This is a genomic window from Streptosporangium sp. NPDC002524, from assembly GCF_040295985.1.
Classification (GTDB): Bacteria; Actinomycetota; Actinomycetes; order Streptosporangiales; family Streptosporangiaceae; genus Streptosporangium.
This window is the reverse complement of sequence record NZ_JBEOWK010000003.1, coordinates 169,686-400,371: the sequence shown is the minus strand read 5'-3', so window position 1 is coordinate 400,371 and position 230,686 is coordinate 169,686. Positions and strand designations below refer to the sequence as shown.

Below are 230,686 nucleotides of genomic sequence, written 5' to 3'. Positions count from 1 at the left end.
CTCCCGCGTCCCGGCCACGGTGCCGGGGTGCGTGCACACCGACCTGCTGGCCGCCGGTCTCGTCGAGGACCCCTACCTCGACGACAACGAGAACCGGCTGACCTGGATCGGGCGCTCCGGCTGGGACTACGAGACGGTCTTCACCTGGCACGCCGACGGGCACGACCGCACCGACCTGGTCTGCGAGGGCCTGGACACCGTCGCCACCGTCGAGCTCAACGGCGTCGAGGTCGCGACCACGGCCAACCAGCACCGCTCCTACCGCTTTCCCGTACGGGAGCTGCTGCGCGAGGGCGAGAACACGCTGCGGGTGCGCTTCGCCTCCCCGGTGGAGTACGCCGAGGCGCGACGGGCCGCGCTGGGCGACCGGCCGGGCAGCTACGAGGCGCCGTACCAGTTCGTCCGCAAGGCGGCCTGCAACTTCGGCTGGGACTGGGGCCCGTCCGTGGTCACCTCCGGCATCTGGCGGCCCATCGGGCTGCACTCGTGGAGCGGGGCCAGGATCGAGTCCGTACGCCCCCTGGTGAGCACCGACGGCCCCGACGGGCGCGTCGAGGCGCACGTCACGGTCGAGCGCGCCGGTGACACGCCCCTCACCGTGACCGTTGAGGTGGCCGGGGTCGTGGCGGAGGCGACGCTGGCCCCCGGCGAGCGCGAGGCCGTCCTGGAGGTGCGGGTGCCCGAGCCCCGGCGCTGGTGGCCACGCGGGTACGGCGCCCAGGACCGCTACGAGCTGACCGTACGCCTGTCCGGACAGCCCGGCGTGCCCAGCGGGCCCGGCGAGCCCGGCGAGACCGGCGCGATCCGGAAAGCCGGGGAGCCCGGGGAGACCGGTAAGACCGGGGAGGCCGAGAAAGCCGGAAAGGCCGGGGGGCCCGAGGAGGCCGAGAAGACTGGGAAGGCAGGGGAACCCGAGGAGGCTCGCGAGGTGCCGGGGGACACCTGGACGGGTCGGATCGGCTTCCGCGACGTCCGCCTCGACCGGACCGGCGAGGGCTTCACCGTCGTCGTCAACGACACCCCGGTGTTCGTGCGCGGCGTCAACTGGATCCCCGACGACTGCTTCCCGGCCCGCGTCACCCGCGAGCGCCTGGCCGGGCGCTTCGGCCAGGCCGTCGGCGCGAACGTCAACCTGCTGCGCGTCTGGGGCGGCGGCCTGTACGAGAGCGAGGACTTCTACGACCTCGCCGACGAGCTCGGCCTGCTCGTCTGGCAGGACTTCCCGTTCGCCTGCGCGGCCTACCCCGAGGAGGAGCCGTTCGCCACCGAGGTGGAGGCCGAGGTCCGCGAGAACGTCACCCGGCTGTCCTGGCGGCCCTCCCTGGCGCTGTGGTGCGGCAACAACGAGAACCTCGAAGGCCACGCCGACTGGGGCTGGCGGGACAGGCTGGAGGGCCGCACCTGGGGGGCGGGCTTCTACCACGGGCTGCTGCCCGCCCTGGTGGCCGAGCTCGACCCGGCCCGCCCCTACTGGCCGGGCAGCCCGTACTCCGGCCACCCGGACCTGCCGCCCAACGACCCCGCACGGGGCACCACCCACATCTGGGACGTGTGGAACCGTGAGGACTACACCCACTACGCCACCTACACCCCCCGCTTCGTCGCCGAGTTCGGCTTCCAGGGCCCGCCCGCCCACACCACCCTGCGCGACGCCGTCAGCGGCGAGCTGGCCCCCGACGCGCCCCTCGTCCTGCACCACCAGAAGGCCCACGAGGGCAACGCCAAGCTGCTGCGCGGCCTCGGCGAGCACCTGCCCGCGCCGGAGACCTACGACGACTGGCACTACCTCACCCAGCTCAACCAGGCCCGGGCCGTCGCCTTCGGCATCGAGCGCTTCCGCTCCCTGGCGCCCCACTGCGCGGGCACGATCGTCTGGCAGCTCAACGACTGCTGGCCGGTCACCTCCTGGTCGGCCGTCGACGGCGCCGGCCGCCGCAAGCCGCTGTGGTACGCGCTGCGCCGCGTCTACGCCGACCGCCTGCTCACCGTCCAGGACGGCGCCGTCGCCGTGGTCAACGACGGCCCGGAACCCTGGACCGGGGAGCTGGAACTCCTCCGCCTCGCCCTGGACGGGGAACCGCTGGCCAAGGAGACGATCGCCGTCGAGGTGGCGCCCCGCTCGGTGGCGGCGATCCCGCTCCCGGACCCGGTCGCCGTCCCCGCAGACCCGTCGGCCGAGCTGCTGTCGGTACGGCTGGACGGGCACCGCGCGCTCCGCTTCTTCGCCGAGGACACCCGGGTCGCCTTCCCGGCCGCCGCCTACGACACCGAGGTCACCCCGGCCGAGGGCGGCGGCCTGGACGTCACCGTCACCGCCCGCACCCTCCTGCGCGACCTCGCCCTCTTCCCCGACCGCCTCGACCCGGCCTCCACCGTCGACGACATGCTCGTCACCCTGCTCCCCGGCGAGAGCGTCACCCTCCACGTCACCGGCTCACCCGACCCCGCCGCCCTCGTCACCCGCCCGGTGCTGCGCTGCGTCAACGACTGAGCGTCTAACCGGGCACACGGACGACGCCTTCCCGGTGAACTACCGGGGGGCCGTCCAGAGGAGATGAGCGGTGCCCCCGGCCCTCCGGACGGGGGCACCGCCGCGACCGGCGTGCGACGGCGCCTTGCCCGGGACACCGTCCGGCCGCGTACGGCCCCGCGAGCGGCCCCTGGTCACGCACCACCGCTCGCGGGAGCCGCGCGGCGGCGACACGGGAGCCGGCCTCTCCGCGCCGCCGCGCTGCTCACGGTGGGCCGTCCGGCTCGGTGTAGTGCTCTCCGAGCCGTTCGGCGATGCGGCGGGCGACCTGGAGCAGGTCGTCGGCCGGGGCGTGGTCGGCGGGCTCCTCCAGGTGGACGGTGCCCCAGCAGAAGAACATGCCCTCGCGGTCGGCCCAGACGGTCAGCGTGCCGTCGCCGATCACCAGACGAGGCTGTCCCTCGTCGTAGGCGATGGCGGGATAGATCCGGTGGGTGTGCAGCTCGGCCCGCAGGCGCTGGAGGGCGGTGACGGCACCGGACCGCCAGGTGGCCGCGTTCAGCCGGTCGCCCGCCGGTGTGCCGTACGGCGGAATCACGACCGCTCCCTCCCGCTGCCCGGCGTCAGCGCGGGACGACATGGTCGGCCAGGATCGCGTCGGCCAGCAGCGGCAGCCCGCTCTCCAGTACGCCGGTGGCGGGACGGGCGCGCAGGAACGCGCGGTGCTCGGCGAGCCGCCCGGCCGCCGGGCCCGGCTCCGTGGCGGAGCAGGGCAGGAGACCGCCGCAGTGGCCGCGTTCGGGGCCGGTCCACCAGAACGTCTCCCCGTCGGTGTAGGCCAGCAGTCCGTGGTGGACCGACACCACGGCCCTGCCGGAACGAAGCTCGTGGACGTCCGCCAAGATGCCGTGAACCCCGATCAGCTCGGCGGCCAGCTCTCCGGCCCGCCCGGCGGCCCGGTTCCCGACCGGCGAAAGGGGTTCGGCGGACCGGTTCCCGGCCGGTGGAGGGGGCTTGGCGGCCTGGTCCCCGACCGGCGTAGGCGTAAGGGCCGGGTTTCCGGCGTCGGCGGGTGGCGCGGCGGCGCACCTCGGGGAGACGTCGCCGCGAACCACCCACCGGCCGGGAATGGCCTGTCCGGGCACGATGGACTTACCATCTCTCATGGATCGGACCTCCATCCGATCAAGGAACCCCGCACGGCCTGCCCGCCTGCGGGGTTCCGCTTTACACGACACCAACCGATGCCATAGTTGAGGTGACTCGGGGTGGAGGACAAGCCACACAGCGTTGCGCCGCAGGTGGCGCAACGCGCACAACGGATCGCGAGGGCAGACGTGACCGGACAGTCGACATCGAAGACCTTGACGGGCTGGCAGGAGTTCGGCCGTGCCCTGCGGACCTGGCGGGAGCGGCGCGAGCTGAGCCTGCGCGGCCTCGCCGACCGGATCCGGTGGGACTACTCGCTCATCGCCAGGTGGGAACAGGCGAAGAACCGCCCGTCTTTCGCGGCGATCACCCTTCTCGACGCCGAACTCGGCGCGGGGGGCGAACTCGTGACACAGGCGCTTCGTGCGGCGATGGCCGACACCGACCGGCTGCGGAGGAGTACCGTCGAAACAGTCGAAGCAAAAGCCTCAACGCGTGACGAAGGCGAGGATATGGAGCGCAGACGACTGATGCGGGACGCCGCCGCCGTCGCTGTCGGCGGCACGGTGGCGCCCGTGCTGGCCACGCTGACGGACGCCTGGCAGGTATCCGAACCTCGGATCTCCGGTGCGAGCGTGTCACAGGAGATGATCGACGACTGGGAGGACGCCGCGGACATCCATGCCCAGCGGGCGTACGTCGATCCGCCCGCCGTCGTTCTCGCTGGACTGGCCGCCGACTTCGCCGACATGGCCCCTCACCTGAGCCGGGCTCAGCCCGAGCCGGTGCACCGCGACCTCGCCCACGCCGCCGCGCGGCACGCGTCCCTGATCGCCGGGAAGTGGTTCGACCTGGGCAATCGTCGCGAGGCGCGACGCTGGTGGGGGAAGACCCGCAGCTTGAGCGAGCGCTCCGGGGACACCTTGCTGGCAGCCTGGTTGACGGGCAGGGAAGTGCTCTACCGGAGGACGGACCCGGGTGAGAATCTCGACGACGTGCTTCTCCTGGCTCAGCAGGCCAGCCGTCTCGCCGGGGACCGTCCCAGCGTTCCCCTGGTGGCCGCTCTCTGCGCCGAGGCCCAGACTCTCGCCACGTTGGGCCGCCACGCTGAAGCGGTTGCCACCCTGCGTGAGGCCGAAGACGTATTCGACCGGTTCCCTTCTCAGATCATCAACCTGGATTCCAACTGGGCGCTCTGCGGAACGTATTTCGACCGGAGTCTGATTTACACGCTCGCCGGAGACGCCAAGAGAGCCGCCGACGCACAGAGTGCCGCCGAAGGTCTGTATCCGCCGGAGCACCGCACATCGGTTCTGATGGCACTGCACAGCGCGGCGCTGCATGCCCGCACCGACCCGGAACAAGGCGCGCAACAGGCGTTGAGCCTTGTGGAGGCGCTCCCGGCGACGCGGTGGGACGTACGGGTCAAGGCCACGGCCCGCATCGTGTCGGACGTCGCTCCCGAGAAAGCGCGTGCCCTGCCCGCCGTACGAGAACTGCGGGTTCTGACGACGGGGTACCGGTCGGCCTGAGCCGGACCGGCGACACCTCCGGTAGCGGCTGGCGGAACATTCCCGGACGTTCGGGGAAAGGGGGCGCGAACCGGGCGGCTCGCGTCCCAGGGCGTGGACCTGCACGCGACGAGGCCGGATGGCCCGTTAGTCTTGACGGGCACATCCGACGACGCCGAGAGAGATCATGAAGACCTTCGAAGAGCTGTACGCCGAGCTGTCCGACAAGGCGCGCACCCGGCCCGAGGGTTCGGGCACCGTGGCCGCGCTGGACGCCGGGGTCCATGCCATCGGCAAGAAGGTCGTGGAGGAGGCCGCCGAGAGCTGGATGGCGGCCGAGCACGAGTCGAACGAGCGGACGGCCGAGGAGATCTCCCAGCTCCTCTACCACGTGCAGGTTCTCATGATCGCCAAGGGGATCGGGCTGGACGAGGTCTACAAGCATCTGTGAGCCGGTGCGCCCGGCTCCCGGTCCTGCAGGCAGTCCCGTCCACACGTAAGGAATCCCGTCATGCTGCGTCTCGCCGTACCCAACAAGGGCGCCCTCACCGAGGGGGCCCAGACGATCCTCAAGGAAGCCGGATACCGCGTCCGCAAGGACAGCAAGGAGCTCGTGGTCGCCGACCCGGAGAACTCCTGCGAGCTGTTCTTCCTGCGGCCCAAGGACATCGCCGTCTACGTCGGCGAGGGCACCCTGGACGCCGGGATCACCGGCCGCGACATGCTCCACGACTCCGGGGCGCGGGTCGAGGAGATCATCCCGCTCGGCTTCGGCCGCTCCACCTTCCGCTTCGCCGCCAACCCCGGCGACTTCGACTCCGTCGCCGACCTCAAGGGCAGGCGCGTCGCCACCGCCTACGCGGGCCTGCTGGAGGGCTACCTCGCCGAGCAGGGCGTCGAGGCCCGGGTGATCAAGCTGGACGGCGCGGTCGAGACCGCGATCCGGCTGGGCGTGGCCGACGCCGTGGCCGACGTCGTGGAGACCGGCACCACGCTGCGCAACATCGGCCTGGAGGTGTTCGGCGAGCCGATCACCCGCTCCGAGGGCGTGCTGATCAAGGGGATCGGCGCCGAGGAGACCCCGGGCCTGCGGCAGCTCATCCGCCGCCTGCAGGGCGTGCTGGTGGCGCGCGACTACGTGATGATGGACTACGACATCCGGGCCGAGCGGATCGAGGAGGCCATCGCCCTCACCCCCGGCATGGAGGGGCCGACGGTCTCCCCGCTGCACCGGGAGGGCTGGGTCGCGGTCCGCGCGATGGTCCCGCGCAAGGGACACCAGCAGATCATGGACCAGCTCTGGGAGATGGGGGCGAAGGCCATCCTGGTGACGGCCATCTTCGCCTGCCGCCTCTGACCCGCCCGCCCGGGAGGTGGCTCAGGAGGAGAGCGTCGCGGCCTCCTCGGCCTCGATCTGCTCGTTCCACTCGCGCTTGGAGGAGCGCCACGCCTCGTCGTCGCGGCCCAGGCGCCAGTAGCCCGAGATGGAGAGTCTCGCCAGCGGGATACCGCGCTCGGCGCGCAGGTGACGCCTGAGATCGCGGACGAAACCCGCCTCGCCGTGGACGAAGGCGTGCACGTCGCCGTCGGGGAAGTCGAGCTCGCGGACCGCCCTGACCAGCGTCTCGCCGTACGGGGCGCCCGCGCGGTGCAGCCAGACGATCTTCGCGTCGCCGGGGGAGTCGATCCTCTGCTCCTCCTCGGGGCCCTCGACCTCGATGAAGGCCCAGGCCGGTGCCCCGGCGGGGAGGTTCTCCAGGGCGACGGCGATGGCGGGCAGCGCGCTCTCGTCCCCCGCGAACAGGTGCCAGGCGGCCTCGGGGTCGGGGGCGTACGCGCCGCCGGGGCCGAAGAAGTGGAGCTCGTCGCCCGGCCGGACCCGGGCGGCCCACGGCCCCGCGAGGCCGCTGTCGCCGTGGTGGACGAAGTCGATCGTGAGCTCGCGCGCGTCGGCGTCCCAGCGGCGGACGGTGTAGGTGCGGGTGGTGGGCCACTGCTCGCGGGGCAGGTCGCGGCGGATCGCCTCCATGTCGAACGGCCGCGGGTAGCTCACCCCGGCCGGGGCGAACAGCAGCTTGACGTAGTGGTCGGTGAACTCGTCCGCGCGGAAACCGGCGAGGCCGTCGCCGCCGAGCACCACCCGGATCATGTGGGGGGTGAGCCGCTCGACCCGCCTGACCAGGCCGCTCGTCACCTTCGGTGTGCGGCGCTCGGCTCTCTCGTCTGCCATATGTCACTCCGTGGGGGTCTAAGTTAGGTAAACCTAACTCGTACCATACGTCACCGGAGCGCCGCGACCGCCCTCACCGCCTGGTCCACCTGCTCGGGGGTGGTGACGATTCCGGTGCCGAAGCGCAGGTAGACGTCCTGGTACGGAGTCGCGCTGGTGACGATCCGGTGGTCCCGGCGGAGCCTGCCCACCGCGGTGGGGGCGTCCATGCCGTCGACCGCGCAGCAGACCAGCCCGGCCGACAGCTCTGCGGAGACCGGGGTGACCAGCCGCACGTTGGGCAGGGCCGCGAGCCCCGCCTTGAGCCGGGTGGCCTGCTCGGTGATCCTGGCCGCCACCCGTTCCTTGCCGATCGCGGTGTGGAAGGCGAACGCCTCGCTCAGCGCCCAGCGGTGCTCGAAGCTGTGGTAGCCGCCGGGGGTGTGCAGGAGCCCGCCGGGGCCGTACGGCTCGTCGCCGGTGCCCGGGTCGACGGTCACGCTGGAGAAGCTCGCGATCACCGGCAGCAGCGCGCCCCAGGCCTGCCCCCTGCCCCACAGGATGCCGGTGCCCCGGGGGCCGAACAGCCACTTGTGGGTGCCGCTGGCCAGGAAGTCGCAGCCCAGCTCCTCCACCCCGTCGGCCATCGCGCCGAAGCCGTGCACCCCGTCCACGCACAGCAGCGCCCGGTCCCCGGCGTCCCTGGAGCGGTTGGCCTCGGCGACCATGTCGGCGATCGCCCTGACCGGCATCCGCACCCCGGTGCCCGAGTGCACCCAGGTGATCGCGACCACCCGGGTCCTCGGCGTGAGCGCGGCCTTCAGCCGGGAGACGATCTCGTCGGCGGAGGCCTTGGCCGGGTCGTCGTACAGGCGGGCCCTGCGGACCTTGGCGCCGGTCCTGGCAGCGAGCAGCCGCAGGCTCTCGTGGGTGGCGAAGAAGTCGTGCTCGGTGGTGAGCACGTCCTGGCCGGGGAGCAGCCGCATGCCGCTGTAGAGCAGGCCCAGGCCCATCGTGGTGCTGTCGGTGAGGGCGACGTCGGGGGCGTCGGCGCCCAGGTAGGCGGCGGCGGCCTCGCGTACCGGCCCCTCCCTGTCCTCGCCGTGCAGGTAGGCGTCGGTGTCGGTGTCGAGGCCGCGCCGGTGCTCCTCGATCGCCCGCCGGACCTGGGCCGGGTGGGAGGCGAGGACGTAGGCGGCGAACTGCGCGTAGGAGGGGTCGAGCGGGAACTGGGCCCGCACCGACTCCCAGCTGGCAGGGTCGAACGGCGGGGGCTGGGCGGGGGCCGGGGCGGCGGGCGTGTCGCCGGAGGTGCACCCGGACAGCGCGGCCCCGGCTCCGGCCAGGAGTCCCGCCCCGAGCAGCCCCCGGCGCCCGACCCGAGGTCCGCGATCGTCCATTCCGTACCCCTTGCCGTCGTCTCGCCCCCTGTGCCCTTCCTACCGTGATCATGCGCGCCTGCCAAGGGGTAGCGGGCCGGCTCGGCGAATATTCGAATCTACAACGTAAAGGCGACGGCGCCGGAAGCGGCGGATGGACCGTTCCGTCATCCGTGGACGAGTCTCAGCGCTGCATGGCCGCCACCTGGCGGATCAGGTCGGCGACCCGGACGACGCCCATGCAGCGGCCGACCTCGTCGGTGACGACCAGGTCGTCGTAGACGCGTTCGGCGTCGCGGCCCGCGACCTGCATGGCCGCGATGGCGGGGGTGGTCTTGGGAACCGTGCGCGCGGGGTCGGCGAGCCGCCCGGCGGCCTTCTTGCCGTGCAGGGCGTGGCCGAACCGCCCGGCGATCGAGAGCAGGAAGCGGCTGCGGTCGAGGCTGCCCCTGGGACGCTGGTACTCGTCGACGAGGATCACGCTGGTGATGGACGGCTCGCTGCCGAAGGCGTCGATCACGGCCTCGGCGGTGGCCTCGTAGGGGAGGGTCACCGCGGGCAGCAGGAACTCGTGGACGCGGGGGCCGAGCACGAGCCGCGAGGGTTCCTGCTCGACGACCGGGAGCGGCACGTGCACGCGTCCCGACGGGCCGGGGACCAGCAGCGGGCCCTGGGCCAGCCGCACCCCCCAGCCGCGGATCGCGGCGAGCTGCGCCTCGTCGCGCACCCCCGGGGCCAGCACGTGCGCGCCCGTTCCCCGCGCGAGCCGCGCCAGGCCCTCGCCGATCGCGGCGCGGCGCGGGTCGCGGGGCACCTGGGCGATCAGGTCCGGTGAGATCACCACCAGGTACGGCGCCGCGTCGGCGATCAGGTCCAGCGGGACGTGCCCGGTGCCCAGGTCGCCGACCGCGATGAGGTAGCCGATGGCGCGCAGGCCCTCCAGCCCGGTGAGCAGGGAGCGGCGCTCGAACTGGCCGAAGTCGCCCCGTACGGTGAGGATCACCTCGCCGGGTCGCCGGCCCGAGGCGCGCAGGGCCTCGTGCAGCGGGGCGAGCGCGGCCGAGCCGCCGATCACCGCGGCCGTCGGGAGGGTGAGCACCAGGGGGAGCAGGATCTCGCTCGCGGCGACGTCGCGCACCGTCTGGACGGTGAAGGAGATGTTCCCGCGGGCCTCGCCGTTCGCCTGGAAGGCGATGACGCCCCCGGTGTCGAGATCGACGACAGGCGTGACCCCCGCGCCCGCCGGGGAGATCTGCGGGATGGGTCGCGCTCTGGTCGTCACAGTCCGAGCATGGGGCATTCTCTACTGTCACAGAAGTAACGCACTGTGATGTTCACCGATATTTCGCCATTCGTTGGACTTGACCAGTGAGATCGTGTGTCCGGCGAGGTCAGCCGGTAGTGTCGCGTTCCATGACGTCGCGACCGGCCAAGGGGGGAGGCCGCTGGGTCTCCGTGGCGCCCGAGCGCCTGAACCGCTGGATCGACGGCTTCGTCGACCGGCACGGCCCGCCCAGCGTGACGGCCTCGGACTCCGTCGTACGCCTCGACGGCGCGGACGGCGCGGTCGCCGAGTGCCAGGTGCCGTTCCCGCCGCTGACCTCCTCGGGGGGCGGCCCGATGGCGCGCCTCGTCACCCACGTGCGCACCGAGCGCAGGATCGGCGTGCTGCTGGTACGGCTGGGCGGCCACGCGGCGGGGATCTTCCAGGGTGCGGAGCTGCTCTCCTCCAAGGTGGGCTCGCGGCAGGTCCACGGGCGCAGCGCGGCGGGCGGCTGGTCGCAGCGGCGCTTCGCCCGGCGCAGGGAGAAGCAGGTGGACCAGGCGCACGAGGCGGCGGCCGAGGTGGCGCTGCGGATCCTCGGCCCGCACGTGGGCGAGCTGGAGGCGGTCGTGCTGGGCGGCGACCGGCGCGCGGTCGACGCGCTGCGGCCCGACCGCAGGCTCGCGCCGGTCTTCGCGCTGGAGACCGAGCCCTTCCTGACGGTCCCCGACCCCCGGCTGGTGGTCCTCAAGGACACCCCCGCCCAGTTCCGCGCGGTCCGCATCAGGGTGAGCGACCCCGGGTGAGCGGATTCGGTACGGGAGCGGCGGGGCGACGGGGGCCCGGGGGCTGAGCGAGTCGCGTGCGGAGGGGCCGGGGTGAAGGGGTCCGCGCGGCGGGGGTCTGAGTGAGCGGGTCGCGTGCGGAGGGGCCGGGGTGAAGGGGTCCGCGCGGCGGGGGTCTGAGTGAGCGGGTCGCGTGCGGAGGGGCCGGGGTGAAGGGGTTCGCGTGGCGGGGGTCTGGGTGAGCGGGTCGCGTGCGGAGGGGCCGGGGTGAAGGGGTTCGTACGGAGGGGGTCTGGGTGAGCGGGGCACATGCGGAGGGGCCGGGATGACGGTTCGCGCGGCGGAGGTCTGAGCGGGCGCGGCCCGGGTAGCGGGCTGGTCCGGGCGGGGCTCGCCAAAACGTGGAGAAGCCGCCCGGTGTCGCGCCGTACACTGATCGGTATGCGCACTCCCGATTGACCGTCGTCCCGATGAAGGCGAGACGGCCGAGCCGAGAGCCGGGAGACACAGGGCGCGGCGGGTTCGGCCTCAGTGAAGTGAGCCTGTGTATTTCCTGCTGGGAGTGTTCTCCAACCATGATCGTAGCTTCTGACATCGAACTGCGGGCCGGGGCCCGGTTGCTCATCGAGGGTGCGTCCTTCCGGGTGAACCCCGGCGACAAGATCGGGCTCGTCGGCCGCAACGGGGCCGGGAAGACCACGCTGACCCGCGTGCTCGCGGGAGAGGGGTCGGCCGCCTCGGGCACGGTCTCCATCACCGGCGAGGTCGGCTACCTGCCGCAGGACCCGCGCACCGGCGACCTGCACGTGCTCGCCCGCGACCGCATCCTGTCGGCCCGAGGGCTCGACCAGGTGCTGCGCGAGCTGCGCGAGGCCGAGGCGGGCATGTCCTCGGCCGACGACCGCACCAGGGACCGCGCGGTCCGCGCCTACGGGCGCCTGGAGGACCGGCTGCACGTCCTGGGCGGGTACGCCGCCGAGTCGGAGGCCGCCTCCATCGCCTCCAGCCTCGGGCTGCCCGACCGGGTGCTCGGCCAGCCGCTGGAGACCCTCTCCGGAGGGCAGCGCAGGCGGGTGGAGCTGGCCAGGATCCTCTTCAGCGGGGCGGAGACTCTCCTTCTTGACGAGCCGACAAACCACCTAGATGCGGACTCAATCGGGTGGCTTCGTGATTTTTTACGATCTCACCAGGGCGGCTTGATCATTATTAGCCACGACGTCTCGCTTCTTGAAGCGACGGTAAACCGCGTCCTGCACCTCGACGCCAACCGCGCGGTGATCGACACCTACAACGTCGGGTGGAAGTCCTACCTGGCCCAGCGGGAGACCGACGAGAAGCGCAGGAGGCGTGAGCGCGCCAACGCCGAGAAGCAGGCCTCGGCCCTGATGTCGCAGGCCGACAAGATGCGCGCCAAGGCCACCAAGGCCAAGGCGGCGCAGGACATGCAGCGCCGCGCCGAGCGCCTGCTGTCCGGCCTGGAGGTGGAGCGGCGCAGCGACAAGGTCGCCAAGCTGCGCTTCCCCCAGCCCGCCCCGTGCGGGCGCACGCCGATCATGGCGGAGGGGCTCTCGAAGTCGTACGGCTCCCTGGAGGTCTTCACCGACGTCGACGCCGCCGTCGACAGGGGGAGCAGGGTCGTCATCCTGGGCCTGAACGGCGCGGGGAAGACCACTCTCCTGCGGATCCTCGGCGGCATCGAGGAGCCCGACACCGGCGCGGTGAAGCCCGGCCACGGGCTCAAGCTCGGCTACTACGCGCAGGAGCACGAGACGATCGACCCCGGGCGCACCGTGCTGGAGAACATGCGCTCGGCCGGGGGAGAGCTGCCCGACGTGGAGCTGCGCAAGGTCCTGGGCTCGTTCCTGTTCACCGGCGACGACGTGGACAAGCCCGCGGGGGTGCTGTCGGGCGGGGAGAAGACGCGGCTGGCGCTGGCCACGCTGGTGCTGTCGGCGGCCAACGTCCTCCTCCTGGACGAGCCCACGAACAACCTCGATCCGGCCAGCAGGGAGCAGGTTCTTTCGGCGCTAACGTCCTATTCTGGGGCGATTGTGCTCGTCACGCATGATGAGGGGGCTGTAGAGGCGCTACGACCCGATAGGGTGATCTTGCTGCCTGACGGAGTTGAAGACGCGTGGAGCGACGAATTTTCCGATCTTGTGGCACTTGCCTGATCTTAATTTGAGCGGGTACGGATCTTTTCCCGTGGAGTAGGTAGCCGATCTCGCTGAAATGACTGATCATGGCGTGTGTAACGCTGCGGAAGTCTGGCACTACAGGAGGTACTCGTGGCCGAGACTCTGAAGAAGGGCACCCGGGTTACCGGGGCCGATCGTGAAAAACTGGCCTCCGATCTCAAGAAGCGCTACAGCGCGGGTGAAAGCATCCGTGCCCTGGCCGCTTCGACCGGCAGGTCGTACGGGTTCATCCACCGCATCCTGAGCGAGTCCGGTGTGACTCTGCGCGGGCGCGGTGGCGCCACCCGAGGCAAGTCCAAGCGCTGACCCCGCCTCGGAACGCGCGACCGCAGCCGCTCGTCCCCCACGCCGGAACCCGTCCCCGCCCGGACCTGTAGAACCTCATTCTGGAGAGTCGATAGGCTCGGGCGAGGCGGACACCGAGGGTGGGAGAGCAGCGATGGCGGAAGTGACGTTCGGGGGGAGTGCGGAGGAGATCTCTCTCAAGGAGGTCGGTCTGCGCTATGAGGTGGACGGCGAGATCGCGACGATCACGCTGGACCGTCCGGAGAAGCGGAACGCCCAGACGTTCGCCACCTGGTCGGCTCTGGCTCATATCGGTGACGGCCTGCCGCAGCAGGTGAGGGTCGTCGTGATCAGAGGTGAGGGGCCGTCCTTCTCGGCTGGGATCGATCTGAGGATGTTCACCCCGGAGGGGGTTCCAGGGCAGGGGTCGTTCGCGTCCTCCGCGACACTCGACGAGGCGGATTTCGCCGAGCGGGTGGCGCGGGCCCAGCGGGGTTTTCTCTGGCTGAGGCGTCCCGACATCGTCTCCGTGGCGGCCGTTCAGGGCCACGCGGTCGGTGCGGGGTTCCAACTGGCGCTCGCCTGTGACCTGCGGGTCCTGGCGGACGACGCCAAACTGTGCATGAAGGAGCCTGCCCTCGGGCTGGTTCCCGACCTGACCGGCACCAAGCCGCTGGTCGACCTGGTGGGCTTGTCCAGGGCCGTCGAGATCTGCCTGACCGCCCGCGTCGTGGGGGCGCAGGAGGCGGCGCGGATCGGCCTGGCCGAGCTGGTCGTCGCTCCGGAGGAGCTGACGCAGGCCGTACGCGACCTGACCGACGCGCTGCTGGCGACCAACCGCGACGCCGCGACGGCGACCAAGCGGCTGCTTCAGGGTGCTTCGGGGCGCACGCTGGAGGAGCAGTGCGCGGCTGAGGCACGCGAGCAGGCGGGGCGCGTCAAGGCGCTCTTCGGGTAGGCCGCCCGCTCGCGGCCCGTGATCCGCGTCCGTGGGCCGGTCCGTGGTTCGTGGAAGGCCGTCACGCGGCCCGTCCAGATGGCCCTCCGGCGCTGTTCGCCCGGAGCTGACAGGGGAATGATCGTGCCTCTCCCGGTGCTCGCATCGGGAGAGGAGGCCGTATGGCGATGATGGGTGGTGGGCTCGGCCCCCAGGCGATGGTGTCCTTCCGGCGCGACAGGTCGGTGACCAAGCAGCGGCTCGCGCCGGGCACGGTCAGGCGCATCGCCCGCTACGCGCGGCCCTTCTCGCGGCACATCGCCGCCTTCCTCGCGCTGGTCGTGGTCAGCTCGGTCGTGGTGATCGCCAACCCGCTGCTGATGAAGGCGATCATCGACGACGGCGTCATCGCCAAGCGGCAGGGGGTGGTGATCGCCCTCGCGCTGGTCATCGCGGGGCTGGCGGTCCTCGACGGGGCGCTCACCCTGACCCAGCGCTGGTTCTCCTCGCGGATCGGCGAGGGGCTCATCTACAACCTGCGCACCGAGGTCTTCGACCACGTCCAGCGCATGCCGGTCGCCTTCTTCACCCGCACCCAGACCGGCGCCCTGATCTCCCGGCTCAACACCGACGTCATCGGCGCCCAGCGCGCCCTGACCAGCACGCTGTCGTCGGTCGTGGCCAACGTGGTCATGCTGGTGCTGGTCCTCGGCGCCATGCTGGTGCTCTCGTGGCAGATCACCGTCGTCGCCCTCGTGCTGTTGCCGATCTTCATCCTCCCCGCGAAGTGGGTGGGCAGGAAGATGTCCGGGCTCACCCGCGAGCAGATGGAGCTCGACGCCGAGATGAGCACCATGATGACCGAGCGGTTCAACGTCGCCGGGGCCATGGTCGCCAAGCTGTACGGCCGCCCGGCCGACGAGACCGCCGCCTTCGGCGACAAGGCGGGGCGGGTGCGCGACGTCGGCGTCACCGTCGGCATGTACGGGACGGTCTTCCGCGTCGCGCTCGGCCTGGTCGCCGCGCTGGCCACCGCCCTGGTGTACGGCGTGGGCGGCGTGCTGGCCGTCTCCGACGTCTTCGAGCTCGGCACCCTGGTGGCCCTCGCCGCCCTCCTGATGCGCCTGTACGGCCCCCTGACGAGCCTGTCGAACGTGCACGTGGACGTGATGACCGCGCTGGTGAGCTTCGACCGGGTCTTCGAGGTCCTCGACCTGCGGCCCATGATCGCCGAGAGCCCCGACGCCAGGCCCCTCCCCGGCGGCCCGGTCACCGTGGAGTTCGACGACGTCCGGTTCCGGTACCCATCGGCCGCGGAGGTGTCGCTGGCCTCGCTGGAGGCGGTGGCCCGCCCCGACACCGGGCCCGGCCACGAGGTGCTGCGCGGGGTGACCTTCACCGCCCGCCCCGGTGAGATGGTCGCCCTGGTCGGCCCCTCGGGCGCCGGGAAGACCACCATCACCGGCCTGGTCTCCCGTCTCTACGACGTCACCGAGGGCGCGGTCCGGGTCAACGGCCTGGACGTGCGCGACGCCACCCTCGCCTCCCTGCGCGACACCGTGGGGGTCGTCACGCAGGACGCCCACATGTTCCACGACACCATCGGGGCCAACCTCCGCTACGCCAGGCCCGGGGCCACGGACGAGGAGATCTGGGACGCCCTGCGCGCCGCCCAGATCTCCGACCTGGTCCTGGACCTCCCCGAGGGCCTGGAGACCGTGGTGGGCGACCGGGGCCACCGGCTGTCCGGCGGCGAGAAGCAGCGGCTCGCCCTGGCGCGGCTGCTGCTCAAGGCGCCCCGCGTGGTCGTCCTCGACGAGGCCACCGCGCACCTCGACTCCGAGTCCGAGGCCGCCGTCCAGCGGGCGCTGAAGGTCGCGCTGGCCGGGCGCACCTCGCTGGTGATCGCCCACCGGCTCTCCACGATCCGCGAGGCCGACCAGATCCTGGTGGTCCAGGACGGCCGGGTGGTCGAGCGGGGCCGCCACGAGGAGCTGCTGGCCAGGGGAGAGGTCTACGCCGAGCTCTACCGCACCCAGTTCAGCCAGGCCTCCTGACCTCTCCCCGGCCCGGACCTCGCGCCCTTTCCCGGACGCCGGGCGCCGGACCTCCCGGCTTTCCCCAGCCCGGTTTCAGCCAGGCCTCCCGATCTTTCCCGGACCTCGTATCTTTCCCGGATGCCGGATGCCGGATGCCGGATGCCGGATGCCGGATGCCGGGCGCCGGACCTCCCGGCGCCCGGCGCCGCGCCCGTGAGTGGATCTTCCGGTACGAATGGTGTTAGATCATGGGGACGTGGACGACCGGCTGAAACGTGATGACCTGACCGACGACGAGTGGGGGCGCCTGGCGCCGTTGCTGCCCGCTCACGCCCGGCGGGGAAACCGGTGGGCCGATCACCGCACGATCATCGACGGGGTGTTCTTCCGCACGAGGACCGGCTGCCCCTGGCGCAAGCTGCCGGAGACGTACGGCAACTGGAAGACCGTCTACAACCGGCACCGCCGGTGGTCGGTGGACGGCACCTGGGAGACGATCCTGGGCACGCTGCGGGCCGGGGCGGCCCCTCCGGGGGACATCCGGCCCGGCGCGACGTTCGAGGTCCCGAACTGGTGATCGCGCCGTTTTCCTCCAGGGGTACGCGGACCGGTTCCGGGGAGAGATGACCGCCGCGCGCTCCCGAGGCGAAACGCCCGACGGAGAACGCGGGCCGACGTCAGAGCGACGCGAACCGGGTAAGGCGGCGCGGGCCGGAGTAAGGCGGCGCGGGCCGGAGCAAGGCGGCGGGGACCGGCGTCAGGACGACGCGTAGCCCAGGCGGGTGAGCTCCTCGCGGGCGACCTTGGCCACCAGCTCGGCGTCCTGCCCGCGCAGGCGGGTGCGCCAGACGCCGACCTTCGGCACGGTCCGGCCCAGCAGGGCGATCTTGGGGACCCGCGTCTCCAGGAAGCCGGAGAGCCCGTCCAGGGCCTCGGCGGGGGAGGAGACCAGGTCCTCGTAGCGCAGGGTCAGCAGCTGGTCCCTGGGCAGGTCCTGGTGCAGCGAGGCCGACAGCCGCACCGCGCTGCGCCAGCGCAGCGCGCACTTGCCCGCCGTGGGCATCGCCTTCCAGCGCTCGCGGTGCTCGGCGGAGTTGACGCCGAGGAACGGGTTGGGGAACTCCGTCTCGTCGCTCAGCATGGCCCGCTTGAACCACGTCACGGAGTCGGGGTCGGCCAGCATGTCGGCGGCCACGTCGCGGCCGTCCCTGATGAGCTGGACGAAGCGGGCGTCGGGGAAGGCCTGCAGCAGCACCGAGGCGCTGTAGAGCAGGTCGGGGCTGGCGTCGCCGAAGCGGATCACGGAGCCCGAGGCCACGCAGGGCCCCGCCCCGGTCACGCCGCCCGCTTCCCGGCACGGGGCCGGGCACTCCTCGCAGGCGCCGGGGACGATCTGCCAGGACTCGGCCATGGCGTCGCGGAGCACGCGGGTCGCGCCCATGCCCCGTCCCGCGATCGAGGGCCGCCGGGCGAAGGCGTAGACGACGTGCGCCACCGCCGCCCGCCCCATGGTGACGTGGAATCCGGGGGAGCGTTTCAGGGCGCGGGCCAGCAGATCCGCGCCGGAGTGCGGGGCGGCGAGCACGAACACCGGCCTGCGGACCTTGATGCCGTTGACCACCAGGATGTGGGGCGGAGGTCGCATATGAAAGCCCAGTGTGGCACCGTTTGCGGAGTGAACGAACCGGCCGCCGGGATACGGGTCCCGCCTCCGCCGCGTCCGGGCGACACGGTGGCCGTGGTCGCCCCCTCCGGACCTCCCGATTCCGAGCGGCTGGCGCGCGGCATCCGCGTCCTGGAGGGGCTCGGGCTGAAGGTCGTCGTCGGCGCCCACGTCCTCGGCGGGGACGGCTACCTGGCGGGCCCGGACGCCGGCCGCGCGGCCGACCTGCGCGACGCCTGGTGCGATCCCGCGGTGAGCGCGGTGTTCTGCGCCCGGGGCGGCTACGGCGCCACCCGCCTCCTCGGCCACCTCGGCCGCTCCGACTGGGACGCCATGCGGGCCGCCGGTCCCAAGGCGCTGGTCGGCTCCAGCGACGTCACCGCCCTGCACAGCGCGTTCGCCGTGGAGCTGGGCGTCGCCTCCTGGTTCGGGCCGATGCCGGCCTGCTCCACGATCAGCGATCCCGAGGGGCCCGAGCCGCGCACCTTCGAGAACTTCGCGGCCGCCCTCGCCGGTGCCCCGCCGACGATCACCGGCGACCGGGTGATCGTTCCCGGCGAGGTCACGGCGCCGGTCACCGGCGGTAACCTCACCATGCTGGCCGCGATGTGCGGCACGCCGTACGCGCTGTCGGCGCGGGGCCGGATCGTCCTGCTGGAGGACGTCACCGAGGCCCCGTACCGGATCGACAGGATGCTCACCCAGCTGCTGCAGGCCGGGGCGTTCGACGGGGCGGCCGGGTTCGTCCTGGGGTCCTGGGTCGACTGCGGCGACCCCTACCCGGTGCTGGAGGAGCTGCTCGCGCCGCTCGGGGTGCCCGTGATCGCCGGGCTGCCGATAGGGCATGGAAAGCCACAGTTTTCTGTATTGCTCGGGGCACTTGGTGCTATTGATGCAAAATCGTGCTCTCTGGCCTACTCAACAGGGGGCGCCGACAAGGCACGCTAGGTGCGAACCTAGGAGGAAACCGGCAGAGGGGGCGCACGCGTGAGATTGTTCCGGCGGCACCGTGACCGGCGGACCGAGACGCCGCCGCGTCCGGTCGAAGAGGTCGATCTCGACTCCCTGCTCGCCCTGGTCGCGGACAATCTCGGGTACACGTGCGCCTTCGATCCCGGCGGCGGGACCCTGACGCTCACCGGCCCGCGCCGGGTCGTGGTGCGGCTCGCCGGGCTGCGCGCCGAGGCGCTCCGGAGCTCCCGCGAGGACTGGCCCATGCTCGTCTCCGAGCACCTGACCCACACCCTGGCCACGGCGGACGAGCCGTTCGACGCCTGCGAGCTGGAGCAGGTGCGCCCGATGCTGCGGACCCGCATCCAGCTCGACGACGACCTCGACCCGGCCCGCGTGGTCGGGCGCCACCTCACCGCCGACCTGGTCGAGGTGCTCACCATCGGCGACGCCGCCTCCGGGCGGCCGGTCCGCCCCGAGGAGGTCGGCTGCTGGCCGATCACCGCGGGCCAGGCGCTCGACCTCGCCCTGGACAACACCCACCGGGAGGAGCGGCTCTCGGTCACGGAGGGTGACCTCGGCGGTGTGGCGGTGCGCAGGCTGACCGGCCCCACCGAGGGCGCCGCCGCGCACCTGCGCAGGCTGGGCGACTACCTGCCGGTCCCCTCCGACGGGGTCCTCGTCGCCCTGCCCGACCCGGCGACGCTGATCGTCCACCCGGTCGAGGGCATCGGCGTGGTCCGCGCGATCGAGCGGCTGCGGCTGTTCGCCCAGCGGGAGTTCGACAGGCGTTCCGGCGCCCTCAGCCCGCAGGTCTACTGGTGGCACGGCGGCCGCCTCTCCCTGATCAGGGCCGACCTGGTCAGGCAGGACGGGCAGACCCGGCTGGTGGTCGCGCCCCCGCCGGACTTCGCCCGGGTCCTCGCCGCCCTCGCCGTCCGCCCCGACGGCGCCACCGGCGGCTGACCCGCCGCTCCCCGGGGCCTCCGGCGGGCCTTTCCCGTACGGTCCCGTGCGGTCCCGTACGGCTCGCGTACGGCTTCCCGTACGGCGGAATCGTGAGCCGTGGAGACGGCACCGGCGCGGGCGCGAGATGATGAGGACGCTCCCGCGCCCGTCCCGGCCGTCGCCGACGCTCCGGGGCCCCGACGGGTCCCGGACCGGTACCGGCGCTGCGGCCCAGGCCCCGTCCGGGCCCCGGCCGTGGCCGCCGGACGCGGGATGATGAGGCCCGATGTACGAGGAGTGGACATGGCGCAGTGGTGCCTCGGTGTCGATCTGGGGACGAGCTTCTCCGCCGGGGTGATGGCGGCGGAAGGGCGCTTCGACGTCCTGGAGGTCGAGGGGGAGCGGCGCATCCCCTCCGCCGTCATGCTGGACGAGCGGGGGACGCTCGTCGCGGGCAGGATCGCCCAGCGGGGCATCGCGATCAGCCCCGAGCGCGTCGAGCGCAACCCCAAGCGCTACGTCGGCCGGGGCCGGATGCTGCTCGGCGGCGTCCCGGTGGACGTGGCCGACGCCCTGGCGGCGCTGCTGGAGCTGTTCGTCAGCGAGGGGCGGCGGCGGTTCGACGGCGCCGACCCCGACTGCATCGCGCTGACCCACCCGGTGGCCTGGGGCGCCGACCGCAAGGCTGTGCTGCTCGCGGCGGCGCGGAAGGTCGTCAGCGGCGTGCGGATCGCGCTCATCGACGAGCCGGTGGCCTCGGCCCGCTACTTCGCGTCCGCGGGGCGGGCGACCGGCGGCGGCTCGCGACTCGCGGTCTACGACCTCGGCGGCGGCACGTTCGACGCGGCCGTGCTCACCGTGGACGGCGGCGACTTCGCGGTCGTCGGCGAGCCCGGGGGCAGCGACGAGATCGGCGGCGAGGGGTTCGACGAGCAGGTCTTCGCGTTCCTCGGCGCCCAGATCGAGCGGCTCGACGCCGACTGGTGGCTGCAGGTGACCACCAACCCCGAGCGCCGCTACGTCAGCTACGCCGCCGACCTGCTCAAGATGGCCAGGGAGGCGAAGGAGACGCTGTCGAAGTTCGACACCTCCTCCCACTACGTGGTGGGCATCAACGAGGACGTGCACATCACCAGGGCCGACCTGGAGGGCCTCATCGGCGAGGAGATCGTCAGGACCGTCGACATCCTCGACGAGACGATCCGCGGCGCGGGGGTCGGGTCGGACGAGCTGGCCGCGGTGTTCATGACCGGCGGGCCCAGCAGGATGCCGCTGGTCCAGAAGGCCGTGCGCGAGCGCTTCGGCGAGCGGGTCAGGACCTACGACGACCCGAAGATCGTGGTCGCGTACGGCGCCGCGCAGCTGGCCTGGAAGCTCAAGGTCGAGCACCGCGAGCCCGGCGCGGGACCCGCCCCCGCCACCGGCGGCCACCCGGTGCCCACCGCCCCTTCCGGCGCCCCCGCTACCGGGCAGCGGGCCTTCACCGGCGTTCCCGGCACCGGGCAGGGCCCCGGCATCGGGCAGGGCCCCGGCACCGGGCAGCGGGCCTTCACCGGACCGGCGGGCGGTGCCACCGGGGACCACCGGGTGCTCACCGGTCCCGAGGACGGCGCCACCGGCGGCCACCGGGCTCCCACCGGCCCGCCAGGGGGTCCTGGGGGCCCGGGGAGCGCTGCGGGCGCTGCGGGCGGGCCGACGGTCCAGGGGATCGAGAAGGTCGCGGACGCCGTGCTGGAGGCGCGTGCCGAGGCGGGCCGGGTCTTCGTCCACCAGGCCTTCGACAACGGCCACTTCCTGCGCAGGCTCGACGGGATCGGGGGCCGCCACGACCGGGAGCTCCGCTTCGGCAGGCTCGTGGAGTGGGCCGCGTCCGGGGAGGGCGTCGTGGCCGTGGAGCAGGTGGGGCCCGCGCAGGTGCTGGTCCGCACCCTCACCCCCGACCTGGCGATCCGCGCCACCCACCCGCTGCAGATGTGGGGCGACCCGACCGTGATCGCCCACGGCCGCGCGGCGTGGGTCTTCTTCCAGTCCCGGCAGGCCGTCCCGGTCGACACCTCGATGGGCCTGCCCTGGGGGGAGACCGGCCAGCTGGCCATGGTCGAGCTCGACTTGGCCGGGGCCTTCGCCTTCCAGGCCCCCCAGCCGCGCGAGCTGGGCCCGTACGCCCAGTGGTTCCTCAACGAGGACAACAGGCTGCGCCGGCTGCTCGACCAGGAGGCCCCCAGCGGCACCGAGCCGTCGCCCTCGGTGGGCGCGCCGGGCTGCACCGTGGTGCTCGGGCAGTTCACCAGCAACAAGCCGATGTTCCAGAACCGGCACCAGGACTTCAGGCCGTGGCAGGTGTTGTGCCTGGTCGACCCCGGCGGCGTCGTGCGCCCGACGGTGCGCGAGCCGGGGCGGAGCTGGCTGCACCAGGTGGTCCTGCACCAGGGCAGGTGGTTCACCTCCGGCTCCGCGGGGCTGGAGGCCGACACCGCGGACGGCAGGACGAGGCTGGTCATGCCGCGTCCCCGGGGCGGCGCGCTGCGCTGGTTCCCGGCGGGCGGCCAGATCTACGCGGTCGGCGTCGACCAGGTGAGCCCGGCGCGGGGCTGGTCGGTCGGGATTTTCGACCGGCGCTCGCAGACGCTGGAGTTCCTGATGGGCAAGCAGTCGGCGACGCTGGCCGGGCACCTCACCTCACGGCACCGCTGGGAGCGTCCCCGGTTCGTCGCCGACGGCGACTCGATGTGGATGACCATGCGCGACGCGGGCCGCAGCAGGCTGCTGCACGTCACCCCCGGCGGGGCGCGGGAGGTGCACCGCACGCCGGGGACGTTCGAGCCGGTGGCCAGGGTTCCCACGGGCCTGCTCTGCCTGCACCGCCCCGACGACGCGACCGGTGGCGCCCGCGACCGGCCCGCCACCCTGGTGCACCTGCCGCTCTGACCGTTCAGGGCCCTCGCCGGGGGAGCGGGGGCCGTTCACGGCTTCACAGGCCTGTCGCGCCCCTGTGCCGGCCCCCGGTTCCCCGTCGGAACGAAACCGGCGACGAGCGACGACGGGCGCACGGCCGGTCACCGCGGGCTCGTCAGCATATCCGGCCGTCACACCCGGTCAGGTCGTCACGGCGGGCACCGGACGTTCCGCGCCCAGGGCGGCGACCGCGGTGGCGAGTTCCGCGCGGAGTTCCTGACCGCGCGTGGTGAGGGTGGCGATCGCGGCGATGCGGTCCTCGCCCGACTTGCGTGCCTTGAGACGGTCGGCGGCCGAACGGGCGGAGGCGGACTTCAGCTCGGCCCGCCTGGTCTCCAGCTCCCTGCGGCGGCGTGCCAGGCTCTCGTCCGCGGTCTGCTCGACACCCACCCGCCAGGTCGCCACCATCCGCTCCAGGTCGAGCGTCATCTCCCTGGCGACCACCGAGAACTGGTCGCGCAGCGCCCCCCTGATCGCCGCCTGGCTGCGCTGCACCTTCTCCATCGAGCGGCGTCCCATGAAGATGGCCGCCCCGATGGCCGGGGCGACCAGGATGAAGCCCACCGGTCCGAGCAGGGCCGTGGCGAAGCCGCCCAGGGACAGCCCGATCGAGGCCGAGGGCAGCACGTCCCGGATCAGGTCCACACTGCCCGGGTCGTCCGCGGCCATGTCGCCCTTGACCTGGACCTGCGTCAGGCTGGGCATCGCGCGGCCGTCGGTGGCGAGGTCGACCGGGTCGAGGCCGAGGTCGCGGGCGAAGGCGTCCAGCGTGGTCCTGGCCAGCTTCTCCACGTCGTACACGATCTGCGACCACGCCGCCTCCAGGGAGCGCTGCACGCTCTCCGGCAGCTCCGCCATGTACTGGTCGATCTGGGCCTGCTTCTTCAGCGTGGCGATCGTGTTCTCGTACGGCTGGCGGATCTCCGACACCCGCGCCGCGACGATGCCCGCCACCTCGCGCCCGAGGAAGGTGTTGGCCACCGCGCCCGCCCTGCGGCGCCCCGCCAGCTCGGTGAGCTCCGCCAGGCCGGCGTCCACCTCGGCGAGCCGGGCGGTGACGTCGCCCTCGTCGTCGGAGCCCACGGCGACGTCGTCCTTCGCGCCGGTCGCGAGCGAGCCCAGCACCGACAGCGCGGCGGCGACCACCGTGGCGCCCCGCGCGGAGTCCCTGCCCTCGGCGAAGCCGCGCAGGTGCCGCTCCAGCGCGTCCATGCCGCTGCGCGCCCGCAGGGTGTCGGCGCGTTCCGTACGCCCCTCGCGCCGCTTGGCCTCGGCGGCCTCGGCGAGCTTGGCGCTCACCGGGATCCACGGCGCCTCCAGGAGCGGGGCCAGCGTCGCCGCCCTGCCGGGACTCGCCGCGATCGCCTCGGTGACGAAGGTCCTCAGGCGGGCCTTGTTCTCCTCCTGCAGGGCGCGCCAGTTGGCCGAGTCCTCCACCTTCGTCAGGACGAACGCGATCGCCTGCACCCGTTCGGCGGCCTCGGCGAGGAACTCCAGCTCGTGCCTGAGCACCGGCTGGTCCTGCGCGCTGAGCGTGAACAGCAGCGCGTCGGCCCGCTGCAGCATGGCGACCGTCACCTGCCGGTGGCCCACCGTCAGGCTGTCCACGCCGGGGGTGTCGAGCAGCCGCAGGCCGTCGAGCAGCGGGTTGTCGAGGGTGATGTCCACGCTGACGACGTCGCGGCGCTTGCCCGCGTCGCCGCGCATCGAGGCGTAGTCGGGGATCGACTCGACGGTGATCGGCGTCTGGACCGGTCCCGCGTCGGTGCTACGGTGCACGACGGCGGCGAGCCGGGGGCCGCGCCGCAGCGACAGGAAGCAGTTGGTGGCGACGTCGGCGTCGACGGGGAGCAGGTCGGGGTGGGCCACCAGCGTGTTGAGCAGCCGGCTCTTGCCGCGCTTCTGCGCCCCGGCGACGACGATGTCGGTGCACTCGTCCTTCCAGCGGCCCGCGCACGCGGCCAGCACCTCCGCGAGGTCCTTCCTGCCGCACTGCCCGGCCAGCGCGTGGACCTCGTTGGCGTAGCGCAGCAGCCTGGCCACGGGGCCGGTCGGGTCGGGGGTCGTCATGTTCCTTTTCTCCTGTCGGGGATGGTTCGGAGGCGCGAAAAGGGTCAGGAGCCGTCGCCGTAGTGCGCCCAGATGGTCTCGTACGCCTCGCACAGGGTCTCGGCCGCCCGCCGCTGCCGCAGGGAGAGCGGCCGGTGGGTGAGGGTGCGGAACCGGGCGCCCAGGGCGGCGGCGTAGCCCGCGACCTCGGCGCGCGGGGCCCCGGGCGGCGCCCCGAGCTGGGTGGCCAGCTCGGCGCCCGCGAGCAGGAGCTCCAGCGCCCGCCGGTCGTCGGCGGGGACCATGGGGGAGGCCCGCAGCGCCTCGATCGCGGCGGGGTCCACCCGGACCGGGGGGAGCGCCTCGCCGCCCCCGGCACTCGCTGAGGGCCCCCGCTCGCCCTGGGCGGTCCCGTGCGCCGCCTCCTCCAGCGCCACCTCGTCCAGCGCGGCGGAGACGAGGTCCTCCAGGACGGTCAGCACGTCCCTGGCCCGGTGCCCGCCGGTCCTGCCCTCGCTCATCATGGCGAGGGTGCGCCAGCGCATCGACGCCGCCGTGGCCGCGGCGGCGACCTCCGCGGGCGTGGCCCCCGGGGGCAGGCCGAGCTGCTCGGCGGGCTCGTCGTGGCGGGCCAGGCGCAGCAGCTCCGCGGTCATCTCCTCGTTCAGCACGAGCGTGCCGCGGCCGAGCGCCTCGGCGGCCGTGAAGATCCGCAGGCCGCCCAGGGTGGTCGCGATCGGCCGGTTCTCGTCGAGCTGGGCCGCGAGCGCGTCCAGGGTGGCGCGGTCGGCGCCCAGCGCGGGCGTGCGGGCGATCGCGCGCAGCCGGGTCAGCGCGTCGAGCGCCTTCAGCTGGTCGGCGCGGCGGGCGAAGTGGGCGATGCCCGCGGCCACCGAGCCGGTCGCGGCCCGGCCCGCCGAGGCGTAGCCGGAACGCTCCAGCAGGTGGGCGGCGAGCGCCCCGGGGTCGGCGGTCCCGGTCGCGCGCACCGCCTCCACCGCGCTGGTGATGCCGTAGCGGTGCAGCCGCTCCACCAGCCGGTGCCGCACCTCGGCGGGTACGGGCAGCTCGGGCGCGGTGCGGAAGTCGTCCAGGTCCAGGAGGTAGTCCTCCAGGTCGTCCTCGTCGAGCCCGGCCAGCGCCGCCAGGGCCGCCGCGTCCCCGGCGTCCAGCGGGCGGGCCCGCGCGGTCTCGGCGAGCAGGCCGATCACCGGGACCACGTCGAAGACGGAGGTGCGCAGGTCCGCGTACCCCTTGGCGGCGAGCCGCCTGGCGGTCGGCCACGGGTCGCCCTCGTCGCCGCGCCGGTCGACCTGGCCGAGCACGGCGAGGGTGTTGACGCAGCTCATGCCGCAGGCGTCGGTCAGCCCGCGGAACTCGGCGAGGGTGGTGTCGTCGAACTTCTGGACGTAGCGCAGCACGTAGATCATCGCCTGCGCGCGGTCGTCCTCGTCGCCCGAGCCGAACAGCATGCTCCTGGCCGCGCGCTCGTTGGCGACCGTCACCGTGTTCATGCCGGGGGTGTCGACGATGGTGATCGTGCGCAGCGACGGCAGGTCCAGCGTGACCCGCAGGCGCCGGATCCTGGCCACGTCGACGCCGAACTCGGCGGGGAGCCGGTGTCCCGGCAGCAGCCGGGAGTGGACCGCCCCGCCGTCGGTGAGCTCGGCCGTGATGTGGCCGTCGTCCTCGCCGTACTCGTACTGGGTGACCACGAAGGTGCACTCGCCCGCGTCCACCGGGGCGACGGGGAGCCCGAGCAGCGCGTTGACCAGCGTCGACTTGCCGCTGCTCACCGCGCCCGCCACCGCGACCCGCAGCGGCGCGTCGAGCCCGGCGCGCACCTGCCGCACCCGCTCGCGCAGCTCCGCGCCGGAGAGCCTGGCCGCGATGGTGTCGCACAGGCCGCGCAGCAGGTCGGCGGGCCCGGCGTTCACGCGTCACCGTCCCGGCCGCCCGGGGTGTTCTCTGGGGCGGGCACGCGGGTCCGGCCGTCCGGCGGAGGCGTCTGAGCGGGCATGTCCGGGATCTCCTCCTCGGTGGGTACGGGAGTTCGGTGAAAGCGGGGAGGAAGGCGTCTCAGTGCCCGGTGCCCGGGGCCGGTGATCCGTGGCGGTAGACGACGACCAGGGGCACGCGGATCACGCGGTCGCCGTCGGCGTACCCCCGCCTGACGGTCTCGGCGACGATGTCGTGCAGCTCGGGGCGCCCGGCCGTCTCGGTGCCGGACGCCTCGTGCAGGCGCGGGTCGAAGCGCTCGCCGTCGGCGACGAGCTCCCGGACGCCCGCCCGGTTCAGCGCCTCCAGCAGCGTCCCGGCCAGCCGGGGGTGGCGCTCGGCGAGCTGGTCGCGGTAGCCGACGCAGGCCGCCACCAGGGCCTCGCGCCCCGGGTGGCCCCCGGCGAGGAGCCGTTCCACCTGCTGTGTGAGCGCGGCGCTGATCCCGCTCCCCGCGACCTCCGCCAGCGCCCCGGCCAGCGGGTCCGCCGACAGGTCGGCCGACGGATCGGCCGGTGGATCCGCAGGCGGGACGGACGGCGGGACGGGCGAGGGGGCGGGCGGGGGGACGGAGGGTGGAGCGGCGTGGCCCGCGCCGGGCCGCCCGGGGGCCGGTGCCGGTTCCGGTGCCGCCCCGCCCGAGGGGAACGGCGGCATCAGGGTCGGTGCGGGAGCCGCCTGCCAGGTGCCGGGCAGGGGCGCCCGGGGCGCCCGGGACGCGGCGCGGCGGCCGCGGTGCCACAGGTACAGACCCGCGGCCACCACGGCCACCGCGACCAGGACGCCCGCCACCGTGAGCACCAGGGGCAGGGAGAGGGACCCGAAAGGTGTTCCCACCGTGACGGACCCCGCCTCCCCCGGACGCAGGGAGCGCACGCCGCCGTCCCGCAGCGGTTCCGGCGGCGCGCCGGCCGTCTCCCCTCCGAATCCGGGCACCGCGCCGCAGCCGGCCAGCGCCGGCCAGGCCAGAAGCAGGGAAAGGAACGCGCGTCGGTCCCTCATCGCAGGCCTTCCTCGTCGGCCGCCCGTGTGACCCGGATCCGGGTCCCCCCTCGGTGAGATCACACGGGCTCGTGCCGGTCTCGCTGGTTCGAACGGTTCAGACGGTCGAGACGGTCGATACGGCTAGACGGTCGGGAACGGGCCCGAGGTCTCGGTGTAGTCGGCGACCCCGTCGCCGTTCAGGTCGACCCGCGTCTCGTCGATGTAGCCGTCGCCGTCGTGGTCGAGGTAGACGACGTCGGTGACGCCGTCGCCGTCGGTGTCGTAGCGCTCCTCGTCGGCGAGGCCGTCGCCGTCGATGTCGATCAGCTGGGCGTCGGTGCCTCCGTCGCCGTCGTAGTCGACCAGGTCAGTGGTGCTCACATCGAAATCGCTCATTGGTCCGATCCTTTCCGGTGGTGTTACATCGGATGAGAGTCACGATCGCACCGGATTGTTGCAGCCGAATCCCAGATTTCTTAGCGAATTTCGGAAAAGTCATCTGCCTCTCATGACTTGTCCGTATCAAAAGGGATAAATGACCACAGAAGTCCCCAGGGGGGCCGTCTCAGCTGAGCGCGCGGGCGGTGTGGATCAGCGGAACGTGGCTGAACGCCTGCGGGAAGTTGCCGACCATCCGGCCGTAGCGGGGGTCGTACTCCTCGGCGAGCAGGCCGACGTCGTTGCGGAGCGACAGCAGGCGCTCGAACAGCTCGACGGCCTCGTCCTTGCGGCCGATCATCGCCAGCGCCTCGGCGAGCCAGAAGCTGCACGCCAGGAACGCGCCCTCGCCGCCGGGCAGGCCGTCCACGTCGTTGTCGGGGGAGACCGGGTAGCGCAGCACGAAGCCCTCGACCATCAGCTCGCGCTGGATCGCCTCCACCGTCCCGACCACGCGGGGGTCCTCCGGCGGCAGGAAGCCGACGATCGGGATCAGCAGCAGGGCCGCGTCGAGCTCCTGCGAGCCGTACGACTGGGTGAAGGTGCCGCGCACCGGGTCGAAGCCCTTGTCGCAGATCTCGGCGTGGATGCGGTCGCGCAGGTCCCGCCAGCGCTCCAGCGGGGCGGCCTTGCCGAAGGCCTCCACCTGCTTGACGGCCCGGTCGACGGCGACCCAGCACATCACCTTGGAGTGGACGAAGTGCCGGCGCGGGCCGCGGACCTCCCACAGGCCCTCGTCGGGGTCGCCCCAGTGCGCCTCGACGTAGGAGATCAGCTCGAACTGCAGGGTCCAGGCGCGGTGGTCGGCCTCCAGGCCGGAGACGCGGGACAGGTGCAGGGAGTTCATGACCTCGCCGTAGACGTCCAGCTGGAGCTGGTCGACCGCGCCGTTGCCGATCCTGACGGGCCGGGAGTTCTCGTAGCCGGGCAGCCAGTCGAGCTCCAGCTCCGTCAGCCTGCGCTCCCCGGCGACGCCGTACATGATCTGCAGGTCCTGGGCGCGGCCCGCGATGGCCCGCAGCAGCCAGGACCGCCACGCGCCCGCCTCCTCCAGGTATCCGGCGCCGATCAGGGCGTCCAGGGTCATGGTGGCGTCGCGCAGCCAGCAGTAGCGGTAGTCCCAGTTGCGGACGCCGCCGAGGTCCTCGGGCAGCGAGGTGGTCGGGGCGGCGACGATGCCGCCAGTGGGGGCGTATGTGAGCGCCTTTAGGGTGATGAGCGAGCGGACCACGGCGTCGCGCCAGGGCCCCTGGTAGGTGCACTGCTCCACCCACTCGGCCCACAGCGCCTCGGTCTCGGCCAGCTGCTCGTACGGGTCGATCTCGACGGGCTTGGGCTCGTGCGAGGGGTGCCAGGTGAAGACGAACGCCAGGCTGTCGCCCTCGGACACCTCGAACTTCGCCCGGTGGGCGTAGTCGCTGCCCTCCAGCGTGACGGGGGAGTGCAGCCACACGGAGTCGGGCCCGCCGACGGCCTGCAGCAGGCCGTCGCTGCGGCGCACCCAGGGCACGATGCGGCCGTAGTCGAAGCGGATGCGGATCTCGGTGGCCATCTCCACCGTGCCGGACACGCCCTCCACGACCCTCACCAGGTCGGGGTTGGTGTGCCGGGTGGGCATGAAGTCGGTCACCCTGACCGTGCCGGTCGGGGTGTCCCACTCGCTCTCCAGGACGAGGGTCTCGCCCCGGTAGCGGCGCCGGGTGGCGTGCGGACGCTCGGCGTGCGCGGGGCCGATCCACCACTGGCCGTTCTTCTTGTCGCCGAGCAGCGCCCCGAAGCAGGAGGGCGAGTCGAAACGCGGCAGGCAGAGCCAGTCGATGGAGCCGTTACGGCCGACCAGGGCCGCCGACTGCATGTCGCCGATGAGAGCGTAGTCCTCGATCCACATGCCTTGAAGCTAACGCCTCCGCGAGATCCACGGTGGCCTCCGGAGGAACTGGGCGCCCGGCGTCGTCCTGGGCATGAAGAACTGGCTCAGCGGCCCGATCGCGAGGGCGAACACCAGCGTCCCCACCCCCACGGTCCCGCCGAGCAGCCAGCCCGCGGCCAGCACGGTGACCTCGATGACGGTGCGCGCCGCGCGGATGGACAGGCCGAGCCGGTTCAGGCCGGTCATCAGGCCGTCGCGCGGCCCGGGGCCGAGCCCCGCGCCGATGTACAGGCCGGTCGCCGCGGCGGTGACCACGACGCCGATCAGGAGGTACGCCCAGCGCGCGGCGAGGGCGTCCGGGGTCGGGAGGAGCCACATCGCCGCGTCGGCGAACAGCCCGAGGAAGACGACGTTGCTGAGGGTGCCCACCCCCGGCCGCTGCCGCAGCGGGATCCACAGCAGCATGACCAGGGCGCCCACGATGATGATCCAGGTGCCGATCGACAGGCCCATGTGGATGGAGAGCCCCTGGTGGAACACGTCCCAGGGGCTGCCGCCCAGCCGCGACTCGATCTGCAGGGCGACGCCGACGCCGTAGAGGGCGAGACCCGCGTACAGGCGGGTGAGCCGGTTGGGGAGGGAGACGAGGGCGGGCAGGGAGAGTTCGCTCATAATGGTGCCAATCGTGCAGGCCATAATGCCGGACCAAAAGGGCCAATCACGAGAAGTGGCCTTACGATGGCCGCCATGGACCGGTATCTGAGCGGCCCCCAGCTCGCCCGCCTCCTGTCGATCGACCCCGCCGCCAGGCCGTACTACCGGGTCCTGGCCAGGACCGTGCGGTCGCTCGTCCTGGACGGGCGGCTGCCCGTGCGGGTGCGGGTGCCCGCCGAGCGCAACCTCGCCGAGGCCCTGGGCGTGAGCCGCACCACCGTGACCTCGGCCTACGACCTGCTCCGCGAGCAGGGATACCTGGAGAGCAGGCAGGGCGCGGGAAGCTGGACCGCGCTGCCCGACGCGGGCTCGCTGGGCACCGACAACCCGTGGCTCGCGGCCGGGGACGACGGGCTGCTGCCGATGCACGCCGCGGCGCCGAGCGCGATCTCCACGCTGCCCGGGGCGATCACCGCCGCCACCGGCCGCTACCCCCGCTACACGCTCGGCACGGGCTACGACCCGGTCGGGATCGCCCCGCTGCGCCAGGCGATCGCGGCCCGCTACACCGCGCGCGGGCTGGCCACTCGCCCCGAGCAGATCATCGTCACCACCGGCGCCCAGCAGGCCATCCACCTGGTGGCGATGATGCTGCTCTCCCGGGGCGACCCGATGCTGCTGGAGTCGCCCACCTACCCGCACGCCCTGGACCTGGCCAGGCTGCGCGGCGCCAGGATCGTCCCGGTCGGCGTCCCCGACGGGGGCTGGCGCGAGCCGGACCTGCTGACCAGCGCGATGCGGCAGTCGGCCGCCCGTCTCGCGTACGTCATCCCCGACTTCCAGAACCCGACCGGGCACCTGATGGACGACGCGTCGCGGGCGGCCCTCGCCGCCGCGGCGAGGCGGTACGACACCACGCTGGTGGTCGACGAGAGCTGGTGCGAGCTGGCGATCGACGAGGGCGCCGCGGCCACGCCGCTGGCCGCGTTCGACACCGACGGCAGGGTGATCACCATCGGCTCGGCGTCCAAGCTGTGGTGGGGCGGGCTGCGCATCGGCTGGATCCGCACCGGCGCCGCCACCGTCCGCCGCCTCGCCGTGCTCCGCTCCTCCGTGGACGTGGCCAGCCCGCTCTTCGAGCAGCTGGTGGTGGCCGAGCTGTTCGAGGACATCGAGGGGGCCAGGAGCGAGCGGGCCCGCCTCCTCGGCGCCTCCCGGGACGTCCTGGCGGCCGAGCTGGCGGCGCGCATGCCCGACTGGAGCTTCCTGACGCCCCCGGGCGGCGGCTCGCTCTGGATCCGGCTGTCCGGCCCCTCGGCCGTCGCGCTCGCCGACGCGGCGGCCTGCCAGGGGGTCCGCCTGGCCCCCGGGCCGTGGTTCGGGATGGACGGCACCCTGGAGGGGCGGCTCCGCCTCCCCTTCACCCAGCCGCCCCGGGTCCTCGCCGAGGCCGTGCGGCGCATCGCCGAGGCCAGGCTGAGGGGCGCGTACGGCGTCCGCCCCGCCGCGTCCCTCACCCCGGCCCTGTGAAGATCGAGGTTCAGTCGGAGGGGACGCCCCTGGCCAGCGGGGCCCGCAGCCGCAGCCGCACGGCCGCCATCCGCAGCCCGAAGGCGAGGAGCGCGGCGGCCACCGTGGCCGGCCAGCCGTGCAGGCCGAGGGTGTAGAGCAGCGCCATCAGCGCCGAGCCGAGCATGGCGGGCACCGCGTACAGCTGGCGGTCGTACAGCAGGGTGGGGATCTGCCCGGCGAGGACGTCGCGCAGGATGCCGCCGCCGACCGCGGTGGTGACCCCGAGCAGGGCCGCGTGCAGCGGGGTGAGGCCGAAGTACATCGCCTTCTCGGTGCCGACCGCGCAGAACAGGCCGAGCCCCGCGGCGTCGAACACGTTCACCGCGGGCATCACCCGCTCGACCTGCGGATGCCAGAAGAACACGATCGCGGTGGCCAGCACCGGCACGACCACGTAGCCGACGCTGGAGAAGGCCGCGGGCCGCACGTTCAGGATCAGGTCGCGCGCGATCCCGCCGCCCAGCGCGGTCATCTCGGCCAGCACGGTCATGCCCACCACGTCGAGCCGCCTGCGCACCCCGACGAGGGCACCGGAGAGGGCGAAGACGAAGATCCCGACGAGATCGAGCACATTGTTCACTGATAAATCATCCCATGACCGGATATATGCGCTTTCCATGAGGTCGGCGGGGCGGTCAGGGCGCCGGAGCGGTGCCGGTGCCTGTGTCCGTGCCGGTGTCCGTGCCGGTGTCCGGCGTCCGGTGCTCGCGCATCATCGCATGCAGCCTCCCGGCGAACGCGAGCAGCACCAGCGACGCCACGATGGAGATCGCGGCCAGGGTGAGGAAGTACGCGGGCTCCGACATGTGGTTCCTCAGCCGCCCCGTCTGCCCGCCCACCGCGTCGCCCACCGAGAAGGAGAGGAACCACAGCCCGAGCATCTGGCTCTTGAACGCCTCGGGGGCGAGCTTGGTGGTGACCGAGAGCCCGACCGGGCTCAGCGCCAGCTCCCCGAAGACCTGGACGAGGTAGACCAGCACCAGCCACCACACCGAGATCCTCCCGGTCTGGGCGAGCAGGGCGGCGAGCGCCATGATCATGAAGCTCAGGCCGTTGACGAGAAGGCCCACCGAGAACTTGTGGGGGGCGGTCACCCGGTTGCCCAGCCGGATCCACAGCGCCGCGAAGACCGGCACGAAGATCATGATGAACAGCGGGTTGAACGCCTGCGTGGTCGCCGGGGTGATCCGCAGCCCGAACAGCGACAGGTCCGTGTCGTTCTGGGCGAAGAACAGCAGCACGGTCGGCGCCAGGTCGTAGACCATCCAGAAGATGGCGGCCGCTATGAACAGCCAGACGTAGGCCTTCATCCGGGAGCGCTCGTCGTCGGTCAGGTTGTGGCTGCCCAGCAGGATGTAGCCGAAGTAGAGCACCGGCACGGCCACGATGAGCAGCGTCATCACCAGGGCGAAGGTGTCCAGGCTGAAGGTGCCCGAGGCCGCCCACACGGCCAGCGCGCCGCCCGCCACGACGACGGCCGCGACGAGCGCGAGGGTGAAGTGCCGGCGCTCGCGCGGGGTCATCCGGTGGCCCGGCCGCTCGCCCACGCCCAGGAGGTGGCGCCTGCCCAGCACGTACTGGACCAGGCCCAGCGCCATGCCGACCGCCGCCGCGCCGAAGCCCAGGTGCCAGCGGTCGCCCTCGGCGAGCCTGCCCACCACGATGGGGGCGATGAAGGCGCCGATGTTGATGCCGAGGTAGAAGATCGAGAAGCCCGCGTCCCTGCGGGCGTCGTCGTCGCGCGGGTAGAGCTTGCCGACCATCGTGGAGATGTTGGGCTTCAGCAGCCCGGTCCCGGCGATGATGAGGAACAGGCCGAGCGCGACGAAGGTGCCGGTCTCGACGGGGATCGCCATGCTGATGTGGCCGCACATGATGACGACGCCGCCGCACAGCACCGCCCTGCGGGCGCCGAGCACCCGGTCGGCGATCCAGCCGCCGGGCAGCGCGACGAGATAGATGAGGGCGCCGTAGATGCCGATGATCGCCTGGGCGGTCTGCTCGGTCAGCCCGAGGCCGCCGGTGGCGGGGGAGGCGGCCATGAAGGTGGCGAGGATGGCCCGCAGCCCGTACCAGCTGAAGCGCTCCCACATCTCGGTGCCGAACAGCGTGGCGAGGCCGCGCGGGTGCCCGAAGAAGGTCCTCTCGCGGGCCCGTGTTCCCGATGGCATGCGTCCCCCCGAACGTCATCGCGTGATCAGAGGCTAACTCTATGTACGCGGCCTGTCGGGACCGGAAGGCCGGTTGTGCAATGTGGCGTTTCTTCTCCCTATCAGGGGCTTGTCCAAGGGGAACGGCGTGTGGTGCGATGCATGCCACTCGTGCAAGTGAGCACTTTCTGGAGGCGCGTCATGGCCGGTGTCCTTGAGGAGCGGGCGGCGATCGAGAGGGAGATCGCGGGCCGTACGGTCTGCGGTCAGCTGAAGGAGGCGGCGGAGAGCAGTCCCGACGCGCCCGCGTACTCCGACCCGGTCGAGGGGGGCTGGTCCACCCTCACGTACTCCCAGGCCAGGCAGCGGGTCCTGGAGATCGCCGCCGGTTTCGCCGCGCTCGGGCTGGAGCCCGGCGAGGCGGTCGCGCTCATGATGGTGAACCGCAGCGAGCACGTGCTGGCCGACCTGGGCGCGGTGCACGCCGGCGCCGTCTCCTGCTCCGTCTACTCGACCTTCGCGCCCGAGCAGGTGGCGTTCGTGGCCGGTGACGTCGCGGCGCGGATCGCGGTGCTCGGCGGACCGGCCGACCTGGCCAGGTGGGAGCCGGTGCTGGACGAGCTCCCCGAGCTGCGCAAGGTCATCGTGCTGGAGGGCGCCCCGGAGGGCGACCGGTTCGTCTCCTGGGACGACTTCCTCATCCTCGGCCGCGAGACGCTCGCCGCCGACCCCGCCGCGGTCGACGCCCGCTGGCAGGCGGTGACCGCCGACGACGTCCTCACCGTCCTGTACACCTCCGGGACCACCGGCAACCCCAAGGGCGTGCCGCTCACCCACGCCAACGTGTTCTTCGAGGTCGTGGCCACCAACCGGATGGCCGAGCTGCCGAGCAACGGTACCCAGATCTCCTACCTCACCTACGCGCACATCGCCGAGCGGGTGCTCAGCCTCTACCTGCCGCTCTTCAAGCTCTCCCACACCCACTTCTGCACCGACCTCGCCCAGCTCGGCGCCACCCTCGGCCAGGTCAAGCCGGTGCTGTTCTTCGGCGTGCCGCGCGTGTGGGAGAAGATGATGGCCCGCTTGCAGGCGCTGCTGGCCACCCAGCCCGAGGAGCAGCAGGAGGGCGTACGCCGGGCGATGGCCGCCGGGCTCGCCTACGTCGAGGCCAACCAGTACGGGCAGACCCCCTCGCCCGAGGTCCTCGCCGCCTACGAGCAGGCCGACGCCGCGCTGCTGTCGATCATCCGGTCGATGATCGGCTTCGAGAACGCGAGCTGGCTCGCCACCGCCGCCGCGCCGATGCCGATCGAGGTCCAGCGCTTCTTTGCGGGCCTCGGCCTGCGGGTCCTCGACGTGTACGGCATGACCGAGACGACCGGCGCGTTCACCGCCAACGCCCCCGAACGCTACAAGCTCGGCACGGTCGGCCAGGCGGGCCCCGGCGTCGAGGTGCGGATCGCCGAGGACGGCGAGATCATCACCCGCAGCCCGGCCAACACCCGCGGCTACCTCGGACGTCCCGAGGCCACCGCCGAGCTCCTCGACGAGGACGGCTGGCTGCACACCGGGGACGTGGGCTCCATCGACGAGGACGGCTTCGTCAGCATCGTCGACCGCAAGAAGGAGATCATCATCACCTCCGGGGGCGAGAACATCTCCCCGGCCAACATCGAGAACCACCTCAAGGAGCACCCGCTCATCGGCCAGGCCCTCGCCTACGGAGACGGCAGGCCGTACCCGGTGGCGGTCCTCACCCTCGACGGCGAGGTGGCCCCCGGCTGGGCGCAGGCCAACGGTGTCTCGTTCACCACCCTGGCCGACCTCGCCGAGCACCCCGACGTCCTCAAGGCCGTCGAGGGCGCGATCGCCGTCGCCAACGAGAAGCTGGCCCGCGTCCAGCAGATCAAGCGCTGGCGCCTGCTGCCGGTGGAGTGGACGGCCGAGAGCACCGAGCTCACACCGAGCCTGAAGCTCAAGCGCCGCGTCATCCACGCCAAGTACGCGGAGATCATCGACGGCATGTACGAGGGCTGATCGCACGGTGTGGACGAAGGCCGATCACGCGGTCCGCACGAGGGCCGACCGTTCGGCCTGTACGAGAGCCGACCGCTCGGCTCGCACGAGAGTTGATCACTAGGAGACCGGGAGCCGCTCACGAGCCGCCCGGCGCCCGCCGTCGCCGGGCGCCGGGTTCTCCTTTTACGTGTCCCCCTGCCCTCTGCCCCCTGCCCTCTGTTTCCCCGGCTTCCCTGTTTTCCGGCTTCCCGGTTTTCGCGCTCCCGGTACCGCGCCGTGTGAAACGTTCACGGACGGCGGGAGCGCCGGAGGCGTCGATCGTCCGGGCGGCGCGCGGGGGCTGAGGCGGGGCCCGGCACGCCCGCCCCGGTCCGGGGCCGGAGCCGCGCGGGCCCGCCGGACCCCCGGACCGGCCCGCCGGGGCGCGAGGGGCGGCTCGCCGGACCGGCCCGGCCCAGGGACGCCGTCCCGATACCGCGACGCCGAAGCCTCCCACCGCCCGGGTCGACCAACTTTCTCCGAAACATTTCGGGTGACCGAGGCGCGTCGAGTTCGCACAATTCCGCGCCGCGAACAACGGTAAGAAAGAGCTTTCTCGCCAAAGGTCCGTTGACAGCTCTCTTGACGGCCCTCGACTGGCGGCTTATATTTCCGCAATATTAATAAAGAGTGTTGAAAGTTTCAGCCTCACGACCCCGATGCTTTCTGGCCGGCAGCGTCAGGCGGCGCCGACGGCCGAAGGGATGGCATGAGCGAACAGGCGGTCCACCGGCGGCGCCCGCGGCCGACGGTGCGCGTTCACCGGCCGGCGGCGGAGACGCGGGGATGAGCGCGACCGGGACGGTCGACGTGCCACCCGGCACCCGGGACGTCCGCGAGGCGACCTCCGGCTCCCCTCGCGGGAGGCGCCCTCCCGGCCGTACCTGGCGCCAGGCGTTGCGCCGCGACTGGCGGCTGTACTCGCTGGCGATCCTCCCGCTGCTGTTCTTCGCGGTGTTCCGGTACCTGCCGATGCTCGGCAACGTGATCGCCTTCCGGAAGTTCGAGCCCGGCGGCAGCGTGCTGGGCGAGGAGTGGGCCGGGCTGCGCTACGTGCGGATGTTCCTGAGCGACCCGGCGTTCTGGCAGGTGTTCACCAACACGCTGGTCCTCGGCGCGCTGACCCTGCTGTTCTGCTTCCCCATGCCGATCGTGCTCGCCCTGCTGATCAACGAGGTCCGGCACCGGCGCCTCAAGCGGTTCGTCCAGTCGGTGTCCTACCTGCCGCACTTCCTGTCGATCGTGGTGGTGGCCGGTCTCGTCATGGAGCTGCTCTCGGTCGACGGGCCGGTGAACCAGGTCATGCGGGTGGCGGGCGGCGACCCCGTCTCGTTCCTGCAGCAGCCGGAGTGGTTCCGCACGATCTACGTCTCCTCGGAGATGTGGCAGACCGTCGGGTGGGGGACGATCCTCTATCTCGCCGCGCTCACCACCATCGACGACCAGCTGTACGAGGCGGCCAGGATCGACGGCGCGGGCCGGTGGCGGCAGACCTGGCACGTGACCCTCCCCGGCATCCGGCCGACCGCGGTCACCCTGCTGATCCTGAACATCGGGGCGTTCATGGCGGTCGGGTTCGAGAAGGTCCTGCTGCTCTACAACCCGCTGACGTACCCGACCGCGGACGTGATCTCCACGTACCTGTACCGGATGGGGGTCGTGTCCAACAACTTCAGCTACGCCACGGCGATCGGCCTGTTCGAGGCCCTGATCGGGCTCGCCCTGGTCCTGTCGGCGAACCTGATCTCCCGCCGCACCCTGGGGACGAGCCTGTGGTGACCGCGGACGGGACCAGGAACAGGACCGGGAACAGGACCGGGGACACGGCCACCGGCAGGACCGTGGACAGGAGCAGGGGCTACCGCGTGTTCCAGGCGGTCAACGCCGTCGTGCTCACCGGCGTCGTGATCGTGACCCTCTACCCCTTCGTCAACGTCGTCGCCCGCTCGCTGAGCGACGAGAACGCCATCCGGTCGGGCCAGGTCAGCCTCGTCCCGCGCGGATTCACCCTCACGACGTACGAGTACGTGATCTCCGACCCGACGTTCTGGACGAACTACCGCAACACGGTCGTCTACACGGTCGTCGCCACGGTGATCGCGATGTTCATGACCACCTGCTACGCCTACGTCCTGTCCAAGAAGCACCTCAAGGGCCGCACGTTCCTGATCGGGATCGCCGTCTTCACCATGTTCTTCTCCGGCGGCATCATCCCCAACTACGTCCTGGTCACCAGCCTCGGGCTGAAGGACAGCATCTGGGCCATCGTCCTGCCGAACGCCGTCAGCGTCTTCAACCTCCTGGTCATGAAGGCGTTCTTCGAGGGGCTGCCGGCCGAGCTGGAGGAGGCCGCCGCGATCGACGGCATGAGCACGTACGGCATCCTGCTCCGGATCGTGCTGCCGCTGTCGAAGGCGGTGATCGCCACGATGGTGCTCTTCTACGCGGTCGCGTTCTGGAACTCGTGGTTCGCCGCGTTCCTCTACATGAGCCAGTCCGACCTCTTCCCGGTGACCGTCTTCCTGCGCAACCTGATCGCCGGCGCCACCGGCGCGTCGTCCGTCGGCGCCGACGCGATGAACCTGACGGTGGCCGCCAACATCAAGGCGGTGACGATGGTGCTCACCGTCCTCCCCATCCTGGCGATCTACCCCTTCGTCCAGCGGTACTTCGTCACCGGCGTCACGCTCGGCGCGGTCAAGGGATAGCCCCGCCGGTTCCCTCCACCCACCCGTTCCCGAAGAGGAGTGCCATGTACGAGATGAACCGGCGCCAGGCGATGGTCGCGATGGGCGCCTTCGCCGTACTCGCCGGCTGCGGCGGTGACGACTCCAAGAAACCGGCCGACGACCTCTCGGCGAACCGGGAAGGCGCGATGCCCGGCTACGGGGCCGGTGTCCAGTTCAAGGCCGCCGTGCCGGTCTCGTTCAGCGTCCTGTACAACAACCACCCGTTCTACCCGATCAAGAACGACTGGCTGTTCTGGTCGGAGCTCACCAAGCGGACCAACGTGACGTTCCAGCCGAGCGTGGTGCCGCTCAGCGACTACGAGAACAAGCGCAGCCTGATGATCGGCGCCGGTGACGCCCCGCTCATCATCCCCAAGACGTATCCCGCCCAGGAGACCCCCTTCGTCGCCTCCGGCGCGATCCTCCCGGTCAGCGACCACCTCGACCTGATGCCGAACTTCAAGGAGAAGGTCGCCAAGTGGAACCTCCAGGCCGACCTGGACACGCTCAGGCAGTCGGACGGCCGCTTCTACGTGCTCCCCGGGCTCCACCAGGACCACTGGGTGGACTACTCCCTGGCGGTCCGCGTGGACGTCCTCGACAAGCTCGGGCTCCAGATCCCGCGGACCTGGGAGGACCTGCGGACCGTGCTGCGGGCGATGAAGGAGGAGTATCCCGACTCCTACCCCTTCTCCGACCGCTGGGGAACCCTCACGCCCGGCGCCAACCTGCTGAACATCATCGGCATCTCCTACGGCGCCCCCGGCGGCTGGGGCTACGGGGAAGGGGTGGTCTGGGACCCCGGCGCCCAGCGGTTCGCCTTCACCGGCGCCATGGAGCCGTACCGGCAGATGCTGGAGTACCTCCACACGCTGGTGCAGGAGAAGCTGCTCGACCCGGAGAGCTTCACGCAGACCGACGACCTGGCGATCCAGAAGCTGGTGTCCGGCAAGTCCTTCGTGATCGGCTCGAACGCGCAGACGCTCGTCAACGAGTACCGGCCGCCGCTGGAGAAGGCGAACCCGGACGCCAGGCTCGTCAAGATCCCGCTGCCCGTCGGCCCGCTCGGGCCCGTCAAGTACGGCGCGGGCAACACCCGCCTGGAGAACGGCGTCATGATCTCCAGGAAGGCCCGCGACAGCGAGAACTTCGTCGCCATGATGCAGTTCGTCGACTGGCTCTGGTACTCCGACGCGGGCCAGGCGTTCGCCAAGTGGGGGGTCGAGGGGACCACGCACACCAAGGACGCGTCCGGGAAGTACAAGCTGGCCTCCGACGTCGACTTCGTCGGGCTCAACCCCGAGGCGCCCAAGCACCTGCAGAAGGACTTCGGCTTCGCCAACGGCGTCTTCGCCTACGGCGGGACCACCGAACTCCTCCAGTCGACCTTCTCCGAGGAGGAGGTGGCGTTCCAGAAGGAGATGAACAGCAGGAAGCCCCTGCCGGTGCCGCCCCCGCACCCGCTCACCGACGAGGAACGCGAGCAGGTGACGCTGTGGCAGACACCGCTGAAGGACCACGTCACCCAGAACACGCTCAAGTTCATCCTCGGCAAGCGCGACTTCGGCGAGTGGGGCACCTACGTCAAGGAACTGGAGGCGAACAACATGCTCTCCTACGTCAACCTGGTGAACGGCGCCTACGAGCGTTTCAAGCAGAAGCACGGATGACGTCCCTGATGACCGGCACGAGCGACCTGACGACCGGCGTGAGCGACCCGATCGGCATGACGGTCGGCGCGACTGGCACGACTGGCACGACCGGCCTGACGACCGGCGCGACTGGCACGATGACCGGCACGGTCGACGCGACGACCGCCCCGATCGACCCGACGGCCAGCACGACCGATCCGACCGGCACGATCGACGCGGAGTTCCCCTGATGACCGACACGACGGCCGGGTCCCGGTTCGGGGTGGGTCCCCTCGCGCGCGCCTCCGCGCTCGTCTACACCCTGCTCGTGGTCGAGTCGCTGTTCCTGCTCACCACCGCGCCGGGCCTGGCCGGGCTCGTGCTGCTCGGCCGGGACGCGGCCAACGTCCCGCTGGCCGCGTGCTGCCTGATCCCGGTCGGCCCGGCGCTCTCGGCCGCGCTGTACGCGCTGCGCCGTCGCCGCCTGGACCTCACCGACCTCCATCCCGGGGCCGCGTTCTGGCGCGGCTACCGGGCCAACCTCGGCGGGGTCCTGAAGCTCTGGATCCCGTGGCTGCTGTGGCTGGCCGTCATCGGGTCGAACCTGGCGAACCTCACCGGCGCGGGCGTCCCGGGGTGGTGGGCCGCGCTGTCGGTCCTGATCGCGGTGGCGGCGGCCCTCTGGATCGCCAACGCACTGGTGATCACCTCCCTGTTCGCGTTCCGCGCGCGGGACGTCGCCCGCCTGGCCGCGTACTTCCTCACCCGTTCCCCCCGGGCCTCGCTGGGCAACGCCGGTCTCCTGGTCCTGGCGGCGGGTCTCACGCTGGTCGCCTCCGAGGCGCTGCCGGTGCTGCTGGCCTCCGTACTCGCGTCGGCGCTCCTGCTGAACAGCCGCCCGATGATCGCCGAGGTACGGGAGAGGTTCACGGCCTGAGACCCGCGGCCCGCGGCCCGCGGCGCGGCGGCATCGACACGGGAGCTCACATGAGGAACACGCGGATGGACGGCCTCAGGAAACGCCTCGGCGGCCTGGCGTTCGGCGGCGACTACAACCCGGAGCAGTGGGACCCCGGCGTCTGGCGGGAGGACGTACGGCTCATGCGGCAGGCCGGCGTCAACCTCGTCACGCTCGGCGTCTTCGCCTGGGCCTCGCTCGAACCGGAGCCGGGAAGGTACGAGTTCGGCTGGATGGACGAGGTCATGGACCTCCTGCACGACGCCGGGATCAGCGTCGACCTGGCCACCCCCACGGCGGCACCGCCCGTGTGGCTCGGGCGGAGGCATCCCGAGGTCCTCCCGGTCATGGCGGACGGCGAGACGTTCGGCTTCGGGAACCGCCTGCACTACGACCCCTCGTCCCCGATCTACCGCCGGTACGCGGCGGGCATCACCACCAGGCTCGCCGAGCGCTACTCCTCCCACCCCGCGCTGGCCATGTGGCACATCGGCAACGAGTACGGGCCCACGGCGTACAACGAGGCGAGCTCGGCCGGCTTCCGGCGGTGGCTGGAACGCAGGTACGGCGACCTCGGCACCCTCAACGAGGCGTGGACGACCCGGTTCTGGGGCCAGGTCTACACCGGCTGGGACCAGATCGAGGTGCCGGACGTGCCGCGCGCCTGGATGAACCCCGGCCGCATCCTGGACTTCAAGCGCTTCACCTCCGACGCGCTCCTGGAGTGCTACGTCGCCGAACGGGACATCGTCCGCTCCTTCCGCGACGACCTCCCGGTGCTGACCAACTTCATGCGCTTCTACCGCCACGCCGACTACTGGAGGTGGGCTCCCGAGGAGGACGCCGCGGCACTGGACATCTACCCCGACCCCGCCCAGCCGGACTCGCACGTGCCCGCGGCCTTCCAGTTCGACCTGTTCCGCTCGCTCAAGGGCGGGCAGCCGTGGCTGCTCATGGAACAGGCGGCGAGCGCGGTGAGCCAGTGGAGGCTCAACGTCGTCAAGGAGCCGGGACGGATGAGGCTCGGCTCGCTCCAGGCGGTGGCCCGCGGCGCCGACTCGGTCATGTTCTTCCAGTGGCGCGCCTCCCGGGGCGGGCAGGAACGCTTCCACTCCGCGATGCTGCCGCACTCCGGGCCCGGCTCGCGCACCTTCCGCGAGGTCGCCGACCTCGGCCGCGAGGCCGGGCTGCTGTCGCCCGTCGCGGGCACGACCTCGCGTGCCGAGATCGCCGTACTGTTCGACTGGAACTGCTGGTGGGGGCTGGAGGAGGTCGCCGGGCTGCCCCGCAACGACTTTGGTTACGCCGACACCGTCATGCGCCACTACAGGCCGCTGTGGGAGCACCACCACGCCGTCGACGTCGTGTCCCCGCACAGCGACCTCGCACCGTACAGGGTGCTGGTCGTCCCCAACGCCTACCTCGTCGACGACCGGGGGGTGGCGGCCGTCACCGCGTTCGCCCGCTCCGGCGGGACCGTCGTCGTCTCCTTCTTCTCCGGCGTGGTGGACGAGTGCAACCGCGTCCGTCCCGGCGGCTACCCCGGCGCCTTCCGCCACCTCATCGGCGCCAGGATCGACGAGTACTGGCCCGCGCGCCCGGGGGAGCGGTTCACCGTCAGGTTCGCCGACGGGCGCACCGCGACCGCGGACTGGTGGCGCGAGGACCTCCACCTGGAGAACGGCGTCGCCCTGGCGACCTACGCCGACGGCCTGCTCGAAGGACGCGCCGCGGTCGTCGCCAACGACTACGGCTCCGGCCGGGTCGTTTACCTCGCCACCCTCCTGGAGGAGTCCGCCTTCGACGCCGTACTGCTCGGCGAGGTCGAGGCGGCCGGGGTGGAGAGCCGCTTCGCCGACGTCCCCGCCCACGTCGAGTGCGCGGTACGCGAGGACGCGGAGCACGAGTACCTCTTCCTGCTCAACCACGACGCCGCCCGCGCCGCCGCCGTCCACCTCCCGGGCGGCGGCCGGGACCTGCTCACCGGTACGCCGGCCGGCGAGGAGGTCACCCTCCCCCCTCTCGGCGCGGCCGTCATCCAGCGAGGGTTGTGAACGCGTCCGGGCGCCCCGGCATCCGGCTGGCACACCGATCCCACCAGAGGGGAGCAAGGGGAGCGACCGGGCCGGGGGTCTGATCTGCCCCCGGCTTTGTCGTCGGTGGCCGGGAAACGGCCGGGCCGGGGTCTGGTCCGCGCTCGGCTTCGTCGTCGGTGGCCGGGAAACGGCCGGACCCGGGTCTCACTCACCCTCGGCTCCGCTGTCGGTGGCCGGGAAACGGCCGAACCCGGGTCTCACTCACCCCCGGCTCCGCTGTCGGTGGCAGGGGAGCGGCCGGACTCAAGTCTCACCCACCCCCGGCTTTGTCGTCGGTGGCCGGGAGCGGCCGGATCCCGGGGCTTTTCCCGGTGGACGGCCCTCGCTTTGCCCAACGGGGCGTGTGTCCTCTACCTGCTTGTTACCGGCGGCCTCCTAGCGTCCTGATCATGACGATGAGAGTCCTTCTCGCATCCCTGGCGGCCGGGGCAGTGACCCTGCCGGTACCGGCCGGAGCCCCGGCCGCGGCCGTCGAGGACCTGACGATCCGCTCGGTGACCCTGCACCCCGCCACCCCCGTGGTCGGCCCCGCCGACTCCGTACGCATGGTGATAGAGGTGGTGGCCAGGGGCGTCACCGGCCCCGAGGGGGTGAGGATCAAGGTCGAGCCCGGTGCGCCTCCCGCCTCGGCGGGCCCGTCCTTCCCCGTCACCGCGCCCCGCCCCGGGGCGCCCGGACGCCCGGCGCCCGAACGGGGACCGGCCCTCGCGCCCGGACCCGCACCCGGCCCGATAGTGACCGCCCGCCTCGCACCTGGCCCGATATCGACCGCTCGCCTCGCTCCCGGCGCGGCCGAGGCGACGGCGGGCAGGATCGTCTCCCGCCCGGGGGAGGGCTGGGTGACCTGGCGGTTCGCCCCGGAGAAGAGCCTGAGCCGCTGGTACCCGGCGGGGCCGTGGACGGTCTCCGTGACCGCCAGGGGCGCGGACGGCGCCGAGGTCACCGGGCACACGGGTTTCCTGCTGAAGCGCCTGACCAGGTTCGGCGGGGTGGAGGCCGTCAGGGGGAACTCGGGCGTGCGGGTGACGGGCGTGCTGAACCGGGTCGACCCGCAGGGGGCCCTCGACTACGCGCCCTTCCCCGGCCAGCCCGTCGAGATCCTGCACCGGCCGGGGGAGAAGGCCGGATGGACGAAGGTGGCCGGCGCCACGACCGACTCCCACGGACGCTTCGCCCGGACCGTGGGCGACCGCACGGGCGGTGAGTGGCGGATCCGCTTCCAGGGCACCAGCCACTACGCGCCCAGGCTGGGCATCGTCCACCAGGTGACGCGCTAGCCGGCGTCTCCCGCCGATCGCCGACCGGCCGGCCCAAGACGAAGCTCCGGCGGGTTGGCGAGGCAGGCCATACCGAGCACGACCAGGCCGAGCCAACCCGACCAGGCCAGGCCGAGCCCCCCCGACCAGAATCGGGTCAGGCCAGGATCAGGTCAGGCCAGGGCGTGTACAGCCGCGCCGAACAGGGAGGGCATCCGCCGGGCGGCCGGGACGATCAGCCGTCCCGCCGTCCAGTACCGGCGGGTGCCCACCAGCGCCCCGGTGAGCAGCCGGTGCCGCCGCGACAGCCGCAGCCAGGCCGCCTCGTACGACCCCGGCGTACCGGCCCGCAGGCAGTCGACCAGCAGCCGCGCGGACGTCAGCGCGAGCGACACCCCCTCCCCGGTGAGCGCGTCGACGTAGCCGGCCGCGTCACCGACGAGCAGCACCCGCCCGGCCACCCGGGCGCGTACCCGCTGGCGCAGCGGCCCCGCGCCGCGCACCGGGGTCGCGGCCGGTCCCTCCAGCCGTTCCAGGAGCGCGGGGAAGTCCGCTAAGTGCTCCGGGTAGCCGCGTCGCCGCGAGCTCAGCACGGCGACGCCCACCAGGTTCTCGCCCACCGGCGTCACGTACGCCTCGCCGTCCGCGGCCCAGTGAACCTCGACGAAGTCCGTCCACGGCGCGACCGGGTAGTGCCGCCGCAGCCCGTACCTGCGCGGCCCACGATCCGGCAGCTCCAGCCCGAGCAGGGCGCGCAGCGGGGAGTGCAGGCCGTCCGCGGCGACCAGCCAGCGGGCCCGCAGCCCGGCCGCCTCGACCCCGCGGCCGTCCTGCCGCACGCCGTCCACCTTGCCGGGCACGACCTCCACGCCCAGCTCCCGCGCCCGCCGGGCGAGCGCGGCGTGCAGCGCGGTCCGCCGCACCCCCAGGCCCGACCCGTCGCGGAACGCCGCCTCCACCGCGTACCGGCTGTCCAGGTAGCGGATGCCGCGCAGCGGCCTGCCCTCGACCCGCACCCCCAGCGACCCCAGGGCGGCGATCCCGCTGGGCATCAGCCCCTCGCCGCACGCCTTGTCCACGGGTACGGCCCTGGGCTCGACGACGACCGCCTCCATCCCGGCCAGCGCGGCGTGGATCGCGGTGGCCAGCCCCGCCGGCCCCCCGCCCGCGATCAGGACGTCGATCACGCCGACGCCCCGCCGGTGGACGGCGGCGCGCCGGCGGGAGGCGCGGGCGGCGTCGTGACGAGCGAGGCCAGGGCGTCGTTCTCGCAGCGGATCCGTACCACCATCAGCGCGGCGTTCAGCACGGTGAACACCAGCGCGGTGACCCACGCGGTGTGCACCAGGGGAAGCGCCGCCCCCTCGACGGCCACCGCGACGTAGTTGGGGTGGCGCAGCCACCGCAGCCGGTAGGGGCCGCGCTCCACCGTCGGCATACCGGGTACGACGATGACCTGGGTGTTCCACTGCGGGCCCAGCGCGGTGATGCACCACCAGCGCAGACCCTGCGCGGCGACCACCAGGACGAGCATCGGCCAGCCGAGCACGGGCACGAAGGGCCGGTCGGCCAGGCCCGCCTCGATCAGGCATCCGGCGAGCAGGCCGGTGTGCAGGACGACCATCCACGGGTAGTGCCCCTGCCCGGACAACACCCCGCCGCGCGCCATGCTCCAGCGCGCGTTGCGGCGCGCGACGACGAGCTCGGCGACCCGCTCCAGGCCGACGAGCAGCACGAGCAGCAGGTACCAGGACGACAGATGCCAGGACATCGGGCTCCTACCAGCGCAGCAGTACGAGTTCGGAGCAGAAGCCCGGCCCCATCGCGAGGAGGAGTCCCGGTGTGCCCGGCGGCGGTGGCCGCAGGGCGAGCGTATCCCGCAGGACGTGCAGGACGGAGGAGGAGGACAGGTTCCCGATCGCCGCGAGCGAGCGCCAGGTGAGGTCCAGCGCGCCCTCGGGAAGCCGCAGCGTCTCCGCCACCGCCTCCAGCACCTTCGGGCCGCCCGGGTGGCAGACCCAGGCGGTCACGTCCTCGACCCTCAGGCCGTGGTCGCCCAGGAAGCCGTGCACGTCGTCCGCCAGGTAGGTGCGCACCACCTCGGGAACGCTCGCGTCGAGCACCACCCGGAAGCCGGTGTCGCCGACGTGCCAGCCCATCACGTGCTCGGATCCCGGATACAGGTGGCTGCGCGAGGCCACCACCGTCGGCCCCGTCGTCGCGACCGGCGCCTCCGGGACATCGAGCGCCCCCACCGGTTCGGGGAGCCGCAGGTGCGTCACGGGCGCGCCGGTCGCGGGGGAGGACCACGCGGCTCCCGAAGGCGCCGGGGACGCGAAGGACCCGGAGGTTCCAGAGGTTCCGGAGAGGGGAAGCCGGTGATGCGCGGCGGACGACCCGTTCGTCGTGTTCACCGGATCCGCCGCATCCGCCGGATCCATCGCATCCGACGGACCTGCCGGATCTGCCGGAGGGGACCCCGCGGGTCCCGCGGGCCGGGTCGTCGCGGACGCGCCGTTCGCCCCGGCGGCGCGAAAGGCCGCTGTGGACGCGGAGGATCCGGTGGACGCGGTACGCCGTGGCCGCCACTCGTCGCCGCGGGCCACCACGGCCGTCGCCCCGTCGCCGAACAGGGCGCTCGCCACCATGTTGGCGATGGAGGCGTCACCGCGCTGCAGGGTGAGCGAGCACAGCTCGACCGAGAGCAGCACCGCGAGATGGTCCGGCCAGCCGCGCAGATAGTCGTGGAGACGGGCGATCCCGGCCGCCCCCGCGACACATCCCAGGCCGAAGACCGGTATCCGCTTGACGTCGGGGCGCAGCCCGAGCCGCCCGGCCAGCCTGGCGTCCACCGAGGGCGCGGCGACACCGGTCACCGAGGTGAAGAGGATCATGTCCACGTCCTCGGGGAGGACTCCCGCGTCCTGCAGCGCCCCGCCCACCGCCTCGACGCCCAGCTCCACGGCCGTCTCCACGAAGGCGTCGTTGGCCGCGCCGAAGCCGTCCAGCTTGGCGTACCGTTCCAGCGGCAGCGTCAGGTGCCGTGACTCCACCCGCGCGGAGGCGTGCAGCCTGTCGAGCAGCAGGCGGCTGGCCCCCTTGGGAAGGCACGCTCGCGCGAACGCGTCGGTGATCTCTGCCTGGGAGTGGTGGTTCGGCGGGAGTGCGCCGCGGACAGCGACGATTCGCGTCATCTGGTAACTCCCGGCTCGCGAACAGCGGACACCTCCCTTTTGCCCATCTGCCGCGTGCGGCATGCGTCAAGAAGCCCTCCATGCCCGCCCGCCAAGGCCTTCCGGCCCGCACGAGAACCGTGCCCAGCCTCCGCGAGGTCCACGCGAGACCCGCCTTCCGACCTCGTGGAATCCGTGAGAGCCTCGTGAAGTCTGGGAGAGAGCTGCGTTCTGACCTGGTGAAGGCCAGGAGAGAGCCGGCTCTCACCCCGTGAGGCGGGCGGCCGGAAGGCGGGGCCCGCGATCCGGCTCTCGATCCGGTTCACGAGGGAGCCCGCGAGGGGGCCCGCGCTCCGCGAGGTTCCCGCCTACGATCGACCCGTGACGACGAGCCGGCCATCGCGCCTGGGACCCGGGCCGTCGCTCCGGGCCGTACGGGGACTGCTGCTCGCCTGTCACCCGGGGCCGACCGTGGCGGTCACCGTCCTGGTGACCGCGCTGGCCGTCGCGAGCGGGCGCGACGCGGCCGGGTGCGCCCTGGTGGCCGCGGCCGTGCTGGCGGGACAGCTCTCGATCGGCTGGTGCAACGACGCGGTGGACGCCGCGCGCGACACCGCCGCGGGCCGCACCGGCAAGCCCGTCGCCTCCGGCGCGGTGGGCGTCCGTACGGTGTGGATCGCCGCCCTCGCGGTCCTGGCGCTGTGCGTGCCGCTCTCGCTGGCCTCCGGTCCCGCCGCGGGTGCCGTCCACCTGGCCGGCGTCGCCGCGGCGTGGGCCTACGACCTGGGGCTCAAGGCGACCGCGCTGTCCTGGCTGCCGTACGCGGTGGGGTTCGGCTCGCTGCCGGGGTTCGTGACCCTGGGCCTGCCGGGGCATCCGTGGCCCGCCTGGTGGGCGGTGACGGCCGCGGCGCTGCTCGGCTGCGGGGCGCACCTGGCCAACGTGCTTCCCGACATCCCCGCGGACCTCGCGGGCGGGGTCCGCGGCTGGCCGCAGCGGCTCGGCACCGCCCGCGTCCGCCTCCTGATCCCGCTGCCCCTGCTGGCCGCGACGACCCTGCTCGTCCTCGGCCCCCCGGGGCCGCCGGGCGCGGGAGGCTGGGCCGCCCTGGCGGCGGCGGGGGCCTTCACCGCCGGAGGGCTGGCACTGGGCCGGGGCTCGTCGCGCGTCCCCTTCGCCGCGGCGATCGCCGTCGCCGCGGTCGACGTCATCCTGCTCCTGGCCCGCGGCACCGCCATCACCGTCCCCTGAACGGCCGGGGGACGCCACCGGCACCACTCGACTACGTCCGCGACCTCACCGGCGACCTGCGCGCGGGCGTGCTCGACTGGGACTGTCGCCTGTAGCGCCAGTCCGTTGACCCCCTGATCATGTGACGTCGGCACCGCGACGAGACGCCGCTTCTTCCGCTCGAAACGATCGTTGTCAGTGGCGATCGTCAGCTGGGAGGGAACGCGTGCCGGTGTGATCGATCTTGATGAGATCGGAATGACGGAACCCGAGGGTGGTGAGCCGGGTTGCGATGTCGGCCGGGGAGCGGTTGGTGGTGGCGGCTGCGGTGACGATGTGTCCGAGGGGGATGGGCTGGGTGGGGTCGAGCCAGGGGCTTTGGCCGTCGAGGTCGGCGCTGAGCAGGGTGCGGTCGTCGCGGTCGGGCTGGTTGGGGAGGGTGGAGGGGTCGGGGGTGGTGAAGCCTAGGGCGGTGAGCCGAGTGGCGATGTCGGCCGGGGGACGGTTGGTGGTGGCGGCTGCGGCGACGATGTGCTGAAGGGGGATGGGCTGGGTGGGGTCGAGCCAAGGACGTCGGCCGTTGAGGTTTTGGCTGAGCAGGGTGCGGTCGTCGTGGTCGAGGCGGTTGGGGAGGGTGGAGGGGTCGGGGGTGGTGAAGCCGAGGGTGGTGAGCCGGGTGGCGATGTCGGCCGGGGGACGGTTGGTGGTGGCGGCTGCGGCGACGATGTGCTGGAGAGATATCGGTTTGGTGGGGTCGAGCCAGGGGCTTTGACCGTTGAGGTTTTGGCTGAGCAGGGTGCGGTCGTCGCGGTCGGGCTGGTTGGGGAGGGTGGAGGGGTCGGGGGTGGTGAAGCCGAGGGTGGTGAGCCGGGTGGCGATGTCGGCCGGGGGACGGTTGGTGGTGGCGGCTGCGGCGACGATGTGCTGAAGGGGGATGGGCTGGGTGGGGTCGAGCCAGGGGCTTTGACCGTTGAGGTGTTGGCTGAGCAGGGTGCGGTCGTCGCGGTTGATGCGTTTGGGGAGGGCGGAGGGGGTGGTGAAGCCGAGGGTGGTGAGCCGGGTCGCGACGTCGGCCGGGGGACGGTCGGTGGTGGCGGCTGCGGTGATGATGTGCTGGAGAGATGTCGGTTTGGTGGGGTCGAGCCAGGGGCCTTGGCCGTCGAGGTCGGTGCTGAGCAGGGTGCGGTCGTCGCGGTTGATGCGTTTGGGGAGGGCGGAGGGGGTGGTGAAGCCGAGGGTGGTGAGCCGGGTGGCGATGTCGGCCGGGGGACGGTTGGTGATCGCGGCTGCGGTGACGATGTGTCCGAGGGGGATGGGCTGGGTGGGGTCGAGCCAGGGGTTTCGGCTGTTGAGGTGTTGGCTGAGCAGGGTGCGGTCGTCGCGGTCGGGCTGGTTGGGGAGGGTGGAGGGGGTGGGGGTGGTGAAGCCGAGGGCGGTGAGCCGGGTCGCGACGTCGGCCGGGGAACGGTTGGTGATCGCGGCTGCGGCGACGATGTGTCCGAGGGGGATGGGCTGGGTGGGGTCGAGCCAGGGGCTTTGGCCGTCGAGGTCGGTGCTGAGCAGGGTGCGGTCGTCGCGGTCGGGCTGGTTGGGGAGGGTGGAGGGGTCGGGGGTGGTGAGGCCGAGGGTGGTGAGCCGGGTGGCGATGTCGGCCGGAGGACGGTTGGTGGTGGTGGCTGCGGCGACGATGTGTCCGAGGGGGATGGGCTGGGTGGGGTCGAGCCAGGGGCTTTGGCCGTTGAGGTGTTGGCTGAGCAGGGTGCGGTCGTCGCGGTCGGGCTGGTTGGGGAGGGTGGAGGGGGTGGGGGTGGTGAAGCCGAGGGCAGTGAGCCGGGTCGCGACGTCGGCCGGGGAACGGTTGGTGATCGCGGCTGCGACGACGATGTGTTGGAGAGATATCGGATGGGTGGGGTCGAGCCAGGGGCTTTGACCGTCGAGGTCGGCGCTGAGCAGGGTGCGGTCGTCGCGGTTGGCGTGGTTGGGGAGGGTGGAGGGGTCGGGGGTGGTGAGGCCGAGGGCGGTGAGGCGGATGGCGACGTCGGCCGGGGGACGGTCGGTGGCAGCGGCCGCGATGACGATGTGCGTCAGGGAGGCCCCTTGATCATCCGTTATTTCCCGTAGAATTACCTCATCGGACGGCAGTGCGACTGGAATTTCCAATGCCGGCGATACGGATATTCCTTGGAATTGGCCACTTCTCGCCCATGCGAGGAAGCGCCAATCGAAGATTTTTGCCGACGTCGACATCAAGTTGTTTCTGTTCGTGTTCAATGACTCTCTTCCAAAGAGTCCAAGGTCTCGGGGGAAGCAGCCCACGACCGCGATGTCGGTTTCTCTGTGACCGATGATCCAGGGGTGGTAGTTTTCCCGAATCGCCGCCTCGATGATTTCGTCGGCGAGGGCGAGATTCCTGACCGCGAGTCCCGAAAGCCAGGCATGGGTGAGGACCCGGGACCCGTTGGCCACCAGCGAGGGAACGGCGCGACGAAGCAGAAGAGCGGTTTCCGCTTCGTTGTAGGACAGTATCCTTTTCCGGTCCACGGTGAGTTGCGGCATGTTGGGGCCTGTGAGATTGACGATGGCGCCGAACAGCTGGGTGCCGGCCCAGAGGCCGTCGGCCAGGATCGCGCCCTCACCGTCACACCACCAGACCTGCGGGGTCGAGGTGCCGTCTATCGGGTCTGAGTGGCGCTCGACGTCCCCGGAGAGAGGGTCCTCGGATCCGATCGGCGCCACTTCGGACAGCCGGCATGCCTCCCATTCCTGCGTTCCCGTCGCGTCGGTGGCCTCCACCGCGTAGTCCGCGATCCACAGGATGCGGCGTAGCAGATCGACGCAGGACAGCGGCTTGTCCATGGCGCGCAGATGAAGACGCACCGTGGTGAAGGAGTGCCCTCCCGGGCCGAGGTCACGCACTCGGAACAGGGCCCCCGGCCCCGCGATGTGCACTTCGAGAATGTTGGTGGGACGCCCCGCGCGGTCCAGCCGGCAGGTGGTGACGGTTATGTCATCGGCGAGCATGAAATAGCTGAGAACTCCGATGCCGAACCGGCCGTTGGGGTAGAGCTCTATGTCTTCGGTTTTCCACTCGGCTTGTTCCTCGATGTATTCGGGCAGGTCGGCGAAACTGACTCCGGCGTGGGAGAAGACCTCGACCAGTTCCCGCATTCCCATACCGATGCCGTTGTCGGTGCAGTCAAGATACTCCCTGCCGTGCTCGTCCGTTCCCTGTGAAAAGGTGATCTGTCCCGTCCAGGCCGGCGGTCGTCTTCCTTTTGCCGTCAGATACGATGTCCGCGCATCGCGGTAGCGGCACGCGTCGAGCGCGTTCTGGTAAAGCTCGCGGACCGCGAGCGCCGGGTCTCCGTAGAGTTGCGAGCCCATCAGGAGTTCCTGGACCCGGTCGTCCGCCAGTCGGAATCGGAATCCCGGCGAGTCGTAAGCGCGTTTACCGTCCGTGGTACGCGCCGCGCGCACCCGGTCGGCCGTCGCGTGGGTGGGCATGTCCGCCAGGGGGGCCAGTGTGCTGTCGTCGCCCGCGACGGTGTCGATCTCGGCGAGCAGAGCGTCCATGGCGGAGGCCTGCTCGCGTAGAGCGAGGTCGACGGCGGGATGGGTGCAACGCGCCTCCAGCACGCGGGTGCGGCCCCTCGCTTCCCAGGTCGCCTTGGCGATCGTGGTGACGAGGTCTTGGAGGTCGACCGCGTAGCTGATTCCGAGGTGGTCCACGACGACCTCGGGCAGTGCCCTGGGGTTTATCGCGAACAGATAGGCGGCGGCCAGTAAGTAGCTGATCAGCCGTTCCCGTACCGCCTGCTCGTCATCGGTGGAGCCGGCGATCTGCCGGCTCGGGCGTAGCGCCGTCTCTCGATCGGTGCGGGCGACGAACGACGCGTCCGCCCGCAGGGCTCGCAGCATCTCGATGACGCGCTCCGAGGCGAACACGTCACCGATGAGCCCGTGGGCGTCCGCCACCTCCGGGGGGAGCAGGTCGGTGAGATGATCCGTTCGGTAAAGATCAGGCTGGCGGGTCAACCAGCGGTGGAAAAGCCACCAGCCGATGCCCGCTTGTGCGGCCAGGTCGCCGGAGTCGGCCACCCGTTTGGCGCGGCGCAACAAGCGACCGTATCCGGTCATGAAGTGCTCGAAGCGGCCTCGATCCCCCGAACTGTCGTGGAAGGTGGGGACCGCTGGGTTGACATGGGATTTCCCGGCCGTCTGGCGCGCCCAGAACGTTTCGTATAAGAACGGGCATGCGACCAGCAGGGCCGCCTCCGCCGGCGAAAGCGCGAGCTTGTCCGGGTTCAGCACGTTCAACAGCAACCAGCGGATCTTGGAGCTCATCCGCTCGGCGAAACCGCTGTCCCGCCACGGGTCCGCGTTCAGTGATCTGCTGTCCCGTGTCCATGCCTCGGCCAGATGGCCCACCAGATGAACGGTCGCCTCCCGAAGAGCGTCGACACCGGGGCCTTCGCGCACCTGCTCCCAGACGACGTGCTCTCCGGCGACGGTCACCCAGGGGTGTTCGCCCCGCCTCCCGGTGCCGGTGTGGTCTGGCCTCGAGAGAACGAGAAAATCGTCTTTGTCGGCCGCCGTGAGGATTCTGACCCGCTGCCAAGGTAACTGATGCTCCGAGGTGAGGCTGTCGAGGGTGGTCTGAACCGCCGTCTCGATCCCGGCCAGGGTTCCCGGCAGGCCTTCGTCGGCTATCGCCTCGCTCAGCGCCCGGGAGAAGAGGCTGAACGTCGTCGCCCCGGTCGTCGTGTAGCGTGCGCGCTCTCCCGCGGAGCAGGCGTAGACATAGGCGAAACGCCTTGAGGCGGTCTGCTCGACCTTTCGGGAGGACCAGCTCGCGGCGTTCACGGTGCCCATCTCGCGCAGGTCGATTCCTTCGCGGCACGCGTCCACGAAAACAACGACGTCTCCGGCGTGGCTGGGCTCGACGTAGGCTTCGAAGTCGATCGCCACGCACCGGGAGGGAAAGTTGCGCGACCGAGTCATCGCACCCGAAGGAACGAGATAGTCCATGCCCCTGTTATGCACGCCGTGCCCGCTGAGATAGATCAGCAGGGTCTGCCCGGGAGCGGCGTCGGCGATGAAAAGCTCTATCGCGGTGTCTATGCTGCCGCCGTCGGTACGGCCGATCTCGTGAATCTCGACGTCGTAGCCGGACCCCCGCAGCACCGTGGCGATCTCGGCGAGATCATTCTCGATGAAGGGCAGATCGGTGATCGCGTCGTCGGTATAGGCGGGAACTCCGATCAAGAGGGCACGAAACCGGTTTGTCATGTCCGGATGCCTACTCGCCGAAGGTGAGCGTGATCGCACCCTTACCGGCGAGCTGCGCTGATGTGCCGATGAGCGCTATTCCTCCGCTCGCGGTCACCTCGAAGGAAATCTGGGCCTGCTTCAGCGGCATCCGGCCGCCGCTCTCGGCGATTTCGTCGAACAGTTCCCGCAGACCTCCCACGGTTTTCCGGAGACTGTCCTGCAGGACCGCTATCGGAATCCGGCGCAGTGACGGCTCGGCGCTTTCCCGGCTGAAGATCCCCATATCCCCGCCGGAGGCGGGAGCGCTGTCCGTATCGTCGATGGACACGAGGAAGGGGAGGGTCGCCGGAGAAATCTCGGCGGCGGCATCGAACATGAAATTTCCTCATCAAGGTGGGCTTACATCGTAGCGTTACCGTTCCGTCGGAAACGCCTCGTGTTGTGGAAGTTTCTATCAGTAGTAGCGCCCGAAACCCAACCGCATGAATGAATATACCGAAACCGGAGTTTCGGACCGCCCTAAATGAGGGTCGTCGCACTTTCTCTGATCATGGGAGTTTCGTTCTTGCCGCGCCAACTTGTGATGCGTTTCGTATGCCGGTATCCGCGAGTGGCCCTATATATGGCAATAAAAAGGTATAAAACAACTTTTGGGGCATGAGGTAAGAATGTCGGATTTTTTCTAAATGTAAATCACCGCGAGTGAGATCGTGCAGGCCGTACAAGACCGCACCACGCCGGACTGAAGCGGATCCGCACGCCCCTCCCCTCGCGCAACCCGCCGGTACGGCCGGATCCCGGTCATCGCCGGCCGGTGCGCCGAGGTCTTCTCCTCGCCTTCGCCCGCCGTCCCAAGACTTCCCGTGCCCGAAGTCACGGATCGATCGTGGAGCGGCCGCCCGGCGTGAGCGCCACGGCGTCACGGCGTCACGGCGGCACCACGATTCGCCTCTCACGCCGTCGCCGGGCCGCCCCGGTGTCCCGTACGGGGCTGTGAATCAATGGTTATTGAGTTGCGGGGTGGCCGGCCTTTCTGGCCTCATTGATCGCGTTCGGGATGTGACCGGGAGGAGGCGATGTGGGGATGTCGTACAACGAGGTGATGGGCGGGCGTGCGCCGATCCGCATGTGGGCCGACCCCGGCGAGGTCGAGCCGAACGTGATGCAGCAGCTGCGCAACGTGGCGAATCTGCCGTGGGTGCAGGGAGTCGCGGTGATGCCGGACGTGCATCACGGGATGGGCGCGACCGTGGGGTCGGTCATCGCGATGCGCGACGCGGTCTCGCCGGCGGCGGTCGGGGTCGACATCGGGTGCGGGATGACCGCGGTGAAGACCTCCTTCAAGGTGGAGAGCCTTCCCGACAACCTGGCATACCTGCGCTCGAAGCTGGAGCAGGCGATCCCCGTCGGGTTCGGGCACCACAAGCGGCCCGTCGACCCCACCAGGCTGCACGGGTTCAAGACCGCCGACTGGGCGGGGTTCTGGAAGGACTTCGACACGCTGGCCCCGGCGGTGCGCGCGAGGCGGGAGCGCGCCGAGGTGCAGATGGGCACCCTGGGCGGGGGCAACCACTTCCTGGAGGTGTGCGCCGACGACGAGGGCACGGTCTGGGTGGTGCTGCACTCCGGATCGCGCAACATCGGCAAGGAGCTGGCCGAGCACCACATCGGCCAGGCCCAGCACCTGCCGCACAACCAGGACCTGCCCGACCGCAACCTCGCGGTGTTCGTCGGCGGCACCCCGCAGATGGACGCCTACCGGCGTGACCTGTTCTGGGCGCAGGACTACGCGCGGCGCAACCGTGCGGTCATGATGGCCCTGGTCTGCGACGTGCTCCGGCGCCACCTGGCGGGCATCACCTTCGAGCGGCCGATCTCCTGCCACCACAACTACGTGGCGGAGGAGAGCTACGACGGGGTGGACGTGCTCGTCACCCGCAAGGGCGCAATCCGCGCGGGATCGGGGGAGTTCGGCATCATCCCCGGTTCGATGGCGACCGGCACCTACATCGTGAAGGGCCTGGGGAACACCGCCGCGTTCAACTCGGCCTCGCACGGCGCGGGCCGCCGGATGAGCCGGAGCAAGGCGAAGAAGACCTTCACCCTGGCCGACCTCAAGGAGCAGACCGCCGGTGTCGAGTGCCGCAAGGACACCGGGGTGATCGACGAGATTCCCGGCGCGTACAAGGACATCCGGTCGGTCATGGCGGCGCAGGCCGACCTGGTCGAGGTCGTCGCCCACCTGCGGCAACTGGTCTGCGTCAAGGGCTGACGGCAGGGGGCGGGCCGGCCGGGCCGGGCGTACGGGATCGGTACGTCAGGAATCAACCGTCTCGTGGTGATGTTGGAACAATGAGGCCTGCTTAGGGCTGGGCGGGGGGCTGGCCGTAGGCTGGCCCCCTGTTCCAACAGGTGACCGACTGGGAGGTGGCGTCCCGTGCTGCAGGACTCGTTCGGCCGCGTGGCGACTGACCTGCGGGTGTCGCTCACCGATCGCTGCAACCTGCGCTGCTCCTACTGCATGCCGCCCGAAGGCCTCGAATGGCTGCCGAAACCCGAGCTGCTGACCGCCGACGAGATCGTCAGGCTGGTCACCATCGGGGTGGAGCGGCTCGGCATCACCGAGGTCCGCTACACCGGCGGCGAGCCCCTGCTCCGCCGCGAGCTGCTCGACATCGTGACCCGCACCACCGCGCTCGACCCCGTCCCGCAGGTCTCGCTGACCACCAACGGGATCGGGCTGAGCCGGATGGCCGCCTCCCTCGCCGCCGCCGGTCTGCACCGGGTCAACGTCTCCCTCGACACCCTCGACCGCGAGACCTTCAAAAAGCTCGCCCACCGCGACCGCCTCACTGACGTCCTCCAGGGGCTGGAGGCGGCCGACGCCGCCGGGCTGCGCCCGGTCAAGGTCAACACGGTGCTGATGCGCGGGATCAACGACCACGAGGCCGTGCCGCTGCTCCGCTACTGCCTGGAGCGGGGCTACGAGCTCCGGTTCATCGAGCAGATGCCGCTGGACGCCCAGCACGGCTGGCGCCGGGAGAACATGATCACGGCTGACGAGATCCTCGCGACGCTCAAGGCCGACTTCGACCTCGCCGACGCCGACGCGGCGGAGCGCGGCAGCGCCCCGGCCGAGCTGTTCCTCGTCGAGGGCGGCCCGGCCAGGGTGGGGGTGATCGGCTCGGTCACCCGGCCGTTCTGCGGCGCCTGCGACCGGGTACGGCTCACCGCCGACGGCCAGATCCGCAACTGCCTGTTCGCCACCGACGAGTCCGACCTGAGGGCCGCGATGCGCGCGGGCGCGGGCGACGACGAGATCGCCGAGCGCTGGCGGTCCGCGGTACGCATCAAGAAGGCCGGTCACGGCATCGACGACCCGACCTTCCTGCAGCCGTCCCGCCCGATGTCCGCCATCGGGGGCTGAGGTCCCAGCCCGGAGAGACCCGGAGGTGCCCGATGACCGCTCGCCACGACGCCTGCATCCTGGCGGGCGGTCTCGCGCGAAGGCTCGGCGGGCGCGACAAGCCCGGCCTGCGCGTCTCCGGCCGCCCGCTGGTCGAGTCGGTCGCCGCCGCCGTGCCCGGCGCGGCGCGGCTGATCGTCGTCGGGCCGCCCCGCCCCGGCCTGCCGGGCGCGATCTTCCGGCGTGAGGACCCGCCCGGAGGAGGCCCCGTACCGGCGCTGCGGGCGGGCCTGGCCGAGGTGACCGCGCCGTGGGTGGCGCTGCTCGCCGCCGACCTCCCGTTCCTGACCGCCGGGCACGTGGACGCGCTGCTGGACGCCGCGGGGGCCGGGACGCGTATCGGAGGGACGGGCGGGCCCCGGGCGGGGGCGGTGCTCCTCGACGACGGCGGGCGCGAGCAGTGGCTCGCCGGGGTGTGGCACGCGGAGAGCCTGGCGCGGGCGCTCGCCCGCTACGAGGGGCGATCGCTGCACGGGCTGCTCGCCCCGCTCTCCCCGATCGCGCTTCATCTCACCGGGCGGCCGTGGTTCGATTGCGACACCATGGACGATCTACAGCGGGCCCGGACGGTGGAGCCGGGCTCCGACGGCGGAGGCGTGGGTTCCGGCGAGGGCCGCGAGAGCGGCGACGGCGCGGGACGGGCGCGACCGCGGACAAGGAGCGAGAGTTGAACGTGCTGACGGAGTGGACCGCGCTGGTCTGCCGGGAGCTGGGTGTCGATCCCGCGCTGGTGGACCGCGACGAGGTGCTGGACCTGACCAAGGAGGTCGCGCACGGGGTGGCGAGACCGGCCGCGCCGCTCACGGCCTATCTGCTCGGCCTGGCCCAGGGGGCGGGCACGGCCCCGCCGGACGCTGTGGAGAGGCTGACTACGCTGGCGCGCAACTGGGAGCAGGCGACGACCGAGACACTGGGCGACAAATAGTGCCAAAAGTAAGACGCTTTAGTGTAAAAGTCTGAGAAAAGGGCGACGCCGGGTGGTTACGGGGGCAAACCACCCGGCGTCGCTTCATCGGCGTTCCGACGGGGGCCCGGAACGCCGGCAACAGTGCCCCGACGGGGGACCAGGGCACTTGGCTAAAGCGTACACCTACTACCCTTGGGGTGCGTCAAGACTTAGTCACGACCCGATCTCGCGTCGATGGCGTGGAATCTCGTTTTGTCCGGAATCTTCCACGTCAGGGGCATGCGGAACCCCGCGCGGCGGAGCGTTGGCCCCGATCACGGCAATGTATGGCAAAAAGATCGCCCCGGCGAAGAGTAACAGCCGCACGGGCATCGGAGCGGGCACCGTGAAGGCGAGGACCAGGCAGATCAGCCGGATCCCCATCTTGATGAAGTAGCTCTTCTCGCGCTTGCCGATGTCGGCGCTGAGCGAGGGCTGGGCGTCCGTCACCTGATGGACCACCGGGCGCCTGCGCCATCCCCTCACGATTCCCAATCTAGGCCTCATATCGGCTGGGTGCGAACGGTCATGTAATCGTGGCTTTCCGGGAAGAAGCAGGGGATGACAGATCGAACGTATCGGGTGACCGAGATAGTCGGCACTTCGGGGGAGAGCATCGAGGCCGCCGTCCGTAACGGGGTCCGCCGCGCCTCCCGGACCCTCCGCCATCTCGACTGGTTCGAGGTGACCGAGATCAGGGGGCACATCGAGGAGGGGGAGATCGCCCACTTCCAGGTCGGCATGAAGATCGGCTTCCGCCTGGAGGACGACTGAGCCCGTACTGAGCCTGTTCTGAGCCTGTACGGCGGATGCCCGGTGACGCAGACTACGGGGATGGAAGAGACCCGGGTCGCGAGGGCGGGAAGGCCGCGGGGCGCGGCGGGGGCGGTGGGGGCGGTGGCACGTGCCGCGCTGGCCGCGGCGGTGCTCCTCCCGGCCGGATGCGCCACCCCGGCGGGCGGCCCGCCCGCCGGGCCCGCCCCGGGAGCGGCGGGCGCCACCGAGGCCGTCTCGCGAACCACCCCCACCCCTGCCGTCACCGCCACCGGTGCCGGGCCGCGTGCCGGAACGGAGGAGGAACCCCTGCTGCGCCAGAGCGCCGCCGACGTCGCGCGGACGATAGGCAGTATCCGCAAGATCGACGACCTGCCGCTGTACGAGATGACCTACCACGGGTCGTACGACCGCGAGGCGCCCCTGGGGGAGGAGGAGCTGGCGGGACGCGCCGACGGCTGGGCCTGCTCCCTGTTCGCCCTCGGCGGCGACCGGCCGCTGTTCGGCCGCAACTTCGACTGGGACCCCAACCCGGCGCTGATCGTGCACGCCGACCCGCCCGACGGCTACGCCTCGGTCTCGGTCGTCGACCTGTTCCACCTGATCGGAGGCTCCGCCCCGCCGGACCTGTCCGCCGCGCCCGACCGCCGCAGGATGGCCCACGCGGTGCTCGCCCCCTACGACGGGGTCAACGAGAAGGGCCTGGCGATCGGGATGGCCACCTCCCCCGAGGGAGGGCTGCCCGACCGCTCTCCCGACCGCCCCGACGTCGGCAGCGTGCGCATCATCAGGATGATGCTCGACAAGGCGGCGACCGTGGACGAGGCGCTGGCGATCATGCGCCGCTACGACGTCGACTTCACGATCGGGCCGCAGGTCCACTACCTCATCGCCGACGCGGCGGGCGGGTCGGCCGTCGTGGAGTACGCCGGGGGCAGGCTCAACGTCATCGACGACCGCATGCTCACCAACTTCGGCATGACGGGCACCTCCGCCGCGCAGCGCCGGGCCGACCACCGCTACCGCACGCTCGCCGAGGGGCTGCCCGCCACCCGCGACTGGCAGGGCGCGATGGGCCTGCTCCGGCGGGTGGCCCAGCCGCACACCCGCTGGTCGGTCGTGTACGACCTCACCGACGCCACCGCCCGCGTGGTGGCGGGCCAGCGCTGGAACACGGTGCACACCATCCCCCTCGTCCAGCGCTGAACGGCTCTCACCGGGCAGAGGAGACGAGCGCGGTACGCACATCCCGCTCGTTCGGCGCTGAACGGCTCTCGCCGGGCGGAGGAGACGGGCGCGGACACCAAACCCGCTCGTCCGGCGTAGGCGTCCGGCCGGGCGGAGGAGACGGGCGCGGTGCGCACCATCCCGCTCGCCCGGCGCCGGACGGCTCCCACCGGACGGAGATCTGGGAGGACCTAGTTGGCCTGGCTCACCGTCGACATGTTGAAGTCGGGCACCCGGATCGGGGGCATGATCGCGCGGTTGAAGTAGTCGCTCCACTCGCGCGGCAGGGTCTGCTCGGAGGCGCCGATCTCGGTGAGGCGCCGGAGCAGGTCCACCGGGCTCTCGTTGAAGCGGAAGTTGTTCACCTCGCCGACGACCTCGCCGTTCTCCACCAGGTAGACGCCGTCGCGGGTCAGCCCGGTGAGCAGCAGCGTCTGCGGGTCGACCTCGCGGATGTACCACAGGCAGGTGAGCAGCAGTCCACGCTCGGTGGAGGCGATCATCTCCTCCAGCGACCGCCCGCCCTCGGGCCCCCGCATGATCAGGTTGTCGACGGCCGGGGTCACCGGCAGGCCGGTCAGCTCGGCCGAGTGCCGGGTCTGTATCAGGTTGGCCAGCCTGCCGCCGGAGATCCAGTCGGTGGGTGCGAGCGGCAGCCCGTTGTCGAACACCGAGTTCTCCCGGCCGGAGGCGTGCGCCACCACGAACGGCGGGCACTCGATCCCCGGCGCCGAGGGGTCGCCGTACAGGCGGACCGGCAGCTCGGACAGGACGTCGCCGACGCGGGTGCCGCCCCCGGGCCTGGAGAAGACCGTGCGCCCCTCCAGGGCGTCACGCGCCCCGGTCGTCCAGTAGAGGTACGTCATCAGGTCGGCCACGGCCGTCGGCGGCAGCAGCGTCTCGTACCGGCCCGCGGGCAGCTCGACGCGGTTCCTCGCCCACTCCAGGCGCTGGGCCAGCGAGGCGTCCAGGGCCGCCACGTCGACGTCGGAGAAGTCGCGGGTGGACACGCCGGTCCACGCCGAGCGTCGCATGTCGGGGGACTTGGCGTTGAGCTCCAGGCGGCCGGTGGGCTGGGTGTGCCGCAGCCGGGCGCCGGTCGAGGTGCCCACGAAGGTTGTCGTGACGGTGTGCTCGGCGAAACCGTACAGCCTGCGCCCGCCCGCCTCGGCCGTGGCGAAGGTCTCGCCCAGGGCGGGGGCGAAGGCGCCGAACACCCCGATCGAGGTCGTCTCCGCGGGGGCGTCCCAGCCGTCGGAGCGGACGCCCTCCAGCAGCGGCCGGGCGTCCTCGGACGGCCGCGCGTCCTCGGCGGCGTGGTCGGCGGCGGCCACGACGTCGTCGAGCTGGCCGGGACGGACCGCCGCCCGCGACACCACGCCCACGCCGCGGCCCACGATGGAGATCACGGTCAGCTGCGCGGAACGGGACACGCCGTTGGTGGTGAGGGTGTTGCCCGCGAAGCGCAGGTTGGCGCTCGACGTCTCGTCCACGATCACGACGTTGTCGTCGGCCGTGGAGAGCTCCAGGACCCTCTCGATCATCTCCTGGGGGGTCATCCTGTTCCCTTCCCGCCGGACCGCCCGGCCGTCGCCCTCTTCCGCCCGTGCTTCCGTCCGCTCGCCGCGCGTGCTCAACTGCCACTCTCCTGGACCGTGTTGAGGATGCGCACGCCGCGGAAGAGCGCCGACGGGCAGCCGTGGCTCACCGGCGCGACCTGTCCCGGCTGCCCCTTGCCGCAGTTGAACGCCCCGCCCAGCACGTACGTCTGCGGCCCGCCGACCGCCGCCATCGAACGCCAGAAGTCGGTCGTCGTGGCCTGGTAGGCGACGTCGCGCAACTGCCCGGCGAGCCTGCCGTTCTCGATCAGGTAGAACCGCTCTCCGGTGAACTGGAAGTTGTATCTCTGCATGTCGATGGACCAGCTCTTGTCGCCGACCACGTAGATGCCCCGGTCGACGCCGGAGATCAGCTCCTCGGTGGTGGGGCCGCCGGGCGCCGGGCGCAGCGACACGTTGGCCATCCGCTGGATCGGGGTGTGACCGGGGGAGTCGGCGAAGGCGCAGCCGTTGGAGGCGCCCAGGCCCTTCAGCAGCGCCATCCGCCGGTCGAGCTGGTAGCCGACCAGGACGCCGTCGGAGACGATGTCGAACTCCCTGGTCGCCACCCCCTCGTCGTCGTAGCCGATCGTGGACAGGCCGTGCTCGACGGTGCGGTCACCGGTCACGTTCATCGCCGGCGAGCCGTACACCAGCTTGCCGAGCTGGTCGAAGGTGGCGAAGCTCGTCCCGGCGTACGCCGCCTCGTAACCGAGGGCCCGGTCGAGCTCGGTGGCGTGCCCGATCGACTCGTGGATCGTCAGCCACAGGTTCGACGGGTCGACCACCAGGTCGTACACCCCCGCCTCGACGGAGGGGGCCCGGAGCTTCTCCTCCAGCAGCTCGGGGATGCGCGCCAGCTCCTTGGGGAAGTCCCAGCCGGTGCCGGTGAGGTATTCGTACCCCCGGCCGACGGGCGGGGCGAGCGTCCGCATCGAGTCGAAGCGGCCCTCCAGCACCCTCGTCGCGTTCAGCCGGGGATGGACGCGCACCCGCTGCTGCGTGGTGACGGTCCCGGCCGTGTCGGCGTAGAACTTCTGCTCCTTCACCTGCGTCAGCGACGCCTGCACGTGGTCCACCCCGGGGTCCCTCAGCAGGCCGCCCGACCAGTCGGCGAGCAGCGCCGCCTTGTCGCGCATCGGCACCTCGAACGGGTCGACCTCGTAGGAGGAGATCCAGGTGACGTCGGAGTGCACCGCCTCGGGGGCGAGCTCGACGGGCTCGCGGTTGACCGCCGCGGAGACGACCGCCACCTCCACCGCCTGCTCGGCGACCCCGGCGGCCGCCTCGGGGGTGAGCTCGATGCCCGCCGCGAAGCCCCAGGTGCCGTTCTTCACCACCCGTACGGCGTAACCGAGGGTGTCGGCGTCGATGGAACCTTCCAGCGCGGCGTCGGAGAGACGCAGGGTCTCCCCGCGGATGCGCTCCAGCCGGAAGTCGGCGTGCTCGGCGCCCAGGTCACGGGCGCGCTGCAGGGCCGCGTCCGCCAGCCGGCGCAGAGGCAGGGCGAGGAAGTCGGAGTCGATCTGGCGCATGTCAACGATCCTAGCCCTGTGATCTTGTCCCTCCCGGACAAGGCGGTTACCCGCTGGTAGCCGATACCGTCTGACCATGGCTCGATCTGTTCTCGTAACCGGCGGCAATCGCGGCATAGGCCTCGCGATCGCCCGCGAACTCGCTCAGGCAGGCGACGCCGTCGCCGTCACCTACCGTTCCGGCCAGCCTCCCGAGGGCCTGTTCGGCGTGCGCTGCGACGTGACCAGCACGGCCGACGTGGACGCCGCCTTCGCGAAGGTCGAGGCCGAGTACGGCCCGGTCGAGGTGCTCGTCGCCAACGCGGGCATCACCAAAGACACGCTGCTGCCGATGATGAAGGAGGAGACCTTCACCGACGTCATCGACGCCAACCTGACCGGCGCCTACCGGGTCGCCAAGCGCGCCACCCGCGGCATGCTGCGGCTCAAGCGCGGGCGCATCGTGCTGATCTCCTCGGTGGTCGCCATGCTCGGCTCGGCCGGGCAGAGCAACTACGCCGCCTCCAAGGCCGGGATGATCGGCTTCGCCCGGTCGGCCGCGAGGGAGCTGGGCTCGCGCAACATCACCGTCAACGTGGTCGCCCCCGGGTTCGTGGAGACCGACATGACGGCCGAGCTGGACGAGGTCTACCAGGAACAGATCAGGAAGAACATCCCGCTGGGCCGCTACGCCGCCCCGGAGGAGATCGCGCGCGTGGTCAGGTTCCTGGCCGGCGAGGACGCCGCCTACATCACGGGGGCCGTCATCCCCGTCGACGGCGGCCTGGGAATGGGGCACTGACGTGGGAATTCTCGAAGGCAAGCGGATCCTCGTCACCGGGGTGCTCACCGACGCCTCCATCGCCTTCTCGGTGGCCAAGCTGGCCCAGCAGGAGGGCGCGCAGATCGTGCTCACCGGATTCGGCCGGCTCAGCCTGGTCGAGCGCATCGCCAGGCGCCTGCCGGAGCCGCCCCCCGTGCTGGAGCTCGACGTCACGAATACCGAGCACCTCGACTCCCTCGCCGACCGGGTCGGCGAGCACCTCGGCGGCCTGGACGGGGTGGTGCACGCCATCGGCTTCGCGCCGCAGACCGCCCTGGGCGGCAACTTCCTGAACACCTCCTGGGAGGACGTGGCGACCGCCGTCCAGGTCTCCACGTACTCGTTCAAGTCGCTCGCGGTGGCCGCGCTCCCGCTCATGAAGGAGGGCGGCGCGATCGTCGGCCTCGACTTCGACGCCACGAAGGCCTGGCCGGTGTACGACTGGATGGGCGTGGCCAAGGCCGGTCTGGAGTCCTGCTCCCGTTATCTCGCCCGTGATCTCGGCAAGCAGGGCATCCGGGTCAACCTCGTCGCCGCGGGCCCGATCAGGACCATGGCCGCCAGGAGCATCCCCGGCTTCGTCGAGTTCGAGGAGAGCTGGCCCGCCAAGGCCCCGATCGGCTGGGACATCAACGACCCGATCCCGGCGGCCAAGGCGTGCGTCGCCCTGCTGTCCGACTGGTTCCCCGCCACGACCGGTGAGATCGTCCACGTCGACGGCGGAGTCCACGCCATCGGAGCCTGACCCGCTCCCTCCTCCACCCCGGCGGGCGATGATCGACCGGCCGGGGTGGTGCCGTGCCCCGGGGGGGTGCCGTGCCGGGGTGACGGTGTCGTAAGAGGTCGCGGCGGCCGGTCGCGGCCGGGCCGAGGAACGCGGGCCGGGCCCGCGGCCGGAGGTGGGGCCGGGGACGAGCCGGGAGGGTCAGGCCACCCGGTGGTGTCCCGGCGGGGCCGGCTCGAACGGTATCGACTCCCGCACCTTCCGCCTGCTGTACAGCAGGCGGACCGCGAGGATGGCCGAGACGAGCACCGCCGTGGTGAGCACGGTGCTCGCCGTGTCGGACGACCGGGTGGGGGTCACCGGCTGCGCGTCCGGCATCTGCCGCTGGAGCTCCTGCATCACCGGGGCGGGCCACAGCAACTCCACCCGGGGCGCCTCGGCGTCGACCACGGGCGACGGCCTGGGACGCGGCGGCTCGCCCACCTCGGCCGTGAGCGTCCTGGTGTCGGGGAGCGGCGTCTGGGGGAACGGCGGCCGGTCGGTCGGCACCGGAACCGGGCTCTTCCGGGCGGGGACGGCGTCCTGGTCCCGCGAGGGGGTCGGCGAGGGGGTCGCCGACGGGCTGGGACTCGGCGACGCCGTCTTGGGCCAGGGCGTCTCCGAGACGCCGGGCTCCTGCGACTCCTCGACGAGGGGGGCCGCCGCCGGGCCCGCCGGGTCGGCGCACTTGGCGGAGGCCACGGACCGGCAGGCGTCGGCGGGGCTCTGGGGCGCGTGCGTGTCGCCGGGGGACCGCTCCTCGCTCCTGGCGTTGGACGGTCTCTTCCCCGAGTTCCCCGAGTTTCCCGGGTGGGTCTTGGTGGCCGAGGGGGCCGGTGCCGGGCTCTCCGTCTCGGGAACCTCCTCGGAACCGGCGGGCGTCTCGGGGGTGTTGTCCGTGCCGTTGCCGGCGTTGCTCCCGGTGTCGTCCCCGGTCCTGCCGGGGACGTCGGTGCCGGACGGAACGGGGGCGGGGGAGGGCAGGGAGACGCCTCCCGTGAGGCCGTGCACGACGCCGTCCACGGCCTGGCAGACCGCGCCCGTCACGGTGCCCAGCAACCCTCCGCGGTCGCAGTCATCCAGTCGTGCGACGGCATCCGCTCGGGCGGCGCTCACGGGCACGATCGCGAACGCGACCGCCGGAATCCCACCCCCCAGCGCCAGCGCCAGAACGCCTGCCGCCATCGCAGTTCGCACTCGTCTCCTTCGCCCCGGACCGGACGCCGGCCGTGAAACCTCGCCGGCATCCAGGTGTCCCCCTGCCACCTGGATGACAGTTTTGTAGGGAGGCTCGCATTTTCCACGGAAAGTCGTCATTCGGTATCGACTAGTGATACGCGAGACGAATTCTCGTTCGGTTTCTCACCCGGTTCTCACGGGAGGTCACCCCGTCTCCCCGGGAGGCCCCCGCTCCCGGAAGGCCGCCCGCTTTCCCGGGAGGCCCATACAGGTTTCCCCGGGAGGCCGTACGCGCCGGAGCCCCCGGGTCCCCGGGTCCCGCGCCTCAGTCGGCGGACACGTCGTCGAGCGCCTCCCTGATCTCCACGGGCAGCGCCAGGTCCTCGGCCTGGAGCACCCCGGACAGCTGCGCCTGGGTGCGGGCGCCGACGATGGCGGAGGCCACCCCCGGCTGGTCGCGTACCCACGACAGGGCCACCGACAGCGGTGAGACGCCGAGCCCCTCGGCGGCGGTCGTCACCGACTCCACGACCCGGCGGCACCGCTCGTCGAGGTAGGGGGTGACGAAGTCGGCGAAGTGCGGGGTCGCGGCCCGGGAGTCGGCGGGGATGCCCGTCCGGTACTTCCCGGTGAGGACGCCGCGCCCGAGCGGCGACCAGGCGAGCACCCCCGCGCCGACGTGCTCGGCGGCGGGGATCAGCTCGCGCTCGGCCTCCCTGGCCAGGAGCGAGTACTCGACCTGGGCCGCGACGATCGGCACCCTGCCCGGGACCGCCCGCTGCCCCACGGCGGCGGTCGCCAGCTGCCAGCCCGCGTAGTCGCACACCCCGGCGTACGCGGCCCGCCCCGAGGACACGATGGCGTCCACGGCGGCCAGGGTCTCCTCCAGCGGGACGTCGGGGTCGAAGGCGTGCAACTGCCACAGGTCGACTTCGTTGACGCCCAGGCGGGTCAGGGAGGCGTCGATCGCGGCGACGAGGTGTTTCCTGGAGGCGTCGCGGGGCCTGCGCCCGGTGGGGGTGAGCACGGCCTTGGTGGACAGCACCAGCTCCGAACGCGGTACGGAGTCGCGCAGCAGCCGCCCGAGCAGCCGTTCGGCGTCGCCGCCGGTGTAGACGTCGGCGGTGTCGATGAGCGTGCCGCCGGCCTCGGCGAACGTGCGGAGCTGCGCCGCGGCCTCCTCGGCGCCGGTGTCACGTCCCCACGTCATCGTCCCCAGTCCCAGGCGGGACACCGACAAGCCGCTCCGGCCCACATAGCGCTGCTCCATGATCCGGCCAGGTTACCGCCCGGCCACTTAAAAGTAGTGGAGCGAAGGCTGCAAGACTTGCCCGCGTGACGACCTTGTTGCTGGCCAGACACGGCCTTACCCACCTCACCGGTCCGGTCCTCGCGGGCTGGACCCCGGAGGTGCACCTCAGTGACGCCGGACGGGCCCAGGCGGAGGCGCTCGCCGCGCGGCTGACCGCCCTGGAGCTCGACGCGATCGTCTCCAGCCCGCTGGAACGCTGCCAGGAGACCGCGCAGGCGGTCGCCGGGGGGCGGCCGGGGGCGGAGGTGCTGACCGACGAGCGCTTCGGCGAGTGCCGCTACGGCGACTGGACGGGCCGCCCGATCGCCGAGCTCGTCAAGGACCCCCTCTGGCCGGTCGTGCAGGCCCACCCGAGCGCGGTGACGTTCCCCGGGGGAGAGTCCCTGGCCGCCGTCCAGCACCGCGCCGTGACGGCTGTCAGGGAGTGGAACGAGCGCCTCGGCCCCAAGGCGGTCTATCTCGTCTGCAGCCACGGAGACGTGATCAAGGCCATCGTGGCCGACGCCATGGGGCTCCATCTGGACCAGTTCCAGCGGATAACGGCTGATCCGGCGTCGCTCACCGCCATTCGCTACACCCCCTTGCGTCCCTTCGTGCTCAGGCTCAACGATCTCGGCGGAGATGTGACCGGATTGCGCCTCAGGGAGGGTTCGGCGGGCGAGGAAGGGGGAGAAAATCCCACCGGGAGCGATGCCGCAGTCGGCGGCGGATCCGGAACCACGTAAGGTCGGGCTATGCCGGTCTTCGACTACGATCCACCCGAGAGGTTCGTGGCCGGTGCCGTGGGGCAACCGGGATCACGAACCTTCTTCCTGCAGGCGCGGGGCCAGGGCAGGCTGACCACCGTGGCCCTGGAGAAGTTCCAGGTCGCGGCGCTGGCCGACCGCCTCGACGAGCTGCTCGACGAGGTGTTGCGACGCGGTGAGGGCAGCGTCCCCGTGCCCGCCGTCGCCCCGGCCGCGCTGGCGGACAACGCCCCCCTCGACGTGCCGATCAGCGAGGACTTCCGCGTCGGCGTGATGGCCCTGGCCTGGGACCCCGAGGCCGCGCAGGTGGTCATCGAGGCCAAGGAGGCCGTCGCCGAGGACGAGGAGTTCGAGCCGTCCCCGCTCGTCGAGCCCACGGTGCTGCGCGTGCACATCAGCCCCGGCGCCGCGAGGGCCTTCACCAAGCGGGCCATGGCGCTCGTCGCCGCCGGCCGCCCGCCCTGCCCGCTCTGTGCCCAGCCTCTCGATGCCGAGGGGCATATTTGTGTGCGGCTCAACGGTTACCGGGGTAGTAGCGCTTCATCTGCTGGAGGAGGCGAATGAGTGCTGAGAGCGAGCCGGCGCTGAGCGCGGCGCCGGCCACGGGGCTGGACGACGAGACCGCGACACGTCTGCTCCGTGACGGCCAACTGGACGTGGCGGGCCGCCTGGTCGAGGCGACCAACATGACGCTCTACTGTTCGGTCCGGCTCGGCGGGCTCGCGGCGGCCTGCGTGTACAAGCCGGTACGGGGCGAACGCCCCCTCTGGGACTTCCCCGACGGCACCCTGGCGGCCCGCGAGGTCGCCGCCTACGAGGTCTCCGCGGCGATCGGCTGGCGGATCGTGCCGCCCACCGTCTACCGCGACGGCCCCTTCGGCCCGGGGATGTGCCAGCTCTGGATCGACACCGACCCCGAGACCGACCTGATGGTGCTGATCCGCAGCCGCCAGCCCTCGCTGCGGCGGATGGCCGTCTTCGACGCCATCGTCAACAACGCCGACCGCAAGGGCGGTCACCTGCTGCCGCTCGCCGACGGCCACGTCTACGGCGTCGACCACGGGGTCTCCTTCTCGGCCGAGGACAAGCTCCGCACCGTGCTGTGGCAGTGGCGCGGCAAGCCCCTGTCCCGCGAGGCCATGAACGTCCTCACCCGCCTGGAGTCCGACCTGGAGCAGGGCCGCCTCGGCCGCCGCCTCCGCGAGCTCCTCACCCTGCACGAGGTCGAGGCCACCTGGTCGCGCGTCCGCAGGCTGCTCGACACCGGCCTGCACCCCCTCCCCTCCAAGGACTGGCCCGCCATCCCCTGGCCGCCGATCTGAGGCCTCGCACGACGGTCTCCCGTCCCGGGCGACGGGCGTCCCGCGGGAATGCGGGACCGGCGAGCCGGGGTTCCCCGCGGCGGCCTCCACGACGCCGGGCCTCCCGGCGACGGAGGTCCCCGGACCTCGGTTCTCCTCCCGGCGGAGGTCTCCGGAGCTTGGTTCTCCTCCCGGCGGAGGTCCCCGGACCTCGGGCCTTCTCCCGGCGGAGGTCCCCGGAGCTTGGTTTTCCTCCTGATGAAGGGGCCCGGTCCTCCTGACGGAGGGGCCCGGTCCGCGCCCGCCTCCCGCGGGGGCGTACCCTCCGGGCATGTGCACGGTTGTCGTCAGCATCGATCCGAGCGCCGAGATCCCCCTGATCGTGGTCGGGGTGCGCGACGAGTTCGTCGGCCGTCCCTGGGTACCACCGGCCGCGCACTGGCCGGAGAGCGCGCCCGGCCTGATCGGCGGGCGTGACCTCCAGGCGGGCGGCACCTGGCTCGCCGTCGACCCCGGGGCCAGGCGGGTCGGAGCCCTCCTGAACGGGCTCGGCGTGCTCGCCCCCGAGGAGGGCCGCCGCTCGCGGGGCGACCTGCCGCTCCTGGCGGCGGCCGGAGGCGGGCCCGTGGAGAGCGAACTCGTGCACTACGACCCCTTCCACCTGCTGCGGGCCGATCCCGCCGGGGCCCGCCTGTGGCACTGGGACGGGATCACCCTGGAACGGGACGACCTCCCCCCGGGAACCCACATGATCGTCAACAGCGGCTGGGAGCGCGGTGCGGAGAACGAGCGGGTGGCGTTCTTCCGCCCCCTGTTCGCCAAGGCGGGCCGTCCCTCGGGGCTCGACGGCCCCTGGGAGGAGTGGCGGGAACTCGCCACCGGGGCGGGGATCCCCGCCGAGGACCCCCGTACGATGATCGTCCATCACGAGCTGCCCGACGGGCGGACCTTCGGCTCCGGATCCGTCACCCTGCTCGCCCTGGCGCCCGGCGGCGTCCGCTACGACTTCACCGCCGACCCTCGCGACCCGGGCGCCTTCCGCGAGGTCCGCACGGAATGATCCGGTCGGCTCCCGGAGTTGAGGTGAGTGCCCGTACATCCACCACCCCGAGCCAACCGGGGTGGTCTGACCGCTGGATAGGCTTCATTTTATGAGATCGTGGTCTGAGCCGAAGGTTCCTCGGCTTCCCGGTGCCGGTGTCCCGCTGCGGCTGTTCGACACCGCCGCGCGCGAGGTCGGCCCCACCCGGCCGGGCCGCACGGCACGGATGTACGTCTGCGGCATCACGCCCTACGACGCCACCCATCTGGGCCACGCCAACACCTACCTCGCCTTCGATCTGGTCAACCGGGCCTGGCGCGACGCCGGTCACGAGGTGCACTTCACCCAGAACGCCACGGACGTCGACGACCCCCTGCTGGAACGTGCCGCGCAGACCGGTGTCGACTGGCGTGACCTGGCCGAGCGTGAGATCGAGCTGTTCCGGACCGACATGGAGGCGCTGCGCATCCTGCCGCCGCGTGACTACGTCGCGGTGACCGAGGTGATCGACCAGGTCGCCGACCTGATCGTGTCGCTGCGCGACAAGGGCGCCACCTACGAGCTCGACGGCGACGTCTACTTCGACGTGGCCGCGGCCCCCAAGTTCGGGGCCGTCTCCGGTTATCCGGAGGAGCGCATGCTCGCCCTGTTCGGCGAGCGCGGGGGAGACCCGGACCGGCCGGGCAAGAAGCACCCGCTCGACTGGCTGCTCTGGCGCGCGGAGCGCCCGGGGGAGCCGTCCTGGCCCTCGCCGTTCGGCCTGGGCAGGCCCGGTTGGCACGTCGAGTGCACCGCGATCGCCCTGGCGAACCTGTCCAGCGGCTTCGACGTCGCCGGCGGGGGTTCCGACCTGATCTTCCCCCACCACGAGTGCGGCGCCCACGAGGGCCACGTGGCGTGCGGGGAGTGGCCCTTCGCGAGGGCGTACGTGCACGCGGGCATGGTCGCCCTGGACGGCGAGAAGATGTCCAAGTCGAAGGGCAACCTGATCTTCGTCTCCCGGCTGCGCAGGGAGGTCGACCCGATGGCCATCCGGCTGGCCCTGCTGGCGCACCACTACCGTTCCGACTGGGAGTGGACCTCCGAACAGCTGGGCTCGGCGGAGGTGCGGCTGGCGCGCTGGCGCTCGGCGGCGGGGCTGCAGACCGGCCCCGACGCCGGTGTCGTGCTCGAGAGGGTACGCGCCCGGATGGCCGACGACCTGGACGCCCCGGGAGCCCTCGCGGTCGTCGACGACTGGGCGGAGCGGGCCCTGTCCGAGGGGGGCAACGACCCGGACGCGCCGGTCCTCGTCAAGGAGACCGTGGACGCGCTGCTCGGGGTCGCGCTCTAGGGGTCCGGGGTTTTCCCGGTGATGCCGCTCCCATCGGCTCCTGCCGGCCTCCAGGGGCGCGGTGGCGCCGGTTCCGGGGCGCCACCGGTGGTGGGCCGGGTTCCTCTGAGGCGGCGCTTGTGAGGAAGACCTCGCAGGAGGGCCCTGACAAGCGACGAGGGCCCTTAGAGCCCTGGGAAGCAACTGAGGACCCTGGAAAAACGACGGAGCCCGCACCGCTTGCGCGGTGCGGGCTCTGCCTGAAGCCTTTGAGGTCAAACCAGGTCAGATGACCTGAACCTGGTCGGCCTGCGGGCCCTTCTGGCCCTGCGTGGTGACGAAGCTGACACGCTGGTTCTCCTCCAGGCTGCGGTAGCCGCCGGAGTTGATAGCCGAGTAGTGCACGAAGACATCGGCGGTGCCGTCATCCGGTGCGATGAATCCGAAGCCCTTTTCGGCGTTGAACCACTTAACGGTGCCCTCAGACAAAACTACTTCTCCTCATTGGGAGCCTCACCGAACCACCAGGTCGGCGGCACGGGGCTGCGTTGCGGACCCTACCATGCACCCGCGGAAACCATCCGGAGAAACTGTGTAACGTCCGCTGTCGGCGGACTTCTCATAAGCACTTGAGATGATAAGGCTAAGCTGAGAACTACGACTGCAACCAGACGATGGTATCCGACGCCTCCGTGATGCGCAAGTCACGGGTTGGGTGCGAAGAACCGCTCGCGCTCCTCCTCGGGGAGGTGGTCGACGAAGAGGGTGCCGTCGAGGTGGTCGGCCTCGTGCTGCAGGACGCGGGCGAGCATGCCCAGGGCCCGGACGGTGACGGGCTTGCCGAACATGTCGCGACCACGGGCGGTGACCATGTAGGAGCGTTCCAGGGGCCACCAGCGGCCGGGTGCGGACAGGCAGGCCTCGTCGGCCACGATCTTCCGCTCGGACAGCTCCAGGCGCGGGTTGACCAGGTGGCCGGACTTGCCGTCCAGCTCGTAGACGACGACCCTCAGCGGGACGCCGATCTGCGGGGCGGCCAGCCCCGCGCGGCCCGCGCCGGCCCGCATCGTGGCCTGGAGCGACTTGACCAGGACGCGCAGCGCGCGGTCGAAGGTGGTCACCGGCTCGGACACCGTGCGGAGCACGGGATCGGTGAACGGTCGGATCGGCTGGACGGCCACGCGCACTCCCCGAAGCGAACGAATTGGCACCGGAGACGATTCCCTTTGTCGCGCTGACTCAACCGTTACCCGGCCCCCTCCGAGTTTCCGGAATGTTGCCGCTGTGCGACGTGTGCATTGCGTATTTCCATGGTTAGTCACACGTAACCGGCGCACCATCACAGATAGTAAATGTGCGTAATCCCGCCCTCCTAGATTTCGGGATCGAAGCCCCCGAAACCGCAGGAGGAAAGAAAGATGGCCAAGCCCTGGATCAGCGACTGGCGGCCCGACGACCCCGACTTCTGGCAGGGCCGGGGCAGGAAGGTGGCCCGCAGGAACCTGGTCTTCTCCATCTTCGCCGAGCACCTCGGGTTCACGCTGTGGACCGTGTGGAGCATCGTGGCCGTGCAACTCGGCTCCTACGAGTTCTCCACCGACCAGCTCTTCTGGATCGTCGCCCTGCCCAACCTGGTCGGCTCGGCGCTGCGCGTCCCGTACACCTTCGCCCCGGCCAGGTTCGGCGGCCGGAACTTCACGGTGGTCAGCGCGCTGCTCCTGCTCGTGCCCGCGGCACTGCTCGCCGTCGCGGTCGGCAACCCGGCCACCCCCTACTGGGTGTTCCTGGTCATCGCGGCCACGGCGGGCCTGGGCGGCGGAAACTTCGCCTCCAGCATGGCCAACATCACCTACTTCTACCCGCAGGACAGGCAGGGGTCGGCGCTCGGGCTCAACGCGGCGGGCGGCAACATCGGGGTGAGCTCCGTGCAGCTTGTCATGCCCCTGGTGATCGGGGCGTTCGGGCTGGCCGCCGCCGGGCTGTTCTGGATCCCGTTCATCCTGGCCGCCGCGATCGGCGCCTACTTCTTCATGGACAACCTGACCTCGGCCAAGGCCAGTCCCGCCGACCAGCTGAAGGTCGCCGGCCGGGCCCAGACCTGGATCATGTCGGTCCTGTACATCGGCACGTTCGGCTCCTTCATCGGCTACTCCACCGCGTTCCCGCTGCTCATCAAGAGCCAGTTCCCCGAGCAGTCCTCTTTGGTGGCGCTCGCCTTCATCGGCCCGCTGCTCGGCTCCCTGATCCGCCCGGTCGGGGGCTGGCTGTCGGACCGGCTCGGCGGGGCGCGGGTGACGCTCGTCAACTTCGCCGCGATGGCGGGCGCGGCGGCGCTGGTCTGGCAGGGCCTGTCCCAGCACGCCTTCGCGCTGTTCTTCTGCGCCTACATGCTCCTGGTCGCCACCACCGGCATCGGCAACGGCTCCACCTACCGGATGATCCCGGCGATCTTCCGGGCGAAGGCCGTGGCGGGCATCGCCCCCGGTACGGACGCCCACGAGGCCGCCGTGGCCGTCGGGAAGCGGGACGCCTCCGCCGCGATCGGGATCATCTCCGCGATCGGCGCCTTCGGCGGGTTCTTCATCAACCGGGGGTTCGGCAGCTCCATCGCCGCCACCGGGGGAGCAGGCGCCGCGCTCGCCTCCTTCGCCGCCTTCTACATCGTGTGCGCGGCCATCACCTGGGCCTGCTACCTGCGTACCGCGGGATCCGTGCCGAGCCTGGCGGCGGCCCGCGTGTGACCCCGCGGCGCCGGGCGCCCGTTCCGCTCACATCCGGCACCGGCCCCGCGGACGGACAACTCACATCCGCCTCATCGCGAATGTGAACGCGGTGAGCGGCTTGTAGCACATCGGTAACAGGGGAGACCTCGCGGTGAAACCGCCTGAAAGCACCATCGGATCCATGCCGGTCTCACTTCCCCCCCAGACGCCTGTGAAGGCTGGGGCGGAACGGACGAGAAGGGAAACGCGCCCCATGTCACGGCTCGTCGTGGTAGGACACGGACCGACATCGCACCGGCTGGTCGAGTCTCTCGTCGCCAAGGGCTTCGCGGGAGTCATCACGGTGCTGGGGGAGGAGCCCCGGCCGGCGTACGACCGGGTGGCGCTCACCTCCTACCTGACGGGCAGGAGCGTCGAGGACCTCACCTACCCGACGCCGGACGGGGTCGTGCTGCGGCTGTCGTCCAGGGTCGTGGACATCGACAGGCGGGCGCGCGAGGTCGTCACCGCCGACGGCCACCGCGAGCCGTACGACGTGCTGGTGCTGGCCACCGGCTCCAGCCCGTTCGTGCCGCCGGTGCCGGGCAGGGAGCTGGACGGCTGCTTCGTCTACCGCACGATCGACGACCTCGACGCGATCAGGGAGGCCGCCTCGGGCGCCACGAGCGGCGTCGTGATCGGCGGCGGGCTGCTGGGGCTGGAGGCGGCCGACGCGCTGCGCGGCCTGGGCCTGGCGACGCATGTCGTGGAGATGGGCGGCTGGCTCATGCCCCGCCAGGTCGACGAGGGCGGCGGCGCCGTCCTGCGCGGCCACGTGGAGGCGCTCGGCCTGAGCGTGCACACCGAGGCGGGGGCCAGGGAGATCGTCGCGGGCCCGGACGGGCGGGTCGCGGGCCTGGTCAAGCCGGACGGCGAGACCGTCGAGGCGCAGATCGTGGTCTTCTCCGCGGGCGTGCGCCCCCGCGACGAGCTGGCCAGGCGGGCGGGCCTGGAGGTCGGCGGGCGCGGCGGGATCGCCGTGGACGACGGGATGCGCACCGGTGACCCGGCGATCTACGCGATCGGCGAGTGCGCCCTGCACGACGGCATGGTCTACGGGCTGGTGGGGCCGTGCTTCACGATGGCCGAGGTCGCCGCCGACCGCATCCTCGGCGGCGAGGCGGTCTTCACCCGCGCGGACCTGTCGACCAAGCTGAAGCTGCTCGGCGTGGAGGTCGCCCAGTTCGGCGCGATGGAGGGCGCGCTGGACGTGACCTTCATGGACCCGGTGGGCGGCGTCTACCAGCGGCTGTTCGTCAGCGACGACGCCCGCACCCTGCTCGGCGGGATCTGCGTCGGCGACGCCACCCCGTACAACACCCTCAAGCCCTTCGTCGGCCGCGACCTGCCGGGCTCGCCGGGCGAGCTGCTGTTCACCGGCGGGCCGGTGAACGCCGAGCTCCCCGACGACGCGCAGATCTGCTCCTGCAACAACGTCACCAAGGGCCAGGTGTGCGCGGCCATCGCCGAGCACGGTCTCACCGACGTCCCGGGCATCAAGGCGTGCACCCGCGCGGGCACCACCTGCGGCAGCTGCGTCCCGACGCTCAAGCAGGTCCTCGTCTCCTCGGGCGTCGAGGTCTCCAAGGCATTGTGCGAGCACTTCGCGTACAGCAGGGCGGAGCTGTTCGACATCGTCCGGGTGCGCGGCATCACGACGTTCTCGCACCTTATCGCCGAGCACGGCACCGGGCGCGGCTGCGACGTGTGCAAGCCCGTCGTCGCCTCGATCCTCGCCTCGCTCGGCAACGGCCACATCCTCGACGGCGAGCAGGCCGCCCTGCAGGACACCAACGACCACTTCCTGGCCAACATCCAGCGCAACGGCACCTACTCGGTGGTGCCGCGCATCCCCGGCGGGGAGATCACCCCGGACAGCCTCATCGTGATCGGCGAGGTGGCCCGCGACTTCGGCCTCTACACCAAGATCACGGGCGGGCAGCGGATCGACCTGTTCGGGGCCCGGGTCGAGCAGCTCCCGCTGATCTGGAGGCGCCTGGTGGACGCGGGCTTCGAGTCCGGGCACGCGTACGGCAAGGCGCTGCGCACGGTGAAGTCCTGCGTGGGCTCGACCTGGTGCCGGTACGGCGTGCAGGACGCCGTGGGCCTCGCCATCGCGCTGGAGCTGCGCTACCGGGGCCTGCGCTCGCCGCACAAGCTGAAGTCGGCCGTCTCCGGCTGCGCCCGCGAGTGCGCCGAGGCCCGCGGCAAGGACTTCGGCGTCATCGCCACCGAGAAGGGCTGGAACCTCTACGTGGGCGGCAACGGCGGCTTCACCCCGCGCCACGCCGATCTGTTCGCCTCCGACCTGGGCACCGAGGAGCTGGTCCGCGTCATCGACCGGTTCCTGATGTTCTACGTCCGCACCGCCGACCGCCTGCAGCGCACCTCCGCCTGGCTGGAGGCCCAGGGCCTGGCCTACGTCAGGGAGGTCGTCCTGGACGACTCCCTGGGGATCTGCGCCGACCTGGAGGCTCAGATGGAGCGGCACGTGGCCGGTTACGCCGACGAGTGGCGGGCCACGATCGAGGACCCGGAGAAGCTGCGGCGGTTCGTCTCCTTCGTCAACGCCCCCGGGACCCCGGACCCGTCGATCGCCTTCGAGCCCGAGCGCGACCAGGTGAAACCGGTCCTGATCCCGCTGGAGGTGGTCCGCTCCTGATCCGGACCGCCCGCACTGGACCACCCGCACCCCGAGGACCCGCAGCGAGGAGGCCTTCACCGATGACCGCACTGAGAGAGGACCTGGAGACGATCGCCTGGACGGCGGTCTGCTCCTACACCGACCTGCTGCCCGAGCGCGGAGCGTGCGCGCTCGTCGGCGGCAGGCAGATCGCGCTGTTCCGCGCCTTCGACGGCTCCCTGTTCGCGATCGGCAACCGCGACCCGTTCAGCGGCGCCCACGTCCTGTCCCGGGGGATCGTGGGCACCAGGGCGGGCGAGCCCGTGGTGGCCTCTCCGATGCACAAGCAGGTGTTCTCCCTCGCGACGGGGGTGTGCCTGGACGACCCCGCGGTGGCCGTGCCGACCTACCCGATCCGCGTCACCGGCGGGACGGTGGAGGTGGGCCCCGGATGAGCACGGGCGGGCACGGGGTGAGGCCGCGGGGGGCGGCCGGATACCGAGGAAACATCGAGCGAGAAGTGGTGAACGACAGATGAGCATCGCCGTTCTGGACAGTCCCATCGGCTCTCCCGAGACCGCGCCCGACGCGCTGGCCGGGTTCACGATCGGGGTCACCGCCACCCGGCGGCGCGAGGAGTTCTGCGCGCTGCTGGAACGCAGGGGAGCGAGAGTGGTACGCGCCCCGGCCATCCGGCTGGTGCCCCTGGCGGAGGACGCCGACCTGCTGGCCGCGACCCGCGCCAGCCTGTCCGCCCCGGTCGACGACGTGGTGGTCACCACCGGCGTCGGCTTCCGCGGCTGGATGGCGGCGGCCGAGGGCTGGGGGCTCTCCGGCGACCTCTCCGAGCACCTGACCTCGGCCCGGCTGCTGACCCGCGGGCCCAAGGCGCGCGGCGCGGTCAGGGCGGCGGGCCTGACCGACCACTGGACCCCGCCCACGGAGTCGTGCGAGGAGGTCAAGCAGCACCTGCTCGCCCAGGACCTGCGCGGGCGCCGCATCGCCGTGCAGCTGCACGGCGAGCCGCTGACCGGGTTCGTGGCCGCGCTGCGCGAGGCGGGCGCGGAGGTCATCGAGGTGCCGGTCTACCGGTGGCTGCCCTACCGCGACGTGTCGCCGCTGCGGCGCCTGGTCAGCCAGGCGATCTCCGGCGGGGTGGACGCGGTGGCCTTCACCAGCGCCCCGGCCGTGCTCGCCATGCTCAACTCCGCCCGCGCGGACGGCCTGGAGGACGCGCTGATCGCGGCCTTCGCCGGGCCGGTCGTCGCCGCCTGCGTGGGACCGGTCACCGCCGGACCGCTGGAGGCGCGCGGGGTGCCCACCGTGCAGCCCGAGCGCTCCCGCCTGGGCACGCTGGCCCGTACCCTCGCCAGGCACCTGCCCGAGCACAGCGTCACCCGCCTGGTCGCGGGCGGCCACCAGCTGGAGATCCGCGGCCACGCCGTCGCGGTGGACGGCGAGCTGAAGCCGCTGCCGCCCGCGCCGATGGCGGTCCTCAAGCGCCTGGCCGACAAGCCGGGACACGTGGTGGCCCGCTCCGACCTGCGGACCGTGCTCCCCGGCGGCCCGTCGCGCGACTCGGCCGAGCACGCGGTCGAGATGGCCATCACCCGACTGCGCCGCGCGCTCGGTCCCGCGGGGATCGTCGAGACGGTCGTCAAACGCGGCTACCGCCTGGCCTGCGACCGGGGCGAAGGCCTGTGACGACGCTGGTCCTGGCCGGGCACGGGACGCGGAGCGCGAGAGGCGAGGAGACGCTGGCCGGACTGCGTGACCTGGTGCGCAGGGGCCGCCGGGGAACGCGGGTCGAGCAGGCGTTCCTGGAGATCAGCTCGCCGTCGCTGGCCGACATGCTCCCCTGCCTGCCAGGCCCCGTCGTGGTGGTCCCGCTGCTGCTGGCGGGCGGCTACCACGTCCACATCGACCTGCCCTCGGTGGTCGCCTCGGCGCGGCCGGACGCCGTGGTGGCGGCCCCGCTGGGACCGCACCCGCTGCTCACCGCCGTCCTCGCCAGGCGGCTCTCCGCCGCGGGGCTGAGGGGGGCCGACTCGGTGATCCTGGGCGCGGCGGGGTCGTCCGACCCGGCCGCGCTGGCCGACGTGCGGGCGGCGGCCCGGCTGCTGTCGGTGCGGCTGTCGCGCCCGGTCACCGCGGCCTTCGCCGCGACGGGCACCCCGTCGGTCGGCGAGGCCCTGGAACGGCTGCGCTCGGGGCCCGCGCCGCGCGTCGCGCTGGCCTCCTACCTCCTCGCCCCCGGCTTCTTCCAGGACCGCCTGGAGTCGTCGGGGGCCGACCTGGTCGCCGCCCCCCTGGGGGTGGACGCCGACCTGGCCGCACTGGTGTGGGCCCGGTTCGACCAGGCCCGCCTGGCGTCGATGGCGGTGGGCCTCGACCGGGGCGCCCGGCCCGCGGACGTCGGCACACCGGCGTGACCCACCCGGCGGCGGTGATCGCGGGGGGCGATCAGGCCGCCGGGGTCCGACGGTGGGGGCGTTGCTTGGGATCGCCGGGGCCTGGCGGCGGGGGCGCTGCTCAGGGCCGCCGGGGCTTGGCGGCGGGGGTGCCGCCCGGGTTCGCCGGGCCTTGGGGCGGGGGCGTTGCCCAGGCCCGCTGGAGCTTGACGGCGGGGGTGCCGCTCAGGCTCCGCCGGGGCTCGGTCGCGGGGGCGATCAGGCCTGCTGGGGCTCCAGCCTGAGCTCCCGGACGATCTCCTCGGCCACCTCGTCCCGGGACGGCAGGAGGTCGCCGGAGCCGAGAAGCGTCTCGTAGTAGGCGTGGCTGAAACACCCGGCGAGCAGCAGCCGGGCGCTGGCGAGCGGGACGACCCCGGGGGAGACGCGCCCCGCCCGCTGCTCGGCCGCCAGGTACGCGGTGAGCGGGACTATCTCCGACATCGGCCCGATGTCGCTGTCGCGCATCGCCTCGCGGAAGTGGACGGTGACCGAGGGGGAGGTGAAGGCGGGCAGCGCCGCCGACTGGACCTCGCAGTAGTAGTCGATGCCCGCCCGCGCGATGGGCAGCAGGTTCTCGCTCACCTTGCCCTTGCCGACCAGGTACATCAGGTCGTCGAGGATGCGCAGCCAGACCGGGAGCCGGTCCTGCAGCAGGGCGAGGAACATGTCGACGGCGTGCCCCGACGCGGTGCCCCGCGAGCGCGGGTGCGCGGCGTCGTCGGCCTCCTCGCGCTTCATGAACGCGGCCACCTCCAGGACACGGCGCCGCGCGTCCTGGGCGTTCCGGTGCGGGTCGCCGGGCCGCTGGTGCCGGTCGAGCTGGTAGGGATCGATCTGGTACGGGTCGATATAGGGAGTCGCCATGGTCGCCCTAACATGCGCAGTCACATGGACAGATGGTCGTGACGGTGATGCGTCGTTCACCGGTGTCCACGGGGCCAGGAGCTCCTGGTCTTTCTGGCCGTGGAGTCGCCGACGTCCGGTTTTCCGCTCGGCTCGCCCCCGGAGAGGCGGGGCGTGCCCGATCTGTGCCTGTCGGCCCGGGCTCGAACCCAGGTTCAACCTGGATTCAACCTAGGCGAAAAAGAGCGTGCGGTGGTAACCGTACGCCGTGAGTTCAGCCGTCGGAGTCACGGTCGCGACGGCGCAGATAGCGCTCGAACTCGGCGGCGATGGCGTCGCCGCTCGCCTCGGGCAGCTCGGCGGCGTCCTTGCGCTCCTCGAGCTCCTTGACGTACTCGGCGACCTCGCTGTCCTGGGAGGCGAGCTCGTCGACGCCGTGCTCCCAGGCCCGGGACTCCTCGGCCAGCTCGCCCAGCGGCATCGGGATGTCGAGCAGGTCCTCCATCCGGCTGAGCAGCGCCATGGTGGCCTTCGGGTTGGGCGGCTGGGCGACGTAGTGCGGCACCGAGGCCCACAGCGACACGGCGTGCAGCCCGGCGGCGCCCAGGGAGTGCTGCAGGACGCCGACGATGCCGGTCGGCCCCTCGTAGCGGCTCAGCTCCAGGTTGATCGCCCTGGCCAGGCCCTCGTCGGTCGCCGACCCCACGATCGGCACCGGGCGGGTGTGCGGCGAGTCGTTGAGCAGCGCGCCGAGCAGGACCGCCAGCTCGACCCCCAGCTCGCGGCAGACCAGCACGATCTCCTCGCAGAACGCGCGCCAGCGCATGTTGGGCTCGATGCCGCGCAGCAGCACCACGTCGCGGTCGACGCCCGGGGGCCTGGCCACCGACAGCTTGGTGGTCGGCCAGGTGATGGACCGCGTCAGCCCCTCGCCCATCTCGACGATCGGGCGGGTCACCTGGAAGTCGTAGTATTCCTCCGGGTCCAGGGAGACCAGCGGGGTCGCCTTCCACTCCTCCTCGAGGTGCGCGATCACTCCGCTCGAGGCCTCACCCGCGTCGTTCCACCCCTCGAACGCGGCGATCATCACCGGGTCGACGAGCTCGGGCAGGCCTTCGATCTCGATCACGCGCCCCCTCCTTCTCACCTCACGTCCTATCCGGCTAAGCCTATGCGGTGAGGGGGCCTTCACGTCACCTTCCCGACATGGTGCGGGCGATCAGGACGTCACGGCCCGCGCGCCGTCACCCGCCCGGCGGCGCCGGGCCGTGGACGCCGGGACCGTCGGGGCCGTCGCGGGGAAAAGGGGCTTCCAGAGGGCGCCCCAGTACTCTTGTCCCATGACAAGCACTCCGTCTTTCCGCGAAGTCCTGGCCGAGCGAGTGATCGTCGCCGACGGGGCGATGGGGACGATGCTTCAGGCCCACGACGTCACCATGGATGACTTCCAGGACCATGAGGGCTGCAACGAAGTGCTCAACGTCACCCGTCCCGACATCGTCCGGGCCGTGCACGAGGCCTATTTCGAGGTGGGGGTCGACTGCGTCGAGACCAACACCTTCGGCGCGAACCTTTCAGCTCTCGGCGAATACGACATATCCGAACGTGTTTTCGAGTATTCCGAGGCCGGTGCCCGCGTCGCCCGCGAGGCCGCCGACGCCTGGTCCACCCCCGACCGCCCCCGCTTCGTGCTCGGCTCCATCGGCCCCGGCACCAAGCTCCCCACCCTCGGGCACAAGCCGTACGCCGAGCTGCGCGACGCCTACCACGACAACGCCGCCGGTCTTGTCAGCGGTGGCGCAGACGCGCTGATCATCGAGACCTCCCAGGACCTGCTCCAGGTCAAGGCGGCGGTGATCGGCGCCCGCCGGGCCATCGCCGACTCCGGCCGCGACGTGCCGGTCATCGCCCAGGTGACCATCGAGACCAACGGCGCGATGCTGCTGGGCTCGGAGATCGGCGCGGCCCTGACCGCGATCGAGCCGCTCGGCGTCGACGTGATCGGCCTCAACTGCGCGACCGGCCCCGCCGAGATGAGCGAGCACCTGCGCTACCTGGCCCGCCACGCCCGGGTCCGCCTGTCGTGCATGCCCAACGCCGGTCTGCCCGTCCTCACCTCCGACGGCGCCTACTACCCGCTGAGCCCCGGGGAGCTGGCCTCGGCGCACGACAACTTCACCCGCGACTACGGGCTCTCCCTGGTCGGCGGCTGCTGCGGCACCACCCCCGAGCACCTGCGCCAGGTCGTCGAGCGGGTCCGCGGGCGGGAGACGGCCCCGCGCCGCCCTCGCCCCGAGGCCGGAGCCTCCTCGCTCTACCAGAGCGTCCCCTTCCGCCAGGACATCTCGTACATGGCCATCGGCGAGCGCACCAACGCGGTCGGCTCCAAGGTCTTCCGCGAGGCGATGCTCGCCCAGGACTGGGAGGAGTGCGTGGAGATCGCGCGGGGGCAGGCCCGCGACGGAGCGCACATGCTCGACCTCTGCGTCGACTACGTGGGCCGCGACGGCGTGGCCGACATGAGGGAGCTGGCGTTCCGCTTCGCCACCGCCTCCACGCTGCCGGTCGTCCTCGACTCCACCGAGCCCGCCGTCCTGGAGGCCGGGCTGCAGATGCTCGGCGGGCGCGCGGTCGTCAACTCGGTCAACTACGAGGAGGGCGACGGCCCCGAGACGCGCTTCCACCGGAACATGACCCTGGTCCGCGAGTACGGCGCCGCCGTGGTGGCCCTCACCATCGACGAGAACGGCCAGGCCCGCACCGCCGACCTGAAGGTCCGGATCGCGGTGCGCCTCATCGAGGACCTGACGGCCAACTGGGGGATGAGGGTCGAGGACGTCCTCGTCGACATGCTCACCTTCCCCATCGCCACCGGCCAGGAGGAGACCCGGCGCGACGCGCTGGAGACGATCGAGGCGATCAAGGAGATCAAGCGGCTGCACCCCGGCGTGCAGACGGTCCTGGGCCTGTCGAACGTGTCGTTCGGCCTCAACCCGGCGGCCCGCGTCGTGCTCAACTCGGTCTTCCTCAACGAGTGCGTCAACGCCGGTCTCGACGCGGCGATCGCGCACGCCTCCAAGATCCTGCCGATGGCGCGCATCCCCGAGGAGCAGCGCGAGGTCGCCCTGGACATGGTCTACGACCGGCGCAGGGAGGGCTACGACCCGCTGCAGCGGTTCATGGAGCTGTTCGAGGGCGTCGACGCCGCCGCGCTCAAGGAGAGCAAGGCCGAGGAGCTCGCCGCGCTGCCGCTGTGGGAGCGGCTCAAGCGCCGCATCGTCGACGGCGAGCGCAAGGGCCTGGAGGCCGACCTCGACGAGGGCCTCGCCCGGCGCCCCGCCCTGGAGATCGTCAACGACGTGCTGCTCGACGGCATGAAGACCGTCGGCGAGCTGTTCGGCTCCGGCCAGATGCAGCTGCCGTTCGTGCTCCAGTCGGCCGAGGTGATGAAGACCTCGGTCGCCTACCTGGAGCCGCACATGGAGCGGGTCGAGGGCGAGGTCAAGGGCCGCATCGTGCTCGCCACCGTCAAGGGCGACGTGCACGACATCGGCAAGAACCTGGTCGACATCATCCTCTCCAACAACGGCTACGAGGTCGTCAACCTCGGGATCAAGCAGCCGGTGTCGGTCATCCTGGAGGCCGCGGAGGAGAAGAGGGCCGACGTCATCGGCATGTCCGGGCTGCTGGTGAAGTCCACGGTCATCATGAAGGAGAACCTGGAGGAGATGAACTCCCGGGGCATCTCCGAGAAGTTCCCGGTGCTGCTCGGCGGGGCGGCCCTGACCCGCGCCTACGTCGAGCAGGACCTCGCGGAGCTCTTCCGGGGCGAGGTCCGCTACGCCCGCGACGCCTTCGAGGGACTGCGCCTGATGGACGCCTTCATGGCGGTCAAGCGCGGGGAGAAGGGCGCGAGCCTGCCGCCGCTGCGCGAGCGCCGGGTCAAGGGCGGCGCCACGCTGGCCAGGACCCCGGTGGAGGAGCTGCCCGCCCGCTCCGACGTGGCCGCCGACAACCCGGTGCCGACGGCGCCCTTCCTCGGCGAGCGCGTCGTCAAGGGCGTGCCGCTCGCCGAGTACGCCGCGTTCCTGGACGAGCGGGCGACGTTCATGGGCCAGTGGGGCCTCAAGGCCGCGCGCGGCGGCGGCGGGCCCTCGTACGAGGAGCTGGTCGAGACCGAGGGGCGCCCGCGCCTGCGGATGTGGCTGGAGCGGATGCAGACCGACGGGCTGCTGGAGGCGGCGGTCGTCTACGGCTACTTCCCGTGCGTCGGCGACGGCGACTCGCTGATCATCCTGGACGAGGGAGGGAACGAGCGCACCCGCTTCACCTTCCCGCGCCAGCGGCGCGACCGGCACCTGTGCCTGTCCGACTTCTTCCGGTCCAAGGACTCCGGCGAGGTCGACGTCGTCGCCCTCCAGGTCGCGACGATGGGCAACAGGGTCTCCGAGGCGGCGAACGAGCTGTTCGCCAAGGACGCCTACCGCGACTACCTTGAGCTGCACGGCCTGTCGGTGCAGCTGACCGAGGCCCTGGCCGAGTACTGGCACGCGCGCGTGCGCTCCGAGCTCGGCATCGGCGGCGACGAGTCCCTGGAGGACATGCTCAAGGTCAACGTCGCGGGCTGCCGTTACTCCTTCGGCTATCCGGCCTGCCCCAATCTGGAGGACCAGGTCCAGCTGATGGGGCTGCTCGATCCGGCGAGGATCGGCGTCGAGCTGTCGGAGGAGTTCCAGCTCCACCCCGAGCAGTCGACGTCCGCGCTGATCGTGCATCATCCCGAGGCCAGCTATTTCAACGTATGACCGGCGTGTGACCGGCGTTCGATCGGCGTTTGACCGGCAGGGGGTTCATCGGGAATGGAAGCGGTTCTCTTCGACATGGACGGGCTTCTCGTCGACAGCGAGAAGATCTGGTTTCAGGTCGAGACCGAGGTGATGGAACGGCTCGGCGGCGAGTGGGGGGAGGCCCACCAGGAGAATCTGGTGGGCGGTTCCATGCCGGCGACCGTGGCCTACATGCTCAGGGTCTCCGGCGGGGGCGCCACCCCCGCCGAGGTGGAGGCCTGGATGCTGGAGGGCATGGCCGCCAGGCTCGCGGGCGGGGTGGAGATGATGCCCGGCGCCGCCGAGCTGCTGGCCGAGGTACGCGGGCACGGCCTGGCCACCGCGCTGGTCACCTCGTCGGTCCGGTCGATCGCCGAGGCGTGCCTGCGGAGCATCGGCGCGGACAACTTCGACCGCGTGGTCACCGGCGACGACGTCGCGAGGACCAAGCCCGATCCCGAGCCCTACCTGACGGCCGCCCGGCTGCTGGGGGTCGATCCGGCCCGCTGCGTCGCCCTGGAGGACTCCCCGAACGGCGTGACGTCGGCCACCGCCGCGGGCTGCCGGGTGGTGGCGGTGCCGAGCGTGCTGCCGATCACCGCCGCGCCCGGCCGCCTCGTCGTCGGCTCGCTGCTGGAGGTCGACGTGGCGATCCTGCGCTCGCTGTCCTCGGGCGAGGTGTCCTCGGGTGAGCCGTCCCCGGGCGAACCGTCCCCGGGCGAACCGTCCCCGGGCGAACCGTCCCCGGGCGGGCCGCCCCCGAGTGCACCGTCCTAGGGTGAGCCGTTTCCCGGTGAGCCGTCCGGGGTCGGGGATCATCCCTGATCTTTCTCGCGAACCAGCCCGTATCCCCTAAGGGGTGATCCCTCCTCAGGAAGGAGGGCCCGTCCCGGTTCCACGTGCCAGGATGGAGATCGGGTAAGCCGATACGAGGGGCGGTCCGCTATGTCGTTCGAACAGATCGCGTGGTTGCCGATCTGCGCAGGGGTCACCGGCGTGGGGCTGGTGCTGAGTGTCCTGCTGATGCGGCGCCGGGGCGCCGCGGCGGGGTTGCGCGCCGCGGCCTGGTCGCTGCTGCCCGTCGCCGCGTTCCTGACCGGCGCGCTGCCGACCCTGTGGAACATCGGCTCGGCGGTCGTCACCTTCGTCGCCAACCTGGTGCTCAACCCCACGGTGTGGGTGGGGGTGGGGGTGGCCGGGCTCTCCGCGCTGCTCTTCCTGATCTCCGGCTTCCTGCGCGGCCGACGCCTCAGGGCCGCCGCGTCCGGAACCTCACCGGCGGCGCCCACCGTGAGCGCCCCGGCCGCCGCGGGGCAGCACAGGGCCGTGACTCCGGGGACTCCGGGCACCCTGGGCACTCCCGGGGCGACCGCCGTCACGCAGCCGCTGCCCAAGCGCACGCCCGCGCCCTCACCCGTTTCCAGGGCCGCCGGATCCAGGCCCGCGGCCAAGCCGGCCGCCGACGACGACTTCTCCGATATCGAGGACATCCTGAAGCGCCGCGGGATCGGGTGACGCTACGTCATCGCGTCGTTTCCATGTCACGAATCCGAGACATAAGCGGAACGGCTTCCGGACATTACCTTCAAGATCAAAACGAATGAATTTCACGTGAATCACAGTTGAGCCACATAGCGCCTCAGAGGACTGGTCAGCGCAGTTCAGCCCATAGATTCTGCGCACGGGACCACTAATAACGGCCCGTAGACTTACGGCGCGCTACCCCGACCCGGGGAACGCGTTGACGGACAACGTCGTCTGGGATCCAGGGGGCCACTGTATGACCGCACCGCTCGATGTCCCCGGCACGGCCATGGAGGCCCAGCCGGAGGCCGTTCTCGAAGGGGTGGGCGGAAAAGCCATCGAGGGCCGGTCTCTCGGCCAGATCGCCTGGCTGCGCCTGAAGCGCGATAAGGCAGCGATTATCGGCGCTTTCGTCGTGGTCTTCCTGACGCTGATCGCGATCTTCGCGGAGCGTCCTTTCGGCGGGCTCATCGCGCTGTTCGGCGACCCCCCGAACATTCCCAACAACGACCTCATCGACCCGATGACGAGCGCCCCGATGGGCGCCTGGGGCGGGATCAGCCTGGAGCACCCGTTCGGCCTGGAGCCGGTCAACGGCCGCGACATCTTCGCCCGCATCCTGTCGGGCGCGCAGATCTCGCTGCTGGTCGCCTTCCTGGCCACGCTGGTCTCGGTGGTGCTCGGCTCGCTGCTGGGCGTGCTCGCCGGATTCTTCGGCGGCTGGGTCGACACCCTCATCAGCCGGGCGATGGACGTCTTCCTCGCCTTCCCCCTGCTGCTGTTCGCGATCGCCATCGTCGGCGCCGTCCCCGACCAGGCCCTCGGGCTGAAGGGCAACGGCCTGCGAATAGCGGTGATCGTGTTCATCATCGGCTTCTTCAACTGGCCGTACATCGCGCGCATCGTGCGCGGCCAGACCCTGTCGCTGCGCGAACGCGAGTTCGTCGACGCGGCCCGGTCCCTGGGCGCGGGCAGCAGATACATCATCTTCCGCGAGATGTTCCCCAACCTCGTGGCGCCGATCCTCGTCTACGCGACCCTGCTGATCCCCACGAACATCCTGTTCGAGGCGGCTCTGTCGTTCCTCGGCGTCGGTGTGAACGAACCCCAGGCCTCCTGGGGCGGCATGCTCACCAGCGCGGTCACCTACTACACGATCGCGCCCCACTTCATGATCGTCCCGGGCCTGGCGATCTTCATCACCGTCATGGCCTTCAACCTTCTGGGCGACGGGCTCCGGGACGCCCTCGACCCGCGAGCCCGGTAGCGAACAAGCGACCGTCCTCTATATCACCGTCACTCATGACAAGGGGTATACCACCACGATGAGGAAGATCAACGTACTGGCGCTCGCCGCGCTGGGTACCGCTCTGACCATGGGACTGGCCGCCTGTGGCGGAACGGCCGGTGGCGGTGGCAACACGTCCTCCGGTTCCGGATCCCAGGGAACGGGCGCCGCGGCCGCCGCCGCGAAGTACAACGACGGCTACACCAAGGTCGTCAACCCGTCGGACACCAAGGGCGGCACCCTCAAGTTCGCCCTCTCCGACGAGCCCGACTCGATGGACCCGGGCAACACGTACTACGCCTGGAACTGGAACTTCACCAGGCTGTACGCCCGTCCCCTGCTGACCTACTCCGCCGAGCCCGGCGACGCCGGTCTGAAGCTGGTCCCGGACCTCGCCGAGGGCCCCGGCGTGGCCAGCGAGGACGGCAAGACCTGGACGTACAAGATCAAGAAGGGCATCAAGTACGACGACGGCACCGAGGTCAAGGCCGCGGACGTCAAGTACGCCATCGCCCGCAGCAACTTCACCGAGGAGCTCACCGACGGTCCGAAGTACTTCGCGGAGTACCTCGACGCCGGTGACTACAAGGGTCCCTACAAGGACAAGAACCTCGACAACTTCAAGGGCATCGAGACCCCCGACGACCAGACCGTCGTCTTCAAGCTCAAGGCCCCGTTCGCCGAGTTCGACTTCCTCGTCGCCAACCCGCAGTCCGCGCCCGTCCCGCAGGCCAAGGACACCGGTCTCGACTACGAGAAGGCCCTCGTCTCGACCGGCCCCTACAAGCTCGAGACCTACGAGGTCGGCAAGCAGTTCAACCTGGTCAAGAACGAGAACTGGGACCAGGCCACCGACACCACCCGCAAGCAGCTGCCGGACCGCATCGAGGTGCAGTTCAAGCAGAACGCCGACGACATCGACCAGCGGCTCATCAACGGCCAGATCCACGTCGACCTCGGCGGCACCGGCGTCCAGCCGGCGGCCCGCGCCAAGGTCGTCACGGACCCCAAGCTGAAGGACTCCACGGACAACCCCTTCACGCCGTTCAACCGCTACGCGATGATGTCGACCGCGGTGAAGCCGTTCGACAACATCGACTGCCGCAAGGCCGTGCAGTACGCCACCGACAAGACCGCCACCCAGGCTCCCTGGGGCGGCCCGCTCGGCGGCGAGATCGGCACCACCGCGATGACCCCGACCACGGTCGGCTACAAGCAGTTCGACCTGTACCCCAACGGCGCCGACCACAAGGGCGACCTGAACAAGGCCAAGGAGCACCTGGCGGCCTGCGGCCAGCCGAACGGCTTCGAGACCAACATCGCCGTCCGCGGTGACCGCGTCAAGGAAGTCCAGGTCGCCGAGGCCCTCCAGGCCTCCCTCGACCGCGTGGGCATCAAGAGCACCATCAAGAAGTACCCGTCGGGTGACTGGAGCGCGCAGTACGCCGGCCGTCCGGACTTCGTGCACAAGAACGGCCTGGGCATCATGATCGCCGGCTGGGGCGCCGACTGGCCGTCCGGCTTCGGCTTCCTGTCGCAGATCGTCGACGGCCGCTTCATCAAGGACTCCGGCAACTACAACATGATGGAGCTCAACGACCAGTCGGTGAACGACCTGCTGGACAAGGGCATCCAGACCACCGACGCGACCGCCCGTAACGAGATCTGGGCCCAGGTCGACCAGAAGGTCATGGAGTCTGCCGCCTTCATGCCCTTCGTCTACGAGAAGACGCTGATCTTCCGTCCGTCGACCCTGACCAACGTGTACGTGCACCCGGCCTACGGCATGTACGACTACACGTGGCTCGGCGTCCAGCAGTAGCCCTTCCCTAGTTAGCCAAAGGCAGGTGAAGGCCTGACGGTGCCCGGGAGCGACCCTCCCGGGCACTCCGGCCGAACGATCGTGGTCGCTTTCATCGTCCGCCGCGTTATCGCCGCCGTGCTGATGCTCGCCATCGTCAGCATGGCCACCTTCGCGATCTTCTTTCTCATCCCGCGTGCCCTGGGACAGACCCCCGAGGGCATGGCGTCGCGTTACGTCGGGCGAGACGCCACCCCTGAGGCGATCCAGGGTGCCGTCAAGCGGCTGCACCTGGACGACCCGATCCTGGTCCAGTACGGCCGGTTCGCGCAGGGCATCATCGTCGGCCAGGACTACTCCCTCGGCCCGCGCAAGGCCGAGTGCCCGGCACCGTGCTTCGGCTTCTCGTTCAACAACAACCAGCCGGTCTGGCCGACACTGCTCGACCGGCTCCCCGCGACGATCTCCCTGGCCCTGGGCGCCGCGGTCACCTGGGTCGTCGTCGGCGTCAGCGTCGGCGTCATCTCCGCGCTGAGACGCGGCAGCGTGCTCGACCGGGCCGTCATGACGATCGCCCTGGCCGGAGTGTCGCTCCCCATCTACTTCACCGGCCTGGTGTCGCTGTCGCTGTTCGCGTACACGCTGGGCATCTTCCCCGGCGGCGGCAGCTACGTCGGCTTCACCGAGAACCCGGTCATGTGGTTCCAGGCCCTCGTCATGCCCTGGATCACCCTGGCGTTCCTCTACGCCGCCCTGTACGCCCGGCTCACCCGGGCGGGCATGCTGGAGACCATGGGCGAGGACTACATCCGCACGGCCCGCGCCAAGGGCCTCAAGGAGCGGACGGTCGTGACCAAGCACGCCCTGCGCGCCACGCTGACCCCGATCCTCACCATCTTCGGCCTGGACCTCGGCCTGCTGCTGGGCGGCGCGGTGCTCACCGAGAGCACCTTCTCCATCCCCGGCATCGGCAAGCTGGTCATCGACGCGATCCGGAGCAACGACCTGCCCGTCGTCCTGGGCGTGACCCTGTTCGCGGCGATCTTCATCGTCGTGGCCAATCTCATCGTGGACGTCCTGTACGCGGTGGTCGACCCGAGGGTGAGGCTCTCATGACGACTCCCGCACCGGAGTCCTTCCTGGAACTGCGCGACCTGCGCATCCACTTCCCGACCGAGGACGGCCTGGTCAGGTCCGTCGACGGCCTGTCGTTCAAGCTTGACCGGGGCAAGACCCTGGGCATCGTGGGCGAGTCGGGCTCGGGCAAGAGCGTGACCAGCCTCGGCATCCTGGGCCTGCACAAGGGGGGCCGGGCCAAGATCTCCGGTGAGATCTGGCTCGACGGCGAGGAGCTCGTCGGCGCGAGCGCCGACCACGTGCGGACCCTGCGCGGCAAGAAGATGGCGATGATCTTCCAGGATCCGCTGTCCGCCATGCACCCGTACTACACGGTGGGCGCCCAGATCGTCGAGGCGTACCGGATCCACCACAACGTCAGCAAGGCCGTCGCCCGCAAGCACGCGATCGACATGCTCGGCCGGGTGGGGATCCCGCAGCCCGACAAGCGGGTCGACGACTACCCCCACCACTTCTCCGGCGGCATGCGCCAGCGCGCGATGATCGCGATGGCGCTCTCCTGCGACCCCGAGCTGCTCATCGCCGACGAGCCCACCACGGCCCTCGACGTGACCGTCCAGGCGCAGATCCTCGACCTGATGCGCGACCTGCAGAGCGAGTTCAACTCCGCGCTGATCGTCATCACCCACGACCTCGGCGTGGTCGCCGAGCTGTCGGACGACATCCTGGTGATGTACGGCGGCAAGTGCGTCGAGTACGGCACGGCCGAGGACACCTTCTACCGGCCCGAGCACCCCTACACGTGGGGCCTGCTGGGATCGATGCCCCGCCTGGACCGCGAGCCCACCGAGCGGCTGCTCCCGATCAAGGGCTCCCCGCCCTCCCTGATCAACGTGCCGTCCGGCTGCGCCTTCAACCCCCGGTGCGCCTTCGCGGGCCGCACCGAGGGCAAGGCCACCACGGAGGTGCCGCAGCTGCTGGAGACCGACGGCGGCCACCTGGTCCGCTGCCACATGCCCCGCGCCGAACGGCGGTCCATCTGGGAGAACGAGATCAAGCCGATGATGGAGAGCACGTGAGCGAGCGAGCGGACCGGCACAACACGCCCCGGGTTAGGGAGGACGCGTGACCTCGGTCGACGTCGTTGACGACAAGGGCGGCGCGGCCGAGAGGTCCCCCGCCGACGCGCTGCTGTCCGTGCAGGGCCTGCAGAAGCACTTCCCGGTGACCAAGGGCCTGCTGCGCAGGCAGGTCGGCGCGGTCAAGGCGGTCGACGGGATCACCTTCGACGTCCGCAAGGGCGAGACGCTCGGCCTGGTCGGCGAGTCGGGCTGCGGCAAGAGCACCACCGGACGGCTGATCACCCGCCTGCTGGAGCCCACCGACGGAAAGATCGTCTTCGAGGGCCACGACATCACCCACATGTCCCAGGCCAAGATCCGCCCGCTCCGCCGCGACATGCAGATGATCTTCCAGGACCCCTACTCGTCGCTGAACCCCCGGCACACGGTCGGCGCCATCGTCGGCGCCCCGTACCGCATCCAGGGGATCCAGACCGAGCAGGGCACCAAGAAGGCGGTCCAGGAGATCCTGGAGCTGGTCGGGCTCAACCCCGAGCACTACAACCGCTATCCGCACGAGTTCTCCGGCGGCCAGCGCCAGCGCATCGGCATCGCCCGCACGCTCGCGCTCAAGCCCAAGCTCATCATCGCCGACGAGCCGGTCTCCGCGCTGGACGTGTCGATCCAGGCCCAGGTGGTCAACCTCCTGGAGGACCTGCAGAACGAGCTCGACCTGACCTACGTCATCGTCGCGCACGACCTGTCGGTCATCCGGCACATCAGCGACCGGGTCGCGGTCATGTATCTCGGCAAGATCGTCGAGCTGGCCGACCGCAAGGACCTGTACGACACGCCCATGCACCCGTACACCACCGCGCTGATGTCCGCGGTGCCCGTCCCCGACCCGGCCCGGCGCAAGGACCGCGAGCGCATCCGGCTCCAGGGCGACGTGCCCAGCCCGCTCAACCCGCCGCCCGCCTGCCGGTTCCACACCCGGTGCTGGAAGGCGCAGGAGATCTGCAAGACGGTGGAGCCGCCGCTGGCGACGCTGGCCCCGGGACACCAGGTGGCCTGCCACTTCCCGGAGAACGCCCCCGCCGGGCACCAGGCCCCGCAGGCCGTCTCCGGCTGACCGCCCTCACCCGCCCGTACGGGGGAACCCCCGTGCGGGCGGGCGCGCGAGAGGGGTGCGGGAGGGGTCAGGGCAGCGCGCCCGGCGTGATCAGGCCGGTCTCGTACGCCAGGACGACGGCCTGGACGCGGTCGCGCAGGCCCAGCTTGGTGAGCACGTTGCCGACGTGGGTCTTCACCGTCGTCTCGCTCACCACCAGCTGGGCGGCGATCTCCGCGTTGGACATGCCCTTGGCGATGAGCCGGAGCACCTCCAGCTCGCGCTCGGTCAGCCGGTCCAGGCGCGCGGGGGTCGACTGCTGGTGCGCCGAGGGCAGGTGCGCCCCGAACTTGTCCAGCAGCCGCCTGGTGACGCTCGGCGCGACGATCGCGTCGCCCGCCGCGACCACCCGGATGGCCTGCACCAGCTCCTCGGGCGGCACGTCCTTCAGCAGGAACCCGCTCGCCCCGGCGCGCAGCGCCTCCACGATGTACTCGTCGAGGTCGAAGGTCGTCAGCACCAGCACCCGCGGCACGTGCGCGCCCGCGGTGGCCTCCCGCACGATCCTGCGGGTCGCCTCGATGCCGTCCACGCCCGGCATCCGGATGTCCATCAGCACCACGTCGGGCAGCAGCGCCCGCGACTGGTCCTGCGCGGCCTTGCCGTCGCCCGCCTCGCCGACCACCGTGAGATCGGGCTCGGCCTCCAGGATCAGGCGGAAACCCGTGCGCAGCAGCGGCTGGTCGTCCACCAGCAGCACTCTGATCGTCATCACGTGTCCTTGAGGGGGAACCGGGCATTGACCTCGAATCCGCCCCCGTCGCGCGGGCCGATCCTCAGAAGACCACCATAGAGGGCGACGCGTTCCCGGATGCCCGCCAGTCCGTGCCCGGTCACCTCCTCGTCCGGGTCGCGCGCCTCCGGGCCGAGACCGTCGTCCTCGACCTGGACGGCCAGCTCACCCGGCTCGTGCCGCACCGTCACCCAGGCCCGCGCCTGCGGCCCCGCGTGCCGCAGGCTGTTGGTCAGGGCCTCCTGGACCAGCCTGTACGCGGCCAGGTCGACACCGGGAGGCAGCGCTCCCGGCGCTCCCGGCGCTCCAGACGCCCCCGGCGTGCCCGGTGCGCCCGTCCCGTCCGGCGGCGGGGTGCCCCGCTCGCCCTCGATCCACAGCTGCGTCCGCAGCCCCGCCTCGCGCATCTGGTCGACCAGGGCCGGGATCTCACGCACCCCCGGCTGCGGGTTGAACTCGGCGGGGGTCCCGTCGGTCCTGAGCACGCCCACCATGCTGCGCATCTCCGCCATCGCGGTCCGGCCGAGCTCCTCGATCGCCGACAGCGCCTCCCGCGCCCCGTCGGGGTTGCTGGCCAGCACCCGCCGCGCCGCGGCGGCCTGGACGGTCATCACGCTCACGTGGTGGGCGACCACGTCGTGCAGCTCACGGGCGATGCGGGAGCGCTCCTCGGCCCTCGCCGCCCGGGTGTCGGCCTCCCGGGCGCGCTCCATGCGCCGCGCCCGGTCGCGCAGCTCCGCCTGGTAGGCCCGGCGCAGCCGCACGCTCCGGCCGGCGATCCACAGGGAGGCGGTGAACACGGCCATCAGCAGCAGGCCGCTCCACCCGCCGAACCCGCCCAGCCCGGCGCCCGCCGCCGACGACAGGACGTGACCGGCGAGGGCGAGGGCCGGGGCGCACAGGCTGAGCGCGAGGCCGCGCCCGGCGGCGATCGTGTAGACCAGCACCAGGGTGACGAGCCAGAGCAGGGAGGGGCTGCGGCCCGTGGAGGCGAGGACGACCTCGGCCACGCAGACCAGGAAGAGCATCAGGAACGGCCGGTGGCGGCGCAGCGTCACCGACAGGCATCCGGCCACGACCAGGCCGAGGCCCATCGCGTCGGGCGCCCTCAGCCGGTCGGGGTCGCCGAGGACGTGGGCCGCCTGGGCGAAGGGGACCGAGACGGCGGCCAGCGCTCCACCGAAGATCGCGTCGGGAATCAGCGGGTGCCCGTGGAACCAGGTCCGAAGGCTGCCGGTGGTGTTGCGCACACAATCAATTTAGGCGCCCTTCTCCGGACGCCACCCTGCCAGAGGTGGATATCGACCTCATCCCCGCGAAGGATCCGCCCCGGGAAACAACGGAAAACCGGATGGGCGCGCCGGGACCGGGCCGGGGAGCGCCGCGAGGTCGCTCTAGGGACGAACTGGGGCTTCCTGCACCCCACGCTCGCCAACGGCGAGCTGGGCATGGACTACCACGACAACCACCTGCTGGTCAGGAACTGCTGAGCGAGGAAGCCGAGCCCCCATGGCGGCCGACGCTGCCCCCTTCTTCGAGCAGTACTTCGCGCCGCAGGCCGACCCGCAGACCGCGACGTACGAGCCCTACTCCGAGCCGTACGACCAGCTCGACGACCTTCTAGACGACCAAGAGGACGACGCAGGAAACGTGAAGATCACCCCCTCCGCCAACACCACCTACCGCGCCAAGCGAACCGCCTTCCAGAGCCTGATCGTCTCGGTGCCGGTCGCCGTGGGCGGGGTTCTCACCTGGGCTCCAGCTCGACGCCGGGATCGACTGGAAGCTCGTTGACGTCTCGGTCGGCCAGGCCGTCCTCGTGTCGTACCTGCACAACGACAACAGCGCCGCTTCCGAGTGACCCCGTAGGGCCTCTCGATCTCAAGACGTGTCCTGAGGGGTCCCGGCGGGCCGGTCAAACGCGCCGAGCTTCGACATCGGTGACGTGACGAAGGTGGCCATGGTGATGAACGTTCCGGCAGCCCAAACCATGGCCACCTGCCCAGATGCCTGAAATGCCTCTCGCGCGACGATAAATGCTGATTCGCCGCAAATCAGGGCGAACAGCAGGGCAGTGATCGGCAACAGCGCTTTGCGGGGGTTGGGCATCGCCCCTCCTGTTCCGCCTGGATACAGCGATGCTGCAAAGAAGGGGGCTGAGGCATCCCTCGGGGACTACTTCATATGGGAACAGACTCTCATAGAGGCTAAGCAGCGCCAGCTACCCGTGCTGTTCGTTACTAACGAAAAAAGGAGGACTGGATCCACAGGGAGGGCGGCTATATGCGAGGCCCACGACCCGAACTGGTCGAAAAGATGCTCGCCAGAACTTGTCAGCCCTTCCGCCTGGTGAATGCGAAGTCATTTCTGGCACACGCGAAAAGCATTTTGTCCACGTTGGCGAAGCGACCCTCGACCAGACCGGATCCGTCCAGGAACAGGCGGACCTCTCTCTAGCCAGCGCCCTCGAAACCCTCCTAAAGGGTATTCAGGCCAACGTACTGCTTAATAGTGCGTCTCCGAAACAGTTTGCCACTCTTCTCCACATACTTGAAGGTGAAACCGCCTCTGCGAGCACGGCTGACTTAAGAAACCTCGTTTGGCTCTTGAGAAATATCACCAGATCTGAAGAAGGCGGCGACTCCAGCTCTATGTTTCCGGTGGAGGTTTACCTCCGGAAAAGGGCTTCCCCTCGGCTTCGCCGCGATTTGGTATTGTGGGGCGAAGAGAAGGAAACCGATGAAGTCGAGGACTTCAACGACAGTGAGCCAGATGAGTAATCTCGGGCGCTAAATTGGATTTCCGGCCGATATCATGCGGCTAGCTTCGGCTCGATCCTATTTTGGTCCGGCGTGTTCTTTTGCGCCTTCCCCGCAGCATGACGAATACCCCCCGCTCCAGCCGGGGGATTTTTGCGTTTCCGGCTTGCTATTCCGGAAGCGTACGGTCGGGCCGGCTCCTGGGCAGGGGCAAAGGTAATGGCCCGCCCGGTGTAAGAGGAAGTCAGCCGACTGTACGCCACCCGATCATGCTCCTGCCCCCACCCTGACGGGTCGCGGATGAGGATGTCCCCAGCGTCTGTGTAGCCTCGGGCGACGATCAGGTGCCCGCCTTTGCGACCGTCTTCCGGGAGCCTCTCGGTAACGGAGATGATCAACGGGGCTGCCCGGATCGCCCCAATCAGGTCCTTGGGCGCGACCGCCTCCGCGCGGGCGGGAACCCCAACCGAGGTGGCCAGCTCGGCGAGGCCAGCGTGAATCCAACCTCGTTCGGACAGGGCCTTGTGCTTGACGCCGAGGTGCAACAACTCGACGACCGCGGGCGCCTCGCCCTTGTAGGCGAGCGTGACCATCCGCAGGGTTGCCGCGCCGCACGCCCTGTTGCCCCACTCTTCCCTGTCCCCCAGTACCCATCCGCCGTGCTGTTCCCACTCGGCGGGAGATATGAGTTGGCGGCACATGGACACATCGTGGGCGAACAGCACTGCAGTGGACTCCTGGATCGGTAGTTGGTCAGCTCGGGTAGCTCATGGGCCACACAGCGGCGTACGGCGTGCCCTGCCGGTACTGCTCGACCCCGGCCGCCGTGTACGGATAGGTGCCCAGCGGGAGCTGATCGAGAGGGAACCACTCGATGCGCGAGCACTTGTGCGGCTCGGCGTTGACCGGCTCTCCCTCCCACGAGGTGGCCTCGAAGAAGACGCCCATCCTGGCCTGGCCTTCGGGGTTGCGGAAGTGGCACAGGTGCACGAACCGCAGGTCGTCGGCGCCGAGCTTGATACCGATCTCCTCGTGGGCTTCGCGGACAACGGCCTCGTCGATCGTCTCGCCCTCCTCCAAGTGCCCGGAGGGGAGGTTCCACTGGCCGTCGGCGTAGCCGGTACCTTGGCGCTGGGCTAGGAGCACCTGGCCGTCGCGGACCAGGATCAGCATGGCGTCCACAATCGTCCGGTACCGCGTGGTCATGGTGTCTCTCCCCTGGTGGTGGCCAGCCTTTCGGCTGGTCACATTAGCGTGGGGAGCAGCTCCCTCTTGGCGAGTTGCGCGGAAATCCACTCCACCCGCTCAGCGGTGCTGAGCCCTTCGGGGACGGCGATCAGAGAGATACCGGCCTCGGCGCAGGTGTCTTTCAGGGCATGGTCCACCTCGTGCTGACGGTCGGCGACCTTCACCCGGAAGTCGTCGCCGCCCGCGCGGGGGTCGAAGGTGTCGGTGCAGTAGAACACGGCGTCGTAGATGTCGGCGACGGCCCCGCACATGTCGGCCATCGCGTCCACGCCGGGCGCGTCGGCCTCGGGCAGGAACAAGCGGGCGTAGGCGACGACGTTGGCGAGCGTCTTGTCGGTGACGAGGACCTGCTGGTGGCGGGCGGCGCGCAGCTGCGTGGTGAGCTGGGCGCCGAACAGGTCGAGTTCCGCGACTAGGTCGAACTCCCCACGACCGTAGATGACGATCTCCTCCATGAACGGGCTGTGGCGGGCGGGCTCACCGGTGCACGCGGTGTGCACGGATCGTTCGCGCAGGTGGCTGGTGAGGGCGTGCACGAGGGTGGTCTTCCCCGAGGCGTGGGTACCTTCGATGGCGACGACGACGCAGTTGCGGATCATGTGGTCCTCACAGCAGGTCGGTGAACGTGGGGGAGTTCAGCCAGGCGTAGGTGCCGGTCAGGTGCTGAGACAGCAGGTGGTTGACGTTCACCTCGCCTGCGGTGACGTGCTTGCCACTCAGGAGGGCGACCAGCGCGGTGGACAGACTGTGGCGCAGGTTGAGCACGGTGATGCGTTCGCGCGCCTCGATATTGCCGGAGATGAGCCATTTCCGGTGAAGTGCGGTCATGGAGGTGTTGCGCAGCTCCGGCTGGGTGACGTCCAGTGCCAGTTCGGTGCAGACGTCCACGAGGCGGCGGCTGGTACCGGTCAGTAGGTGGCCGACGTCGTAGCGGGTGTCGAGCAGCGGCGTGGCCCTGACGGCGCGGCGGCCGTGCCAGAGTTCGCGCATGGCGTGCAGGTGCGGCACCGGCTGTTGGGCCGCGTTGATCAGGGTGGCCAGGTCGCTGCTGAGCTGGTGGCCGGTGACGACGGTGGCGGTGTCGAGGACCTGACCGAACACCTTGTTGGCCACGCGGATCAGGTCTTGGGTCTCCTCGGCCACTTCGACATAGAGGGAGGTGTAGTTCCAGGTGACCTCGGTGAGCTTGACCGGCTGGGCGGGTAACGCAAACCACATGATCGAGAAGCAGAACGGCACATTGCCGTTCTTGACCCGGTAGTTCTTGGACCACTCGACGTCGATCGAGGCGAGCACCGGCCCCGCGACCGGGAGGTTCTCACCGAGGCCACCTGTGATGATCATCGGGTTTCCACCGTTTCAGAAGAGGCTGGTCGGCTGATCACTGCCCGGTGCGGGCAGCAGGGAGGGGAAACCATCCCACGCCACCTTCTCCAGAGCCCCGCCGATGTGCGCCTTGCCCGGCCACGTGCACCGGTTGGCCATCCGCCCGGCGACGAGCGCCACGGCCAGGGCTTTTTCCACGGCCGCCGCTGCCAGCCACTCCACCGCCGTCTCATCTCCTTCCTGTCCTCGGGCGTGCTGGTCGTTGATGACGAACGGCAGCGACAGACCACGCCAGGCGCTTTCCAGAGTGACACCGGACCGCATACACGCCACGCGCAAGTCTGGGCTCGCCGGGTCGTCACCCAAAGCGGTATCAACGATCTGGGCCATTCCGCGGCGCCGGGCGGCGGAGTCTTTCAGCGCCTCCTCGACAGCGCGCACCCCGCGCGCAGGGATGGCGGCGGCGGCGCTCAGCCCGTACAGGTCGTCGAGGAAGGAGTGGCCCGCCAGGACGGCGGCGTGCTGGCGGGCCTGGAGCAGGTCGAGGTCGGCGACCTCGACGAGTTTCCCGGTCTCGTCGGCGTCGATGGTGGCCACGGAGCGAAACCCGAAGTCGAACCTCTCGGGGTCGAGGACCTTCTCCTGGATTCGGTGCAACCTCAGGTAGACCATGGCGGCCGAGACGGGAACCGCCCGCTCGCCGTCGTCCACCCAGATGGCCGCGAACCCCGCGAGCAGCGGCGGCTGCTTTCGGAACAGGTGGCGGCCGACGCGGTACGGGTCGTCCGGGCGGATCAGGTTCGTGAAGGTCCGCATCACACCACCGGCCGGTCAGCGGTCTGGATGCTCGCCCCCAGGTACTTGGCGAGGTGGTTGGCCTTGTACGGGTAGCGCTCCCAGATCGTGGTGATGGGCTCTTTCAACAGGTTTCCCAGCGGCAAGAACAGGTTCGACCGGTCATAGACGGGCCACGCCTGCGCGAGTCCGTTGGGCTCAACGACGACCATGTGGCCCTCGGTGCTTTCGGTCCACGGCGTCATCCGCACCGCGGGCCGCCAGTCGTGCGTGGCACGCAGCTCGGTCAGCCGGTCGAAGACGTCCCGGGCCTCTTCCAGGCCGATGAACTCCCGTTCGTCCAGGCCGAGCGCGTTGCCCTTGCGCAGGGGCAGGATCAGCTTGAGCTTGCCCGCGTCGAACACGTCGGCGATCTGAAGCAGGTACGGCAACCCGTGCAGGGTGGAGCGCAGCACGACGGCCGACAGCGACACCGGCAGCCCGTACCCGATCATGGCCTTCGCGCCCCTGATGGCCTTGTCGTAGTCGCCGCGCACGCGGGCGAAGATGCTGCGCGGCCCGTCGAACCCGATGTTGACGTACGCGACCTTCCCGGCCAGGTGCTCGGCCAGCTCCACCCCACGGGTCGCGTTGGTGGGTACGCCGATGATGAAGTCCTGGTAGAGGTCCACGATGTCGGGGAAGTCGCGGCGCAGCAGCGGTTCCCCGCCGGACAGGAACACCCGCTTCGTCCCGGCGAGGTTGCCGTGGATGGTGTCGAGCTCTCGCATCGTCGGGTCCGGCATCTGGAGCGTCTCCGAACAGAACGAGCAGTCGAAGTCACACCGTTTGGTGACCTGGAGGATGACCGACAGCGGCGCGGTCGCCTCCTGGGCGAGCTTCTCGATACCGGTATCGCCCTGGAGGGTGAAGTGATGGCCGCCGGTGAAAGCGATCGGCCCGTCTACAGGGTCACGGCGGGGACGAGAAGGGGGCATTCCGAGCATGGTCATGACGCGGTTCCCTTCGCGGAGCGTTGGTGGTGTGGGGGGTCAGTCACTTCCGGTCCGCTGGCTGGAGGTCGTGGACCTGGACGATCAACTGGGTGGCGAGCGCGTTGCGAAGCAGGTGCGGTTCGTTCAGGCCGACCAGGACGTTGTGCTCTCCGGTGTGGACGGCCAGCCCACCGGGGCCGGGGCCGAACATGTCCGCCAGGACGGCGGCGGGCTCACTGCGGGCCACGGTGTAGACGGCGGACGACACATGGAGCTGAGGGCACATGCTGAGTGATGCGGGGATGCACGCCCGGCAGGTCGCGGGCGCGCTGGTGTAGCCGCTGTTTGCCACGTCGGGAATGTCCCGGAACGCCGTGTCGGTCATGATCCAGGAAATGCGCCCGGTTTCCGGGTCGGTGGCGACCTGTCCGCAGACCTGGCACAGGTTCTTCACCATGCACCGCCATTGACGCAACGTGTTGAGTTTCCGCCACTGCGGCGCTCCCCGCTGGTTGTTCAGCACGCGGGCTCGCAGCACCCCGTGGGCCATGTCGCCTCGGCGCGGATCGTCGTAGGCGAGCCGCAGCCTCCCGAGCGGGTGCCGGGCGAACCGCAGACGTTGCGGTACGGCCTCGTCGGCGTGGGCGATGACGTAGGGGACACGAAGCTGTGTCGCCGCGTCGGAGGTCATCTGGAGCTCCCGTCTGGCCAGAGCGACCACCGCACCCGTACGACCAGGAACCCCAGCTCAAGGTCTCGGAACGTCGCCGCGCTCACCTCGGCTGGGGTGCTCACGGGGCTGCCTGTACGGCGTGCTTCGAGAGAGCCCTCCGGGTTCTTTGTCACGTCGAACTCCGGGACCTCCCGTCTCACGCCGCTTCCTTCGGGAGCGCGGCGAGGATCAGGTCCACGACCGCGTGAGGCTGGTCGGCGTTCACCAGCTGGGCCGTGACCCCCACTGAAGGCAGCGAAACCACGAAGAAGCCCGACCGCAATCCCACGGTCACCGTCGCCACCTCCCAACCCTCACGGCTGTGAGCGACAAGCTCGGGAGGACGTCGGGTCCGCTGCCCCAGCGGCCACGGCGTGCCATCCTGCCCCAGCTTCAGGGCGATCGTGTGGACGGTGTAAGCGTGAATTTCCTTCGTTTTCAGCAGTCGCTGCACGACGGCCAACGCCTTGTCGTGTCCCTCCGCCGTCGCGTCACTTATTGCCGCTTCGGCTGGTGGCCGAGACGGCGGGAGCGAGCTTTGGGGCTCATCGGGTGAAAACGGAGGAACGAGCGCATCGGCCTGCTCGGCGAGAAGATCGACCAATGTCTGGCGGAGACCATGACTTTGAGCGAGGTGTTCGGAGGACAGCACGATGACTGTCCCGGCGTCATACTTCTTCAGGGCTTCAACGAGTTCAGCGAAAGCCGGGGTGCCGGTGCCGGTCCTTTCAACGAGCACACCGAGGAGCTGCAGTCTCTCGTTGGCCGCGTACTCCGCGATGCGGTCACGCAGGCCGGTCACCTCCCAGGGAAGCGCGTCTTCCGCGATGCGTATGTAGCCGAGAGCACGGCTCCGACAAGTATTCGGGGGGTGGTGGAGCAGGTTGAATGGGGTTTTCGTAGCCATCGCCGCACCTTTGAAAGGAGGATGAGACCCCTTAACTTTGAGACGTGAGCCGTGGTTAAAACACCCAGGGCAACCATGAACTCCCGGAGAGAAACCTCCCCGTACGGCGGGGAGGATCTGTATGGTGAGGGCCCGTCCGCAGACCTCCACGCCTGGAGTGAGGTGTCCGATGGGAGTCAGACCGCGCAGCACCCGGCAGGAACGGCAACAGCTCACCCGTGATCTTCGCGCCTCGAACCGAACCTGGTCTGAGATCGCCGTCGTGTTCGCCAACACATATCAGGTCAACAGGCGTGTCGCGTTCCGGCTGGCCCGCGGATGGTCTCAAAGTCAGGCGGCCGACCAGTGGAACAAGCTTTGGCCGGCTGAGCCGAAGACCTTCAAGAATTTCTCGTACTGGGAACTGTGGCCCTCCCGATCAGGGCATACTCCCTCTTTGGAGGTGCTGACGCGCCTTGCTCAGCTCTACCAATGCCGCGTGGCCGACCTATTGGCAGACTGTGCCGACTTTCGCCCCGAAGACCCGCAATACCAGCTGCGAACTCAGCTGAATCAGCTCAGTACAGCCTCGGCCGACCCGGACACGGAATCATCTTCCATTCTCGTTTCTGCAGGCGAGACATGCTCCGCGCAGAGCCCTACCATGAGGTTGTGGTCACCAGGTCATTTGGATGTGATCATGCGCCGATTACACGAAATGGATGTCCACGAGTTGGCTGAAACGATCGCCGCCTTCACCGACGAAACTCGCGTGGACGTTGGTCGGCGAGACCTGTTGCTCAAGCTGTCGGCTGGGCTGGCGCTGGCGGCCACCAACGTGGGAACCGCCCACGCCCATACTGCTGAACCATCCCAGGTCCCTCTGGCGTCTGCCTCGAACATGTCGGGATTGTGGCTGTCTCAGTACCTGTATCACTCCAGCGGCCGTGACAAGGAACTCGAAGGCCAGCACTACGTGGTCTTCCGCCAGCAGGGCGGACAAATAGACGGGCAAAGCTTGCCGCACAGCACTGGCTCACGCCTGGCCATGAACCTGTCGGTCGCCGGCGCCGTCGTCACGGGTACGTGGACCGAGGAGACCGCCCCGGACGGCTACTACCGCGGCGCCACCTACCAGGGGGCCCTGCAATTGCTCCTCAGCCCTACGGGCCGGGAGATGAGCGGCAAGTGGTTGGGTTTCGGCAAGAACTTCAAGGTCAACTCGGGAGGGTGGAAGATAACCTGGGTCGACAGCGCCCAGTCTCCCCGTGACCTGCGCCCGTACCACCTGAAGTTGTGACTGGCCGTGAGTGACGCCACCTCGGACCAGTAGCCCAAGCCCCTTTTATGGGCCGGTCACCACAGCGATGATGACCGTGCCTTTGGGGAAGGCGCCGCTTTCCATGAGTGCGAAGATGCCGCGCATCATCTTCGCGACGTACACCCAGTCCAGCTTCATCCCATGCCGGCCGGCGAAGTCGTCGATGAACGCGTCGAGCTGGGCGTTGCGCTTGGCGTACCCACCACTGTGGAAGTCGTGGTTGATCACCCAGTTCGTTGTCACCTCTCCATAAGTGGCGGTCTGGAGTCTGGCGACATCGTCGGCCAGGAACTGCCCTCCTCGCAGGACGGAGAAGCCCAGCGCCTCCTGTCCAGCACTCAGGCCAGCGGCGATGCCTGCCAGCGTGCCGCCGGTGCCGACTGGGCAGCAGATGACGTTGAACGGCACGTCAATCTCGGCCGGAAGCTCCGCGCAGCCGCGCACCGCCAGCTCGTTACTGCCTCCCTCGGGCAGCAAGTAGAAGCGGCCGAACCGCTGGCGGAGTTCCTCGATGACGGGCGTGGTGCTCTTGGCCCGGTAGGTGGTGCGGTCCATGTAGACCAGCCGCATCCCGTGGCCGGTGACGGCAGCCAGGACATCGTTGAGCGGTAGGTGCTCCTCGCCGCGGATGACCCCGATAGTCTGAACGCCGAGCAACGCCCCAGCTGCGGCGACGGCCCGCACGTGGTTGGAGTAGGCGCCGCCGAACGTCAGCAGGGTCTCGTGCCCGAGACTGGCGGCCCGCTCCAGGTTGTACTTCAGCTTGCGCCACTTGTTGCCGGGCAGCAATGGGTGGATCAGGTCATCGCGCTTCAACAGGAGGCGTACGCCTGCGCGGCTGAGCCGGGGGTCGTGGAGTTCCACGAGGGGCGAAGGCTGCGGCTGGCCAAGTTCGCCTTGTCGGTGTCCTCGGTGGCACATGGTTTTCAGGATGCTAACACCCTACGGCAAGCTCTTTCCCAGCTGGATGGACTGCGTCAGCTGTAGATCGTCCGTCAAGAACCGCACCCGTCACACGTTCGCCGCTCGGTACACCATCTCCACCATGTAGGTGATAGGCGACAGCGTGGCGGCGAAGTCCTTAACGGTGATCTTGGTCCGCTTGTCGGCCAAGGCATGGAGTCCGGCCAACCGGATCATGTAGGCCATGGCCCGCGCGAGCAGGGTTACCAGGACCGCGACCTTGCAACCTTCGGTGTGCTCGTCCAGGGCATAGGCCGGCTGACCGGGGACGGAGAGGGGGCCAAGGAGCGAAGGCCCTCACCACGCCGCCGCGCCTACAGCTCGTCGGTGGCCGCCCGCGAGGTCCTGGCGGGGCGCCGGTTGCTGCGGACGGTGTCGCCGGGCTGCCGCTCGGGGACGGGCGGGGGAGTGCCGCCGAACTCCGGGCACAGGCTCTGGTAGCTGCACCAGCCGCACAGCCTGCTGGGCCTGGAGCGCCACTCGCCCGTCTCCAGGGCCCGCTCGATCGCCTGCCACAGGGCCTGGACCTTGCGCTCGGTGGCGAGCAGGTCGGCCTCGTCGGGGACGTAGCGCAGGACCTCGCCGCCGCCCCCGAGATACATCAGCTGGAGCATGCGGGGCACCGAGCCGCGCAACCGCCACAGGACCAGCGCGTAGAACTTCATCTGGAACAGCGCCTTGGCCTCGAACGCGGGCCCCGGGGCGCTGCCGGTCTTGTAGTCGACGACGCGGACCTCGCCGGTGGGCGCCACGTCCAGCCGGTCGATGTAGCCCCGCAGCATCAGGCCGCTGCCGAGCACCGCCTCCACGTAGAGCTCCCGCTCGGCGGGCTCCAGGCAGGTGGGGTCCTCAAGGGTGAAGTAACGTTCCAGCATCGCGCGGGCCTGGGCGAGCCACTCGGCGTGGTCGCCGTCGCCGGTGAACATGTCCGCGTACGACGGATCCTCCTCCAGGAGCCTGCGCCACTGCGGCTCCAGCAGGTCCTGGGCCGCGGAGACCGTGCGCCGCGGGGCGGGCAGGTCGTACAGGCGCTCCAGCACCGAGTGGACCATCGTGCCGCGCACCGCGGCGGGCGACGGCGGCTCGGGAAGCCGGTCGATCACCCGGAAGCGGTAGAGCAGCGGGCACGTCATGAAGTCACCCGCGCGCGACGGCGACAGGGCTCCGACGATCGTGGGCTCGGTCGGTGACATGACCGCACTGTAGGTCACGGTGACGACAGTTTGTGCCCGAGGTGCCCTCGCGGCGTCTGCGGGAGGCCCGGCGGCGCGTACCATCGAGGCCTGAGGGTGGATGGGACGAGGAATGGTGAGCCAGCGGTGAGCAGCGACAGCCCACGCCAGGACAATCCGGGGCTGCGGATGGGCCGCCCGTTCGGCATCCCGATCTACGTCTCGCCGACCTGGTTCATCGTGGCGGCGTTCATCACCTACTCGTTCCAGAGCGTGGTGGCCTCGTGGCTGCCCGACCTGAACGTCCCGCTCACGTACGTCGTCGCGTTCGTCTTCGCGGTGCTGCTGTACGTCTCGGTGCTCCTGCACGAGCTGGCGCACTGCGTGGTGGCCAGGATGTACGGCCTGCCGGTCCGGCGGATCACGCTCTACTTCCTCGGCGGCGTCTCGGAGATCGAGCGCGAGCCGGAGACGCCGGGCAGAGAGTTCATGGTGGCCTTCGCCGGGCCGCTGCTCTCGCTCGGGCTGGCCGGGATCGGCTTCGCCGCCTCCTACGTCATCCCCCCCGGCACGATCGTCGGCGTCCTGGTCTTCCAGCTCTGGCTCGCCAACCTGATCGTCGGGATCTTCAACCTGCTGCCGGGACTGCCCCTCGACGGCGGGCGCATGCTGCGGGCGGGCGTCTGGAAGATCACTCGCAAGCCCGTCACCGGCACGATCGCCGCCGCCTGGACGGGCCGGGTGCTGGCCGTCGGCCTGGTGGCGTTCACCGTCTGGTCGGCGCTGGTGACCGGGCAGGAGCCGGACCTGATGCTCATCTGGTCGGTGCTGCTCGCCTCCTTCATCTGGTTCGGCGCCACCCAGGCGCTGCGCGGCGCCCGGGTGCGGGCCCGCATCCCCGAGGTCAACGCCCGCGCCCTGGCCAGGCGGGCCATCGCGGTCACCGGCGACGTGCCGCTGGCCGAGGCCCTGCGCCGGGCCGCCGAGGCGCGGGCGGGGGCGATGGTCGTGGTCGACCACGACGGCCACCCCACGGGCATCGTGAACGAGGTCGCCGTGGAGGCCACCCCGGAGAGCCGCCGCCCCTGGGTGACGGCGGGTTCGCTGGCGCGCAGCCTGGAGCCGTCGCTGGTGCTCGCCGCCGACCTGGAGGGCGAGCCGCTGATCGACGCGATGCGCGAGTCCCCGGCCGGGGAGTATCTCCTGGTGGAGCGGGGCGGGGAGATCTTCGGCGTGCTCGCGACCTCGGACGTGAACCGCGTATTCAGCGGGGTTTAAGCGAACCACAGGTCGTTCACAGGCGTCTCACTGGATACTCGCCGGTGACGGGGGACAGGGACGAGACGGCAGGAGAGGATCGTGCCCGTTCGTCCCACTCGTTTTCGGCACTTACCAGGACTAGGGTTTTGGCCAGCGAACGGGCTGGCCATGTAGCTTAAGGGACGTCAATTGGCACCCCCCCACACGCCGGCTCCGGCCGGCGATCTGACGCCGGATCTCCTCGGCGCCCCCGAATGGACCGACCAGATGGTCGCGGCCGCGGGCATCCCCATGTACGACATCCCCTTCCTCACGGTCGGCGGCGGCATGGGGTCCTTCGTGACGCTCGACTACCTGCGGATCTACGGCGTGCCCACCTCGCAGATGCGGGTGGTGTCCAACATCGACCACCCGTGGCAGACCTACGAGTTCCTCACCCGGTGCTCGCAGATCCCCCGGGGTGAGCGGATCCGCTCCGACTCCTCCTCCCGCCCGGACAACCTGTGGGGATTCCCCTCCTACGCCCTGGAGGAGGCGTGGAAGGAGAAGAAGCCGTCGTACCTGTGGCAGATCCTCACCGAGCCGCTCCTGAACGACTTCTGGACCCCGCGCGCCGGCACCGTCTTCGAGAACCTCGAACGCGAGGCCAAGCGCATCAACTACTGGGACATGCTGGTCAAGGGCCAGGTACGGATGGTCCGCCGCAGGGCGGGCGGCGGCTACTTCACCGTGGTCACCCCGCCCGACGGCGCGGCGCCGACCAAGCGCATCATCTTCCGCTCGCGCTTCGTGCACGTCGCGATCGGCTACCCGGGCCTGAAGTTCCTGCCCGACCTGCAGGAGTTCCGTACCAAGCACGGTGACTACCAGCACGTCGTCAACGCCTACGAGCCGCACGAGCAGGTGTACGAGTTCCTGAAGACCCGGCCGGGCACCGTGGTCATCCGCGGCGGCGGCATCGTCGCCTCCCGGGTGCTCCAGCGGCTGTTCGACGACCGGGAGAAGTACAACCTGCAGACCCAGATCATCCACATCTTCCGCACGTTCGTCAGCGGCTCGCACGGCCCGCACGTCTGGTCGCGCCGCAAGGGCGGCGACGGCTGGGCCTACCAGGGCTTCAACTACCCCAAGTCGGTGTGGGGCGGCCAGCTCAAGGCGGAGATGCGCAAGCTGGAGGGGGCCGAGCGGGCGAAGAAGTACAAGGAGATGGGCGGCACCAACACCCCATTCCGGCGGCGCTGGCAGGAGCAGATGCGGGCGGGCCGCAGCGGCGGCTACTACCACGCCGTGCAGGGCACCGTCGACCGGGTGGAGGAGAGCCGCGACGGGCGGCTCGTCAGCTACGTGCGCAGCGGCGACGGCATCGTCAGGGAGCCGGTCTCCGACTACATCATCGACTGCACGGGCCTCGAGGCCGACATCGCCGAGCACCGGATCTTCGCGGACCTGCTCCAGTACGGCGGGGCGGGCCGCAACCCGGTGGGCAGGCTGGACGTGGAGCGCCACTTCGAGGTGAAGGGGACGGCGAGCGGCGACGGCGCCCTCTACGCCTCCGGATCCGCCACCCTCGGCGGCTACTTCCCCGGCGTCGACACCTTCCTCGGCCTGCAGATCGCGGCCCAGGAGATCGCCGACGACCTGGCGAGGCGAGGGTTCGTCAAGAGGATGGGGCCGCTGCGGTCGACCGCGCAGTGGTTCAAATGGGCCCGCAACTCGTCGGTGTAAGGAGTATCCCCCCGTGGTTCCGACCCTGCTGGGCCGTATTCAGACGCGCCTGTTCATGCTCGCCACCGTCGGCGTGGTCATCACCCTGCTGATCGTTCCGCTGCTTCCCGGTTCCGGATCGCTCTCCGGCCGCTACGTCAACGGCCTCCTCGTCATCGCGGCGGTGGCCGTGCTGGGGGTCGTCTGGGAGCTGATATACCACTTCCTGATGCAGTTCAGATGGGAGAAGGACTGGCCGACCCTCTTCGGCCTGCTGACACTCGTGCCCGAAGGTCTAGTGCTGTACTTTTTGCTACGGTCCGGTGCAGTTGATTTCATCGATCCGGTCCCACCGGCCGCCTTCTGGACGCATTTCACCGTCGTCTGGGTAAGCATCTGGTTGGTGACGAACGGTCCCATGAGGGTGCCGTTCATCCGGTGGCGTTTCCGGGGAGGGAGAGTTCTGTGACCGACCAGGGCTTCGGGGTGGTGCGTCCGCTTCCGGGCAACGGGCTGGTGGCCCACGAGGGCGGCCTGCTGCTGGTGTGCGACGCGGCCGAGGCCGTCGTCGAGGATCTGCTGGGGGCGCTGCGGGAGACCGCGGCCTCCGGCGGCGACGGCCGGGCGCTGGCCCGCCGCGTCGCCCAGATCCTCGCCGTGATGATGGGCGAGCCGGTGGCGTGCGCCGTCGCCGGTCCCGTCAGCGGGGGAGTGGCCGTCCTGGTCAGCGGCCCGGCGTTCGCGTCGGTGACCGGCGCGAACGGTGAGGTCCAGCTCGCCGGCCGTGACGCGCTCACCTGGTCCGACCGGTTGGTCCCCGGCCCGGTGACCCGGGTGGAGCTGCGCCTTCCCGACGCCGGGGACGCGCACCCGCTGTCCCGGCTGGACGCGGGGGTGATCGTCGCGGGCGGGGTCTGGTGTGACCTGACCGAGCCGGGCGCCGCCCCGCGGGTCGTGCCGCGGGCGGAGTCCGCCCCCCAGGGGCAGCACGCCCAGCAGGGCCGGCAGAACGTCCAGCAGGCCGCGCCCCGGATGGAGCCCGCGGCCCCCGCGCCCACCCCGATGCCCGCGCCGCCCGAGCGGTCGGCGCCCCCCGAGTGGTCGGCCCCTCCGGAGGCCGCCCCGCCCGCCCCCTACCCGATGGGCCCGGCCGAGCCCTACCCCTCGTCCGCCCCGCCGGCCGAGCCCCGGCGCGAGCCGCAGCCGCAGGCGTGGCACTCCGAGCCGATGCCGCAGGGCCCGCTCTCCTCTCCCGGCCACCCGGGCGCCCACGCCGGCGGCCCCTCCACCGGGCCCGCCCCCGCGGTCGTCCACCACGAGGACATCGACACCGCGATGGCGAGCGGGATGGGCGGCGACCCCGTCGACGTGCGCGACCAGCCGTTCGAGTACGAGCTGCTCACGCCCGGGGGCTCGCAGCCGGGCAACGACCCCGCCGGTCCCGCGGCCGAGCCCGAGGCGCGGCCGCTGGTCTACGGGGTCGACTGCAAGAACGACCACTTCAACGACCCCCGCGTGCCCTACTGCGCGGTCTGCGGCATCGCGCTGGTCCAGCGCACCCTGGTCCCCTACAAGGGGCCGCGCCCGCCGCTGGGGGTGCTGCTCCTGGACGACGGCCTGACGCTGCGGCTCGACACCGACTACCTGGTGGGCCGCGACCCCGAGCGGGCCCCCGAGGTGGCCGACGGCTCGGTGCGTCCGGCCAAGGTCACCAGCCCCGACGGCTCGGTCTCCCGGCGCCACCTGCGGGTGGCGCTGGACGGCTGGGACGTCAACCTGGTCGACCTGGGGTCGGTGAACGGCACCCAGATCCAGCCGCCCGGCGACCCCAACTTCTACGACATCCCGCCGAACGAGCCGGTCGCGATCCTGCCCGGCACCACCGTGCGGATCGGCGTCTCGCGCACCATGCGCTACGAGTCGCACCGCAACCGCTGAGAACGTCCACCCCCGAGAACGCCTGTCGCGCAACGCTCACCTTGAGAACGCCTGTCGCCGGGAACCCTCACCGCCGGGAAACCCGGCGCTGAGAACGCCTCACGCCGTCCGGGCGGTCAGGGCCGTACGGCCGGAGGGACCGGGGCGGCCGGGACGACCGGTGCGGCTGGGGCGCGCAGGGCGGAGACGGCCTCGGCCCAGTCGACCGGGTCGGCGTCCTGCTCGGCGCGGACCAGCAGGTGGGCGCCCTCCGGGGCGTTCGCGGTGTCGGCGGCCACGACCAGCGCGCCCTCCGGGACCGGGCCGGAGGTGGCCTCCACCCCGAGCCTGACCAGCCGCTGGGCGAGCGCCGAGGCCCGGTTGCCCCCGGTGACGACGAGGGGCCGCCCCCGCGACATCGCGAGGGTGAGCGCCACGTGGGCGGCCGCGTCGTCCCCCGGGCGGTGGTGCACCGCCACCGGCCCGGCCTGCTCGAACGGATACGAGGACTCGGTCACGGACTTGGTCACGGACTCGGCCACGGTCACCACGCGGCAGGTGGCGCCGTCGCGCACACCGGCGTGGCCGGGGACACCGGCGGGCAGCACCAGCAGGTCGGGACGCGCGCCGGAGGCCAGCCCCGGCAGCTCGCCCGCCACGTCCGCGCCGAACCGGCTCACCACCCTGGCGTCCGGGCCGCGCTCGCGGGCCGCGGCGGCCAGCGTCTCCAGCTCCTGAAGGGTCTCGGCCAGCTCGGCCAGCTCCGAGGACAGGCCGCTGCCGACCTCCAGGCGACCCGCCGGGTAGGGGCGCAGATGGCCCAGCACCACCTCGGACGGGGTTTTCGAGAGGGCCAGGGCGGTGGCCAGGCCGACCAGCGGCGCCTGCTCGGCGGCGGGCTCCGGCACGATCACCAGCACCCGGTGGGCGGCGCTCACCCCGAGGGCGGCGCGCTCGGCGTCGGCGATGTCGCGGGCCACCCGCCGGTCGGGGTAGAGCCTGCGCACCAGCGGGCCGGTCATCGCGGTCGTGACGAGGGCCATGACCACCATCAGCGAGTACAGCTCGTCGTCGAGCACGCCCTTCTGCAGGCCGACGGTGAGGATGACGATCTCGGTGAGTCCCCGCGTGTTGAGCAGGGCGGCCAGCGTCCAGGACTGCCGGGCGGGCAGCCGCTGCGTCCGGGCGGCGGCGTAGGAGCCGAGCAGCTTGCCGCCGATCGCGACGGCCAGGATCGCGGCGAGGGTGCCGAGGCTGGACAGGTCGAGCTCGCGCAGGTTGACGTTGAGACCCGCCACCACGAAGAACATCGGCAACAGCAGCAGCACGGCGAGCTGCTCCAGCCGCTCCAGGATCTCGTGGTTGAGCCGCTCGGCCCCCTCGCGGGGCATCACCGTGCCGAACACGAACGCCCCGAAGATGAAGTGGACGTGCATCCACTCGGTGGCCCAGGCCGACCCGATCAGGCCGATGAGCACCAGCGAGAGCAGCCCGGGCGTGAGCCGCCCCGCCTTCTCGTACGCGGGCACCAGGCGGGCCAGCAGCGGCTTGACCACCAGGAACATCACCAGCGCGTACGGCAGGGCGAGCAGGACCTTCCACTGTCCCTCGGCCTCGCCCGCCCCGGCGATGCCCACCACCACCGCCAGGACGGTCCAGGCGAGCACGTCGATGACGGCCGCCGAGGCGAGGGCGAGACCGCCGAGCGTGATGCGCTGCATCCCCCGGTCGGTGAGGATCCTGGCCAGCACCGGGAACGCGGTGGCGGCCATCGCCGCGCCCATGAACAGCACGAACGGCAGGGTCCTGCCGCCGCCCACGTGCTCGTCCGCGACGGCCAGCGCGAGCACGCAGCCCAGGACGAACGGCACCACCGTCGAGCCGAGCGCCACGGTCACCGCGATCCGGCCCTTGCCCCTGACCAGCTTCTGGTCCAGCTCCAGGCCGACGACGAACATGAACAGCACGAGGCCGACGTTGGCCAGGGCCTGCAGCGGGGGCCGCATCTCGGGCCCGAACAGCTGGTCGCCGATGAGTGGGCCCAGCAGCGTGGGGCCCAGCAGGATGCCCGCCACGATCTCGCCGATGACCGGCGGCTGGCCGAGCCGTCTGGCGAGCGCGCCGAACAGCCGGGCGGCCGCGAGGACGATGACGAGGTCGAGCAGGAGCAGGTCCATATGGAGCACTTGCCGGCACGCTTTCCGTATGCGAAGAAAAGCCCCGAGAATGTCGAGGGCGACGTTACCGTGTGGGGAATGTCGTCGCGAACGTTGCGCGGGCATGGAGGGAGACCGTTGGTGGAAGGCATCGCCGATTACGAGTTCGTCCGGTCGCTGGGGGCGGGCAACCACGGCGAGTTCTACTTGGCGAAGAGGCCCGGACGGTTGCCCGTCGAGGCGGACCTGGTGGCGGTGAAGGTGGTGGGCGGCACCGGGAACGACGCGTTCCGCCGCGCCACGAGGGAGCTGAAGGCGTTCGCCGCGGTGCGCTCGCCCTATCTGGTGCGGCTCTACGACGCCGGACAGCAGGGCGGGGTGTTCTACTACTCGATGGAGTATCTGCCGGGCGGCTCGCTGGCGCGTCCCGCGGAGCCCCCCTCGCGCGAGCGGGTGCTGCGCGCGATCGCCTGCGTCTCCCACGCGGCGCAGGCGCTGCACGAGGAGGGGATCGTCCACCGCGACATCCGTCCCGGCAACGTGCTGCTCACCGACGACGGCGGCAAGCTCTCGGACCTGGGCCTGTCGCAGGTGCTGATGCCCGGCGCGACGGTGACGGGGATGGGCGACATCGGGTCGGTGGAGTTCACCGACCCCACGCTGCTGCAGGGGGAGACCCCCACCCCCGCGGGGGACGTGTGGTCGCTGGGCGCGACGCTGCACCGGGCGGTGAGCGGCAACGGCCTCTACGGGGAGCTGCCCACCCACGACCCGCTGCTGACCCTGCGCAAGCTGAACAGCACGCCGCCCTCGATCGACCCGGGCCTGGAGCCCGAGCTGTCGGACCTGGTCCAGGCCTGCCTCGGCGACGAGGCCAAGCGGCCCACCGCCAGGGGAGTGGCCGACCGGCTCTACGCGCTGCTGGTCTGAGCGTCCCGCCCGGACTGCGCGGCCTGCTCGGCCTGCCCGGACTGCCCGGACTGCGCGGCCTGCTCGGACTGCGCGGCCTGCCCGGACTGCGCGGCCTGCGCGGCCTGCCCGGACTGCTCGGCCCGCCCGCCGGCGGGGCGGAGGCGGTCCAGCTCGGCGTCGAGCATCCGTTCCAGGCGCGCGGCGCCGAGCCTGTCCGGATAGAGCAGGTGGTGCGCGCTCAGCCCGTCGACGAGGGCGAGCAGCCGCTCGGTGACGTCGTCGAGGTCGTCGGAGGTGGCGATCTCCCCGGCGCCGGACGCCGCGCCGAGCAGGCTGCGCACCAGATAGCGCAGCTCCTCGGCCTCGGCGCGCTGGGCCTCCAGCATCGCCGGGCTGGTCATGCTGCGGCTCCAGAAGCCGATCTCCAGCCCGCTCTCCCCGGCGCGCTCCTCGTCCAGCGGAAGGTTGTCGAGGAGGAGCTCGCGCAGCGCGGCCAGGCCGGTGAGACCGGCCAGCTTGCCGCGCAGGCGCTCCACGATGCGCCGGTGCGAGGACCGCAGCGCCGACAGCATGATGTCGTCCTTGTCGGCGAAGTAGTGGGTCAGCACGCCGTTGGAGTAACCGGCCTCCCTGGCGATGGCCCTGGTCGTGGCGGCCTCGATCCCCTCGCGCAGGATGACGCGGCGCGCGGCCTCGACGACCTCCTCGCGCCGCTCGCCGTGATTGACGATCTTCGGCACCTCGCCCCTCCCCGATTCCCGACGGATCCGTTGACATTTTAGTCGGTCGCCCGTCTATTATCCGCTGAAGACACGAGGAGGACTCGCCATGACCGTCGTCACCCTCGGCGTGCACATCGTGGACGTGCTCGCCAGACCGGTGGAGTCGATCCCCGCCGGGCAGGACACCCATCTGCTGGAGCAGATCCGCGTCACCGCGGCGGGCGCCGCCGCCGCGACCGCCGTCGATCTGGCCGCGCTCGGCGTCCCGGTGGCCTCGGTGGGAGCGATCGGCGACGACGAGCTCGGAGACCTGCTCCTCATGATGATGGGGCGGCGCGGGGTCGAGGTGGGCGGGATCGTCCGCAGGCCGGGGGAGCAGACCGCCGCCTCGATCCTGCCGATCCGTCCCGACGGCGGGCGCCCGTCCTTCCACGTCCCCGGCGCGAACCTGGGCCTGTCCACCGCCGACGTCTCCCGCGAGACCGTCCTCGGCGCGCGGGTGGTGCACCTGGGCGGGATGGACGTCACCTGGGGCCTGTACGACCCCGCGTTCTACGCGCTGCTGGACGAGGCGCGGGCGGCGGGCACGATCGTGACCATGGACCTGCTGTCCAACATGCCGGACCTCATGCAGGGGGTCCGCGCCTTCCTGCCGCACGTCGACTACCTCCTGCCCAACGAGGAGCAGGCGCTGCTGATGAGCGGTGCCGCCGGGGTGGAGGAGGCCGCGCGGTCCCTGCTGGCCCTGCTGCCGGAGGGCCCCTCGGCCGTCCTGGTCACGCTCGGCGCGGACGGGAGCCTCATCGCCGACGCGGAGGGCCTCACCCGCGTGCCCGCCCTCGACGTGCCGGTGGTCGACACCACCGGGTGCGGCGACGCCTACTGCGCCGGGTTCGTCACCGGTCTGGTCGACGGCCGCGACGTGGCCGGCGCCGCGCGGCTCGGCACCGCGCTGGCCGCCCGCGTCGCCGGGGGCCTCGGCTCGGACGCGGGCCTGGAGGGGGCGCGGGAGCTCCGGGACGAGAAGTGACCCCGCCGCCCGGACGACCCGCCCCCCGGGGCCGTACGGGCGGCGGGAGCGGCACCGGGCCGCCGGAACGCGTCCGGACACGGACCCAGCCGTGCCCCCAGATGTGACCTCAGCCGTGACTGCAGCCGTGCCCTCCAAGATGTGACCCCAGCCGTGACCCCAGATGTGAAAGGACGACGCATGTCCATCGACGCCAAACTCAGGGAGCGGGCCGCCAAGGTCGTCCCCGGCGGCATGTACGGCCATCTCAACGCGGCCCTGCACGGTCCCGCCTACCCGCAGTTCTTCGTCGGGGGCGAGGGCTGCCGCCAGCGTGACGCCGACGGGCGCGAGTACGTCGATCTCATGTGCTCCTGGGGCCCGATGGTCCTCGGCCACCGCCACCCCGCCGTCGAGAGCGCCGTCGCGGCCCAGCTCGCCGCGGGCGACTGCCTCAACGGCCCCGGTCCCGTCTACGTGGAGCTCGCCGAGCTGCTGGTGGAGACCGTCCCGCAGGCCGACTGGGTGATGTTCTCCAAGAACGGCACCGACGCCACCACCCAGGCGCTGATGGTCGCCCGCGCCGCCACCGGCAGGACCAAGGTCCTCATGGCGCACGGCGCCTACCACGGGGCCGACCCGTGGTGCACGCCCAGCACGGCGGGGACCACCCCCAACGAGCGCGCGGACCTGGTCGAGTTCACCTACAACGACCTCGCCAGCGCCGAGGCCGCCGCCGCCCGTGCCGAGGGCGACGTCGCCGCGATCATTGTGACGCCGTTCAAGCACGACTCGTTCGAGGACCAGGAGCTCGTCGCCGCGGAGTTCGCCCGGGGGGTGCGGGCGCTGGCCGACCGGATCGGCGCCGCGCTGGTGATCGACGACGTGCGCGGCGGCTGGCGGATCGACCTGGGCGGGTCCTGGGAGCCCCTGGGGGTGCGCCCCGACCTGTACGCCTTCAGCAAGGCCATGGCCAACGGTCACCCCATCGCCGCCGTCACCGGGGTGGACTCCCTGCGCGGGCCCGCCCAGACGCTCTACTCCACCGGCTCCTTCTGGTTCAACGCCGCCCCGATGGCCGCGGCCAAGGCCACGATCGAGACGCTGCGCGCCGTCGACGGCATCGCCCTGATGGAGCGCGCGGGCACCCGCCTGCGCGAGGGCCTCGCCGCCCAGGCCGCCTCCCACGGGTTCACGGTCAACCAGACGGGGCCGGTGCAGATCCCGTGGCTCTCCTTCGAGGGCGACGCGACCCTCGACAAGGGCATGTTCTGGGCCGCGGCCTGCCTGGAGGAGGGGGTCTACCTCCACCCGTGGCACAACTGGTTCCTGTCGGCCGCCCACACCGACGCCGACATCGACCGGGCGCTGCAGGGCACCGACGCCGCCTACGCCAAGCTCAGGGCCCGCTTCGGCGCCGACTGAGCCCCGGCCCGACGGCTTCGGGGGGGTCCGAACCGGGACGGCGGCGTACGGCCTCGGCCGGGTGGCTTCGAGGGACGCCCGGGTCAGGCCCGGGGAGCCCGGCCGGGACGGCGGCGTACGGTTCCGGCCGGGCGTCCTCGCGGGACGTCCGGGCCGGGACGGCGGCGCGGGGCTAGCGCCGGGTGTCGTCCCGCAGGCGGTACCACTGCAGGTCGTCCAGGCGCGTGCCGCCGGGGCCGGGCAGCAGCCCGTGCAGCAGGGCCTCCCTGGTGAAGCCCGCGCGCTCCAGCACGCGGTGCGAGGCGATGTTGCCCGGTGAGGTGCCGGCGATGATCCGGCTCAGGGAGGTGTGCTCGAAGGCCCAGCCGACCAGCAGGTCCACCGCCCTGGCGGCGAAGCCCCTGCCGCGGAACTCCGGCAGCACGCTGTAGCCCGTCATGGCCTGTGCCAGCGGGGGGATCACCCCGCTGAACTGGATGTCCCCGGCGAACGCGCCCGTCGCGGCGTCCAGGATCGCGGCCTCCAGCCCCGTGCCGGCGAGCCGGTTCGCGCCCGCGGTGCGGCACCGCTCCTCGGCCTCCTCGTAGGTGGGGGGCTCGGGCGGGACGCTGGACCTCACGACGTCGGGCACGTTCTGCAGTGCGAGGTAGCAGGCGGTGTCGGCGGCGACGAGCGGCCGCAGCCGCACCACCCCGTCGGTCAGCGAGCCGCCGGGGAAGTCCGGCAGCAGGGGCCGCACGCGCTCGCCGGAGTCGCCGGGCAGGCGCGCGAAGGCCACCAGGTCGTGGCGGGTGCCGTCACGCTGCTCCTCGGCCCCGCGCCGCACGCCCTCGCGGTGGAAACCCGCGGCCAGGGCGACCCGCTGGCTGGCCAGGTTCTCCACGTCGGCGAACAGCTCGACGCGCCTGACGCCGTGCTCGAACCCCCACCGGGTCAGCGCGGAGAGGGCGGCCGTGGCCACCCCGCGCCCTCGTGCCCACGGCGCGACCAGGTAGCCGATCTCGGTCATGCCGCGGGGGCGGGCCATGAGGCTCATGTTGCCCAGCCACTCGCCCGTCCCCGCGTCGGCGATCGCGAACGGGGCCCCTCCGGTCTCCCAGTCCCGCCGGGTCTGCTCCATGTACTGGAGCGCGTCGTCCCGGGTGTACGGGACGGGGACGAGCGGGAGGAAGCGGACGATCTCCGGGTCGGCGCAGGCCCGGGCGATCGTCTCGGCGTCGGCCGGGTCCAGCGGTCTCAGGACGACGGGGCCGGCCGGAATCACATCGTGGGGAAACACACCCCAACAGCTACCAGGTGCGGTCCCGGGGAGCGAACCATTTTGCGACATTTGCGGCTTTTAGCGGGTCAATTCCGGAATCGCCCCCGCCTGTCGAGCCCGCCGACGCCCGCCGACGCCTGCTGATGCCCGCCCACCCTCGTCGGCCCTCGCCGCCCCCGGCCTTCCCCGTGCGACCGCGTCCGGGCCGTCCCTCCGCTGTCCCTCTGCCATCCCCTGCTGTCCTCCTTACCGCCTTACCGCCCCCCGCCGTCCCTGCCTTCCTCCCGCCGTTCCGGCTGTCCGAGGACACCGCCGCGCGCCGATAACCTTTCGGTCATGGGTTTTCGCAGGCATGGGCCGTTTCAGGCCGGGGATCAGGTTCAGCTCACCGACCCCAAGAACAAGCGCCACACGGTGACGCTGAAGGAAGACGGCGTGTTCCACACGCACAAGGGCGGAATCCCGCACAGTGAGCTGATCGGCCAGCCCGAGGGCTCGGTCGTGCGCTCGTCCGGCGGCACCCAGTATCTGGCGTTCAGGCACCTCCTCCAGGACTACACGCTCTCCATGCCGCGCGGCGCGGCGGTGATCTATCCCAAGGACTCGGCCCAGATCGTGGCGATGGCCGACATCTTCCCCGGCGCCCGGGTGGTGGAGGCGGGCGTCGGCTCCGGCGCGCTCACCTGCTTCCTGCTGCGCGCCATCGGCTCCGAGGGCACCCTCACCTCGTACGAGCGCCGCCAGGACTTCGCCGAGATCGCCACCAAGAACGTGGAGAAGTTCTACGGCGGCCAGATGAAGCAGTGGCGCCTGGTGGTCGGCGACTTCGCCGAGGATCTCGACGAGAGCGACGTCGACCGGATCATCCTGGACATGCTCGCCCCGTGGGAATGTGTGGACGCCGCGGCCCGCGCCCTCACCCCAGGCGGTGTGATCTGCTGTTATGTGGCGACCACGACTCAGCTGTCCCGTACGGTCGAAACTCTGCGGGAGCACGGGAGTTTCACCGAGCCCCATGCGTGGGAGACCCTGGTTCGTGACTGGCATGTCGAGGGGCTGGCGGTGCGGCCCGACCACAGGATGGTCGGCCACACCGGGTTCCTGGTCGCGGCCCGTCGCATGGCCGACGGGGTGACGCCACCACCTCGACGTAGACGTCCGGCGAAGGGGGCACATGGCGAGGAGTCCACGACTTCCACGTCTTCCGCCACATGATGACGATTCGGCCACGACGGCCCGTGAGAGCGTGACACGGGAGCAGACCTTCGTGTTCTTATACTTCTAGGGCTAAAAGCACCAAAAAGGATTAAACATCACGCACTTAATGTAGTCATATGAACACTGCTCAGCCAGGTAAGGGACAGCCCTCAGATGGGTAGGGTTTTGAGTAGTCGGTCTCGACTGGGAAGGAGGTGACGCCGTGGCAGCTCGCGACGACGCTGAGGCTCGTGCCGCGCAGCGCGAACGGGAGGTCGCCGACCTCACAACACAGGTCTCCTTCCTGCAGGAGGAGATCACCGCGTTGCGTCGGAAGCTGACGGAGTCTCCCCGGCAGGCCCGGATTCTCGAAGAGCGTCTCCATGACGTGCAGGCGAACCTCGCGGCCGTAACCGGCCAGAACGAGCGTCTGGTGGCCACCCTCAAGGAGGCCAGGGACCAGATCGTCGCCTTGAAGGAGGAGGTAGACCGGCTGGCGCAACCGCCGTCCGGATTCGGTGTGTTCCTCGAAACCAGAGAAGACGGCACGGTGGAGGTCTTCACCGGTGGCCGCAAACTCAGGGTGAACGTGAGTCCCGCGGTGGACGTCGAGGCGTTGAGGCGTGGCCAGGAGGTCATGCTCAACGAGGCGCTCAACGTGGTCGAGGCCCTCGGCTTCGAGGACCTGGGCGAGATCGTGATGCTCAAGGAGCTCCTCGAGGACGGCGAGCGCGCGCTGGTCATCTCGCACGCCGACGAGGAGCGGGTGGTGAAGCTCGCCGAGTCGCTGGTGGACCAGCCGATCCGGGCGGGCGACTCCCTGCTGCTCGAACCCCGCTCGGGCTACGTCTACGAGCGCATCCCCAAGTCCGAGGTCGAGGAGCTCGTCCTGGAGGAGGTGCCCGACATCTCCTACGAGGAGATCGGCGGGCTCATGCGGCAGATCGAGCAGATCCGGGACGCCATCGAGCTCCCGTACCTGCACGCCGACCTCTTCCGCGAGCACAAGCTCCGCCCGCCCAAGGGCGTCCTGCTCTACGGGCCGCCCGGCTGCGGCAAGACGCTCATCGCCAAGGCCGTCGCCAACTCCCTGGCCAAGCAGGTCGCGGAGAAGACCGGCCAGTCCGGCAAGAGCTTCTTCCTCAACATCAAGGGTCCCGAGCTTCTCAACAAGTACGTCGGCGAGACCGAGCGGCACATCCGCCTGGTCTTCCAGCGGGCTCGTGAGAAGGCCTCCGAGGGCACCCCGGTGATCGTGTTCTTCGACGAGATGGACTCGATCTTCCGGACCCGAGGCTCGGGCGTCTCCTCCGACGTCGAGAACACCATCGTTCCCCAGCTCCTGTCGGAGATCGACGGCGTCGAGGGCCTGGAGAACGTGATCGTGATCGGCGCCTCCAACCGCGAGGACATGATCGACCCGGCGATCCTGCGGCCCGGCCGCCTGGACGTCAAGATCAAGATTGAGCGGCCGGACGCCGAGGCGGCCAAGGACATCTTCTCCAAGTACCTCATCCCCGAGCTCCCGCTGCACGCCGAGGACCTCTCCGAGCACGGCGCCAACCGGCAGGAGACCATCTCCGGCATGATCCAGCGGGTCGTCGAGCGGATGTACACCGAGAGCGAGGAGAACCGCTTCCTCGAGGTGACCTACGCCAACGGCGACAAGGAGGTCCTGTACTTCAAGGACTTCAACTCCGGCGCGATGATCCAGAACATCGTCGACCGCGGCAAGAAGATGGCGATCAAGCAGTTCCTGGAGACCGGCCAGAAGGGCCTGCGGATCCAGCACCTGCTGGCGGCCTGCGTGGACGAGTTCTCCGAGAACGAGGACCTGCCCAACACCACCAACCCCGACGACTGGGCCCGCATCTCCGGCAAGAAGGGCGAGCGGATCGTCTACATCCGCACCCTCGTGACGGGCAAGCAGGGCACCGAGGCCGGACGCTCCATCGACACGGTGGCCAACACCGGCCAGTACCTGTAGAACACGCGTCACCGGCGGCGCGGCTCCCCATCGCGGGGGCCGCGCCGCTGGCCTTTTTAATCCCTTTGTCGCATTAATCCATATCTCCTTTCACGTCCGCCCCAGAAGTGGACAGAAATGGACAGCGGTCACAGGGAACCCAGGTGATCGAGACGCCGTCCAAGTGGCGTGCGTGAACATTCCGGTCCGGCCGCCCGGTGAACGGCGCGGGCTCCCGCGAGGCGCTTCGGGGAAGCGGCCGCCTCGCCGAGCTCGACCTCCTGCGCTTCCTCGCCGCCATCGCGGTGCTCGCCTTCCACTACTTCATCGCCTTCGCCTCGGTGTGGGGCGACCGCCCGGCGGAGCTGTTCCCGGCGATCTCCACCCTCTCCGGGCTCGGCATCCTCGGCGTCGAGCTGTTCTTCATGATCAGCGGCTTCGTGATCCTGATGAGCATCTGGGGACGCGGCCTGGGGGCGTTCGCCCTCTCCCGGCTGGTGCGGCTCTATCCCGCCTACTGGGTCAGCGTGGCCGTCACCGCCGCCGTCTACGGGCTCACCGCCGCCACGGCCCTGGACCCCAAGCTCAGCCTCGGCGAGTACGGGATCAACCTCACGATGCTCCAGCGGGCCCTCGGCGTCTACGACGCCAACGGCGTCTACTGGTCGCTCTGGGTGGAGCTCCGCTTCTACGTGCTGATCTCGATCCTGGTGATCGCCGGGGTGACGCTCAACCGCTGCCTGGCCTTCATGGGCGTCTGGCTGCTGGCGGCCGGGTACTTCGCCGGGAGCGAGGAGGCCTGGGTCGACCTGGTGGTCATGCCCAAGTACGCGGCGTACTTCGTCGGCGGCATGGCGTTCTTCCTGATGACGAAGTTCGGCCCCAGGCTCGTCCTGTGGTGCCTGGCCGGGATCAGCGGCGGCCTCGCCGTCAGCGCGGCGCTCGACCGGGTGGCCGGGCGGATCGAGAACGTCGGCTACGCCGCGATGCCCGTGCCCGAGTGGGCCGTGGTCGCCACCGTGGTCGGCTTCTACGTGCTCATGGCGATGGTGGCGCTCGGCTGGCTGGGGTGGCTGCGCTGGCGCGGCCTGGTCGTCCTGGGCGCGCTCACCTACCCGCTCTACCTCTTCCACACCCCGGCCGCCGTCCTGATCGTCCCCGCCCTGCGGGACACGCTGCCGCCCCCGCTGACCGCGCTGGTCACCCTGCTGGCCGCGATGGCGTTCTCGTACGTGGTGTACCGGGTGGCCGAGCGCCCGCTTCAGGAGTTCGTCAAGTCCAGGAGGCGCAGAAAGGCCGCATCCCCGTCCCCGTCACAGCTCCCCGCGCTCTCCTCGATCCCCCTCGCAACGGGCGAAAAGGCTTCGGTGCCATAACTGTCCGACCACCGGGCATAGTGAAGGGTCTAGGGTCGGGAATAGATACCACGGAGAGAATCAGTCCCTGACGAACAGAGGGTGCGCATGACGGTACGGCGGGTGATGGGCATCGAGACCGAATACGGCATCTCCGTGCCCGGACAGCCGGGGGCCAACGCGATGGTGACCTCCTCTCAGGTCGTGAACGCCTATCTGGCGGCCTCGGCCGCCAGGGCGCGGCGCGCGCGATGGGACTTCGAGGAGGAGAACCCGCTGCGGGACGCACGGGGGTTCGACCTCGCGCGGGAGGTGGCCGACCAGAGCCAGCTGACCGACGAGGACCTCGGCCTGGCGAACGTGATCCTCACCAACGGGGCCAGGCTGTACGTCGACCACGCCCACCCCGAATACTCCACGCCCGAGTGCACCAATCCCCGGGCGGCGGTGATCTGGGACAAGGCGGGCGAGCGGGTGATGCACGACGCGGCGGTCCGCGCCTCGGCGATGCCGGCCAACGCCCCGATCCAGCTCTACAAGAACAACACCGACAACAAGGGCGCCTCCTACGGCTGCCATGAGAACTACCTCATGCGCCGGGCCACCTCGTTCGCCGACATCGTCAGGCACCTGACGCCGTTCTTCGTCTCCCGGCAGGTCGTCACCGGCGCGGGCAAGGTCGGCATCGGCCAGGACTCCCGGGGCGAGGGCTTCCAGATCAGCCAGCGGGCCGACTTCTTCGAGGTCGAGGTGGGCCTGGAGACGACGCTCAAGCGGCCGATCATCAACACCCGGGACGAGCCCCACGCCGACCCGGAGAAATACCGCCGCCTGCACGTCATCATCGGCGACGCCAACATGTCGGAGATCTCGACCTACCTGAAGCTGGGATCGACCGCGCTCGTCCTGGCCATGATCGAGGACAACTACTTCACCCGCGACCTCGCCGTGGACAACCCCGTCCAGGCCCTGCGCGCGGTCTCGCACGACCCCACGCTCAAGTACGAGATCTCCATGCGCGACGGCCGCAAGCTGACGGCGGTGCAGCTGCAGATGGAGTATCTGGAGCTCGCCCGCAAGTACGCCGAGGAGCGCAGCGCCAACGGCCTGGACGAGCCCACCAAGGACATCCTGGAGCGCTGGGAGTCGGTCCTCACCCGCCTGGCGGAGGACCCGATGCAGCTGTCCAGGGAGCTCGACTGGGTGGCCAAGCTGGAGCTCCTGGAGGGCTACCGCACGCGTGACGGCCTGCCCTGGTCGCACCCGCGCCTGCAGCTCGTCGATCTCCAGTACTCCGACATCCGGCCCGACCGGGGGCTCTACAACCGCCTGGTCGCCCGGGGCCGCATGCAGCGCCTGGTCACCGAGGAAGAGGTCCAGCGGGCCGTCGAGGTGCCGCCCAACGACACCCGGGCCTACTTCCGCGGCCGATGCCTGAGCCAGTACAGCGAGTCGGTGGCCGCGGCCTCCTGGGACTCGGTCATCTTCGACATCCCCGGCCGCGAGTCGCTGCAGCGCGTCCCCACCCTTGAGCCGCTGCGCGGCACCAAGGCCCACGTGGGGGAGCTGTTCGACCGCTGCCGTACCGCCGCGGAGCTGGTGACGGCGCTGACCGGCGAGCAGTGAGCCGCCGGGAGGTCCCGAGAGGCGCCTGAGGGGTCCTGAGAGGTCCTGAGAGGGGGGAGGCGGTCCGGCCCGGACCACCTCCCCCCTCGGCGTGCCCGGACCCTTCGCTGCCCTGACCCCTTTCCGGCTGGATCCCTTGCCGCCCGGACCTCTTGGTGTCCGGACGTCCGGACCCCTTGCGGGCCGGATCCCTTGGTGGCCGGGCCTCTTGCGGGCCGGATCCCTTGCGGGCCGGATCCCGGCAAACCGGACACCTGGATTGACGGGGGACGGAGAACCGGGATACGTTCCGGGTGTTTTGTGGCGGTGCGAGGGAAATCCGGTGAGATTCCGGTGCGGTCGCGCCACTGTAACCGGCTCCCCGGAGCCGGAAGCCAGGTCACACTCGGCCGCCACCGACCTACGAAAAGGGACGCGTAAATCCCGGAGGAGGTGGCCGTGAGCCAGATCTCGGCACCGCACGTTCAGCCCATCCCATGGCCCTCGCTCACCCGCTGGCTGCTCGCCGTACCGGTGCTGCTGCTCCTCGCCTACCTGGTCACCTTCGACCAGGGAGCGATCTCCCAGGCGGGAAACTACCTGCACGAACTCATGCACGACGGGCGTCACCTGCTCGGCGTACCGTGCCACTGAGCCACAGGTGATCACCAAACTCATCGTCCGGGGTCTCGTCGTCGGACTGCTCGCAGGGCTGCTCGCGGCCGTCTTCGCCTACACCGTCGGCGAACCGCGCATCGACCAGGCCATCGCGCTGGAGGAGGCGGCCGCCGCGGCCGCCGCCCCGGCCGGGACACACGACGACACCGGGACCGCCGCCCACTCCCACGACGAGGAGGAGGCGCTGGTCAGCAGGGACGGGCAGCGCTTCGGGCTCTTCCTCGCCCTCGGCCTGTACGGCCTGGCGATCGGGGGCCTGTTCTCCCTCGTCTACGCGGCCGTACGAGGCCGGGCGGGACCCCGCTCGGAACCGGTGCTCGCGGTCACGCTCGCCGCCGCCGCGTTCACCTCCGTCGTCCTCATCCCCTTCGTGAAGTATCCCGCCAACCCTCCGGCCGTCGGCGATCCGGAGACCATCAACCAGCGAACCGTGCTCTACCTGGTCGCGGTGGTCATCGGGATCCTCGCCGTCGCCGCGGCCGTCGCCGCCTACCGCTACGCCTCGCGGAGCGAACCGTGGGTGCGCTGGCTGTCGGCGGGCGCCACCTTCCTGGTCCCCGTCGTCGCGGCCTGGATCCTCCTGCCGGAGATCTCGGAGGTGCCCCAGGGCTTCCCCGCCGACCTCCTGTGGGACTTCAGGGTCGCCTCCATAGGGACCCAGGTGGTCTTCTGGGCCGGTGTCGGCGCGCTGTTCGCCTTCGCCGCCCGCAGGCGCGGCCCGGTGTGACGACCCCCTCGGGGGTCACCCGCCTGCTCCTGGTCTGCCACGCCTCCACCTCGGCGACGGTACGGGCCGCGTTCCCGGGTGACGAACCACTCGACGAACGCGGCCTGCGCCGGGCCGGGGAGATGGCGGGGGACCTCGGCCCGGGGCCCGCGGCCTGCCCTCCCGAGCTGCGCTGCGTCCAGACCGCGGCGGCGCTCGGCCTGCGGGCCGAGCACGACCCGCTGCTGGCCGACTGCGACTACGGCCGCTGGAGCGGGATGACCCTCGGCGAGGTCGAGGCCGCCGAACCCGAGGCGCTCGCCTCCTGGCTCGGCGACCCCGGCGCGGCGCCGCACGGCGGGGAGCCGGTCACCGCGCTCCTCGCCCGGGTGTCAGGCTGGCTCGCCGCCCGCGCCCCCGGCAGGGCCGTCGCGGTCACCCACCCGGCGGTCGTCCGCGCCGCGGTCGTCCACGCCCTCGGCGCCCCCGCCCAGTCCTTCTGGCGCGTCGACGTCGCGCCGCTGGCCCGCGTGACGCTCACCGGGCGCGGCGGGCGCTGGCGGCTCAGCTACCTCCCATGACGGTCAGAGCGCCCGGCGGCCCTTTGATCGCGACTGCTTTCGACTGATTTCGACGAGACGGACAGGAGATCCCGAAGGTGCCTGACTCCCGCTATCCCTTCACCGCGATCGTGGGGCTGGAGGACCTGAAACTCGCGCTGATCCTCAACGCGGTCTCCCCCCGCGTCGGGGGAGTGCTGGTCAGGGGGGAGAAGGGCACCGCCAAGTCCACGGTCGTGCGGGCGCTGGCCGCGCTCCTGCCGCCCGTCGAGGTGGTGACCGGCTGCCGCTTCTCCTGCGACCCGGCCGCCCCCGACCCCGGCTGCCCGGACGGCCCGCACGAGAGCCGTACACCCCCGGCCCCCCAGCCCGCCACCGTGCGGCCCGGCGAAGCCCGGCCAGACGGGACTCAGCCCGTCACCGTGCGGCCAGACGGAGCTGAGCCCGGTGAAACTCAGCCCGATGGGGCTCGGCTCGGAGAGGCTCGGCCCGGCGCGGCTCAGTCCGTCACCGGGCAGTCCGTCACCGAACGGGCCGCCACCGAACGGGCCGCCACCGGGCGGTCCGGCGGAGCGCGGGACGGCGCCGCGCGGCCCGCCCGGCTGGTCGAGTTGCCCGTCGGCGCCTCCGAGGACCGTCTCGTCGGCTCCCTCGACATCGAGCGCGCCCTCACCGAGGGCGTGAAATCCTTCGAACCCGGCCTCCTGGCGAGCGCCCACCGGGGCGTCCTGTACGTGGACGAGGTCAACCTCCTCCACGACCACCTGGTGGACCTGCTGCTCGACGCCGCCGCCCTCGGCACCTGCTACGTCGAGCGCGAGGGGGTGTCGGTACGGCACGCCGCCCGGTTCCTGCTGGTCGGGACGATGAACCCCGAGGAGGGGGAGCTGCGCCCGCAGCTGCTCGACCGCTTCGGGCTGACCGTGGAGGTCCGGGCCTCGCGGGAACCGTCCCAGCGGGTGGACGTGGTACGGCGCCGCCTGGCCTTCGAGGCCGACCCCGACGCCTTCGCCGCCGCCTGGTCGGACGAGGAGCGGGCGCTGGCCGCGCGCATCGCCGAGGCGCGTGCCCGGGTCCCCCAGGTCGTCCTGCCGGACGCGGCACTGCTCAGGATCGCCACCGTCTGCGCGGGCTTCGAGGTGGACGGGCTCCGGGCCGACCTGGTCACCGCCGGTGCGGCGATCGCGCACGCCGCCTGGCAGGGCCGCGTCACCGTCACCGCCGACGACGTACGGGAGGCGGCCAGGCTCGCGCTCCCGCACCGCCGCCGCCGCGACCCCTTCGACGCGCCGGGCCTGGACGAGTCCAAGCTCCAGGACCTCCTGGACCAGATCCCCGACGACCCCGAGGACCCCGACGACCCGGAAGGCCCGGAGGGCCCGGACGACTCCGGGGGCCCCGGGGGCACCGATCCGGACGGCGGCCCGGACGGACCGGCGCCCGACGACGGCCCCGAGGCCGGGGACGCCACCTCCGGCGACCTGGACGCCCCGGGCGCTCCCGGCGACGGGGACACCTCCCGGCCCGCGGCCCCGGACGTCCCGGACGGTCCCGACCCGGGGACGCGGAACCCCGCCTCCTCCGCCGCGGAGCCCGGTGAACCGCGTGAGACGACCGGGGGAGGACCGGCCCGCGAGCGGACCTTCGACGCCGAACCCGGGGGCAGGGCCAGGCTGTTCACCGTCCCCGGTGTCGGCGCGGGAGCCCCCGGGCGCCGGTCGCGCGCCAGGACGCCCCTGGGCCGTACCACCGGGGCCCGGGTCCCCGAGGGCCACCCCGGCTCCCTCCACCTGCGGGCCACCGTCGGCGCCGCCGCCCCGTACCAGGTGGCGCGGGGCAGGAGCGGGCCGGGACTGCTGCTGCGGCGCGGCGACCTCAGGGAGGCGGTCCGCGAGGGCCGCGAGGGCAACCTGGTGCTGTTCGTGGTGGACGCCAGCGGTTCCATGGCCGCCAGGCAGCGCATGCGGGCGGTCAAGACCGCGGTGCTCGGACTGCTCCTCGACGCCTACCAGCGCCGCGACAAGGTCGGGCTCGTCACCTTCCGAGGCGCCCGCGCCGACCTGGTCCTGCCGCCGACCTCCTCCGTGGAGGCCGGTGCGGCCCGGCTGCGGGAGCTCCCCACCGGGGGGCGTACCCCTCTTGCCACCGGTCTGCTGCGGGCCGCCGAGGTGCTGCGGGTCGAGCGTCTGCGCGACCCGTCCAGGCGCCCGCTGGTGGTCCTGGTCACCGACGGGCGGGCCACCTCGGGCACCGTCGAGGAGTCCCACCGCGCGGCGGGACTGCTGGCCGGGGTGGCGGGGGTGGTGGTCGACTGCGAGGGCGGCCACGTGCGCCTCGGCCTCGCCGCCTCGCTGGCGGCGCGGATGGGCGCGGAGACCGTACGCCTCGACGACCTCACCGACCTGGCCGGGATGGTCCGCGAGCGCCGCGGCGCCGCGTGACCGCGATGGGCGGGCGAGCACGGAGGGACCACGGGACGGCGGGGCCGGCGGGGACGGTGCGGACACCGCGCCGCGCGAACGGCCGGCGAGGAGACCGCGCAGGGCGAGGGTGAACGGCCGGTGAGGACGCCGCGCCACATGACGTGAACCGCACGACAACAGCCGCACGACAGCAGCCGCACGACAGCAGTCGCATGACAGCGAAGGTCGCATGACAGTGAAGGGAGGGCGACGATGCCGCAGGGCAAACCCGTCAGCGTGCCCGAGGACGGCCTGACCACCAGGCAGCGCCGCACCCGGCCGCTGCTGATCGTCCACACGGGACCGGGCAAGGGCAAGTCCACCGCCGCCTTCGGCCTGGCCCTGCGCGCCTGGAACCAGGGCTGGCCGATCGGGGTCTTCCAGTTCGTGAAGTCCGCCAAGTGGCGCATCGGCGAGGAGCGGGCGCTGCGGGTGCTCGGCGACTCCGGCGAGGGCGGGCCGGTCTCCTGGCACAAGATGGGCGAGGGCTGGTCCTGGATCCAGCGCCCCGGCAGCGAGGAGGACCACGCCGCCGACGCCCGCGAGGGCTGGGAGCAGATCAAGCGCGACCTCGCCGCCGAGACGTTCCGCCTGTACGTGCTCGACGAGTTCACGTACCCGATGAAGTGGGGCTGGATCGACGTCGACGAGGTGGTCGAGACCCTGCGCGGGCGTCCCGGCGGCCAGCACGTCGTCGTCACCGGCCGCGACGCGGACCCCCGGCTGCTCGACGCCGCCGACCTCGTCACGGAGATGGGCAAGGTCAAGCACCCGATGGACGCCGGGCAGAAGGGTCAGAAGGGCATCGAATGGTAGCCCGGCTGGTCATCGCGGCCCCCGCCTCCGGAGCGGGCAAGACGACCGTGGCGACCGGTCTGATGGCCGCCCTCGCCCGCCGGGGCATGGCGGTCTCCCCGCACAAGGTGGGGCCCGACTACATCGACCCCAGCTACCACGCCATGGCCACCGGACGCCCCGGGCGCAACCTCGACCCCTGGCTGGTGGGGGAGGAGCTCGTCGCCCCGCTGTTCCTGCACGGCGCGGCCGGGGCGGACGTCGCGGTCGTGGAGGGCGTGATGGGCCTGTACGACGGCGCGGGCTCCACCGAGTTCGCCTCCACCGCGCACGTCGCCAGGCTGCTCGGCGCCCCGGTGGTCCTGGTCGTGGACGCGGCCAAGCAGAGCCGTTCCGTGGCGGCGCTGGTGCACGGGTTCGCCTCCTACGACACCCGGATCAGGCTCGGCGGGGTGATCCTCAACCGGGTCGGCTCCGAGCGGCACGAGGCCATCTGCCGCGAGGCGCTCGCGGAGAGCGGTGTCCCGGTGCTCGGCGCGATCCGCCGCAGCGACGCCGTCGCCACCCCCTCCAGGCACCTGGGCCTGGTCCCCGCCGCCGAGCGCCGCACCCAGGCCGTGCGGGCCATGGACGCCGTCGCGGACCTGGTCGCGGCCTCCTGCGACCTGGAGGAGCTCCTGCGCCTGGCCCGTACCGCGCCGCCGCTGACGGCCGTCCCGTGGAGTCCCGGGCCGCCCGTCGCTCCCGTCACGAGGATCGCGGTCGCCGGGGGGCAGGCCTTCACCTTCGGCTACACCGAGCAGGCCGAGCTGCTGGCGGCGGCGGGCGCCGAGGTCGTCCCCTTCGACCCGCTCGTCGACGAGACCCTCCCCGAGGGGGCTCGCGGGATCGTCATCGGGGGTGGCTTCCCCGAGGTCTACGCGGCCGAGCTGTCGGCCAACGAGCCGCTGCGCGAGCGGGTCGCCGCGTTCGACGGGCCGATCTCGGCCGAGTGCGCGGGCCTGCTGTACCTCGCCAGGAGGCTGGACGGCAGGCCGATGTGCGGGGTCCTCGACGTCGAGGCCAGGATGACCGGCACCCTCACCCTCGGCTACCGGGACGCGGTGGCCGTCCGCGACTCGCCGCTCACCAGGGACGGGGAGCGCTACCGGGGCCACGAGTTCCACCGCACCGCGGTCGAGCCCGCCCCGGACCGGCCGCTGTTCCGCTGGCGCGGCGGCGCCGACGGGTTCGCCGACGGCCGGGTCACCGCCTCCTACCTGCACCTGCACTGGGCCGGCAGTCCCCGGCTGGCCTCCAGGTTCGTCGAGGCCTGCCGCCGCGTCCCGGTCGTCTGACCTCTCCCGTCCCAAGGCCCGATCCGAGTCCTGGTCCACGTTCCGGTCCACATTCCGATCCACAGCCTGATCCACGGTCCGATTCACAACCTGATCCGCGTCCCGATCCACAGCTGATCCGCGTCCCGAGCCAAGGCGTGATCCGCGTCCCGATCCGAACCGGCCCGAGATTAATTCGTGATGGCCGACGATGTTTTAATGATCAAGAATGCGGACATCTAGCCTTTTCGCGGTTTTTGAGTTTCATCCGTTCTGATCAATCCCGCCCGTTCCGAAAAAAGCGTCAGCCTGGCCGTAACGGAACGCCCGGCCTCGCGAGGCCCGGACCCAGGTGACGGGAGAAAATCGGAAAGACGGCGTCCCCATTCCGAATAACCGGTTTCCGGATGCCCGGCCGGTCGCGCGAGGTGCCGGGGTGAAGGCCCCGAGAGGCCCCGAGAGGCCTTGAGAGGGGCCGGTGAAGGCCCGGGAGGTTCAGGTGAAGGTGTCCGGCGGCAGCCGGGCGGCGGGCAGCCGTGGCGGGGCGAGGGCCACCCCCTCCGCGTGGAGGATCGCCGACAGCATGCGGCCCGCCTGCCCCATGCTGATGCGGGACGCCGGGTCGCGCCGGAGCAGGCCCTCCAGGACGGGCCACAGCACCCCCGCCCGCGCCACCTGCTCCTGATGCCCGCCCGCAGGATCGCGCGGCGCCGGCGTACGGGAGAGGGGGCGCGGCGGCCGGCCCTCCACCGCGAAGTACAGGCTCGCCCCGAACGACCACAGATCGCCCGCGGGGGTCGGCGGCCCGCCCCGCAGCCGCTCCGGCGCGACGAAGGTGGGAACGGGGACGGTCGGCATGGTCGCGGAGGTGTCGGGATCGCCGTGCAGCGCCGCGATGCCGAAGTCGGCCAGCACCACCCGGTCGCCGGTGAGCAGGATGTTGCGCGGGTTGATGTCCCGGTGCAGGACGCCCGCCCCGTGCGCGTGGCGCAGCCCGCCCAGCAGCTGGAAGCCGATCCACGCCGCCCAGTGGGTCGGCAGGCGGCCCAGGTGCCGTACGGTCTCCTTGAGCGTGAGGGCCTCCAGGAGCTCCATCACGATCCAGAGCCGCCCGTCCTCCTCGAGGAGGTCGTGCACGGAGATCACCGCCGGGTGGTTCAGCCTCCCCGCCGAGCGCGCCTCGCGCAGCGCCCGTCGTCGCGCGTCGTGCATGTCCGCCCCGTCCTCGCCGGGCCGGGGCTGGATCTCCTTGATCGCCACGTTCCGCCTGAGCAGGGAGTCGTGGGCTCTCCACACCCTGCCCACGCCGTCCCGCCCGATCGGCGAGGCCAAGTGATAACGATCACCTAGTAAACGTGCCTTTCCCGCATCTGTTCCCATGAATCACCTGCTGCACGATAGAAGCCGGGCCCCTCAGCTGATTCATATTTTCACCTGGAACAGCGCACTATGTGATTACCTACGGTGATTCTCTGTAACGATTCAGACGCATGGGCATGATGGAATGTTGTTCCGTGTCCGTAAAGCCTGATTGCGGAATCAGGAAAATGGCCCGGGGGGCGGCCGGAGCGTTTCGGAAACGCCCGCGAACGCCCGCGAACGGCGTCAGGCCGCGCTGAAGCAGCGCACGTCCTCCAGCATCTTCGAGGTCCGCTCGGCGCTCAGCCGCGCCCGCGGATCCTTGCGCAGCAGCCCCCGCAGCACCGGCTCCAGGGCGCCCGCCCGCTTGGGCGCGCGCGGGGGCTCGCGCAGCGCCGCCACCAGCGCCGCCATCGAGTTCACCGTGCGGAACGGGGTCCTGCCCTCCACCGCCATGTAGAGCGTCGCGCCGAACGACCACATGTCCGCCTCGCGGGTGCCGCCCCTGCCCTGCAGCGCCTCCGGCGCGATGAACGCCGGGGTGCCCCGCGTCGAGGTCGTCGCGGCGCCCTCCGGCGCGGCGAAGCCGAAGTCGGCCAGCACCACCCGGTCGCCGGTCAGCATGATGTTGGCGGGCTTGATGTCGCGGTGGATCACCCCGCCGTCGTGCGCGTGCCGCAGCGCCTCCAGCAGGCGGCACCCCATCGCCGCCACCAGGTCCACGGGGAGCGGGCCCGCCTGCACGAGCGTGTCGTGCAGCGTCAGCGCCTCCAGGAACTCCATGACGATCCAGAGGCGCTCGGCCTCCTCGGTGAGGTTGTGCACCGTCACGATGCCCCGGTGGCTCAGCCGCGCCGCCATGCGCGCCTCTCTCACCACCCGCCGCCGCTGCTCGGCCGCGGCGGCCCCCGGTGGCAGGAGTATCTCCTTGAGGGCCACCTCTCGCTCCAGAAGCAGGTCGTATGCGCGCCAGACGACGCCGGTCGCCCCCTGGCCGACGCGTGAGACGAGCTTGTACCTGCGCGCGATGATGGTGCTCACCCCCCAATGATCGCAGTTTCCAGCCCCGAAGGCCTACCTGGAACGTTCCTTATCTCTCCAGGAGTGTCGGATCTGCCCGGATTCCACGGGTGACGATGCTCACATGGGGGGCGTACGGGCTCACGGGGCTCGCCCGGCCCGGGGAGGCATCGCCGGGCCGCACGGGGCGCGCGGGGGCTCACACGAGACCGACGCCGAGCAGCAGCGTGCCCGCGCCCAGCGACACCCCGCCCGCCGGGACCAGCCAGATCAGCCTGTTCGGCTTCGTGTCGGAGGGGCGCACCACGGACAGGAAGAAACCCAGCGGCATCAGGATGGGCGCCGCCACGATCAGGATCCGGGACAGGTCCTTCAGGCCGCCGGACAGGTCCGCCCGGTCGATGTAGAGCAGCGCGACGAGCGCGAAGAGCACCAGGACGCCCGCGTGCGCGTGCCCGGCCCGCCACAGGCCACGCCGTACCGGATTGTCCATGTAGCCGGGGACTCCGCGCATGATGTGCCCGAGCAGGGAGACCCCGCCGAAGGCCACGGCGGGCACGGTGATGAGGAGTATTCCCGCTGTGCTCAGTGACGACGGTGACATGGGGGACCTCTCGTTGGATAGTGGAGCTAGCCAATTATTGGATAGGGCTGCTATCCAGTCAAGGGGGCACGGATTTGCCTTGAGGCCTCCGGGAGGGTTCCCTGGCGGGCAGGACCTCGGCACGGCCCGTACGGGCTCCCGTAAAGATCGCGGGACGATCCGCGCGCAATGTCGCCCGGTTCGGGGAAGATATGAATCAGATCCGTCCCCCAGGTGGAGGTGCCACACATGGCAAGCAAGGACACCGGCGGCCAGAAGCAGACCGGCCGTACCGACAAGGAGGTCGAGGAGACCGCCCCGGCGGAAACCTCCGACGTCCAGGAACGCCACGAGAAGCTCTCCGATGACGTCGACGCGATCCTCGACGAGATCGACGAGGTCCTTGAGGAGAACGCCGAGGAGTTCGTGAGGAGTTACGTGCAGAAGGGCGGACAGTAGGTCCGTCCGGCGGAATCCAGGGCCAGCGGTGAGGGCGGATCCGGCGAGCGGCCGGAAGATCCGTCCTGACCACGGCCCGGCCCGGCGGGCGGGTGACGTACGGCCGTCCCCGCCGGGAGCGTCTTTCCGGTCGCTCCGCCGCCGCCGAGCGCCGTGAGCACGTCGAGCCGATCAGGGGAGGCCCCTCCGGGAATGGTTCCCGGAGGGAATGAGAGCCGTCCGGGGTGTGTGGCGGGAAGGCGCGGGCCGGGTCGCCCGCGACCGTCCCCGATCCGGCGGACAGGCCGTTTCCCTTCGGCTCCGCCACCCCGTCACTCCCACCGGCTCCGCCACCCTCGTCACCTCCTTCGCTCCCGTCGCCTCCGTGACGGCCCGGTGCGGTGGAGAACCGCGAGCACCGGATCCCCGCGACGCCCTTCCCCGGGCATCGCCCCATGTCTTCCACCGGCACCGTCACTGTGTTCTCTCGCGAGCGGTTCTCCCGTGAGCGCCGCCTCCTTCGCGGGTACCTGTTTCCGCGTCCTTCGTGAGCGCCTCCGCCTCCGTGGGCGCCGGTCTCATGTCTTCGTGGGCTCTCCGTGGGCACCCGGCCTCCGTCCCCTCCGTAAGCGCACCCCGCCTGCCCTCGCCGACGCGTGCGCCGGGATCGGCGCCGCCTTCGTGGTCTTCGCGGTATCCGTCATGTTCGTCGTATTTGTCGTGTTCGACGGGGATGTGCGATGGATCCGGCGACCGGTAACGATCATCCGCAAAGATTCAAAAGCCCGGCGCGAGGGGTTCGCGCTGAGCTGATCCAGGGAAGTGCAAGCAGCACGGCAAGATGAGTAAGGTCGGGCCTTAAAGGACTGCACCTTTGGAGGGAGTCGCGTGGGATCTCACAGGGACCTGCCCGCCGGCATGGTGAATCACATCTTTACCGACACCGGGAGCTCCTCGTTCACCGAGTTCGTCAGGTCCCATTCGCCGGACTTGCTGCCTGGCCGTAACGAGGCCCTGGCGACTCCGGTGGGCGATCAGATCCCGCACGCCACCACGATCGTGGCGGCGATGTGCGCCGGTGGCGTGGTGATCGCGGGCGACCGCCGGGCGACCTCCGGCAACATCATCTCCCAGCGTGACATGGAGAAGGTGTTCCGCACCGACGACTACTCGGGCATGGGCATCGCCGGGGCGGCGAGCACCGGCATCGAGATGGCCCGCCTCTACCGGGTGGAGCTCGAACACTACGAGAAGCGCGAGGGCCGCACGCTCTCGGTGGCCGGCAAGGCCAACCGGCTCGCCACGATGATCCGCGGCAACCTGCCGATGGCGATGCAGGGGCTCGTGGTCGTCCCGCTCTTCGCCGCCTACGACCCCGACGTCGACGGCGGGCGCATTTTCAGCTACGACGTGGGCGGCGGCCCCTACGAGCAGCGCCAGCACCACGCGATCGGGTCCGGCTCGATCTTCGCGCGGGGCGCCCTGAAGAAGCTCTACCGCGAGGGCGCCTCACCCGAGGACACCGTGCTGACGCTGATCCAGGCCCTCTACGACGCGGCCGACGACGACTCGGCGACCGGTGGCCCCGACGTGATCCGCAAGATCTGGCCCGTCGTCGCGGTGATCACCGCCGACGGATACCACCGCCTCCCCGACGAGGAGGTCGGAGAGCTCGTCCGGGTCGTGGTCGAGTCCCGGGCGGACCGCCCCGACGGCCCCGTCGCCCCGCTGCGCTAACACGAGAGGATCACCCCAGGTGTCCATGCCTTTTGGATATGTCTCGCCCGAGCAGCAGATGCGGGACAAGGCGGACTACGCGCGCAAGGGGATCGCGCGGGGCCGTAGTGTCGTCGTCCTGCAGTACGCGGACGGCATCCTGTTCGTCGCGCCCAACCCGTCCCGGGCCCTGCACAAGATCAGCGAGATCTACGACAAGATCGGTTTCGCCGCGGTCGGCCGCTACAACGAGTTCGAGGCCCTGCGCCTCGGCGGCATCCGATACGCCGACATCAACGGCTACACCTACGCCCGCGACGACGTCACCGCCCGGGGCCTGGCCAACCTCTACGCTCAGAACCTCGGCCAGATCTTCACCGAGTCGCTGAAGCCGTTCGAGGTGGAGATCGTGGTCGCCGAGGTCGGCGACTCCTCCGACGAGGACCACATCTACCGGCTGACCTTCGACGGCTCGGTCTTCGACGAGGCGGGCCTGGTGGCGATGGGCGGCCAGGCCGAGGCGGTGGCGGGCCGTCTCAAGGAGCGCTACCGCGACGGCCTGTCGCTGGGCGAGGCGCTGGAGGCGGCGCTGTTCGCGCTGACCGAGCCGGGGGGCGAGCGCTTCCCGGCGAGCCAGCTCGAGGTGGCGGTGCTCGACCGCAACCGGCCGCACCGCAAGTTCCTGCGGCTCAACGGCCCCAGGCTGGAGCGGCTGCTGGCCGACGGGGCCCCCGCGGCCGAGTCGGCCGCCCAGGCGGCCAGGGACGAGAACCCCCTCTCCGCGCCCGACACGCCCGGCGCCCCGCCGACGGCGCCCGACGGCGACATCGACACCGGATCCAGCGGCTGACCACGCCCGCAGCCGACACGGAGCGCCGTCCCCGTCCGGGGGCCGGCGCTCCGCTGTGTTCTGGATCACATCCTCCCCGGACAACCGATGCCGCCCGCCGACGGTCACAGGCTGTGTGAAGAACGCCATCCCGCGCGCCTGGACCAGGCTCGTTCCCCCCTTGACCACTCCCGCCGTTTCGCGAGGAACCACCCCGCGAGGGGCCACCCCGCGAGGGGTCACCCCGCGAGGGGTCGGCACGCGCAGGGCAGGCCCCGCGCTCGCCATGCTCGCGGCCGTGGCACTGGTGTCCGGCTGCGCCGCGGAGACCACCCCCGCCGCCCCGCCGCCCTCCGCGTCCGCCCCCTCGGCGGGCACGCCGGACGCCCCCGCGGAGACCGCTCCGGCCGCCGCGGAGACCACCCCGGCCGCCTCGCCCGCCGCCACCCCCGAACTCTTCGGCACCGAGTTCCAGGCCGCCCCCGAGCACGACTGGAGCAAGGGGCGCCCGCCGCCCTTCGAGGGCGTCCTGCGCGGCTGGCTCACCGACGTGGACGACGACGGGGTGGCCGAGTACCGGCCGATCCGCTTCGTCCAGAACGGCGGCGAGGACGGCCACTTCGACGGCCCCGAGGAAGGCGACGTGGTCCGCTACCTCGCGCCCATCGCCGAGGACGTGAGGTTTCTCGCCGACAGCGGCTGCGACGGCACGACGCAGACCTACGACAGGGCCACCAACCTCGGCACCGAGCGCTGCCCCCGCCAGACGCTGATCGACAACGTCAGGGAGGCCGCCTCCCTCACCGGCGTGGAGGGCCTCCACCGGCCAGCCCTGATCACCACCGAGAACGGCAGGATCACCAAGGTTGTCGAGATCTTCTGGCAGGGCGGAGGCTGACCGGGACCGCCGATCCGGCGCCTTCGCACCGCCCGCGCCCGGCGGCGGGCCGCGCGCGGGCCGCGTCCGCGCCCGGTCCGCGCTTAGCCCCTCACAGGCCGGGGCATAAGCCGTACGACCGAAAACCCCATGATCCCTCCCGCGAGAGGGGTTCGGCGAATAGTGTGAGGCAATGGATCGTCGCATCTTCGGGCTTGAGAACGAGTACGGCGTCACCTGCACGTTCAGGGGGCAGCGGCGGCTGTCACCCGACGAGGTAGCGCGTTATCTATTCCGCCGTGTCGTCTCCTGGGGCCGATCGAGCAACGTCTTCCTCCGCAACGGGGCCCGCCTGTATCTCGACGTGGGCAGCCACCCCGAGTACGCCACCCCCGAGTGTGACAACGTCGTGGAGCTCGTCACCCACGACAAGGCGGGCGAGCGCATCCTGGAGGGCCTCCTCGTCGACGCCGAGAAGCGTCTCCGCGAGGAGGGCATCGCCGGGGACATCTACCTTTTCAAGAACAACACCGACTCCGCGGGAAACTCCTACGGCTGCCACGAGAACTACCTGGTCGGCCGGCACGGCGAGTTCGGCCGCCTGGCCGACGTGCTGATCCCGTTCCTCGTCACCCGGCAGATCATCTGCGGGGCGGGCAAGGTGCTGCAGACCCCGCGCGGAGCCGTCTACTGCGTCTCCCAGCGGGCCGAGCACATCTGGGAGGGCGTCTCCAGCGCCACCACCCGGTCGCGCCCGATCATCAACACCCGTGACGAGCCGCACGCCGACGCCGAGCGGTTCCGCCGCCTGCACGTCATCGTCGGCGACTCCAACATGAGCGAGACGACCATGCTGCTCAAGGTCGGCGCGACCGACCTGGTGCTCCGCATGATCGAGGCTGGCACCGTGATGCGCGACCTGTCCCTGGAGAACCCGATCCGGGCCATCCGCGAGGTCTCCCACGACATGACCGGGCGGCGCCGGGTCCGGCTGGCCAACGGCCGCGAGGCGTCCTCGCTGGAGATCCAGGAGGAATACCTCTCCAAGGCCCGCGACTTCGTCGACCGCCGCGGCGGCGACGAGATCAGCCACCGGGTGCTGGAGCTGTGGGAGCGCACCCTCAACGCGGTCGAGACGGGCAACCTCGACAAGGTCGCCCGCGAGATCGACTGGGTGACCAAATACCAGCTGATCGAGCGCTACCGCAAGAAGTACGACCTGCCGCTGTCGAGCCCCAGGGTCGCCCAGCTCGACCTCGCCTACCACGACGTGCACCGCCGCCGTGGCCTGTTCTACCTGCTGCAGAAGCGCGGCGCGGTGGAGCGGGTGGCCTCCGACCTGAAAATCTTCGAGGCGAAGTCGGTGCCGCCGCAGACCACCCGGGCCCGGCTGCGCGGCGAGTTCATCCGCAAGGCGCAGGAGAAGCGCCGCGACTTCACCGTCGACTGGGTGCACCTGAAGCTCAATGACCAGGCGCAGCGCACCGTTTTGTGTAAGGACCCCTTCCGTAGCGTCGACGAGAGGGTGGACAAGCTCATCGCGGGAATGTGACGGTCATACTTCGGCAAGCTCGTCCCGGCCTTACCTCCTCCGTACGCCGGGACGGGTAGTGTGGCGCGAACCTGACGTCTGCTTGAGGGATACCTATGCGCCGCCGCAGCATGGCCGTACTGGCCGCAGTGCCTCTGATGTTCGCCGCAGCATGTGGCTCCGGTGGAGGCGTGGCCACCGGCGCCTCCAGTCCCGCGAGCAGCAGCAGCGGGGTCGCCGAGCTGCAGGTGACCGGGCAGGCCGGCGCCAAGCCGACCGTCGCCTTCCCGTCCAAGGTCGTCGAGACCTCCTCCTACAAGGTGCTCACCCCCGGCACCACCGGCGAGGCCGCCAAGCTCGGCACCAGCGTCGTCGCCAACTTCACCGTCTTCACCTGGGACGGCAAGGAGAACAAGATCGCCGGCTCGACCTACGACGAGGGCGGGCCGCAGGTCATCACGCTCAACGAGCAGGTCCCGGAGATCCTCCGCAAGGGCTTCGCCGAGACCAAGGGCGGCGGCAGGTTCATGTCCGTCGTCGCCAAGGACGCGCTGCCCGCCGAGCAGCAGGCGCAGGCCCCTCCGGGCCAGTCGCAGGTCTTCGTGGTCGACGTGGTGGGCGTCCCGCAGACGAAGGCCGCCCAGGGCACCGCGACCGACCCCGGCGTCGAGGGGATCAAGGTGGAGAGCCCGGGCGGCGACGCCGCGCCGAAGCTCACCACCAAGACCAAGAAGAAGGCTCCCAAGGAGCTCGTCACCGAGACCGTCATCAAGGGCACCGGCCCCGAGGTCAAGACCGGCCAGTCGATCCTGGTGCAGTACGCCGGGAAGATCTGGGGCTCTGACGTCGAGTTCGACAGCAGCTGGGCCCGCGGCGGTCAGCCGATCATGTTCCCGATCGGCGCCGGCAAGGTCATCAAGGGCTGGGACCAGGGTCTGGTCGGCGTCCCGGTCGGCAGCCGGGTGCTGCTGAGCATCCCGCCGGACCTCGGTTACGGCAAGGCGGGCAGCGGCGACAAGATCAAGGGCACCGACACCCTCGTCTTCCTGGTCGACGTGCTGGGCGCCTACTGAGCCCGCTGAGCCACCTGACCCGCTGATCCACTGATTCATCTCCGGCGGGGCCCACCGGGCCGCCGCCGGAGCACCCCGCCCCATCCCGGAGCCCGGCCGTGCGCGCACGGCCGGGCTCCGTGCTTTCCGGGCCCAAGGCGCAGGCCCAGGGGCACGGAGGGCGGGGGCACAGGGTGCGAGGTGCTGGGCACAGGGGTCGGGAGACCCGGCGCACGGTCCGCGCGGCCGCGTACGGGCCGGATTCGTCCGCCTCGTCGGCGTACGGGTCAGGCCGTCCGCCTCGTCCGCCGGGTTTTGTGCCGTCCGAAACTCCCGCCAGATCGTCCGCCGGGTCCCGTGCCGTCCGGAACGCCCGCCGGAATCTCCACCGATCCCGTGCCGCCGGGAACGCCCGCCGGGAACGTCCGCCGCGAACGCCGATGGAATGCCCGGCGGCCCCGCGGGCGAGGGCGTGACCTCTGGGAGCCGCGGCCTACAATCCGGGCTGTGAGCGGCGACGATCTCGACACGGTGGCGGTACTCCACGACCCGGTGCGCCGGGCCGTCTACGACTACGTGGCCTCCCGGGGCCGGGACGTGGGGCGCAACGAGGCGGCCGAGGCGGTGGGGGTGCAGCGGACCCTGGCCGCCTTCCACCTCGACCGGCTCGTCGAGGCGGGCCTGCTGGAGGCGGGGTTCCGGCGGCTGACGGAGCGGACGGGACCCGGCAGCGGCAGGCCGGCGAAGGTCTACCGCAGGGCGCCGGGGGAGTGGCAGGTCAGCGTGCCCGCCAGGGACTACCGCACCCTCGCCCTCGTGCTGGCCGAGGCGGTCGAGTCGCTCGGCGGCGACGAGCGGGCCGAGCGGGCCGCCCGGCGCGCGGGGGCCAGGTCCGCGGGGGAGGGCGAGGATCTCGCCGGGGTGCTGCGGCGGCGCGGGTACGAGCCCTACGAGGAGGACGGCCGGGTGCGGCTGCGCAACTGCCCGTTCCACGTGCCGGCCGAGGAGCACCCGGTGCTGGTCTGCTCGGTGAACCTGGAGCTGTGCCGCGGGCTGCTCGACGCGCTCGGGCGGGACGCCTCGGCGGCCAGCCTGGACCCGCGCCCCGGGGAGTGCTGCGTCGCCTTTTCTAAAAACAATGAAGATTGACATAGAAGGATTGGGGATGATCTGCTGTGTCCATGCATCTGGCCCAGCTGAACGTCGCCCACGCGCGCGCCCCCCAGGACTCGCCGGAACTGGCCTCCTTCGTGGCGGGCCTCGACTCCATGAACCGGCTGGCCGAGGCCGACCCCGGCTTCGTGTGGCGCCTCAAGGGGGGTGACGGCCCCGAGGACATGATCGAGCACGGGTACGGCGACCACCTGCTGATCACCTTCTCCGTGTGGAGGTCGCGCGAGGCGCTGTGGGACTACGTCTACCGCAGCGGCCACCTGGCGTTCCTGCAGCGCCGCAGGGAGTGGTTCCTGCGCGTCGCGGAGCCGTACCTGGTGATGTGGTGGATCCCCGAGGGGTACGAGCCGACGCTCGCCGAGGGGATGGAGCGCCTGGAGCGGCTGAGGGCCGAAGGCCCCACGCCGGAGGCCTTCACCTTCAAGAAGTTCTACGACAGCAGCGAGGCCGCGTGGCGCCCGGCGGCGGCGGAGGCGAGGAAGTAGGCCAGGTCCTCGTCCAGGCCCCGGCCCATCGTCGACAGGCGCACCGGGGAGCCCCGCAGCGCCTCGTACAGCCCGTCCACCGGCACCTCGACCAGCTCGTGCCGCGCGGCGAGCGGGCGCGACTGCTCGGCCACCCGCCTGCCGAAGTCGCCGGGCAGCACGGGCACGGCGACCTGGGCCGGGGCGAGCGCCACCCGGCCGTAGGCGGTCAGCGAGTGGTGTGAGACCCCGATGTGGCGCTCGCGCAGGTCGCCCTCGCTGACCCGCAGCGCCGCGACCGGGCGGCCCCCCAGGACGGCGGCGGCGTTGACCGCCTCACCGGCCGAGACGCCGGAGAAACCCCAGCGGGTGCCGCTGCCCAGGTTGCCCGGCCCCTGGGTGACGATCGCGACGTCGGCCTCCAGGACGTGCCTGGCGGCGAGCAGGCCGGTGTGCGGGGTCACCGCCTCCACGTCGCCGCCGAAGGCCTGGCCCGCCGTGACGACGCCGCACAGCCAGCCGGTCTCCCGCAGCCGCGCGCACGACATGGAGAACCAGGCGGGCAGCGCGCCCCCGTCGAGCATCACGTAGGCGACCCTGACGGGCCTTCCGCGCTCCCTCGCGATCTCCCCGGGCCCGGCGGGGCGGTCCCGGCCGCCGGGCGCGGCGGGGTGGCTCCGGCCGCCAGGCCCGTCCGTGCTCTCTCCGGCCTCCAGCGGGCTCCGGTCACCGGGCCGGTCCGTGGTCTCCCCGGTCTCCGGCGGGTTCCGGTCGCCGGGCCGGTCCGGGGATCTCCCGGCCTCCGACAGACTCCGGTCGCCGGATTCGCCCGTGAATCTCCCGGGCTCGGGCGGGTTCTGGCCGTACAGGCCGCAGAGGATCGCGGGCAGGGCCGAGTGCAGGTCAGCGACGATCACCGGCATGCCGTCCACGGAGTCGGCGTCGCGCAGGACCTCGTGGAAGGGCGAATCCTGCTCGTCCGCGCCGAGGACGGTGGCCTGCAACGGGGTGTAGCGTGCCTTCACCAGGTGTCCGGGGCCTTGAGGATCTTGTGGCAAACGGTCGGGAACAGCCACCACCATGGCGTAGCCTCCCGTACCGAGACCCATCGCGAGCGCGGTCGTGTTGAGCAGCACCACGTCACCGGGCTCCGGACGTCCCACCAGGGCCGGGTAGGCGAGCGCGCGTGCCTCACCGTCCTCGGTGGTCACGTCGAGTTCCACCGCCCCCGGCCACTCGCGCCGGACCCGTACGACCTCGCCCCTGCGCCATCTGATCACGGGGGAAGGGTAGCGTCACTCGAACAGGGAGGAGGCCGGATGTCGCGCCGGAAGACCGAGCGGCTGCTCAATCTCGTGATCTGCCTGCTGGCCACGCGGCGGCCGCTGAGCGCCGAGCACATCCGCCAGGCGGTGCCGGGCTACGACGCCGACAACGACGAGGCCTTCCAGCGGATGTTCGAGCGGGACAAGAACGAGCTGCGGGAGATCGGCATCCCGATCGAGGTCCACAAGGACCCGTGGGAGGAGGATCCGGGCTACCGGATCGTCCGCTCGGCGTACGAGCTGCCGGAGATCACCCTGGAGCCCGACGAGGCCGCCGTGGTGGGCCTGGCGGCCCAGGTGTGGCAGCGGGCCAGCCTCGCCGAGGCGGCGAGCGGGGCGCTGCTGAAGCTGCGCGCCGGGGGCGTGCAGACCGACGAGGCCCACGGGGTGCTCGGCGGGGCGCTGGAGCTGCGCGTCGACACCCAGGACCCCTCCTTCCCCGCGCTGTGGGAGGCCGTGCGCGACCGGCGCGCGGTCCGGTTCGCCTACCGGGCGGCGGCCAGCCAGAACGTGCTCACCCGCACCGTGGAGCCGTGGGGCGTCGTCAGCCGCCGGGGCCGCTGGTACATGGTCGGCCACGACCGCGACCGGGACGCGCCGAGGGTCTTCCGGCTCAGCCGGATCAGCGGCACGGTCACCACCGTCGGCCGTCCCGGCGCCGTGGTGGTGCCCGACGGCGTCGACATCAAGTCCATGGTCGGCTTCAGCGACGCCGCCGTCCGCGAGCGCACCGCCCTCGTCCGGGTCAGGGAGGACACCTGCCAGGGGCTGCGCCAGGTGGCGAAGGCGGTGCGGCCCGCCGGCGGCGGCTGGGACGAGCTGGACGTCGACTTCACCGACCCCGGCCGGCTGGCCGGGTGGATCGTGGGCTTCGCCGCGGACGCCGAGGTGGTCGGCCCGCCCGACGCCCGCGACGCGGTCATCTGCCGCCTGAAGGGAGCACTCGCGTGAGCACGGCCGATCGCCTGCCCAGGCTGCTGGCACTGGTTCCCTACCTGATGTCGCACCCCGGGGCCCAGGTGCCCGAGGTCGCGAAGATCTTCGGGCTCAGCGAGAAGCAGCTCATCGACGACCTGCAGCTGGTCTGGATGTGCGGGCTGCCCGGCCACACCCCCGGCGACCTGATCGACGTGTCGTGGGACGGCGGGGAGATCGTCATCGACAACGCCGAGACCATCGCCCGCCCGCTGCGGCTGGGCGTCGACGAGGCGAGCGCCCTGCTGGTCGCGCTGCGCCTGCTCGCCGAGATGCCGGAGTTCGGGGAGCGCGACGCGCTGGCCCGGGTGATCGCCAAGTTCGAGCAGGCCTCGGGCGAGGGCGCCGCGGCCGTCAGCAGCCAGGTCGCGGTGGAGGTCGACGCCGCGCCCGACGCGCTGCCCGTCGTCAACGAGGCGCTGCGGAGCGGCAGACGGCTGTCGCTGCGCTACTACGTGCCGGGCCGCGACGAGGTCACCCCGCGTGAGGTCGACCCGATGCGCCTGGTCGTCGTCGACGGCCGCCCCTACCTGTCGGGCTGGTGCTACCGGGCCGAGGCGGTCCGGCTGTTCCGGCTGGACCGGATGCTCTCCGTCGACGTGCTCGACGTGCCCGCCGACCCGCCCGCGGGCGCCGTGGCCGACGAGGTGACGCCCGGGGTGTTCCGGCCCTCGCCGACCGACGAGCTGGTGGAGCTGGAGCTGACCGCCGCGGGCCGCTGGGTCGCCGAGTACTACCCGTGCGAGCGGGTCGAGGAGCTCGGCGAGGGCCGCGTGCGGGTGGCCCTGCGGGCCAGGGACCAGGGCTGGCTGGTACGCCTGGCGCTGCGCCTCGGCGACACCGGCAGGGTGGTCTCGCCCGCCTCGCTGGACGAGAGCGTCCGGGCCGCGGCCACCGCCGCGCTGAATCGTTACGAGTCGGTTTCCTGACGCACGGAGCTGGAGTCCCCCGACATGAGCTGGATCATCGCCGCGATCACGCTGACCCTCGCCGGGCTGGCCTTGCTGGCCTTCCTCGCCGTCCGGGTGCTGCGCGCGGCCGCGGAGCTGAGCCGCGAGGTCGACCGCACGCAGGGGAGGCTGGAGCCCGTTCGGACGCTGTTCGGCGAGCGTACGGCGGCCGTATGGGGGCGAAGGGATGAGTCTGTCCCCGGGGGAGCGTACGATCGGGACCAAGAGACTGCACGTCGCCCGGCGTAAGGATGTGTAATGCCCAACCTCGGACCCACTGAGCTGATCATCATCGGCCTGATCCTGGTGCTGCTCTTCGGTGCCAAGAAGCTGCCGGAAGCCGCCCGCGGGCTCGGCCGGTCGCTGCGCATCTTCAAGTCGGAGACCGCCAAGCTCCGCGAAGAGGACGAGCCGACGACCGCGACCGCCACGGTCGTCCAGGCACAGCCCCAGCCCGCCGCCCCGGCTCCGCAGCCGATCCCGGCGGCGACCCCGGTCCCGGCCCCCGCGCCGACCGCCGAGGAGGAGGCCCGCCGCCTCGAGGAGCAGGCCGCCCGGCTGCGCGCCCAGGCCGGAGCGCCCAAGTCGCAGTGATCGGCGGTAGCCTGAAGATCTACCCCTGATCATCCGACTCGTCACCCCAGGATTCGCGAATGGCGCTGCTGAAGTGGCCCAAATCGGGCCGGAACGGGGCGGCACCCCCGCCCCCCAGCGAGGCGGACGACGGTCGCATGCCGCTCATGGCGCACCTGCGCGAGCTGCGTAACCGGCTGGTCATCGCCCTGCTCGGTCTGGTCGCCGGCATCATCGTCGGTTTCATCTTCTTCGACCCGATCTGGTCTTTCGTGTCGGCCCCCTACTGCGGGCTTCCCCAGGCGCAGGAGCTGAGGCCGGGGCAGTGCACGATGCTGATCCTCGGCGTCTTCGACTCCTTCTTCGTGAACCTGAAGGTCGCGGCGATGTTCGGCCTCGTCGTCTCCTCGCCGATCTGGCTGTGGCAGATCTGGGGCTTCGTCACCCCGGGCCTGTACCGCAACGAGAAGCGCTACTCGATCCTGTTCATCATGCTGGCCGTCCCGCTGTTCCTCGCGGGCGCGGCGCTGGCCTACTTCGTGATGGACACGGGCCTGTCGATCCTGCTGGGCTTCGCCCCTCCGGGGACGCTCACCGGCATCACGATCGACGAGTACCTCGGCTACGCGCTGATCATGCTCATCGTGTTCGGCATCTCCTTCGAGCTGCCGCTGCTCATGGTGTTCCTGAACATCATCGGGGTGCTGCCGCACGCGCTGGTGGCCAAGCACCGCCGCATGGTCATCTTCATCATGTTCGTCTTCGGCGCGGTCGCCACCCCCGGCGGCGACCCGTTCACGATGATCGCGCTCGCCCTGCCGATGGTGGTGCTGTTCGCCTTCGCCGAGGGGTTCATGTATCTCAGGGAGAGAAGGCAGTCCAAGGGTGAGGACTTCTCCCACCTGTCCGACGACGAGGCCTCCTCGCTCGACGACGACGCCTCGCCCCTGGGCGACGTGGTCCCCGTCGGCGACCCCGCTCCTATCGATTCGAGAACGACCGACACCGATCCCAGTAAATAGGGGATAAGTTCCGGTCTGTGCCCGCAGAGATCGCAGTCCTCGTCAACCCCGCCGCCCGCGGCGGCCGTTCGCGGGGACTGCTCTCCCCGGTGCTCGACCGCCTGCGGCAGGGCGGGCGCGAGGTCTCGGTGATCCTCGGAGACTCCGCCTCCGACGCCCTGGAACGCGCCTGCACCGCCGTCGCCGAGCAGCCGGAGGCGCTGGTCGCCTTCGGCGGCGACGGCCTGGTCCACCTCGCGGTCCAGGCGGTCGCGGGCAGCGGCGTGCCGCTGGGCGTCATCCCGGTGGGCACCGGCAACGACATCGCCGCCGCGCTCGGCATCCCCCTGAAGGCGCCGCTCGCCGCCGCCGACATCGTGCTGCGCGGGCGGGCGCGCACGGTCGACGCCGCGAAGGCGGGCGAGGACGAGTGGTTCGCCGGGGTGCTGGCCTGCGGCTTCGACTCCCGGGTCAACGAGCGGGCCAACACGATGACCTGGCCGCCCGGCATGGCCAGATACCTGGTCGCCCTCGCCGAGGAGCTGCGCTCCTTCCAGCCCATCCCGTTCAGGATCGACCTGGACGGCGAGATCGTCGAGCGCGAGGCGATGCTGGTCGCGGTCGGCAACACCTCCTCCTACGGCGCCGGCATGCGCGTGTGCCCCGGCGCCGCCCCCGACGACGGCCTGCTGGACGTGACGATCCTCGGCGCCATCCCCAAGGGGGAGTTCCTGCGGACCTTCCCCCGCGTCTACCGGGGCTCCCACGGCGCCCACCCCGCCGTCACCATGCGCCGCGCCCGCCGGGTGAGCCTGGAGGCGCCGGGGGTGATCGCCTACGCCGACGGCGAGCGGATCGGCCCCACCCCGCTGACGTGCGAGATCGTCCCCGGCGCGCTGACGGTCCTCGTCTAGGCCGTGTCCCGCCGGCGGAATCGACCAACCGGTCGGCGGGCCACGGCCCGGCCAGTTCTTCCCGGCTCTTTGCGACCCTTTGCAACCTTTTGCGGCCCTTTCCGGTCCTTTCTAGACCGTGACGACGATCTTCTTTCCGGCGTGGAGCCCCTTCTCGAGGTGGAGGTGGGCCTCGACGACGTCGTCGAGGGCGAACACCCTGCCGATGACGGGCCGTAGCGCGCCGAGGCGTACACCGGCGTTCATGAAGGCCGCCATGCGCCTCACCACCACGGCGTCGAGGGTGTGCTCGAAGCTCCGGTAGCTGAAGATCGTGAGCGGCGTGCCCAGCGGGAAAGGCGTGGGCCGGGGGTCCAGGAAGCCCGCGGCGACCAGTGTCCCGCCGGGGCGGGCCGCCTTCAGGAGATCCCGCTGGCCGGGGCCCATGACGAGGTCGAGGACGATGTCGGCGCCGGTCCCGCCGGTGTGGTGGCGGACGGCTTCGGCGACGTCCGCGTGGTCGGCGGCGACGACCGCGGCGGCGCCAGCGGCGAGCAGGTCGTCCTTATTCGCGGTGTGCCGGGTGAGGGCGATGGGCACGGCGCCGATCTGGTTGGCGATCTGCATCGCCGCCCGGCCGACACCGCCGGACGCGGCGGTGACGAGGACGCGGTCACCGGGCCGCATCCCCGCCTTCTCGACGAGCGCGCCGTAGGCGGTGGAGTAGGCGACCCAGATCGCCGCCGCCTCCGTGATCCCGAGCCCGGCGGGCCGGGCGACGACCCGGCTCGCGGGGACCGTGGTGTACTCGGCGTAGCTGCCCCTGACGCTCGCGTCGGGAACGGCCGTGAGGATGACCGGCTCACCGATCTCCAGCCCGGTGACCCCGGGGCCCAGCGCGTCGACGACGCCGGTTCCCTCGACGCCGAGGCGGGCGCGCGGCAGGGGGACGGGCGCGGGCGAGGCGCCCGACCGCGTCATCAGGTCGAGCGGGTTGACGGCGAACGCCTCGATCCTGACCCGCACCTCACCGGCCGCGGGCTCGGCGACCGGCTCCTCGACGACGTGCATGACCTCCGGCCCGCCGAACTCGTCGAACACGACGACTCGTGGCATGGTGACTCCTTCGCGTCTGACGCTGGTTTCGTTGCTCGCGAAAGACGTTACGAAGCCCTCGGTTACCTCCTGGTACCTTCGACTTCCATGCAGAACCCCGCCGGACCGGCCTTCCTCGCCGACTGCCCCACACGGCTGGCGGTCGAGATCATCTCCGACAAGTGGGCCGTGCTCGTGCTCTTCGGGCTCAGCCAGCGGCCTCGCAGGCACGGTGACCTCGTCGACCTCATCGGCGGCGTCTCGCGCAAGGTCCTCACCCAGACGCTGCGCCGCCTCCAGCGGTACGGGCTGGTCGAACGCCGTGCCGAGGCGCCGCGGCGGGTCGAGTACAGCCTCACCGATCTTGGCCGGACCCTCGTCGAGCCCATCGAGGTCCTGACGAACTGGGCGAGGGACCACGGCGGGGCCGTCGCCGACTTCCAGGAGGCGGCGGAAGCCGCCGCCTCCGCCGCCCGGACCCGCGCGGCGGGTTGATCCCGGCGGGGCGGCGGCCGCCGGCCGGTCCCGTCCGGCTCCGGTGATCGGCGGGACCCGGACCGGGCCGCCCGGGGCCCTCCGGCGCTGTACGGAACCGTAAGGAACCGGCCGGAACCCCGCTCCGGGCGGCCCGCGCGGGCGGCCGGATCCCGGCGGAAAAGGGGGGACGGACCGGAATCCCGATATCGGTAGGCTGGACGCATGACGACCCCAGCGGAACGATACGCTGCCTTCCGTCAGAGCCAGGCCGAGAGCGGGCCGGCGCTGACCTCGTTCCGCGGTCTGTACGACTTCGAGCTGGACGACTTCCAGCTCGACGCCTGCCGGGCGCTGGAGGCGGGCGACGGGGTCCTCGTGGCGGCCCCCACGGGCTCGGGCAAGACCGTCGTGGGCGAGTTCGCGGTGCACGTGGCCCTGGAGGAGGGCCGCAAGTGCTTCTACACCACCCCGATCAAGGCGCTGTCCAACCAGAAGTACAACGACCTGGTCAAGCGCTACGGCACCGACAAGGTGGGCCTGCTCACCGGTGACAACAGCGTCAACGGGGAGGCCCCGATCGTCGTCATGACGACCGAGGTGCTGCGCAACATGCTCTACGCCGGCTCCTCCACCCTGGCGGGGCTCGGCTTCGTCGTCATGGACGAGGTCCACTACCTCGCCGACCGGTTCCGCGGCGCGGTCTGGGAAGAGGTGATCATCCACCTGCCCGAGTCGGTGCGCCTGGTCGCGCTGTCGGCCACGGTCAGCAACGCCGAGGAGTTCGGCGAGTGGATGGGCGAGGTCCGCGGCGACACCAGCGTCATCGTCGACGAGCACCGCCCGGTCCCGCTCTGGCAGCACATGCTCGTCGGCAGCCGCATCTACGACCTGTTCGTCACCGGCGACGAGGACCGGCGCCCCCAGATCAACCCGAACCTCCTGCGCATCGCGAGGGACGAGGAGCGCCAGGCGTTCGGCAGGGGGCGGCGCGGCTACTCGCGGCCCCGCAGGAACGGCCCGCCGGACCGGGCCGCGGCCATCGAGCGCCTGGACGCCGACGCCCTGCTGCCCGCGATCACCTTCATCTTCTCCAGGGCAGGCTGCGACGCCGCCGTCATGCAGTGCCTGCACGACGGCATCCGGCTCACCACCGACGCCGAGCGCCACGAGATCCGGCAGATCGTCGACGAGCGCACCGCGCACCTGCCCGACGAGGACCTGGGCGTGCTCGGCTACCTGGAGTGGCGCGACGCCCTGGAGCGCGGCCTGGCCGCCCACCACGCGGGCATGCTCCCGGCCTTCAAGGAGGTCGTCGAGGAGCTGTTCACCCGGGGCCTGGTCAAGGCCGTGTTCGCCACCGAGACCCTCGCGCTGGGCATCAACATGCCCGCCCGCTCCGTGGTGATCGAGAAGCTCGACAAGTGGAACGGCGAGACCCACGCCGACCTCACGCCCGGCGAGTACACCCAGCTCACCGGGCGGGCCGGGCGCCGGGGCATCGACGTGGAGGGCCACGCGGTCGTCCACTGGCAGCCGGGCACCGACCCGCTCCAGGTCGCCGGCCTGGCCAGCACCCGCACCTACCCGCTGCGCTCCAGCTTCCGGCCCTCGTACAACATGGCGGTCAACCTGGTCGGCCAGGTGGGCAGGGAGCGGGCCAGGACCCTGCTGGAGTCCTCGTTCGCGCAGTTCCAGGCCGACCGGGCCGTGGTCGGCATCGCCAAGCAGGTGCGCCGCGCCGAGGAGGCCCTGGAGGGCTACCGCCAGGCGATGACCTGCCACCTGGGCGACTTCGAGGAGTACGCCGCGATGCGCAGGGCCCTGTCCGACCGGGAGGCCGAGCTGTCGCGCCAGCGCGGCGCGGCCCGCAGGACGCAGGCGCTGCGCTCGCTGGAGGCGCTCAAGCCCGGCGACATCATCAGGGTCCCCGGCGGGCGCCGGGCCGGGCTGGCCGTCGTCCTCGACCCGGGCCTCAACTCCAGGGGCGAGGGGCCGTCGCCGCTGGTGCTGACCATCGGCAAGCAGGTCAAGAAGCTGTCGCCGGCCGACTTCCCCGTCCCGGTGGAGCCGGTCGAGCACCTGCGCATCCCGAAGAACTTCAACGCCCGCTCGCCCAAGGAGCGGGCCAACCTGGTCTCCTCCGTGCACGCCAAGATCGGCGACCGCGACTTCGGCAAGCCCGTCAGGGCGCGCGACCACGCCGCGGAGGACGACGAGATCACCCGCCTGCGCCGGGAGATCCGCCAGCACCCCTGCCACGGGTGCGACGAGCGCGAGGACCACGCCCGCTGGGCCGAGCGCTACTACAAGCTGCTCCGCGAGACCGAGGGGCTGCGCCGCCGGGTCGAGGGCCGCTCCCACGTGATCGCCCGCACCTTCGACAAGGTCTGCGGGGTGCTCGACCAGCTCGGCTACCTCGACGGCGAGAGCGTCACCGCCGAGGGCCGCCGCCTGGCCCAGCTCTACACCGAGCTGGACCTGCTGACGGCCGAGTGCCTGCGCGCGGGGCTCTGGAACGACCTGGACCCGGCCGAGCTGGCCGCGTGCGTGTCGTCACTGGTCTTCGAGTCGCGCCAGGCCGACGACGCCCGCCAGCCCAGGATCCCCGCGGGAGCGGCCCAGAAGACGCTGGCGGACATGGTCCGTCTCTGGGGTGAGCTGGAGTCGATCGAGGGCGACCACGGCCTGTCGTTCATCAGGGAGCCCGACTTCGGCTTCGCCTGGGCGGCCTTCCGCTGGGCCAAGGGCCACACCCTCGACGCCGTGCTCCGCGACGGCGTCGCCGGTTCCGAGCTGGCCGCCGGAGACTTCGTCCGCTGGACCAAGCAGCTGCTCGACCTCCTCGGCCAGATCTCCGACGCGGCCCCGTCGGGGAGCAAGGTCAAGCAGACCGCGGGCAAGGCGATGGACTCCCTGCGGCGCGGGGTGGTCGCCTACTCGTCCCTGACCTGAGTCGACCTGAGTCCCCGGTCCCTGGCCCGGGGCGTCTCCGGCCCGGGTTGTCCTTGATCCGGAGGCCTGAGCCGTCTCCGATCCGGCCCCGGATCGTCTTTGGTCCCTGACCCGGGCCTTTCCGGCCTGGGCCTGCTCCGGTCCGGGGTGTTCTTGATCTTTGGTCCGACCCGTCTCCGATCCAGGCCCCGGTCTTCTCCGGGCCGGGCCCGTGGGGAGCGGGTCCCGCCCGGTGCCGGGCCGCGGAGATCAGGCCGGAGGCCGGTGGAAGCGGGGGCCGGGTTTCGCGGGGGCACGGCCCGGTGCCGCGGACGTCAGGCGAGGCCGAAGCGGACCTCGCGGGTGGTCGGGTCGGCGCGGGTCAGCCGCACGCGTACGGTCTCCCCCAGCGGGAGCCCCTCGCCGTCGCAGCGGGCCACCACCGCCGGGTCGGTGACCTGCACCTGGCCCCACGGCCGGTCCTCGGCCACGTCGATCACCACGGCCTCGAACGTCTGGCCCACCCGCTCGCGCAGGACGAAGGCCTCCACCAGGTCCACGCACGCCCGCTCGACGCCGCCCGCGCGGCGCCCGGTGGAGTGCATGATCTCCGGCAGCTCGCCCATGACCTGCTGGACGTCCTGCGGCACCGGCTCGCCCGCCGCGACGGCCAGGCAGATCTCCGTGGCGTAGCGGTCGACGAGGCGGCGCAGCGGGGCGGTCACGTGCGCGTACGGCGCTCCCACGGCGGCGTGCTCCGCCTGCGCGGGCGGCTCGCCGTTGAAGGCGACGTATCCGGCGCCGCGCAGCAGCACCGTCGACTCCTGCAGGAACGCGGCCTGCTCGGGGACCTTCGGGTCGAGGGAGTGCACGACCTCGCCGTACCCGGCGCCCTCGGGCCAGGGCACGCCGAGAGCGGCGGCCACCCGGCGGACCTGGGCGATCCTCTCGGCCGGGGCGGGCGGCAGCACCCGCAGCAGGCCGATCTCGGCGTCCAGCATCATGGAGGCGGCGGCCATGCCCGTCAGCAGCGAGATCTGCGCGTTCCACGCCTCGGCGTCCAGCGGGGCGCGCAGCTCCACCCGGTAGCCGTCCCCGTCGGGGACGACCTCCTGGTCGGGGGTGGGCAGCGTCACGCCGCCCCTGGCCCGCTCCTGGGCGAGCCTGAGCCGGCCGATCTCGGCCAGCAGCCGCAACGTGCCGTCGGCGGTGCCGGTGTCGATCGCGGCCTGCGCGTAGTCGTAGTCGAGCCGCTCGCGGCTGCGTACCAGAGCCCTGGTCACGTCCGCGCCCACGATCCGGCCCTCGGCGTCCAGGTCGACGCACCACAGCGCGGCGGGCCGCGTCACGCCGGGCAGCAGGCTGGCGGCGCCCTCGGACAGGACGGGCGGGTGCAGCGGCACGCGCCCGTCGGGCATGTAGACCGTCTCGCCGCGGACGCGGGCCTCGGCGTCGATCGCGCCGCCGGGCCTGACGAACGCCCCGACGTCGGCGATGGCGTACCAGACGCGGTAGCCGCCCGGCCGCTCCTCCAGGTGCACGGCCTGGTCGAGGTCCATCGCCCCCGGGGGGTCGATGGTGATCATCGGCAGGTCGGTCCGGTCGAGCCGGGGCAGGGAGGGCACCTCGGCGACCCACTCCGCCTCGTCGATCACCGCCCGGGGAAACTCCTCGGGCAGTTTCATCTCACGACGGATCCGCTCGAAACCATCGTCGAGCCGCGGATGGGACTCTCCGGGCACCCGGATGCTCTTGTGAGGCACAGGGAGCAACCTACCGGCTCCCGGCGGGCCACCCCACAGGCCGGTCAGGGCAATGGTGAGCGGCACGGCCGGGGGCCAGGTCAGAGCCCGGACGCGGGAGACGGAGACGACGGGGCGGCGGGGCCGGGCCGACCGGCGGCGCTCCGGACCGGATGACGGAGACGACGGGGCCGGGCCGGCCCACGATGGACCGAACCGGACGACGGGGCGGCGGGCCGGGCGCGCTCACGGGCGGGCCGGGGGCCAGGTCAGAGCGCGGAGGCGAGGCGCTCCAGCGGGCTGGAGAGGCCGTAGCGCTCGCTCAGCGCGGCCAGGGCCTCCGGGTCCCTCGGCTTGGCAGGAAGCGCGATGCCGACCTCGGGAAGGGGGGCGTCGCGGGCGACCTGCACCACCTCGGGGGCCACCCGCAGGTAGTCGCGGGCCGCCGACAGCTTGGCGCGCTGCCCGGCGGTGAGGTCATCGCCCCCCTCGCCCCCGTCGACGGCGCGCAGCAGCGCCTCCAGCGAGCCGAACCGGGTGATCAGGGCCGCCGCGGTCTTGTCGCCCACCCCCGGCACGCCCGGCAGCCCGTCGCTGGGGTCGCCGCGCAGGGTGGCGAAGTCGGCGTAGGAGCGGCCGGGGACGCCGTACTTCTCGGCGACGGCGGCCTCGTCGACCAGCTGGAGGTTCTTGACCCCCCTGGCGGTGTAGAGGACCCTGACCGGCCGGGAGTCGTCGACCAGCTGGAACAGGTCGCGGTCGCCGGTGACGATGTCGACCTGGCCGCTCGCCCGCGCCGTGAACGTGCCCATCACGTCGTCGGCCTCGTAGCCGGGCACGCCGACCCGGGCGATGCCCACCGCGTCGAGCACCCGCTCGATCACCGGGACCTGCGGGGCGAGCGTGTCGGGGGTCTCCTCGGCGCCGCCCTCGGCGACCCGGTGGGTCTTGTACGTCGGGATGGCCGCCACCCGGAAGGCCGGGCGCCAGTCGGCGTCCATGCAGGCGACGAGCTCGGCGGGGGAGTGCCGCCGGACCAGCATGGCGATCATGTCGATGACGCCGCGCACCGCGTTGACGGGCATCCCGTCGGGGGCGGTCATCGACTCGGGGATGCCGTAGAAGGCGCGGTAGTACAGCGAAGGGGTGTCGAGAAGCATCAGGCCGGGCATGGCGACCATTTAACCAATCAGCCGAGCACGCCGATCGCCAGGACGCAGGTGTCGTCCTCGGGGTTGGGGCCGCCGATCACCTCGATGAGCCGGTCGAGCCCGTCGTCGAGGTCACCTCTCAGCAGGGCCGCGGCCTTCATGGTCAGCGCCAGGCCCTCGTCGATGTCGCGGGTGCGGCGCTCCACCAGCCCGTCGGTGAACAGCAACAGCAGGTCGCCCTCCCGCAGCTCGACCCCGGCCAGCTCGTACGGCTCGTCGGGAGTGGCGCCCAGCAGCACCCCGGCGGGCGGGTCGAGCTGGGTGGCCGTCCCGTCGCGGACCAGAATCGGTGCCGGATGCCCCGCCTGCCCCCAGGTGAACATCCTCGTGGCCGGATCGAGATGACCGACGACCGAGGTCGCCGTCGTCTCGGGCATCCGGTGCAGCACGAGGTCGTTGAGCCAGGCCAGCAGCCTGTCGGGGGAGTGGCCGGTCATCGCGAGGCCGATCAGGGCGTGGCGAAGCTGGGCCATCTGGGAGATCGCGGGCATCCCGTGCCCGGACACGTCGCCGATGGCGAGCAGCACCCTGCCGTCGGGCAGGGGGACCGCGTCGTACCAGTCGCCGCCCAGGCCGGGCTCGACCCCCGCCGCCACGTAGCGGACCGCGATGCGCGCGTGCGGCAGGTCGATGGTGTCGCCCAGACCCGGCATGATCGCCTCGCGCAGCGCCACGCTCATGTCGTGCTCCTCCGCGACCTGCTCGCGGACCCGCAGCAGCTTGCTGCGCGACTCCGACATGATCCGCTCGGCGCGGCGGCGGCAGGTGATGTCCTGCACGACGCCGTGCACGGCGGCGGGACGCCCGCCGGTCACGACGGGGTCGAGCACGGCGCGCAGGTGCCGCAGCTCGCCGTCGCGGCGGATGCGGAACTCGGTCTCCCCGCCCTCGGCCCGGTGCGCGACGGACCACAGCAGCCGGTCGAGGTCGGGCCGGTCGTCCTCCTCGACGTGACCTGGCAGGTCGCGCAGGTGGATCGGGCCGTCGCCGGGGGCGCGGCCGAATATGGTGTACGCCTGGTCGGACCAGGTGGTCTCTCCGGTCTGGAGATCCCACTCGGCCCAGCCCATCTCGCCCATGCGCTCCGCGTGCGCCAGGCGTGCGGTGAGGAGGTGTCGCTCCACGGCCATGTGCTCGTCGGGCTCGCCGCGCGACCGCTGCACCATCTCAGCGGCGGTCGACGGGGCCGGACCGGTCACGTGGTCGTTTCGTGGGTGGAGGGGTGGCTGGTGGCCGCCCACTACGCCGACCATGTAGCTCGCTCTCGAAATGTGTGGCTTTACGGATATTTTGCCAACAAAATGTGATCGTACTTCAACAGATTGTAGTGGCGGAGTCGCCTTCGTGCCTTCCTTTCCCTGACTTTCGGGTTCCGGGCCGGGCCCGGATGCATCGCCGTTCCGGGCGGGATTAGATTGGTCGGCGTGACGACGGAGTCCTCTGACCTCTATCCCGTGACCCGCCTGGCCGCCGCCCGAGAGGCGGCCGCCGCCGCCGGGCTCGACGCGCTGCTGCTCACGCCGGGCCCCGACCTTCGCTACGTGACCGGCTACGAGGCACTGCCGCTGGAGCGGCTCACCTGCCTGGTGCTTCCGGTCAGGGGCGAGGCGTTCCTGATGGTGCCCCGCCTGGAGCTGCCCGCGGCCGAGCACTCCCCGGCGTCGCGGCTCGGCGTCGAGTTCGTCCCCTGGGACGAGACCGACGATCCGTACGCGGCCGTCGGCAGGCGCCTGGGCGCGGTCCGCAAGGTCGGCCTCGCCGACCGGATGTGGGCGATGCAGTCGCTGCGCCTGCGCGACGCGATCCCCGGCGCCGAGCAGGTGCTCGCCGGGACCGTCCTGCGCGGGCTGCGGATGCGCAAGAGCCCGGCCGAGGTGGCGGCGCTGCGCGAGGCCGGCGCCGCGATCGACGCCGTCCACGCTCAGGTGCCCGGCTTCCTGCGGGCCGGCAGGACCGAGCGCGAGATCGGCAGGGACATCGCCGAGGCGATCATCGCGGCCGGCCACTCCACCGTCGACTTCGTCATCGTCGGCTCCGGGCCCAACGGCGCCAGCCCGCACCACGAGCTGTCGGACCGCGTCGTCCAGGAGCGCGAGCCGATCGTGGTCGACATCGGGGGCCAGATGCCCGACGGCTACTGCTCCGACTCCACGCGCGTGTACGCCGTCGGCGAGCCCCCGGCCGGTTTCATGAAGTACTACGAGGTGCTCAGGCGCGCCCAGCAGGCGGCCTGCGACGCCGTGGCCCCCGGGGTGACGTGCGAGGCGGTCGACGCCGCCGCGCGCGACGTGATCGCGGCCGAGGGGTACGGCGACTACTTCATCCACCGCACCGGCCACGGCATCGGCCTGGAGACCCACGAGGAGCCCTACATCGTCGCGGGCAACGCCGAGCCGCTCGCGCCCGGCTTCGCCTTCTCCGTCGAGCCGGGGATCTACCTGCCCGGGGCCCACGGCGCCCGCATCGAGGACATCCTCGTCTGCACCGAGGAGGGCGGCGAGCGGGTCAACCACCGCCCCCGCGAGCTGGTGATCGTCTAGCGGTTCCCGGTCCGGTGCCTTCCGGCCCGGTGGCTTCTGGGCTGATCGCTTCCGGCCCGGCGGCTTCCGGCCCGGCGGCTTCCCGGCCGGTGGTTTTCGAGCCGATGGTTTTCGGGCCGGTCGTGCGGGGACGGCCCACGGGCACGGACACAGGCACGGACACAGGCACGGGCACTGGTATGGGTGCATGCACGGCCATGGGCACATGCACGGACACAAGCGTGCATACAGGCATGGGCACGGTCGCGTGGCGGCGGGTGCGCGGCGGGTGCCAGAATCGGGGTGGCCGGTGATCCCGGCCGCCCTCTCGCCGTCCGCGCCGGGGCCCGGAGCCGGGATTCCGCGCCGGGACCCGGAGCACGCGGGCGCGACCCCCTCCCCGCGAACCCTGGGGCGGGTCTCCACGCTGGAAGGACTCAGATGACCGTTGAGCGCGTTCTGCCGACCGGCGACGCCCATGACCTCCTGGACCTGGTCCGCGACCTGATCGGCAAGGAGGTCGCGCCCCGGGCCGCCGCCGACGAGGCCGCCGGGCACTTCCCCCGGGAGGTGTTCACCACCCTCGGCCGGGCCGGGCTGCTCGGCCTGCCCTACCCCGAGGAGCACGGCGGGGCGGCGCAACCGTACGAGGTCTACCTGCAGGTGATCGAGGAGCTTTCCGCGGGCTGGCTGGCCGTCGGGCTGGGGCTGTCGGTCCACACGCTGTCGTGCTTCCCGGTGGCCGCCTACGGCACCGCCGAGCAGCGGGCCGCGCTGCTTCCCGAGATGCTGGGCGGCGAGTGGCTGGGCGCGTACTGCCTGTCGGAGCCGCAGTCGGGGTCCGACGCCGCCGCGCTGGCGACCAGGGCGGTTCCCGGGGACGGGGGTTACACCGTCGACGGCGTGAAGGCCTGGATCACCCACGGCGGCGCCGCCGACTTCTACACGCTGATGGCCCGCACCTCGGCCGACGGCGCGCGCGGCATCTCCTGCTTCCACGTGCCCGCGGGTACGGAGGGGCTGTCGTTCGGCGCGCCCGAGCGGAAGATGGGGATGAAGTCCTCGCCGACCGCCCAGGTCCGCTTCGACGGGGTGCGGCTGGCGCCCGAGGCCCTGCTGGGCTCCGAGGGGGAGGGCTTCCGGATCGCGATGGCCGCCCTGGACGGCGGCAGGCTCGGCATCGCCGCCTGCGCCGTGGGCGTGGCCCAGGCGGCCTTCGAGACCGCCACCGCGTACGCGGCCGAGCGCCGCCAGTTCGGCTCGCGGATCATCGACTTCCAGGGCGTCGGCTTCATGCTCGCCGACATGGCCACCCAGATCGCCGCCGCCCGCGCCCTCTACCTGGACGCCGCCCGGCTGCGCGACGCGGGCCGGCCGTACGGCACGCGGGCCGCGATGGCGAAGCTCTTCGCCACCGACATGTGCATGAAGGTCACCACCGACGCGGTCCAGGTCCTCGGCGGCTACGGGTACGTGGAGGACTTCCCGGTCGAGCGCCTCATGCGGGAGGCCAAGGTCCTGCAGATCGTCGAGGGCACCAACCAGGTCCAGCGCCTGGTCATCGGCCGCGCCCTCGCGAAGGACGCGGAGAAGGCCGGGCGGTGACGGCCGCCACGGCCACGACGTTCACGAGATCCACGACGTTCACGAGATCCACGACGTTCACGAGATCCACGACGTTCACGAGATCCACGACGTTCACGAGATCCACGACGTTCACGAGATCCGTGACGTCCGTGACGTCCACGAGGTTCATGACGTCCGCGACGCGGGCGCGCGGGTGATTCGCCGGGGGTCCCGGCGACGGTGACGGCGGTCCGGGCCGTGGGAGGCGGCGCCCCCACGGCCCGGACGCGGGGTCAGAGCCCGTACGTCTCCAGCAGCCGCAGCCAGATCTCGCTGACCGTGGGGTAGGACGGCACGGCGTGCCAGAGCCGGTCGAGGGGGACCTCGCCGACGACGGCGATCGTCGCGGAGTGCAGCATCTCGCCCACGGCGGGGCCCGCGAAGGTCACCCCGAGCAGGACGCGGCGGCGCTCGTCCACGACGGCCTTGGCCCTGCCCCGGTAGCCGTCGCCCTGCAGGTAGGCCCCCGACACCCTGGCCAGGTCGTACTCGACCACGCGGACGTCGAACCCCTCGGCGCGGGCCTCCGCCTCGGTCCGGCCGACCGAGGCCACCTGCGGGTCGGTGAAGACCACCTGCGGCGCGCCGTACGCGTCCGCCGTGTCGCGCAGGCCCGGTAGCTCGTCGGGCTCGCCCTTGGCCCGCGCCGCGATGACGTCGCCGCACACCCGCGCCTGGTACTTGCCCATGTGGGTGAGCAGGGCGCGGCCGTTGATGTCGCCCACCGCGTACAGCCAGCCGCCGGGGACGCCGGTGGCGCGCATGCTGTCGTCGACCTCGATCGTGCTCCCGGCCTCCAGCCCGACGGTCTCCAGCCCGATGTCATCGGTCGCCGGATGCCTGCCGGTGGCCACCAGCAGCTCGTCGGCCTCCACCGGGGGGCCCTCGGACAGGTGGACCGTCACCGGGCCGCCGGGCACGGGCCGCTCGACCCTCGCCACCTTGACGCCCGTGCGCACGGTGATGCCCGCCTCGGCGAACGACGTGGCCACCAGCTCCCCGGCGAACGGCTCCATCCTGCCGAGCAGCCCGCTGCGCGCCAGCACGGTCGTCTCCCGGGCGCCGAGCCCGTGCATGGCCTGGGCCATCTCGCAGGCCACCACGCCGCCGCCCAGCACGGCCAGCCGTCCGGGCACGCTCTTCGCCGCCGTCACCTCGCGGCTCGTCCACGGCGACGCCTCCGCCAGGCCGGGGATCGGCGGGACGGTCGCGCCGGTGCCGGTGGCCAGCACGACCGCCCGCCGGGCGGTCAGCGTGCGGACCGAGCCGTCCTTCGCGGTCACCACGACCCGCCCGGGGCCGTCCAGCCGCCCGTGCCCGCGTACGAACTCCGCGGGCACGCTCCTGATCCACTCGACCTGGCCGGCGTCGTCGAAGTGGGACACCGCCTCGTCGCGCCGGGCGAGCACGGCGGCGGTGTCGATCGGGCCCATCGTCAGGCCGGGCACCCGGGAGACCTCGGCGGCCAGGTCCACCGGGCGCAGCAGCGCCTTGCTGGGGATGCACGCCCAGTAGGAGCACTCGCCGCCGGCCAGCTCCCTCTCGACGATCGCGGCGGTCAGCCCTCCCCTGACCGCGCGGTCGGCGACGTTCTCGCCCGCGGGCCCCGCGCCCACAACCACCACGTCGAACTCGTCCGACACGACTTACCTCCCACACAGAACCGGCCATCGGCCGCGCGTCGCCCCCGGCGACGCCGGTCGTACCAGCTTCGCATCCTCCGGCCGGGGCCGGGGACACGCCCCGCATCTCGGCGGGTCAGGGGCGGAGCCGCCTGGGGGTGCCTGTGGAGCGCGTACGGCCCCGCCCGCGGTGGGAACCGCGGGCGGGGCCGGGAGAAAGGAGAGGGGGGCGGGTGCTCGCCCGGCCCCGTGCCCTCAGGCCTCCAGCAGGCGCTCGGTGAAGAGGGTGACGGGTCTTTCGAGTTTCACGCCGTCCACGACGATGTCGACGACCTCGTTGTAGAAGGCGACGTGATCCCTGATCCTCTCGGCGGCCGGGATCGGGTCGGGGTAGGCCCACGCCACGTCGGCGGGGACGGGCCCGCCCTCGCGCGTGGACCAGTAGGAGGCGACTCCCTTGTACGGGCAGCGGGTGCTGGTCGCCGTCGGTTCGAACAGGTCGAGGTTCACGTCCTCCGGGGGGATGTAGTAGCGGGTGGGCAGGCCCGTCTCGAACAGCAGCACCGGGCGCCGGGTGTCCGCGACGACCCTGCCGCCGATCTCGACCCTGACGTGCCGCGAGCTGGGCACCGGGTCGACCCGCTTGTACGGGTCGCGGGGATGGACGAAGATCTCCTCCTCCTCTTCGTACCAGTGTTCGAGCACCTCGCCGCCGTGCTGGAACCACTCGAACGCGATGTGGCCGGGCAGGGCCGGGTAGCGCCACGCGGCGTTCGCGACGGTCTCGCCGCCGATCACCAGGTCGTGGAAGACCGTGGATCCCTCGTGGACGCCGGTCGGCGGGGCGGCGGCCGGACGCAGCAGGTCGGAGCGGACCTCCGACTCGGGGAAGGCGTAGCGGGGCACCGGGTGCGACGCCTCCCAGACCAGCACCGGGTGGCGGCTGTCGACGACGGTGACGTCGCCCCTGGTGCCGCGTACCCACCGCTCGCTGGTCTCCCAGTTGAACGTTCCCGACGCGGGCATCGGCCTACGCCTCCGTGAGTTCGGCGAGTTCGGCGACGTACGGCCTGCGCTCGCGCCAGGCCGCGATCTGGTCCGGCCGGCCGAACACCCGCAGGTACTCCTCGACCTGCCCACCGGCCTGGTCCCACAGCAGCTCCGGCTCGAAGTCGCTGCCCTCGGGGCCGACGAACGGCTCCAGCGGCTCGATCACCGTGTCGAGGCTGGGGTGCCAGAAGACGCCGGTGGAGCGCCGGGTGACCGTGCCGCCCGCGACGACGCGGTGCCGTCCGGGGCGGAGCCGGCCGTTCGTCCACTTGGTGAGGATGTGGCCGGAGAAGACCTGCAGGGCTCCGGGCACGATCGGCACCGGGATCCAGCTCCCGTCGGGCGCCTGGCCCTGCAGTCCCGCGTAGTCGCCGCGCTGGTGCAGCACGGTGAGCGCCGAACCGTCGGCGTGCTCCAGCAGGAGCAGCTTGTCGTCGTCCGTCCCGGTGTCCTCGTGCGTCCAGGTCGGGTAGTCGTTGACGACGAAGCTCGTGTAGTAGGGGCGCCCGGAGATCGGGAACGTCGACAGGGGCACGCCGAGCACCCGGCTGTAGAGGTCGAGCACCCGCTCGGCCACGCGTACCGAGGCGTCGTGGTAGAGCCTGGTCACCGCGGCCAGGCCGGGCTCCTGCGGCGGCCAGACGTTGGGGTGGGCGTACAGCTGCGCGTACTCCTCCGACAGCCCCGCCGCCTTCGCCTCCTCCACGGTGTCGAACTGGCCGATGTTGAAGCGCTCCAGCTCCAGGCGCCCGAAGTCGTCGGGCCACTGCCGCCAGCCCCGGTAGGGGTGCCCGGTCGGGCTGGCGAGCTTCGCCTTCTCCTCCCTGGGCAGGGCGAGGACGCGGCCGATCCGGTCGTGGAAGTCGTCGATCAGCTCGGCGGGTACGCCGTGGTTGACGACCTGGATGATGCCGACCTGCTCGGCCGCCGCGCGCACCGAGGCGATCAGCTCCTCGGGGGCGTCGTCGCTCAGGGCGAGTTCGAGGTCGATGACGGGGATCTGGGCGGTCATGCGTTTCTCCCTTGGATCGTGTCGAGCGCTTCGCGCAGCACCGCGGCCTGCTCGGCCGGGCCTGTCGCGGTGACGAGCCGGGCCGACGGGGCCCGGCGCAGGAGCTCGCCCGCGGAGGCGTCGCTCAGCCGGGCACCGGTGGCGGGACGTACGAGCAGGATGGGCACCTCGTACCCGGAGAGGACCTCCAGCTGCTCCCAGAGGGTCTCGTCGCCGAGGTGCGCCGCCGCCTCGGCGGGCAGGTTCCCCAGGTGGTGGCGCCAGGTCCAGGTCCCGTCGGACTCCTCGACGAGCTCGTAGCGGACGTCGGCGACCAGCTCCTCCTCGGCGGCGTCCGGCCTCGCCTCCCTGAGCCGGTCGAGCGCCTCCTCCCTGGAGGCGTGGCGGGCCGGCGCGACGCCCGGTTCCGCCGGGGCGCCGGGGAGGGTGTCCAGCAGCACCAGGGCCCGTACCAGGTCGGGCGAGCGGGCGGTGAGCGCGATCGCGGTCAGCGCGCCGAGCCCGGCGCCGGCCACGACCTTCGAGGCGGGGGCGAAGGACCGGATGGCCTCGCTCACCGCGGGGGCGAGCCTGCGCGGGGAGTAGACGCCGTTCCCGCGCCAGCCCGACCGGCCGTGGCCCGGCAGGTCCAGGGCGAGGGCCGGGCGGCCGAGCGCGAGCAGCGGCCGGTCCCAGGAGCGGGCGCTGCGGCGGGCCTCGTGCAGCAGGACGATCTCGGCCGGGCCGGTGTCCCAGGTGACGCCGCTGACGTGGCCGCCGCTGACCACGGTGACCCAGCGGCGCTGGATGCGGTGCGGATCGGGGCCGGTCAGGCCGAGACTCTCGGCGATCTCGGGCAGCAGGGCGAATTCCTGTTCGGGTACCGCGAGTTTCGATGACATTGGTGCCTCCGTGCGGGCTGGTGGGAAAAGCGGGGCGTGTTCTAGGGCGATCCGTCCTCCTTGTCTCGGGTGTCTTGGGTGTCTCGGCTGTCTTGGGCGTCGCGGGTGTCATGGGTGTGCCGGGCGTGTTGGGTGGCCGGGGTGTGTTGGGCGTCCCCGGGGGCTTTGGCGTCCCGGGTGGGCGGGTCGTGCCGGGTGCCTCGGTCGCCGGGAGCCGTCACCGGGACGGCGGTTCGCGGGAGGTCGCCCGTGTCCGGCAGGTCGCCCGTGTCGAGGTGGCAGCGGACCGTGTGGCCGTCGCCGGTGTGCGCCACCGGAGGGTCCACCGAGTCGCAGAGCCCCTCGATCCGCAGCGGGCAGCGAGCCGCGAACCCGCACCCGGTCGCGCCCTCCCGTACATTGACGCCTTCCCATACGTTGACGCCCTTCCGTTCGTTGGCGTCCTTCCGTTTGGTGACGCCGTCCCGTCCGGCCGCGCGCTCCCACCGGATCCGGCTCGCCCACCCGCTCGGGCGCGCTCGCGCGGGCTCGCTCTCTCGTGTGATCCCGCCCGCTCGCGCGGACCCCACCCGCTCTTCCGCCGATTCCTTTACCGGCTCTTCCGCCGGTTCTCCCGCCGGGAGGCGGATGCTCTCCGGGTCGTCCAGCCGGGCCCGCGAGGCGGCGACCAGCGAGGCGGTGTACGGGTGGTGCGGACCGGCGAGCACCCGCGAGGCGGGCCCCTCCTCGACGATCCGGCCGCGGTACATGACCGCGATCCGATCGGCCAGGTAGCCGACGACCGCGAGGTCGTGCGAGATGAACAGGTACGACGTCCCGGTCAGCCGCTGCTGTTCCGACAGCAGCCGCAGCACGCCCGCCTGGACGCTCACGTCGAGGGCCGAGACCGGCTCGTCGCACACCACCAGCTCGGGGTCCCCGGCGAAGGCGCGGGCGATCGCGGCCCGCTGCTTCTGGCCTCCGGAGAGCCGGTCGGGACGGGCGTCCAGCAGGTGGTCGTCCAGGCTGGCCCGCGCGGCCAGCTCGGCGGCGGTGCGGGAGCCGCCCAGCCCGCGGACCGCCCTGGTCAGGATCGCGCGGACCGTGTGGCTGGGGTTCAGCGACGTCTCGGGGTTCTGGAAGACCATCTGGACGCGGCGGCGGTCGCGCGCGTCGCGCCGTCCCACGGTCGCGGCCAGTTCCCGCCCGTGCAGCGCGATCGTCCCCGTTCCCCGCGGTCCGAGCCCGGCGACGGCGCGGGCCAGGGTCGTCTTGCCGCTGCCCGATTCGCCGACCAGGCCGAGAACCTCGGCGCGGCCGATGGTCAGGTCGACCCCGTCGACGACGATGGTCCGGCCGTACTTCCTGGTCAGGCCGCGTACCTCCAGCAGCGGCACCCCGCTCGGGGCGTCCGTACCGTCGGCCGGGCCGGTCGGCTCCAAGGGCGAACCGGTCGAACCGCTAGAACCAGTCGAATCGCTTGAATCGAGCGGCTCTGCGAAGGGCGCACCGGGTGCGTCGGATGGCTCCTCGAAAGGCGAGCCGGGTGTCGCGAGCAGCCGGTCGGTGTGGTGGCAGCGGGCCCGCCGTCCGCCCGGGGCGGGCTCCAGCGCGGGCGTCCTCTTCCGGCAGAGGTCGTCGGCGAGGGCGCAGCGGGGCGCGAACGCGCACCCGCCGACCTCCTCACCGGGAACCGGGGGCCGGCCGGGGATGGCCGCGAGCTCCCGCGCGTGGCGGGAGACGCCCAGCCGGGGGACGCTCGCCAGCAGCGCCGAGGTGTAGGGGTGCCGCGGGCTCGCCATCACCTCCGCCGCGGGGCCCTCCTCGACCATGCGACCCGCGTACAGGACGCCGACGCGTTCGCACAGGCGCCCGACCAGAGCCAGGTCGTGGCTGATCAGCACCACGGCCGCGTCCGTCTCCGCGCGCAGCGCCCAGAGGAGGTCGAGGATCTCGTGCTGCACCGTCGCGTCCAGGCCGGTCGTCGGCTCGTCGAGGACGAGCAGCCGTGGGCGGGTGGCCAGCGCGGCGGCGATCACGACGCGCTGCTGCTGGCCGCCGGATAGCTGGTGCGGGTAGCGCCGCGCGATCGCGGCCGGGTCGGGCAGCCGTACCCTGGCCAGCAGTGCGACCGCCTCCCGCCGCGCCTCGGCCCGGCCGCGTCCCTGCAGCCTGAGGACCTCGGCGAGTTGCGCGCCGATCCGCATCGTCGGGTCGAGCGAGCTGCCCGCCTCCTGGTGCACGACGGCGAGCGAGGTGGTCCGCCAGCGCCGCAGTTCAGCGGGGGAGAGGGCCGGCACCTCGACGCCGTCCACGGTCACCCCGCCGCCGGTGATCGAACCGCCCGGCGGCAGGTGGCGGCCCAGGGCGCGGCTCAGCGTGGTCTTGCCGCACCCCGACTCGCCCACGATCCCGTACGTCTCGCCCGGGGCGACGTCGAAGGAGACGTTCGTCACCGCCGGGACCTCGCCGCGCGCCGTGCGGTACGAGACCGACAGCCCCGTCACCCGCAGTCCCCGGCCCGCCGGTCCGCCTTCGCCGGATTCGCCGGAGCCACCGGATCGGGACCCGGGACCGTGTGAGTTCTCCTCGGACCAGGCCCCGGGACCGTGCGGGTTCTCCCCTTGCCCGGGACGGCGCGGTCGCGTGAGGTCGACGTCCCGGGTCACGGGCTCCCGCGGCGCGGGGAGACGAGGTCCTCCGGTCGCTCTCCCCGTCATGACGCCTCCCATCTGCCGCGCAGCGAGTCGGCGACGAGCGCGATCCCCACCACCAGCGAGGCGATGGCCAGCGCGGGGGCGAGTATGGTCCAGGGCGCGAGCTGGAGCCAGACGCGGTTGTCCGAGACCGAGGCGCCCCAGTCGGGGGAGCCCGGCGGCTGGCCGAGCCCCAGGAACGACAGCGTGGCGGCGGCGAAGATCGCGTCGCCGAACCGGGAGGTCGCCTCCACCAGCACGGTCGTGCCGACGTTGGGGAAGATCTCCCGCCGCATCAGCGACCAGGGGCGTTCCCCGCGCAGCCTGGCCGCCTCGACGTACGCTTTCTCCCGCTCGACCAGCGTCGCCGCGCGGACGCTGCGGGCCACGATGGGCACGAACGACCCCGCGACGACCAGCACCATGACGGTTACCGAACGGCCCGCCAGCGCCACGAACAGCACCGCGGCGATGATCGCGGGGAAGACCACGACCGCGTCGAGCAGCCGCATGACGATCTCGTCGACGAGGCCGCCGAACGTCCCCGCCACCAGGCCGACCGCGGTGCCCGCCACGACGGCGAGCGCGGTCGCGAGCGGCGCGACCTGCAGCACCGGGCGGGCTCCCGCGAGCATCCTGGAGAAGGTGTCGCGGCCGAACTGGTCGGTGCCCAGCCAGTGTTCGGGGCCCGGGGGCAGGAAGCGGCTCAGCGGGTCGTGCCGCAGCGGGTCGTAGGGGACCAGCTGCGGCCAGAACGCGGCGACGACCGCCCAGGCCAGCACGAGCGCGCCGCCCGCGACGAGGGCCACGCGGAAGTCACGCCCGGCCACCCGCCGCCGCACCCCGCCCGCGCCCGCGGTGACGGCGCTCATGTGGACTCCCTTCGTAAGCCCGTTCACGCGGCGGCCCCCCCGAGCCGGACCCGGGGGTCGAGCAGGCGGTAGGCCAGGTCGGCCGCGAGGATGATCGACATGTAGAGGACGCCGAGCACCATCGCGGTGGCCTGCAGGGTCGGCAGGTCCTTGTCGATCGCCGACTGCAGCAGCAGGGCGCCGATGCCCGGGTAGTTGAACAGCAGCTCGACGGCGACCAGCCCGCCGAGCAGGAACTGCAGCTGCACGCCGAGCGCGCTGGTCGCCGGCACCGTGGAGTTGCGCAGCACGTGCCGCCGCACCACCTGGGCCCGGCCGAGACCGCGCAGCTCCGCGGCCCTGACGTACGGGCTCTCCACGGCCGCCACGGTGCTCGCGCGCACGTGGCGGGCGACGTAGCCGGTGCACAGCAGGACGAGGGAGATCACCGGCAGCGCCAGGTGGCCGAGCCGGGTGAGGATCGTCGCGCCGTCCGGCGCCTGGGCCGAGGCGGGGAACCAGCGCAGCCGCACCGCGAAGACGACCAGCAGCACCACCCCCGTCACGAACTCCGGTATGGCGCCCAGGGCGAGCCCGGTGACGCTGATGACCCGGTCGACGGGGCGGTCGTGGTTGACCCCGGCGACCAGGCCGAGCGTCACCGCGACCGGGACCAGCAGGGCGAACGCCAGCCCGCCCAGAATGAGGGAGTCGGCGAGGCGCCCGAGCACGAGGTCGCGGACCGGCACCCCGAGCGTGTGGGAGTCGCCCCACTCGCCGGTGAAGAACCCCGACAGCCAGCCGGTGTAGCGCTCGGCGAGCGGCCGGTCGAGCCCCAGCTGCTCGCGGAGCCGCGCCACGGCCTCCTCGCCCGCCTCACGGCCCAGGATCGTGCGGGCCACGTCGCCGGGGACCAGCTCGGTGGCGGCGAAGACCAGCAGGGACACCGCGAGCAGGGTGAGCGGGATCGCCGCCAGCCGCCGGAGCAGGAATCGCCTCATGCCGCTCACACCGCCCTAAAGCCGCGAGACCGAGCTGAAGTCGACATAGCTCGATGGATGGGCCGCCACGCCGGTGAAGCGCTCGCCGGCGTACGCCCGGACGGTGCCGCTCCAGACCGCGATGATCACCGGGACGTCCTCGTGGAGCGCCTTCGCGATGATCGCGGCCTGGGTCCTGCGCTCCTCGTCGGTCGTCGCCGAGTCGTAGGCGTCGGTGGCGGCGTCCAGCGCGGGGTTGGCGTACTTCGAGCCGTTCCACACGCCGCCGCTCTTGACCATCGGGATGACGAACTGGCTGGGCACCGCGCGCCCGGCCCAGCCCACCAGGTTGGCCGGGGTGAACAGCCAGGGGGTGTCCTTCTCCTGGTCGCCGCCGTAGAAGTCGCCGGACGTGCGCTGGTCGAGCTCCACCTCGATGCCGACCTGCTTGAGCTGGTCCTGCACGGTGAGGGCGTAGTCCTTGCTCGGCGGGTCGTACGTCAGCGCGAAGGAGAGCTTCTCCACCCCGGCCGCGGCGAGCAGCGACGCGACCTTCGCCGGGTCCTTGGCCCGCTGCGGCACGTCCGGCGGCGCGGCCGGGAACAGCGCGGCGAACAGGTGGTCGTTGCCCAGCGCGCCGATGCCGTCGTAGACGCCCGCGTTCACCCCCGGCCGGTCCAGGGCGTACGCGATCGCCTGGCGCACCTCTTTCCTGTCGAAGGGCGCCTGGTCCACCCGCAGGGTGAAGGCGGTGAGGCCGGTGCCCTGGACCTGGTCGACGACGATGCCGCCGAGCCCCTTGAGCGGCCCGACCAGCGCGGGGCGGCTGAGGATCTGGGTGTCGATCTCGCCGCTCTGCAGCGCGAGGAGGTCCGCCTGGTCGTCGGCGTAGAAGGTGATCCGCACACCGTCCAGGTACGGCTTGCCCGGCTCCCAGTACCTGGGGTTGCGCTTGAACACCGCGCCGCTGGAGGCGTCGTACGACTCCAGCAGGAACGGGCCGGTGCCGACCGGCTTGGCGGTGAAGTCGCCCGCGTAGTCCGCCTTGAGGATCACCGCGTTGTAGTTTCCGGCCGAGACCAGGTACGGGAAGTCGGAGAAGGCCCGTTCCAGGGTGAAGACGACCGTCGAGTCGCCCCGGACGCCGATCCCGCCCTCGGCCAGCACCGAGTCGAACGCCGCCGCGGCGGCGGACTTGCTCTTCGGGTCGAGCAGCCGGTCGAAGGTGGCCTTGACCGCCTTCGCGTCCAGCGGCGTGCCGTCGGAGAAGGTGACGCCCTCGCGCAGGGAGAAGACCCAGCGCCTGCCGCCCTCCTCGGACTCCCACTTCTCGGCCAGGCGGGGTACGAGCTTGAAGTCCCTGTCCAGCCAGATCAGATAGTCGGCCACCAGCTGGACGATCGCGATCGCGGAGCCGTCGTACATGGTGACGGGGTCGACGGCGGTCGGCGGCGGGGGAGAGCCGGCGCGCAGGACGCCGCCGGTCTTCGGGGTGCCCGGCGGGGAGGCGGGAACCGTCCGGGAGCCGCCGCCCGCGCTCGCCGTGTCGCCCGCGCCGCCCGTGCTGCCCGCGCAGGCGGCGAGCAGCCCGGTCAGCGCGGCGCCTCCGGCCGCGCCGAGGAAGACGCGCCGTGACAGGCCGGGGAGGCGGGACAGGCCGGGAAGTCGGGACAGCGCCTCGCCGCCCGGGCCGCCCGGGCCGCCCGGGCCGCCCGGGCCGCCGGGGGTACTCCGGGGGGCACTGTGGGGGGATTCCTGCATGGGAGGGTCTCCTCGCGGTCGCGGCTGGTGAGGATCCGCGCGGCCCGGCGGCGTCCCGCGGCGGCTCGAATATATCCATACTATTCAGGTAGGAATACTGGGCTGTCAAGAGCGCGCGGCCCATCGGGACCGGATGGCATGGCCTTTCCAGGTCCTTGCCGGGCCTTCTCCTCCGTTCCCGGCCTTTCACCCCGTTCCCTGCCTTTACCGGAACGTCCTCACCCGTCGACGGCCCGGACGGGGCGGAGCGCGATCGCCGGGTCGGGCGCCCATCCCGGACGCCGAAGCGGCGACGGCGCCGCGATCCGCGCCACCCGCGCCGACTTCCTGCGACGGTCAGGGAGGCGAGTTCGCCGGTCCCGAGGCCAGGTCCGGGCAAACTAGGACCGAACCGTCAGACGGGAGACGCCGACGCATGAGTACGCCACCATCGCCGCGAGCGGAGCGGGCCGACGGACCGTCCGTCCGGATCGGCGCCCTCGTCCCGCTGACCCGGCCCGGATGGGTCGAGGCGGGCCGGCACCTGCTCGCCGGGCTCGAACTGGCCGTTCGCGAGGTCAACGAGACCGGCGGGATCGCCGGGAGCCCCCTCGAACTGGTGGTCCGGGACACCGCGGCCGACCCGGGGAGGGCCGTGGCGGCCGTGGACGAGCTGGCCCGGCTGGGCGTGGCCGCCCTGGCGGGGGAGTACCACAGCGTCGTCGCCCGCGCCGCCGCCACCAGGGCCGACGCCCTCGGCCTGCCGTTCCTCTGCTCGTCGGCGGTTCTCGACGCGCTCACCGAACAGCCGGCGCAAGGGGTCGCGCGTCTCGCCCCGGCGCAGTCCCACGGCTGGCGGATCTACGCGGACTTCCTCCTCGGCGCGGGCCACGGCCGGATCGCCGTGGCGGCCGAGCCGAGTGTCTACTGGTCGTCCGGGACCCGCGTCCTGCGGGACCACCTCGCCTCACGCGGCGGCACCGTCACCGAACTCGACGTGCGCGCGCTCACCCCCGCGGCCCTGTGCGACGAGCTCGCCGGTGGCCGCGAGACGGCCCTCCTGCTCCTGGCCGGTCACCCGGAACCGGCGGTGCCGATCGTCAGGGCCGTCCGCCGCGACCGGCGCCTCGCCGGGATCGTGATCGGTGCTCCGGCCGGGCAGCCGGAGTTCGCCGGATGGGCGGCCCTGCTGGGCGCCGACGGCGCCGCGATCCCGTTCCTGCGCTATCTGCCCGAGCGTCTCGGCCCGCTCGGCGCGCGGGTCGGGACGGCCCTTCGCGAGCGGCTGGCCGAGGCGCCCTCCTTCGTCGCCTTCGAGGGCTACGACACGGTCACCGTCCTCGCCGAGGTGCTGCGTGCCCACGGCACGGACCGGGCGGGCATCGCCGCATCCTGGCCGCGCGTCGTGGTCGAAGGCACCCGCGGGCTGATCCGGTTCTCCCGAACGCCGGGCATCGGCGTCTGGCAGTGGGCTTGGCCGCCGGTCCAGATCGCCGATCGGGATCCTGCGGAACCCGATCGCTTCCGGATTCTTCACACCGGCTGAGAGAGCACGGGCGGTCGCGGTCGGGTTTCACGTCGCCGACGACTCGCGAGGGGCGAAGGGGCGAAGGGTCGAACGGGCAAAGGGGCGAACGGGCGAACTCATCTCCCCGCCACTTTCATTTTGTATCAGATTCGCGCGCCTCATGAGACGCCGGAAAGTACTTCATACTGCCCGTTGCGAACCGGCCCGACGAACGATGGAGCGACGGAATTGCGCTACGTACTGGGTTTCGAGGAGATCAATTCAACGGATGTCGCGGACGTCGGCGGAAAGGGGGCGCACCTGGGCGAGCTCGCGCGAATCAACGACATTCGCGTGCCGGACGGCTTCTGCGTCACGACGGACGCCTTCCAGCGGGTCGTGGCCGAGATGCCCGCGGTCACGGCTCAGCTCGACCTGCTGTCGCGCGTGAAACCGGACGACCGCGCGGAGATCCGCGCCCTGAGCGCCGATGTCCGCCGCGTCGTCGAGGGCGTCGAGATTCCCGATGATCTCGCGGCGGCGATCGGCGAATCGCTCGCCCGGCTCGGGGAGTGGGCCGCTTACGCGGTGCGCTCCAGCGCGACGGCCGAGGACCTGCCGACCGCGTCCTTCGCCGGTCAGCAGGACTCGTACCTGAACATCGCGGGCCTGCCGGAGATCCTCCGGCACGTCCGGAGGTGCTGGGCGTCGCTGTTCACCGAGCGGGCGGTGACCTACCGGAGCCACAACGGCTTCGACCACCGCAAGGTACGGATGGCCGTCGTCGTGCAGCGGATGGTGTTCCCCGAGGCGGCCGGGATCCTCTTCACCGCGGACCCCGTGACCTCGAACAGGAGGATCGCCACTGTGGAGGCAGGCTGGGGGCTCGGCGAGGCGCTCGTCTCCGGCCTGGTCGCCGGGGACGTCTACACGGTGCGCGACGACCAGGTCCTCACCACGGCGGTCGCCACCAAGCCGCGCTCCGTCCAGGCGGCGCCGGGAGGCGGCACCCGGGACGCGCCGGTCGAACCGGGGCGGCAGACGCGGCCGGCCCTGACGGACGCGCAGGTCGTGCGCCTGGTGCGGCTGGGCCGGCGCGTCGAGGCGCACTTCGGCAGGCCGCAGGACATCGAGTGGTGCCTGGCCGGCGACGACTTCCACATCGTCCAGAGCCGCCCGATCACCACCCTGTTCCCCGTCCCCGAGACCGGCGACCAGGAGAACCACCTCTACGTCTCCGTCGGTCACCAGCAGATGATGACCGACGCGATGAGGCCGCTGGGACTCTCCATGTGGCAGCTGACGACCCCGCGGCCGATGCACGAGGCGGGCGGGCGGCTGTTCGTCGACGTGGCCCCCGTCCTGGCGACGCCCGCGGGCCGCGGGTACCTCCTCGGGACCCTGGGGAAGTCCGACCCGCTGATCCGGGACGCGCTGCAGAGCGTCCTCGACCGCGGCGACTTCATCCGCCCGCTTCCGGACGAGGACGCCGCCGCCGCGCCCGCCGGTGACCCGCCCGCCCCGATCGAGACCGATCCGGCCGTCGTCACCGAGCTGATCCGGCAGAACCAGGAGTCCGTCGCCACCCTGCGGAGCGAGATCCGGACCCTGTCCGGGCCAGCCCTGCTCGACTTCGTCCTGGCCGACCTCGCGGAGCTGAAGCGCCTCCTGTTCTCCCCGCGGAGCCACCAGGTGATCATGGCGGGGATGGAGGCGGCCTGGTGGCTCAACGACCACCTGGAGGAGTGGCTGGGGGAGAAGAACGCGGCCGACGCGCTCACGCAGTCCGTCCCCCACAACGTCACGTCGGAGATGGGACTGGCACTCCTCGGCGTCGCGGACACGATCCGGCCGTACGCGGACGTCGTGGCGTTCCTGCAGCGCGTCGCGGACGAGGGCCGGGAGGGCGACGGCTTCCTGGACGAGCTGGCCGGTCCGTCCGGCCCGGTCGGCGGGCGGGAGGCGCGTGACGCCATCCGTGGCTATCTCGACGAGTACGGCATGCGCTGCGCGGGCGAGATCGACATCACCAGGACGCGCTGGAGCGAGCGCCCCGCCACGCTCGTGCCCGCCATCCTCGGCAACGTCAGGAACTTCGAGCCGGGCGCCGGTGAACGACGTTTCGAACAGGGGCGCCTGGAGTCACGGCGGAAGGAGCGGGAGATCCTGCCGCGACTGCGCGCCCTGCCCGACGGGGAACGCAAGGCCGAGGAGACCAAGCGGATGATCGACCGCGTCCGCGCCTTCGCCGGATACCGGGAGTATCCCAAGTACGGCATGGTCAGCCGCTACTTCGCCTACAAGCGGGCGTTGCTGGGGGAGGCCGATCGCCTCGTCCGCTCCGGCGTCCTGCGCGAGAGGGAGGACATCTTCTTCCTCCGGTTCGAGGAGCTGCGGGAGGTCGTGCGCACCGGCACCGCGGACGCCGGGCTCATCCTGGAAAGGCGGGAGGCGTTCCGGTCGTACGAGGCGCTCACACCGCCCCGGGTCCTCACCTCGGACGGCGAGGCCGTCACCGGCCGGTACCACCGTGACGACGCCCCGCCCGGCGCGCTGGCCGGTCTCCCCGTCTCGGCCGGGACCGTCGAGGGCCGTGCCCGCGTCGTCATGGACATGGCGCACGCCGACCTCGAGGCGGGCGACATCCTGGTCACCGCCTTCACCGACCCCAGCTGGACCCCCCTGTTCGTCACCGTCGCCGGACTGGTGACGGAGGTGGGCGGCCTCATGACGCACGGGGCGGTGATCGCGCGGGAGTACGGCCTGCCCGCCGTCGTGGGGGTGGAGGGGGCCACCCGGCTGATCCGGGACGGGCAGCGGATCCGCGTCCACGGGACCGACGGATACGTCCAGATCCTCGACTGAACCGCCGCCCCGTACCCGGGACTCCAGTGCCCGTCCCCGGCCGAACCGCCGCCCTGTACCCGGGACTCCACCGCTCGTCCCCGGCCGAACCGCCGCCCCGGATCCAGGACTCCCGTGCCCGTTTTTGTCTGAACCGCCGCCCCGTACCCGGGACTCCAGTGCCCGTCCCCGGCCGAACCACCGCCTCGTACCCGGGCCCCCGGCACCCGAGACCCCGGGGAGCGGGCGGGCCGAGCGTGAGCGGCCCCCGTGGGGCGGACGGTGTGCGCTACGGGCCGGTGACGGTGCCGGAACCCCACGCCCAGGCGGCGATGCCGACCCGGTTGGCCACCGCGAGCTTGCGCTGGACGTTGGCGACGTGGGTCTTCACCGTGCCGGAGCCGATGAACAGCTCGGCGGCGATCTCGGCGTTGGTACGGCCGTGGGCGACCAGCCGGGCGACCTCGAGCTCCCGCTCCGTCAGCGGCTCGGCGAGCGCGGAGGGCGCGGAAGGCGCGGCGGGCGTCCGGAGGTGGGCCAGCAGGCGGACGGTGACCTGCGGGCTGATCAGCGTGTCACCGGCCATGGCCGCCCGGACGGCCTCGACGAGCAGGGCGGGGCCCGACCGCTTGAGCAGGAAGCCGCAGGCGCCGTTGCGCAGCGCGGTGTGCACGTACTCGTCGAGGTCGAAGGTCGTCACGACGACCACCCGCGTCTGCCCGGCCAGTAACCGGGTGACCTCCAGCCCGTCGAGCCTCGGCATGCGGATGTCGGCGAGCACCACGTCGGGCCGCAGGTGGCGGGCCAGCTCGACGGCGCTGTGGCCGTCCGCGGCCTCTCCCACCACCGTCATGTCGGGCTGGGAGTCGAGGATGAGCCGGAAGCCGATCCGCACGTCCTCCTGGTCGTCGGCGATCAGGATCCGGGTGGTCATGCCGGTCCTCCTCGGCTCGCGGCCGGACGGCCCACGCGTGGTCCGGAGTGCCGGAACCGCCATGACGGGTGGGCGGGCACGAGCGCCTCGACCCGCCAGCCGCCCGGCTCGGGTCCGGCCGACAGCGAGCCGCCGAGCACCTCGGCCCGCTCGGTGAGCCCGACCAGGCCGAAGCCCCCGCGGCGGGCCGCCTGCGAGTGACCGCCGCCGTCGTCGTCGACGCGTACGCGGACCGACTCTCCCGCCCGGGTGACGGTGATCGCGACGCGGGTCGCCTCGGGGGCGTGGCGGCGCACGTTGGTGAGCGCCTCCGTCACGACCCGGTAGACGGTGGCGGAGGTCTCCTGGGAGAGCCGCCGCTCCAGCCCGGGATCGACCGAGAGGTCCACCCGCACCGACGGGGAGTAGTCGTCGGCGAGCCGCGCCAGGCCGTCGACCCCGGGCAGCGGTCCCGTCGCGTCAGGTCCGGCCCTGTCGGCTCCGTCGGCCTCGTCGGCTTCGTGGAGCATCTGGACGGTCCGGTCCATGGCGGCCAGAGCCCGCTGGCCCGCCTCCTCGATACGCCGCAGCGCGTCGGCCACCTGCGGCGGGAGCTCCCCGGGCACGAGCCGGGCGGCCTGCGCCTGCACGAGCATCCCGCTCACGTCGTGGGCGACGAAGTCGTGCAGGTCGCGGGCGAGCACGAGCCGCTGCGTCCGCCTGGCCCCGGCCACCGCGCGGCGCCGGCCGTTGTCCAGCACGCGTACGTAGAGGCCGGCCCCCGCCGCCGCGACCGCGAGGAGGGACCAGCTCGCGCAGGCCACGAGGGTGAACGTGATCTCGCCGGGCCAGAGCGCGCGCACGAGCATCAGCGCGACCGCGCCCCCCGCCAGCCCGGCCGAGGCGACGGCCTGGGGGGCCGGTGCGCGCCTGGCGGCCATGAACGTCAGCACGAGCAGGGGAGGCACCTCGGCCAGCGCCCAGGGGACGGTGCCGCCGTGCCATCCGGCCAGCGGGTGCGCGACGGTGATCGCGATCGAGATCGCCCCGCCCGCCGCGGCGGGCCACGCGGGCGGCACGCGCGGCACGAACGCCACGATCATCATGGCGAGTGCCACGAACGCGGCGACCTGGTCCATGGATCGACTCTACGGGGACACCCGGCCCCGTCGGATCCGCCGAAAGGAAGAGGAGGCACAACGCCAACCGGGTGGAATCCGCCGAACGGCAGAGGGCGCTCGATACCCGGTCGCCGCGGATCCGCCGAAAGGAAGAGGAAATACGACGCTCATCGGGCGGAATCCATCGAACGGCAGAGGGCGCGCGATCCCCGGCCCCGGCGAATCCGCCGAAAGGAAGAGAGGGCGCGGCACTCGCCGGGTGGAATCCGCCGAACGGCAGATGGGCACGGCGCGCCCGTCGCCCGACGCTTGAGGCATGGAAACGATCACGGAAAGAACAACCACGGACCACCGGAAGGCGACCCCCCGATGGCCCCGCTGGGCGGCGTACGCGGCGGGCGCGTGGTCGCTGGTCTACGGCGGCCTCGGGCTCTACTGGGCGCGGGGCGGCGCGGGCTTCCCCTTCGGGGAGGGGGACATCCCCGACGCCAGGGCGGAGTCGTTGCTGGGTGGCGCGACGGCCTCGGCGACCGCGCCGGTCATCGCGGCGCTCGGGCTGGCGGGCGCGGTGCTCGCGCTGGTCATGGCCCGGGTACGGCCGCGCGGCGCGCCCCGCGTCGCGGTGCTCGCGATGGCGTGGGCCGTCGCGGCGACGCTCGTCGTTCTCGTCCCCGACGCCCGGATCATGATCGCGGTCGGATACGCTCCGATCGTCCTGGCCGGGCTGCCGTTCGGCTGGCCGGACGTCGACTACTTCGAGGTCGCGCTGCCCTGGCCGGTGCTGAACATGATCATCTGCCTGGCCGGAGGGCTGCTGTGGGCGGGCGCGGCACTGGCCTTCCAGCGGCGTACCGCCGATTCCTGCGGCGGCTGCGGCCGTTCCGCGGGCGGGAGCGCCACCTGGACGACCCCCGCCTCGGCGGCCAGATGGGGACGCTGGGCGGCCTACACGGCCTTCGTCGTCCCGCTCTTCTACGCCGTGGTCCGCTGGGCGTGGGCGCTGAACATCCCCCTGCTGGCCCCGGCGGAGGGGCTGTCCTGGCTGCACGAAACGGGCCTGGTGTGGGCGGGGGCGGCGCTGGCGACGATCGCGGCGACCGGCGGTGTGCTCACGCTCGGGCTGGTGCACCGCTGGGGCGAGGTCTGGCCCCGCTGGGTGATCGGGCTGGCGGGCAGGCGCGTGCCGCCCGCCCTTCCGGTGGTCCTCGCCTCGGTGGTCACGGCCGTACTGCTGTCGGCGGGTGCGCAGGCCGCGCGCACCGCGGACTGGACCGATCCGGCCTCCGTGCTGAGCAGCCCGATGGCGTACTGGCCGATCTGGGCCGTGGCCCTCGGCGTGGCGACGCTGGCGTACCACCTGCGCAGGCGGGGCCGCTGCCGCCACTGCGGGCTGATCTGACCGGCCCGGCCAGAGGACGGCCTGATCAGACCGGCTCGGGCAAGGGACGGCTTGATCTGACCGCCTCCGGCAGCGGACGGCTGGATCTGAACGGCTCCGACAGGGGACGGCTTGATCTGACCGGCTCGGGCAAGGGACGGCTTGATCTGACCGCCTCCGGCAGCGGACGGCTGGATCTGAACGGCTCCAGCAGGGGACGGCCGGGACGCGGCGGAAACGGGGCGAGCCGGTGACCGTACCCGGCCCGTCACCGGCGCCGTACGACCACGACCACGGCCGCGGCCGCGCGGGCCGGTGTCACGGGGCCGGCGCGGCGGCGTCGCAGGGCTCGGGGGCCCGCGACGACGACGGCGGAGGCGTGGCGGGTGACCTGCGCGAGAGCAGGTATCCCGCCAGCGCGGTGAGCAGGCCGGTCAGGCCGGCCGCCGCGAAGCCGCCCGCCGGCACGGACGCGTCGATCGCCACCCCCACGACCGGGGCGCCGAGCGCGAACCCCGCGCTCGCCGCCGAGGACTGCAGGCCGGTCGCCTCACCCCGCACACCGGCAGGCGCCAGCCTGCTCACCGCGTCGGAGACCGTGGAAAGGGTCGGCGCGGTGAGCAGCCCGGCACCGATCACGGCGACGCACAGCCAGGGCCAGTCCTGGGCGAGCCCGGCCGGGACCGTCACCAGCCCGAGCAGGCCGAGCAGCAGCCAGGTGGGCATCGACCAGGGCAGCGACCCGTACACCAGGCCGCCCACGACGGACGTCACCCCGAACACGGCGACGACCACGGCCGCCCACGAGACCTGACCGGCCTCCCGGAGGGTGGCGACGATGGCCAGGTCGACGCCGCTGAGCAGCATCGCGACACCGAACCCCATCGTCAGGACGGCGAGCATGCGCGCTCCCAGCCACTCCCGGCGCCGGGGCCGGGGCCGGCCCGCCGCCGCCCCGTCCGCCTCGTCCTCGGTCCGCATCGGCGGGTCGAGCAGGGCGATCCCCGCCCCGCCGACGACGATCGCGGCGCCCACCCCCCACGCCACCACGCCGGGGGACAGCGTCGCCGCGCCCAGGATCACCACCGCCGGGCCCACGATGTACGACAGCTCGCCCACCACCGACTCCAGCGCGAACGCCGCCCGCCGCTGCCCCGCCGCCGTCATCGCGGCGATCGCCTGCCTGGTGACCGACTGGACCGGCACCATCAGCAGGCCGGCGGCGAAGGAGGCGCCCAGCAGGATCACGTACGGCAGCGCGGGCAGGCTCAGCCAGAACACGAACTGCGGCACGATCGTGGCCAGCAGCACGGTACGCAGGCCCCGCCGGTCGATCATCCGGCCCAGCAGCGGCCCGCCCAGCGCGACACCGGCGGTGAGCGCCGCCACCACGCCTCCCGCCGCCGCGTAGCTCATGTCGAGGGTGATGACGACGTACATCGTCACCGCCATCGCGTCCGCCGTGATCGCGGCACGGGCGAGCAGCGAGACGCCCAGCAGCGGGGTCATCCCCGGCACCGCGAGCACCTGTCGAAATCCCGTCACCGGTTCAACGCTAGATCACCGGAAAGGCCATAGGAAGCCGTCAATTCGTTGGACCAGGCATGATGAACGCTTATGGCCCGTGATCTCGACACCGCCCTGCTGCGGTCGTTCGTCACCGCCGTGCGGGCGGGCAGCATCAGCCGCGCGGCGGCGGCGCTCGGCCGCACCCAGCCCGCGCTCAGCCAGCAGTTGCGCAGGCTCGAAAGGGCCGTCGGCAGCCCGCTGCTGCACCGGGCGCCGTCCGGCGTCTCGCCGACCCGGGCGGGTGAGGAACTGCTGCCCTACGCCGAGCGCATCCTCGCGCTGTCGGCGCAGGCGCTCGCCGAGACGGGACGCGCGCTCACCGGGCACTGCGGGGTGGGACTCCTCGAGGACCTCGCCGCCTCCCGCCTCTCCCAGGCGCTCGCCGACCTCGCGCGGCTGCACCCCGGCGCGACGCTGGAGGTGCTCAGCCTCTCCAGCGCGGCGATGCGGGAGGCCTACGACACGGGCCGGGTCCAGCTCGTGCTCGACGAGGTCCCGGACCTTCCCTGGCCACCGCGCTGGACGGTGCGCCTGCCGCTGGTCTGGGCGGTCGGCCGGGGGGTCGCCGCCGACGCCGATCCGCTGCCGGTGGTGCTGTTCTCGAACACGTGCGCCTGGCGGACGTCGGTGCTGGAGGCGATGGAGGCGATGGAGGGCACGGGGCGCCGCTGGCGGGTGGCGTTCGAGAGCAACAGCCTCGCCGGGGTGCTCGCCGCGCTACGGGCCGGGCTCGGGGTCGCGGCGCTCCTGCCCGCCAACCTCGAACCGGCGATGGCCTGCCACGACGCGGCCGCGCTGCCCGCCCTGCCGGACGTCGAGCTCGGCCTCGCGCGCCACCCAGGCACCGAGGGCGACGCGCTCGTCGACGCCGTGGAGACCGCCCTGCGACGGATGATCTGAGCCCCTCCCGGTCAGACGGCGAGATCGCCTAGAGGAGATCGACACCGATCGACACCGATCGACACCGCCGCGCCGAGGAGAACCGGCACCCGGGCGACCCGCACCCGGGCGACCCGCACCCGGACGACCCGCACCCGGACGACCCGCATCCGGGCGACCCATCGGCCGGCGTTCTCATCGGAGACGCCGGTGTCCACGGCCGTCCGGGCGGCAAGACCACCTGGGGCCCGCCCGCTCAGGCGGCGCTGCGACGCCTCACCGCGACCGGCGGCGGCCGCGTGCCTTGAGGGGGGTGAGGGGCAGCTCGGGAGCGGGCAGCGGGGCGGCTCCCGTGCCGGGCACCGTGCCGAACGCCTCGCCCTCCATCCACTCCCGCCGGAACCCGGCGATCTCCTCGTGGCTCCGGCCGACGAAGTTCCACCACATCACGATCCGCTCCTCGAACGGCTCGCCGCCGAGGAGCAGCAGCCGTCCGGCGCCCTCGGCGCTCAGGGCGAGCTCCGAGCGCCCGCTGCCCAGGTAGAGCAGCGGCCCGGGGGAGAGGTCCGTCCCGCCGGTCCGTACGGTGCCGGATAGGGCCAGCGCGGCGTACTCGAAGCCGGGGCGCAGCGGGATCGAGGTCCCGGCGCCCGCCTCCAGCGTCACCTCGGCCCCGACCAGCGGGGTGTGGACCGTCGCGGGGGAGGTGACGCCGCCCAGCTCGCCCATGATGACCGTCACCGTCACCCCGGGAGAGGTCAGCGTGGGCAGCGCCGGGTGGTGCTCGAAGGCGGGGGCGACGCCGCGGGCGGCGGAGGGGAGCGCCACCCACAGCTGGACCCCGTGCAGCACGGCCCCGGCGGGCGACTCCTCCGCGTGGGAGACGGCCCGCCCGGCGGTCATCAGGTTGAGCTGGCCCGGCCTGACCGGCTGCTCGCTGCCGACGCTGTCGCGGTGCAGGATCTCGCCCTCCACGAGCCAGCTGACGGTCTGCAGGCCGGTGTGCGGGTGCGGGGGTACGTGCATCCTCGCCCGCTCGGGGCCGTAGTGGTCGACGAAGCACCAGGCGCCGACCATCCTGACGTCCCGGTTCGGCAGGGTCCTGGTGACCTTCATCGCCCGGGGGCCGCCCAGCACCACGTCCCGGCCGGTCAGCAGCTCGTTCACCGGCTCCGCGGCCACGTCCGCGAGGCCGCCGCAGGCCGACTCGCGCGGATCCGTCTCCAGGTTGCTCATCCCGCGAATGTACGTCGCGCCCCGTCCGTACCGGGCATCGGGTGGCATCGGGTGGCATCGTCCCCCGGGAAGGGGATCACGTGCGTGGCCGGCGGCCGGTTCCGGTATCTTTCGTCCACCCCGCCGGGCACCCACGGACCAGGCGGGACGGACACCGTGTGAAGTGAGAGGCCGAATGACCACCGAGACACCTCCGAGCGGATCCCGCAAGAGCCGCTGGAGCGCGCAGACGTGGTTCAACGTCGTGTTGCTCGCCATGACCCTCCTGCTGGGGGTGTCGGCGATCGTCGGCGCCACGGTCCTGCAGAACGCGGCGTCCGCCTCCAACCGGCTGATCGACCACATCTCGGCGGGCAGGCTCCAGGCCGAGCGCCTGCAGACGACCCTGCTGAACCAGGAGACCGGGGTGCGGGGCTTCGTCATCACCGGCAAGGAGGAGTTCCTGCAGCCGTACGCGAACGGGCGGCGCGACGAGGTCGCCGTCTCGGCGCAGATCGGGCGGCTGGCGCCGGGCGCGGCACCCCTGCGGGCACTCAACGAGGTGTCACGGCTGGCCGCCGAGTGGCGGACCCGCTACGCGGAGCCGATGATCGCCAGTGTCAGGGACGAGGGCCCGGAGAGCGTGAGCGCCGGGCAGGCCGAGGAGAGCAAGCGCTCCTTCGACGCGGTCAGGAAGGGGCTCGACGCCCAGAACGCCGCCTGGGCCCACGCGAGGGAGGTCGCCCGCGCGGACCTGGGGGCCGCCCGCACGGTGCGGGACGCCACCTTCTTCGGCATCCTGGCCGCCTTCCTGGTCACCATCGTCACGGTGGCGTTGCTGCTGAGGGTCGCGGTGTTCGGCCCCCTGGCCCGGCTGCGCGAGGCCTCCCGCAGGGTCACCATGGGAGACTTCGCGCACCACGTCGACACCGGCGGCCCGGCCGACCTCGCCGAGCTCGCCGACGACATGGAGGCGATGCGCCGGCGCATCGTCACCGAGCTGGAGGAGGCCCGCGGCTCCCGGCTGCGGATCGCCGCCCAGGCCGAGGAGCTGAAACGCTCCAACGCGGAGCTGGAGCAGTTCGCCTACGTGGCCTCGCACGACCTGCAGGAACCGCTGCGGAAGATCGCCTCGTTCTGCCAGATGCTCCAGCAGCGGTACGCCTCCCAGCTCGACGACAGGGCCAACACCTACATCGACTTCGCCGTCGACGGCGCCAAGCGCATGCAGGTGCTCATCAACGAGCTGCTCACCTTCTCCCGGGTCGGGCGGATCAGCAGGGAACCCGTCGAGATGGACCTGAACGACGTGGTCGACAGGGCCCTGGCCAACCTCGCCGCGGCGGTGGAGGAGTCCGGGGCCGAGATCGAGGTCGGTGACCTGCCCGCCGTCGTCGGGGACCGGACCCAGTTCGTGATGCTCTGGCAGAACCTGATCGGCAACTCCCTCAAGTTCCGCGACCCCGGCCGCGTGCCCCGGATCGGGATCGAGTCCGAGCGGCTCGGCGGGGAGGTGCGGATGACCGTGACCGACAACGGCATCGGCATCTCCCCCAACTTCGCCGACAAGATTTTCATCATCTTCCAGCGGCTGCACCAGCGGGACGCCTACGAGGGCACCGGGATCGGCCTGGCGCTCTGCAGGAAGATCGTGGAGCAGCACGGCGGCACGATCCGGCTGGACACCGAGTACGCCGAGGGGGCCCGCTTCGTCATCACGCTGCCCGCCGAGATCGTCGTGCCGGAGCGGGAGGGCGGGGCGGAGGGCGAGGCCGAGGGTGAGACGGAGGGCGAGGCCGGACGGGAGGGCTCCGCGGAGATCGCGGCCGGGACCGTGCCGTGACCGGACGGGAGGACCTCGCGGAGATCGCGGTTGGGACCGTGCCGTGACACGCGGACGGTACGCGCGGTATCCGAATGCCGTTACCGTTTACCGGATGGAGGAGATCGACCGCCGTATCGTCACATTGCTGGCCAGGGATGGCCGGATGAGCTTCACCGATCTCGCCAGGGAGACCGGGCTCTCGGTGTCGGCGGTGCACCAGCGGGTGCGCCGGCTGGAGAAGCGCGGCGTGCTGCGGGGGTATGCCGCCCTGGTCGACTACGACGCCATCGGGCTCTCGCTCACCGCGTTCGTCTCCATCAAGCCGATCGACCCGGCCGCCGCCGACGACGCCCCCGAGCGGCTCGCCCACCTGAGCGCCGTCGAGGCCTGCCACAGCGTGGCCGGGGACGAGAGCTACATCCTCAAGGTCCGGGTGGCCTCGCCGATCGCGCTGGAGGAGCTGCTGAACCAGATCCGCACCGCCGCCAACGTCTCCACCCGCACGACGGTCGTGCTCAGCACGCCGTACGAGCACCGCACCCCGGAGCCGCCGGGCGAGGACGGCGGGAAGCCCGAGGAGCGCGGCTGAGCGCCTGAGGGACCGCTCCAGGGCCCGCGGGGGCCCGGCGGGGTGCCGCTCAGCCCTCACCTCGTCGGGAGGCCGTTCCCGGCTTGCCGGGAATGAGGTGATTGATCCAAGCTGGACGGATGTCTCCCAGAAAGATCATCATCGACTGCGACCCGGGGATCGACGACGCGCTGGCGCTCGTCCTCGCCCACGGGAGCCCCGAGCTGGAGATCCTGGGGATCACCACGGTCGGCGGCAACGTCGGGCTGGCCAGGACCACCGACAACGCGCTGCGGCTGCGCGAGTTCCTGGGGTTCGGCGGCGTGCCGGTGGTCGCGGGCAGCGCGGGCGCCCTGCTGCGCCCCCGGGTGGACGCGGCCGGGGTGCACGGGGACTCGGGCCTGGGGGAGGCGCTGCTGCCCCCGGCGTCGCTCCCGCCGGCCGCCGGGCACGCCGCCGACTTCATCATCGAGACGCTCCGGGCCGATCCGGGCGAGGTGACCCTGGTCGCCATCGGCCCGCTGACCAACGTGGCGCTCGCCGTGCTCAGGGAGCCCGCGATCGTCGGCTGGGCGCGGGGGCTCACGATCCTCGGCGGCTCCTACACGCGGGGCAACTTCTCCCCCGCGGCCGAGTTCAACATCGCCGCCGACCCGGAGGCCGCCGCGATCGTCTTCGGCGCGGGCTGGACGGTGACCATGATCGGCCTCGACGTGAGCCGCGGCGCCGTGACCACGCGGGCGGTGGCGGAGCGCATGGAGGGGATGGGCAGGCTCGGCGCCGACCTGCTCCTGCCGTGCGTGCGGTTCTACGGCATGATCACCGCCGAGGGCGGGCCCGCGATCCACGACGCCTGCGCGATCGCCCACCTGATCGACCCGTCGCTGATCACCCTCGAACCGGCGATCGTGGACGTCGAGACGGCGGGCCGCTTCACCGCCGGGATGACCGTGACCGACTTCGCCCTCCGGGGCCGCGCACCCAACGCGCTGGTCGGCACCTCCCTGGACGTGGGCCGCTTCTGGGACCTCCTGCTCACCGTCTACGCCCGGGTCGCGGAGTCGATCGAGCCCTGAGGCCGCCCGGCCTCCCAGGGGACGACCCTGCGAGGAACCCCGGCGCTGACCGGGCCCCGGCGCCGGTGCCGCCCGGCCTCCTAGGGGATGATCCTGCGGCGGCGAAGGTCGCCGAGGATGTCCAGGAACATCGCCTCGGTGTCGACGTACTCGTGGAAGCCGAAGCGCCGGGCCTTGGAACCGTCGGCGAAGAAGTCGTAGTCCCAGGAGAACACGGCGTCGCCGAAGGCCCAGGAGGACACGTCCCCGTACGGGTGCGGCTCCAGCCCGTACCTCTCGGTCATGGAGTCCCAGAGCGGTCCCTTGTCGGCCATGACGACGTCGAGCGACATCGGCAGGGGAGGGGCCACCTCCAGGCCGAAGAAGCGGGCGATCCTCGGCCACATGTCGTTCCAGCGGAAGAGGTCGCCGTTGTTGACGTTGAACGCCTGGTCGGCGCAGCGCTCGTCGGTCGCCGCCCAGACGGTCGCCCTGGCCAGCAGCCCCGCGTCGGTCATCTCCAGCAGCGTGTCGTAGGCCCCCGGCCTGCCGGGGAAGCGCAGCGGCAGGCCCAGCTCCTTCGAGATCGCGCCGTACACCGCGATCACCATGGCGAGGTTCATCGGGTTGCCGAGGGCGAAGCCGCAGACCACGGACGGGCGGATCGCCGTCCACGTCCACCCCGCCCCCTCGCGGCGCTCCTCCAGGAAGTCCTGCTGGGCGACGTTGAACTCCGGCGGCATGTGGTGCGGGTCGCTCTCGCGGGCCGGGGTCTTGAAGGGGCCCAGGTGCGCGCCGTAGACCTTGTACCCCTGCATGAGGCTGACGTGCCGCAGGCCCGGCGCCACCGGCTCGACCGCGTCGACGACGTTGACGAGCATGGCGAGGTTGGGCGGGACGAGCTCGGCCCAGGTCGGCCGGTCCTGGTAGGCGGCGTAGAAGACGTGGGTCACGCCGGTGAGCTCGCCGAGTTTCCCGGCGCGGTCGTCCCGGTCGAGCAGGTCGACCGAGACGTGGCGGACCCGCCCCGCGCTCTCCCCGCCGCGGCGCGACAGGCCGATCACGTCCCAGTCGCCGAGCGCCGTGAGGTGGTCGACCAGGTTGCGGCCGATCACCCCCTGGGCGCCGACGACGAGGGCGACCTTGGGGTGAGTGCTCATCGTTCTTCTCTCGATCGGTGCGGATGGGCCGCGCGCGGTCACGCTCCCGTGCCGGGGGACGCCGGTGCCGTGCGGTCCGATTCTGTGCGGCTCCCCTCCCATGAGTCCAAGGCTTGTTTCTTGTCGCTGCCATAAGCGTCGTTCATGGCAGGTGTCGCGTCCGGCGCGCGCTCCACATGACCCCAGGTCATGATTTATGGGGTTCTGATAATTTTTGTGCATGTTGAGCCTGCGACAGCTCGAATACCTGGTGACCATCGTCGACCAGGGCTCCTTCACGCGGGCCGCCGAGATCCTCCACGTCACGCAGCCGGCGCTGTCGCACCAGATCCGGGCGCTGGAGCGGTCGGCCGGCGCCTCCCTGCTCGAACGGCTGCCCAGGGCCGTCCACCTCACGGCGGCCGGGCGCGCGATGCTGCCGCACGCGCGGGCCGCCCTGGCCGACGCGGGCCGCGCCCTGTCGGCCGTACGCCAGACGACCGGGCTGGCCGGGGGAGAGCTGCGGCTGGCGACGGTCTACTCGGTCAGCATGGGCGTGCTGCCCGCCGCGCTGCGCGCCTGGAGCGGTCTCCATCCCGGGGTCGACGTCAGGCTCTTCGAGCACCGCCACGCCGACGAGCTGGCGGAGGCGATGGCGAGCGGGCAGGCCGACCTCGCCATCGGTCCCCGGCCCGCGTCCTGGGCGGGGCCGGTGCGCACGCTCGGCACCGAGGAGTTCGTCGTGGCCGTCCCCTCCGGCGATCCCCTCGCGTCCGGCGGGATGTCCTCGGTGGACCTGGGCGACCTGCGCGACCGCCGCTGGGTCCACTACGCCCCCGGCAACGGCCTGGCCGACATCCTGGACCGCGCCTGCGCGGAGGCCGGGTTCCAGCCCAGGATCGCGGTCCGTACCGAGCAGACGGCGTCGGCCCCGACCCTCGCGGCCGCCGGCCTCGGGCCCGCGCTCATCCCCGCCAACATCGTGCCCGGGGGGTACGAGGGCCGCATCCTGCGGCCGAGGCCCGCCGTGACCCGCGTCCTCACCGCCTACGCGCGCACCGGGTTCGACGCCCTCGGCGGGGCCTTCCTCGCGCTGCTCGCCGAGAGCGCGGCGGTCACGCTCCTTCCCCCGCCGGACGCCCGTCCGGCTTCCTGAGCGTCCCGGCCCCCACACGCCGCGGCCCGCGTCCGTGGGACGCGGGCCGTGTGCGGTGCGAGGTCACCCCGTCATGCCGTGACCAGGGTCACGTCAGGGCGTGGAAGTGGGACAGGAGCCGGGCCCTCGCCTCCTCGGTGGCGCCGAGGGACTCCAGCCCCAGGAGGGCGGCGCCCATGATGGGCGCGACGTCGGCGACGATCAGCTTGGCCTGCGGCGCGCTCTCGGCGAAGCCCCGTTCCAGCAGCTCGCTCATGAGCGGGTCGCGGGCGGTGAGCACGCCGCCGCCCAGGACCACCTCCATCGGGACGGAGAGCAGGTCCAGGCGGCGCATCGCGACCACCGCGAGCACGACGACCTCCTCGGCCATCCGCGCCACCAGCGAGCGGGCCACCGCGTCCCCCTGGGCCGCGACCGCCATCAGCACTGGCACCAGCTCGTTCAGCCTGCCGTAGGGCAGCCCGCCGAAGTGGATGGCGAGGGCCACCTCCTCGACCGTACGGGCGCCGAAGTGCTCGCGGACCGCGGCGACCAGCGTGCTCGCCGGCCCCCGGCCGTCCTCGGCGCGCACCGCGTGCCAGAGCGTCTCCTCGCCGAGGCCGAGGCCGCCGCCCCAGTCGCCGGTGAGCCGTCCCAGCGCCGGGTATCTCGCCACCTCCCCCGTGGGGGAGACCGCCACCGCGTTGATCCCCGCGCCGCACACCACGGCGACCCCCGCGGGCCCGGAGGCCCCCGCGCGCAGCAGGGCGAAGGTGTCGTTGCCGACGGTCACCGTCCTGCCGTACCCCCGGGAGAGGATCTCCGCGCGGAGCGCCTCCTCCTCCACCGGCAGGTCCGCGCCCGCCACATAGGCGGCCACGTGGTCGGCGTACGGCGCGACCGCGCCGGGGCCGAGCGCGGAGCGCGCGGTGTCGCCGATCACGTCGATCGCGACGCCCACCCCCGTGGTCTGGGGCTGGAAGGCGCCGCCGCGCCCGGTGGCGAGGACCGAGCCGTCCTCGGCCACCAGCGCGATGTCGGTCTTGCTGTTGCCGCCGTCGACCGCCAGGACCGTTCTCACGCGGTCGCCCAGGACAGGTGCCCGCGGTTGGCCTCGACCAGGCGCCTGGCCAGGTCGCCGGAGAGCGAGGCCTGGCCGATCAGCGGGTGCGCCAGCAGCGCGTCGGCGACGCGCTCCTCGCCGCCGTGCAGCGCGGCCTCGATCGCGAGCGTCTCGTACGCGGTGACGTGGGCGATGAGCCCGGCGAAGAGGGGCTCCACCGGGGCGACGGGCAGCGCGGACGCGCCCGCCGAGGTGATCGTGGCCGGGACCTCGATGACCGCCTCGTCGGGCAGGAACGGCAGCGTGCCGTCGTTGCGCAGGTTGACCACCTGGGTGTCGCCGCGGTCGCCGGCGAGCGAGGCGATCAGCGCCACCGCCGCCTCGGAGTAGAAGGCCCCGCCGCGCTTCTCCAGCAGCTCGGGCTTGGTGTCCACCGCGGGGTCGGCGTACAGCTCCAGCAGGGTCTTCTCCATCGCCGCGACCTCGGCCGCGCGCGAGGGCTTGGTCCGCTGCTCCTCCACCACCAGGTCGTGCTCGTAGAAGTAGCGCAGGTAGTAGGAGGGCACCACGCCCAGGTGGCGGATGAGCGCGGCGGGCAGGCCGACGTCCTGGCCGATCTCCTCGGCGTGGCTCTCCAGCAGCTTCGGCAGCACGTCCACCCCGTCCAGGTGGACGGCCCGCTCCCAGGTGAGATGGTTCAGGCCGACGTGGCCCAGCGAGATCCGCTCCGGGGCGACGCCCAGGTTCGCGGCGAAGCGGCGCTGGAAGCCGATGGCCACGTTGCACAGGCCGATGGCCCGGTGCCCGGCCTCCAGCAGCGCCCTGGTGACGATGCCGACCGGGTTGGTGAAGTCGACGATCCAGGCGTCCGGCGCGAGCCTCCTGACCTTCTCGGCGATGTCCAGCACCACCGGCACCGTCCGCAGCGCCTTGGCCAGCCCGCCCGCGCCGGTCGTCTCCTGACCGACGCAGCCGCACTCCAGCGGCAGCGTCTCGTCCACGTTGCGCGCCGCCTGGCCGCCGACGCGCAGCTGCAGCAGGACCGCGCGCGCCCCCGCGACGCCCTCCTCGACCGAGGTGGTCGCGAGGACCGTGGCCGGGTGCCCGGCCCGCGCCAGCATCCGGCGCGCCATCCCCGCCACCAGCTCCAGCCGGTGGACGTCCGGGTCGACCAGCGCGATCTCGGTCAGCGGCAGCTCGTCGCGCAGCCGCGCGAACCCGTCGATCAGCTCCGGCGTGTACGTCGAGCCGCCCCCGACAACGGCGAGTTTCACCCTTTTACTCCTGTCAGCGTGACGCCCTCGATGAAAACCCTCTGGGCGAAGAAGAACACGATGATCACCGGGGCCATGACGAGCAGCGTCGCCGCCATGGTGAGGTTCCACTGCACGCTGTGCAGTGCCCGGAAGGACGCCAGCCCGAGGGAGAGCGTCCAGTTGGCCTCGTTTGTCTGGGCGTAGAGCAGCGGACCATAGTAATCGTTCCAGCAGTAGAAGAACTGGAACAGACCCACCGCCGCTATCGCCGGACGCGCCATCGGCAGGATCACCTTGACGAGCGTCCGGAAGTCCGAGCAACCGTCGACCTTGGCGGCCTCGGTGTACTCCCTGGGAATGGTGACCAGGAACTGCCGCAGCAGGAAGATGGAGAAGGCGTCGCCGAACAGCATCGGCAGGATCAGCGGCCACAGCGTGCCGGTGAGGTCCAGGCGCGCCCAGATGAGATAGACGGGCACCGCGACGACCTGGGGCGGCAGCATCATCATCGTGATGACCGCGAGGAAGGCGAGCTTGCGCCCCCGGAAGCGGAAGCGGGCCATCGCGTACGCCACCGGGATCGACGACAGCAGCATGAACGCGGTGCCGAGCCCGGCGTACAGGAACGTGTTGCCCACCCAGGCCAGCAGGTGTGACTTGGCGAACACGTCGGCGAAGTTGGACCAGTTCCAGGTGCGGGGCCACAGGTCGCCGGTGAGCGCCTGGTCGTTGGTCATGACGGCCGTCAGCGCCACGAACACCAGCGGGCCGACGAACATCAGCGACAGCGCGACGGCGAGGGCGTGGGTGGCGATCCAGTACAGGACCGCCCGGCCGCGCGGGCCGCGGGCGGGGGCCCTCGCGGGCCGTGCGGCCGCCGTGGCCGGGGTGGCCGGGGTGGTGAGGGCGGTCACCGGTCCCCTCCTTCGTCGAACGCGCGGAACCTGCGGAGCAGGATGAGGGTGAAGACCGTGGAGAACGCGAACAGCAGCAGGGCCAGCACGCAGGCGTACCCCATGCTGAAGTCGCGGAAGCCGACATGGAACAGCCACTGGGCCAGCGTCAGCGTCGACAGCTCGGGATAGCCGGGCACGAAGGCGGTGCCGGGGGAGTCGGTGACCCCCGCCGCGACCCGGGAGGCGATCATCGCCTGGGTGAAGTACTGCAGGGCGTAGATGACGCCGGTGACCGTCGAGAACATCAGCACCGGCGAGATCGTCGGCAGCGTGATGCTCCTGAACTGCCGCCACGCGCCCGCCCCGTCGATGGCCGCGGCCTCGTACAGGTGCTTGGGCACGTCCAGCAGGGCCGCGAGGAAGATCATCATGGTGTTGCCGATGCCCCACATGGCCAGCATGGTCAGGCCGGGCTTGGACCAGTCCTTGTCGCCGAACCAGTCGGGCGCGGCGATCCCGACGAACTCCAGGAACTGGTTGAGCGGTCCCGAGGGGTTCAGCAGGAACACGAAGGAGACCGTTCCGGCCACCACCGGGATCAGCGACGGCAGGTAGAACACCGTGCGGAAGAAGCCGACGCCCGACTTGAGCCGGGTGAGCAGCCACGCCACGCCCAGCCCGAAGAGCACCTGCGCGGGGACCATGAGGGCCACCAGCCACAGCGTGTTCTTGATGGAGACCCAGGCCCGGTCGTCCACCAGGAAGTAGCGGTAGTTGTCCAGGCCGACGAACTCCAGCGTGAACAGGTCGTAGCGGTAGAAGGAGAAGTAGACCGTCGCCGCGAGGGGGTAGGCGAAGAAGACCGCGAACCCCACCAGCCAGGGCGACATCCAGAGGAGGGCCTTGAGGCCCTCGCCGCGCCGCCACCGGGGCGGCGCGGCGTGGACGGTGCTCATCGAGGATCAGCCCCCGGAGAGCTTCAGCTTGTCGTCGAAACGCTTGTCGACCGCGGCGAGCCCGGCGTCGAGGTCGGTGACGGAGCCCTTCTCCCACCTGACCATGAACTCCTGCAGCGAGTCCTGGTTGAAGGTGCTGTTGACGCTCGCCGGGATCGTGATCGTCTTCGGGTGGGCGAAGATGTCGAGGAAGGTCTGGAAGTTCGCGTCCTTCACCAGGTCGGGCGACTCCAGCGACGCCTTGGTCGTCGGCACGTTGCGCAGCGCGTTGGAGAGCGTGACCAGCGCGGAGGTGTCGGTGGTCAGGTATTTGACCAGCTCCCAGGCGGCCTGCGGGTTCTTGGCGCCCTTGGGCACCCCGATCACGGTGCCCGCGGTGAAGCCGCCGCCGTACAGGTCGGGCTTGGCGTCGGAGACCGGGAGCGGCGCGGTGCCGTAGTCGACGTCCTTGGCCTCGTTGGCGAGCATGGCGTTGCGCCACTCGCCGTCCAGGACCATGGCGATCTTGCCCTTGTAGAAGGGGTGGTCGGCCGACCACTCCTGGCCCAGGCTCTTGCGGAACTTCTCCAGCTTGTCGTAGCCGAACCAGTCGACGAGCTCCTTCTGCCAGCGCAGCAGCTCCTTCCACGCCGGGTCGGAGCCGACCGCCGAGGTGCCGTCCGGCTTGTACCAGGTCGCGCCGACCATCGGGGCCAGGTGCGAGGCGGTGTTCTCGTAGTACTGGAAGCTCGGCATGAACCCGGCGACCTTGATGGTCCCGTCGGCGTCGCGGACGGTGAGCTTCTTGGTCAGCGCGGTCAGCTCGGAGAGCGTCCTGGGCGGCTGCTCGCCCTTCATCAGGGCCTTGTTGTAGTAGAGCCCGTACGCGTCGGCGAGCAGCGGCATCACGCACCGCCTGCCCTCGTACTCGGTGTAGGAGCGCGAGACCTCAGGCAGCACGGACAGGTCGATGCCGTCCTGCTTGATCACCTGGGTGAGGTCCTGGAACGTTCCGCTGCGGCACCACTGGGCCACGTTGTCGGTGGTGAACGAGGAGGCGACGTCCGGCGCCTTGCCGCCGCGCACCGCCTGGGTGATCTGGTCGTCCTGCACGCCCTTGACCAGCTTGACGGTGATCTGGGGGAACTTCGTGCGGAAGCCCGCGATGGCGTCCTCGAACGCCTTCACCTCGGCGGGCGCGGAGAACCCGTGCCACAGTTCGATGGTGGAGGCCGGCAGCGCGGCGGAGGCGGAGCCCGAGGGCCTGGGCTGGGAGCCCAGCGCGGGCGCGCTCTCGGTGCCCGCGGTGCAGGCGGTCAGGGTGGCGGCCGTCAGGGTGGCCAGGGCGAAGGTGAGAAAGCGTCGGTGCACGACGGCTGCCTCCTGGGGACGGTGGATCTGGCGGGGGTCCGTACGGGGCTTGCGTGGTGGGCGGCGGGGGATCAGGAGGGGACGGTGGAGCTGAAGACCTCGTCGCGGGCGGTCGCGAGGGCGAGGTCGAGGGCGCCGGCGAGGACGGGATTGCCCTCGACGGTCGACAGCAGCAGCGGGGGCCTGGGGATGGTGAGCGCGTGCAGCTCGTGCTCGACGAGCTCGCGCAGGGTGTCGCCGCCGGCGAGGAGGGTGCCGCCGGTCAGCACGATGATCTCGGGGTCGACGACGGAGGTGATCGCGGCCAGCCCCACGGCGAGCCGGGAGGCGATGTCGCGCAGCCCGGCGCGGGCGTCGTCGGCGCGCCTGCCGGTGGACGCCGAGGCCTGCACGGCGTTCAGCACCGCCTGCGCGGGCGCGGTGCCGCGCACGCCGTACGACCGCAGGATCTTGAGCACCGCGGGGCCGCCGGTGAGGGCCTGGTAGCCGTGGTTGGCGTAGCGGCCGGTGTCCCTGGCGGTCGGCGCGCCGGGGGTGGGCATGTAGCCGACCTCTCCGGCGCCGCCGGTGGCGCCCCGGTGCAGCCGCCCGCCGAGGACCAGCGCGGCGCCGAGGCCCTCGTCGGCCCAGAGCAGCACGAAGTCGCGATGGCCGCGGCCCACGCCGTGCGCCTGCTCGGCCTGGGCGACGAGGTTGACGTTGTTCTCCACGTCGACCGGCACGCCGAGGCCGTCGCCGAGGGTGCGGACGAGGTCCGGGATGTGCCAGCCGGGCATGTCCTTGCTGGTGGCGTACGCCATCTTGCCGGTGCCGGGGTCTATCGTGCCCTGAACGCCGATGACCACGCGCCGCAGCGCCGGGGGCGCGCCCGCGCCCTCCAGCGCGGCCCTGACCCGCTCCAGCGCGTCGCCGCCGGAGCGGCCGGGGCTGGGCAGGTGGTGCTCACCGACCACGGCGCCGGTGATGTCGGCGACCCTGACGTCGATGCCCGCGCGGGTGACGTCGAGCGCGGCGACGTGCGCGGCGGCGGGGTTGAGCCGGTAGACCTCGGCGGTGCGGCCGGGCAGCCCCTCGCGGATGCCGTCGAGCACGACCAGGCCCGCCTCCTGCAGGCGGATGAGAAGCTGGGAGGCGGTGGGTTTGGACAGGCCGGTGAGGGCGCCGATCTCGGGGCGGGTCAGCGGGCCGCGCTCCAGCAGCGCCTGCAGGGCGGCGCGGTCGTTGATCGCGCGTAGCAGGCTGGGGGTGCCGGGCGTCGGCTGAGCCACTGGTCCTCCGTGCGTCTTACATCCACCGATGAAGCAGAGTTAGGAAACTTTCCTAACTTCGAGTGAATGTAAGGAACCCGGCGGATTCTCGTCAAGCAGGCAGGGAACGCCGCAATCAAGCTGTGATGCCGGAGGGGCGGGTAAACTTCTCGACGGACCTGCTAGGGTGATGGTTTGTCATAACAACCAGCGCAATGGCCCGGAGTATCCCATTACTAGCAACGATAATGGAGCGACGGCAACCCGTCAAATCGAGCTGACCCGGGAGCAGGAGTACGTTTCCTGCCTTTATGCCCGGCTCGATCTGCTGCGCGAGCGCACCCAGCGGCAGCTGGACGGCGTCCTCGCGCAGGGCGGGAGTGGCGGCACGCACCAGAACCGCTCCGAGCGCGACAGCTTCGCCGGGATGTACGCCGAACGCCTGGGCCGCCTGTGGGCGGTCGAGAACGGCCTGTGCTTCGGCCGGCTCGACAACGCCGACGACACCTCGCTCTACATAGGCCGCATCGGCCTGGCCGACGACGACCAGCGCCGGATGCTGATCGACTGGCGGGCGCCGGTGGCGCAGCCCTTCTACGGCGCCACCCCGGCCGCCTCGATGGGCGTCACCCGCCGCCGCCACCTGCAGACCAAGGGCCGCACGGTGATCGGGATCGACGACGATCTCCTGGACCTCGACAGCCTCACCGAGGAGGACGTGGCCACCCTCAACGGGGAGGCCGCGCTGCTGGCCTCCCTGGGGGCGAGGCGCACCGGCCGGATGCGCGACATCGTCGCCACCATCCAGTCCGAGCAGGACCGCATCATCCGCTCCGACCTCAACGGGGTGCTGGTCGTGCAGGGCGGTCCCGGCACCGGCAAGACCGTGGTCGCGCTGCACCGCGCCGCGTACCTCCTCTACACCCACCGGGAGAAACTGGCCCGCAGGGGCGTGCTCATCCTCGGGCCGAACCTCACCTTCCTGCGCTACATCGAGCAGGTGCTGCCCTCCCTGGGCGAGACCGACGTGCTGCTGTCGACCGTCTCCGAGCTGTACCCGGGGGTCGTCCCCGGCCGCAGGGAGCGTCCCGAGGTGGCCGGTCTCAAGGGCGACGCCCGGATGGCCCAGGTCGTCGCGCGGGCCGTGCGCGAGCGGCAGCGGGTGCCGCGCAAGCCGATCGACATCAAGCTCGACCGCTACACCCTCCGGCTGGAGGGCAGCGTCCTGGAGGCCGCCCGCAACCGGGCGGCCCGCTCCAAGAGGGCGCACAACGAGGCCCGCGCGGTCTTCGTCCGCCACCTGCTCAACGCGCTCGCCCGGCAGGCCGCGAGGCAGCTCGGCAAGGGGATGATCGACGACGACGAGCTCGCCGACATCCGCGAGGACCTCCGCACCGAGCGGCCCGTCAAGGCCGCCCTGAACCGGCTGTGGCCCTACGTCACCCCGCAGCAGCTCCTGATCGGGCTGTTCACCTCCCGCGAGCGCCTCGACCACGCCGCCGCCGAGTTCGGCGAGGCCGAGCGCGAGCTGATGCTGCGCGAGCCGCCCCGCAAGGGCGAGAACTGGTGGGCCGAGTCCGACGTGCCGCTCCTGGACGAGGCCGCCGAGCTGCTCGGCGACATCGACCCCGCGGTGCTGCGGGCCGGGGCCTGGATGGCCGAGGAGGAGCAGGCGGCCCAGCGCGCCGCCGCGCTCGACGAGCGGCAGCACCAGCTCGCGTACGCCAAGGAGGTCCTGGAGCTCACCGGCCTGTCCGACATCATGGACGCCGAGAGGTTCGCCGCCCGCCACCTCGGCGACGACGTCTTCCTGACCACCGCCGAGCGCGCGGCGGCCGACCGCACCTGGGCCTTCGGCCACGTCATCGTCGACGAGGCGCAGGAGCTGTCGCCGATGGACTGGCGGATGCTGATGCGCCGCTGCCCGACGCGGTCGATGACGATCGTCGGCGACCTGGCCCAGACCGGCTCGTCGGCCGGGGCGCGCTCCTGGGGCCGCGTCCTCGACCCGTACGTGTCGGGACGCTGGCGCGAGGAGACCCTCAGCGTCAACTACCGCACCCCGGCCGAGCTGATGGTCGTGGCCGCCGACGTGCTCACCCTGGTCGACCCGGCGCTGACCGCCCCGACCTCGGTGAGGGAGACGGGGACGCACCCGTGGGCGGCCTCGCCGACGGCCTCCCTCGGCGAGATCGTCAAGGCCGAGGTCGTCGAGGGCGGGCGGCTCGTCGTGATCGTCCCAGAGTCGCGCGCCGGGGAGTTCGGGGAGGTCGTGGTCCGCTCCGTCGAGGGCGCGGTGGCCGGGCCGGGGTCGGCCGCCCTGGACGCGCAGGTGGCGGTGCTCACCGTCGCCGAGGCCAAGGGGCTGGAGTTCGACGCGGTCGTCGTGGTCGAACCGGAGCTGATCCTGGACGAGTCCCCGCGCGGGGCGAGCGACCTTTACGTGGCGTTGACCCGCGCCACCCAGCGGCTTGGCGTCGTGCACGACGGTCCGCTTCCCGGCGCGCTCGCTCGACTTGAGGGACATCGGATCACATGAGACCATTGACGGCTCTCGTCGATCATGTCCCAGCTGCGAAAACTTGATGTTTCCGCAGTTAGTGACACGGTTGACATCTGCGCTGGGCTCGGTAGTTTGCTGCCCAGTCCAGCACGGGACTGGCCGGTCGGCCGCCATTCGACATCGCCGTCTCCTGCGCCCGTGACGGGGGATGACCCCGTCCGTACAGCCAGGCGCAGGACCGGCAGTCCGTCGAGGCGGGGCACTCCTTCCGGGCGGGGGGTTGGACCCAGGAGGGGTCCGGGCACCCAGTAGACAACGGCAATCCGCGCTCGCCGCCGACGGGACGGAACCGGTCCGAAGGGTCGTCCGGGCCCTCTTCCCGCTCCCGTGCGAGCGCCGCAAGCGTCGGGGCGGCCCGGGTGTCCTTCGACACCCGGGCCGCCCCGTTGCCGTTTACGGGGGTTTTGTCGGATTTCAAATGCTTTATTGTTGCTCCTGGTTAATGTGGTGTGGAGCTTTTGGGGGCGTGCCCGCCGGGCGGTAGCGTTCCGGCTAGGAATATCGGCCGTGAACACCGGCTGGGAAGACCAGGTGCCACCCGCCCGCCCGACATCCCAAGGAGCCCCGCCCGTGGTGCAGGACAAGACGGCCGCCCCGGTGCCGGAGAGATCCGCGGCGGACGACCCCGCGGACGGCTCGGTGACAGGTCCCGCGCGAGCTCCGGAGGCCGGTCCTGCGAACGCCTCGGCCGCCGGTCCCGCACGGGATTCGACGGCCGGTCCGGTGAACGGTGCGGCGGCCGGTCCGCCGGAAGGTTCGGCGGACGGTCCTGTACGGGATTCGACGGCCGGTTCGACGGCCGGTCCGTCGGAAGGTTCGGCGGACGGCCCGGTGGCCGGTTCCGTGCGGCGTCCGGTGGCCGGGCCCGCCGACGGCCCGCCCGGCGCGGAGGTCCCGTCCCCGGGGTCGCGCCTGGCGCTGCCCGCCCGCGTCGCGGGCGCGGTGGCCGGGGGACTGCTGATGTTCCTCGCCTTCCCGCCGCTCGGGCTGTGGTTCCTCGCGCCGCCCGGCATGGCCCTGGCGGTCCTGGCGGTCCGCGGTACCCGCCCGCGCCGAGGCGCCTGGCTCGGCCTCCTGGTGGGGTTCGCCCTGCTGCTGCCCGCCCTGCGCTGGGTGAACCCGATCGGCCTTGACGCCTGGGTGGGCCTGGTCGCCATGGAGAGCGTCTTCTACGCCGTCTGGGGGGCGGGAGTCGCCCTGGTGACCCGGTTGCCTCTGTGGCCGTTGTGGAGCGCCGCGCTCTGGGTGGCGGCCGAGTGGGCGCGGGGGCGGTTCCCCTTCGGCGGGTTCCCCTGGGCGCGGGTGGCCTTCAGCCAGGGGGAGTCGATCTTCACCCCGTACGCGGCGCTCGGCGGGGCGCCGCTGGTGAGCTTCGCGGTGGCCCTGTGCGGCGGCCTGCTCGCCCTGGCCGCGACGCGCTCCCTCCCGGCGTCAGGCTCCCTCCCGGCGTCCGCCCGGTTCCCGGCCTCCCGCTCGACCTCCCGCTCGACCGCGGCTTCGGATCCGCCCGCGCCTTCGGGCCCGCCCGAGGCTTCAGGCCCGCCCGCGTCCTCGGGGCCGGGGACGCCGCCGGTGTCCTCGGGCCCGGCCGCGCCGCCCGGTCCCCGCCCCCTCCGGGGCGGGCGCTGGGGGCGGGCGCTGGCCCTGCCGCTCGCCGGGGCGCTGGCCGTACCGGCCGCGACCCTCGCCGTTCCCCGGTACGGCGACGAGGGCAGGAGCGTGACCGTCGGCGTCATCCAGGGCAACGTCCCCGGCCGGGGCATGCACCCGCTGGGCGACGAGCCCGCCGTGGTCCTCGGCAACCACACCCGGATGCTCCACCAGATGGCGCGAGACGTCAGGGAGGGCAGGACGCCCCGCCCCGACCTGATCGTGCTGCCGGAGAACTCCACCGACATCGACCCGCTGAGCGACGCGTTCGCCCGGGGCGAGATCGACGCGGCGGTCAAGGACGTCGGGGTCCCCGTCCTGGTCGGCGCCGTGGTCAGGATCGGAGAGAGGAACCGGGCGACCCGCAGCATCGTCTGGGACCCGGTCACCGGCCCCGGCGCCTACTACGACAAGCAGCAGCTGGTCCCCTTCGGGGAGTTCACCCCGCTCAAGGACCTCGTGCTCGCCCTGTTCGAGCGGGCCTCCCTGGTCGGCAGGCAGTCGGTGGCGGGCACCCGCGACGGCGACCTCAAGCTGGGCCCGGTGACCGTCGGCGCGATCAACTGCTACGAGGTGGCCTTCGACGGCATCGTGGGCGACACCGCCAGGACCGGTGCCACGCCGCTGGTGGTGCAGACCAACAACGCCACCTACGCCATGACCAACCTGCCGCCGCAGCAGCTCGCCATGTCGCAGCTGCGGGCCGTGGAGCACAACCGGGCGGTGATCACTTCCGCGATCACCGGCATCTCGGCGTACGTGACCCCGGACGGCTCGATCGCCTGGCGTACCGGTGAGCTGGTACAGGCCATGAACGTCCTGACCGTTCCGGTCAGGACCGCGCGGACCGTCGCCACCCGCGTGGGCGCGCTGCCCGAATGGGCCCTGATACTTGTGGGTGCCGGTGCGGTGGCCGCCGCCTGGCGCCGCCGGACGCCCCGCGCGGGGCACTCCGCGAACCGGGAGGATGATCAGCAGGTGGGAGACGCGTGATGGAGCGGATGCTTGGTCGGGTGCTCGTCATCGTCCCGACGTACAACGAGCGGGAGAACCTGCCACTTATCACCCGGCGGCTGCGCGAGGCCGTGCCCGAGGCCCACCTCCTGATCGCCGACGACGACAGCCCCGACGGCACGGGGGCGATCGCCGACGAGCTGGCGGACGCCGACGACCACGTCCACGTGCTGCACCGCCCGGCCAAGCAGGGGCTGGGCGCCGCCTACATCGCGGGCTTCCGCTGGGGCCTGGAGGAGGGCTTCGGCGTCCTCGTGGAGATGGACGCCGACGGTTCACACCAGCCGGAGGAGCTGCCCAAGCTGCTGGCCGCGCTGGCGAAGGGGGCCGACCTGGCGATCGGGTCCCGGTGGGTGCCCGGCGGCAAGGTCGTCAACTGGCCGGCCTCGCGGGAGTTCCTGTCGCGCGGCGCCAACATCTACACCAGGCTCGTGCTCGGCCTCCCGGTCCGCGACGCCACCGCCGGTTTCCGCGCCTACCGCGCCTCGGCCCTGGAGAAGCTCGACCTGGACGACGTCGAGTCGCGGGGCTACTGCTTCCAGGTGGACCTGACCCTGCGTACGGCCATCGGCGGGATGCGCGTCAAGGAGGTGCCCATCACCTTCGTGGAGCGCACCGTGGGGGCCAGCAAGATGAGCCGGGGCATCGTGTTCGAGGCCCTGTGGCGGATCACCGTGTGGGGCGTCACCGGCCTGCCCGCCCGCTTACGCCGCCGCCGCGACCGCCGGCGCTGACCTCCACGGCTTTGCGGCTCCACGGTTCCTCGGCTCCGCGGCCTCGCGGCTTCGCGGCTTCGCGGTCAGCGCACGAGGCGCCTGACGCCGGAGACGAACCGGGCGATCCTCCCTCGCGGTGGTGTCAGCCACCCGGCGATGTCCGCGACGACGGCCGGGTCGACGTGCTGGGGCGACTCGTAGCCCGCGGGCGTGGACGGGCCCGTGCCGGAGAAGAACATGTGGTCGTCGGCGTCGTACACGCGGATCGTGACCTCCGGCCGACGGGCCAGGCCCGCCCGCCACCGCGACAGGTCGTCCTCGACGGTCACCTGGTAGTCGCGGCCGCCCTGGAGGATGAGCATCGGCTTGTCCAGCGCGGCCGCGGTCGCCACGGGGTCGTAGCCGCGCAGGTCCAGCCAGTACGCCCCCGAATAGCCGAACGGCAGGTTCGCGGCGGGAGTGGCGGCCGACAGATGGGGGCTGTCGACGAGCGCGGCCTGTCGCGTGATCGCCTCGACGGCGGCCTGGGCGGCTGGGCCGGGGTCGGCCGCGGCCAGATGGCGGACGACCCGCACGGCGGCGTGGTGCATGGGCTGGGCGTCACCGGCCAGGAGCACCAGGCCGGCCACGGACGGCTCGGCGACGGCGACCCGCGGGGCGGCCTTGCCGCCCATGCTGTGGCCCGCGACGTGCACCCTCCCGGCGTCGACGTCCGGGTGGCGCTGGAGGAGATGGACGGCGGCGACGGCGTGCGGGACGTACTCCTCGCCCATCGTGAAGCCGGGCGTCGCGGCCACCCGGCCGGCGTGGGCGCGGGTCACCTTGTCGAAACGCAGCACCGCCACGCCACGGCCCGCCAGCCCCCAGGCCAGGTCCTTGAGCGGCTTGTTGGGGCCTGTGGTGCCGTCCCGGTCGAACGGCCCGCCGCCGCCGAGCAGCACCACGCCGGGCCACGGGCCGCGCCCGCGCGGCAGGCTCAACGTCCCGGGCACGGCCAGCGCGCCGGAGCCCACGGTGACCTCGTGCTCGTCGAACCTCTCACGGCGGGCGTACGGCGGCGGCGTCCACTGCCCGGTGATCGCGGGCGCGAGCGTCAGGCCCTGCAGCAGGCCGGTCTCGTCGACCGACATGACCACCGTCAGCCCGCCGCGTTCGTACGTCACCGGGACGCTCACCTTGACCAGCCCAGCTTTCCCCGACGCGGCCACCCACTCCTCGGGGGCCGGTTCGCCGACCGGCGTCCCGACCTCGGAGATCGCCCCGATCCTGGAGTGCTGGCTCTCCCAGCCGATCCGCAGCGTCTCGGCGGACGCCACCGCCCGCAGCGGCGGGGCGAACAGCTTCTCGACGTCCGCGAAGCGTCCGTTCCGCGCCATCTCGACAACCTCTGTGGCGATCTTCAGTGGATCGACGCCCATCGCCGCCCCCTACCTTTCTCAGCTTTTGAGAAAGGTAGCACGGTGTGCGATCGTAGGGGGATGGACCCGTTGGAGCTTCTGGGACACCCGATACGGCTGCGCATCGTGCACGCGATGCGCGGCCGGACACTGACCACCTCCCAGCTGTGCGCCCGGATCCCCGAGGTCTCGAAGGCCACCGTCTACCGGCACATCGACCTGCTCGCCGCCGGGGGCGTCCTCCAGGTCACCGACGAGCGTCGGGTGCGCGGTGCCGTGGAGCGTCACTACCGGCTGCGGCAGGATCGGGCGACGATCGACGCCGCCACGGCCGAGTCGCTGACCCCGGACGACCACCGGCGCGGATTCGCCGTGGCGATGACCGCGCTGCTCGCCGAGTTCAACGCCTACCTGGACCGGGACCACGCCGACCCGGCGGCGGACCTCGTGGGCTACCGCCAGCACGCCGTCTGGCTCAGCCGGGACGAGCTCCTGGAGATGATCGGCCAGATGCGCCAGGCGATCGCGCCCCGGCTGGCGAACCCGCCCGCGCCGGACCGGGCCCAGTACCTGCTCAGCCCGATCCTGTTCCCGGTCGACGAACCACCCGCCGGCCCGCAGGCCGGTTGAGACACCGCAGGCCCGCACGATTCTGCGGTCCCGTGCGCGCGGGCCGTCCGGTCGCGCCCGCGTACCCGAAGACGCAGTTCGTTCCGCGGTCCCGCGCGCGGGCCGTCCGGGATGCTCCCGCGAGGCCGCCGGACCCCCTCGGGGATGCGATCCTGAGAGTCCGCTGAGGACGCCGTCCACGCTGAGCGAACACGGAACGCGCCGTCGCTTCGGGACGTTGTTCATGTCGTACGGCTGTCGCACGAGTTGAGGCGAAAATGCGCATTCTGCTGTTCCTGACCTTCCTCGTGGTGCCGGTCCTCGAGATATGGGTCCTCATCCAGGTCGGCCAGGTCATCGGCGGGTGGCCGACGGTGGCCCTCCTGCTCGCCGACAGCCTGCTCGGCGCCTGGATCGTGCGCCGCGAGGGCCGCCGGGCCTGGCGCAACCTCCAGGGCGCCCTGCAGAGCGGCCGGATGCCCGACCGCGAGCTCGCCGACGGCGCGCTGGTCCTGGTGGGCGGCACGCTGCTGCTCACGCCGGGGTTCCTCACGGACGTCCTCGGCTTCCTGTGCCTGCTGCCGTTCACCCGGCCGCTGGTCCGCAGGCTCGGATCCTGGTTCTTCGCCCGCCGGGTCCGCACCCTCGTCGCCAGGAACGCCGCGGGCGCCGGGCTCGGCTCGCCGTTCGGCGGCCCCGGCTCGCCCTTCGACGTGCTGCGCGACGCCGGGAGGCCCTCGGGCTCGGGGCCGGTCGTCCACGGCGAGGTCGTCCGCGACGAGCCGGGTGGCGCGGGGGCGCCGGGTGGCGCGGGGGCGCCGGGTGGCGCGGGGGCGCCGGGTGGCGCCGGGGACTCCGGCCGGGGTCTCACCGACCGCTGAGCGCGGCAGGGCGGCGCGGCCACCGGCGTTCCGGTCCTCGGTTCACCGCCGGTTCGCCGATCGCCGGGCGCGGCCAGTGGCCTTCCGGTCCTCGGTTCACCGATCACCGGGTGCGGCTGTGGCGTTCCGGCCCCCGGTTCACCACCGGTTCGCCGATCGACGGGCGCGACCTCCGAGGCCCCCGGCCCCTGGCGCGCCGCGCCTGTCTCACCGGCCGCTGAGCGAGGCCAGGCGGTGCAGCGAGAACCAGAACAGGGCCGCGTTCAGCGGCTTGATCACCTGCCAGCCGAGCCGCCCGGCCGCGCCGAACGGCACGTCGAGATCCTCCTCCCAGACGATCGTGCTGCCGCCGCCCTCGCGGGGCAGCACGCGGAAGATCCCGGTGCCGCGCACCGGCCACCCGGTGTGCCGGACCCCCACGCTCCTCGGCGGGTCCCACTCGGTGATCTCCATGGTGTCGAGGAACCCGGCCGGTCCCACTCCGGTGAAGGCCTCCAGGTGGCTCCCGACGCTGTGGCCGTTCCCGGCGGTGACGCGCGCCCGGGTCAGGATCATCCACTCGCCGTGTCTCCGCCAGTTGGTCAGTACGGCGAACACCCGTTCTGGCGGGACCCGCGTGTCCACCGAGACGCTGATGCTGGAACTGGTCATCCCTGGATCCTTCCCCCGCGGCCGATGGCCGACCCCCGGGCCCCGCCGCGCCCGTGAGATCCTGCCGTGGGCGTTGACAGAAAAACCCTATTTTTCTACCTTTTAAGTCGGAATTTCGGTCGACTCGGGATCGCGAGGGCGTGACGGCGCGGCACGTGCCGCGGCGGGCCCGGGGACGGTCCGCGAGAACGGGGAGAGGGGCGGTTTCACAGATGACCGCGTTCGCGCAGGGAACCGGCCTGATCGAGGTGCGGCCGGTCGGCTGGGACGACACGGCGGCCGTGGCGCTCCGGCGGGCCATGACGGAGGAGATGGACGCCCGCTACGCCGACGTGCTCGCCGTCATCGGCCTCGTGCCCAGCGGCATGAACGTCCAGCCGGAGACCGTCGCCTACACCGGGGTCGCCTACACGGCGGAGGGCGTCGCGGTCGGCCACGTGGCGCTGCGCGGGCTCGGTGACGACGTGGAGCTCAAGCGGATGTTCGTGACCCCGTCCCACCGGGGCACCCGCGTGGCGCGGGCCCTGCTGGCCGCCGCCGAGGACGCGGCCCGCGCGCTGGGCGCGCCCAGGGTCGTCCTGCAGACCGGTCCCCGCCAGCCGGACGCGGTGAGGATGTACGAGCGGGAGGGCTACACCCCCATCCCCGTCTTCGCCCCCTACGACCGGCTCCCCGGCTCCCTCTGCTTCGAGAAGCTCCTCTGACACGGGCCTCCCGACAGGGGGCGTTCCGGGCGATCTCCCGGCTCCCGCCCCGCCCCCGGCTCCCGGTTCCGGACTCCCGGCTCCCGGTTCCGGACTCCCGGCTCCCGGTTCCGGGCTCCCGGTCGCCGGGGCCGGGTCCCCGCCGGTCCCCGGACACGGGTTCGCCGGCCCGGCCGAGGGAACGGCCGGACCGGCGAGGTGCTCGCGGGCGTCTGTCTAGGACGGGGACGCCGCGTGCTCCGGACTGTCGACGTAGATCCGACCGAAGTCGATCGCCGGGGCGAATCCGGCGAAGTTACGCTGGACCTCGGCTCTCTCCGCCGCGTTCGGGTTCGGGTTGGTGCAGCTCGTGCCCGCGCTCGCGCCGGACATCAGGTCCGTGCACCGACCGGTACGCCGGTCGGGCAGGCCCAGGATGTGGCCGATCTCGTGGGCGGCGATCCGCAGCGGGTTGTGTCCCTCCGCGGTCGCCTGCCGCCCCATCCACACGGTTCCGCGTCCCAGGCTGGTGGGCTGCGCACGGGGCCAGCCGTTGTCGGCGATCACCACGAAGTCCGCGGGACTGCCGGCCACCAGTCGTACGTTCGAGACGCTGGAGTTCCAGATCTGAGCCGCCTGGTCCACGGCGGACCGGAACTCCGCGGCCCTGCTCGCGTCGTACCTGAGCACGCGAACCGCCGCTGTACGGGCGTCTGCCGTGTGGGCGGACGCTGCCTGGGCGGGGGTGACCGTCACCAGGAAGGCCAGCCCCAGGATGAGGGCGACGCCGAAGCGAATGATTCTCGACATTTCTAGCGGGCCTCCTCGGCCATCGGGGGGTTGCTCACGGGGAGCAGCTGGTGAGGAGGTGAGATCAGCCGGTGACGAGCGTCAGCCCGTACGCCGAGAGGATCTCGTTGACCGGCTGGTGGTACGTCGTGCCGCCGGAGGTGCAGTTGCCCGAGCCGCCGGAGGTGACACCCTGGGCCTGGCTGCCGGAGATGAACGAGCCGCCGGAGTCGCCGGGCTGGGCGCACGCGCTGGTGCGGGTCAGGCCGCTCACGGTGCCCTGCGGGTAGGTCACGCTGGCGTTGTGCTGCTGGATGGTGCCGCAGCGCCAGCCGGTGGTGGAGCCGGAGCGGCAGATCGAGGAACCGACCGAGGCCTGGGTGGAGCCGCGAACGGTGACGTTGGCGCCGCCGGAGCCGCGGACGTAGGGGGTCACGGTGTGGCCGGGGGTGGAGACCCAGGCGTAGTCGTTGCCGGGGAACGACGAGCCGTAGAAGGAGCCGGACGGGTTGGTGGTGGCGTTGCCCGCCCTGCCGCAGTGACCGGCGGTCACGAAGCCGGGGGCGGAGCCACGGCGCGCGGAGAAGCCGATGCTGCAGCGGCTGCCGCCGATGTAGTAGGCGTTGCCGCCGATGATGTTGATGAAGGCCTGGGGCTTCTCGGTGGAGAGCACCACCTTCACGACGCTCTTGTCGGCGCCCGCGGCGGCGGCGAGGGCCTCGCCCGCGGCCTGGGTACCGGCGAGGACCACGACGCTGTTGGTCGCGACGTCGACGTACCAGAGGGACGCTCCGGCCTTCGCCTCCGCCGACGCCCCGTCGAGCTTGGCCTTGACGGCGTCGAGGTCGGCGAGGGACTTGCCGACGATCACGGGCTGCGCGCCCTTGGCCCTGATGGCGCCCGCGGCGGCGGCGTCGGTGGTCGCCACGGAGAGCTGAGAGGCGTCTCCGTTGAGCCAGGCGCCGCCGTACTTGGCGCCGAGCTCCTGGGTCAGGGCGGCCTCGGAGGCGGCCGCGCGGTGCTCGTTGGCCAGGCGCTGGACGGCCTGCTCGGCGGTGAGGCCGAGGTCGCGCTGGAGGGCCTCGAGCATGGCTGGCTGAGGCTGGGGGGCAGGGGGGGCGGATGCTGCGACGGCGGGCGCCACGGTGGCGACCAGGTACAGGGCCACGGTAGCGGCGCCGGCCAGGAGGGTACCTCGACGTAACATGAACACTCCTTGTGAGGGGTGATGTCAAGGTATTCGGGAGAGGCTCGTGGAGGGATCTCCCAAAGAATCCCTATCGCGATGTTATGGGGGGTCTTGATGGTTTTCCTGGCCTATGGCGGACGGGGTGCGGCAGCCCGGACGAGCACCGCGGACGCCTCCCTCCCGAGGCGTCGATGAGACCGAAACGGCCGAGGAGTATGGCCGAAACGGCGGGCGGTTGATCGCCGATCGCGTGCTTTCCCCCCTCGCGCGGCCGGGGGGAACTCTGGAAGACTGGTCGTCGCGCCCTTGGCGCACGGGTGCCGATTCCTGACAGCGATCAAACGGAGCGCGTCGATGACTTGTTCTGGACATCCAGAACTCGCGAGGACGGGTCGCCGCACCGCACGTGCGGCCGGTCACGGGGAAGGCACCCTCGCGAGGTCCGCTCCTCGCCTCTCCCGGACGCGCCCCGCGCGGGCCGCCGTCCCGGCCCCCCACCGTCCGGCCGTCACGGCCCGGACGTCACAGAAGGACACGTGTCATGACTGACGAAGCCGCCGCCGCCGACGAGAGCGAGGAGACGGCGACGCTGCCGCGCCGCGTCGACGCGCTCCGGTGCCCGCACACCGAGCCCGGCGAGCGCCGCTGCGTCCTGCCGCCCGGCCACGAGCTGGACCACGTCTACCCGCACAAGAAGGCCCCCGCGCTGTGCGCGGGTGAGTGACGGACGGGCCGGTCACGGGTCCGACGACGGGGTGTTCCCCGCGTTGTGCGCGAGTGACGGGCGGGCCGGTCGCAGGTCTGACGACGGGGTGTTCCCCGCGTTGTGCGCGAGTGACGGGCGGGCCGGTCGCAGGTCTGACGACCGGGTGTTCCTCGCGCTGTGTGTGAGTGAGTGACGGGCCGCCCCGCCGCCCACCGGGGGTCCCGCCCCGCCTCGGTGACGTCCCTGGCCTCGCGGACGAGAACAGGCCTGTCCGCGCGGGGGAGACGCCCCAGCTGTCCCCTCGGGGTGAGTTTCCTTCGGGGCGGGTCCCCTCAGATGACGCCGATCACCTCGGCGGCCGTCACGGCCGCGCGGACGGCCTGCGCCGGGTCACCCTCGTGGTAGAGCCGCTCGCTCGTCTCGATGTTGTCGAGGAACTCCTGGTAGCGGAGGGCGTACGCGAGATGCTGCAGCGGTTCCGCCAGGACCAGCGCGCGGGCCGGGTCGCAGCCGGGGACGCTCGCCGCCCACGTCGCGCACCAGGCATCCGCGGCGGCCTCCCAGTGGCCTGCGGGCAGGAAGTCGCGGGGCCGCAGCCCGTCGAGGGCGGGGTGGCCGTAGTGGCTGTCGGCCAGGTCCAGCACGACGGTGCCGCGCGGCCCCGACACCCAGTTGCCTGGATGGAAGTCGCCGTGCACCAGCGTGCACGGCAGGCCGCAGGACTCCAGCGCGGCGATCAGCGACGGCAGGCGGCCGGCCAGCCGGTGGGCCAGGCGCAGCTCTCCGGCGTCCAGGTCGCGGCCCGCCTCGCCGTCGAGCAGCCCGCCCACCAGGGTGGTCATGGTCGCGGGGGTGCGGTCGGGCAGCCCCTCGGGCCGCCCGCCCCCGCGCGCGGCGAGAGCCGCCTGTGCCTTCGCCAGCCGGCTCACCGCCCCGGCGACGACCTCCCGCGGCGCGCCGTGACAGTCGCCGCCGGGCACGTGCTCCAGGAGCACCCGCCGGTTCGGGGTGTCGGCCGCCACCACCGCGGGCACCAGGCCGGGATCCTCCGCCGCGAGCATCCCGATCGCGCGGGCCTCGTCGGCGGCGAAACCGGGAGTGATCTTCAACCAGACCGGTCCCGGGCTGGTGGGGATGCGGAACAGCCCCGCCAGGTTCCACGTCTTCACCTGTCGCGCGGGCCCCTCGGCGGGCCTGCCCGCCTCGCGCAGCGCGGTCCGGGCCCAGCCGAGCGCCGCGCGCACCCCCGAGGCCTTCGCCCACTCCGCCCGGTGCGCCACGGGGCCCGTCAGGTCTCCGGGCGCGGACGGCTTCCCGGCCGCGCCCGGATCAGGCTTCCCGGCCGCGCCCGGATCACCGGGCCGCAGGGAGGCCAGGCCCATCGTCGGCCGGTCGAGGGCCTCGACGTGGTAGGTCGTGTGGCCCTCGCGGGGGCCGCGGCCCCGCTCCTCGGCGTCGACCAGGCGCAGCACCACCACGGGCGTGCCGAGCACTCCCTCCAGGTGAGCCGCGACCGATCCGACCTCGGCCCACCAGGGATCGGCCACCGGGAACGGTCCGACCGTCCCCAGCCACTCGTCGCCGGCCGTCACGAGGGCGCTCACCGTGCGGCCCGGCGCTTCGCTCACGAGGGCGCTCACCGTGCGGCCCGATGCCTCGCTCACGGGGGCGCTCACGTGCGGCCCGATGCTTCACTCACGCGGGCAGTGTGCCGCCGGGGAGCCTTCCGGCGCCACGGGTTTTCCCGGGCCGGTACGCCGGCGCCTCCCTGAGCCGGAGCACCCGGGTCTCCCCGGGCCGGAGCGCCCAGTCTCCCCGGGCCGGAGCGCCGGGGTTCCCCGGTTCGAAGCGCCAGGACCTCCCCGGGCCAAGGGGGCCGGGGCCCCTCGGACCTCCCGGGACCTTCCGGGACCTCCCGGGACATCTCCGAGCCGGAAGGTGCTCGCTCGGCGGCCTGTCGACGCCCGGTCAAGGCCCGGTCAAGGCCGTTCGGGGCCTCCTCGGCGTCCCTCCAGCGTCCCCCCAGGGCCCCTTCGGCGTTGCTTCAGTGCCCGGGGCCGTGATCGTCGAACAGGGAGGGCTCGCGCTGCCGGCTCGGCTGTGCGTGGGGTTCCATCGGCCCGGCGGGCTGGTGGCCGTCGCCCGGCCGGTCGTCACCCGCGCGGGAGCGCCGCAGCTGCGACCGGAGCTCCGCGTCCTCGCGCATCTCCTGCTCCGAGGGGGACAGGAAGATGGCCAGGAGCAGCCCGAGGGTGAGCAGGCTGATCCCGACGAGCAGGGGCAGCATGAAGTCCATGCCCTGGGCCCCGCTCGTCGGCGAGACGGTGTCGTGGACGCCGACGTCCATGGCGAACATGCCGGTGTAGTGCATCCCATTGACCGCGAGTCCCATCAGCAGGGCGGCGCCGGTGGTGGCGAGCGCCCCGCGTACGCGCACGCTGAACCAGAGCGCCACCGTCGCCGCGACCACGGCGATGAGCACCGACACCCCGACCAGGAGAGGGTCGTAGCTCACGTGCGCGGACATGTTCATGGCCGCCATGCCCAAATAGTGCATCCCCGCCACGCCCAGGCCGGTCAGCAGCCCGCCCCCGAGGAGCGCGCCGGTGCTGTTCTCCCTGCGCGAGACCAGGAAAAGCCCGGCGCCGACCACGACGACCGCGAGCACCGCGGACGCGACGGTCAGCGGCACGTCGTAGCGGATCGACGTGCCCCGCACGTCGAAGCCCATCATCGCGATGAAGTGCATCACCCAGATGCCGGTCCCGCCGATGGACAGGGCCGCGCCGACGAGCCAGAGCAGGGGCGAGCCCCCCTCCTCCGTCCCGCGTGCCCGCGCGGCGAGCAGCAGCCCCAGCAGACAGCCGATACTCGACATGATGTACGAGGCCGCCGGTGTGACGAACCCGTAGGCGAAATGGTCGATGGCAGGCATGGCGTACTCCTGGCGGACGGGGGAGAGTTGGAACGTGCCAGGTCGTGGTCAGGCCTGGCGGCACGCGGGGTCGGTCGTGGGGTGGCCCGAGCCGCGATTGGCTGACCGACCAATCACTGCGAGGGGTGCTCACCTTACAGTTCCCCGGTTCCGAATGGCCATAATGGGGTGATTAAGAATGCCTAAAACGATCACGCGGTGACTGTTCCGCTCACGTGAAGTGAACATTCCAGGAGAGGAGGGGGCCCGATGATCAGGCTCACCGGCCAAGGAAGAAAGACGCCACCGCCTCCGATATGGCCGGAGGACCGCTACGAGGTCGTCTGCGAGCGTGACGACCCGCACGGGAGCACTCGCGACCACTATCACTTCCCCCGGCACGCCGTGCACTCGGCTCATGACCTTGAGACGGCGGGGCTCGCCAGGAGGGTGCGCGTGGTCAGGCTGTCCGACGGGGTGGTGATCTACGACCGCGTCAACGGCGTCGACCTGCCCGCCGACGAATGGTGACCCGCCGGGCCCCGCGACGGGGTGCGGGGGAGCCGGATCAATCCCCCGGGCAGGGGTAAAGGTTCTGGGTGGACGCCGGATACGCTGTCCGTGCCGGCCGCCCGATGGTGCCATGAGTATCGAGGAGTGGTCGTGGACGGATCTGTGCCATCTGTACCGCGAACGGACGGAAACCGCGGGAACGGTGAGACGGGGCCTTACGAGGGGCGCGCGAGAATGCTCGCGGGCCTGGCCGAGGCCAGCCACATGAGCGCGGTGGAGGACCTGCCGGGCCTCGTCGTGCGGTACGGCGCCCATGCCGGGCTGAGCGACGTGCTGATCTACCTCGCCGACCTGCAGCAGGACGTACTGCGCCCGCTGACCGCCGATGACACCGGTGAGGAGACGGAGAAGGGCGAGCTGCGGATCGACGGGACGCTGGCGGGCCGGGCCTTCCAGGAGGTGCGCGTCCTGTCCAGGCTCCCCTCGGAGGACGAACCGGGCCACTGGTGGGTGCCGCTGCTCGACGGCACCGAACGCCTCGGGGTGCTGCGCGTCGGCGTCCGGCCGGGGGCGGACGAGGACCGGGCCCAGGAGGACATGCGGCATCTCGCGTCCATGACCTCGCTGCTGCTGGTGAGCAAGCGCTCACAGAGCGACTCCTACGCCCGGCTGGTACGGACCCGGCCGATGAACGTCGCCGCCGAGATGCAGTGGAACCTGCTGCCGTCGCTCACCTTCGCCAACGAGGAGGTGGTGATCGGCGCCGCGCTCGAACCGGCCTACGCGCTCGGCGGCGACGCCTTCGACTACGCGCTGGCCGGAGACTCCGTCCACCTGGCGGTCTTCGACGCGATGGGCCACGACGCGTCCGCGGGGCTGACCTCGAACCTCGCGGTGGCCGCCTGCCGCAACCGCCGCCGCCAGGGCGCCGACCTCGTCGAGGTCAGCGAGGGGATCGAGGAGGTGCTGATCGAGGAGTTCGGCCTGGGCAACCGCTTCGCCACGGCGATCCTCGCCAACCTGGACACGCGCACCGGCGTGTTCACCTGGGTCAACCGCGGGCACCACCCCCCGGTGGTGATCAGGAGGGGGCGCTGGGTCGCCACCCTGCAGTGCCCGCCCGCCCACCCGATGGGGCTCGGCCTGGGGCTCACCGTGACCCTGTGCAGGGAGCAGCTGGAGCCCGGCGACCGCGTGCTCCTCTACACCGACGGCATGACCGAGGCCCGCAACCGGCTGGGCCAGGAGTTCGGCCTGGAGCGTTTCGTCGACTTCATCATCCGCCGCAACGCCGACGGCCTTCCCGTACCGGAAACCCTGCGCCGCCTGGTCCGCAGCGTGCTGGAGTATCACGACGGGAGGCTGCAGGACGACGCGACCGTCCTGCTGGTGGAGTGGCGCGGCGGCGCCCAGAAGAAGCTGCGCCTCTGAGCCGGGGCCGCTGATCCTGAGCCTCAAGAGCCCCCGGGGTCAGCGGGCGAACAGGTCGGGGGAGTAGGGGCTCTCGCCGTCCCGGATCGCCGAGAGCATCCGGCCCGCGTACGCCCGCACGGCCTCGTGCAGGCCGTGGCCGAAGCTCACGCGGGCCACCCCGAGGTCCGCCAGCTCGCCGAGCGACGGCGTGCCGGGGCGGAACAGGATGTTGATCGGCCCCTCTATCCTCTCGACCAGCGCGCGGATGGCCCCCGCCTCGTCCGCGAGGATCGGATAGACGCAGTCGGCGCCCGCCTCCAGGTAGCGGCGGCCCCGCCGCACCGCCTCGGCCAGCCGCTCCTCGGCGCTCCCCGTGCCGTGGAGGTAGGTGTCGACCCGGGCGTTGATCACCAGGTCCACGCCCGCGCCGGTCGCGGCGGCCCTGACGGCGCCGAGGAGGGCGGCCTGCTCCTCGACGTCGGCCATCGCCCCGGTACGGGGGTCGGAGTCCTCCAGGTTGCAGCCGGACGCCCCCGCCGCGACGAGCCGCTCGACCAGCTCCGCGGGCTCCAGCCCGTAGCCGCGCTCCATGTCGGCGGTGACGGGCAGGGCGACCGAACGGCTGATCCTGGCGATCGCGGCCAGCATCTCCTCGACCGGCGTCTCCTCGCCGTCGTCGTACCCGAGCACCGGGGCGACCGCGGCGCTGCCGGTGGCGACCACCGGGAAGCCCGCCGCCTCGACGGCGCGGGCCGACGCGGCGTCCCAGACGTTGGGCAGGACCAGCGGACGGCCGGGTGTGTGCAGCGCCCGCAGCGCCGAGGCTTTCCCCTGGGCCGTCGGAGAGGTGGTGCCGCCGGTGTTCTCGCTGGTGGAAGTGGTCATGGGAGCGACCCTAGGGGGCGAGCGGACCGACCTTAAGAGCCAATTCCGCGCCAATCGATTGGGCCACTTCCCCGGTTCCCGCCACCGGGGGAGGAACCGGACGATCTTCCGCGGCGAGGCGGTCCTCCGGGGGCATGGAGGAGCCCGAACGAGGAGGTTCCGGAGGGGAAGGTCCTGGAATCTCAGGGGGCCCTGGAAATGGGGCCCTGGAAAACGGGGCCCCGGAAGGTGGAGATCCCGGGGGGAGGGAGGCTCCGGGAAGAGGATCTCCGAAGCGGCGCCTCGGGAGCGGTGCCCCGGGAGCGGGGAGGTCTCGGAAGTGGTGCCTCGGGAGCGGGGAACGGAAGACCCCCGGCCCTGGTGGGGGCCGAGGGTCTCCGACTGTCCGAACTCTCCGAATCGGTCAGGCGCTCTTGCGGCGCTGGGCGCGTAGAATCGCCAGGCGCTCGTTGAGCACCTCCTCCAGGTCCTCGATCGTGCGGCGCTCCAGCAGCATGTCCCAGTGCGTCCGTGGGGGCTTGGCCTTCTTTGCCTCCGGCAGCTCGCCGTCCACCCGGAGGGCGGTCGCGCCGCACATGCGGCACTCCCAGGTCGCCGGGATCTCGGCTTCAGCGGCAAGCGGAACGTCGAATCGATGACCCTTCGGGCAGGTGTAGGACACCTCCTGGCGCGGGGCCAGATCGGTGTTGCGGTCGTTCTCGTAGCTGGTCGCCCCGAGTCTGGTGCCGCGTAGCGCACGCTCGCCCATGTCTGAATGCCTCCTGAGGGCCCCGTCGTGAGGGGTTTGTCTCCCACGGCGTACAACGCTTGATACCGTGTGTGGATTCCCACAGACAGGGTGATCCAATCGCACGTTCTTGACCCGGTCTGCGAAGGGCCCCTTTTTCGGGGCGTTCTCAGAGGCGTTCCGGCACCCGGTTCCCGGCCGCTCTGATGGCCTTGGGCAGGTCGATGAGGGCGAGCAGCACGAAACCGAGCACGAAGAAGATCACCAAAGAGATGATTCCCAGGCGATAGCTGTCGGTCATCTGGAGCGCCAGGCCGAGGGTGAACGAGCCGAGGAACGTCGATCCCTTGTCGCTGATCTCGTACAGGCTGTAGTACTCCGCCTCCTTGCCCTTCGGGATCACGTGGGAGAACAGCGACCGCGACAGGGCCTGCGTCCCGCCCATCACGATCGCGATGGCGAACCCCAGCGCGAAGAAGGGCAGGGCCGCGCCCTTGGGCAGGAAGTACGCCACGGCCACCACCGCGATCCAGGCGATCAGCGCGACCATCACGACCCGCTTGGCCCCGTACGAGGAGGCGAGCCGGCCGAGCAGCAGCGCCCCGAAGAAGGCCACGAACTGCACCATCAGGATCGCCGCGATCCGTACGGTCTGGTCCAGCCCGAGCTCCTTGTCGGCGTAGGTGGCCGAGAAGGAGATGACGGTCTGCACGCCGTCGTTGTAGATGAGATAGGCGACCAGGAAGCCCAGGGTCAGCGGATAGCGCCGCAGCTCCCTGATCGTGCGGCCCAGCTGGCGGAAGCTGCCCGTCACGGCCTGGCTCGCGCTCTCCGCGCCCGAGGGGAGCGCCCGCCGGTTGCGCAGCCGCAGCAGCGGGATGATCGTGAACCCGCCCCACCACAGGCCCGCGGACGACAGGGCGATGCGCACGGCGTCGCCCTCGGTGATGCCCAGGCCGTCGTGGCCGAGGAAGAGCGCCAGGTGGACGGCGAGCAGCAGGCCGCCGCCGAGATAGCCGAAACCCCACCCCCTGGCGGAGACCTTGTCACGCTCGTCCGCCGTGGAGATCTCCGGCAGGAACGAGTTGTAGATCACGAACGCGGCGGCGAAGGCGACGCTGGACACCAGGAAGAGCGCGCCGCCCAGCAGATAGCGCCCGTCGGCGACGAACCAGAAGCAGACGGTCGCGCCCGCCCCGATGTAGGCGAAGAGGCCGAGCAGCTCCTTCTTGCGGCCGGTGTGGTCGGCCAGCGCGCCCACCATGGGCATCAGGATGATCTGCAGGATGGCCGCGAAGCCCACCACGAAGGAGTAGTAGGCGCTGGGCCGCACGTCGAACCCGATCACGTCCACGTACGGGCGCCCCTGGGCGGCGGTCTCCGCGATCGTCGTCAGGTACGGGCCGAGGAAGACCGTCAGGATGGTGGTCGGGAAGGCGGAGTTCGCCCAGTCGTAGAAGTACCAGCCGCGTTGCTCGCGGAGCCGGGACTGGGGGGAGTCCTCGACGGCCTGTTCGGAGGTCATGAGCGGTCCTCGGTCTGTCGGGAGGCGGGGGATGGGGGCGGGGGTCGGGGAAGAGAGGGGAAGAGGAGAGGCGCGCCCGGGTGGTCTCTACGCGGCGAGACGGCCCGGGTACCACTGGCCACGGGCCTCCAGCACCTCGCGCAGCCCCGAGATGTTGTCGGTCATCAGGCCGTCCACGCCGAGGTCGAGCAGGCGTTCCATCACCCCGGTGTGGTTGACGGTCCACACGTGGATCTGCATGCCGAGCGCGTGCGCCGTGCGGATCAGGGCGGGCGTGGTGATCCGCAGGCCGCGGAAGCCCACCGGCACCTGCGCGCACGGCACCCCGGCGCGGGCCAGGCGGGCGAGCAGGCGGCCGTACCCGGAGGTGGTGGCGGCGGCGCGCAGGGTCGCCACGCCGCGCGGGCCCAGCGAGGAGCACACCTCGCGGCCGATCGCGGCGCGGGCCCTGGCGAGCCGTTCCTCGGAGAAGGAGGTGAGGCAGATCCGGTCGTGGGCGGCGGTCCGGCCGATCGCCCTGGCGAGCGGCGCGATGGCCGCAGACTCCTTGACGTCGATGTTGAAGCGCGCCTCGGGCCACGAGCCCAGCAGGTCCTCCATCAGCGGGATCTCGTCCACGCCGCCGATCCGCGCCTCGCGCACCGTACGGTACGGCAGTTCGGCGATCCGGCCCCTGCGGTCGGTCACCCGGTCCAGGGTGTGGTCGTGGAAGGCGAGCAGCACCCCGTCGGCGGTGGCGTGCGCGTCGGTCTCCAGGTAGGTGTAACCGAGCGCGACGGCCCGCTCGAAGGCGGCGAAGGTGTTCTCCCTGCCCTCGGCGGCTCCACCCCGGTGGGCGAAGGGCAGCGGGCCGGGATGGTCGAGGAAGGGGTAACGGCGTCGCACGTGCAGGAGTATGCCCCCTGCGGGCCGGACGCGTCATCGCGGGCAGGTGAACGTTTGGATCACAAGGCGCGGAACGGGACACGCTGACGGCCCTGGCACGGCGACGGCCCTGACGCGGTGACGGTCCCGGCACGGTGATGGCCTTCGTACGGCGACGGCCGTGGCATGGCGACGGCCCTGGCGTGGTGATGACCTCTGTACGGCGACGGCCTCGGCGCGGTGACGGCTTCCGTACGGCGACGGTCCCGGCGCGGTGACGGCTCCGGTAGGGCGACGGTCCCGGTACGGCGACGGTCCCGGTGCGGCCGGACCCTGGGCAGGGCTTTGCCCTGACCTGCCCGTCGCCGTGAATGAACCTGCCCATCGCCGTGGATGATGAGAAATACCTGGTTATCCACGGCGGACCTCGCCGTTCCGCCTGATTTCCGGTCTCCGGGGGCGCGGCGACGCCGAGGCGGAGGTCCGTGAGAACGGGGGCCGCGCATGAGCAAGGGAAGCACGTCCGGACGCCTGGCGAGCGTGAGCGGGTTCACCGACGACCGCCTCGGCGCGGCGGGGTTCCTCAAGCGGAACATGCGGAAGATCTTTCCCGACCACTGGACGTTCCTGCTGGGCGAGATCCCCCTCTACTCGTTCGTCATCCTGCTGCTGACCGGCACGTTCCTGACGTTCTTCTTCAAGCCCGGCATGGAGGAGATCGCCTACAACGGCTCCTACGCGCCGCTCAAGGGCGTCATGATGTCCGAGGCGTACGCCTCCTCGCTGGACCTCAGCTTCGACGTGCGCGGCGGCCTGCTGATGCGGCAGATGCACCACTGGGCCGCCCTGATGTTCATCGGCGGCATGATGGTCCACATGCTCCGGGTGTTCTTCAACGGCGCCTACCGCAAGCCCCGCGAGCTGAACTGGCTGATCGGCGTCGCCCTGCTGGCCCTCGCCCTGTTCGAGGGGCTGACCGGCTACTCCCTGCTCGACGACCTGCTCTCCGGCGCCGGTCTGCGGATCACCGCCGGGGTGGCGCAGTCGCTGCCGGTGGTCGGCACCTGGCTCACCTTCTTCCTCATCGGCGGCGAGTATCCCGGCGACGAGGTCATCGGGCGTTTCTACTCGATACACATCCTGCTCCTCCCGGGCATCCTGCTCGCGCTCATCACTGCCCACCTGATCCTGACGTGGGTGCTGAAGCACACGCAGATGCCGGGCAAGGGCCGCACCAACGACAACGTGGTGGGCGCGCCCACCTACCCGTCCTTCATGGCCAAGTCGGGCGCCTACTTCATGTTCACCTTCGGGATCGTCGCGCTGCTGGGCACCTTCGCCCAGATCAACCCCGTCTGGCTGTACGGCCCGTACAAGCCCTCCGACATCTCGGCGGCCTCCCAACCCGACTTCTACCTGGCGTTCCTGGACGGCTCGCTGCGCCTGATGCCCTCCTGGGAGATCAACTTCCTGGGCTTCACGCTGCCGATGAGCGTGATCGTCCCCGCTCTGGCCCCGCTGGGGCTCATCCTGCTGGGCCTGGTCCTGTACCCGTTCGCCGAACAGTGGATCACCGGGGACCGGCGCGAGCACAACCTCTCGGACCGTCCCCGCAACAACCCGCACCGCACCGCGATCGGCGTGTCGGCGGTCGCGTTCTACGGCATCCTGTGGCTGATGGCCGCCACCGACGTGATCGCCGCGTTCTTCCGTCTCTCGATCAACCAGATCATCCACATCGGCCGGGGCATGGTCTTCCTCGGCCCGGCCCTGGCGTACTTCGTCGCCTACCGGATCTGCCTGGGCCTGCAGCGCCGCGACGCCGACGCGCTCGGTCACGGCGTGGAGACCGGCGTGATCAAGCGCCGGCCCACCGGGGAGTACATCGAGGTCCACGTCCCGCCCATGGAGTCCATCGAGGCCCAGGTGCGGGGCAAGGAGCCGGTCCCGATCATCGCGGGGACGGCCGGGGACGGCGACGGGGACGGCGTCCCAGAGCACGACGGGAAGCACCACCCGATCCGCAGGCTCCGCGCCATGATGAGCAGGGCGTACGGCGGGGACAAGGTCCCGCTCGACGGAGACCGGGAGCCCGGCGACCACAACGGCCACGGCGACCACCGTGGACGCGCGGGCGGTGGCGAGCACAACGGCCATGACGGACGCGACGGACGCGACGGGCGCGAGGGGGCTGACAGTGCCGGGCGCGCGGCCGTCGGGCCGGGGACGGACGAGAACAGGCCGCCGTGACCGGCAGCGGCCGTCTGGCCCCGGCTGTGACTCCCCGGGTCCTCACCGCCCGCTCATTCCTCGGCCGGTCGTCACCGACCGGCCCTCCCGGCGGGTCGTCATCGACCAGCCCTGACCGACCAGCCCTGACCGACCAGCCCTGACCGATCGGCCCTGACCGATCGGCCTTCACCGACCGGCCCTCACCGGCCGACCCTCACCAACCGACCCTCACCGACCGACCCTCACCGACCGACCCTCACCGGCCGTCACTCCTCGGGCGGCACCTTGCCCGACCACTCCTGGCGGCGGGCCTCGGCCACCGCGATCGCCGCCGCCACCGCGACGTTGAACGAGCCGACCCGGCCGACCTGCGGGATGTAGCAGACGCCGTCGGCGGCCTCCAGCAGCGCGGGGGAGCACCCGTGGTCCTCGCTGCCCACCACCAGGCACACGTCCCCGCCCAGCTTGGCCTCGGACAGCGGCACGGCGTCCCCGGTCAGCTCCACCGCGACCACCGCGAACCCGTCCTCCTTGGCGGCCCGTACGGCCTCCAGGACGGGGACCGGCTCCTCCCAGGCCACCAGCCTGTCGGTGCCCAGCGCGGTCTTCTGCGCCTTGGGGTTGGTCGGCGGGGTGGCGTTGCCCGCCAGCCAGATCCGCTCCACGCCGAAGGCGGCGGCCGTGCGGAAGATGGAACCGATGTTGAACGGGCCGGTCACCGACTCCAGGATCAGGGCCAGCCGCCCCTCGGTGTTCCTGCGCCAGGTGCGGTTGAGGCGCTTGACATCGGTCGGGCGCAGCTGCCTGCGCGGGTTCGCCGTCATCGGTCGTTCACCGTTCCTCGTCGTTCCTCGTTCGTGCCGCGTGCATCGTCGTTCCTCGTTCGTGCGTCGTGCGCGTCGCGTGTCTCGCCCGGTTCCCGGTGGGCCGCGCCTCGCCCGCCACCGCACCCCCGGTCGTGCCCGCCCGTTCGTCCACCCACCGCGCCCCCGGTCGCGCTGTTCGTCCACGCCCGCCCTGTCGGCCCGCTCGTGCCCGCCCCAGCCGTGCCGGTGCGCGGCTCGCGGGGGAGCGGGCGCTCACCGCGGCTCCGCCTCCGGGCGCGCCGCCACCCGGAGGATCCGGTACGAGGAGCGGGAGGCCACGCGCTCGGCGGGCCAGCCGCGCTCGTTCAGCCAGCGTTGCAGGGAGTCGGAGCCAAGGTGCTTCTGGACCACCAGGTGGGCGACGCCGTCCGGGGTGAGGCGCGACAGCCAGCGGGTCAGCATCTCGTGCATCGCGGCCTTGCCGATGCGGATCGCCGGATTGGACCAGATGGCCGAGAACCGCACCTCCGGCGGGACCTCGTCGACATGCATCGACCTTACTTTGTCAAGGGAGGCGGCCCTGGCGTTTCTCGCGCACAGCTCGACCGACCTGCGGTTGACGTCCACCGCCCAGACCGTCGCCTCCGGGGCGCGCGAGGCCATCGTGAGCGCGATCGGCCCGTAGCCGCAGCCCAGGTCGAGCAGGTCGCCGCCCCGAGGCGGAGGGGGGACGCTCTCCAGCAGGATCCGGGTGCCCTGGTCGACGCGCTCGGCGGAGAACACCCCGCTGTCGGTCTCCAGTTTCAGATGGAGGTCGGGGAGCACGAGCGTGACCGAGCCGGGACGGCCCGCGGTCTCCGGGCGCTCCTCGAAGTAATGTGCCACGTCGTAGAACGTTACCAACGGCCGGGACCGGCTCAGGGCGGCCGTGATCCCGGCCGCGCCCCTGCCCCCCCAGCCGTGAGCCTGCCCCCCCGGCCGTGACCCTGCCACCGGTCGTGACCCCGGCCGCGCCCTCGGCCCTACCCCCGGCACCCCCGGCACCCCCGGCGGCGACTCCGGTGTGACCCTGGCCGGGACCTGGCCTGCGGAGCCGCTGAGACCCCATGAGCCTCCATGAGCCCCCGTGAGGTGAGCCTGCGGAAAGGCCCGGAAGGCCGCGAGGGAAGGTCAGGGGATCCGCGAGCCCAGCAGCAGGGCCGCCCCGGCGGTCACCAGCCCGGTCAGGATCGCCGCCACCACGAACCACTGGGTGATCTCCTGGTTGACCGTCCGGTAGCCCAGGGAGGTGCCGATCTGCTCGTACACCTGCTTCAGCTCACTGCCCGACTCCGCCTCGTAGGCCCGGCCGCCCGTACCCTCCGACAGGGTCTGCAGGGTGGCCTTGTTCACCGGTACGTTCACGTCGCGGCCGTCGATCGAGACCGTTCCCTCCTGGGTGCCGTAGGCGATCGTGGAGACCGGGACCCGCACGTTCTTGGCCGCGTCGATCGCCTCGGCCACCGAACGTCCCGAGGTGTTGTCGCCGTCGGACAGCAGCACGATCGCGGCCGGGGGCGGGTCGGTCACCGCCTGCTGGTCGAAGGAGCGCAGCGACTCCAGGGAGCTGAACACCGCCTCGCCGATCGCGGTGCCCGCCCGGGTGCCGAGGGTGCCGAGGGAGGTGCCGACCGCCTGGTGGTCGGTGGTGGGCGAGACCACGACCGAGGCGGAACGGGCGAAGGCGACCAGCCCGACGTTGAACCGTTCCGGCAGGTCCGTGACGAACTTCTGGGCGGCCTCCTTCGCCGCGGTGATCCGGTTGGGCTGGACGTCGTCGGCCTCCATCGAGAGCGAGACGTCCAGCGCGATGATGATCGTCGCCCGGTCGCGGGGGATGCGCACCGAGTCGGCGGGACGGGCCGCGCCCACGATCAGCAGGCTCATCATGACGAGGAACAGCGCCGGGGCCACGTGCCGCCGCCAGCCGGGCCCGGCGGGGGCCACCAGCGTCAGCAGGGGCAGGTTGGTGAAGCGCAGCGCGTAGCGGCGCCGGGCGAACTGGGCGGCCACGTAGCCCGCCACGAGCAGCGCCAGCGCGGCGAACAGCCACAGCCAGACCGGAGAGAGGAAGGTCACCGTGTCGCTCCCGACCTCGGGGGCCGATGGGTCAGGTGTGCCATGCGGCGCTGCCGCAGTACGAACTGGGCGATGTCGAACACCCAGTCGCGATCGGTGCGCAACACCAGGTGGGCCACCCCGCAGCGGCGCAACGCCACCTGGTTGGTCATCCGCTGCGCGGCGGCGGCCTCCGCGTACGCCAGGCGGACCCTGGGCGTGAGCTGGATCTCGCGGCTCCGCCCCGTCTCCGGGTCGGTCATGCTGACCAGCCCCACCGGCGGCAGCTCCAGCTCGCGGGGGTCGATCACCTCGACGGCCAGCACCTGGTGGTGGGCGGCCAGCCTGCGGATCGGCCGCTCCCAAGGCAGCTCCAGGCCGGGATCGAGGGTGGGCTCGGGGTCGAGGAAGTCGGAGACGATCACCCGCAGGCCGCGCCGCCGGCGCGCCGAGGCGAGGATCTCGATCGCCTCGGCCAGGTCGGGGGCACCGGCGACGGCGCGGCCCCTGGGGGCGTCCATCAGCGAGTGCAGCAGGCCGTACAGCGCCGGGCGGCCGTTCCTGGCGGGCATCCGGTGGACGTACTCGTCGTGCAGGACGTAGGTGCCGAAGCGGTTGCCGATCCGGCCCGACAGGAAGCCGATCGCGCCGACGGCGGCCACGACCAGGTCGCGCTTCTCCATGCCGGCGGTGCCGAAGTCCATGCTGGGCGACAGGTCCGCGAGGGCCCAGGTCTCCAGCTCCCGGTCGGCGATCAGGTCGCGCACGTGCGGGACGGTCGTGCGGGCGGTCACCGACCAGTCCATCCGCCGGATGTCGTCCTCGCCGGGCACGTAGACCCGGCTGTCGCCGAACTCGCTCCCGGGACCGGGAAGCAGCCCCTGGTACGCGCCCTGCAGCAGCCCGTCCAGGCGCCGGACGATCGTGAGCTCCAGTCGCCGCAACGCCTGCTCGGCCGTACTCAGGTCAGGATCGCCGGTGCCTTCGAGGCCGGTCACCGGGGGCCCTGGTTCCAGACGACCAGCGGCGGCGGCACGGCGGCGAGGATCTGGCGGACCACGTCCTCGGGGTCGATCCCGTCGGCGATCGCGTCGAAGGTGAGCATCAGCCGGTGGGACATCACGTCCACCGCCACGTCGCGCACGTCGTCGGGGAGCAGGTAGTCGCGGCCGCGCAGCAGCGCCAGGCCGCGTCCCGCCGCGACCAGGCCGAGGGTGGCCCGGGGGCTCACGCCGATCTCGATGTTCTCCTGTAGCTCGGCCAGGCCGTACTCGGCGGGGGAGCGGGTGGCCATCACGAGCCTGACCACGTAGTCGGCGACGAGCTGGTGGACCGAGACCTGGTCGGCCATGGCCTGCAGCGCGGCCAGCCGCGCGGGGTCGAGCACCGGCCTGGGGGTCGGCGGGGTCACGCTCATCCGGTGCAGGATCTCCAGCTCCTCGTGGGCGCTGGGATGGGTGACGCGGACCTTGAACAGGAACCGGTCGCGCTGGACCTCGGGCAGGGGGTAGACGCCCTCTGACTCGATCGGGTTCTGGGTGGCCAGCACGATGAACGGCCTCGGCAGCGGGTGGGTCTCCCCGGCCAGGGTCACCTGCCGCTCGGCCATGACCTCCAGCAGCGCCGACTGCACCTTGGCCGGGGCCCTGTTGATCTCGTCGGCGAGCAGGAAGTTGACGAACACCGGGCCGAGCTCGACGTCGAAGGCCTCGCGGGAGGGGTGGTACACCCGGGTCCCCACGATGTCGCTCGGGACCAGGTCCGGGGTGAACTGGATGCGGGCGAACTCGCCGCCGACCACCGTAGCCAGGGTCGAGGCCGCCAGGGTCTTGGCCACCCCCGGCACCCCCTCCAGCAGGCAGTGGCCCCTGGCCAGGAGCGCCACGAGCAACCGCTCCACCATGTGCTCCTGCCCGACGATGACCCGCCGGACCTCGGCCAGGGCGTCGCGCAGCAATCCGGTGTCGGTCTCGCTCGGCAGTTCTTCGGCGACGGTCATGTCGGTATTCCATCAAATGAAAAGGCGGCTCGCACGACGGGCCCGCTCCGTATTTCCTGACAGTGCCCGCCGCGTGCCCGCCGCGTGCCCGCCGCGTGGACGTGACATGCCTGCCGCGTGCCCGCGGGGCGTCCCCGGGGGGTTCCCGCGTGTTCGCGGGGCGCCCGCCCGCGTGCCCGCCGCATGTCCGTGCCGTCCGTGATGTGCGTGACATGCCTGCCGCGTCCCCCGGGGGCTTCCCGCGCGTTCGCGGGGCGCCCGCCCGCGTGTCCGTGACGTCCGTGACGTCCGTGACGTCCGTGACGTCCGTGACGTCCGTGACGTCCGTGACGTCCGTGACGTCCGTGACGTGCCCGAGAGGTGTCCATCGTGTACCCCGGTTACCCACAGGGTGTTCCCGGTGCTCGCGGGGCCACTCCGGTCGTGCTCGCGGGGCAGCCCCCGTGTATTCGCGGGGCCGGTCCCCGGCTCACCCGTGAGGCCGGTCCCCGGGCGCCCGCAGGGCGCGGTGTGATCGGCGGGGTGTGCTTTCATGTCAGACGTGGCCACTCCACTCCAGTACGGTGACCCGCCCCAGCTGGGCCCCTTCCTCGTGCAGGCCCGCCTGCGCGTGGGACCCGCCGGGCTGGTCTACCTCGGGCTGGCGCCCGACGGCCGGGCCGTCTCGGTCGCGGTGCTGACCAAGGGGGCGGCGCTCGACCCGGCGGCCCGCGACCGCTTCGTCACCGGGGTCCGCGACGCGACGGCGAGCCGTACCGGCGTGCGGGGCTGGATGGCGTGGGCGACACGCGCGCGCACCGCCGTGGCCGACACGGTCCCGCAGGTGCTGGCGATGGACGGCGGGAGCGCCCCGTGGGTTGCCACGCCGTACGAGCCCGACAGGGCCGGGGCGGAGCGGTTCCTGGAGCCGGTGCTGGTCAGTGGCATGCTGATCGGCGAGCAGCACGGCCCCGACTTCGCGCCGCACTGGGTGGGCGACCGTTCGCCCGCGCTGCCCGCGCCGCCCAAGGGCGCGCCGCCGCCGACCGAGACCCGCAGGTCCGTGATCATCGCCGGGGTCGTGCTGACCGTGCTGCTCGTGCTGCTGGCGGCGATGGTCTGGTTCCTGCTGCGCAAGGAGGACGACTTCGAGCCGTTGCCGAAGCCGTTGCCGCCCACCGTGTTCGTGCCGACCCCGCCGCCGGTCCCGGCGACCCCCGAGCCCGGCCAGCCCACCCCGTCGCCGTCGCCGAGCCAGAGCGGGACCGGCACGCCCGGCCCCGAGGAGGGCGACGAGAACGAGGGCGAGCCCATCTAGAGCCCCGTCCGAGGGCTCCGTTCGAGGGCCCCGTCTGAGAGTCGCGTCCGAGGGCGCCGTCCCGACCGGCCCGAGGTAGGCCGGCCCGGCGGGCTCGAAGTGAGCCTGCCGGGTGTCCGAATGAAGCGATGACAAGCGATTCCGTGGATTTTTCCTGCCCGGCTACTCGTTTACGAGTACTCCTGTTTGACTAGATCCACCTACTCGTGTTTGAGTAGTCGCATGAGTAGTACACGACTGTTCATCCTGGGGGCGCTGGCCCGCCGGGGGCCGATGCACGGTCACCAGATCCGGCAGAGCGCGCAGACGGACCGGACCGAGCTGTGGACCGACATCAAGGTCGGGTCCCTGTACGGGGCGCTGCACCGGATGGAGGCCGAAGGGGTGATCGAGACGGTGCGCACCGAGCAGCAGGGCAACCTCCCGGCGCGGACCGTCTACGCGATCACCGAGGACGGCGGGCTGGAGCTGGAGTCGCTGCGCGAGGCGGCCCTGCGCGACACCCGCCTGCGGCCTGATCCGGTGGACCTCGCCCTCCAGCTCAGCTCCGACATGGGCGAGGGAGAGCTGCGGGCCGTCATCGAGGACCGGCACCGCAAGCTCACCGCCGAGCTCCAGACCTGGCAGCGGCTGAGAGAGGTGGCCACCCCCCACCTCCGCGGCCTCGAACCGCTCGGCTTCGACCACACCCTCGTCCGCCTGCGGGCGGAGATCACCTGGCACGAGACGCTGCTCGGGGAACTGCCCCGGCTCCTCGGCGCCCCCGGAGGACCTCCCGGGAAACCCTCAGGCGACGCCGAAGGCCACGAGGGCGACGGCAAAGGCGACGAAGGCGAAGGAGCCTGACATGCCCGCGAAACCACTCGACGTCCTCGTCGTCGGAGGCGGTATAGGAGGCCTGGCGCTGGCCCAGGCGCTCCTGCCCTCCGGGGCGAACGTCCAGGTCTACGAGCGCGAGCACGACGCCGCCGACTGGGTGCGGGGCTACCGCATCCACCTGAACCAGGTCGGCAGCCGGGCGTTGCACCGGTGCCTGCCGGGCCCGCTGTGGGAGGCGTTCCTCGCCACCTCCGGCCACCCCGGCCCCGGCTTCGGCTTCCACACCCATCGGCTGCGGGAGCTCGTGTTCGTGGAGGAGAGCGTGATGACCGGCGGGGCCGCCGACCCCTCGGACGGCCAGTACGCGGTCAGCCGCACCACCCTGCGCAGGCTCCTGCTGGCCGGGCTGGAGGGCGTCGTCCACCACGGCAGGACTTTCCAGCGTTACGAGGTGAGGCCGGACGGCAGGATCGTCGCCTTCTTCGCCGACGGCACCTCGGCCACCGGGGACGTGCTGGTCGGCGCGGACGGCGCCAACTCTCGCGTACGCGGCCAGTATCTGCCGCGGGCCCGCCGCGCCGACACCGGCGCGCTCGCGATCGGCGCCCGGCTGCCGCTGGACGACCGGGTCCGCGGGTGGCTGCCCGGAAACCTCGCCGACGGGCTCAACCTCATCCTGCCGCCGAGCGGGAGCGCCATGTTCACCGCGGCCTTCAACGGCAGGCGCAGGGCGGAGAGCCTCCTCGCCCGGAGGACGGGGCCCGATCCCGCCCGCGAGACCGGGTCCGCCGCCGGGGCCGATCCCGCCTGTGAGACCGGGTCCGCCGGAGCTGATCCCGCCCGCGAGACTCGGTCCGCCGCCGGAGGGACCGGCCGCGCTACACGGGAAGGGGACCCCGCCGACCCGGGGACCGGCCTCGCCGCCTTCGGGCTCGACCTGAGGTCCCTGGCCGACGATCTCCAGGACTACGTGCTGTGGGCCTTCGTCGCCCCCCGCGGGACCTATCCGGCCGGGGCCGCGGACCTCGACGGCGACGGGCTCAAGGAGCTGGCCGGGACGATGACCTCCGGCTGGCACCCCGCCCTGCGCCGCCTGGTCGCCGAGGCCGACCCGGCCAGTGTCCAGCTGATGCCGTTCAAGACCTCCGTCCCCGTCGGCCGGTGGCCCGCGACGCCGGTGACGCTGCTCGGGGACGCCATCCACAGCATGACGCCCGCGATGGGCTTCGGCGCCAACACGGCGCTGCGCGACGCCGTCCTGCTGGCGAGCAGGCTGACGGCGTTCCAGCGGGGCCGGGGCACCCTGACGGGGGCCATCGGCGACTACGAGACCCGGATGCGCGGGTACGGCTTCGGCGCCGTCCGCACCTCCGCGAGGTTCGCGGAGTTCATGATCTCCGGTAGTCCTCTCGTCCGGCGCGGCGCGATGTCCTGGTTCCGCCTGTGCGCCGCCCTGCCGCCGGTCAAGCGGATGAGCTTCGGCCGCCTGTGGACCGGCGACGCGCCGGGGGAGACGGCACCGGCCGGGGAGACCGCGGCGCGTCCCTGAACGCGGCCGATCCCGGGATCCTCACCCCATCCCGTGAGGCGGGCGCGTCGTGTTCTCCGTCCTCTCTCCCCGGGCATTTGGCCGCCGCCCTCATGAGAGGGGTCTCGCGGGGTAGACGGCCGGTCGTGAGCGAACTCCGGCAGAGCGACCCCGCCGAGCCCGGCATCCTGCGACGGCGCAGGGGCAGGGGATTCAGCTATCACTACTCCGGCGGCACGCAGGTGCGCGACCGCCGTGTCCTCAAACGGATCAGGGCGCTGGCCCTGCCGCCCGCGTGGACCGACGTGTGGATCTGCCGGTCGGGGGACGGGCACATCCAGGCGACCGGCACCGACGCCGCGGGACGCCGCCAGTACCGCTACCACGACGTCTGGCGCGTGGAGCAGGACCGGGCGAAGTTCGACCGGGTACGGCGCATGGCCGAGCGGCTGCCGATGTTCAGGGAGCGGGTGGCCGAGCACCTGGGACAGCGCGGGCTGACGCGCGAGCGGGTGCTGGCCACCGCGGCGCGGATGCTCGACATCGGGTTCTTCCGGGTGGGCGGGGAGTCGTACGAGTCCTTCGGGCTGGCCACGCTCCGGATGGAGCACGTCACCTGCTCGGCGGGGCGCGTCACCTGCTCCTACCCGGCCAAGGGGGGCAAGCCCAGGGAGCTGGAGATCGTCGACGCGGACGTGTGCAAGGTGATCACCGCGCTGCACGACGCCGCGGACGAGGGGGAGCTGCTGCGCTACCGGAACGGTTCCGGCTGGGTGGACGTGCGCAGCGACGACATCAACGCCTACCTGCGCGAGACGCTCGAGACCGAGGCGTCCGCCAAGGACTTCAGGACCTGGCACGCGACGGTCCTGGCCGCCGTGGGACTGGCCGTCTCCTCCCGGGCCCGGTCCAGGACCGGCAGGAGGAGGGCGGTCACCCGGGTGGTCGCCGAGGTGGCTGGCTACCTGGGCAACACCCCGGCCGTCGCGCGCGCCTCCTACATCGACCCGCGCGTCATCGACGCGTACGACAGGGGCAGGACCGTCGCGCGGGCGCTCGACCGGCTGGGCGCCGACACAGGGTTCGGGCAGCCGGCCACGCACGGCACCGTGGAACGGGCCGTCATCTCCCTGCTGGGCGGGAGCCGGGGGCATGATCGGTGACGGGGTGGGAATGTCCGCGGTCGAGGTTGTGACCTGCGAAGAGGAGAGGTGATCACGCCATGCCGGCACGCGAGGAGATCCCGACCACCCTGCGGCGTTCGCCGAAGAAGGCGCAGGAGACGTGGATCAAGGCTCACGACTCCGCGGTGGAGACCTACGGGGAGGGGGAGCGGGCGCACCGCACGGCGTTCGCCGCGCTGAAGCACTCCTTCGAGAAGGTCGGCGACCACTGGGAGCCGAAGGGTCACAAGGGGCCGTCCGACGACCGCGCCGCCCGGGGCGGGCTCAGGGGCGGCAGGAGCGCCGAGGGGGTGGACGCCAACGCCTCCAAGCGGCACCTGTACGACGTGGCCAGGCGCCTGGACGTCAAGGGGCGGTCCACGATGTCGAAGGAGGAGCTGGTCGAGGCCATCGGGAAGGCGAACCGGCGGGCCACGGCGAAGGCCCGCTGAGGCCCGCTGAGGTCCGCTGGAGCTCCTGAGGCTCCTCTGAGGCCCGGGTGGGGGCTCGGCCGACGAACGAGCCCCACCCAGGGCGCGGGCTCGCCGAGGTCCCGAGTAACGGGTGGCTCGCCCGGGGGCGGCTGTCCGCTCTCGGGTGAGGTATCGCCGCGTTTAAATTGCTGTCCCTTTTGCGTAGATTCCCTTCCTTATCGCTATAAAGCGGCTTATGTCGGATAAGGAGGCTCGTGTGCCGATGTGTGGATCGGTGCGCCGGAAGCGACCGCAGCAGGGAAGGAAGCGTCGCCATGACGGATGTGTCGAGCATGGGACCCCAGCCGGGCGATGACCGTCCGGTCCTGACCAACCGTCAGGGGCACCAGGTCTACGACAACCAGAACCAGCGCACGGTCGGCGCGAGGGGTCCGGCCACGCTGGAGAACTACCAGTTCCTGGAGAAGATCAGCCACTTCGACCGCGAACGCATCCCCGAGCGGGTGGTCCACGCCCGGGGGGTGACCAGCTACGGCCACTTCGAGGCCTACGGCAAGCTGGGTGACGAGCCGATCGGCCGCTACACGCGGGCGAAGCTCTTCCAGGAGGCCGGGAAGCGGACCGACGTGGCCGTGCGGTTCTCCACGGTGATCGGCGGCAGGGACTCCTCGGAGGCCGCCCGCGACCCGCGCGGGTTCGCGGTGAAGTTCTACACCGAGGACGGCAACTGGGACCTCGTCGGCAACAATCTGGCGGTCTTCTTCATCAGGGACGCCATCAAGTTCCCCGACGTGATCCACTCGCTCAAGCCGGACCCGGTGACGTTCAGGCAGGAGCCCGGCCGGATCTTCGACTTCATGTCGCAGACGCCGGAGAGCATGCACATGATCGTCAACCTGTTCAGCCCGCGCGGCATCCCCGCCGACTACCGGCACATGCAGGGATTCGGCGTTACTACCGCATCATCCTAAGGGTAGATCGTTCTTTGCGTCAAACATACCTTGACCTGGGAAGACGTCACTCTGTGCAACGGTCGTGACAAGTCTCAGGGGCTGCGCAAAGTGCCCATAGAGGGGTCGCAACGGACCCTCGTGCCCATGGCTGCCCATGGAGATCCCCAACTCTCAGTGATCGTTTACATGAGATTGGCAGCGATCCATAAGTCTGGTAGCTTCTGGTTTGTCGCCAAGAGGGGCAACGCGAAGCCGGGTCTACAAGATCGGTAAGTGAAGATCTCCAGGTGGCGGGGGTTGTCAGGCGAACATGAGTCTGGTAGCTTTTAAGAGAAGGCGGCGCCGGGAGCTGGTAAAACAGCCCGGAACCGCCCGAGATTGACAGCCAGACAAGA

Annotated in this window: 199 protein-coding genes, 1 pseudogene and 1 riboswitch (1 of these 201 running past the window's edge); of the genes and pseudogenes, 112 read left to right on the top strand and 88 right to left on the bottom strand. The window is 71.8% G+C overall.

The genetic code is table 11. The features are described 5' to 3' along the window. On the top strand, positions 1-2,491 hold the 3' portion of the coding sequence (locus ABT053_RS06715) for a glycoside hydrolase family 2 protein (protein ID WP_350967890.1). The gene continues 50 nt to the left of window position 1, outside the view; only the last 2,491 of its 2,541 coding nucleotides appear in the window; the start codon falls outside the window, past its left edge; the stop codon is at positions 2,489-2,491. Between the two features lie 244 nt (positions 2,492-2,735). Here ABT053_RS06715 and ABT053_RS06710 read toward each other — a convergent pair whose 3' ends face one another. Together ABT053_RS06710 and ABT053_RS06705 are read right to left on the bottom strand one after the other, a co-directional pair. Then, positions 2,736-3,110, bottom strand: a complete 375-nt coding sequence (locus ABT053_RS06710; RefSeq protein ID WP_350967889.1) for a hypothetical protein — start codon at positions 3,108-3,110, stop codon at positions 2,736-2,738. Continuing rightward, complete coding sequence (locus ABT053_RS06705) at positions 3,094-3,636, bottom strand: hypothetical protein (protein WP_350967888.1); 543 nt, start codon at positions 3,634-3,636, stop codon at positions 3,094-3,096. The genes ABT053_RS06710 and ABT053_RS06705 overlap by 17 nt, the downstream gene beginning before the upstream one ends. 102 nt (positions 3,637-3,738) lie before the next feature. Between ABT053_RS06705 and ABT053_RS06700 the strand changes: the two genes are divergently transcribed. The 3 genes from ABT053_RS06700 to hisG all read left to right on the top strand — a co-directional run bounded on the left by ABT053_RS06700 (position 3,739) and on the right by hisG (position 6,487). Further along, positions 3,739-5,151, top strand: coding sequence for a helix-turn-helix domain-containing protein (locus ABT053_RS06700; RefSeq protein ID WP_350967887.1), 1,413 nt, complete (start codon positions 3,739-3,741; stop codon positions 5,149-5,151). 166 nt (positions 5,152-5,317) lie between these two features. Further along, positions 5,318-5,581: a phosphoribosyl-ATP diphosphatase gene (locus ABT053_RS06695; RefSeq protein WP_350947730.1), complete on the top strand. Its 264-nt coding sequence runs from the start codon at positions 5,318-5,320 to the stop codon at positions 5,579-5,581. Between the two features lie 60 nt (positions 5,582-5,641). Beyond that, complete coding sequence (hisG, locus tag ABT053_RS06690) at positions 5,642-6,487, top strand: ATP phosphoribosyltransferase (protein ID WP_350967886.1); 846 nt, start codon at positions 5,642-5,644, stop codon at positions 6,485-6,487. Between the two features lie 21 nt (positions 6,488-6,508). Here the strand turns inward: hisG and ABT053_RS06685 are convergent, their stop codons facing one another. The 3 genes from ABT053_RS06685 to ABT053_RS06675 form a co-directional block, all read right to left on the bottom strand. Next, on the bottom strand, positions 6,509-7,360 hold the full coding sequence (locus tag ABT053_RS06685; RefSeq protein WP_350967885.1) for a siderophore-interacting protein: 852 nt from the start codon (positions 7,358-7,360) through the stop codon (positions 6,509-6,511). A 50-nt stretch (positions 7,361-7,410) separates the two neighbouring features. Further along, on the bottom strand, positions 7,411-8,739 hold the full coding sequence (locus ABT053_RS06680) for an aminotransferase class V-fold PLP-dependent enzyme (RefSeq protein ID WP_350967884.1): 1,329 nt from the start codon (positions 8,737-8,739) through the stop codon (positions 7,411-7,413). 163 nt (positions 8,740-8,902) lie between these two features. Continuing rightward, positions 8,903-10,000 (bottom strand): EAL domain-containing protein, encoded by a 1,098-nt coding sequence (locus tag ABT053_RS06675; protein ID WP_350967883.1) that lies wholly within the window; start codon positions 9,998-10,000, stop codon positions 8,903-8,905. A 131-nt stretch (positions 10,001-10,131) separates the two neighbouring features. Between ABT053_RS06675 and ABT053_RS06670 the strand changes: the two genes are divergently transcribed. The 6 genes from ABT053_RS06670 (at position 10,132) to ABT053_RS06645 (ending at position 16,803) form a co-directional block, all read left to right on the top strand. Beyond that, positions 10,132-10,788, top strand: a complete 657-nt coding sequence (locus ABT053_RS06670; RefSeq protein WP_350967882.1) for an acVLRF1 family peptidyl-tRNA hydrolase — start codon at positions 10,132-10,134, stop codon at positions 10,786-10,788. A 554-nt stretch (positions 10,789-11,342) separates the two neighbouring features. Then, complete coding sequence (locus ABT053_RS06665; RefSeq protein ID WP_350967881.1) at positions 11,343-12,941, top strand: ABC-F family ATP-binding cassette domain-containing protein; 1,599 nt, start codon at positions 11,343-11,345, stop codon at positions 12,939-12,941. Positions 12,942-13,055: 114 nt separating this feature from the next. Then, positions 13,056-13,271 (top strand): helix-turn-helix domain-containing protein, encoded by a 216-nt coding sequence (locus ABT053_RS06660; protein ID WP_030904785.1) that lies wholly within the window; start codon positions 13,056-13,058, stop codon positions 13,269-13,271. Between the two features lie 133 nt (positions 13,272-13,404). Beyond that, on the top strand, positions 13,405-14,208 hold the full coding sequence (locus tag ABT053_RS06655) for an enoyl-CoA hydratase/isomerase family protein (RefSeq protein WP_350967880.1): 804 nt from the start codon (positions 13,405-13,407) through the stop codon (positions 14,206-14,208). Positions 14,209-14,369: 161 nt separating this feature from the next. Then, positions 14,370-16,244, top strand: coding sequence for an ABC transporter ATP-binding protein (locus ABT053_RS06650; RefSeq protein WP_350967879.1), 1,875 nt, complete (start codon positions 14,370-14,372; stop codon positions 16,242-16,244). 238 nt (positions 16,245-16,482) lie between these two features. After that, on the top strand, positions 16,483-16,803 hold the full coding sequence (locus ABT053_RS06645; protein WP_502991706.1) for a transposase: 321 nt from the start codon (positions 16,483-16,485) through the stop codon (positions 16,801-16,803). 180 nt (positions 16,804-16,983) lie between these two features. Here the strand turns inward: ABT053_RS06645 and ABT053_RS06640 are convergent, their stop codons facing one another. Next, positions 16,984-17,871: a sulfotransferase family protein gene (locus ABT053_RS06640; protein WP_350967878.1), complete on the bottom strand. Its 888-nt coding sequence runs from the start codon at positions 17,869-17,871 to the stop codon at positions 16,984-16,986. A gap of 30 nt (positions 17,872-17,901) precedes the next feature. Here ABT053_RS06640 and ABT053_RS06635 point away from each other — a divergent pair, with 30 nt between their 5' ends. From ABT053_RS06635 to ABT053_RS06625, 3 genes are all read left to right on the top strand, one after another. Then, the gene (locus ABT053_RS06635; RefSeq protein ID WP_350967877.1) at positions 17,902-18,837 is read left to right on the top strand and encodes a S66 peptidase family protein; all 936 of its coding nucleotides are present in this window, start codon (positions 17,902-17,904) and stop codon (positions 18,835-18,837) included. A gap of 39 nt (positions 18,838-18,876) precedes the next feature. Further along, positions 18,877-19,806: a hypothetical protein gene (locus tag ABT053_RS06630; RefSeq protein ID WP_350967876.1), complete on the top strand. Its 930-nt coding sequence runs from the start codon at positions 18,877-18,879 to the stop codon at positions 19,804-19,806. A 285-nt stretch (positions 19,807-20,091) separates the two neighbouring features. After that, the gene (locus tag ABT053_RS06625) at positions 20,092-22,716 is read left to right on the top strand and encodes an Hsp70 family protein (RefSeq protein WP_350967875.1); all 2,625 of its coding nucleotides are present in this window, start codon (positions 20,092-20,094) and stop codon (positions 22,714-22,716) included. A 168-nt stretch (positions 22,717-22,884) separates the two neighbouring features. Here the strand turns inward: ABT053_RS06625 and ABT053_RS06620 are convergent, their stop codons facing one another. The 6 genes from ABT053_RS06620 to yczE form a co-directional block, all read right to left on the bottom strand. Continuing rightward, the gene (locus ABT053_RS06620; RefSeq protein WP_350967874.1) at positions 22,885-24,813 is read right to left on the bottom strand and encodes a dynamin family protein; all 1,929 of its coding nucleotides are present in this window, start codon (positions 24,811-24,813) and stop codon (positions 22,885-22,887) included. A gap of 44 nt (positions 24,814-24,857) precedes the next feature. Further along, entirely contained in the window at positions 24,858-26,729 is a 1,872-nt protein-coding gene (locus tag ABT053_RS06615; protein ID WP_350967873.1) for a dynamin family protein, read from the bottom strand. Between the two features lie 142 nt (positions 26,730-26,871). Next, positions 26,872-27,792: a nucleotide exchange factor GrpE gene (locus ABT053_RS06610; protein WP_350967872.1), complete on the bottom strand. Its 921-nt coding sequence runs from the start codon at positions 27,790-27,792 to the stop codon at positions 26,872-26,874. A 123-nt stretch (positions 27,793-27,915) separates the two neighbouring features. Further along, a complete protein-coding gene (locus ABT053_RS06605) occupies positions 27,916-28,170 on the bottom strand; it encodes a hypothetical protein (protein WP_350967871.1) in 255 nt (84 codons plus the stop codon). Positions 28,171-28,339: 169 nt separating this feature from the next. After that, complete coding sequence (locus ABT053_RS06600) at positions 28,340-30,100, bottom strand: glycoside hydrolase family 15 protein (RefSeq protein ID WP_350967870.1); 1,761 nt, start codon at positions 30,098-30,100, stop codon at positions 28,340-28,342. A 9-nt stretch (positions 30,101-30,109) separates the two neighbouring features. Then, positions 30,110-30,754: a membrane protein YczE gene (gene yczE / locus ABT053_RS06595; protein WP_350967869.1), complete on the bottom strand. Its 645-nt coding sequence runs from the start codon at positions 30,752-30,754 to the stop codon at positions 30,110-30,112. 75 nt (positions 30,755-30,829) lie between these two features. Between yczE and yczR the strand changes: the two genes are divergently transcribed. Next, positions 30,830-32,266, top strand: a complete 1,437-nt coding sequence (gene yczR, locus ABT053_RS06590) for a MocR-like transcription factor YczR (protein WP_350967868.1) — start codon at positions 30,830-30,832, stop codon at positions 32,264-32,266. 10 nt (positions 32,267-32,276) lie between these two features. On the opposite strand, the gene ABT053_RS06585 is transcribed toward yczR, so the two are convergent. Then, the gene (locus ABT053_RS06585; protein WP_350967867.1) at positions 32,277-32,888 is read right to left on the bottom strand and encodes a trimeric intracellular cation channel family protein; all 612 of its coding nucleotides are present in this window, start codon (positions 32,886-32,888) and stop codon (positions 32,277-32,279) included. A gap of 55 nt (positions 32,889-32,943) precedes the next feature. Continuing rightward, positions 32,944-34,479 (bottom strand): peptide MFS transporter, encoded by a 1,536-nt coding sequence (locus tag ABT053_RS06580; RefSeq protein WP_350967866.1) that lies wholly within the window; start codon positions 34,477-34,479, stop codon positions 32,944-32,946. 180 nt (positions 34,480-34,659) lie between these two features. Here ABT053_RS06580 and ABT053_RS06575 point away from each other — a divergent pair, with 180 nt between their 5' ends. The 8 genes from ABT053_RS06575 to ABT053_RS06540 all read left to right on the top strand — a co-directional run bounded on the left by ABT053_RS06575 (position 34,660) and on the right by ABT053_RS06540 (position 45,207). After that, positions 34,660-36,495, top strand: coding sequence for an AMP-dependent synthetase/ligase (locus ABT053_RS06575; RefSeq protein ID WP_350967974.1), 1,836 nt, complete (start codon positions 34,660-34,662; stop codon positions 36,493-36,495). 807 nt (positions 36,496-37,302) lie between these two features. Continuing rightward, positions 37,303-38,295, top strand: a complete 993-nt coding sequence (locus ABT053_RS06570) for an ABC transporter permease (protein ID WP_350967865.1) — start codon at positions 37,303-37,305, stop codon at positions 38,293-38,295. Then, entirely contained in the window at positions 38,292-39,224 is a 933-nt protein-coding gene (locus ABT053_RS06565; RefSeq protein WP_350967864.1) for a carbohydrate ABC transporter permease, read from the top strand. The genes ABT053_RS06570 and ABT053_RS06565 overlap by 4 nt, the downstream gene beginning before the upstream one ends. A gap of 44 nt (positions 39,225-39,268) precedes the next feature. Then, entirely contained in the window at positions 39,269-40,915 is a 1,647-nt protein-coding gene (locus ABT053_RS06560) for an ABC transporter substrate-binding protein (protein WP_350967863.1), read from the top strand. After that, a complete protein-coding gene (locus ABT053_RS06555) occupies positions 40,912-41,127 on the top strand; it encodes a hypothetical protein (protein ID WP_350967862.1) in 216 nt (71 codons plus the stop codon). Before ABT053_RS06560 ends, ABT053_RS06555 begins: the two co-directional genes overlap by 4 nt. After that, positions 41,127-41,813, top strand: a complete 687-nt coding sequence (locus ABT053_RS06550) for a DUF624 domain-containing protein (protein WP_350967861.1) — start codon at positions 41,127-41,129, stop codon at positions 41,811-41,813. The genes ABT053_RS06555 and ABT053_RS06550 overlap by 1 nt, the downstream gene beginning before the upstream one ends. A gap of 50 nt (positions 41,814-41,863) precedes the next feature. Beyond that, a complete protein-coding gene (locus ABT053_RS06545; protein ID WP_350967860.1) occupies positions 41,864-43,888 on the top strand; it encodes a beta-galactosidase in 2,025 nt (674 codons plus the stop codon). 431 nt (positions 43,889-44,319) lie between these two features. Beyond that, entirely contained in the window at positions 44,320-45,207 is an 888-nt protein-coding gene (locus tag ABT053_RS06540) for a hypothetical protein (protein ID WP_350967859.1), read from the top strand. A 152-nt stretch (positions 45,208-45,359) separates the two neighbouring features. Here the strand turns inward: ABT053_RS06540 and ABT053_RS06535 are convergent, their stop codons facing one another. The 3 genes from ABT053_RS06535 to ABT053_RS06525 are packed head-to-tail and all read right to left on the bottom strand — an operon-like array spanning position 45,360 to position 48,380. Then, positions 45,360-46,373: an NAD(P)/FAD-dependent oxidoreductase gene (locus tag ABT053_RS06535; protein ID WP_350967858.1), complete on the bottom strand. Its 1,014-nt coding sequence runs from the start codon at positions 46,371-46,373 to the stop codon at positions 45,360-45,362. Continuing rightward, entirely contained in the window at positions 46,370-46,957 is a 588-nt protein-coding gene (locus ABT053_RS06530) for an isoprenylcysteine carboxyl methyltransferase family protein (RefSeq protein WP_350967857.1), read from the bottom strand. The genes ABT053_RS06535 and ABT053_RS06530 overlap by 4 nt, the downstream gene beginning before the upstream one ends. Before the next feature lie 7 nt (positions 46,958-46,964). Further along, entirely contained in the window at positions 46,965-48,380 is a 1,416-nt protein-coding gene (locus ABT053_RS06525; RefSeq protein ID WP_350967856.1) for a type III polyketide synthase, read from the bottom strand. Between the two features lie 360 nt (positions 48,381-48,740). Here ABT053_RS06525 and ABT053_RS06520 point away from each other — a divergent pair, with 360 nt between their 5' ends. Next, entirely contained in the window at positions 48,741-49,610 is an 870-nt protein-coding gene (locus ABT053_RS06520; protein WP_350967855.1) for a UbiA family prenyltransferase, read from the top strand. A gap of 174 nt (positions 49,611-49,784) precedes the next feature. Here ABT053_RS06520 and ABT053_RS06515 read toward each other — a convergent pair whose 3' ends face one another. Further along, the gene (locus ABT053_RS06515) at positions 49,785-54,854 is read right to left on the bottom strand and encodes a wHTH domain-containing protein (RefSeq protein ID WP_350967854.1); all 5,070 of its coding nucleotides are present in this window, start codon (positions 54,852-54,854) and stop codon (positions 49,785-49,787) included. 34 nt (positions 54,855-54,888) lie between these two features. Further along, positions 54,889-55,236: a Pepco domain-containing protein gene (locus tag ABT053_RS06510; RefSeq protein ID WP_350967853.1), complete on the bottom strand. Its 348-nt coding sequence runs from the start codon at positions 55,234-55,236 to the stop codon at positions 54,889-54,891. Between the two features lie 708 nt (positions 55,237-55,944). Between ABT053_RS06510 and ABT053_RS06505 the strand changes: the two genes are divergently transcribed. The 4 genes from ABT053_RS06505 (at position 55,945) to ABT053_RS06490 (ending at position 59,251) form a co-directional block, all read left to right on the top strand. Next, positions 55,945-57,132, top strand: a complete 1,188-nt coding sequence (locus ABT053_RS06505) for an RtcB family protein (protein ID WP_350967852.1) — start codon at positions 55,945-55,947, stop codon at positions 57,130-57,132. Between the two features lie 165 nt (positions 57,133-57,297). After that, positions 57,298-58,287, top strand: coding sequence for a GTP 3',8-cyclase MoaA (gene moaA / locus ABT053_RS06500; protein WP_350967851.1), 990 nt, complete (start codon positions 57,298-57,300; stop codon positions 58,285-58,287). A 32-nt stretch (positions 58,288-58,319) separates the two neighbouring features. Then, on the top strand, positions 58,320-58,997 hold the full coding sequence (gene mobA, locus ABT053_RS06495) for a molybdenum cofactor guanylyltransferase (protein ID WP_350967850.1): 678 nt from the start codon (positions 58,320-58,322) through the stop codon (positions 58,995-58,997). Between the two features lie 2 nt (positions 58,998-58,999). Continuing rightward, positions 59,000-59,251 (top strand): DUF6457 domain-containing protein, encoded by a 252-nt coding sequence (locus ABT053_RS06490; protein ID WP_350967973.1) that lies wholly within the window; start codon positions 59,000-59,002, stop codon positions 59,249-59,251. Positions 59,252-59,446: 195 nt separating this feature from the next. Here ABT053_RS06490 and ABT053_RS06485 read toward each other — a convergent pair whose 3' ends face one another. Next, on the bottom strand, positions 59,447-59,734 hold the full coding sequence (locus ABT053_RS06485) for a DUF3099 domain-containing protein (protein WP_350967849.1): 288 nt from the start codon (positions 59,732-59,734) through the stop codon (positions 59,447-59,449). Positions 59,735-59,833: 99 nt separating this feature from the next. Between ABT053_RS06485 and ABT053_RS06480 the strand changes: the two genes are divergently transcribed. Together ABT053_RS06480 and ABT053_RS06475 are read left to right on the top strand one after the other, a co-directional pair. Continuing rightward, a complete protein-coding gene (locus tag ABT053_RS06480) occupies positions 59,834-60,046 on the top strand; it encodes a dodecin (protein ID WP_350947691.1) in 213 nt (70 codons plus the stop codon). Positions 60,047-60,106: 60 nt separating this feature from the next. Beyond that, entirely contained in the window at positions 60,107-61,252 is a 1,146-nt protein-coding gene (locus ABT053_RS06475; protein ID WP_350967848.1) for a carcinine hydrolase/isopenicillin-N N-acyltransferase family protein, read from the top strand. A 212-nt stretch (positions 61,253-61,464) separates the two neighbouring features. Here ABT053_RS06475 and ABT053_RS06470 read toward each other — a convergent pair whose 3' ends face one another. Both ABT053_RS06470 and ABT053_RS06465 read right to left on the bottom strand, forming a co-directional pair. After that, positions 61,465-62,832, bottom strand: coding sequence for a metallopeptidase TldD-related protein (locus ABT053_RS06470; protein WP_350967847.1), 1,368 nt, complete (start codon positions 62,830-62,832; stop codon positions 61,465-61,467). A gap of 74 nt (positions 62,833-62,906) precedes the next feature. Continuing rightward, on the bottom strand, positions 62,907-64,406 hold the full coding sequence (locus ABT053_RS06465; RefSeq protein ID WP_350967846.1) for a TldD/PmbA family protein: 1,500 nt from the start codon (positions 64,404-64,406) through the stop codon (positions 62,907-62,909). Between the two features lie 76 nt (positions 64,407-64,482). Here ABT053_RS06465 and ABT053_RS06460 point away from each other — a divergent pair, with 76 nt between their 5' ends. Both ABT053_RS06460 and fabI read left to right on the top strand, forming a co-directional pair. Continuing rightward, positions 64,483-65,187 (top strand): beta-ketoacyl-ACP reductase, encoded by a 705-nt coding sequence (locus ABT053_RS06460; protein WP_350967845.1) that lies wholly within the window; start codon positions 64,483-64,485, stop codon positions 65,185-65,187. Between the two features lies 1 nt (position 65,188). Beyond that, on the top strand, positions 65,189-65,953 hold the full coding sequence (gene fabI, locus ABT053_RS06455) for an enoyl-ACP reductase FabI (protein ID WP_350967844.1): 765 nt from the start codon (positions 65,189-65,191) through the stop codon (positions 65,951-65,953). Positions 65,954-66,133: 180 nt separating this feature from the next. On the opposite strand, the gene ABT053_RS06450 is transcribed toward fabI, so the two are convergent. Together ABT053_RS06450 and ABT053_RS06445 are read right to left on the bottom strand one after the other, a co-directional pair. After that, positions 66,134-67,168: a hypothetical protein gene (locus ABT053_RS06450; protein WP_350967843.1), complete on the bottom strand. Its 1,035-nt coding sequence runs from the start codon at positions 67,166-67,168 to the stop codon at positions 66,134-66,136. Between the two features lie 307 nt (positions 67,169-67,475). After that, positions 67,476-68,420, bottom strand: coding sequence for an aldo/keto reductase (locus tag ABT053_RS06445; protein WP_350967842.1), 945 nt, complete (start codon positions 68,418-68,420; stop codon positions 67,476-67,478). A 65-nt stretch (positions 68,421-68,485) separates the two neighbouring features. On the opposite strand from ABT053_RS06445, the gene ABT053_RS06440 reads away from it, so the two are divergent. The 5 genes from ABT053_RS06440 (at position 68,486) to mshC (ending at position 72,884) form a co-directional block, all read left to right on the top strand. Beyond that, entirely contained in the window at positions 68,486-69,187 is a 702-nt protein-coding gene (locus tag ABT053_RS06440; RefSeq protein ID WP_350967841.1) for a histidine phosphatase family protein, read from the top strand. 9 nt (positions 69,188-69,196) lie between these two features. Next, positions 69,197-69,772, top strand: a complete 576-nt coding sequence (locus tag ABT053_RS06435; protein WP_350967840.1) for a DUF3090 domain-containing protein — start codon at positions 69,197-69,199, stop codon at positions 69,770-69,772. Further along, complete coding sequence (locus tag ABT053_RS06430; protein WP_350967839.1) at positions 69,769-70,530, top strand: SCO1664 family protein; 762 nt, start codon at positions 69,769-69,771, stop codon at positions 70,528-70,530. Before ABT053_RS06435 ends, ABT053_RS06430 begins: the two co-directional genes overlap by 4 nt. A gap of 310 nt (positions 70,531-70,840) precedes the next feature. After that, on the top strand, positions 70,841-71,569 hold the full coding sequence (locus tag ABT053_RS06425; protein ID WP_350967838.1) for an NRDE family protein: 729 nt from the start codon (positions 70,841-70,843) through the stop codon (positions 71,567-71,569). 91 nt (positions 71,570-71,660) lie between these two features. Then, positions 71,661-72,884 (top strand): cysteine--1-D-myo-inosityl 2-amino-2-deoxy-alpha-D-glucopyranoside ligase, encoded by a 1,224-nt coding sequence (gene mshC, locus ABT053_RS06420; protein ID WP_350967837.1) that lies wholly within the window; start codon positions 71,661-71,663, stop codon positions 72,882-72,884. Positions 72,885-73,148: 264 nt separating this feature from the next. Here the strand turns inward: mshC and ABT053_RS06415 are convergent, their stop codons facing one another. Then, positions 73,149-73,352: a cold-shock protein gene (locus ABT053_RS06415; RefSeq protein ID WP_344903117.1), complete on the bottom strand. Its 204-nt coding sequence runs from the start codon at positions 73,350-73,352 to the stop codon at positions 73,149-73,151. 215 nt (positions 73,353-73,567) lie between these two features. Further along, positions 73,568-74,044 carry a peptide deformylase gene (gene def / locus ABT053_RS06410; RefSeq protein WP_350967836.1) on the bottom strand — a complete coding sequence of 159 codons (477 nt, stop codon included), beginning with the start codon at positions 74,042-74,044 and terminating at the stop codon, positions 73,568-73,570. Between the two features lie 237 nt (positions 74,045-74,281). Here def and ABT053_RS06405 point away from each other — a divergent pair, with 237 nt between their 5' ends. The 5 genes from ABT053_RS06405 (at position 74,282) to ABT053_RS06385 (ending at position 80,680) form a co-directional block, all read left to right on the top strand. After that, the gene (locus tag ABT053_RS06405) at positions 74,282-75,604 is read left to right on the top strand and encodes an MFS transporter (RefSeq protein WP_350967835.1); all 1,323 of its coding nucleotides are present in this window, start codon (positions 74,282-74,284) and stop codon (positions 75,602-75,604) included. A 235-nt stretch (positions 75,605-75,839) separates the two neighbouring features. After that, positions 75,840-78,287, top strand: a complete 2,448-nt coding sequence (gene nirB, locus ABT053_RS06400; protein ID WP_350967834.1) for a nitrite reductase large subunit NirB — start codon at positions 75,840-75,842, stop codon at positions 78,285-78,287. 62 nt (positions 78,288-78,349) lie between these two features. Continuing rightward, entirely contained in the window at positions 78,350-78,703 is a 354-nt protein-coding gene (gene nirD / locus ABT053_RS06395) for a nitrite reductase small subunit NirD (RefSeq protein WP_350967833.1), read from the top strand. A gap of 79 nt (positions 78,704-78,782) precedes the next feature. Further along, the gene (locus tag ABT053_RS06390) at positions 78,783-79,952 is read left to right on the top strand and encodes a uroporphyrinogen-III synthase (RefSeq protein ID WP_350967832.1); all 1,170 of its coding nucleotides are present in this window, start codon (positions 78,783-78,785) and stop codon (positions 79,950-79,952) included. Then, positions 79,949-80,680, top strand: a complete 732-nt coding sequence (locus ABT053_RS06385) for a sirohydrochlorin chelatase (protein WP_350967831.1) — start codon at positions 79,949-79,951, stop codon at positions 80,678-80,680. The genes ABT053_RS06390 and ABT053_RS06385 overlap by 4 nt, the downstream gene beginning before the upstream one ends. A gap of 237 nt (positions 80,681-80,917) precedes the next feature. Here ABT053_RS06385 and ABT053_RS06380 read toward each other — a convergent pair whose 3' ends face one another. Beyond that, positions 80,918-81,565, bottom strand: coding sequence for a hypothetical protein (locus ABT053_RS06380; RefSeq protein WP_350967830.1), 648 nt, complete (start codon positions 81,563-81,565; stop codon positions 80,918-80,920). Between the two features lie 253 nt (positions 81,566-81,818). Then, a complete protein-coding gene (locus tag ABT053_RS06375; RefSeq protein ID WP_350967829.1) occupies positions 81,819-82,673 on the bottom strand; it encodes a PAC2 family protein in 855 nt (284 codons plus the stop codon). 211 nt (positions 82,674-82,884) lie between these two features. Here ABT053_RS06375 and metH point away from each other — a divergent pair, with 211 nt between their 5' ends. The 8 genes from metH (at position 82,885) to ABT053_RS06335 (ending at position 94,253) form a co-directional block, all read left to right on the top strand. Beyond that, a complete protein-coding gene (gene metH / locus ABT053_RS06370) occupies positions 82,885-86,349 on the top strand; it encodes a methionine synthase (protein WP_350967828.1) in 3,465 nt (1,154 codons plus the stop codon). Positions 86,350-86,403: 54 nt separating this feature from the next. Further along, complete coding sequence (locus tag ABT053_RS06365) at positions 86,404-87,147, top strand: HAD family hydrolase (protein ID WP_350967827.1); 744 nt, start codon at positions 86,404-86,406, stop codon at positions 87,145-87,147. 168 nt (positions 87,148-87,315) lie between these two features. Beyond that, on the top strand, positions 87,316-87,885 hold the full coding sequence (locus tag ABT053_RS06360; protein ID WP_350967826.1) for a cellulose synthase: 570 nt from the start codon (positions 87,316-87,318) through the stop codon (positions 87,883-87,885). 265 nt (positions 87,886-88,150) lie between these two features. Next, on the top strand, positions 88,151-89,161 hold the full coding sequence (locus ABT053_RS06355; RefSeq protein ID WP_350967825.1) for an ABC transporter permease: 1,011 nt from the start codon (positions 88,151-88,153) through the stop codon (positions 89,159-89,161). Positions 89,162-89,219: 58 nt separating this feature from the next. Continuing rightward, the gene (locus tag ABT053_RS06350; protein ID WP_350967824.1) at positions 89,220-91,004 is read left to right on the top strand and encodes an ABC transporter substrate-binding protein; all 1,785 of its coding nucleotides are present in this window, start codon (positions 89,220-89,222) and stop codon (positions 91,002-91,004) included. Positions 91,005-91,085: 81 nt separating this feature from the next. Beyond that, entirely contained in the window at positions 91,086-92,099 is a 1,014-nt protein-coding gene (locus ABT053_RS06345) for an ABC transporter permease (RefSeq protein WP_350967823.1), read from the top strand. After that, a complete protein-coding gene (locus ABT053_RS06340) occupies positions 92,096-93,139 on the top strand; it encodes an ABC transporter ATP-binding protein (protein ID WP_350967822.1) in 1,044 nt (347 codons plus the stop codon). Before ABT053_RS06345 ends, ABT053_RS06340 begins: the two co-directional genes overlap by 4 nt. A 46-nt stretch (positions 93,140-93,185) precedes the next feature. Then, positions 93,186-94,253, top strand: a complete 1,068-nt coding sequence (locus ABT053_RS06335; protein WP_350967821.1) for an ABC transporter ATP-binding protein — start codon at positions 93,186-93,188, stop codon at positions 94,251-94,253. Between the two features lie 67 nt (positions 94,254-94,320). Here the strand turns inward: ABT053_RS06335 and ABT053_RS06330 are convergent, their stop codons facing one another. Both ABT053_RS06330 and ABT053_RS06325 read right to left on the bottom strand, forming a co-directional pair. Next, positions 94,321-95,004: a response regulator gene (locus tag ABT053_RS06330; protein ID WP_350967820.1), complete on the bottom strand. Its 684-nt coding sequence runs from the start codon at positions 95,002-95,004 to the stop codon at positions 94,321-94,323. Then, positions 95,004-96,275, bottom strand: a complete 1,272-nt coding sequence (locus tag ABT053_RS06325; protein ID WP_350967819.1) for a sensor histidine kinase — start codon at positions 96,273-96,275, stop codon at positions 95,004-95,006. Before ABT053_RS06325 ends, ABT053_RS06330 begins: the two co-directional genes overlap by 1 nt. Positions 96,276-96,534: 259 nt before the next feature. On the opposite strand from ABT053_RS06325, the gene ABT053_RS06320 reads away from it, so the two are divergent. Then, positions 96,535-96,819 (top strand): hypothetical protein, encoded by a 285-nt coding sequence (locus ABT053_RS06320; RefSeq protein ID WP_350967818.1) that lies wholly within the window; start codon positions 96,535-96,537, stop codon positions 96,817-96,819. Positions 96,820-96,906: 87 nt separating this feature from the next. Here the strand turns inward: ABT053_RS06320 and ABT053_RS06315 are convergent, their stop codons facing one another. After that, a complete protein-coding gene (locus ABT053_RS06315; RefSeq protein WP_350967817.1) occupies positions 96,907-97,134 on the bottom strand; it encodes a hypothetical protein in 228 nt (75 codons plus the stop codon). On the opposite strand from ABT053_RS06315, the gene ABT053_RS06310 reads away from it, so the two are divergent. Next, positions 97,100-97,378, top strand: a complete 279-nt coding sequence (locus ABT053_RS06310; protein WP_350967816.1) for a PIN-like domain-containing protein — start codon at positions 97,100-97,102, stop codon at positions 97,376-97,378. The two genes, ABT053_RS06315 and ABT053_RS06310, sit on opposite strands and share 35 nt — an antisense overlap. Further along, the gene (locus ABT053_RS06305; RefSeq protein ID WP_350967815.1) at positions 97,356-97,805 is read left to right on the top strand and encodes a hypothetical protein; all 450 of its coding nucleotides are present in this window, start codon (positions 97,356-97,358) and stop codon (positions 97,803-97,805) included. The genes ABT053_RS06310 and ABT053_RS06305 overlap by 23 nt, the downstream gene beginning before the upstream one ends. 32 nt (positions 97,806-97,837) lie before the next feature. Here ABT053_RS06305 and ABT053_RS06300 read toward each other — a convergent pair whose 3' ends face one another. The 8 genes from ABT053_RS06300 to ABT053_RS06265 all read right to left on the bottom strand — a co-directional run bounded on the left by ABT053_RS06300 (position 97,838) and on the right by ABT053_RS06265 (position 103,746). Then, on the bottom strand, positions 97,838-98,509 hold the full coding sequence (locus tag ABT053_RS06300) for a cysteine peptidase family C39 domain-containing protein (RefSeq protein ID WP_350967814.1): 672 nt from the start codon (positions 98,507-98,509) through the stop codon (positions 97,838-97,840). Positions 98,510-98,537: 28 nt separating this feature from the next. Beyond that, on the bottom strand, positions 98,538-98,990 hold the full coding sequence (locus ABT053_RS06295) for an NUDIX hydrolase (RefSeq protein WP_350967812.1): 453 nt from the start codon (positions 98,988-98,990) through the stop codon (positions 98,538-98,540). Positions 98,991-99,028: 38 nt separating this feature from the next. Next, entirely contained in the window at positions 99,029-99,631 is a 603-nt protein-coding gene (locus ABT053_RS06290) for an AAA family ATPase (protein ID WP_350967811.1), read from the bottom strand. 7 nt (positions 99,632-99,638) lie between these two features. Further along, complete coding sequence (locus ABT053_RS06285; RefSeq protein WP_350967810.1) at positions 99,639-100,376, bottom strand: hypothetical protein; 738 nt, start codon at positions 100,374-100,376, stop codon at positions 99,639-99,641. A 15-nt stretch (positions 100,377-100,391) separates the two neighbouring features. Then, complete coding sequence (locus tag ABT053_RS06280; RefSeq protein ID WP_350967809.1) at positions 100,392-101,174, bottom strand: hypothetical protein; 783 nt, start codon at positions 101,172-101,174, stop codon at positions 100,392-100,394. Beyond that, positions 101,174-102,145, bottom strand: a complete 972-nt coding sequence (locus ABT053_RS06275) for a radical SAM protein (protein WP_350967808.1) — start codon at positions 102,143-102,145, stop codon at positions 101,174-101,176. Before ABT053_RS06275 ends, ABT053_RS06280 begins: the two co-directional genes overlap by 1 nt. 43 nt (positions 102,146-102,188) lie before the next feature. Beyond that, complete coding sequence (locus tag ABT053_RS06270; RefSeq protein WP_350967807.1) at positions 102,189-102,818, bottom strand: hypothetical protein; 630 nt, start codon at positions 102,816-102,818, stop codon at positions 102,189-102,191. 178 nt (positions 102,819-102,996) lie between these two features. Then, the gene (locus tag ABT053_RS06265) at positions 102,997-103,746 is read right to left on the bottom strand and encodes a recombinase family protein (RefSeq protein WP_350967806.1); all 750 of its coding nucleotides are present in this window, start codon (positions 103,744-103,746) and stop codon (positions 102,997-102,999) included. A 169-nt stretch (positions 103,747-103,915) separates the two neighbouring features. Between ABT053_RS06265 and ABT053_RS06260 the strand changes: the two genes are divergently transcribed. Next, the gene (locus ABT053_RS06260; RefSeq protein WP_350967805.1) at positions 103,916-105,025 is read left to right on the top strand and encodes a hypothetical protein; all 1,110 of its coding nucleotides are present in this window, start codon (positions 103,916-103,918) and stop codon (positions 105,023-105,025) included. A gap of 45 nt (positions 105,026-105,070) precedes the next feature. Here the strand turns inward: ABT053_RS06260 and ABT053_RS06255 are convergent, their stop codons facing one another. The 3 genes from ABT053_RS06255 to ABT053_RS06245 all read right to left on the bottom strand — a co-directional run bounded on the left by ABT053_RS06255 (position 105,071) and on the right by ABT053_RS06245 (position 107,202). Continuing rightward, positions 105,071-105,967 carry a 1-aminocyclopropane-1-carboxylate deaminase/D-cysteine desulfhydrase gene (locus tag ABT053_RS06255; RefSeq protein WP_350967804.1) on the bottom strand — a complete coding sequence of 299 codons (897 nt, stop codon included), beginning with the start codon at positions 105,965-105,967 and terminating at the stop codon, positions 105,071-105,073. A 90-nt stretch (positions 105,968-106,057) separates the two neighbouring features. Further along, positions 106,058-106,195, bottom strand: coding sequence for a hypothetical protein (locus tag ABT053_RS06250; RefSeq protein WP_350967803.1), 138 nt, complete (start codon positions 106,193-106,195; stop codon positions 106,058-106,060). A gap of 128 nt (positions 106,196-106,323) precedes the next feature. Further along, positions 106,324-107,202 (bottom strand): RecB family exonuclease, encoded by an 879-nt coding sequence (locus ABT053_RS06245; protein ID WP_350967802.1) that lies wholly within the window; start codon positions 107,200-107,202, stop codon positions 106,324-106,326. Between the two features lie 168 nt (positions 107,203-107,370). On the opposite strand from ABT053_RS06245, the gene ABT053_RS06240 reads away from it, so the two are divergent. The 4 genes from ABT053_RS06240 (at position 107,371) to ABT053_RS06225 (ending at position 112,083) form a co-directional block, all read left to right on the top strand. Next, positions 107,371-108,459, top strand: a complete 1,089-nt coding sequence (locus tag ABT053_RS06240; RefSeq protein ID WP_350967972.1) for a site-2 protease family protein — start codon at positions 107,371-107,373, stop codon at positions 108,457-108,459. A 171-nt stretch (positions 108,460-108,630) separates the two neighbouring features. Then, on the top strand, positions 108,631-110,166 hold the full coding sequence (locus ABT053_RS06235) for a hypothetical protein (RefSeq protein WP_350967801.1): 1,536 nt from the start codon (positions 108,631-108,633) through the stop codon (positions 110,164-110,166). A 13-nt stretch (positions 110,167-110,179) separates the two neighbouring features. After that, positions 110,180-110,614 (top strand): hypothetical protein, encoded by a 435-nt coding sequence (locus ABT053_RS06230; RefSeq protein WP_350967800.1) that lies wholly within the window; start codon positions 110,180-110,182, stop codon positions 110,612-110,614. Further along, positions 110,611-112,083, top strand: a complete 1,473-nt coding sequence (locus ABT053_RS06225) for an FHA domain-containing protein (protein ID WP_350967799.1) — start codon at positions 110,611-110,613, stop codon at positions 112,081-112,083. The genes ABT053_RS06230 and ABT053_RS06225 overlap by 4 nt, the downstream gene beginning before the upstream one ends. A 116-nt stretch (positions 112,084-112,199) precedes the next feature. Here the strand turns inward: ABT053_RS06225 and ABT053_RS06220 are convergent, their stop codons facing one another. Continuing rightward, positions 112,200-114,239, bottom strand: coding sequence for a cation:proton antiporter domain-containing protein (locus ABT053_RS06220; protein WP_350967798.1), 2,040 nt, complete (start codon positions 114,237-114,239; stop codon positions 112,200-112,202). 120 nt (positions 114,240-114,359) lie between these two features. Here ABT053_RS06220 and ABT053_RS06215 point away from each other — a divergent pair, with 120 nt between their 5' ends. Beyond that, positions 114,360-115,148 (top strand): serine/threonine-protein kinase, encoded by a 789-nt coding sequence (locus ABT053_RS06215; RefSeq protein ID WP_350967797.1) that lies wholly within the window; start codon positions 114,360-114,362, stop codon positions 115,146-115,148. Here the strand turns inward: ABT053_RS06215 and ABT053_RS06210 are convergent. Next, positions 115,130-115,870, bottom strand: a complete 741-nt coding sequence (locus ABT053_RS06210; RefSeq protein WP_350967796.1) for a TetR/AcrR family transcriptional regulator — start codon at positions 115,868-115,870, stop codon at positions 115,130-115,132. The two genes, ABT053_RS06215 and ABT053_RS06210, sit on opposite strands and share 19 nt — an antisense overlap. An 88-nt stretch (positions 115,871-115,958) precedes the next feature. On the opposite strand from ABT053_RS06210, the gene ABT053_RS06205 reads away from it, so the two are divergent. Both ABT053_RS06205 and ABT053_RS06200 read left to right on the top strand, forming a co-directional pair. Then, complete coding sequence (locus tag ABT053_RS06205; RefSeq protein ID WP_350967795.1) at positions 115,959-116,882, top strand: carbohydrate kinase family protein; 924 nt, start codon at positions 115,959-115,961, stop codon at positions 116,880-116,882. Positions 116,883-117,062: 180 nt separating this feature from the next. Continuing rightward, positions 117,063-118,286: an aminotransferase class III-fold pyridoxal phosphate-dependent enzyme gene (locus ABT053_RS06200; RefSeq protein ID WP_350967794.1), complete on the top strand. Its 1,224-nt coding sequence runs from the start codon at positions 117,063-117,065 to the stop codon at positions 118,284-118,286. Positions 118,287-118,458: 172 nt separating this feature from the next. Here the strand turns inward: ABT053_RS06200 and ABT053_RS06195 are convergent, their stop codons facing one another. Beyond that, a complete protein-coding gene (locus ABT053_RS06195; RefSeq protein ID WP_350967793.1) occupies positions 118,459-119,550 on the bottom strand; it encodes a GNAT family N-acetyltransferase in 1,092 nt (363 codons plus the stop codon). A gap of 333 nt (positions 119,551-119,883) precedes the next feature. On the opposite strand from ABT053_RS06195, the gene ABT053_RS06190 reads away from it, so the two are divergent. From ABT053_RS06190 to ABT053_RS06145, 10 genes are all read left to right on the top strand, one after another. After that, on the top strand, positions 119,884-120,762 hold the full coding sequence (locus tag ABT053_RS06190; RefSeq protein WP_350967792.1) for a tRNA (adenine-N1)-methyltransferase: 879 nt from the start codon (positions 119,884-119,886) through the stop codon (positions 120,760-120,762). 205 nt (positions 120,763-120,967) lie between these two features. Further along, positions 120,968-122,731, top strand: coding sequence for a proteasome ATPase (gene arc, locus ABT053_RS06185; protein ID WP_350967791.1), 1,764 nt, complete (start codon positions 120,968-120,970; stop codon positions 122,729-122,731). A 197-nt stretch (positions 122,732-122,928) separates the two neighbouring features. After that, positions 122,929-124,086 (top strand): acyltransferase family protein, encoded by a 1,158-nt coding sequence (locus ABT053_RS06180; RefSeq protein WP_350967790.1) that lies wholly within the window; start codon positions 122,929-122,931, stop codon positions 124,084-124,086. Between the two features lie 87 nt (positions 124,087-124,173). Beyond that, positions 124,174-125,691 (top strand): depupylase/deamidase Dop, encoded by a 1,518-nt coding sequence (gene dop, locus ABT053_RS06175; protein WP_350967789.1) that lies wholly within the window; start codon positions 124,174-124,176, stop codon positions 125,689-125,691. 287 nt (positions 125,692-125,978) lie between these two features. Then, positions 125,979-126,112: riboswitch (adenosylcobalamin (AdoCbl) riboswitch) on the top strand. A 17-nt stretch (positions 126,113-126,129) separates the two neighbouring features. Next, on the top strand, positions 126,130-126,324 hold the full coding sequence (locus tag ABT053_RS06170; RefSeq protein ID WP_350967788.1) for a CbtB domain-containing protein: 195 nt from the start codon (positions 126,130-126,132) through the stop codon (positions 126,322-126,324). 7 nt (positions 126,325-126,331) lie between these two features. Next, positions 126,332-127,075: a CbtA family protein gene (locus tag ABT053_RS06165; protein WP_350967787.1), complete on the top strand. Its 744-nt coding sequence runs from the start codon at positions 126,332-126,334 to the stop codon at positions 127,073-127,075. Beyond that, entirely contained in the window at positions 127,072-127,635 is a 564-nt protein-coding gene (locus ABT053_RS06160) for a histidine phosphatase family protein (protein ID WP_350967786.1), read from the top strand. Before ABT053_RS06165 ends, ABT053_RS06160 begins: the two co-directional genes overlap by 4 nt. 77 nt (positions 127,636-127,712) lie before the next feature. Beyond that, complete coding sequence (locus ABT053_RS06155) at positions 127,713-130,055, top strand: VWA domain-containing protein (protein ID WP_350967785.1); 2,343 nt, start codon at positions 127,713-127,715, stop codon at positions 130,053-130,055. 234 nt (positions 130,056-130,289) lie between these two features. Further along, complete coding sequence (gene cobO, locus ABT053_RS06150; RefSeq protein WP_344743375.1) at positions 130,290-130,892, top strand: cob(I)yrinic acid a,c-diamide adenosyltransferase; 603 nt, start codon at positions 130,290-130,292, stop codon at positions 130,890-130,892. Further along, complete coding sequence (locus ABT053_RS06145; protein WP_350967784.1) at positions 130,886-132,208, top strand: cobyrinic acid a,c-diamide synthase CobB; 1,323 nt, start codon at positions 130,886-130,888, stop codon at positions 132,206-132,208. The genes cobO and ABT053_RS06145 overlap by 7 nt, the downstream gene beginning before the upstream one ends. 474 nt (positions 132,209-132,682) lie before the next feature. Here the strand turns inward: ABT053_RS06145 and ABT053_RS06140 are convergent, their stop codons facing one another. The 3 genes from ABT053_RS06140 to ABT053_RS06130 all read right to left on the bottom strand — a co-directional run bounded on the left by ABT053_RS06140 (position 132,683) and on the right by ABT053_RS06130 (position 135,170). Then, positions 132,683-133,519 (bottom strand): serine/threonine-protein kinase, encoded by an 837-nt coding sequence (locus tag ABT053_RS06140; protein WP_350967783.1) that lies wholly within the window; start codon positions 133,517-133,519, stop codon positions 132,683-132,685. A gap of 273 nt (positions 133,520-133,792) precedes the next feature. Next, positions 133,793-134,587 (bottom strand): serine/threonine-protein kinase, encoded by a 795-nt coding sequence (locus ABT053_RS06135; protein WP_344743373.1) that lies wholly within the window; start codon positions 134,585-134,587, stop codon positions 133,793-133,795. Positions 134,588-134,765: 178 nt separating this feature from the next. Next, a complete protein-coding gene (locus ABT053_RS06130) occupies positions 134,766-135,170 on the bottom strand; it encodes a hypothetical protein (protein WP_350967782.1) in 405 nt (134 codons plus the stop codon). Between the two features lie 228 nt (positions 135,171-135,398). Between ABT053_RS06130 and ABT053_RS06125 the strand changes: the two genes are divergently transcribed. The 8 genes from ABT053_RS06125 to ABT053_RS06090 all read left to right on the top strand — a co-directional run bounded on the left by ABT053_RS06125 (position 135,399) and on the right by ABT053_RS06090 (position 143,250). After that, the gene (locus tag ABT053_RS06125; RefSeq protein WP_329079325.1) at positions 135,399-135,608 is read left to right on the top strand and encodes a ubiquitin-like protein Pup; all 210 of its coding nucleotides are present in this window, start codon (positions 135,399-135,401) and stop codon (positions 135,606-135,608) included. Between the two features lie 897 nt (positions 135,609-136,505). After that, positions 136,506-137,324 (top strand): proteasome subunit beta, encoded by an 819-nt coding sequence (gene prcB / locus ABT053_RS06120; RefSeq protein WP_350967971.1) that lies wholly within the window; start codon positions 136,506-136,508, stop codon positions 137,322-137,324. A gap of 25 nt (positions 137,325-137,349) precedes the next feature. Then, positions 137,350-138,153 (top strand): proteasome subunit alpha, encoded by an 804-nt coding sequence (prcA, locus tag ABT053_RS06115; protein WP_350967781.1) that lies wholly within the window; start codon positions 137,350-137,352, stop codon positions 138,151-138,153. A 277-nt stretch (positions 138,154-138,430) separates the two neighbouring features. Beyond that, positions 138,431-139,030 (top strand): hypothetical protein, encoded by a 600-nt coding sequence (locus ABT053_RS06110; RefSeq protein ID WP_350967780.1) that lies wholly within the window; start codon positions 138,431-138,433, stop codon positions 139,028-139,030. 172 nt (positions 139,031-139,202) lie between these two features. After that, positions 139,203-140,561 (top strand): Pup--protein ligase, encoded by a 1,359-nt coding sequence (pafA, locus tag ABT053_RS06105; protein ID WP_030904553.1) that lies wholly within the window; start codon positions 139,203-139,205, stop codon positions 140,559-140,561. Positions 140,562-140,656: 95 nt separating this feature from the next. Further along, positions 140,657-141,613 carry an FKBP-type peptidyl-prolyl cis-trans isomerase gene (locus ABT053_RS06100; RefSeq protein WP_350967779.1) on the top strand — a complete coding sequence of 319 codons (957 nt, stop codon included), beginning with the start codon at positions 140,657-140,659 and terminating at the stop codon, positions 141,611-141,613. 486 nt (positions 141,614-142,099) lie between these two features. After that, positions 142,100-142,741, top strand: coding sequence for a helix-turn-helix transcriptional regulator (locus ABT053_RS06095; RefSeq protein ID WP_350967778.1), 642 nt, complete (start codon positions 142,100-142,102; stop codon positions 142,739-142,741). Between the two features lie 32 nt (positions 142,742-142,773). Next, positions 142,774-143,250, top strand: a complete 477-nt coding sequence (locus tag ABT053_RS06090) for a DUF3291 domain-containing protein (RefSeq protein WP_350967970.1) — start codon at positions 142,774-142,776, stop codon at positions 143,248-143,250. Here ABT053_RS06090 and ABT053_RS06085 read toward each other — a convergent pair. After that, on the bottom strand, positions 143,196-144,509 hold the full coding sequence (locus ABT053_RS06085) for a DUF3866 family protein (RefSeq protein WP_350967777.1): 1,314 nt from the start codon (positions 144,507-144,509) through the stop codon (positions 143,196-143,198). The genes ABT053_RS06090 and ABT053_RS06085 overlap by 55 nt on opposite strands. A 39-nt stretch (positions 144,510-144,548) precedes the next feature. Between ABT053_RS06085 and ABT053_RS06080 the strand changes: the two genes are divergently transcribed. From ABT053_RS06080 to ABT053_RS06055, 6 genes are read left to right on the top strand one after another with little or no spacing between them, the layout of a single operon-like run. Further along, positions 144,549-145,505 (top strand): helix-turn-helix transcriptional regulator, encoded by a 957-nt coding sequence (locus tag ABT053_RS06080; protein ID WP_350967776.1) that lies wholly within the window; start codon positions 144,549-144,551, stop codon positions 145,503-145,505. Beyond that, positions 145,502-146,458 carry a helix-turn-helix transcriptional regulator gene (locus ABT053_RS06075; protein WP_350967775.1) on the top strand — a complete coding sequence of 319 codons (957 nt, stop codon included), beginning with the start codon at positions 145,502-145,504 and terminating at the stop codon, positions 146,456-146,458. The genes ABT053_RS06080 and ABT053_RS06075 overlap by 4 nt, the downstream gene beginning before the upstream one ends. A 24-nt stretch (positions 146,459-146,482) precedes the next feature. Further along, the gene (locus ABT053_RS06070; protein WP_350967774.1) at positions 146,483-146,728 is read left to right on the top strand and encodes a hypothetical protein; all 246 of its coding nucleotides are present in this window, start codon (positions 146,483-146,485) and stop codon (positions 146,726-146,728) included. 9 nt (positions 146,729-146,737) lie between these two features. Then, positions 146,738-147,073 carry a Sec-independent protein translocase subunit TatA gene (gene tatA / locus ABT053_RS06065; RefSeq protein WP_350967773.1) on the top strand — a complete coding sequence of 112 codons (336 nt, stop codon included), beginning with the start codon at positions 146,738-146,740 and terminating at the stop codon, positions 147,071-147,073. A gap of 59 nt (positions 147,074-147,132) precedes the next feature. Continuing rightward, positions 147,133-148,074, top strand: a complete 942-nt coding sequence (gene tatC, locus ABT053_RS06060; RefSeq protein WP_350967772.1) for a twin-arginine translocase subunit TatC — start codon at positions 147,133-147,135, stop codon at positions 148,072-148,074. Positions 148,075-148,091: 17 nt separating this feature from the next. Next, positions 148,092-148,967, top strand: a complete 876-nt coding sequence (locus tag ABT053_RS06055) for a diacylglycerol/lipid kinase family protein (protein ID WP_350967771.1) — start codon at positions 148,092-148,094, stop codon at positions 148,965-148,967. 111 nt (positions 148,968-149,078) lie between these two features. On the opposite strand, the gene ABT053_RS06050 is transcribed toward ABT053_RS06055, so the two are convergent. Beyond that, positions 149,079-150,062: a zinc-dependent alcohol dehydrogenase family protein gene (locus ABT053_RS06050; RefSeq protein ID WP_350967770.1), complete on the bottom strand. Its 984-nt coding sequence runs from the start codon at positions 150,060-150,062 to the stop codon at positions 149,079-149,081. 87 nt (positions 150,063-150,149) lie between these two features. Here ABT053_RS06050 and ABT053_RS06045 point away from each other — a divergent pair, with 87 nt between their 5' ends. After that, the gene (locus ABT053_RS06045; RefSeq protein ID WP_350967769.1) at positions 150,150-150,536 is read left to right on the top strand and encodes a winged helix-turn-helix transcriptional regulator; all 387 of its coding nucleotides are present in this window, start codon (positions 150,150-150,152) and stop codon (positions 150,534-150,536) included. Positions 150,537-150,740: 204 nt separating this feature from the next. Then, complete coding sequence (locus ABT053_RS06040; protein ID WP_350967768.1) at positions 150,741-153,470, top strand: DEAD/DEAH box helicase; 2,730 nt, start codon at positions 150,741-150,743, stop codon at positions 153,468-153,470. A gap of 314 nt (positions 153,471-153,784) precedes the next feature. Here the strand turns inward: ABT053_RS06040 and ABT053_RS06035 are convergent, their stop codons facing one another. From ABT053_RS06035 to ABT053_RS06025, 3 genes are all read right to left on the bottom strand, one after another. Next, entirely contained in the window at positions 153,785-155,212 is a 1,428-nt protein-coding gene (locus tag ABT053_RS06035) for an RNB domain-containing ribonuclease (RefSeq protein ID WP_350967767.1), read from the bottom strand. 248 nt (positions 155,213-155,460) lie between these two features. Then, positions 155,461-156,372, bottom strand: coding sequence for a 5'-3' exonuclease (locus tag ABT053_RS06030; protein ID WP_350967766.1), 912 nt, complete (start codon positions 156,370-156,372; stop codon positions 155,461-155,463). 8 nt (positions 156,373-156,380) lie between these two features. After that, positions 156,381-157,568: a PP2C family protein-serine/threonine phosphatase gene (locus tag ABT053_RS06025; RefSeq protein WP_350967765.1), complete on the bottom strand. Its 1,188-nt coding sequence runs from the start codon at positions 157,566-157,568 to the stop codon at positions 156,381-156,383. A gap of 258 nt (positions 157,569-157,826) precedes the next feature. Here ABT053_RS06025 and ABT053_RS06020 point away from each other — a divergent pair, with 258 nt between their 5' ends. After that, entirely contained in the window at positions 157,827-158,942 is a 1,116-nt protein-coding gene (locus ABT053_RS06020) for a M24 family metallopeptidase (protein ID WP_350967764.1), read from the top strand. A gap of 420 nt (positions 158,943-159,362) precedes the next feature. Then, positions 159,363-160,526 (top strand): acyl-CoA dehydrogenase family protein, encoded by a 1,164-nt coding sequence (locus ABT053_RS06015; RefSeq protein ID WP_350967763.1) that lies wholly within the window; start codon positions 159,363-159,365, stop codon positions 160,524-160,526. A 254-nt stretch (positions 160,527-160,780) separates the two neighbouring features. Here ABT053_RS06015 and ABT053_RS06010 read toward each other — a convergent pair whose 3' ends face one another. The 8 genes from ABT053_RS06010 to ABT053_RS05975 all read right to left on the bottom strand — a co-directional run bounded on the left by ABT053_RS06010 (position 160,781) and on the right by ABT053_RS05975 (position 171,379). Continuing rightward, positions 160,781-162,190 (bottom strand): dihydrolipoyl dehydrogenase family protein, encoded by a 1,410-nt coding sequence (locus tag ABT053_RS06010; RefSeq protein ID WP_350967762.1) that lies wholly within the window; start codon positions 162,188-162,190, stop codon positions 160,781-160,783. 234 nt (positions 162,191-162,424) lie between these two features. Beyond that, entirely contained in the window at positions 162,425-163,195 is a 771-nt protein-coding gene (locus tag ABT053_RS06005; RefSeq protein ID WP_350967761.1) for a DUF427 domain-containing protein, read from the bottom strand. 4 nt (positions 163,196-163,199) lie between these two features. After that, on the bottom strand, positions 163,200-164,231 hold the full coding sequence (locus ABT053_RS06000) for a 2-oxoglutarate and iron-dependent oxygenase domain-containing protein (protein WP_350967760.1): 1,032 nt from the start codon (positions 164,229-164,231) through the stop codon (positions 163,200-163,202). After that, positions 164,228-165,112: an alpha/beta fold hydrolase gene (locus ABT053_RS05995; protein ID WP_350967759.1), complete on the bottom strand. Its 885-nt coding sequence runs from the start codon at positions 165,110-165,112 to the stop codon at positions 164,228-164,230. The genes ABT053_RS06000 and ABT053_RS05995 overlap by 4 nt, the downstream gene beginning before the upstream one ends. 41 nt (positions 165,113-165,153) lie before the next feature. Beyond that, entirely contained in the window at positions 165,154-167,598 is a 2,445-nt protein-coding gene (locus ABT053_RS05990) for a dipeptide ABC transporter ATP-binding protein (protein WP_350967758.1), read from the bottom strand. A 209-nt stretch (positions 167,599-167,807) separates the two neighbouring features. Continuing rightward, positions 167,808-168,659: an ABC transporter permease gene (locus ABT053_RS05985; protein ID WP_350967757.1), complete on the bottom strand. Its 852-nt coding sequence runs from the start codon at positions 168,657-168,659 to the stop codon at positions 167,808-167,810. Between the two features lie 23 nt (positions 168,660-168,682). Then, positions 168,683-169,639 carry an ABC transporter permease gene (locus ABT053_RS05980; RefSeq protein ID WP_350967756.1) on the bottom strand — a complete coding sequence of 319 codons (957 nt, stop codon included), beginning with the start codon at positions 169,637-169,639 and terminating at the stop codon, positions 168,683-168,685. Positions 169,640-169,654: 15 nt separating this feature from the next. Further along, positions 169,655-171,379, bottom strand: a complete 1,725-nt coding sequence (locus ABT053_RS05975) for an ABC transporter substrate-binding protein (RefSeq protein ID WP_350967755.1) — start codon at positions 171,377-171,379, stop codon at positions 169,655-169,657. A gap of 415 nt (positions 171,380-171,794) precedes the next feature. Here ABT053_RS05975 and ABT053_RS05970 point away from each other — a divergent pair, with 415 nt between their 5' ends. Then, on the top strand, positions 171,795-172,904 hold the full coding sequence (locus tag ABT053_RS05970) for an ABC transporter substrate-binding protein (RefSeq protein ID WP_350967754.1): 1,110 nt from the start codon (positions 171,795-171,797) through the stop codon (positions 172,902-172,904). A 210-nt stretch (positions 172,905-173,114) separates the two neighbouring features. Continuing rightward, positions 173,115-175,730, top strand: coding sequence for a rifamycin-inactivating phosphotransferase (rph, locus tag ABT053_RS05965; RefSeq protein ID WP_350967753.1), 2,616 nt, complete (start codon positions 173,115-173,117; stop codon positions 175,728-175,730). Between the two features lie 268 nt (positions 175,731-175,998). Here the strand turns inward: rph and ABT053_RS05960 are convergent, their stop codons facing one another. Together ABT053_RS05960 and ABT053_RS05955 are read right to left on the bottom strand one after the other, a co-directional pair. After that, the gene (locus ABT053_RS05960; RefSeq protein WP_350967752.1) at positions 175,999-176,643 is read right to left on the bottom strand and encodes a response regulator; all 645 of its coding nucleotides are present in this window, start codon (positions 176,641-176,643) and stop codon (positions 175,999-176,001) included. Beyond that, the gene (locus ABT053_RS05955; protein WP_350967751.1) at positions 176,640-177,761 is read right to left on the bottom strand and encodes a sensor histidine kinase; all 1,122 of its coding nucleotides are present in this window, start codon (positions 177,759-177,761) and stop codon (positions 176,640-176,642) included. The genes ABT053_RS05960 and ABT053_RS05955 overlap by 4 nt, the downstream gene beginning before the upstream one ends. Positions 177,762-178,059: 298 nt before the next feature. On the opposite strand from ABT053_RS05955, the gene ABT053_RS05950 reads away from it, so the two are divergent. Continuing rightward, on the top strand, positions 178,060-179,142 hold the full coding sequence (locus tag ABT053_RS05950; protein ID WP_350967750.1) for a hypothetical protein: 1,083 nt from the start codon (positions 178,060-178,062) through the stop codon (positions 179,140-179,142). A gap of 297 nt (positions 179,143-179,439) precedes the next feature. On the opposite strand, the gene ABT053_RS05945 is transcribed toward ABT053_RS05950, so the two are convergent. Further along, positions 179,440-180,666, bottom strand: coding sequence for an MFS transporter (locus ABT053_RS05945; RefSeq protein ID WP_350967749.1), 1,227 nt, complete (start codon positions 180,664-180,666; stop codon positions 179,440-179,442). 72 nt (positions 180,667-180,738) lie between these two features. Between ABT053_RS05945 and ABT053_RS05940 the strand changes: the two genes are divergently transcribed. Further along, a complete protein-coding gene (locus tag ABT053_RS05940) occupies positions 180,739-181,590 on the top strand; it encodes a LysR family transcriptional regulator (RefSeq protein WP_350967748.1) in 852 nt (283 codons plus the stop codon). Positions 181,591-181,601: 11 nt separating this feature from the next. Here ABT053_RS05940 and ABT053_RS05935 read toward each other — a convergent pair whose 3' ends face one another. Together ABT053_RS05935 and ABT053_RS05930 are read right to left on the bottom strand one after the other, a co-directional pair. Continuing rightward, positions 181,602-181,787 (bottom strand): hypothetical protein, encoded by a 186-nt coding sequence (locus tag ABT053_RS05935; protein WP_350967747.1) that lies wholly within the window; start codon positions 181,785-181,787, stop codon positions 181,602-181,604. A gap of 58 nt (positions 181,788-181,845) precedes the next feature. Continuing rightward, positions 181,846-182,805 (bottom strand): pirin family protein, encoded by a 960-nt coding sequence (locus ABT053_RS05930; protein WP_350967746.1) that lies wholly within the window; start codon positions 182,803-182,805, stop codon positions 181,846-181,848. A 175-nt stretch (positions 182,806-182,980) separates the two neighbouring features. Here ABT053_RS05930 and ABT053_RS05925 point away from each other — a divergent pair, with 175 nt between their 5' ends. The 3 genes from ABT053_RS05925 to ABT053_RS05915 all read left to right on the top strand — a co-directional run bounded on the left by ABT053_RS05925 (position 182,981) and on the right by ABT053_RS05915 (position 186,253). Further along, positions 182,981-184,627: a sensor histidine kinase gene (locus tag ABT053_RS05925; protein ID WP_350967745.1), complete on the top strand. Its 1,647-nt coding sequence runs from the start codon at positions 182,981-182,983 to the stop codon at positions 184,625-184,627. A gap of 94 nt (positions 184,628-184,721) precedes the next feature. Then, positions 184,722-185,198, top strand: coding sequence for an Lrp/AsnC family transcriptional regulator (locus ABT053_RS05920; protein ID WP_350967744.1), 477 nt, complete (start codon positions 184,722-184,724; stop codon positions 185,196-185,198). Between the two features lie 119 nt (positions 185,199-185,317). Beyond that, complete coding sequence (locus ABT053_RS05915) at positions 185,318-186,253, top strand: nucleoside hydrolase (protein ID WP_350967743.1); 936 nt, start codon at positions 185,318-185,320, stop codon at positions 186,251-186,253. Between the two features lie 80 nt (positions 186,254-186,333). Here the strand turns inward: ABT053_RS05915 and ABT053_RS05910 are convergent, their stop codons facing one another. Next, on the bottom strand, positions 186,334-187,392 hold the full coding sequence (locus tag ABT053_RS05910) for an SDR family oxidoreductase (protein WP_350967742.1): 1,059 nt from the start codon (positions 187,390-187,392) through the stop codon (positions 186,334-186,336). Positions 187,393-187,612: 220 nt separating this feature from the next. Between ABT053_RS05910 and ABT053_RS05905 the strand changes: the two genes are divergently transcribed. Further along, complete coding sequence (locus ABT053_RS05905) at positions 187,613-188,527, top strand: LysR family transcriptional regulator (RefSeq protein ID WP_350967741.1); 915 nt, start codon at positions 187,613-187,615, stop codon at positions 188,525-188,527. Between the two features lie 88 nt (positions 188,528-188,615). Here ABT053_RS05905 and ABT053_RS05900 read toward each other — a convergent pair whose 3' ends face one another. The 6 genes from ABT053_RS05900 to ABT053_RS05875 all read right to left on the bottom strand — a co-directional run bounded on the left by ABT053_RS05900 (position 188,616) and on the right by ABT053_RS05875 (position 195,295). Beyond that, positions 188,616-189,587, bottom strand: coding sequence for an N-acetylglucosamine kinase (locus ABT053_RS05900; protein WP_350967740.1), 972 nt, complete (start codon positions 189,585-189,587; stop codon positions 188,616-188,618). Further along, the gene (locus ABT053_RS05895) at positions 189,584-190,843 is read right to left on the bottom strand and encodes a 6-phospho-beta-glucosidase (RefSeq protein ID WP_350967739.1); all 1,260 of its coding nucleotides are present in this window, start codon (positions 190,841-190,843) and stop codon (positions 189,584-189,586) included. Before ABT053_RS05895 ends, ABT053_RS05900 begins: the two co-directional genes overlap by 4 nt. Continuing rightward, on the bottom strand, positions 190,840-191,739 hold the full coding sequence (locus ABT053_RS05890) for a carbohydrate ABC transporter permease (RefSeq protein ID WP_350967738.1): 900 nt from the start codon (positions 191,737-191,739) through the stop codon (positions 190,840-190,842). Before ABT053_RS05890 ends, ABT053_RS05895 begins: the two co-directional genes overlap by 4 nt. Beyond that, a complete protein-coding gene (locus tag ABT053_RS05885; RefSeq protein ID WP_350967737.1) occupies positions 191,736-192,677 on the bottom strand; it encodes a carbohydrate ABC transporter permease in 942 nt (313 codons plus the stop codon). The genes ABT053_RS05890 and ABT053_RS05885 overlap by 4 nt, the downstream gene beginning before the upstream one ends. A 6-nt stretch (positions 192,678-192,683) precedes the next feature. Beyond that, positions 192,684-194,027 (bottom strand): extracellular solute-binding protein, encoded by a 1,344-nt coding sequence (locus ABT053_RS05880; protein ID WP_350967736.1) that lies wholly within the window; start codon positions 194,025-194,027, stop codon positions 192,684-192,686. 71 nt (positions 194,028-194,098) lie between these two features. Further along, the gene (locus ABT053_RS05875) at positions 194,099-195,295 is read right to left on the bottom strand and encodes an ROK family transcriptional regulator (protein ID WP_350967734.1); all 1,197 of its coding nucleotides are present in this window, start codon (positions 195,293-195,295) and stop codon (positions 194,099-194,101) included. A gap of 169 nt (positions 195,296-195,464) precedes the next feature. Between ABT053_RS05875 and ABT053_RS05870 the strand changes: the two genes are divergently transcribed. From ABT053_RS05870 to ABT053_RS05860, 3 genes are all read left to right on the top strand, one after another. Further along, a complete protein-coding gene (locus tag ABT053_RS05870; RefSeq protein ID WP_350967733.1) occupies positions 195,465-197,813 on the top strand; it encodes a HelD family protein in 2,349 nt (782 codons plus the stop codon). A gap of 984 nt (positions 197,814-198,797) precedes the next feature. After that, positions 198,798-200,480 (top strand): apolipoprotein N-acyltransferase, encoded by a 1,683-nt coding sequence (gene lnt / locus ABT053_RS05865; protein WP_502991708.1) that lies wholly within the window; start codon positions 198,798-198,800, stop codon positions 200,478-200,480. Next, complete coding sequence (locus tag ABT053_RS05860) at positions 200,480-201,235, top strand: polyprenol monophosphomannose synthase (protein ID WP_350967731.1); 756 nt, start codon at positions 200,480-200,482, stop codon at positions 201,233-201,235. The genes lnt and ABT053_RS05860 overlap by 1 nt, the downstream gene beginning before the upstream one ends. A 65-nt stretch (positions 201,236-201,300) precedes the next feature. Here ABT053_RS05860 and ABT053_RS05855 read toward each other — a convergent pair whose 3' ends face one another. Then, positions 201,301-202,635 (bottom strand): alpha/beta hydrolase, encoded by a 1,335-nt coding sequence (locus tag ABT053_RS05855; protein WP_350967730.1) that lies wholly within the window; start codon positions 202,633-202,635, stop codon positions 201,301-201,303. 60 nt (positions 202,636-202,695) lie between these two features. On the opposite strand from ABT053_RS05855, the gene ABT053_RS05850 reads away from it, so the two are divergent. Together ABT053_RS05850 and ABT053_RS05845 are read left to right on the top strand one after the other, a co-directional pair. Beyond that, entirely contained in the window at positions 202,696-203,244 is a 549-nt protein-coding gene (locus tag ABT053_RS05850) for a helix-turn-helix domain-containing protein (RefSeq protein ID WP_350967729.1), read from the top strand. A gap of 257 nt (positions 203,245-203,501) precedes the next feature. After that, positions 203,502-204,104, top strand: a complete 603-nt coding sequence (locus ABT053_RS05845; RefSeq protein ID WP_350967728.1) for an FxsA family protein — start codon at positions 203,502-203,504, stop codon at positions 204,102-204,104. 207 nt (positions 204,105-204,311) lie between these two features. On the opposite strand, the gene ABT053_RS05840 is transcribed toward ABT053_RS05845, so the two are convergent. After that, positions 204,312-204,755 (bottom strand): SRPBCC family protein, encoded by a 444-nt coding sequence (locus tag ABT053_RS05840; protein WP_350967727.1) that lies wholly within the window; start codon positions 204,753-204,755, stop codon positions 204,312-204,314. 212 nt (positions 204,756-204,967) lie between these two features. On the opposite strand from ABT053_RS05840, the gene ABT053_RS05835 reads away from it, so the two are divergent. Beyond that, on the top strand, positions 204,968-205,459 hold the full coding sequence (locus ABT053_RS05835; protein ID WP_350967726.1) for a GNAT family N-acetyltransferase: 492 nt from the start codon (positions 204,968-204,970) through the stop codon (positions 205,457-205,459). A 216-nt stretch (positions 205,460-205,675) separates the two neighbouring features. Here the strand turns inward: ABT053_RS05835 and ABT053_RS05830 are convergent, their stop codons facing one another. After that, positions 205,676-206,248: a snapalysin family zinc-dependent metalloprotease gene (locus ABT053_RS05830; RefSeq protein ID WP_350967725.1), complete on the bottom strand. Its 573-nt coding sequence runs from the start codon at positions 206,246-206,248 to the stop codon at positions 205,676-205,678. Between the two features lie 64 nt (positions 206,249-206,312). Continuing rightward, a complete protein-coding gene (locus ABT053_RS05825) occupies positions 206,313-207,434 on the bottom strand; it encodes a S1 family peptidase (RefSeq protein WP_350967724.1) in 1,122 nt (373 codons plus the stop codon). 523 nt (positions 207,435-207,957) lie between these two features. On the opposite strand from ABT053_RS05825, the gene ABT053_RS05820 reads away from it, so the two are divergent. Further along, positions 207,958-208,140 (top strand): hypothetical protein, encoded by a 183-nt coding sequence (locus tag ABT053_RS05820; RefSeq protein ID WP_350967723.1) that lies wholly within the window; start codon positions 207,958-207,960, stop codon positions 208,138-208,140. A gap of 314 nt (positions 208,141-208,454) precedes the next feature. Here ABT053_RS05820 and ABT053_RS05815 read toward each other — a convergent pair whose 3' ends face one another. Together ABT053_RS05815 and ABT053_RS05810 are read right to left on the bottom strand one after the other, a co-directional pair. Next, positions 208,455-209,786, bottom strand: coding sequence for a phosphotransferase (locus ABT053_RS05815; RefSeq protein ID WP_350967722.1), 1,332 nt, complete (start codon positions 209,784-209,786; stop codon positions 208,455-208,457). A gap of 380 nt (positions 209,787-210,166) precedes the next feature. Next, positions 210,167-211,057 (bottom strand): MHYT domain-containing protein, encoded by an 891-nt coding sequence (locus ABT053_RS05810; RefSeq protein ID WP_350967721.1) that lies wholly within the window; start codon positions 211,055-211,057, stop codon positions 210,167-210,169. Positions 211,058-211,306: 249 nt separating this feature from the next. Here ABT053_RS05810 and ABT053_RS05805 point away from each other — a divergent pair, with 249 nt between their 5' ends. Next, a complete protein-coding gene (locus ABT053_RS05805) occupies positions 211,307-211,567 on the top strand; it encodes a hypothetical protein (RefSeq protein WP_350967720.1) in 261 nt (86 codons plus the stop codon). Positions 211,568-211,783: 216 nt separating this feature from the next. Then, positions 211,784-212,980 carry a PP2C family protein-serine/threonine phosphatase gene (locus ABT053_RS05800; RefSeq protein WP_350967719.1) on the top strand — a complete coding sequence of 399 codons (1,197 nt, stop codon included), beginning with the start codon at positions 211,784-211,786 and terminating at the stop codon, positions 212,978-212,980. Positions 212,981-213,019: 39 nt separating this feature from the next. Here ABT053_RS05800 and ABT053_RS05795 read toward each other — a convergent pair whose 3' ends face one another. The 4 genes from ABT053_RS05795 to ABT053_RS05780 all read right to left on the bottom strand — a co-directional run bounded on the left by ABT053_RS05795 (position 213,020) and on the right by ABT053_RS05780 (position 216,984). Next, positions 213,020-213,847: an isocitrate lyase/PEP mutase family protein gene (locus ABT053_RS05795; protein ID WP_350967718.1), complete on the bottom strand. Its 828-nt coding sequence runs from the start codon at positions 213,845-213,847 to the stop codon at positions 213,020-213,022. A gap of 403 nt (positions 213,848-214,250) precedes the next feature. Then, positions 214,251-214,595, bottom strand: coding sequence for an RNA polymerase-binding protein RbpA (locus ABT053_RS05790; RefSeq protein ID WP_089205581.1), 345 nt, complete (start codon positions 214,593-214,595; stop codon positions 214,251-214,253). Between the two features lie 148 nt (positions 214,596-214,743). Beyond that, the gene (locus ABT053_RS05785) at positions 214,744-216,099 is read right to left on the bottom strand and encodes an MFS transporter (RefSeq protein ID WP_350967717.1); all 1,356 of its coding nucleotides are present in this window, start codon (positions 216,097-216,099) and stop codon (positions 214,744-214,746) included. 87 nt (positions 216,100-216,186) lie between these two features. Beyond that, the gene (locus ABT053_RS05780; protein WP_350967716.1) at positions 216,187-216,984 is read right to left on the bottom strand and encodes a glycerophosphodiester phosphodiesterase family protein; all 798 of its coding nucleotides are present in this window, start codon (positions 216,982-216,984) and stop codon (positions 216,187-216,189) included. 483 nt (positions 216,985-217,467) lie between these two features. Between ABT053_RS05780 and qcrB the strand changes: the two genes are divergently transcribed. Beyond that, entirely contained in the window at positions 217,468-219,213 is a 1,746-nt protein-coding gene (gene qcrB / locus ABT053_RS05775) for a cytochrome bc1 complex cytochrome b subunit (RefSeq protein WP_350967715.1), read from the top strand. Positions 219,214-219,461: 248 nt separating this feature from the next. Here the strand turns inward: qcrB and ABT053_RS05770 are convergent, their stop codons facing one another. The 5 genes from ABT053_RS05770 to ABT053_RS05750 form a co-directional block, all read right to left on the bottom strand. Further along, positions 219,462-220,019, bottom strand: a complete 558-nt coding sequence (locus ABT053_RS05770) for a TrmH family RNA methyltransferase (RefSeq protein WP_350967714.1) — start codon at positions 220,017-220,019, stop codon at positions 219,462-219,464. Between the two features lie 255 nt (positions 220,020-220,274). After that, the gene (locus ABT053_RS05765; RefSeq protein ID WP_350967713.1) at positions 220,275-220,886 is read right to left on the bottom strand and encodes a class I SAM-dependent methyltransferase; all 612 of its coding nucleotides are present in this window, start codon (positions 220,884-220,886) and stop codon (positions 220,275-220,277) included. A gap of 285 nt (positions 220,887-221,171) precedes the next feature. Next, a complete protein-coding gene (locus ABT053_RS05760; RefSeq protein WP_350967712.1) occupies positions 221,172-222,119 on the bottom strand; it encodes a VWA domain-containing protein in 948 nt (315 codons plus the stop codon). Beyond that, entirely contained in the window at positions 222,116-223,096 is a 981-nt protein-coding gene (locus ABT053_RS05755) for a DUF58 domain-containing protein (RefSeq protein ID WP_350967711.1), read from the bottom strand. Before ABT053_RS05755 ends, ABT053_RS05760 begins: the two co-directional genes overlap by 4 nt. Further along, positions 223,093-224,097: an AAA family ATPase gene (locus ABT053_RS05750; RefSeq protein ID WP_350967710.1), complete on the bottom strand. Its 1,005-nt coding sequence runs from the start codon at positions 224,095-224,097 to the stop codon at positions 223,093-223,095. Before ABT053_RS05750 ends, ABT053_RS05755 begins: the two co-directional genes overlap by 4 nt. Before the next feature lie 532 nt (positions 224,098-224,629). Between ABT053_RS05750 and ABT053_RS05745 the strand changes: the two genes are divergently transcribed. From ABT053_RS05745 to ABT053_RS05720, 6 genes and pseudogenes are all read left to right on the top strand, one after another. Then, the gene (locus tag ABT053_RS05745; RefSeq protein WP_350967709.1) at positions 224,630-225,394 is read left to right on the top strand and encodes a hypothetical protein; all 765 of its coding nucleotides are present in this window, start codon (positions 224,630-224,632) and stop codon (positions 225,392-225,394) included. Positions 225,395-225,616: 222 nt separating this feature from the next. Further along, positions 225,617-226,240: a PadR family transcriptional regulator gene (locus ABT053_RS05740; RefSeq protein WP_350967708.1), complete on the top strand. Its 624-nt coding sequence runs from the start codon at positions 225,617-225,619 to the stop codon at positions 226,238-226,240. 1 nt (position 226,241) lies between these two features. After that, positions 226,242-227,762: an FAD-dependent oxidoreductase gene (locus ABT053_RS05735; RefSeq protein WP_350967707.1), complete on the top strand. Its 1,521-nt coding sequence runs from the start codon at positions 226,242-226,244 to the stop codon at positions 227,760-227,762. A 125-nt stretch (positions 227,763-227,887) separates the two neighbouring features. Continuing rightward, positions 227,888-228,904 (top strand): DNA topoisomerase IB, encoded by a 1,017-nt coding sequence (locus ABT053_RS05730; RefSeq protein WP_350967706.1) that lies wholly within the window; start codon positions 227,888-227,890, stop codon positions 228,902-228,904. Positions 228,905-228,963: 59 nt separating this feature from the next. Beyond that, entirely contained in the window at positions 228,964-229,356 is a 393-nt protein-coding gene (locus ABT053_RS05725) for a ChaB family protein (RefSeq protein ID WP_350967705.1), read from the top strand. A 296-nt stretch (positions 229,357-229,652) separates the two neighbouring features. Beyond that, positions 229,653-230,297, top strand: a pseudogene (locus tag ABT053_RS05720) (catalase); the annotation flags it as partial. Positions 230,298-230,686: the final 389 nt, after the last annotated feature.

Coding starts and splice junctions, on each gene's coding strand:
- ABT053_RS06710 (WP_350967889.1), bottom strand. CDS start 3,110: ATGTCGTCCCGCGCTGACGCCGGGCAGCGGGAGGGAGCGGTCGTGATT.
- ABT053_RS06705 (WP_350967888.1), bottom strand. CDS start 3,636: ATGAGAGATGGTAAGTCCATCGTGCCCGGACAGGCCATTCCCGGCCGG.
- ABT053_RS06695 (WP_350947730.1), top strand. CDS start 5,318: ATGAAGACCTTCGAAGAGCTGTACGCCGAGCTGTCCGACAAGGCGCGC.
- hisG (WP_350967886.1), top strand. CDS start 5,642: ATGCTGCGTCTCGCCGTACCCAACAAGGGCGCCCTCACCGAGGGGGCC.
- ABT053_RS06685 (WP_350967885.1), bottom strand. CDS start 7,360: ATGGCAGACGAGAGAGCCGAGCGCCGCACACCGAAGGTGACGAGCGGC.
- ABT053_RS06680 (WP_350967884.1), bottom strand. CDS start 8,739: ATGGACGATCGCGGACCTCGGGTCGGGCGCCGGGGGCTGCTCGGGGCG.
- ABT053_RS06670 (WP_350967882.1), top strand. CDS start 10,132: ATGACGTCGCGACCGGCCAAGGGGGGAGGCCGCTGGGTCTCCGTGGCG.
- ABT053_RS06665 (WP_350967881.1), top strand. CDS start 11,343: ATGATCGTAGCTTCTGACATCGAACTGCGGGCCGGGGCCCGGTTGCTC.
- ABT053_RS06655 (WP_350967880.1), top strand. CDS start 13,405: ATGGCGGAAGTGACGTTCGGGGGGAGTGCGGAGGAGATCTCTCTCAAG.
- ABT053_RS06650 (WP_350967879.1), top strand. CDS start 14,370: ATGGCGATGATGGGTGGTGGGCTCGGCCCCCAGGCGATGGTGTCCTTC.
- ABT053_RS06640 (WP_350967878.1), bottom strand. CDS start 17,871: ATGCGACCTCCGCCCCACATCCTGGTGGTCAACGGCATCAAGGTCCGC.
- ABT053_RS06625 (WP_350967875.1), top strand. CDS start 20,092: ATGGCGCAGTGGTGCCTCGGTGTCGATCTGGGGACGAGCTTCTCCGCC.
- ABT053_RS06620 (WP_350967874.1), bottom strand. CDS start 24,813: ATGACGACCCCCGACCCGACCGGCCCCGTGGCCAGGCTGCTGCGCTAC.
- ABT053_RS06610 (WP_350967872.1), bottom strand. CDS start 27,792: ATGAGGGACCGACGCGCGTTCCTTTCCCTGCTTCTGGCCTGGCCGGCG.
- ABT053_RS06605 (WP_350967871.1), bottom strand. CDS start 28,170: ATGAGCGATTTCGATGTGAGCACCACTGACCTGGTCGACTACGACGGC.
- ABT053_RS06600 (WP_350967870.1), bottom strand. CDS start 30,100: ATGTGGATCGAGGACTACGCTCTCATCGGCGACATGCAGTCGGCGGCC.
- yczE (WP_350967869.1), bottom strand. CDS start 30,754: ATGAGCGAACTCTCCCTGCCCGCCCTCGTCTCCCTCCCCAACCGGCTC.
- yczR (WP_350967868.1), top strand. CDS start 30,830: ATGGACCGGTATCTGAGCGGCCCCCAGCTCGCCCGCCTCCTGTCGATC.
- ABT053_RS06580 (WP_350967866.1), bottom strand. CDS start 34,479: ATGCCATCGGGAACACGGGCCCGCGAGAGGACCTTCTTCGGGCACCCG.
- ABT053_RS06575 (WP_350967974.1), top strand. CDS start 34,660: ATGGCCGGTGTCCTTGAGGAGCGGGCGGCGATCGAGAGGGAGATCGCG.
- ABT053_RS06570 (WP_350967865.1), top strand. CDS start 37,303: ATGAGCGCGACCGGGACGGTCGACGTGCCACCCGGCACCCGGGACGTC.
- ABT053_RS06560 (WP_350967863.1), top strand. CDS start 39,269: ATGTACGAGATGAACCGGCGCCAGGCGATGGTCGCGATGGGCGCCTTC.
- ABT053_RS06555 (WP_350967862.1), top strand. CDS start 40,912: ATGACGTCCCTGATGACCGGCACGAGCGACCTGACGACCGGCGTGAGC.
- ABT053_RS06550 (WP_350967861.1), top strand. CDS start 41,127: ATGACCGACACGACGGCCGGGTCCCGGTTCGGGGTGGGTCCCCTCGCG.
- ABT053_RS06545 (WP_350967860.1), top strand. CDS start 41,864: ATGAGGAACACGCGGATGGACGGCCTCAGGAAACGCCTCGGCGGCCTG.
- ABT053_RS06540 (WP_350967859.1), top strand. CDS start 44,320: ATGACGATGAGAGTCCTTCTCGCATCCCTGGCGGCCGGGGCAGTGACC.
- ABT053_RS06530 (WP_350967857.1), bottom strand. CDS start 46,957: ATGTCCTGGCATCTGTCGTCCTGGTACCTGCTGCTCGTGCTGCTCGTC.
- ABT053_RS06525 (WP_350967856.1), bottom strand. CDS start 48,380: ATGACGCGAATCGTCGCTGTCCGCGGCGCACTCCCGCCGAACCACCAC.
- ABT053_RS06510 (WP_350967853.1), bottom strand. CDS start 55,236: ATGTTCGATGCCGCCGCCGAGATTTCTCCGGCGACCCTCCCCTTCCTC.
- ABT053_RS06505 (WP_350967852.1), top strand. CDS start 55,945: ATGTCGTACAACGAGGTGATGGGCGGGCGTGCGCCGATCCGCATGTGG.
- mobA (WP_350967850.1), top strand. CDS start 58,320: ATGACCGCTCGCCACGACGCCTGCATCCTGGCGGGCGGTCTCGCGCGA.
- ABT053_RS06480 (WP_350947691.1), top strand. CDS start 59,834: ATGACAGATCGAACGTATCGGGTGACCGAGATAGTCGGCACTTCGGGG.
- ABT053_RS06475 (WP_350967848.1), top strand. CDS start 60,107: ATGGAAGAGACCCGGGTCGCGAGGGCGGGAAGGCCGCGGGGCGCGGCG.
- ABT053_RS06470 (WP_350967847.1), bottom strand. CDS start 62,832: ATGACCCCCCAGGAGATGATCGAGAGGGTCCTGGAGCTCTCCACGGCC.
- ABT053_RS06465 (WP_350967846.1), bottom strand. CDS start 64,406: ATGCGCCAGATCGACTCCGACTTCCTCGCCCTGCCTCTGCGCCGGCTG.
- ABT053_RS06460 (WP_350967845.1), top strand. CDS start 64,483: ATGGCTCGATCTGTTCTCGTAACCGGCGGCAATCGCGGCATAGGCCTC.
- ABT053_RS06445 (WP_350967842.1), bottom strand. CDS start 68,420: ATGGAGCAGCGCTATGTGGGCCGGAGCGGCTTGTCGGTGTCCCGCCTG.
- ABT053_RS06435 (WP_350967840.1), top strand. CDS start 69,197: ATGCCGGTCTTCGACTACGATCCACCCGAGAGGTTCGTGGCCGGTGCC.
- ABT053_RS06430 (WP_350967839.1), top strand. CDS start 69,769: ATGAGTGCTGAGAGCGAGCCGGCGCTGAGCGCGGCGCCGGCCACGGGG.
- ABT053_RS06425 (WP_350967838.1), top strand. CDS start 70,841: ATGTGCACGGTTGTCGTCAGCATCGATCCGAGCGCCGAGATCCCCCTG.
- mshC (WP_350967837.1), top strand. CDS start 71,661: ATGAGATCGTGGTCTGAGCCGAAGGTTCCTCGGCTTCCCGGTGCCGGT.
- ABT053_RS06405 (WP_350967835.1), top strand. CDS start 74,282: ATGGCCAAGCCCTGGATCAGCGACTGGCGGCCCGACGACCCCGACTTC.
- nirB (WP_350967834.1), top strand. CDS start 75,840: ATGTCACGGCTCGTCGTGGTAGGACACGGACCGACATCGCACCGGCTG.
- nirD (WP_350967833.1), top strand. CDS start 78,350: ATGACCGCACTGAGAGAGGACCTGGAGACGATCGCCTGGACGGCGGTC.
- ABT053_RS06390 (WP_350967832.1), top strand. CDS start 78,783: ATGAGCATCGCCGTTCTGGACAGTCCCATCGGCTCTCCCGAGACCGCG.
- ABT053_RS06380 (WP_350967830.1), bottom strand. CDS start 81,565: ATGGCGACTCCCTATATCGACCCGTACCAGATCGATCCCTACCAGCTC.
- metH (WP_350967828.1), top strand. CDS start 82,885: ATGACAAGCACTCCGTCTTTCCGCGAAGTCCTGGCCGAGCGAGTGATC.
- ABT053_RS06365 (WP_350967827.1), top strand. CDS start 86,404: ATGGAAGCGGTTCTCTTCGACATGGACGGGCTTCTCGTCGACAGCGAG.
- ABT053_RS06360 (WP_350967826.1), top strand. CDS start 87,316: ATGTCGTTCGAACAGATCGCGTGGTTGCCGATCTGCGCAGGGGTCACC.
- ABT053_RS06355 (WP_350967825.1), top strand. CDS start 88,151: ATGACCGCACCGCTCGATGTCCCCGGCACGGCCATGGAGGCCCAGCCG.
- ABT053_RS06350 (WP_350967824.1), top strand. CDS start 89,220: ATGAGGAAGATCAACGTACTGGCGCTCGCCGCGCTGGGTACCGCTCTG.
- ABT053_RS06340 (WP_350967822.1), top strand. CDS start 92,096: ATGACGACTCCCGCACCGGAGTCCTTCCTGGAACTGCGCGACCTGCGC.
- ABT053_RS06330 (WP_350967820.1), bottom strand. CDS start 95,004: ATGACGATCAGAGTGCTGCTGGTGGACGACCAGCCGCTGCTGCGCACG.
- ABT053_RS06320 (WP_350967818.1), top strand. CDS start 96,535: ATGGCGGCCGACGCTGCCCCCTTCTTCGAGCAGTACTTCGCGCCGCAG.
- ABT053_RS06315 (WP_350967817.1), bottom strand. CDS start 97,134: ATGCCCAACCCCCGCAAAGCGCTGTTGCCGATCACTGCCCTGCTGTTC.
- ABT053_RS06295 (WP_350967812.1), bottom strand. CDS start 98,990: ATGACCACGCGGTACCGGACGATTGTGGACGCCATGCTGATCCTGGTC.
- ABT053_RS06290 (WP_350967811.1), bottom strand. CDS start 99,631: ATGATCCGCAACTGCGTCGTCGTCGCCATCGAAGGTACCCACGCCTCG.
- ABT053_RS06285 (WP_350967810.1), bottom strand. CDS start 100,376: ATGATCATCACAGGTGGCCTCGGTGAGAACCTCCCGGTCGCGGGGCCG.
- ABT053_RS06280 (WP_350967809.1), bottom strand. CDS start 101,174: ATGCGGACCTTCACGAACCTGATCCGCCCGGACGACCCGTACCGCGTC.
- ABT053_RS06275 (WP_350967808.1), bottom strand. CDS start 102,145: ATGACCATGCTCGGAATGCCCCCTTCTCGTCCCCGCCGTGACCCTGTA.
- ABT053_RS06270 (WP_350967807.1), bottom strand. CDS start 102,818: ATGACCTCCGACGCGGCGACACAGCTTCGTGTCCCCTACGTCATCGCC.
- ABT053_RS06265 (WP_350967806.1), bottom strand. CDS start 103,746: ATGGCTACGAAAACCCCATTCAACCTGCTCCACCACCCCCCGAATACT.
- ABT053_RS06260 (WP_350967805.1), top strand. CDS start 103,916: ATGGGAGTCAGACCGCGCAGCACCCGGCAGGAACGGCAACAGCTCACC.
- ABT053_RS06255 (WP_350967804.1), bottom strand. CDS start 105,967: ATGTGCCACCGAGGACACCGACAAGGCGAACTTGGCCAGCCGCAGCCT.
- ABT053_RS06250 (WP_350967803.1), bottom strand. CDS start 106,195: ATGGCCTACATGATCCGGTTGGCCGGACTCCATGCCTTGGCCGACAAG.
- ABT053_RS06245 (WP_350967802.1), bottom strand. CDS start 107,202: ATGTCACCGACCGAGCCCACGATCGTCGGAGCCCTGTCGCCGTCGCGC.
- ABT053_RS06240 (WP_350967972.1), top strand. CDS start 107,371: ATGGGCCGCCCGTTCGGCATCCCGATCTACGTCTCGCCGACCTGGTTC.
- ABT053_RS06220 (WP_350967798.1), bottom strand. CDS start 114,239: ATGGACCTGCTCCTGCTCGACCTCGTCATCGTCCTCGCGGCCGCCCGG.
- ABT053_RS06205 (WP_350967795.1), top strand. CDS start 115,959: ATGACCGTCGTCACCCTCGGCGTGCACATCGTGGACGTGCTCGCCAGA.
- ABT053_RS06200 (WP_350967794.1), top strand. CDS start 117,063: ATGTCCATCGACGCCAAACTCAGGGAGCGGGCCGCCAAGGTCGTCCCC.
- ABT053_RS06190 (WP_350967792.1), top strand. CDS start 119,884: ATGGGTTTTCGCAGGCATGGGCCGTTTCAGGCCGGGGATCAGGTTCAG.
- dop (WP_350967789.1), top strand. CDS start 124,174: ATGACGGTACGGCGGGTGATGGGCATCGAGACCGAATACGGCATCTCC.
- cobO (WP_344743375.1), top strand. CDS start 130,290: ATGCCGCAGGGCAAACCCGTCAGCGTGCCCGAGGACGGCCTGACCACC.
- ABT053_RS06145 (WP_350967784.1), top strand. CDS start 130,886: ATGGTAGCCCGGCTGGTCATCGCGGCCCCCGCCTCCGGAGCGGGCAAG.
- ABT053_RS06130 (WP_350967782.1), bottom strand. CDS start 135,170: ATGTCACCGTCGTCACTGAGCACAGCGGGAATACTCCTCATCACCGTG.
- ABT053_RS06125 (WP_329079325.1), top strand. CDS start 135,399: ATGGCAAGCAAGGACACCGGCGGCCAGAAGCAGACCGGCCGTACCGAC.
- prcB (WP_350967971.1), top strand. CDS start 136,506: ATGGTGAATCACATCTTTACCGACACCGGGAGCTCCTCGTTCACCGAG.
- prcA (WP_350967781.1), top strand. CDS start 137,350: ATGCCTTTTGGATATGTCTCGCCCGAGCAGCAGATGCGGGACAAGGCG.
- pafA (WP_030904553.1), top strand. CDS start 139,203: ATGGATCGTCGCATCTTCGGGCTTGAGAACGAGTACGGCGTCACCTGC.
- ABT053_RS06100 (WP_350967779.1), top strand. CDS start 140,657: ATGCGCCGCCGCAGCATGGCCGTACTGGCCGCAGTGCCTCTGATGTTC.
- ABT053_RS06090 (WP_350967970.1), top strand. CDS start 142,774: ATGCATCTGGCCCAGCTGAACGTCGCCCACGCGCGCGCCCCCCAGGAC.
- ABT053_RS06080 (WP_350967776.1), top strand. CDS start 144,549: ATGTCGCGCCGGAAGACCGAGCGGCTGCTCAATCTCGTGATCTGCCTG.
- ABT053_RS06070 (WP_350967774.1), top strand. CDS start 146,483: ATGAGCTGGATCATCGCCGCGATCACGCTGACCCTCGCCGGGCTGGCC.
- tatA (WP_350967773.1), top strand. CDS start 146,738: ATGCCCAACCTCGGACCCACTGAGCTGATCATCATCGGCCTGATCCTG.
- tatC (WP_350967772.1), top strand. CDS start 147,133: ATGGCGCTGCTGAAGTGGCCCAAATCGGGCCGGAACGGGGCGGCACCC.
- ABT053_RS06050 (WP_350967770.1), bottom strand. CDS start 150,062: ATGCCACGAGTCGTCGTGTTCGACGAGTTCGGCGGGCCGGAGGTCATG.
- ABT053_RS06045 (WP_350967769.1), top strand. CDS start 150,150: ATGCAGAACCCCGCCGGACCGGCCTTCCTCGCCGACTGCCCCACACGG.
- ABT053_RS06040 (WP_350967768.1), top strand. CDS start 150,741: ATGACGACCCCAGCGGAACGATACGCTGCCTTCCGTCAGAGCCAGGCC.
- ABT053_RS06030 (WP_350967766.1), bottom strand. CDS start 156,372: ATGGTCGCCATGCCCGGCCTGATGCTTCTCGACACCCCTTCGCTGTAC.
- ABT053_RS06025 (WP_350967765.1), bottom strand. CDS start 157,568: ATGGTGCAGCGGTCGCGCGGCGAGCCCGACGAGCACATGGCCGTGGAG.
- ABT053_RS06015 (WP_350967763.1), top strand. CDS start 159,363: ATGACCGTTGAGCGCGTTCTGCCGACCGGCGACGCCCATGACCTCCTG.
- ABT053_RS06005 (WP_350967761.1), bottom strand. CDS start 163,195: ATGCCCGCGTCGGGAACGTTCAACTGGGAGACCAGCGAGCGGTGGGTA.
- ABT053_RS06000 (WP_350967760.1), bottom strand. CDS start 164,231: ATGACCGCCCAGATCCCCGTCATCGACCTCGAACTCGCCCTGAGCGAC.
- ABT053_RS05995 (WP_350967759.1), bottom strand. CDS start 165,112: ATGTCATCGAAACTCGCGGTACCCGAACAGGAATTCGCCCTGCTGCCC.
- ABT053_RS05985 (WP_350967757.1), bottom strand. CDS start 168,659: ATGAGCGCCGTCACCGCGGGCGCGGGCGGGGTGCGGCGGCGGGTGGCC.
- ABT053_RS05980 (WP_350967756.1), bottom strand. CDS start 169,639: ATGAGGCGATTCCTGCTCCGGCGGCTGGCGGCGATCCCGCTCACCCTG.
- ABT053_RS05975 (WP_350967755.1), bottom strand. CDS start 171,379: ATGCAGGAATCCCCCCACAGTGCCCCCCGGAGTACCCCCGGCGGCCCG.
- ABT053_RS05970 (WP_350967754.1), top strand. CDS start 171,795: ATGAGTACGCCACCATCGCCGCGAGCGGAGCGGGCCGACGGACCGTCC.
- ABT053_RS05960 (WP_350967752.1), bottom strand. CDS start 176,643: ATGACCACCCGGATCCTGATCGCCGACGACCAGGAGGACGTGCGGATC.
- ABT053_RS05955 (WP_350967751.1), bottom strand. CDS start 177,761: ATGGACCAGGTCGCCGCGTTCGTGGCACTCGCCATGATGATCGTGGCG.
- ABT053_RS05950 (WP_350967750.1), top strand. CDS start 178,060: ATGGAAACGATCACGGAAAGAACAACCACGGACCACCGGAAGGCGACC.
- ABT053_RS05940 (WP_350967748.1), top strand. CDS start 180,739: ATGGCCCGTGATCTCGACACCGCCCTGCTGCGGTCGTTCGTCACCGCC.
- ABT053_RS05930 (WP_350967746.1), bottom strand. CDS start 182,805: ATGAGCAACCTGGAGACGGATCCGCGCGAGTCGGCCTGCGGCGGCCTC.
- ABT053_RS05925 (WP_350967745.1), top strand. CDS start 182,981: ATGACCACCGAGACACCTCCGAGCGGATCCCGCAAGAGCCGCTGGAGC.
- ABT053_RS05920 (WP_350967744.1), top strand. CDS start 184,722: ATGGAGGAGATCGACCGCCGTATCGTCACATTGCTGGCCAGGGATGGC.
- ABT053_RS05915 (WP_350967743.1), top strand. CDS start 185,318: ATGTCTCCCAGAAAGATCATCATCGACTGCGACCCGGGGATCGACGAC.
- ABT053_RS05910 (WP_350967742.1), bottom strand. CDS start 187,392: ATGAGCACTCACCCCAAGGTCGCCCTCGTCGTCGGCGCCCAGGGGGTG.
- ABT053_RS05905 (WP_350967741.1), top strand. CDS start 187,613: ATGTTGAGCCTGCGACAGCTCGAATACCTGGTGACCATCGTCGACCAG.
- ABT053_RS05885 (WP_350967737.1), bottom strand. CDS start 192,677: ATGAGCACCGTCCACGCCGCGCCGCCCCGGTGGCGGCGCGGCGAGGGC.
- ABT053_RS05870 (WP_350967733.1), top strand. CDS start 195,465: ATGGTTTGTCATAACAACCAGCGCAATGGCCCGGAGTATCCCATTACT.
- lnt (WP_502991708.1), top strand. CDS start 198,798: ATGTTCCTCGCCTTCCCGCCGCTCGGGCTGTGGTTCCTCGCGCCGCCC.
- ABT053_RS05860 (WP_350967731.1), top strand. CDS start 200,480: ATGGAGCGGATGCTTGGTCGGGTGCTCGTCATCGTCCCGACGTACAAC.
- ABT053_RS05855 (WP_350967730.1), bottom strand. CDS start 202,635: ATGGGCGTCGATCCACTGAAGATCGCCACAGAGGTTGTCGAGATGGCG.
- ABT053_RS05850 (WP_350967729.1), top strand. CDS start 202,696: ATGGACCCGTTGGAGCTTCTGGGACACCCGATACGGCTGCGCATCGTG.
- ABT053_RS05845 (WP_350967728.1), top strand. CDS start 203,502: ATGCGCATTCTGCTGTTCCTGACCTTCCTCGTGGTGCCGGTCCTCGAG.
- ABT053_RS05840 (WP_350967727.1), bottom strand. CDS start 204,755: ATGACCAGTTCCAGCATCAGCGTCTCGGTGGACACGCGGGTCCCGCCA.
- ABT053_RS05835 (WP_350967726.1), top strand. CDS start 204,968: ATGACCGCGTTCGCGCAGGGAACCGGCCTGATCGAGGTGCGGCCGGTC.
- ABT053_RS05830 (WP_350967725.1), bottom strand. CDS start 206,248: ATGTCGAGAATCATTCGCTTCGGCGTCGCCCTCATCCTGGGGCTGGCC.
- ABT053_RS05825 (WP_350967724.1), bottom strand. CDS start 207,434: ATGTTACGTCGAGGTACCCTCCTGGCCGGCGCCGCTACCGTGGCCCTG.
- ABT053_RS05820 (WP_350967723.1), top strand. CDS start 207,958: ATGACTGACGAAGCCGCCGCCGCCGACGAGAGCGAGGAGACGGCGACG.
- ABT053_RS05810 (WP_350967721.1), bottom strand. CDS start 211,057: ATGCCTGCCATCGACCATTTCGCCTACGGGTTCGTCACACCGGCGGCC.
- ABT053_RS05805 (WP_350967720.1), top strand. CDS start 211,307: ATGATCAGGCTCACCGGCCAAGGAAGAAAGACGCCACCGCCTCCGATA.
- ABT053_RS05800 (WP_350967719.1), top strand. CDS start 211,784: ATGCTCGCGGGCCTGGCCGAGGCCAGCCACATGAGCGCGGTGGAGGAC.
- ABT053_RS05795 (WP_350967718.1), bottom strand. CDS start 213,847: ATGACCACTTCCACCAGCGAGAACACCGGCGGCACCACCTCTCCGACG.
- ABT053_RS05790 (WP_089205581.1), bottom strand. CDS start 214,595: ATGGGCGAGCGTGCGCTACGCGGCACCAGACTCGGGGCGACCAGCTAC.
- ABT053_RS05785 (WP_350967717.1), bottom strand. CDS start 216,099: ATGACCTCCGAACAGGCCGTCGAGGACTCCCCCCAGTCCCGGCTCCGC.
- qcrB (WP_350967715.1), top strand. CDS start 217,468: ATGAGCAAGGGAAGCACGTCCGGACGCCTGGCGAGCGTGAGCGGGTTC.
- ABT053_RS05770 (WP_350967714.1), bottom strand. CDS start 220,019: ATGACGGCGAACCCGCGCAGGCAGCTGCGCCCGACCGATGTCAAGCGC.
- ABT053_RS05750 (WP_350967710.1), bottom strand. CDS start 224,097: ATGACCGTCGCCGAAGAACTGCCGAGCGAGACCGACACCGGATTGCTG.
- ABT053_RS05745 (WP_350967709.1), top strand. CDS start 224,630: ATGTCAGACGTGGCCACTCCACTCCAGTACGGTGACCCGCCCCAGCTG.
- ABT053_RS05740 (WP_350967708.1), top strand. CDS start 225,617: ATGAGTAGTACACGACTGTTCATCCTGGGGGCGCTGGCCCGCCGGGGG.
- ABT053_RS05735 (WP_350967707.1), top strand. CDS start 226,242: ATGCCCGCGAAACCACTCGACGTCCTCGTCGTCGGAGGCGGTATAGGA.
- ABT053_RS05725 (WP_350967705.1), top strand. CDS start 228,964: ATGCCGGCACGCGAGGAGATCCCGACCACCCTGCGGCGTTCGCCGAAG.